Raw genomic sequence first — 230,686 nt, 5'->3', positions numbered from 1 at the left:
AGATAAGGTAATTAACGAAATTGATACTAGCTTTGTATCACAAAGTATTATGACAACATATATTTAAAGAAATAGGTGAAGACAATGGGTAAAAATATAATTGAAAAGATTTGGGATAAACATGTTGTTTATCAGGAAGAGGGCAAACCGGACCTGTTATATATTGATCTTCATTTAATTCATGAAGTAACATCTCCGCAAGCTTTTGAAGGGTTACGCATGAACGGACGTAAAGTGCGTCGTCCTGATTTAAGCTTTGCGACAATGGATCATAACGTACCAACAAAAAATTTACCAACTATCCATGATCCCATTGCGCGCAATCAAATCGAAACATTAGCTAAAAATGCTGAGGAATTTGGCGTTGAGTTAGCGGGCATGGGTCACCCTGACCAAGGGATTGTCCATGTGATTGGGCCAGAGCTTGGATTAACACAGCCTGGTAAAACCATTGTTTGTGGTGATTCTCATACATCGACACACGGTGCCTTCGGGGCCATTGCATTTGGTATTGGAACATCAGAGGTGGAGCATGTATTATCGACGCAAACATTATGGCAAAATAAGCCGAAAACGATGGAGATTCGTGTTGAAGGGGAGCTACCAGTTGGGGTAGCGGCAAAGGATATTATTCTAGCCATCATTGCCAAGTTCGGAATAGGTGTTGGTACAGGACATATTGTGGAATTCACTGGAGAGGCTATCCACAAACTATCTATGGAAGAACGCATGACGATTTGTAATATGTCAATTGAGGCAGGCGCAAAAGCAGGGCTTATCTCACCTGACCAAACAACAGTCGATTATATTCGTGGACGCAAATATGCACCGCAGGGAGAAAAATTGGAAGAAGCAGCCGCTTACTGGTTAAGTCTTGCTTCAGACGAAGATGCAACGTACGATACGGTTCGTATTATAAAAGCTGAAGAAATTGAACCAATCATTACGTGGGGAACAAACCCATCGATGGGTACTGGTGTTTCTGGGCATGTTCCAACACAAGCAGATTATGAGGATGAATCAGACAAGGCGGCACTTCAAAAAGCACTTGCCTATATGGGCTTAGAGGAAGGCCAGCCATTAACATCCATTGACATCCAGCATGTCTTCATTGGCTCCTGTACAAACTCACGCATTAGTGATTTGCGTGCAGCTGCTGATGTCATCAAAGGGCGTAAGGTGCATGACAAGGTCACAGCCATCGTTGTCCCAGGCTCACATACAACGAAAAAACAAGCAGAGGCAGAAGGTTTAGATAAAATATTTATGGATGCAGGCTTTGAATGGCGAGAATCTGGTTGCTCGATGTGTCTTGCGATGAATGATGACGTCGTACCAGCTGGAGAACGCTGTGCCTCTACCTCAAACCGCAACTTTGAAGGACGTCAGGGCGCTGGAGCTCGTACACATTTAGTGTCACCACCAATGGCAGCAGCCGCTGCGATTGCAGGTCACTTCGTCGATGTACGTGAATTTGTGAAGGAAACAGTGTAAGTCTTGCTTTACTCGGGAAGGGATGATTGAAAAATGGAACCAATTAATATCGTAAATAGTGTCATCACACCACTTGATCGAAAAAATGTTGATACCGATCAAATTATTTCAAAAGAATTTCTAAAACGTATTGAGCGTACAGGTTTTGGACAGTTTTTATTTTACCATTGGCGTTTCGATGCACAAGGGAATGAAATAGCTGACTTTGTATTAAATAAACCTGAATTTAAAGAATCTAAAATTCTAGTGGCGCAAGATAATTTCGGCTGTGGCTCCTCTCGTGAACATGCACCATGGGCAATTTTAGATTACGGTTTTAACGTTGTGATTGCACCTTCTTTTGCAGATATTTTCCATAATAACTGCTTCAAAAACGGTATCTTACCGATTAAGCTAACAGAATCAGAATGTGATGCTATTTTAGCAAAAGGCTTAGCAAAACCCTATAGTATGGAAGTAAATCTTGCAGAGCAAACCGTAACAGGGGAAGATGGTACAGTCTATCATTTTACAATTGACCCATACTATAAAGAAACGTTACTGAATGGCTGGGATGAAATCGCCTTAACCTTTAAATATGAGGACCACATTGCCGCATATGAGGCGAAGCGAGTAGCCTATTAATTGATATGACTGAAGACAAATTTGATGTTGTCTTCAGTTTTTTTGTGTTTGTAGTGCATTTCCTATATGAAATTATTTATAATTAAGGAAACATCAAATGCGAAGGTGGCACTATGTTATCATTATAAAAATATTTGTATATTAAAGGACAAATCCAGCCAGTTTTTGAAATCGCCATCTGAAGCATTGCTTCGCATAACAGGAAGATAGCCTGAGTGACTAGATCGTTTTCATTTAACGAGTAAAAGAAGCTCGTATCGATTTACAGTAAGTGAAAGAATTTAGGGCATCCCTAAAACAGTCGATAGGTTTTTAGTTTATACGAATTTTTATATTGTTAAGCTACTGAAATGATACTACTCATTTCAGTTGTTTTTTGTTTGATCAAAAGATGAAAGGTGGAATTCCATGATTACAGTTATAGGAAGTTTAAATATGGATTTAGTTGTACAAATGAATGCTTTTCCAAAGCAGGGGGAAACCATTCTAGGTAACTCGTTTCAAACAGTTCCAGGAGGAAAAGGGGCTAATCAAGCAGTTGCCGCAGCTCGTCTTGGCAGCGAGGTGGCGATGGTTGGCTGTTTAGGGAATGATCATTTTGGTGAGACATTACATGCTGCTTTACAGCAAGAGCAGATTCAGACAAACGCCATTGTAAAAAGCACCACTGCTCCTACAGGAATTGCTAATATACTTATTTACAATAACGATAATCGAATTGTTGTCGTACCTGGAGCTAATTATGACCTAAGCATATCCCATCTTGAAGCTTCAAAAGAGTTGATACAAAAAAGTCACTTGGTAATTATACAGCTTGAAATCCCTAAAGAGACGACAGCCCATGCCATTCATTTATGTAAAGAAGCGGGTGTTCCGATACTGTTAAACCCTGCTCCAGCAGCCAATTTTGATGTGCAGTGGATGGACGATATTACCTATTTAACACCTAACGAGACAGAATGTGCTGAAATTTTTAACGAGCCAGTGGAACAAGTTTTAGAAAAATATCCTAATAAATTAATCGTGACGCTAGGAAGTGATGGTGCACGTTATTTCGATGGCTCCTATCCAATTCATGTTCCAGGTTATATGACAACAGTCGTGGATACAACGGGCGCAGGTGATACCTTTAATGGTGCTTTAGCCTATGCTTTAGTAGAAGGGCAATCGTTGGATGAGGCTGTATATTTTGCTAATATCGCTGCTTCCTTATCTGTAGAGAAACTAGGTGCCCAAGGTGGAATGCCACTACTTGGAGCTGTTTATGCACGTATAGCTGGTTTGGAGGGATAGGACAAAGGTCAGCTATTCAGCAACCTTGGAGAGAAATCTCCAAGCCTAATACTTCTAAACTCATAGCTGGGACTATTCCCTTTAGTCTGTGTAGCAATCATATATGAAGCAGACAGGAAATAGGTGTAAGGATGAATTCCTATTTGTCGTATAAACGTATAAGTATATTGTCCTCTTTTCATCAATCCATGTATTAGAAAAGCCATAGTTTCATTTATAATGGTCTTATAGATACATACGAAAAGAGGTTTTGAGGATGACGAACATTGACAATACGCCAATCGAAAATACAACCTCAGCGAATAATATTTTGCCGCAATTTGTTGACCAACTACGACACTTGTATGGCATCATCGTCCAAAATACATATGTGAAAGATACAGCAAAACATTTAAATCGAATCATTCAAGATGCCAATAACCAGACGATGATTTTAATAGTTGGAAAAGAGCGGGTGGGCAAAACAACACTTGTGAATGGACTTCTAGGACGCGAAATATTATCGGTAGATGATCAGCATCCAACAAGTGTAAATACGTTTATACGCTACGGCGAGCAAGAAGAGATTAAAGCTTATTTTTTAGATGGTGTTGTCGCTGTATTTGATCTCAGTAAATTAGAGCTACTAACAACTGGCGATACGTTTGCTTCCCAGATTTTACGTGAACACTTAGATTACCTAGAAGTCTATTTGAAAAATGATTTATTAAAATCCGTGACAATAATTGATTCTGTGTCATTAGAAGCAGGCGGAGGAGAAATGGCTTATTTTTCAGAGGCGCTTATGAACCGTGTTGATGAAATTTTCTGGGTGTTACGCGCTGGTTCAATGGCAATGGATGCTGAACTTCTCTTGATTGAAACGTTAAAGAATAAAGGTGTTGAACCTTTATGTGTCATCAACGGCATCGATGATGAGGAACATGCCACAGCATTTATGGACTCTGAACAACAACGTATTGGTCATTTGATGAGTGATTTTATAGGGATTTCAGCAATTAATGCACTAGTAGCCAAACAAACAGACAGTCATGAGCTTTGGCAAAAAAGTCAGTATGATCAATTAATTGCTCACATTCATCGTGTGGCTGAAAATAGTGATAAAAAAACATATGCCATCCTAATTCGCTTCTTACAATGGCTTGAACGATTCCGCTTCGAATTAACTGTAATTCCACAACGAGATCCATTTCAATCTGCTGTAGAGAATATAGAAAAATATGCAGGCGATACCCAATATGAATATTCTCGCTATCAACGTGACTTAGCAATTGTCAAAGAATATGAGCAAGAATATGAACAGGTAGCGAACACGTTTAAACAGGTTCAAACACTGTATCAGCTATTACAAACGATAGCGCAACATGATTATTTACACGATTCCAAGGTGGAAGAATTTACTGAAATTGCTGTGCACTATCAACAAATGTTGCGTGAATACCGCAACATGCACAGTGAGTATTTACGCGAATATGAGCGTTTAGATGCACAACATAAAAAAATTCATGGTAAAGGTCTTATGAAAGCTTTCTTTGGCCAACATACGCAAAATGAATTTTTCAAAGAGCGTGTTCAAAAACTCAATGAGCAGCAAGAGGTTTGTGTCGCCCAATATGCCAAGGTACAACAAGCAGAGGTTTCAATGCTACAGGCGATTCGAGATACACAGCCTTTTTTGATTGATTTAGTGAAAGTACGCATGAGCCGTATTGAACAAAAGGTACAGAAACTAAATCAACAGCGTGCAAAAGATAAGCGTCAGTTAAAGCGCTATGCTGAAAAATTAAATGAATTTTCTTGCTTAATCGAAGCACAGGGTTATATAAAAGAGCATCTTCAACCATTTTTAATGAATGAGCAAATGCCGTTGAAATCGAAGGATATTGCCATGCTTGAGGAAACTGTGCAGGCTATTTTAGCCATTGATTTATCAAACAATGGCTTACTCGCAAGAAGTCAAATGAATAATAAAATGGAAAGTATTGCAATACCTTTTGAGGTGCAAGAAAAATATCCCCTGCAAATGCTTGACTTAAGGGAAGAAGATGTAAAATCAAATGATATACCCGAAATACCTAAAAAATTAGTTGTACAATATGAAGATTAGGTTTTCACCAAACGTTCTAAAAGTAGCATGCTTTTAGAACGTTTTCTTTATGATATGAAACAAATCATTCCAGTTTTACGTATAAGTAGTAAGGAGGGATACACTTGATTGAAATAAATGGACGCTTCACGAATGCAAAAATCTTTGCGCAAACAGCATTACAAACAGCTGTTGATCAGATTCAAGAATTAACAGACCAGGCTTTTATGGCAGGCACTAAAGTACGTATTATGCCAGATTATCATGCGGGTAAAGGATGTGTCATTGGCACGACCATCCAATTGCAAGACCGTGTTGTACCCAATCTTGTCGGCATTGATGTGGGGTGTGGTGTATTTGTAGCACAATTAGACGTAACAACAGTTGATTTTGCTCAACTCGATGCCATCATTCGCACATATGTACCAAGTGGGCAGGATATTCATAAAGAAGTATCGCCAAGCCGACATTTTGTAGAGTTTGAAGGTAAACAATTTCGAGCAAGCGGCTTGAAAGACGACTATACGAACTTGTCATTAGGTACACTTGGGGGAGGCAACCATTTTATTGAACTTGCCAAAGATGAAGATGATCAGCACTATTTGCTCATCCATACGGGGTCACGCTATGTAGGGGCAAAGGTTGCTAATTGGCATCAAAAAAGAGCTTATGAAAATTTACGTCGAGAAGATTTGACAGAAAAAATAGAGGCAATGAAACAGCAAGGACGACAACAAGAGATTCAATCCATGATACAAGCCTATAAAGAACAAACACCGTTCGTTCCGAAAGACTTGTCATATTTAGAGGGGGAAGCTTTCCATGATTATATCCATGATATGAAGATTGCACAGCAATTTGCACGGATGAATCGTTGGACCATTGCAGAAACCATTGCTAAACAGATGGATTGGCATTTTACGGATACGTTTGATACGATTCATAACTATATCGATACAGAAACGATGACGCTTCGCAAAGGGGCTGTTCGTGCAAATAAAGATGAAAAGCTAGTTATTCCAATGAATATGCGGGATGGATCTCTGATTTGTATAGGGAAAGGCAATGCGGAATGGAATTATTCAGCCCCCCATGGAGCAGGACGCATGTTTTCACGACGCGCAGCGAAAAAAGCTTTGAATATGGCCGATTTTAAAGATACGATGCAGGGGATTTGGACAACATCAGTCAATGAAGAAACATTGGATGAGGCACCAATGGCCTATAAGCCGATGACAGAAATTACTTCTGCGATTGGGGAAACTGTAGATATTGTCAAAGTTATTAAACCTGTTTATAACTTTAAAGCGAGTGAAGCTACAAAGCCATATGAGCGAAAGCGTTAAGGTAGAGAAGGAATCATCACTATAATCAGTATTCTATAGATGATATAATATAGCTTCACAATGATGAAATGGGTGGTTTTTTTGGTATCTTCAAAAGATGTGGCGAAGCATGCTGGTGTCTCACAAACAACTGTATCTAGAGTATTGAATACACCAGAGCTTGTAAAGCCAAAAACAATTGAAAAAGTAATGCAGGCGATAGAGGAACTAAACTATGTGCCAAATGATATAGCAAGATCGCTTGTTCAGAAAAAAACAGGTATTATTACATTGATTTCAGGGCCCTTACACAACCCTTTTTTTGTTGATACAACTACAGCCATCGTGAATTATGTTAATGCACGTGGCTATAAAGTTAATGTCTATTTTGGCACAGAGGATAATCTTAATTCAATCTACAATGCCGTTTTAGAAACGAAAGCAGACGCAATTATATTGTCTTCTATGTTGTATCAAGATGATTTATTTTATAAACTAGAAAAACTAGCTATTCCATTTATTATGTTTAACCGTAAGCATAAAGAGAATAGACATTTTGTAGAAATTGATAATGTTCAAGCTGGTTACCTTGCGACCAAGCATGTCCTATCATTAGGGCATGACTCTTTATGTTGGATAGGGGGTCCACATCAAATGAGTACCTTCTATGGACGCTATCTGGGATTTGAACAAGCTTTACAGGATTATGGGCTAGATGCAAAATTAGTGCCTACTTTTTTAACGAACACCAATAAAATGGATATTGAACGTGCGTTTGCAGAGCTTTTACAACTCGAAAAAAGACCAACAGCTATTTGTGCTGCTACGGATGCCATTGCCATTGAAATATTGAATCTTTGTTTAGAGAGAGGTTTTCAGGTTCCGAGAGATTTTAATATCATTGGTATTGATAATGTAGAGCTTAGTAAACATCACTCTATTGCCTTAACAACTGTAGGTTTAACATCAGAAGAGAACTTAGGTTTTATTGCTATCGAAAAATTATTTGAGGTAATGGAGAAAAAAAGTACTTGCATTAGACAAACAGAGTCTGTTAAGATTTTCCCAAGAAATACAACGTGTAAAATAAACTGATAGACCATCAGTTTATTTTTTACACCAAAATGGTTACGTATTCATTTCTTTATTTTCTGAAATGAATACGTAACCATAAAAAGAAAGGAGTGAATTACGATTGAAAAAGGGCTTATGGATTAAAGGAGAATGGAAGATGACTGCTGAATGGATGGAGATCCAATCTCCCTATTCACAAGAGGTATTGGCACACTTTGCGATGGCCACTGAAAAAGATGTACAGGAGGCCATTGAAAGTGCGCATGCTGCAGCTCCTCAAATGGCTGCATTAACTGCTTTTCAACGAGCAGAGATTTTAGAGCAGTTATCCACCCTTTTTGCAGAAAATAGAGATGAAGCAGCAAGTATCATTGCAATGGAATCAGCCAAACCGTTAAAGTATGCTTACGCTGAAATTGATCGCACAGTTGAAACCTATAAATTTGCGGCAGAAGAAGCAAAGCGACTTACTGGTGAAATGGTTCCAATGGATGCATCAAAAAATGGAGAGGGGCGCTTTGCTTATACATTAAGAGAGCCAATCGGTGTTGTGGCAGCGATTACACCATTTAACTTTCCGCAAAATCTAGTAGCACACAAAGTTGGGCCAGCATTAGCTGCAGGCAATACGATTGTATTGAAACCTGCCACACAAACAGCGCTATCCGCCCATTTTTTGGCAAAATTATTGGCGCAAACAAATTTACCAGCAGGTGCCTTTAATCTTGTAACTGGACAAGGTAAATTAGTAGGCGATGCATTTTTAGCACATCCAAATGTTAAGATGATAACGTTTACAGGAAGTCCAGCGGTAGGGATTTCTCTACGCAATCGTGCAGGCTTGAAGAAAGTAACCTTAGAATTAGGTTCCAATGCAGGCGTAATTATCGATGAAGGGGTACAGCTAGAGCGTATTATGGATCGCATTGTGATGGGGGCCTTTTCCAACCAAGGTCAAGTCTGTATTTCTTTACAACGTATCTATGTCATGGAAAGTATGGTGGAGGAATTTTTAATTCGGCTGAAGGAAAAAATAGAGCAGCTTACAATTGGTGATCCAATGGATAATCAAACAGATCTTGCTATGATGATTTCACAAGCTGAACAACAGCGTGCTTATCAATGGATTAAAGAGGCAGTAGCTGAAGGGGCACAAGTAATTACAGGTGGTCACATTGACAATCATATTTTATTGCCCACTGTTTTATATAATGTTCAGCCACAGAGTCGTGTATCCTGTGAAGAAATTTTTGCACCTGTTGTTATCGTTAATACGGTATCCACCATTGATGAAGGGATAGCGGCTATCAATAATTCTCACTATGGCCTACAGGCAGGCATCTTCACTCCTTCTATTCAGACAGCTTTTCAGGCTACAAAAGCATTGCACGTTGGTGGAGTCATCATTAATGATGTACCTACTTATCGAGTAGATCACATGCCATATGGTGGTGTAAAGGAAAGCGGCACAGGCCGTGAAGGCATTAAATATGCGTTAGAAGAAATGACGGAAATGAAGCTAGTAATTTGGAATAACCAATAACTAATAATCACGAATGGAGATGGGAAAATGAAAATGATTAAACAACATCCAAAATTGTATGTGATGGACAATGGTACGATGCGAATGGATAAAAATTATATGATTGCGATGCACAATCCCGCAACCATCGATCATCCAAACCAGCCAAATGAATTTGTTGAATTCCCTGTTTATACAGTATTGATTGATCATCCAGAAGGCAAAATTCTATTTGATACTGCATGCAATCCAAACTCGATGGGTCCAGAAGGGCGATGGGGTGAATTTACGCAAAAAGCATTTCCTATTAATATGCCAGAAGAATGCTATTTACATCATCGTCTAGAAGAATTAAATGTTCGTCCAGAGGATATCAAATATGTTGTTGCTTCCCATTTGCATCTCGACCATGCAGGGTGCTTAGAACTCTTTACAAATGCCACAATTATTGTACAGGAAGATGAGTTTAATGGCACATTACAAACATATGCTAGAAACGTGAAAGACGGTGCCTATGTTTGGGGTGACATTGATATGTGGATTAAAAACAATCTACAATGGCGCTTAATCAAACGTGGCGAGGATCATGTAAAACTAGCTGAAGGGATACAAGTATTAAATTTTGGTAGTGGTCATGCTTGGGGAATGCTAGGTTTGCATATTCAAATGCCTGACACAGGTGGCATTATTTTAGCCTCAGATGCCATTTATACGGCAGAAAGCTTTGGGCCTCCTGTCAAGCCACCAGGCATTATCTACGATTCTGTAGGCTATAATTCAACAGTGGAACGGATTCGAAGACTAGCAAATGAAACAAATTCACAGGTATGGTTTGGCCATGATCCTATTCAATTTAAATCATTTAGAAAATCAACGGAAGGCTATTATGAATAGATAGGAGTAGAGAAGCCATGCATAAATTAACCTTTACGCCTGCTAGCTATACTGGCTGGGGCTGTTTGAGTCAGCTTCTGCTAGAGGTAAAGAAGTTTAACGCTCACAATATTTTGATCGTGACAGATCCATTATTAAAAGAAATAGGTCTAACGGACAATGTTGAAAAGCCTTTGATTGAGAAAGGCTATACAACGACCATTTATACGGATATTGCACCAGAGCCTCCGCTTGCAATTGGCGAAAAACTGGTTGATTTTACGAGAAAGCATCCATTTGATTTGGTGATTGGTGTAGGTGGGGGCAGTGCACTGGATTTAGCGAAGCTTGCCGCCGTATTAGCTAAACATGATGGAAAAGTTGCAGATTATTTAAACCTAACAGGAACGAAAACATTGGATAATAAGGGGTTACCTAAAATTTTAATTCCTACCACTTCTGGGACAGGCTCAGAGGTTACAAATATTTCTGTGCTATCACTGGATACGACCAAGGATGTTGTGACACATGATTATTTATTAGCGGATGTAGCGATTGTAGATCCTGCCTTAACGATTTCCTTACCATCGAAGGTAACGGCTGCGACTGGGGTAGACGCGTTAACTCATGCGATAGAAGCCTATGTATCAGTAAATGCGAATGCAGTAACAGATGCACTTGCACTACAAGCTATCCGTTTAATTAGCCAGTCAATACGAACAGCTGTCCATAATGGGCAAGACAAGCAAGCGCGCACAGATATGAGTTATGGCAGCTATTTAGCAGGGTTAGCCTTTTTCAATGCCGGTGTAGCAGGCGTCCATGCTTTAGCCTATCCCCTGGGAGGTCAGTTCCATATAGCTCATGGTGATTCCAATGCAGTACTATTACCATATGTCATGGGGTATATTCGTCAAAGCTGTGAAAAACGAATGAAAGATATTTTAGATGCCATGGGGATATCATCTTCCTATTTATCGCAAGAAGAGGCTTCCTATAAATGTGTTGACGCCTTACAACAACTCGTTCAAGATGTGAAAATTCCCTCAACATTACAAGGATTCAATATCCCTGCATCAGCACTTGAACAGCTAACAGAGGATGCTACAAAACAAACGCGTATTTTAGCGCGAAGTCCAATGCCATTAAAGCGTGAAGATATCTATCAAATCTATCAAGCTGCCTTTGATGGAGTGGTAAGGGAACCATAAAGAACCTGAGAAACGTTGATTTTTCAACGTTTCTCTTTTATTGCATCTTTTGAAAATCCCACAAGCAAGATAGATACCTAAAAAAATCTGCCTTAATGGCAGATTTTTTATAAGAAATATTATGCTTCTGTATCTGGTGTAAATGTACGTGTAGCCAATTCTGCATCTAGCATAAAGATTGCGTTTGAGTCAGTTTCGATACGCTCGATTTTACGAATTAATGTATCAAATGTAGATTCTTCTTCTACTTGCTCGTCGATAAACCATTTTAAGAAGGCCATTGTCGCATGCTCACGTTCATCTAAAGCAATGTCTGATAAATTGTAAATACGGCGTGTCACTTCTTTTTCGTGTGATAGAGCCGTTTTAAAGGCATCTAAAATGGATTCGAAATGATTGCCTGGGCTTTCAAAACCTTGAATTGTTGCGCGGTAGCCCATATCACTTAAGAAATTATAAAATTTCATGGCATGGAAGCGTTCTTCTTCTGCTTGTACTAAAAAGAAGTTAGCGAAGCCATCATAATCTTGATCTGTGCAATAGGCTGCCATTGCCATATAGGCATGCGCAGAGTAGAATTCAAAATTCATTTGTTCATTAAGAGCTGTGTGTAGTTTTTCAGATAACATAAAAGTTTTCCTCCTTTTGCAGTAAATGACTTCTTTACTAGTATACAGCGTAGAGGCAGTAACATACAAAAAATTTAATTTTTAAAGCAATTCATGCAAAAAATAATTGATATTCGTTCTCAATTAGAAAATAACTTCTTTTATATTTTTAAGAAAATAAAAAAATCGCCCCGATCGTAATCGAAGCGATTTTTCATTATTATTGTTCTTGTTTCTTTTGATTTTTGACACCGATTAGGTAGCCACCTAATGCGATAGCAATTAAGACAATCCAGAAAATAGCTTTCCAAAGAGTGGAGTGGGGGAATTCGTGTGGAATCACACCCAATTTTTCATGTGCTAATGTTAATACAGCTAATTTTACACCAACCCAGCCGACAATTAGGAAAGCAGCTGTTTCAAGTGATGGGAATTTGTCGAGAACCTTTACAAACCAACGAGCTGCGAAACGCATCATGATGACACCAATAATACCACCTAAGAACATTACTGCGAACTGACCTGCGTTAATACCGCCAATATCAAAATCACCGATATGTGGAAGTGTGACAGCAATGGCAACCGCCGCAAGAATAGAATCCACAGCAAATGCGATATCAGCAAGTTCTACTTTTACAACCGTCATCCAGAAGCCAGATTGTTTTTTCGGCTCTTGAATTTCTTCGGAGTTTTGAGATGCTTTCCGCGAATCATAAATATGCTTAATAGACATAAACAGTAGATAAGCGGCACCTATTGCTTGAATCTGCCAGAAATTAACGAGCGTTGTAATAAGGAATAATGCGGCAAAACGGAAAACAAATGCCCCCACCAATCCATACAATAAAGCTTTTTGTTGTTGTGCCTTTGGTAAATGCTTAACCATAACAGCCATTACGACGGCGTTGTCTGCTGCTAACAAACCTTCTAGTACAATTAATACGACAAGTACCCATGCGTATTCTAAAAATATTGCCTCCAAATTTATTGCCTCCTTTAATTGTTGAACAGAAATGAATGGCTTGCTAACTTATTCTTTCCCTATTTTAAGCAAAAGAAAAAGACCCCTGCCTAAAAAATAGGCAAAGGTCTTGCTAAGCAATTAACTGTTCGTTGCACAGAAAGTGTTCTGTGTGACAAGAAATGCCATCACACCCGATGGTAATATACCATGTAATGACGAATGTGAATCAGATGCTTCGATCGCATCTGCTAGCTACTCCCCTTTGACAATAAAGTCAAAAGCTATTCAATTCTTACTAACATAGTAACATGCAACATTTTAAAAGTAAATAAAAATATACTGCTATGGAGAAAAAATACTTTTCCGTTACGTTTGCACAAATGGTACTATTAAAAGATAGGCAAAATTTTTACAACTTAGAGAGGAGACAAACATGTATAGAAAATTTTTTTCCTACTACAAGCCACATAAACGATTGTTTGTCATCGATTTTTCGAGTGCCATTATTGTAGCAATCTTAGAGCTTGCGTTTCCATTGGCTGTTCAATGGTTTATCGATGAGTTATTGCCAACAGGGGATTGGGGCATGATCGTGAAAATAAGTGTCCTATTACTGCTTGTTTATGCTATTAGTACATTATTGAACTTTATCGTTAACTATTTAGGGCATAAACTAGGCATAAATATCGAAACGGATATGCGTCAGGAATTATTTACGCATGTACAAAGGCAATCTTTCCGATTCTTTGATAATACGAAAACAGGTCATATTATGAGTCGCATTACCAATGATTTGTTTGATATAGGCGAGTTTGCCCATCATGGACCAGAGGATCTCTTCATTGCAATCATGACCTTTGTTGGGGCCTTTGCCATTATGTTTAATGTCAATCCAACACTCGCTTTGATTGCAGCGATTATGGTGCCATTTTTAACATGGCTTGTGACATTTAGTAATATAAAAATGAACAATGCTTGGAAAACGATGTATGGCAAAATTGCTGATGTGAACGGACGTGTAGAGGATAGTGTGTCTGGTGTCCGTGTTGTGAAATCCTTTACAAATGAAGATTTTGAAATTAAACGCTTTAAGGAGCAAAATGGATTTTTCCGTACGGCTAAATTATATGCCTATAAAATTATGGCAGGGACACACTCCAGTATTTACATGATGACGCGCCTCCTTACATTAATGGTGTTAGTGGTCGGTGCTTGGCTAAGCTTTAATGGGAAATTATCTTATGGGGAGCTAGTGAGCTTTGTTTTATATACGAATGTCCTGATTAAACCAATTGATAAAATTAGTGCTTTATTAGAGCTTTATCCGAAAGGAATGGCTGGCTTTAAGCGCTTCCGTGAATTAATTGAACAGGAGCCAGAAATTCAAGATCGTGAGGATGCAAAGGTTATAAAACATTTAGATGGAAATATTGCCTTCAATCACGTTCATTTTAATTATGATGCATCCAAACAGGTTTTACATGATATATCATTTGATGTAAAAGCTGGCCAAACCATTGCCTTTGTAGGGCCTTCGGGTGCTGGTAAAACTACAATCTGCTCATTGATTCCTCGATTTTATGAGGTGACAAAAGGCGCTATTACGATTGATGGTATCGATATACGTAATATGACACAAGCGTCATTACGTGCTCAAATTGGTATCGTACAGCAGGACGTCTTTTTATTTACAGGTACGATTCGTGAAAACATTGCCTATGGAAAATTAGATGCAAGTGAAGCGGAAATTCGAGAGGCAGCGAAAAAAGCACATCTAGAGGCATTTATTGCAGAGCTGCCCGATGGCTATGATACACAAATAGGTGAACGTGGCTTAAAATTATCAGGAGGACAAAAGCAACGACTAGCGATTGCTCGTATGTTCCTAAAGAACCCGCCTATCTTAATTTTAGACGAGGCAACCTCTGCCTTAGATACAGAAACAGAAATGATTATTCAGCAATCGTTAACAGAGCTTGCTGAAAATCGTACAACACTAGTTATTGCCCATCGACTGGCAACTATTCGCAATGCTGATCGTGTATTAGTTGTGACACCGAAGGGCATTGAAGAGGATGGTACCTATGATGAGCTAGTGGCTCAAAATGGGATTTTTGCAAAGCTTCATCATATTCAATTTCGCAAGGGACAAACAGAACAAAGCGTTCAGAAAGAGTTTGTGGAATTGACGTAAATGAAGGAGGGGGAGATTGTTTTTTTAAACAATTTCCCTTTTTTGGTTGCTTCCCTTAGTTACTTGTACAACTGCTTATGTGGTAGCCAAAGGACACTGACATGCATAGTGAAGGTTTATGTGGAAAGAGGGAATCGATTGAAGGTAATGCCATCGAATATGCATAGGGTAACAGGTCAAATCTTTAATATGGAAAATGGAACATTCATTTATGAATCATAGAAGGAATGTTTAGCAGGTAAATCGAATAGAACATTACAGTTCACAATAAAGGTCATAAAATAGAGGTGAAGCAATGGATAACGAAAAAATTATCGGTCAAACGAAAAGTGTGGGTTTTCAAATCGGGGTTAGAAGGACATTTCCAATTTCGCAGGAGCAAGCATGGGCATTGATTACGACAACAGAAGGAGTACGTACATGGCTGGGGGAAGACACTTCAGTTATATTCGAACCTGGGTACAAATATCATTCAAAGACAGGGACAGGCGAAATCAGGATTGTTAAACCATTAGAGCAGCTTCGATTGACTTGGCAAAAGGAAGAGTGGTCAAAACCATCTACCGTACAAATCCGTATTTTACCCAAGGAGCATAATAAAACAACCATTAGCTTTCATCAAGAACATCTTTCTGATCAGACAGTACGAGAAGAAATGAAAGGTCATTGGGAAAGTGTACTGGACCTTATAAAAGAAAGAGTCCAAAATAGTTGAGCGAATAAAAATAGCATCCCTTCACAATGGATAGGGATGCTATTTGTTTTTATGTGGAGAATCTTTGTTCTCATGCCCTTTTGAAGTTCGTGTATAATCCTGAGGAGCAAGCGCTTTGTTCCGCTCTGTATAGCCTTTGGGTGATAATCGAAAGATGGATTTTTTAATGGTTGCCCAATTTAGATCTGTTGCTAGGTTCATGTAAGAGTAGCCGTAAATTCGAATATTACTTAAATAAAGCAGTGTCAGGTATAAAGAAACAAAGAAGCCAAATAACCCGAAAAAGGCACTAGCAAAGATAAAGGCAACGCGTAATATGCTAACTGAAGTAACAAGTGACTGATTCACTAATGTAAAGGAAGCAATGGTAGAAATAGCGATGACAACGATCATTTCAGGACTCGTTACACCTGCTCGAATGGCTGCATCCCCAATAATTAATCCACCTACAACACTGATGGTCCCACCAATAACGGAAGGGAGACGCAAGCCTGCTTCACGAAATAATTCAAACATCAGCAACATCAGCAACATTTCAAGTGAAGAGGGGAGCGGTAAGCCAGCCTTCGCTTGCACGACGGTTGCGAGTAGTTGAAGCGGCAATTGGTTTTGGTGATAGGTTGTCAAGGCAAGCCAGAATGCAGGAAGTAGTAAGCCGATTAAAATACCAAATATTCTTAATAATCGTTCGAGTGAACTGAAAATAATAGGATATTCATTATCCTCAGCTGATTTCAGTAAGAGGAACAAATTGACAGGGGTAACGATAGCATAGGCGACGCCATCTACAAAAATAATAAAACGTCCTCTTGCTAAGGCCTGAACCGCATAATCAGGTCGTCCCGTATAATCAAACTTCGGAAAAAGCTTGGAATTTTTATTCACCCGTTCCATCAATAAATCGCCACTAAAAACAATATCTGTATCAACAGCAGCAAGCTGCTTTTTGATGCCATGTAAAATATCCATATCCACAATATCATCAAAATAAAGAATGGCTACCGTAGTTTTTGATCGTTTCCCAAGCTCCACTTTTTCCACACAAAATGAGTTGGTCGGCAAGCGTTTTCTTATGAGTGCGATATTGACGCGAATATCTTCAATGAAATTATCTCTGGGCCCTTTAACAAGAACCTCCATGCGCGTTTCTTCAGGCTGGCGATTCGGCTTTTGGGCAATATTGCTTGCATATAAAAGATTGTCTTCGTCAAAATACAACAACAAGAAGCCACTATAGACAAAAGTTATCAGCTGTTCCTTGTCTTGTACTTTTTGAATACTTGGAACATGAAGATGCCTTGCGATATTCTCTTCAAAGGGAACCTCATCCAAATGATCATATAAATATTGAATACGTTGAATAATCACTTCATTAAGCATTTGTTGATCAATCATAGCATCACACGTAATAAAGTGTACTTTCTGCTGATTAAACATATATTCCTGAAATTGAATATCTGCTGATTTTTGAAATAATTTTCTGAGCGTACTAAGATCTAGCGCTTGTTCTTGCTGAGGCATTATGATTCACCACTTTTCTTATCTTGTTTTTCAGTTTTCCCCTTTTTAGAAGATTTATCCGACAAGAAAGCTACGACTACGAAAAATATTGACAGTAAAAAGAAAAAAATAAAAGTGGCTGCCAGAATATAATTTCCTTTTACTTTTAAAAATAGGCTTTCATTTAGCATGATTAATGGTAAACAAAGAATAAAGAAGGGAGGAGCAAGCATTTGCCATATACGCTTGGGATCTCCTGTCATCTTCAATAAATCTGCCACAATGTACAAAAGGAAGCTAACACGAATAAAGGTTCCTGTCAGCCATTGATAAATGGAGAAAAAGTCAAGATGCTCGATATAGCGACCGATTGTCACTAATCCCCATTCTTCGTAGGCAGGATAGCGTTGCTTAGCCGCTTCATTCGGTCCAAATTCTGTAATGGCTCCAATTAAAGGTCCTAATGTCAGTCCTACTAAAATAGCCAGCATAATAGCAAAGTGGTACCAGCGAATACGTTCCTTAAATTGATGCTGTAAAAATAGCAACATTAAAAGCTCAATAAACCCTGATGCAGGAAAAATCATGCCTCGCAAGACAGGCTGGAATCCATGTTCAAAAAATGGACGTAATAATTCATAATCTTTTACCTGCATGTTCGTAAAGGCCACGAAAAAGCCAAAGATAACTACTCCGAATAATACAAAAACGTTTAAAATGACGAGCGTCTGTAAGCTAGTCGTCACAAGAAGAATACACAGAATGACGTAGATAAATAGTAAGATAATTACAGGGGTTTGCGGTAAAAATGTAGTATTAATCCATTGCAGTGTTTCAACCATTGTAAAAGCTGCGATAATCATTAAAAAAATAGCAACTGTATAAATAACAATAGTAGAGCCAATTTTCCCGATTTTTGAATCGAGCCAATCTCGGATGGGCTCTTGATTAGATTTTGATTGAATATATACTAATAAAAATAGCCAAAAGAAAATAATTCCTCCAGCAAACAATACCGATAGCCAGCCATCTCTTTTGGCCACATCTAGTAGTGGAGGAATAATGGTTACATGATTTTTTAAGCCAATAACAGTCATTGATAGGAAGATGACATGTAAAATACTGATTGATCCTACACTTTTCATGTTGAAAACCCTCTAACATTGATTGATACATATTAGCTTTGACAAAAAAAGTCGGCTTTATAAGCAGAAAATGGTATGGTTTCATGAAAAAACGAGGTATTGGATGACACCATCATCCAATACCTCGTCATAGGAAAAGTAAGCTAAATTAATGAATATATTTTGTGCTTACAAGATCTTCTTTTAAGACATCTGTTGGGATTTCAAACTCTACAACGCCCATATAGCCAGGTGCCACTTCATATTTATCAAAGGAAATCACAAGCTTGCCTTTATCAGAAATGTAGAATTGCTGATCAGGTTTAATAGTTGTAAATTCCTCCATTAACTCTTCATCGGCAAGGCCAGCACCCTTTACCCAATAAACTTTATCTTGATTCGATTCAGCTATTTGTGTACGCATTTGTTCTTTAATATTTTCACTAATTGTTTCAATATAGTGTTGATCTTTAAAGAGCATTGGTAAAGTAATTAAAATTTCGTTTTCTTTATCGATCGTATCGTATTCCATCACCGTTGAAGAAGAAGCAACGGTATTCACTACATAGCGGCCAATCGACAAAATTTGTTCGTTATCAGTTTTGATTTCGTAGCCACTATCAATACCTAAATGACCACCGCCATTTAATTTTAAATCGCCCACTTCTGCCATAAATTCATCGTAAAGTGTCTTACCTTCTGCACGATATTTTTCATTTAATGTATTCGCCAGATCTTGATTTTCTAAGTTTTCAATAGAAGGTACTTTAATGTTGGCATCATAATTATCTTCAGCCACTTCATATTCTGTCCAAGTCAATACTTTTATCACACTACCAACCACGGGAATTTCTGAGAGTGTGCGTGCCATTGCAGGACTTACATTTAAACCTGCTGTAAATAGCATGGCTGCAGCGGCAGATCCAAGGACCCATTGAGGTGTACGATTTTTTTTCTTTTTTCGACCTTGCTTAAGTGCTTTTTCAACCACGAAGTCTAGCTCTTTTGGAATCGGGACTTTCATATATTGTTTTTCTAACTCCTGTAATTTTTTATCCATGTGCAGTTTCTCCCTTCACATCTTCCAATTGGATTTTCAATAGTTTTAATGCTTTATAAAGACGAGATTTGGCTGTACTCAACTTAATGTCGAGGATGTTCGCCACGTCAGCGAGTTTTAAATCCTCGAAATAATGGAGAATGACAACCTCTCGATACATTTGCGGGAGTTCATCCAACGCATGCTCCAAGTCAACATTCTCATAAACATCCTCTTGAGCAGGTGTTAAATATTGTAATGTATCATCATCTGTCACTTGTAAGCGTTTATGCTTACGTAAAAAATCTATGGCTGTACGGACAACTATTTTATAAAACCAGCTTTTCATATAGGTCACATTCTCAAGTCGATCTAATGAAAGCATGGCTTTTTGGATACTGTCTTGTACAACATCTAGTGCGTCCTGTTCATTTTTTGTATAGCTATACGCGAGCAAATAAAAACGCTCTTTTTGTTCTCGAATGAATTGGACAAACACCTCTTCATGTTGAAATGCATTTCTTGTTCTCATGTCCAAAGAAGCTCCTTTTTTAACATTGTCAAATTGTATACATTTACTAGACGTACGAGGAGAGGGAAAAAGTTGATACCATGAAAAAAACTTACCCCAATTGAGATAAGTTTGATCCTTCTATAGTATTGGCATACGTTAGTATAACGGCTGATCATGAAAAATAGTCATATGTATTTTTCAAGAGTAATAGAATGGTCACAACGATAAATAATTTACGTACATAGCCACTGCCGCGTTTAATGGCAAATTTTGAACCAACAATAGCTCCTGCAATTTGCGCAAGACCCATTGGTAGTCCATAGGCATAATTTATTTGTCCTAAGTATATAAACATAAGGAGGGCAGCTACATTACTGCTGAAATTTAAAAATTTGGCGTTTCCTGCTGATTGTAAAAAATCAAAGCCAACTATGAGAAAAGCAAAGAGTAGAAACGAGCCTGTCCCAGGACCTAAAAAGCCATCATAAAAGCCAATAAGTGTAATCACGAAAACAAAAATAATAGAACGCTTAGGGGTTAATTGTTTAAAGGTGGTCATACTGCCCCAGTCTTTTTTAAAGATGGTATAAATGGCAACGACTGCAAGCATAATCAGCATTAATGGCTTCAGTACACTTGGGTCCATTAAGTGGACAATCCAAGCACCCAGCATAGAGCCAAAAAATACGAAAGGGAATAGCTTATAGACGGCTTTTATATCTAGTTTACCAGAGCGATAAAATGTCACTGTGCTAGTAAGGGAACCCATTGTACCTGCCAATTTATTGGTTGCTACTGCGGCAGAGGGAGGAAGACCAACGAACATAAGAGCTGGTAATGAGATAAGCCCACCTCCTCCAACCACTGAATCAATAAAGGCTGCTAAAAAACCGAAGAGGATTAAAATTAATAAAATATTTACATCTAAATCAAAAGGCACAAAAGGTCATCTCTTTTCTATCATAATAATCTGATAGTAGCGAACTGAGGATAGGCTGTAAATACTCTAGCTGCTATTTTTTAATAGAAATAAATGAAGTGATCCAATAGGAAGTGACGATAATTTCTACATAACACAAAAAAATTCTACTTGGAGTCATTATTTTGATGTATTATGTAGATAATGGTGTTTTTACGTAAAGGGGACGTGATGACATGAGTTTAGGAAATCATATACGTGTATTTCTCTGTGTTGTGTTTATGGGAGTACTTGTAGGGTATGTCTTTAATGCAAAAAAAGATATAACAGATCATGAGTATATTGATACCGTAAAGGAAGGCTATTTGGAGAATTTTTCAGATGTCACAGTTCGAAATGCGTTTAATTACGCTTTTTTTGAACCTTACTGGCGCTATTATGAAGCAAAAACTGGGGAGCAAGTTGTAGAATTGTCAGGTGATATCACGTTTCAAGATGAAAAAGGACATGCTATTCTCCAATTTGTCGTGAACGAACAAACGCAGCAATTTTCCCTAGAGGCAATGAAATTTAAAGAAGTCGTATTAAACCAGCAACAACAACAAAAGCTTGTTGGCATGGTCTATCACACTTGGGAAAAGAAACAACTAGCTTATGAGTAAGGTTTTTTATTTTGTAAATCATCCAAACTGTATTACAGTAAAAGGGGGAGCTAGAGACAGAGAGGATGTTTTACATGAGATTAAGTATTTTAGATCAAATGCCGATTCCAAAAGGTCATTCTGCAGAAGAGGCCTTCCAACGTACAGAACAGCTGGCATTGCTAGGTGAAGAGCTTGGCTATCACCGTATGTGGCTTGCTGAACACCATAATAGCCAGTCATTGGCGAGTTCAGCTCCTGAAGTAACTGCTGCTTTTTTAGCTGCTAAAACACAGCGGCTTCGCATTGGTACGGGTGGTGTCATGATGATGCATTATTCACCCTATAAGCTAGCAGAGGTCTTTAAAACATTATCGGGGCTGGCACCCAATCGTATTGATTTTGGTGTGGGGAGAGCTCCTGGTGGTGATCATGCCGCTATCTATGCCTTGGCAGAGGGAAGACGACAACGCTTCACAGAACAGTATGATAAGCTAGAAATCATATTAAAGCTAATGAATAATCAAAAAACAGGTGAACATGTCTATGATCAAGTCGTTGCAGCTCCTGCTCATATTTCATTACCAGAGGCTTGGTTACTAGGTTCTAGTGGTCAGAGCGCAATGCAGGCTGGCCAGTTGGGAGTAGGCTATTCGTATGCACAATTTTTCACGGGCAATATGTCAAAGGATATCTTTGATGCCTATAAAGCCTATTTTACGCCTTCTTATTATATGGATAAACCACAAATCATTGTGACATATGCAGCAACAGTTGCCCCAACCCTAGAAGAAGCGGAATATTTAGCTAAACCGATTGATATTTCTCGTCTTCAATTAATGAAAGGGCAAATCATTCAAACGATGTCACCCGAAGAAGCGAAAGATTATCCATTAACTGAAATGGATAAATTGACGATTGACAATAATCGCAAGGCGAATCTTGTCGGGACACCCCAAGACATTGCTGCTTTTTTAAGCGCTGAGCAAGAACGCTATGGCTTTGATGAAGTGATGCTAAATTGCAATCAATATGAATTAGAAAGTCGTTTAAATACCTATAGATTCCTTGCAAAGGAATTAATTAGATAAGAGAAAAAGCCATATTCATCTGAATATGGCTTTTATGTATTTAGCTGAATTAGAATAACGGCTTTACAATTAGAAAAACCCGGAAATAAATTTCCGGGTCTGATTACCACTTACATTTTCTGCTCCATGACACACTGCCTCGCTTCCGCATAGGATCTTAAGATATTCCTAAGAAATCTGTACTTTAGCTTATTCAGTTTTGATGGTCCTTCTGAGTTATCGATCAATCGCACTCATCGGGTTAACCCTCCTAGTCATTGGATTTGAAGTGAAATCTTTAATAGTATAGCTCAACTTCTATTTCTTATACCTCTTGTGAACATAAAATATTTTATGTGCTAAAAAATAATTACAAGAAAACATACAGTCATTACCAGTTAACAATGAAGATAAAAACACTCGTCTGTTTGAAGAAAAGTATATTTGCATCCATGATGTATGCTACTTGTACAACTGGCTGTGATTTTAATTATTGATAGATATTTCCATAAATGTGATTGACTTAAAATGTGTATTAAGCATATAATACATTTCAAGAAGTGTATTAACTGTTTAATACATTTTTTTATTGTCGGTGTATTAAGCGCTTAATACACTGAGGTGTTAACGAGAGAAAAAATATGTTCATGTTGATAGGAGCAACCCATCATTCTACATACTGTGTATTAAGTGTTTAATACGCGGAATTAATTTTTGAGGAGTTGAGTTATTTGACTATAAATTTTAATAATCGGGACCCGGTGTATGTCCAAGTGATTCGGCATTTGAAAGAACAAATTGCCAAGGGATTTTATGAGCCAGGTCAGGAGATTCCATCCAGAAGGGAATTAGCCAATCAGTTAAAGATTAACCCAAATACTGCGCAACGAGCTTATAAGGAAATGGAGGAACAAGGATTGATTTTTACAGAGGGGAATATGCCTAGCTGCATTACGAAAGATGAAGCAGTCCTTAAAAATGTCCGTGAGGAATTGATTATCGAAGCGGTTGACTTATTTTTAGGCTCTATTAAATCTATCGATGTGCCTTTAGCCGAAGTATTGGAACTTGTAAAGAAAAAACATGATGCCGAAAGCGGAGAAGCGGAGGAATCGAAATGATAGAAGTAAAAAATGTTAACAAGAAATACGGCAGGAAACAGGTTTTAAAAGACATTTCTTTTACAGCAGAAAAAGGAGAGATTACTTGTTTAATCGGAATAAATGGTGTAGGTAAGACGACCATTATGAAAGCAATTATGGCGCTCACACCAATTAATAGTGGTGAAATTTTAATGGATGGAGAAAAAATCACAAAAGAAAGTTTTGAAAAAATAACCTTCATCCCAGACACAATAACGATGTTGCCACAAATGAAAATCAATGAAGCTTTTGCGTTCATGGCTGATTTTTATAAAAGCTGGAATCCTCAGAGGGCAGAAGAATTACTACAATTTTTTAAACTTGATCCGAATGAACGTATTGCTAACTTATCGAAAGGAAATACAGCAAAAGTGAATATGCTACTGGGATTGTCACTTGATGTCGATTATTTACTGATGGATGAACCATTCTCTGGCATTGATATTTTCTCTCGTGAGCAGATTGCGGAGGTGTTTACAAGCCATTTAATTGAAGAACGAGGTGTCATTATAACAACGCATGAAATTAGTGATATTGAGCATTTGATTGATAAAGCAGTCCTTATGGATGACGGTGCAGTATTGAGGGAATTTAATGTGGAGGAAGTACGTGAAAATGAAGGGAAATCAGTGGTTGATGTGATGAGGGAGGTATATCGAGCATGAAAAACTATTTAAAACTTGTTAATTTTGAAGTAAATCGATTTTTTAAAATGTATTTGATTTTAATAGGCTTGACCATGCTCAGCCAACTTATAGGAGCAGGAATTATCTCACAAACCTATATGAAAAATGCTAAACAGTTGATGGCAGAAAACCAGTTATCCATGAGCCAGTATGTGGAGCAATACGGGACTTTTTCTTTCGATCGATTCACTGATTCAGAATGGTTTCTGCTGCCAATCTTTTTTTGTATCGCCATGTTGATGATTTATGTTTTCTTTATTTGGTATCGAGATTGGTTTGGTAAAAATACATTTATTTACAGATTATTCATGTTACCAACTGAAAGAATCGCCATTTATTTTGCGAAATTAACAACGATTATGCTTTTAGTTCTTGGCTTGATTGCTTTGCAAATCTTGCTAATTTTGATGGAAAAACAAATAGTGAATAAGATTATACCAATAGACCTCCAATCAAATTTCTCAATTTATGCTAGTTCTACTTTAAATATGTGGAGGTGGCTGTATCCGACTAGCTTTACAGAGTTTATCCTGGTTTATGCACTTGGGTTACTTTTCGTGGCAGTAATATTTACCGCGATTTTAATTGAGCGAAGTTATGGTTTAAAAGGGATTTTTTACGCTATTTTTTATGGCTTACTGTCACTTGGGGTATTTTTTGCTCCAATCCTATTAGTTAATGTTTATACAAATTACTTTTACCCACTTGAAATTTTCTTAATGGTACTGGTAACGAGCATGATCGTTTTAGGCAGTGCCATTTGGATTGCGAATCATTTATTAAAATATAAAATCAGGGTCTAGAGGAGGTATAACAATGAAAAAATATTGGAAAACAATCAGTATTAGTTTCTTCATCGTGGTGTTTATCAGTTCTTACTATATCCAAAAAACAGCAATGGCTTCTAAAAATGATAGATCCTATAAAATTGAAACGATCAGCGGAAATAAGGAAGAAATCGAAAATCTTATTCTTCAAACAAGTTATCAGAGTAATGATCTTTATCATATGTTGTACATATCAAAGGATGGTTCCACGAATCCCAATAATCAGTCTTTTTTTAGAGATTTGATGGCACCGAATGAACCTATGATTCTTCGAAAATATATTGAGGAACACCGTAATTTTATGCGAGGGAAAGAATTTGATCCAAGAAAATATTTTGAAGACAAATCACGTTTGATTTACACAACGTTTTTAGATGATGGTCGAAAAGAAGCTAGCAATGTCGTAACGCTTCAAATTGATACACTTGATAAAATTACAAATGACAGTTCTTCCTTTAAAATCGATATACCAGTTAAAGCAAGCTATGATTGGATTAATGTGAATGACGTTTACGTGGGAAATGGAAAAATAAATATATTAACAACCAACTATTTATCTGCCAATTATCTTATAAAAGGTAGGGAAGAGTTGCATGTCTATTCCATTGATGAGAACAAGAAGGAATTAGTAAAGGACGCCATCCTTGCAGAATTAGTGTCAGAAGAAAGAGGCACTTCCAGTCTCCGTATTTTTAATGAATACAATACTACTACTCAAAACGAAAATTATTATTTATATATGGTAGAAAAATACAGTGATCGAAAAGAAGATACTGAGCTAGAAGTTATCTCTAGTCAAATATATCTCTATAATAATGCCAAGAATGAAGCAGAGGAATGGACTATGCCAGAAGAATTAAAACCCTATCGGAAGTCAATGCTGATTCATAAAGAAACGATATACATTCCTGTTTATTCAGCCAATGGTCTAACATTGAATCGTTATCATATTGAAAAGAAGCAGTGGGAAGAACCCTTAACCCTTCAATATTCAAGCATTGCGAATGAGAATGATGCTCCATATTTACGTATAGCAGAGGGGAAATTTTATTTAGTATATCGTGTTTCTGATGGACAGTGGTTGTCTATCGTTGATTTACGTACAGGTGGATTGATTTATGAAGGGAAAATCATTTCCGAAGACAAAAAAAATCAAGAGGCGGATTCCTCTCTTAGGATCGAACAATTATATACGATGCATTAAAGAACAGGTAGAAGGACAACCTACAATTTATAACGCCATATGTAAAAGAAACTCCATGTTGATCAGTCTTTGTTCAACATGGAGTCTCTCGTTATCGATGAACTTATACACGAGCAGAGCCACTCACAAACGCGGCATCAGGATAATACATATTTTTAACAAGTACATTTGGCCCTAAGCATTTGACTGCTGGACAATGGCAGTTAAGCGATTTTGCCAAGTCGGTTGCCATCCATTTATCAAAAATCAATGGTAGTTCGTCATGCACGATATTGCCGAGGGCTGGTGTGTCACCAAAGTCGGTAACAATCACATCGCCTGTAAAGATATTGATATTCAATCGTGAACGACCGTCGGGGTCATTACGCATTGTGACATTCTTCGCAGTGCGGAGACGTTGTAACAGCTTTTGATCTTCTTCATTCATGCTACATGGGTAGAATGGTAGTGTACCAAACAACATCCATGTATTGTCATCTCGAATATCTAACAGGTGATGAATGGCTTCACGTGTTTCCTCTAGTGATAAAGAAGTAAGTGCACTTGCAAAGTCGGATGGGTACATTGGATGCACCTCATGACGTGCACATTTCATCTCATGGATGATTTGGTGATGAATATGTTCTAAGTATGGTAAAGTTTTTTTGTTTAACATTGTTTCTGCTGATACCATTACGCCATGTTCAGCTAGCATTTTTGAGTTATCAATCATGCGTTGGAATAAGGCTGCACGTTGGTCATATGTTGGTTTGCGTTCCATCATTGCAAAGCCCGTTTCCACAAACTCATCGATTGTTCCCCAGTTATGGGAAATATGAAGGACATCAAGATAAGGCGCAATCAGTAAATAACGTGCTGGTTCCAATGTTAGGTTGGAGTTAATTTGTGTCCGTACACCACGTTCATGCGCATATTTTAAAAGTGGCAGCACATAATTCTGGACTGACTTTTTACTCATCATAGGTTCTCCACCAGTAATGCTGAGCGTTTTTAAATGGGGTATTTCATCTAATCGTTTTAGAATTAATTCAATCGGTAATGCCTCAGGGTCTTTATTTTGTAATGTATAGCCTACTGCACAGTGGGCACAGCGCATATTACAAAGTGTTGTTGTTGTAAATTCAATATTTGATAGTGTCATTTGTCCATGCTGTTCTACATCTAAATAGGCTTCCCAAGGATCATAGACAGGTGTTATTTTTTGTAAGGTCGTCATCTTTCGTACATCTTCCTTTCTAGCATTCTATTGTCTCATATTCAACGATAATTTCAAATATGAAATTGCAGAACGAGCTATTTTAGGGCTAGTCGAACATTTTTTTCAATATAGAAAAAGTTCCCTAGTTTCAATGGACGGATAATGTGTATAAAGCGCATACATGTTCTAATATTCTGTCATAGGACATTTTACTGTTATTTTTCATAAAAAACGTTATCATGATATAGAGTAAATAGTCACAATGCATCGAAGAAAGTGGGAATGAACATGACGAAATATGAGATATTATTGTTTGACGTAGATGATACATTACTAGATTTTGATTTAGCTGAAAATGCAGCACTTGACCGCATGTTCAGAGAGGAAAAGATAGCCACTACGCCCGAGATGATAGCGCGCTACAAAGAAATTAATGAATCGATGTGGCGAGCTTTTGAGCGCGGGGAGGTGACAAAAAATACACTACATAATACAAGATTTGCGGTTGCTTTAAAGGAATTTGGAATGGAGGTCGATGGCGTCTACTTTGAATCGCTATTCCAAAAATACTTACAGGAAGCACATCATTATGTAGAGGGAGCTTATGAAGTCATCGCTCAACTAGCCAATCACTATCATTTGTATGTCGTATCAAATGGCGTAACGCTGACACAGAATAAACGACTAGTGGATGCCGATTTAGCACAATATTTTAAAGGCATCTTTATCTCCGAGCAAACGGGCTATCAAAAACCAATGCCGGCCTTTTTTGATTATGTATTTGAGCGGATTGAGCATTTTGATAAAGCTAAAACGCTTATAATCGGCGATTCTTTGACATCAGACATTAAAGGCGGATTGCTGTCAGGCATTGATACATGCTGGTTTAACATCCGCAATGTTGAAAATACGAGTGATATTGAACCGCATTATGAAATTAAAAAATTGCATGAGTTACATGAGCTATTGCATACAAAAATAGCACTATATTAAGACAGAAGGCACTTCCTTTGTTCCGTGGACAGAGGAGGTGTTTTTTTATGTTTTTAAGATTTATTTTTGAATATCTACTTTACAAAAAGTCATGAATCATTTAAAATTCGATTTTGAATGATAATAGTAATCATTACTATTTAAGTGAAGGGGAAAGTATATTGAAAAAAATAATGAGTTTACTAGTTCTATTGATTGTGAGTGGAAGTATGCTTGTGGCCTGCGGAAATTCAGATGACAAGACAAAAAAAGACAAGGCAAAAGGTGAAAATGAACATGTTTTAACCATTTCTTGGCCAAAGGATATTGGAGAAGTAAATCCACACCTGTATGCACCAAATGAAATGTTTGCTCAGGCCATGATATACGATCCGCTTGTACGCTATGGAAATGATGGGCAAATAGAGCCGGGATTAGCAACAGCATGGGAAATGTCTCAAGACGGTAAGAGCTACATATTTACATTACGAGACAATGTCTTGTATTCAGACGGCTCTCAGCTTACGGCAGACAATGTTAAACGTAATATCGAAACTGTAGTGGAGAATATTGCACCGCATAGTTGGCTAGAAGTGGTGGCAGTCATTGATCGGGTAGAAGTCTTAGATAAGCTGAAATTACAGATTCATTTAAAAGAGCCTTACTATCCATTTTTACAGGAGTTAACGTTGATTCGTCCATTACGTATGTTAGGGGATAGTGGCTTCCCAGCAAGTGGGACAACCAAAGATGGCATTGAAAAAGCGGTTGGAACTGGTCCTTGGATTTTAACTGATTACAAGCAAGACAATTTTGCTGAGTTTTCACGTAATGAGCATTATTGGGGAGAGAAGCCTAAGCTAGAAAAAGTCATCGTCAAAATTATTCCTGATTCACAAGCACGTATGATGGCACTTGAAAAAGGAGATATTGATTTAATTTTCGGAAGTGGTCAATTAGCACCTGAGGAACTCCGAGTTTTGGAGAAAAATCCCCAATATCAAACGCTAATTTCTGAACCTTCCTCTACTAGAATACTATCTTTCAATTCAGACTATGGCGTGACGCAAGATAAAGATGTCAGACTTGCTTTGCAGTATGCTTTTGATCGACAAACAATTATTAAACATGTATTAAATGGCATTGAACAAGAGGCCAAGTCTTTATTTGCTCCAGGATTTCCGTATAGTGATATTCCATTTGAGTCTTACAGCTATGATTTAGAAAAAGCCCAGCAACTATTGGATAAAGCAGGCTGGATCTTTGAAGAAGGGGCTCCATTTCGATCCAAAGACGGTCAAGCACTGACCATCACAATTCCATATAACAGTAATGACCAAGTGCATAAATCTATATTTGAATATTTACAGGGCGCATGGCGTGAATTAGGCGTAGATGTCAAGTTGATTGGAGAAGAAGATCAACTTTTCCGAACGCGAAGTAAAACAGGTGAGTTCAATGTCATTATGAATGATACGTGGGGGGCACCTTATGATCCCCATATGTATTTACGAATGATGACGGGGGAAAAGCAAATTGGCTATTATGCGTTAAAAGGCACAGCACATTCAGAACAATTAGCAGCGAATATTGCGAAAGTGATTCGCTCAACTGATGAATCAGAGAGACAGAGCCTGTATGAAGCCATTTTACAAACCATTCATGAAGAGGCGATTTTCATGCCATTATCTTATCGGACAAATTATTTGGTGGCCAATCAACGTCTAGCCAATTTAACGTTTTCTATGCAGCAATTTGAAGTGCCGCTGAATCAATATGAGGTGAAGTAGTCAAAATGGTGCCATTTTTTGTTAAACGGATAGCAAGTATGTTACTGGCGTTGTTTGGTATTACCATCATCGCCTTTGGATTAATTCGCTTTATTCCTGTTGATCCTGTTGAAGCTTATTTTACAATCAATCAAATTCCTGCTACTGAAGAGGCCATGACAAGTATGCGTGAAGAAATGGGTCTAGATCAACCTTTGTGGATGCAATATATTGCTTGGCTCAGCCATGCATTGCAATTAGATTTTGGAACATCCTTTGTATCGAAAAAGGCTGTGGCAACAGAACTTTTTCCACGCTTTGAGACGACATTTCTTTTAGCGGTAACAGCATTAGTCATAATTATTGTCAGTAGCTTGGCTATTGGTATTTGGTCTGCAAGAAAAAACGGTGGATGGCTGGATTGGTTTACACGTACCACGATCTTTACAATCGCATCCATGCCCAGTTTTTGGCTGGCCTTTCTCTTCATTTACACCGTGGCTTTGAAATGGGGTGTACTACCTCTCACGGGGTGGGGAAGTTTTGCTCATGTCATTTTACCATCGATAACACTGGCTTTAGGATTTATCCCTTATTACATTAGGCTCATCCGCTCAAGCATGAGAGAAGAAATGAAGAAACCGCATGTTCTATTTGCCCGTGCTAGAGGTGTAAAAGAAACGGTTATTTTGCGTACACATATTTTCAAAGGCATTTTACCACAACTTATCACATCCCTTGCCATGACCTGTGGAGGCTTATTAGGGGGGGCAGCGATTATTGAGAATGTTTTTGCCATTTTTGGCGTAGGGCACTTTATTGTGGAGGCTATGTTAGCAAGAGACTACGCTGTACTACAAGCTTTTATCGTCATCATTGGGGGATTATATATCACCGTCAATTTTATAGCAGATATACTTTGTGCAGTTATTGATCCACGTGTCAGGCTGAAAGGAGGCGCTCTTTAATGAAAAAGCATCTGTCACTCATCATCAGTAGCTTGCTTGTACTTGTGCTAGTTGTGATGGCTCTATTTGCTCCTTGGTTAGCGCCTCATGATCCTTATACAACAGATATAGCCAATAAATTACAGGGATTTTCTATGCATTACCCCTTAGGTACAGATCACCTGGGGCGCTGTGTGCTCTCTCGTTTATTATTTGGTACGCGCACCGCTCTGCTACTAGCCTCTGGCGTACTATTCATTACCTTAATCATTAGCATCATCGTAGGGTGTCTGGCAGGGTACATCGGTGGGCTGGTTGATCTAGTATTAATGCGTATTTGTGATGTACTTCTCTCCATTCCTGATTTTATTTTTGCCCTTGTCATTGTAGGTGCGTTAGGTGGTGGCGTTAAAAATATGTTTGTGGCAATTTGTTTTGTGTCGTGGGTAGGTTTTGCGCGTATTATTCGCAATATGGTGCGTTCTTTAAAAGAAAGCACTTATGTACAATATGCACGGCTGACAGGTGTACCGAAACGAAAAATTATAAGGAGGCATATATTGCCGTTTGTCTTTCCACAAATATTTTTGTTAAAACTAATCGGGCTTGGCTCCACAATACTTTTAATTTCGGAGCTGTCGTTTTTAGGGCTAGGTGTTACGGCACCGATGGCAGAATGGGGCATGATGATTAATGATAGTAAAACCTATTTAATGAGTGAACCAACGCTTATGTTTATACCAGGTATCATGATCTCATTAACCGTTCTTATTTTTAATTGGTTTGGGGATGCCCTTCGTACGGCTATGGACGCCAAAGTATAAGAAGAAGAGGTGACAATATGTTAGAGATAAGGGATTTGTCAATTACGCTTCAAACAGCACGGGGACCTAAAAAAGTTGTGCAGCATGTTGATTTCCAGATTCCAACTGGTACAACGCTTGGTATTGTCGGGGAAAGCGGTAGCGGTAAAACGATGCTATGTTATGCCATCTTGCAACTGTTTCGGGAGTCCCGACACTATGGGGGAGACATTTTATTGGAAGGGCGTTCCTTACTGGGAATGGATGAACAGCAGTTGCGAGGCCTTCGGGGCAATGACGTGGCATGTATATTGCAGAATCCTATGGCTATGTTTAATCCTATTATAACAATAGGAGAGCATATGATTGAAACAGTACAGGCACACCGATCGCTCAGTAAAAAACAAGCATTGCACATAGCAACTGAGCAACTTGCTTTTTTTCAATTGACCGATTCAAGACTGTTAAAAAAATATCCTCACGAGTTAAGCGGTGGCATGCTTCAACGTGTCATGATTGCCATGGCTATGAGTCTTCGTCCAAAGCTTTTGCTTGCAGATGAGCCAACAACAGCCCTTGATACGATGACACAGCTCAAGGTTTTAGAGGAATTGTCTCATTGTCAGCAACAATATCAGACAACGATGCTGATTGTGTCACATGATCTTGGCGTCATCGCCCGAATGGCAGATCAAATTGTTGTTATGCGAAGAGGGAAAATCATGGAATATGGTCCAGCCGAACGGCTATTACAAAACCCAGTTCATTCCTATACCAAAGCATTAGTCGCAGCGAAAAGGAAGGATGATCAACTTGAAAAACTTGTGGATAGCTGGTCAGGTGATACAAACGGAATTCTATATGAACTAGACACGAACTATTGGGTAAGACAGGAGGAAAGCCGATGTTAGAAATCCAACAAGTATCTAAAACCTATCGAAAAAAGAGATTGTTTGGGGAACATGAAACAATAGAAGCTGTGAAAAATATGTCATTCACCTTGAAGCAAGGGGTTTGCTTAGCCATTGTCGGGGAGAGCGGTAGTGGCAAAACCACACTAGGAAAGCTGATAATAGGTATGGAAAAGCCAGATAGCGGAATCATAAAATTCGATCATATAAACCTAGCAACGACATGCAAAGAAGAGAAGAAGCAATTACAAAAAAATATTCAAATCGTTTTTCAAGATTGCCATAGTGCTGTTAATCCGAAAATGAAGGTTCGAGACATCATTGCAGAGCCAATGAATTGTCAATTACAGTTGACGAAACAACAGCAGCTAGAAAAAATAAAGGAGCTTTTAGTACAGGTGGGAATATCTGAGAGAGATGCTCAAAAATACCCTCATCAATTAAGTGGTGGTCAGTTACAGCGAGTGACCATCGCAAGGGCGATAGCAACAGACCCTAAGCTCATTATCTTGGATGAATCCATTAATAGTTTAGATATATTGGTACAAATCAGTATCCTAAAACTTCTGAAACAATTGCAACAGGAGAGAGGCTTCAGTTATTTATTTATTACTCACGATTTACACGCAGTTAGTTTGTTTGCAGATGAAGTAGCTGTTGTAGACCAGGGTGAAGTGGTGGAATTTCTTCATGATGTGTCTCAAATTCCATGTATGACCCATCCGATAAGCCAACGCTTATTAGCCTCTAGATTACCTATAAATCGTCAAGAAATTTCTTCGTTGCAAGGGGAGCAAGTCTCATGAAACTTCAGCCTTTATCCCTTCGCATGATGCAATTATATGGGCTTGCGGTTATTTTTTTTACCGCCAATGCCGTGTTGACAGTTATTTTTCCATTAGAAGCAGCGGATGGGGGGTACTTGGAGGGTGAAATTGGAGTCATGATGGCCATATATATGCTTGTTTGTATGCTATTAAGACCTTTTGCTGGCCAAATGGTCGCCAAGCATAGTCCTTATACGATTATGCAATGGCTGTTAGTAGGCCATGCACTTGCACTGCTTATCTATGTAATATTTGGTATTGATAGTGTCTTTTTAGTACGAGTCCTACAGGGTATCATCACCGCTTTCTTTTCTATGGCGATGCAGCTAGGTATTACAGTTGTCTTACACGACCATGATCGGGGGCAAGGCATGTCGATGTATTCCTTATCCAGTGTTGTACCTGGTTTATATGGACCTGCAGTAGCGCTACTCTTGTGGACGCAATTGGATAGACAGGATTTATTAATCTTTGTGGTTATGTTGGCTCTTCTGCCACTACTGTTTTTTATTGGCTCCCCTTTACCAAAAGCAAAGGAAGACACAGAAGTTGTGACAACAAGAGAGCTGTTAGCCGCCATGAATGGGGTAAAACAACACAAGGGGCTAGTCATATCAGCAATCGTTATGGTTCTTGGTGCTGCTATTTTTGGCGCCATCACCACCTTTTTACCATTGTTTATGCTGACCGAGGGAGTGGGGAATCCAGCTATTTATTTAACGTTACAGGCATTGGTCGTGGTGGGTAGTCGCTTTGTATTGCGACGCTCTATTCCTTCAGATGGACAATGGCATCCGAAATTTATTGCATGTGTGCTTTTCAGCTCCATATTGGGCACAACGTTGCTTGCTGTTTTACCTGAAATAGGATCTTTTGTCTATATTTCCGCTGTTTTCAATGGCCTTGCCTCAGCGATGCTATATCCGACAATTACTACATATATGTCGTTTGTTGTACCACAAGAATCGAGAAATGTTTTGCTAGGTTTATTTTTAGCTACCTATGATTTAGGCTTTGGGTTGGGTGGGTTTTTGATGGGCTTTATTGTGCAATTTACATCCTATATGGTCATGTTTATGGTTTGTACGGTTTTAGCGATTATCGCACTCTGTGTTGTATTGCGTAACGGTAATCCCGAGAGGCAAATTATCACTACCATACTGACCAAATAATCGCGTGCTTGCTATGTATAAAATACAATAGAAAAGGCAAAACCTTTTATGAGACTAGTTTCCATGAAAGGGGAAATATTCGATGAATATGGTTTTAACTGCCAGTAAACGTCAAAAGGGACAACAATCTTCTTTAACACAGCTTCGACAAAATGGGGGCATTCCAGGTGTGGTTTACGGCTTTCAAATGGAATCAACGGCAATTATGTTAGATGCGAGAGCCTTTGCAAAAATGTTAGCTACACACGGTACGAAAAGTGTTTTCCAATTAGATGTTGAAGGAAAACGCATTAATGCAGTTTTAACAGAGGTACAACGTTGTGCATTAAAAGGGAATGTTAAGCATGTGGATTTTAAATCCATCAATATGTCAGAGGAGCTAGAAGTGGATATTCCAGTGACTGTAATTGGGGATGCAGTTGGAGTTGCTGATGGTGGATTCCTGCTCCAGCCTAATCGTGAAGTGCGTATTAAAGTGAAGCCAACTGACATTCCAGAAACCATTGAAATAGATGTTACAAATGTTGCAATTGGGACTTCTCTATACGTCGAAGATATTCGTCAACAGTTCTCGTTTGATATTTTACAAGAGGATGACTACACACTTGTGACGATTACACCACCGGCTGCTGAAAACGTACAGGAAGATGATACAGTGGACGATACACCAGAAGTGATGGAAGCAACAGGACAAAATACTGCTGAACCAGAAGCATAAAGGAAAGAGGAGCCTCCTTACACTACGTAAGGGGCTCCTTGTTATTTGCTATAAAAATTGCTGTATGGATTTACGATAACGATAATAGAGTGTGATGTAAATACTACAAGTTGCTAAAAATAGCCATGGTGGAAGAAAGCGCATGATGGCAAAGGGCGTTTCAAATAAAAAAGCAAAAAGGAAAGCAGAACCTTCTTTATCCCATAAATCTGGGGTATAATATGCGCTTTTTATACTGAAAAAGGGAGCGACGTTATCGTTGCCATAAAAAATCATTAAGAAGATAAGAGAGAGTATTGCCCAATTGCTTGCATGTTTCATTAAACGTTTATATTTCGCAATGTGGGAATCATGATCTGAAAATAATTCATCATTACCATCTTTACTTTTTGTCCAATAAAAAGTGCCATCATATGATTTTTCTTTTACTATACGCCAGCCAAAATCCTCATGTAATTGCTTATAGGTAGCTTTCTTTTCTTTGCGAAGCTCCTGCTGACAATCAATCCGAATAACTTGTTCAAGATTTTCAGTAGGCTGAAATGTATAAATACCTGCTGAGTTTATGTGAGAGCATAGCCAACCCTTGGCTAACATTTCGTTTAACCAACGCTCTTCCTTTTCGATATCAAAAAAGATTTTAAACTTTATCATGTTCGCCAGCTCCCTCGTATAAAGATAAAATGCGCTGCAATCTTTGTTGCTCTGCCGCTAATATTTCTAGACCCTCTTCTGTGGTTTGATAAACCTTGCGTCTTGTATCCTGGGTCTCAACAGGCGCGATCCAATGATATTTTAATAAATTTTCAATGGCTCCATACATAGTGCCGGCAGCAATCCTTACACTACCTGCGCTCATTTCCTCGATTTTTTGCATCATGGCATAGCCATGTAGCGGTTCACGTAAGGCAAGTAGAATATAATGCATGGTTTCGGATAAAGGTAATAATTTATGTTTTTTCACATCTTCACCTCAGATATACAGTTGGACTATATAGTTTGATTATATATAGTTGAACTGTATATTTCAACTCTAAAAAAGACAATGCAAAAATGCATTGTCTTTAAAGTTTAGACAACAGCGCTTTTCACGCCTGTCCATCGCATAAATAATTTTTCGTTATAGGATAAGGCAAATTGTACGATTGGTCCAAGTCCAAATGCCATAAATACCGTACCGATGCCTATAGGACCGCCAAGTAGGAAGCCAATGATTGCAACTGTTACTTCCATTGTTGTACGAGAGCGAGTCACACTCCAGCCAAGCTTATGAACCATCATCAGCATGAGAGTATCACGCGGTCCAATACCTAAATTTGCTACCATATACATTCCACAGCCCCAGCCTAGTAACACTAACCCTGTAAGGTAAGAAATAAGTTGCATCCAAAAACCATCAATATCAGGTAACCAATAGTTGAAAATATCAATAAAAATGCCTGCCAAAAACATATCGATAAACGTTCCAGGTAAAGGGAACTTTTTCGTAATCAGCATATCAAACGCTAAAATAGCAAGTCCCAAAATAATGGACCATGAACCGATTGATAGGCCTACTGTTTTTGTTAAGCCAATATGTAGTACATCCCATGAGCCCACTCCAAAGAGTTGGCCTTTAATTGTTAATGTGATACCAAAAGAAAGTACGATAATGCCTGTTATGAAAAACAAACAGCGCGTAAAAAAAGCTTGTTTCATTTTTAACCCTCATTCATTCGAAAATTCCTGTTGTCCATCCAGTTATTATAACAATAGATTTTCAATATGCCCGAAGATTGTCATTTCACATTTTTCAAAAAAAGACCGTTTAGCTTTCTTGGGAGAGGGCAAAATAGATATATAGATGAAAGGATGGGATATTATGACTTCTGTACGTGATGAAATTTTAGAAGTGTTAAATCGAGAAAAGATTGGCACAATGGCGACTGTAGAAAATGGCAAACCTTACTCACGATACATGACATTCCAGCATGAAGATTTTGTATTGTATACAGTGACGAATAAGCATTCAGAAAAAATGGAAGAGCTGCGCAAAAACCCATATACCCATATTTTATATGGCTACGAAAATGGTGGCTTTGGTGATACGTATGTGGAAATAGAAGGAAGACTTACTGAAGTACATGAAGAAGGGATAAAAAATAAACTAGCCGAATTTTTTACAAGTATCTTTATTGGCAATCAGGATGAAATGGTGACATTAAAGATTGAGCCTATTCGTATGCGCTTGATGAATAAAAAAGGGCAACCACCTAAAGAGCTAGAATTTTCGAACGACCATTGATCAATGGTCGTTTTTTACTGATGTAGCGATAAATAGTTGCAATGGCTAGCATCTTTTTGGCATGATAGTTCTTAAAAGAAAAAGGAGTATAAGTTATGTCGATAAAATTACAGCAGCTAACACAAAATGTATTATCATCTCAAGGAAAATTAGAGGCAGATTTTATACTGAGAAATGCGCAAATTGCGGATGTTTTTTCGTTAACATGGCAAAAAGCAGATATCGTCGTGAAGAATGGTATGATTGTGGCTCTAGATCGCACGAATAAGTTTCACGCTAAACAGGAAGAGGATGCGGCAGGAGGCTATGTCATTCCTGGTTTAATTGATGGTCATATACATATTGAGTCTTCTATGTTGACACCAGGGGAATTTAGTCGCGTTTTACTTCCTCATGGGATTACAACGGTGATAACTGATCCTCATGAGATCGCCAATGTCGCAGGAGCAGAAGGCATTCAATTTATGCTAGATGATGCACAAAAGGCAGATATGGATATTTTTGTGATGCTGCCATCAAGTGTGCCAGGTACACAGTTTGAAAATGCAGGCGCTACACTAACAGCTAAGGATTTGGCTCCATTTCTACAACATGAACAGGTTCGTGGATTAGCTGAGGTGATGGATTTCCCAGCGGTATTAAATGGGCAAGAGGGCATGCTTCAGAAAATTTTATTATCGCAGGAAGCAAATTTAGTCATTGATGGGCATTGTGCAGGCTTACAAAGCGAACAAATTACAGGCTATCGAGCTGCGGGTATTCACACAGATCATGAATGTGTAACGGCTGAGGAAGCCATTAACCGTGTAGAGCAGGGGATGTATGTGCTAATCCGAGAGGGCTCAGCCGCGAAAAACTTACGTGACTTATTGCCAGCTGTCCAGTCACATAATGCTCGTCGCTTTGGTTTTTGTACAGATGATAAATATGTGGATGAGTTAATCGACGAAGGCTGCATCAATTATGATATCGCCATGGCAATAGCTGAAGGGATGCAACCATTGCAAGCAATCCAGTTAGCAACCGTTAACACCGCAGAATGCTATCGTTTATTAGATCGAGGTGTACTTGCACCAGGCTATAAGGCAGATTTTGTGTTAGTAGAGAATTTGTCAACAATGCAGGCAAAGGCCGTATGGAAAAATGGGCAGAAAGTGGCTGAAAATGGTAAAATGCTGACAAATCGTCAAGAGCCAGTTGTGCCTGCTCATATCCATCAATCTGTCCATTTACCAACCATTACAAAGGATAGGCTACAACTAGCATTCACAAAGGGTACAAAGGCGAATGTAATGGAGATTGTGCCGAATCAGCTAATTACCAATCATGTAATAATGGATGTACCTGTAAAGGATGGTTTTTTCGTCCCTTCTGTAGAACAAGATCTACTGAAACTAGCCGTCATCGAACGTCATCATCAGCTACACACGACAGGTTTAGGAATTGTTAAAGGCTTTGGCTTACAAAAAGGAGCAGTAGCCACAACAGTAGCTCATGATTCCCATAATGCCCTTGTTGTAGGAACAAATGATGAGGATATGGTCCTGGCGCTTACACGCATTCAGGAAATCCAAGGGGGCTTTGTGATCGTTGCGGATGGCCAAATTCTAGCGGAGATGCCATTAACAATTGGTGGCTTGATGACAGATGTACCAGCTCAACAGGCAAAGGAGCAGCTAGCAGGCTTGCACAGGGCATTAAAGACGCTTAATCCAACATTAGATTTCCATTTTTTACTAACGTTTTCTTTTGTGGCATTACCAGTTATTCCTACTTTAAAGCTAACAGATACAGGATTATTTGATGTGACAACCTTCCAGCATATCACGGTAGAAGCATAGATAAAAAAACGACCTACTAGCTTTCATTAAGCTTTTAGGTCGTTTTCTTATATTGCTTATTTAGTGCTAGCTCTCATTCACCATCATTTACGAACTATAAACATGCTTACAAGTCATTGTAATATGGAATTAGTCGTAAAATTAAGGATTGCGTGTTGATTAATTCAACCTCTTATTTGTAAGATATTTTCGTCTAAACATCCCTACTAAAAATACATACATTAATATATAAAAGGGGGTGAGATTGACAATGAAAAATAATGATCGATTTATGAAAATAGTTAGTATTCCTACTCCTTTATATGAATCATTATTAGGTCAATATTTTGTTGGGCAAACCGAATTAATTACCTTAAAAAAAGGAAGAAATGCGTGGGGAAGCTTAAGTAATCCTAAATATTCTAATGTGGATTTGTTTGTAAATGCGTTTACCATTACTAATTATTCTAAGCAACCTATTCTGGCTGAAATTTGGTTTAATGCAATACCTCCTGGGGATTCAATGATTTCTAAAAATGTAACGCCTACTAATACAGCCATTTATCCACCACCAAATCCAGACGTTAAAATTGAATTTGCTGAACTTGTTGAAGGGCACCCCTATAAAGGAGTAAATGCGTTTAAACGAATTGTTCCACCACAAAGTACTTTAGTAAGCGATGAAGATGGAAAATTTATTTTTCCATCTGGTGAATCATTTGTAATTTTTTTAGTTACACAGGACAATGAATGTATAGAGGCTGAGATAGCATTTGGGTGGTTTGAAAAAATGAAAAAATACCATTAAATAATAAGGATATTGTTAGTAGAATATAATTTATAGTGATATTAATTAGTTAGAAAAAAGAAGCTAAAGCTCTCAAATATCTATTGAGAACTTTAGCTGCTGTATTATTGACTAGTTAAAGCATTTTTTCGAATCTATCAATGGCTTTATTAAATTCATTGTGAGTTTCTGTTACAACTTTCTTCAAATCATGTGTAATATTATCGACCTTTTCCGTATCACTTTCTATAGTCATTACATTATATTCGATATTTCGAAGTGCATTATCAACATTCAGTGCTAATTTTCGTACCTCTTCTGCTACGACTTTAAATCCGAGACCTTTTTCACCAACACGTGCAGCCTCTATTGCGGCATTCAGTGCTAGGACATTTGTTTGTTTAGCGATAGTATGAATCACTTTTACAGTATCTCTAATTGCGTCAACTTCTTTGGCAAGTGATGCTACGGCTTTTATGTTTTCTTCTGAATTGGATACAACAATTTCTACTAACTCCTGAGGCATACTTTTTAGTTTAGCAATAATCTCTAAAGTATTGAATTCTCGATTTGTAATATCTGTTGAAATTTTTAATATGGAACTTACCTTATTATTGTCATTGAAAATGGGGAGGTAAGTTGCTTCAAGCCATATAGAATCGTTCATTTTACTTATTCTTTCAATTTTTCCTTCATATTTTTCTCCATTTAATAAACCTTGCCATAGGAGATGATAGTCTGGGCTTTGTATAAAATCCGGTTTACAAAACTTTTCATGACCCATCCCAATAACTTCATCCACCTGATATCCTAGAACCTCTGCAAATTTTTTATTAGCCCAAATCACTTTTCTATTCAAGTTAAACTCTACAAGGGCTAAATTTTTTTTCATTGAATCTACAATTGCATTTTCATTCATATGTTTTGTCTGAATATTCATATTTTCAAATCCTTATATTAGGTAGCTAAGCTAAATTTAATTCATACTTAATGATTATTAGATATGCAACATTACTTTTTCACTAGGTTTGTTATTGAGTTCCGTATTAAAGAGATCTATTTTAGGTAAAGGTTTCACTGCTAATTGTGCTAGACCATGCTTTTGTAGAATTCCATTAGAAGTAATACGTGCAGACTCCAAGATAATCGGTAAACCACTTCCTGGATGTGTACCACCTCCAACTAACCAGCTATTTTTTAATTCTTCAAATTTATTGTGAGGGCGGAATGTCAGCATCTGTGTAAGCTGATGACCTAGGTTAAAAGTTGCTCCTTTATATACACCTAAATTCTCTTCCCAATTTTTCGGTGAAATTATGTGTTCTTCTTCAATGTATTGCTCTAGATTTTCAATGCCAAGTTTGTCCTCAATTAACCCAATTAGCATGTTACGATAATCTTGTTCACAGGTATCCCACTCAATATGACTGAAATTATTAGGTACTGGTGCTAATACATATAGCGTAGATTTCCCTTGTGGGGCAACTGTCGGATCTGTTACAACTGCATTTTGAATGTAGATAGATGGATCATCCGACAACAATTTATGGTTAGTAATTTCTTCAACATTTTTTCGGTAATTTTTTGCAAACCAGATCGTATGATGGGGCAAATCAAATTTTTTATTGACACCTAGATAAAGCATAAAAGTAGAGCAAGAGTATTTTTTCTTCTCTAACTTTTCTTTAGTGTATTTTTTTAGAACACCAGGCTCGACTAAGTGAGTCATCGCATGACCAAAATCACTATTTATTATTACTTCATTAGATGCTATTTTTTCGCCATTATCTAAAATGACACCCTTTACCTTTCGATCATCCAACCAGAGCTTTGAAACGCCACAGTTCGTGTAGATCTCTCCACCATTTTCTCGTACAACCTTTGCCATTGCCTGTGTTAACTTATTAATGCCACCTGTAATGTGGTAAACACCATAAGCATGCTCAATAAAAGATAGAATGGAAAATGCACCAGGACTTTCCCACGGAGACATGCCTAAGTATTTTGCTTGGAAAGTAAAGGCAAGTTGTAATTCCTCTTGCTTGTAAAATCGTGAAAGCGTATCGATTAAAGATCTACCGATTTCAAGCTCACCCAATGCCTTTAAAACTTTTGGGTGTAGTAAATCTGTATAACGGTTCATGCTTGCTTGCAATACAGGTACTAACGCTTCTAATTTGTGATTAGTTTCCTTCATATATTTTTCAAAAGAGCCCTCATTGCCTGGAAATAGTTCATTTATTTGACGAATCATTTCCTCACGATCACGAGTCATTTTAATGCGCTTATCGTGAAAAATTAATTCATACATTGGATCTAGGTTTACTAGATCTATATAATTATGTATATTTTTACCGGCAAGCTCGAATATTTCTTCAATAATATAAAACATATTTAAAAATGTGGGGCCCATATCAAATTTATATTCTCCTAGCTTTATTTCACTTGTTCTACCACCAATATAGGGTTGTTTCTCGTAAACTTTGACATTAAATCCTTTAGCGCTAAGCAGCATTGCCGACGCTAAACCACCTGGACCAGCTCCTATAACAATAATCTCCTTTTTCATTGTGAAAAACCTCCGTATCTGCTATTTAGTCTTATAACACTACCTGTATTGAGTCATGATTTATAAATAGATAAAAATATTTATTTGTTGTACAAAAGTTATACAGTGATTATACAATTAGTGTACAAAAATGTGCAAACTATATATTCTTGAAATTTAAAAAATTATTTTATGGCTATTGCGTGCAAAAAAAAATCATAGACAAAAGCATGTGTAACCAATGCTTTCATCCATGATATTCTCGTTGAACTTCTCAATAAAATAGATTGTAAGAACAATGCCTTATTTAAACAGGGATAGCAGTATTAATAAACTTTTTAACTTTTGCTTATAGTACTAGTTCTAACCAAAACGTTAAACTCCTACTAAAAATAAATGTTATTTAGAGTGAGAGTTATTTATAACTTCATCAATAGTACTGGCAATAGCAATTGAATGTAAGGAATGTGTTTTTAAATACTCTTCAGAGCCAGCACCCCCCATATAAAATCGAATAGCAGGATGTTTTGCAGCGAAGTCATCTAATTGCTGAATGCTAGTAGGGTATAACTCAAATGGCCTTGTAGTCATAGCAGATAATAGAACCACCTTTGGTTTAAAATGTATGATTAAAGATTCAATTGCCCCAACAGCTGGAGAACTGCCAACAAGGAATGATCGCCAACCAGCCATCATTGCTTGCAACAATAAAATATGAAGTTGAACTTCATGATGCTCCCCTGGTAAGCATGCTCCCATTATAAGTGGTGCATCCTCTTTAGAGTGGTAATTCCTTCTTAATTGTACTAAATAATCTCTAACAATCATTGTAGTAACAGATTCTTGATACTCGGTCCATACCTGTTTTTCCCATAATCTTCCTACCTCTTGTAAGAAAGGAATAATCACATGAGATAGAAATTTGGCTAATCCTAATGAATGATTTGCTTGTTGCAGGAGTCGATTAAGTTCTACTTCATTGCAAAGTCTTCCTTCTTCCAATAAAAGATTACAGAAATGATCTACATTGTCGCTTATGGTCAACACTGTGGGGGTAACTGCCTCTAAAACATTTTGATTGCTAAGTACAATTGTCACTGCTTGTTTTATAGAATAGCCTTGGTTCGAAAGGCTAAGTACTTTTAAATAAAGCTGCACATCCTTTTCACTATAAACACGGTGTCCATTTTCTAATCTTTTGGGATGAACAAGTTGGTAGCGCTCTTCCCATTTACGTATCACTTGTTTGGAAAGTCCTGTGATTTCAGATACCTGCGTAATATTATATTGCCAATCTGTTGGTGTCATTATTTCCCTGCCTTTCTATAGCTAGTAACATTCATGATTGTGAGTATTTGTGTGCCGTAGTGCTTTCCGAAACCTTACAACTTTTCATATTATAATATAGATATTTAAAAGTTGTACAACAATTGTATAACTATAGTGGTTGAATATTGAATAACAGGGAAATAGGGGTGGGGAATTTAATGAGACAATTTGTTGTTTTTTCTTCCATACCATAATGAGTAGGCTATACGATTTTATAGATAAGCTAATGGCTTTAAATAATTTATTAATGTTATGTAAGCGGAGTAATTATAAGTTGGAATGGGTAATGAATATATTGAATTAGATGATGTATATGAGGGGGAAAGAACATGAAATGGCTTGCACTCATAAGTTATTTCGCCATGGTTATTATTAATGGACTAGCTAGTACGGTGGGGATTAATGGGAAAAAGACAGGTGAAATTTCTAATCAGGTAGATGTATTGTTTATTCCAGCAGGCTATGTTTTTAGTATTTGGGGCTTGATTTATTTTTTATTATTCATTTGGCTTGTACAACAATTTCGGTCTTCAACTACTAATCGTATAAATAGCAATCTGGGTCTCTTTGTAATCACTGCATTTTTAAATATCGCATGGTTGTTGAGCTGGCATTATGAATTGTTTATAACGTCCATTGTTATTATGGTCGGCTTATTGGTTCATATAATTTTTCTGTATGTAAGTTACCCGAAAGAGGATAATCATTTTTCAGGGAGAATTCCATTTTCTGTATATTTAGGGTGGGTTAGTGTGGCGTTGATGGCTAATATTAGCTTTGTGCTTAAATATTATGAGTGGGATGGGTTTGGGCTCTCGGAGGAAATATGGGCACAGTTATTACTTATTCTTGCGACTGTGCTAGCTACTTTTATACGTGTTTATAAGCAAGATGTATTTTTTCCATTAGTAATTATCTGGGCTTTTATAGGAATCGCTATCAAGAATGGAGAAGATGCAGGGAGTATTTTCTATATGCCATTTATATATAGTTTGTTCCTGGTAATTTGGATTTTCATTGGAAGGCCTAAAAGAATATAGTTAAAGTATCTATAATATTTGATAGAAAGCGTGCTTTGAAAAGAAAATTTATTTATAAAGAAATCCAAACTAATGAAGTGTTATGAGCTTCTGTGTAGTTTGGTTTTTTTGTAAAGATAGGTGACCTTTCATCCAATTCTTCTTATCCAATGATTAAAATGTATTCACTTTTTTGAATGTAGAAATAATGGAAATATAAAGGGAATGAGCTCTTTTTGTCGAATCTTCTTATGATGAAAGGAGTAATCAAGTTTTGCTTGTCACAAATTATTTTTATGATCTACCAGAAGAGACCAAAGAATCTATTTATTTATATGAATATAACCTTATATTGAGTAAAGAAGTTGAAATCATTCAATTACATCGAAAACGGTCAATTGTTTATGAAATGAAAAACAAAGGAATTATATTGAAAAAATTTTTATCTGAAGGAAAAGGGGATAACGATATTTACGCATTGTTGGAGTTAAACAGTAGTCCTTATTTTCCTAAAATTTATGCATATAAAAAAAGAGAGTTTTTATTTGTAGAAAAAGTGAATGGTAAAACTTTATCACAGGTTTTAAAAGAAGGTATAACTAACAACGAATTAAAAGAAATTGTTTTGAAAATGATTGAAGCAAAAAAAGATATGATGAATGTAGACAGATACGATTTTGATTTTAAATTTGAACATATATACTGGGATACGGAAAATAGCACTTTGAAATGGATTGATTTGGGGGCGTGTGTAAAAAACCCAATAGGATATTCTGAAGAAGAAAAAAAGAAACGAATTGAATATTGCATTAACCAAGTCAAACAACAATTTGCTAAATATGGGTATAGTTTGTTGGATAATTTAGAGGGGTTATAACTAACAATTGATTTCATTTTGTATCCTAGTTTAATTGAACATATTAAGTATGCATGCTAATTGTAATCGAATCTTTCGATTTATTTTATCGAAATAATCATCTTTATCGATTTGTGAAATCATAATAAGCTATTGATATACGGGGACACTAGTTAAAACTTTAAGGAAGTAGGGATACTAAATGTCAATAGCAGTTATTTACGGTGGAAATCGTCCTGATGGGAATGTAGAGACATTAACAAAATTAGTTACTCAAGGCCTAATGGTAGAAGAAATTTATTTAAAGGATTATTTAATTCAGCCGATCATTGATAAGCGTCATACTGAGGAGGGCTTTTCTAATATCAACGATGATTATAACGCCATCATTGACCGCATACTTCCGCATGATATTCTTATTTTTTCTACGCCTATTTATTGGTATAGCATGACAGGAATAATGAAGAATTTTATTGATCGATGGTCGCAAACTTTAAGGGATCCAGATTATCCTGATTTTAAGGCCCTGATGTCTTCTAAAAAAGCATATGTTATTGCAGTTGGTGGAGATGAGCCTTATATAAAGGGGTTACCAATGATTCAGCAATTTCAACATATTTTTGATTTTGTTGGGATAACCTTTGAGGGATATATTCTAGGAGAAGGAAACAAGCCAGGCGAGATCCTTCAAGATCTAAAAGCATTGTCTGCAGCTGATCATCTTAGAAAAGAATTACAATAAGTCGACCTTATTGGCTTTAGATGATATTGACTATTTTTATAGCACAATACAATGAAACGAATTTGGAGGGAAGAAGTCTCCAAATTCGTTTCTCTTTATATGATGAAAGGTTCTTTTGATGTTAGATATTTACTTGCGCTATTGGTAAATGCAGCCTTCTCTTTCTTTCAGCTACAAACTAGTGTATATTGGATTTTATTATCGAAAAGGATGAATGTTTTAACAAAAACTATCGAAGAAATAGATGAAGGGGTTCAAGTGATGGATATTAAGCAGCTTCAAACGTTTTTTACAGCAGCTGAAACATTAAGCTTTACACAGACAGCCCAGCTTCTTGACTACGCTCAATCGAGTATTACAGCTCAGATAAAAACATTAGAACAAGAGTTAGGTGTTCAGCTTTTTGAGCGGCTTGGCAAGCGTATTATTCTCACAGAAGAGGGCAAGCGTCTACAGCATTATGCAAAAAAAATGCTTGAGCTAGACCGTGAAATGAAAAAAGCTATATCCAATGAGCAGGAGCAAGTCCTATTGAAGGTAGGGGCACAGGAAAGTCAGTGTGTCTATCGACTACCAAGTATTTTAAAGCAATTTCAACAAGCACACCCGCAAGTGAAAATCATTTTCAAGCCTGTGCATACAACAGCTATTGCAAAGGATTTATTACAAGCTGGTAAACTTGATATTGCATTGATAACGGACACTTATCAGGAAACAGCCATGCTCAAGCGAGAGCGATTGATTCAGGAACAGCTTGTTTTTGTGAGTGCCCCCAAAGAAATTAGTCAGCCTCTATCGGCTCAACAAATTTCAACTGAAACGATGTTGTTAACAGAAACAGGGTGCTCCTATCGTAATCATTTAGAAGCACAGCTACAGCAAGAGGGTGTCAATCCCTTACAAATGATTGAATTCGCCAGTATTGAAGCAATCAAGCAATGTGTGATGGCAGGGTTAGGTATTACATTTTTACCTAAAATGGTTGTAGAGAAGGAGCTGGAAAGTGGGCAATTAATGGAAGTACCGTCCACAATTGATTTAGCGCCAATTTATACAGATATTGCATGGCATAAAGATAAGCATATGCATCCCTGTCTCGAAGATTTTATTGCCATCGCCAAACATAGCTATGAAGCTTTTAAGGATGAAAAAAGAGCCTGAATGATTCAGACTCTGTTACAAATTATTGCTGCTTGAGGGTACCCGAAAAATTGGTGCCTTCATTACGTTCAGCACGACAATCAATCTCGGACACCTTTAGGGCATTATTGGATAAACGTTCAAACTCGACAACACAACGATTGCCATTCGAGGATGTATTCATAAGGGCTTTCGTATTGCTTGTAATTGTGGCTGTGCCATTTACACTACCTGAAGCGGAGCCATCATTCGCCGTTAAAGCAATAGAAAAGCTCTTGTTTGTGGCATTGGAGATTATAGCATCACGGCGGTTAAACTCATTTGTACCCTTGCCCCATTTGTAGTAATAAGTATACACACCTTCCCATGCGCTTTTACTAGGAGTAGCCTGCTGTAATGATTTGTCGAGCTGGTTTTGAGCATTTTTTGCCCTATTATTTAAGGATACGTTGTTGGCATTCTCATGAATTGCTTGTGCATCCGCTGAAATTTCATAATAATTTCGTTCGTCCATACGATAGAGCATCGTAACAACTTGCGCACGGGTCATGTTGCTTGTCACGCCATAAAACTTTTGTAAATTACGCTCTTCATACTGTGGATTTAGCCCGGAAGAAATATAGGTATCAAGTAAAAATTGAATAGATTGATCTAAGCCCTTCTTACCGCTAGCTAAATGAGCAATAGCCTGTGCCACTACACCACGCTTCACAGTAGCCGCTCGGATTCGGTTATCGAAATAGCCATTTAAAGGGACCCCATAGCTTGCGAGCTGGTTATAGAAATCATCCGACCAGTTTGCCGAAGGCGTTTGCTTTTTTAATTCGTCGATGGGCGTTTCGAGCTCATAAAAATTGGCTAATAATTTTGCTAATTGCTGTTCAGTAATGGTAGCATTCGGTTTAAATGTACCGTCTGTAAAGCCATTAACAATATCATATTCTTCTGCCCATAAAATAGCTTCATATGCATAATGATCCTTTGATACGTCCCGAAAGCCAGCAGCTTGTACATTGCCTGCACTAGCTATAATCAGAATAGAAAATAATAATGTACCTATTAATTTTTTCATTTGTTGTCTTCATCCTTTCTTGCTCGCTTTAGTAATAGTTTGCAGGAAATGGATAAAAACTGCAAATTTTTCTAGTGAAAAAATAATCGCTGCCCTTTGTCGGGTAGCGATTATTTTATACGTCGTTATTGGGCTGTGTAGCCACCATCTACTGTTAATGTGTTCCCTGTCATAAATGTTGAATCGTCACATGCCATAAATAAAACAGCTTTCGCCATTTCCTCTGGTTGTCCTAGTCGTTGCATAGGTGTGATCTGACGTAATGGCTCCTTACTTTCTTCTGGGATAATTGGTGTATCAATAAAGCCTGGACATAGGGCATTGACACGAATCCCTCGCGTAGCAAATTCTAATGCTAATGAACGTGTTAAATTAATCACGCCTCCTTTTGCTGCATTATAAGCAGCTGATCCTGGCGAGCCAACCCAGCCATACATCGAAGCTGTATTAACGATTGTACCACCATTCGCTTTTAGCATTTCTTTGATGGCAGCCTGCGCCATTAAAAATACACCATCTAAGTCTACATTTACAGTTTGACGCCATTCCGCATAAGGAAGCTCCTCAGTTGGCGTAACACGACCAATCCCTGCATTATTAAAAAGGACATCGACTTTGCCAAATGCCTCAATAGTTGTTTGATAAATAGCTGCTACTTCCTGTTCATCCGTTACATTTGCTTTGATAAACATGGCTTCTGCTCCTGTTGCCTGTAGTTCAGCTGCAAATGCTTGGCCTTTTTCCTCGTTTAGGTCCACAAGCACCACTTTTGCTCCCTCTGCTACAAATAATTGGGCTGTTGCAGCACCGATACCAGAAGCACCACCTGTAATAATTGCGACTTTATCTTGTAATTTCCCCATACATGACACTCCCTTAAACAAACTTTTTTCTTGCACACTGTGTAAATCACGGTGTACTTTTATTGTAAAACGCCTGAAAACGGAAACAATCATTAATGTCGTAGTAAATATCTAACTAGTAGACATATGTGCCTGAAATGTCTAAAAGGGGGAAGTAAAATTGCCAAAATGGACACAAAGACAAGAAAGAACCCGCCGTCATTTTTATGAAGCGTTTGTCGATTTAATGAAACAACATGGTTTTCAAGCCATTACAGTGAAGGATATTGTAGAATGAGCGGGCTATAACCGTAGTACCTTTTATGTGCATTTTCAAGATAAATTTGAACTAGCAGAGAATTTGCTAGAACAAATGCTGAATGGTCTGGAAGTGGCAGTAGGTGAACCCTACCTATATGGAGAAAAGGTATACACGACAAAATTGAAAGCACCATCCTTTAATATTATTCATTACATTTATAGGCACCGTTTGTTTTTCGAGCTGCTGAATGTGGAAGATACGATTCCTGGGTTGCACACCCGTATGCCCTTAACGATCACAAAAATTTATCAAGAGCAATTTAAATTTGAGACGATCAATCAGCAGCCTGTTAACATGAACATGTTCAAGCATTATACTTCCTACGGCTTTTATGGATTGATGATGCAATGGATTGCAAGCGGCTATGAAAAATCAGAAGAAGCTTTAATCAAGGATATTATTGAATTAACAAAAACACATATTTATGCATTTGAATTTATAGGAAAGCCTCTAGAAAAAGAAGAATAAAAGTATATTAACATAAATCTATGTATTTTTATAAAAGAATCTCTAATGTCTGCATTAGGGATTTTTTTGTTTGGGCTAAACTAATTTTTGTATAAGAAAAAAATTTTTTTAAAGAAATTTTCATAAAGTAGTTGAATTTTCTTTGTATTAAGCATATATTTTTCCTAAGGGAAACAAAATATCTCCAAAGAAAGAAGAGTGCGTGAATGAAAGATTTAGGTGATTTCAAACTGACGATTCTTCCAATGGCCATTTTAATTATTTTAGCAATCGTATGGAAACTGACCGATTCAGTAGGCGCAGGTATGATGTTAATCCTTTTCTGGATAAGCTGGCGCCAGCTTATCAGGAAAATGAATATAAATTAAGGTATTGTGTGGAAAAAGTTAGGATATTGGCGTTGAATACGACTAGGGCGGGCATGACAACCAATTTACGGCTTGTCCGCCAATTGGTTACTTCGTAGTTTAGGCACTTTTATCAAACAATTGCTTAATAAAGAGAAAGTTGAGGTAGGAAAATGAAACAATGGTTAGGTGTGGTGGTATTATCACTCTCATTTCTATTATTTGGCTGTTCAGCAGAAACAGAGGGTGAAAAAGAAGGCATTGTGGTTGCAACCACAGGACAAATTGCAGATGCGATTAAAGAAATCAGTGGTGATCATTTACAGGTATCAGCATTGATGGGTCCAGGCGTAGATCCCCATCTCTACAAGGCGACTCAAAGTGATTTATCGAAATTGGATAAAGCAGAAGTCATTTTTTATAATGGCTTACATTTAGAAGGACAAATGCTCGATATATTTGAACAAATGGCGAAGGATAAAACGGTCTTGGCAGTGGGCGAGACATTAGATGAAAAGCAACTGCTTGCCAGTGATACGGATGCCATGCTCCATGATCCACATATTTGGTTTGATGTTGAGCTTTGGAAAGGTGTTGTCAAGGCAATCAGTACGCAGCTTCAGGAAGAATACCCTGAATTTAAAGAAGATTTTCAAACAAATGAAGCAGCTTACTTGAAAAAGCTGGATGATTTACAAAGCTACGCAGAAAAACGTGTGAATGAAATACCACAGCAACAAAGAATATTAGTAACGGCTCATGATGCATTCAATTACTTTGGCAGAAGTCAGGGATTTGAAGTACGTGGCTTGCAAGGACTGAGTACGGATTCAGAGTATGGTGTGAAAGATGTTCAGGAGATGGTTGATTTCTTAGTAGAAAATAAGATTAAGGCTCTTTTTATAGAATCCAGTGTGTCCGATAAGGCAATGAAAGCTGTTATTGAAGGGGCTAAGGAGAAAGGCCACGACATTGTCATCGGTGGGGAATTATTCTCAGATGCTATGGGAGCTGAAGGAACAACAGAAGGTACGTATATAGGTATGTATCAACATAACATCGACACGATCGTCGATGCATTAAAGTAGGTGAAGAATATGTATGCATTAACAGTGGAAAATCTATCAGTGGCGTATGATAAAAAAACAGTATTAGAAAATGCCTGTGTAACAGTGCCTACAGGTCATCTAGCTGCCATTATTGGCCCAAATGGTGCAGGGAAATCCACATTTTTAAAGGCCATTTTAAATCAGCTTCCTAATAAAGTGGGAAAGGTAGAAATTTTAGGGAAGGTGTTTGAGCCAAAGAGTTTAGTCGTAGGCTATGTGCCTCAGCGTAATGCGGTGGATTGGGATTTCCCAACAAATGCGTTGGATGTGGTGCTCATGGGGCGTTATGGCCATACAGGCTTATTTAAAAGACCGTCTAAGCAGGATAAAATTGTTGCTCGACAAGCTTTAGCAAGTGTTGGGATGCAGGATTTTGCAGAGCGTTCCATCGGGCAGCTTTCAGGAGGCCAGCAACAACGTGTATTCCTAGCTAGAGCCCTTGCACAAAATGCAGATATATATTTTTTAGATGAACCATTTGCAGGAGTAGATGCTGCGACAGAAAAAACGATTATTGATATTTTAAAGGATTTAAAGGCACAGGGAAAAAGTATTTTTGTTGTGCATCACGATCTTCAAACCGTCAAAGAATACTTTGACTATACGATTCTATTAAACAAAACGATTTTAGCATCAGGCGCAACGGAAGATGTTTTTACACCAGAGCAATTACAAAAAACATATGGTGGTAAACTTTTCATGATGCAGCATGTGTAAGGAGGGACATAATGTTAAGCGGTAACTTATTGTGGGTACTGAGTGGAACGATGTTACTTGGCATTGCAGCAGGCATCACAGGCACGTTCTCCTTCTTACAGAAACAAAGTCTAGTTGGGGATGCTGCTGCGCATGCAGCATTACCAGGTATTGCCCTTGCGTTCCTGCTAACAGGTCAAAAGGAATTGCCAATTTTAATGCTAGGAGCGGGCATTACATCTGCATTATCTGTGTATTGTATTCAATGGATTGTGTCATTTTCAAAAATGAAGGCTGACGCTGCCATTGGATTAGTCCTCACCGTATTTTTTGGTGTTGGTGTTGTATTTTTAACAGTGGTTAACCGTAGCCCACTGGGGAATCAGAGTGGTCTGAATAATTTTATTTTCGGTAAAGCAGCGACGATGACCAAGGCAGATTTATTGTGGCTCTTTATTAGTGCAACCATCATTATTGTGGTTAGTCTCTTGCTTTATAAGGAATGGAAACTACTGATCTTTGATCCTGTTTATGCAAAAGGGATTGGCTTACCAATAGAGGCTTTAAAGGCAACATTAACGGTTTTAATTGTCATGACAATTGTTACAGGTATACAAGCTGTTGGCGTTATTTTAATGTCAGCTTTATTAATTATTCCTGCTGCCAGTGCCAAGTTATGGACAAAAAAATTGAGCACAATGCTCATTTTAAGTGCTGCGATTGGAGGTATCGCTGGCATAACAGGAACCTTTATTAGTGCGATTCGAACAGGGTTATCGACGGGTCCTATAATTGTCTTAGTGGCAGCAGGTATATTCTTTCTATCGTATTTTATAAGTCCAACTGGTCAAATTAGTAAATATCGTAGGAAAATGCAATTTCGAAAGCAGGGTGATGTAGGATGATCGAATTTTGGGTTGTATTCACGGGACTGTTAGTTGGGGTAACTTGTGGAATTGCAGGTGTCTTCCTCATCTTGCGTAGAATGTCCATGATTGCAGATGCGATCAGTCATACAGTGCTCTTTGGCATTGTGATGGCTTACCTTATTACCCAAACGTTGAATGGTTTTTGGATGTTGGTAGGTGCTGCGTTTGCAGGGATTTTAACAGCCTATTTTGTGCAATTATTACATTCTTCTGGTATTCAAGAAGACGCAGCGATAGGCGTAGTGTTTACATCTCTGTTTGCAGCAGGTGTTCTCCTCATCACCTTATTTGCAGGCAATGTGCACTTAGATGTTGAGCATGTTTTAATGGGAGAAATTGCTTTTGTTCCTTGGGATAAATGGACATTGCTTGGGCTGGCAATGCCTAAGGCAGTATGGATGCTCTTACTAGTCCTCGTCATTAATATTGCGTTCCTACTCCTATTCTTTAAAGAAATGAAGCTTGCAACGTTTGACCCTGTGTATGCAGCAACCATTGGCATTCCCGTTGTCTTTCTTCATTATGGCTTTATGACATCGATTTCGTTTACAACAGTGGCAGCTTTTGATAGTGTAGGGGCCATTTTAGTGGTTGCCATGTTGATTGGGCCAGCTGCTACCTCCTATTTAATCAGCAAAACGATTAAACAAATGTTCGTCTATAGTATGCTGTTTGGAGCTGCTGCTTCCGTCATTGGCTATTATTTAGCGAAATTTTGGGATACCTCTATAGCAGGTATGATGGCAACAACAGTCGGCTTCATTTTTATCGTGACGTTCATCTGTCAAAAAATCGTTGAGCGTAGAAAAAAAGTACTTGTTCATAAACTAGAAACTTCTTAATGAAAAACGTCGTTTGATACGCCCATCAAACGATGTTTTTTCTTTTAAGGACAAGTTCAAACTTTTGAATGAGTACTACTTCTAGGAAAAATAGTATACTCGTTAAGATAAACTAGAAAGAGAAAGAATAGTAGCATCTAGCAAATTTTTCTATATTGTTATGTACGAATATTTAAAATTTTGTTACGATAAATTTTATGATAGCAACAAGGAGAACAGCATGTGGAGAAATCGAAACGTATGGATTATTTTATTAGGTGAATTTGTCGTAGGTCTCGGCTTATGGGCTGGCATTATTGGCAATTTAGCCTTTATGCAAGAGGTAGTACCTTCTGACTTTCACAAATCATTAATTATTTCTTGTGGTATTTTAGCAGGCTTAGTTGTTGGTCCAATGGCAGGACGTATCATTGACCAATCGAAGAAAAAAACGGTTGTCCAGATGGCGAGTATCGGACGCATCATCAGTGTTTTATTTATGTTTATCGCACTTTATACTAATTCGGTCATTTGGATGATTCTATTTTTAATCACGCTGCAAATAGCAGCAGCATTTTATATGCCTGCCTTGCAATCTATTATTCCCATGATTGCGAAGGAACAGGATTTAATTACATTAAATGCTTGGCAAATGAATGCGAGAACCATTTCAAGGATCATCGGTACAGCCGCTGCTGGATTTATGCTCAGTTTTTTTGAGTTAAAATGGTTATATATTATTTCATTTATTGTCTATTTAGGCATGTTTGTCATTACTAGTTTATTGCAATTGGATGAAGCATCTACTGAAACGATGACAAACAAAGAAAAAGGGAATTTTAAAGAAGTGTTACCGATGATCAAAGAGCATCCAGTCGTCTTGATGACGCTTGTCTTAATGTTAATTCCTACATTATTTTTAGGCTCTTTTAATTTAGTGATTATGAAAATATCTGAAATTCATCAATCTACCACAATTTCAGGATTATTGTATACGGTGGAAGGTATAGGATTTATGCTTGGTGCAGCTGGTTTGAAAATGATTGCTGACCGTGTACAAATGGGTACACTGCTTTTTTCATTAGCCTTTATTATCGGCTCAATGGAGCTCCTATTATTACTTGCAGAGACTCCATTTTTCGCTTTAGTGGCATTTGGCGTTTTTGGCTTTTCAGTTGGCTGCTTTTTCCCAACGACAATGGTAATTTTCCAAAAACAAGTACCCAAACAGTTTCATGGACGCTTTTTCTCATTCCGCAACATGATTGATTCCGTCGTCTTTCAAATCGTGCTTTTATCGACAGGTATGATGCTAGATTTAATTGGTTTAAGTGGTATGGGACTTGTTTTCGGAATCATAAGCTTAAGTTTAACCACTACTTTCTTATTTTACGCAAAGAAAAAGAATGTCGTTATGCATGCACATTAATATCATGTCCTTTATGCATGACACCAATTGGGGCATACGATAGAGGTATAAAAAGATGGTAGCATAGGAAAGGAACTGTCTAGATGGAGACGGTTCCTTCTTCATTAATTCAAGTAATCTTGTTTGATATACATAGAGAAAGAAGGTTGAAAAATGGTTGAAAAATCTCAAGAGTCAATTGCGTCCTATATTGAGTCACCAGAAAAACTAAAAAACCTATATAGGCGTGTACTGATAGTTGTTAGCTTATCCCAAATTTTTGGGGGAGCTGGACTTGCGGCGGGTATAACGGTAGGCGCTCTACTGGCACAACAAATGCTTGGAACGGATGCCTATGCGGGTGTACCCTCTGCATTATTTACGTTAGGCTCTGCGGGTGCAGCTTTCATTGTAGGAAAACTATCACAGCGTTATGGTCGCCGCATAGGCTTATCAACAGGTTTTATAGTGGGTGGACTTGGTGCAATAGGTGTAGTCCTTGCTACTTTAATGAATAGTATTGTGTTATTGTTTGCCTCTCTATTAATCTATGGAGCTGGTACGGCAACTAATTTACAGGCACGTTACGCTGGGACAGATTTAGCCAATAATAAGCAACGTGCTACGGCGATTAGTACAACCATGCTTATGACCACGTTTGGTGCTGTTTTAGGTCCGAATTTAGTAGAATGGATGGGAAAAGTGGCGCTGTCTATCGGTATTCCAGCTCTAGCGGGTCCATTTCTATTATCTGCTTTGGCCTTTATTATGGCGGGGCTTGTATTGTTTACTATGTTGCGTCCTGACCCGCTAGAAATAGCGAAAGCCATAGAGGCACATAAGCAAAAAATGAACAAAGAAAATCAAACACCATCCATGCCTATATCTAGCAATAAAAGAGGCCTAGCGGTAGGAGCAACAGTTATGGTCCTGACACAAATTGTCATGGTGGCCATCATGACAATGACACCTGTACATATGAAACATCATGGACATGGATTAGCCGAGGTTGGTATTGTGATAGGGTTTCATGTAGGTGCTATGTATCTGCCATCACTTGTCACAGGTATTCTTGTTGATAAAATCGGACGTACGGCAATGAGTATAGCTTCAGGTATTACGTTGCTACTCGCTGGCGTAGTGGCTGCATTTGCACCAAGCGATTCAATGGTGTTACTCATTGTGGCACTTTCTTTACTGGGATTAGGTTGGAACTTTGGCTTAATTAGTGGAACTGCTCAAATTGTTGATGCGACGGAGCCTTCTACCCGTGCAAAAACACAGGGGAAGATGGATGTTTTTGTGGCATTGGCAGGTGCATCAGGTGGTGCGCTATCAGGTATGGTAGTGGCGAATTCAAGCTATGCAGTGTTGTCCTTAGCAGGAGGGCTATTGTCGTTAGTATTGATTCCTGTTGTCATTTGGTCTAGGAGAGCAGCTTAAAAAGGAGAAGGGGAAATTGGACTCTAAGCTAATTATTATTCGAGGAAATTCAGGTAGTGGGAAAACGACAATTGCAAAGAAACTTCAGCATCATCTTGGACATGGTACACTTTTGATTGCGCAAGATGTTGTCCGACGTGATATGTTAAAGGTGCATGATCGAGAAGGCAATCTTTCTATTGAATTAATTCGTCAAATCGCAGAGTATGGTAAAGGTCGTTGTGAAGTTGTCATTGTAGAAGGAATATTATATGCCAGTCGTTATGGAGCTATGTTAAAGGATTTAATCCACTTCTATGATCAGAAGGCCAATACTTATTATTTTGATTTATCTTTTGAGGAAACCGTTATTCGTCATCATTCTAGCTCCAAAAAAAATGACTTCGGGGAAGATTCTTTACGTGCTTGGTGGAATCCGCATGATTATCTTGGGGTGGATGGTGAAACGCTGCTGACGGAAGAGATGTCACAGGATGATTTATTAAAATTAATGGTAAAGCAACTGTAGAAGTAACAAAAAACTTACCCTTTCTTAGGGTAAGTTTTTTCATAGTGTTGAAAAATTTCCGTGCAGGTTACATGCTTTCCTCTGGGCGAACACAGCTCCGTTTAGAGGTTACCTGTATCGCTATTCAAGAAGATTCAAGTAGCCTTCCACTCCAACCCATTAAAATGTTTCTTTTTTAGAAAAAATTTTCAAATAAAACAAAGGTGTTCACTACTCTTTATGGCGAGGGTAGTCACTCATCACTTCTCCACATTGGAAATAATCAACCTCTCGCCTTTTATAATTACCTTTATGGCGTGGACAGCACATTTTTTCAATTGGAACTATTTTATTGAATAAGCGTTACAATATTAAATCGTTAGAAAGCAAAGAGTAGGTACATATGTGGATTTAATAACAGAAAAATTAATCATGATTGCTTTATTTATTTTAATCATTCATGCGATTGAAACGCTTGCATATGCAGTTCGTTTATCAGGAGCACGTGTCAAATTACTAGCTTCGGCTTTATCTCTTTTTAATGTAATGGTCATGGTGTCGAGGTTAGCAAATATGATGCAACAACCATTCACAGGGAGCCTTGTTGATACAGCACCTACGGATAATGCCATGACATTTGTAGAACATCAATTTCGACTAATTATTGGAGCGGCTTCGCTTGGAACAATAGTAGGAATCTTACTTATTCCCACCTTTGTAGCCATTTTTTCAAGAGCTATCGTTCATTTGGCTGAGGAAAGAGGCTCAATCCCGGCTTTATTGAAAAAGGGCTTTACATTTGACTATGTAAGACGAGGGATTAAGCATATTCATACACCAAATTTTAGTTATTTAAAAGGCATTCGTCTACAGGATATACCGATTAAATTATTTGTCATCAATATTGTTATTACAGCTATCTATACGATTGGCGTTTTGTCTGCATTGTATGCCACATTATTAGTACCAGAATTAAAGACTACTGCTGTTATGGCATCTGGATTAATTAATGGCATTGCAACAATACTATTAATCCTATTCATTGACCCGAAAATATCCATTCTAGCAGATGATGTGATCAATAAGAGAGGAAGCTATCTAGACCTGAAAAGAATGTCTGTTATGATGATGTTCTCCAGATTTTTAGGAACCATTGTGGCACAGTTATTATTGATTCCAGGTGCTCATTACGTTGCATGGTTTGCAAAGTTAATTGCTTGATTAGAACCACTTCCTTTATATTTTTAGGAAGTGGTTTTTTAGGCCACAGCAATTAATCGTGAGGTGTGGTAGGGGAGAAGTAAAGAAACTATATAGTATAATGTGGGTGAATAATAGATTCGAAAAGAGGGGAACGAATGTATGCCGACGATACTTGTTGCGGATGATGATGCGAACATTCGTGAACTTGTTTGCCTTTTTCTGCGCAAAGACGGGTTCACTACAATGGAGGCAGGAGATGGTAAAGAAGCATTAGCCATCTACGGCTCAACACCTATTGATCTTGTTGTACTAGATATTATGATGCCAACGATGGATGGCTGGACACTATGTAAGGAGCTCCGCAAAACGAATACGGATCTTCCTCTTCTGATGCTGACTGCAAGAGGGGAAACATGGGAAAAAGTGAAGGGCTTTGAGCTTGGAACGGATGATTATTTAACAAAGCCATTTGATCCGTTAGAGCTAACTGTACGTGTAAAGGCACTTTTGAAGCGCTACAGGATTGGCCATTCGCAGACCATTCAACTTGGTCAAGTCACGCTGGACCGTCAGACCTATAAAATAATGAGAGGTAAAGATGTTATTTCACTACCGCTCAAGGAATTTGAATTATTATATAAGCTTGCCGAAACACCTGGACAAGTCTATACAAGAGAACAACTGATCGATCAAATTTGGGGGATTGATTATGCGGGAGATAATCGAACCATCGATGTACATATTAAGCGCCTGCGTGAGCGCTTCAACACCATCACTGATTTTCATATCGACACAATAAGGGGTCTGGGCTATAGGCTTGAGGTTGAGGAATGATTAAATCTTTATATACACGCGTCGTTTTAATCTTTCTAGTTGCTGTCATTGGGGGAACGGTTATCTCTTTTTTCATGGCAACATGGGTATTTAAAGATAAATTAAATGAAAACTTACAAATTCCCTTATTAAATTTTGGACAAGACATGGTACAAATTTTTAACACATTGCCATATCATGAAGCCGATCGTTTTATACGTGATATGCATCAGCTTGAGTCCTATCATGTTCGCATTTATGAAGAAACAGGGCAGTTTACGGCTTACGGAAAGCTTCATGGCAATCAGTTAGCCCCTGTAACAATGGAACAAGTACAAGCTGTACTGGATGGAGAGGTCATTCAAGTAATTCCAAGTGGTATTTCATCCATACTTGTCGGCATACCTCTAACAACTGAAATGGGAACGAGAGCGATGTTTATCCAAACGATTGCTTTACCTTCAACCTCTTTTTCCATCAAGTTGATTCTGAATTTTGCTACTTATGCCCTTGTTATTGGAAGCGTTGTGTTTTTAGTTGCAGCGATGTTTTTAGTCAAGCCAATCAAAAAACTAACACAAGCCACTAAACATATTGCTGGTGGTGATTTCAATGTCGAATTAAATATTAAGCAATCAGGGGAGTTAGGTACGTTGGCTAAAAGCTTTGAAGATATGGCGGAGGAGTTACAGCAGCTAGAGCAAATGAGGAGAGATTTTGTATCGAATGTGTCCCATGAGGTGCAGTCTCCACTTACCTCCATTTCTGGTTACGCATTAGCACTGAAACAAGTTGATGTAACGGATGACGAGAAAAACCGTTATCTTGATATCATCATTTCGGAGGCCAATCGAATGTCTAAGATGAGTGATAGCCTTTTAAAGCTGAGCTTACTAGAATCAAAGACACAGCCAATGCATCTCGATACGTTCAGTCTAGATGAACAAATTAGACGTGTCATTGTCTCCCTCCAGCCTCAATGGTCCTCTCGCAATATTGATTTTGAGCTCCAGTTGAAGGCTGTTCGCCTCATGGCTGATTACGATCAATTACATCAGGTATGGACAAATATTCTTACGAATAGTATTAAATTTTCAAGTCCTAATGATACGATTGAGATCAGCATGAAGCAAAGTGCAAATCATGTGATAGTCCGAATAACGGATAGAGGCATTGGGATTTCTTTAGAGGATCAGCAACGTATATTCGAACGGTTTTTCAAGGCTGATCGTTCTCATAGTCACAAGTATGAAGGAAGTGGGATGGGGCTTGCTATCGTGAAGCAAATCGTTTTACTACATCGAGGAGAAATTGAAGTCGAGAGTGAGCTTGGGCATGGAACGACAATGATTGTCAAATTACCTATTACCTTAAATTAAAGAGAGCATGTTACGACTCCTATACAGATGTCGTAACATTTTTTTGTTGTTCATCTTGTGTTCATATTGTCGTCATTCGGAAGACATCTCTCTCCTTTATAGTTGCACTAACAGCTCAAAAGTAGCTGGAATAATCGTAGTAAAGGAGGAAGCACGAGTAAAGGTGAATCCCACTCGTGCATTAAACATGAAAAAATTTATGCGTGTTTTACTGAAATCAATGGCAGTCCTAGGTATATCCATTGTGGGGCTACTTGTCATTGTTTTTACAATAAACATTATTTGCAACAAAATAGAGCAAGGAAAAATAGAACCCTATGGTCAGCTCGTCTTCGTGAATGGGGAAAAAATGAATGTCACCATTCAAGGTAAGGGTGCTGAAACCATCGTATTACTACCAGGCTTCGGTACTGCAGCACCAACGCTCGACTTTAAGCCATTGATAGATGAACTAACTCCCTATTATAAGATCGTTTCAATAGAGCCCTTTGGCTATGGCTTAAGTGAGGATACAGCTAAAGAACGAAGCACAGAGAATATTGTTAGTGAAATCCATGAAGCTTTACAGGAGTTAAAGATTGATCGGTATATGCTAATGGGACATTCGATAGCAGGCATCTATGGACTCGATTATGTTAATAAATATCCGAATGAGGTAACTGGATTTGTCGGGATTGATAGCAGTGTCCCTACACAGGGTGGTATGGACACGAAGTTTCCAATTAAGTCGTTACAACTGCTAAAAAAATCAGGGATTGCAAGAATTCTTATAAAATTTTCAGATGATCCCTATGCAGGTCTTCCGTATGATGACGACACAAAAGAGCAAATTAGGATGATTACACTCAAAAACTTTTATAATACAAGCACTTCAAATGAATTAGAGCATATTAGCAAAAATTTCACGGCAGCCAAAACTCTTACATTCCCTAAAGATTTACCTCTTCTCTTATTTGTCCAAGCGAAAAGTGGTGGAGTTGAAAAGAACTGGATACCGCTGCATGAAGAACAAGTCAAACATTCCGTATACGGCAAAGTAATCACACTGGATGGGGATCATTACTTACACCATACAAAATCGGAGGAAATCACAGACAACGTCAGATCGTTTATGCAAAATAAATAATCCATAGTTTCTTACCTCTTTGCTTTTGGAGGTAAGATTTTTTAATACTATCCTCTTCCTTACGAAATCTTATAAAATCTTTCAATTGAGTTGTAGTCCATACTTCGATGAGCATTGAAATACTTCCTGATTATAATGTACGTAGAACAATTATTCTATCAGGTAAGGAGCTATTGGATGAAAAATTATCAATTTATTGCTTTATTAGTAGTAACGACCTTTTTAATGGGTTCATCATTTGCCATTGTTAAATTAGGCTTACCGTATGCCTCGCCTTTATTATTAGCTGCACTTCGCTTTATATTGGCTGGAATAATCATGGCTATCGTTGTTATCATCTTGAAGAGACCTCATCCTATTACAAGGAGGGAGTGGTTCAAGTTATGCATGATCGGGCTCTTTCAAACAGCAGGTGTGATGGGGTGTATTTTTTTAAGTCTCCGCACCATTACGGCAAGTGAGTCTTCTATTTTAACATTTACAAACCCATTACTAGTTGTAATTTTTGCCACCATTTTCATGAAAGTGTCCTACCGTTTCTATCAATGGATCGGGGTTTTGTTTGGCTTAATCGGGGTGATGATTACGATGGGGGCACAAGTTGAATTGAAAGTAGGCATCCTTTTTGGCTTGCTATCAGCTGTTTTTTGGGCTACTGCCACCTTGTTAGTGAAAAAATGGGGTGTGTTATTTGATACGTGGGTTTTATCTGCTTATCAGATGCTATTTGGTGGCTTACTCTTATTACTAGGAAGCGCATTGTTAGAACAGCCATTTTTTATTGTGAATCCACAATCGTTATTGATTCTGTTGTGGCTTAGTATTTTTTCCTCGATCATACAATTTGCAGGGTGGTATTATCTTCTGCAAAATAGTGATCCAGGAAAAACAAGTGCCTATTTATTTTTAGCTCCTTTTTTTGGCGTATTAACAGGCTGGGTGTTATTGGAAGAACCGTTAAAACCATCACTAATGGTTGGCGGCTTATTCATCATCATGGGCATTTATTTAGTAAACCGAACTTTTAGTGGAGAAAGGGCTAGGAGATAACCCCGTGCCCTTTCCTATTTTACAAATCTAAATGAAAGACCTCTTTAAAGCCTATTTTCCCTTTCTCCGTCACTTTAATGGCGCGAATAGAGGGAACTCGTAAAAGCCAACCAAGGTTGAAAAATTGATTTAATAGCTCACAGCCTAGTGCACCAGCTAAATGATAACGCCGTTCACTCCAATCTAAACAGGCATGAGAAAAGGATCGTCGATTTCTCTTTAAAGCAGTTAAATCGATTCCGAATGTCGTAAAAAATAATATGCCCTCATCTGTCAGGACAAATTGTTTACCCTCCAATGTAAGATAGCCTGCCTTGAGCATCGATTCCGTTAATTGGACACCCAATTTACCAGCAAGGTGATCATAGCAAGTTCTAGCATCCTGTAATAACTTGATTTGGCTCGATTGCTTTAATGAACGTACTTCAGGTGGTGGAGAGATGGCTAGGAATGACTCTAAAAATTGAGCAATGTCCTCACCAGCCAATTGAAAATAACGATGACGTCCCTGCTTTTCAACTTTTATCAGCTTTCCTTCTACTAATTTAGCAAGATGAAAGCTAGCAGTTTGTGGTTTGATGGCAGCCATATATGCAAGTTCACTAGCCGTATGAAAACGACCGTCCATCATACTAGCAAGTATGGTTGCCCTTGACGTTTCACCAAGAAGTGCCGCTATTTCTGCCATGTTTGGATTAATTCCCATTCTGTCACAATCCTTTCAGTGTCCTATATTTAGATTTTAGTCAAAGTCATTATGGTTTACAATAAAAGTAATAGAGGAGGAGAAATAAATGGAAACATATTATGCAGTGATTTTTACATCGCAAAGAACTGAGCAAGATGGGGATGGCTATGGCAAGATGGCTGACCTAATCGATGCCTTAGCACAGCAACAGCCTGGTTTCATTCGTGTTGAAAGTGTTAGAAATGAGGAAGGAAAGGGCATAACGGTGTCTTATTGGGAATCGCTAGAGGCTATCCAAGCATGGAAAGACAATGCCAAGCATTTAACAGCACAACAATTGGGTAAAGACAAATGGTACACAAACTATAAAGTGGAAATCTGCCAAATGATAAAAGATTATTCATTTGCCAAATAGCAAGTGAGAAGGAGGCTTATTTTTTATGACGATTGTGGAAGAATGGCACGAACTAAGACAAAAATTTAATCCTTCCAATCCGATAACCATTAATCAAATGCATATTTTTAAAGATCAATTAAAGCAGGTTCAACAAACAGAAGAAACATTAAGGATATTAGTAGAGGTCTACTGTTTACTTAGGATGTATCATGAGGCATATCAGTTATTTACTGTCATTATGAATAAAGACGATAAAAAGGATCGAAAAAAGTATGGCGTTCTCCAGACCTACATAGATAAACCAAATTCGGTGAATCCTCTGCTGCCAAGAAAAATTAGAGACCATCAGCAGCTTAAAACGAAAATTCCAACGTTTAAATATCTACCAAACCCTCTAGAGGCTGAAATTTTTGAAACAGATGAAATCGTTGTATGTGATTGTTGCGAGCAAGAAGTGGATGTCTATTATACTGGTGGTATTTATGCAATTGAGGAAGTAGATTATCTTTGTCCTTCCTGCATCCATAGTGGGGAAGCAGCTCAAAAATATGATGGTTCTTTCCAGCAAGACTTAATGGAGGATGAACAGGTTACGAACCCCAAGTTTGCTGAGGAAGTACTCTTTCGGACGCCTGGCTATGTAAGCTGGCAGGGCAATAATTGGGTGGCACATTGCTCTGACTATTGTGCGTTTATCGGCTATGTTGGTTGGCGTGATTTAGTAGAGCTAGGAATTGAGGATCAATTTGATAATTATACCGGCTTTTCAAAAGAAGAACTTTCTGCATCCTTAATGAACAATGGTCATCATCAAGGCTATTTATTTCAATGCTTGGAATGTGACCGTTATGTGCTTTATTCAGATTTTAGTTAGTCGTTGTTTGAGGGGGGTAGAGAATTGGAACAATTTCTACAACGATATATCTATTCATGGCGTTTAAATGGTTGGCTTATCCACGATATTTTTTTCTACATCGTGCTAGGTACGGGACTTCTACTATTTTTGTTTATCGTCATGAAACGAAAACGACTCGTTATTTCTAGCATTTTGCTCATTGCCTTTTTACTCGTCAGTAATCTATTAATGATTGTTTTTGGCTTAGCGGGGAGAGGCTTTCCCATCAAATCCGATTCGCCGATTTATACAGATGATTCACAAAGCATTGCTGTTCAAATGGTGCAAGGCTCAGAAAATAATGGGACATCGAATGGAATTACGCATTTAATCGCACACCATCTCCTAGTAGCTGTGAATTTACAAACAGGTGAAAAGCAATGGACAAAATCAGCTTCCTATAAAGAAACACTGCTTGGAGAATTTATGGGGGGTGTTCTTGTCCATCATCGTGATGATGAGTTTGGTCAATTATCCTTGGTAGATATGGAAACAGGCAAAGAACTACTTTCTGAAAAAGATTTTCGAACGCAACATCCGTCATTAATAGCGATATTGAGCAATAATGCACATCAAATGGCTGTCCTAGAGAACCATTTATATTTGGAAGGGGTCGATGGCAAATTCTATCGCTTTGATGGTAAAACATTAAGTGAGGATGCGAAGGCTCAAGATTACCTATCTGCCCGTTTTTTCATCGAGACAGAGTTGCCGGGCTATTTTGCTACACATCCACAGCCTGTAGAGGATTATCAGGCCATTCGCGATTTTAGTCAAGTTGTCCTAACCGAGCCAGCCATTCAAGCCTATGAAAATTTACAACCAAAAGTGGTGGATGTAGATATCATAGAAAAAACGGCTCTTGTTTCATATAGGCAAACACAGCGAGAAAGTGCTGAACACATGTTATTGCTCTATGATATGAACAAACATCAGGTATTGTGGGAACGCAATATTGGCATCATTAATTCCCAACAACAACAGCCCACTGTTCGGACATTAGAGAATAGCTACGTCATTCTAGCTGGTGATAGATTACTAGTATTCGATAAAGAAACGAAAAAGAGGTCTGTTCACTATCATCTACGTTGGAATCGTCCTATTGATGAGTGAAATCTACTGGAAAAATCGTTCTTTTTTTGATTCGCCAAAAAAGGAGTATAATTTAATAGGAAGAAACTCTTTTTAAAAGGACGGCGTGCAAATATGAATGAACAATTAGTAGATTGGATTATACGCTTTCAAAGGGATAAGGATATTGAAGCACTGGCCCAATTAAAAGATTATTGTTATGAGATGATCGAACCTTTGATGGAAGAATTTACGATGAAGTATGGCGAAGAAGCAGGCGAGTTATTACGCCTAAAGTGGGATAAACGATTTTATTTTATATTTACAAAATATCAAGTGAATGTAGGGCTACCTCTAGAGACATTTGTAAAAAATACGTATCGTTTTTATTTCATGCAGGTGTTACAAAAGGCTGGTTATAAGTAATAGAAAAAACCCTTCATTTGGGAACTGACTATAGTTTTTGAGACAGTCAATCCCATAATGAAGGGTATTTATTTTGTCTTTATACTCTTATAAGTAACTGATAATAAAGTTTTTTATAAATAAATGCGTTTAGATGAATTGGCTATGTTCAATTCTTTACGATATTTTGAAACTGTGCGTCGTGAAATTCGAATACCCTCAGTTTCTAATTTTTCAGTTAGTTGTTGATCTGATAAAGGAGTTTTTCTATTCTCATTTTCTACTAATTCTTTAATGCGACTTTTTATATAGGACACAGAATCAAGCTTTCCTGAATCGTTGATAATTCCTTTTGTAAATAAAGACTGGAGTGCAAAGATTCCATGTGGTGTACGGATAAATTTATTTTTAACCGCACGACTTATGGTGGATTCATGCATATTTAATGCTTGGGCAACATCTTTTAAACGCATAGGAGATAAGGCTTTTATTCCATGTTCAAAGAATGAAGCTTGTAAATCAAGAAGTAATCGTGTCAGGCTGTATAAAGTTTTATCACGTTGAGCTATTCCTTGCGTTAAAGCTATAATATCGTTCATGCATTGCTGGTAATAGGCATAATCTTCAACGGACTCTTTTAATAGATCTACGTAATCTTGATTAATTTCTATTTTAGGTAAAAACCGATTATTTAGTTCTATTATCCATTCTCCATTCAATTTGCTAATGATTATATCAGGTATAATATACGCGCTAGTAGCATTATTATCCAATGAAGCTGGAATGGGTTTTAGGTTTCTTATATATAGAATTGTTCGTTGAGTTTCTTCTATTGAAATGTCGTAAGTTGTACTTAACAATTTAATTGATAAATTCGCTACTTGTTCTAAATGATGTTGAATGAATGGAGCTGCAAATGGTGGGGCTTCTATATCATTGTAAATTTGAATTAATAAATACTCTTTCATATTTCTAACGCCAACGCCAAGAGGTTCGAATGTTTGTAATAGATCTAACAGTGTATTTATATGGTCTAAAGAGATGTTAAATGATTTAGCAACTTTGGATAAATCTACATTTAAAAATAGATGTTCATCGAGGTTATGTATGAAATATTTTAAAATTTCTCTGTCATGTGGTGTAAGATTTAGGTGTAAAGGTATTTGATCGAGTAGTTGGGTAATATATGAATGTTGCTGTGTTAATCGAGTTTGAATGAAATCATACTGTTGCTTTTGCTTAGGTTGAATACCTTTTATGGACATTGTGGCAAGGTCTACAATATCCTTTGTGTGATTCATGTTTTTCTCAATGACAGTTAATAGTGGATTTTCATTTGATTTCTCATAAATATGTTGTTCTAATTCGGAGCTGGAGTATTGTAGTAGTTCCAATTGATGAATGAGTTCAGTTGTCAACGTTTGAGTAATTTGTTGTGAGACGTTTAAATTCATTTTCAAGGGAATCACCTCATTTTCTCTATGTAATGTTATTATTATCTAATCTACAAATTTTGTCTATAATGGATCAGATATTTAGTAAAAAAACATAATGCTTAAAGGTAAATAGTTCTTACAATGAGTAGGAAAGCAGATAAAGTTCAATGACGTTGTTGAATGAGGTAAACTTCTTATTTAGAGGATGATATAGAATATAGTTATAAATGTTAGCTACACAGTCATGGAATGCCCCATTTAAAGTTAGATTTTCCTTTAACTTTTATGGGGCAATTCAATTTTACGTGGCATTTCTCATGCTCTATAATCCTAACTTGAAGAAAATTATAAAGGTAAGATGTAACTTTTGGCGAATTAAAAAAGATAAGATAATTAAATTAAACTTCCGTAAAAGGTGTAATTCTCATGAAACCTAATCTATTAACTATTTTACGGACTATTACGAGCTATTTTCACTATAAACAATTTGGCTATATTACTTTTTCGATTTTTGTGGGGGGAATATCATGTTGAATGCCGAAAAATTAGTGCAATCTATGCTGGATGCATTTGGTGAACTATTACAATTGGAAATGGCCTATTTCACTTCGAATGGTGAAGTTTTTATAGCAACGGAAGAATATAGAAAGCAAAAAGGGATACAGGTACACCTTCCGTTCTTTCAGAAGTATTATTCTAAATCTGTTCAATATTTACAAAAACCTGGTCAAATGAAAGTGTGTTCTGGTTGTAGGTTCCAAAATAACTGTCCATCTAAAGTGGAAATGCTAATGAATTTAGTAAAAGGAGATCGTCACTTCGGATATTTGACATTTGTCAGTTTTACAGATGAGGGGGAGAAAAAATTTTCATCTGAGCCGAAGGAATATCAGTATTGGTTAGCTCGGTTGGGAGATATGATTATTAATGCCTTGAACAACGAAGGATCCTATTTATTGCTTGAAAATAAAAAAGGATTTGATACGAAATATGTATTAGGCAACGCACCTCACTTACAACTTATAAAGAGTAAGTTAAGTAGTATTGCGAATAGCCCATCTTCAATTGTCATAACAGGAGAGACGGGAACAGGGAAAAGTTTATTAGCGAAATATATTCATTCAAATAGCATTACACACAAAGGGAAATTTATAGAGTTGAATTGTGCAAGCATTCCAGAAAACTTGTTTGAAAGCGAGTTGTTTGGCTATGATGAAGGGGCGTTTACAGGGGCTAGAAGAAAAGGGAAAATGGGCTATTTTGAAGTAGCAGATAAAGGTACTTTATTCCTCGATGAAATTACAGAATTACCATTACATTTACAAGCGAAGCTATTAACAGTTTTGCAAGATGGGCTTATTTATAGAGTCGGAGCAATTGAGCCTAGAAAAGTAAATGTAAGGATTATTGCTGCGACAAATAAACCTTTAGAAGATATGGTGAGAAAAGGTGAGTTTCGTTCGGATTTATATTATCGACTAAATGTGATCCCTTTAACATTACCTCCTTTAAAAGAAAGAACAGATGAAATAGAATATTTGATTGTAAAATTACTTGAAAAGATTCAGCATAAAACAGGGAAATTTATTAAAGATTTTTCGCAGGAATTTTTGGAGGAATTGAAATCATACTCTTGGCCAGGGAACATAAGAGAGTTAGAAAATGTATTAGAGTACAGTATGGTAATGGAAAACTCCCTACAATTAACAAGGGAAAGCTTACCAAAATATATCATCGAGAATAATCAAGCACAAAATCTTTATAGCAATTCTAATCTATTGAAAGATACGGAAATGGAGGTCATCTACCAAATGCTCTCTATATATGGAAATGACACTGCTGGAAAAGAACGTGTTGCTGAAGAATTAGGCATAAGTACAAGAACGCTTTATAGAAAACTAAAAAGTGTAAATTTATAGTATAAGTTTGACACAAATACCTTGCTTTTAGAGATTTTTAAATTTCTCACCTCCTTAAGGGGAATTTAAAATGAACTTTCTAGGTATTTGTGTTTTTTTATGGCTAATTTTAATGACAAAAGTGACAACGGAATTGACAAAAATGGCAAAAAGGAAATTTAGTATATTTTTGAATCTTTTACTATACACATTTTGAAAATCCTTTAACATCAGAACTTTCTGACATTTCGTAGATTAAAATTGTAAATGGATTTGTGTTTCTACACTTGGCACGTATTTTGCTAGATATATAGTAAGCAAAGGGAAGGAGGAAGATTTATTTGGTAGATTATTTTGAATTGGAAGGTAAAGTGGCTGTGATTACAGGAGGGGCCTCAGGGATTGGCCTTGCAACAGCTAAATTATTAAGTGAGCTGGGAACTAAAACTGTGATTTTAGATATTGATCAACAAAAAGGTAAGGATACTGAAAAAAGCTTTCAAGAAGCTGGTTTAGATGTTGAGTTTTTAAAATGTGATGTAACGAATACACAAGATTGCAAAAGTGTGGCTGATTCTATACAGGAGAGATACGGAAAAGTAGATGTACTTTTTAATAATGCAGGCATTATCCGTAGAAAAACAGTGGTGGATTTAGAGGAAGCGGATTGGGATGCTGTTATTAATGTTTCTCTAAAAGGGGTCTATCTACTTTCGAAATACTTAATCCCACTCATGAGAGGAAATGGTGGCAGTATCATTAATACTGGTTCTGGGTGGGGAATCAAAGGTGGAGACAAAGCTGCATCTTACTGTGCTGCAAAAGCAGGGGTTGTAAATTTAACAAAGGCTATGGCTATTGATCATGGTCCAGAAAATATTCGCGTAAATTGCATTTGTCCTGGAGATACAGATACGCCATTACTTCGTGGAGAAGCAAAACAATTAAATATAGATGAATCAAGTTTCTTACGTAGTTCAGCTATTGATAGACCGTTAGCAAGATTAGGAACACCTGAAGATATTGCTAAAGGGGTACTATTCCTTGCAAGTAATTTATCTGCTTGGGTTACAGGAACGACATTAACAGTTGATGGTGGCGGATTAGCCTAAAAATAATTATAGAGGGAGGCAAATTAAATGAGTAAAAAGGTCCATCCATATATCCCTAATATGGTATCTGAGGTAAAGCAAGAAATGTTAGATGAAATTGGTGTTCACTCCGTTGAGGAGCTTTATTCGTGTATTCCGGAGGATTTACATTTTAAAGGTACCATGAATATTCCAAAAGCTTTGAATGAATTAGAGTTACGACGCCATATTGAGGGTCTTTTAAATAAAAATGTAAGTACCAATGAATATATTAATTTTCTAGGAGCTGGTTGCTGGCAACACTTCATACCAGCCGTATGTGATGAAGTGAATCAACGTGCAGAATTTTTAACAGCTTATGCAGGAGAGCCTTATGAGGATCATGGACGCTTTCAAGCACTATTTGAATATCAAAGCTTAATGGCGGAGCTTGTGGATATGGAAGTAGTGAATGTTCCTACATTCGATTGGGCCCAAGCTGCATCGACATCAATTCGTATGGCGAGTCGGATTACAAAGCGTACGAAAATATTACTTGCTAATACACTTTCTCCTGAACGCAGAAAAGTTATTACAAACTATGGTACACCACAGTTATCATTTGAAGGAATAAAATTCAATCTTAATACAGGATTAATGGACTTAGCCGATTTAGAAGCAAAGTTGTCAAACGAAGTTGCAGCTATTTACTTTGAGAATCCATCCTATTTAGGTTTTATCGAGTCGCAAGGTCAGGAAATTTCACAACTTGCTAAAAAATATGGCGTACTTATGATAGTAGGAGTTGATCCAAGTTCCCTAGGGGTATTGGCACCACCAAGTCAATATGGAGCTGATATCGTCTGTGGAGATCTTCAACCATTAGGTATGCACATGAATTATAGTGGAGGGCAAGCTGGATTTATTGCAACATATAATGATCCAAAATTTGTTAATGAATATCCATCACGATTGTTCGGTATTATTCCGACTGTAAAGAAAGGTGAATATGGTTTTGGTGACATTGCCTATGATCGTACGTCCTTTGCAGATAGAGAAAACGGTAAGGAGTCTGTAGGCACACAAACAGCTCTTTGGGGGATTACAGCAGGTGTGTATTTATCATTAATGGGACCAAATGGCATGTACGAGTTAGGTCAAGCCATTATGCAAAACAGTCAGTATGCAGTAATGCAATTGAATTCTATTAACAATATTCGGGGTTCAAGAATTACCTCTCCATTTTTCAAAGAGTTCATTATAGATTTTAACGATACAGGATTAACAGTAGAAGAAATAAATTCACGATTACTTGAGCAAAAAATCTTCGGTGGTAAAGACTTATCGTTGGAATTTCCTGAATACGGTCAAGCAGCACTTTATTGTGTAACTGAAGTTCACACTAAAGAGGATATTGATAAGTTAATCAATGCTTTAGCTACAATTGTTGGATATTAAATAGGAAGAAAGGAGTTTTAACGTGGATAAGATTCTAAGAGAGAGTGTAAATAAAGATTTTCATCAAGCTAAATGGAATGAACCTATCATTTTTGAGTTACATCAATCAGGAGAAGTCGGAGTAGAAGTTCCGCAACCTTCAAATGAGATTGTAGAAGCAGTCGGTGATGGTGTTTCATCCTTACCTCAGAGAATGAAAAGAGTAAATAAACCAAATTTACCCGAAATAGGACAAGCGCGGGTGTTACGACATTATGTAAGACTATCCCAAGAAACATTAGGCTCTGATTTTAATGTTGAAATTGGACAAGGCACTTGTACGATGAAGTATATTCCAAAAATTAATGAATTGCTTATTCGTAATCCTAAAATAATGGAATTACATCCTTTACAAGAGGGTAGTACTGTCCAAGGAATGCTAGAAATCATTCACAATTTGGACTTAGCGATGCGTGAAATTTCGGGGATGGATTGTTTCTCTTTCCAACCAAGTGGTGGTACACAAGCATTGTTTGCGATGGCATCGATTGTACGCAAATATTTTGAAGTAAAAGGTGAAGCAGATCAACGTAATGAAATTATTACAACCATCTTCTCACACCCTTCTCAAGCAGCAACCGCAGTAGTAAAAGGTTATAAAATAATAACTATTCATCCAGATAAAAATGGTTTTCCGGATATTAATAAATTGAAAGAAGTTGTATCCGAAAGAACAGCTGGTTTTGTTGTAGCTAACCCTGAAGATACAGGGATTTATAATTCTAAAATTAAAGAATTTACGAAAATAGTGCATGATGTTGGTGGAATTTGTTACTACGATCAGGCAAATGCCAATGGGCTGTTAGGAATCACACGTGCAAGAGAAGCAGGTTTTGACATGTGTTTTTTCAATCTACACAAAACATTTGCAGCACCTCACATGTGTGGAGGGCCAGCAACAGGGGCTCTTGGGGTCACAGAAGAATTAAAGCCTTATTTGCCAGGTCCAATTGTTGAGAAAGAGGGAGACCAATATGTGTTAAATGATCAATTAGAGCATTCGATTGGAAAAGTACGATCATTCCATGGGGTAGCTCAAACGATTTTGCGTTCTTATGCTTGGATTAGAGCATTAGGCACAGATGGACTTAAAGCTGTGGCAGAAACAGCCGTATTAAATAACAATTATCTGTATAGTAAAGTATCAAAAATTCGTGGTGTAAGTGTGCCGTATATACAAGGGCAAAGATTAGAGCAAGTTCGTTATAGTTGGGAGCAGTTGGAGAAAGAAACAGGTGTTACAACAGAGGATGTACAGCGCCGAATGACTGACTTTGGTTTACATTACTGGACTAGTCATCATCCTTATATTGTTCCACAACCATTTACACTTGAACCAACAGAATCTTATTCTAAGGCAGATTTAGATGAATATATTCAAGCGCTTGAGCAGATTTCTAAGGAAGCATACGAAACGCCAGAAATTGTTAAAGCAGCACCGCAAAATAGCACAATTCATCAGTTAATTGAAGCAGACTATTTAGATGAGCCTTCTAAATGGTGTATTTCATGGAGGGTATATCTACAAAAGGTGAAAAATAAAAAAGAATTAATTAATAACCATTAGGGGGGTTTGAATGAGAACCAATCATAGAAGTTTAAAAAATAAGAGAGTAGTTATTACAGGAGGTGCTAGTGGTATAGGATTAGCCACAGCACAGCGTTTTATAGAAGAAGAATCGATAGTGGCTATTTTAGATATTAATAAAGAGGGTATTGAACAGTCGATAAAAGAAAATCCCGGAATTGCTAAAGGCTATGTAGTAGATGTTAGTAATCCTGAAAATGTAAACGCTGTTTTTGAGAATATAAAAAGAGATTTAGGTGGTGTAGATGTTTTTATTGCGAATGCAGGTATTAGCATTCGCAATAAGTTTCTTGATATTAGTCCTGAGCAATGGAGTAAAGTATTAAACATTAATCTTAACGGCGTATTTTATACTTCACAAGCAGCCGCAAAAATTATGGTGGAGCAGGGCAAGGGTGTCATACTTATGACAGCGTCTACAAATGGAGTGACAGGACATCCATTCTATGCTGACTACAATGCTTCAAAAGCAGGGGTTAATCTTTTAGCACGAACAATGGCATTGGAGCTTGCTCCAAATATCCGAGTTAATACGATATGCCCTGGATACGTACTAACCCCTATGCAAATGGCTGAGTATACACCAGATATGTTGGAAGTTGTAAATGAAGGTATCCCTCTGAAACGACATGCAGATCCTAAGGAAGTCGGAGCATTATACGCTTTCCTTGCTTCGGATGAGTCATCTTATATTACCGGACAAACAATTGCTATTGATGGTGGAGAACTAGCTTAATTAAATGGAAGGGGTTATTTAATGAAGAAAAATAGATTCTATTTATTATTGGTGTTGGTTATTTCGCTAATGGCGGCATGTTCGGAAAATAAAACAAATACACAAGTTCCAGCTACTGCGGATGCAAAAAGTGAGGATCAGGATAAAAGTGTAACAACAGAAATGAAATTGGTTAAGGATGGTAAGTTAACATTTGCAATGAGTGGTTTACTAAAACCATTAAATTATAAGGAAAATCAAGAATTAGTAGGCTTTGATGTTGAAATAGGGAAAGAAATTTCAAAAAGGATTGGGCTTGAAGCAAATCCTGTAACAAATCCATGGGAAACAATTATTCAAGGGTTACGAGGTAATAAATATGATGCCATTATTGGCAGTATGACAGCTACTGAAGAAAGGTCTAAACAGGTCGACTTTTCAATCCCTTATTATGTTTCAGGTGCTACAGTATTTATCTCGAGTGAAAATAAGGAGATTAAAACGGTAGAAGATTTAAAGGGGAAAACGATAGGCGTGATGCAAGCTAGTACGTATGTTGAAGATGCAAAGAAATATACAGATAAAATCAAAGAATTCCCTAGTGAAATCTATGCATTACAGGATCTTCCACCAGGTCGGCTAGATGCAGTAATTACTGATAGAATTGTAGGTATTTCAGCAATGCAAGAATCAGGATTGAAGATTCAAGCCCTAGGAGAGGTCATTAAAAGAGAAGAAATTGCAGTGGCGATTAATAAAGATAATGAAGTTTTATTAGAAGCGATTAATAAGGCGATTGAAGAGATGGTTAAGGATGGAACGTATAAAGAAATAAGTATGAAATGGTTTGGGAAAGACTTGTTAGAATAACTGTTAAAAATAGTGTGCCTAGTATGCTAAAGACGTACTAGGCATAGCTATTAATTGTTCTAAAATATTAAAATTGTAGACTAAATAGATTGAAAATTCTTTCTATTTTACTTCCCACCAAAATCTAATTTTATTAATAAATTTTAGCTATCTATAGGAGAGTTTATCTTTTACGTCCACATACTTAAAAGAGGTTAGGTGATTAATATGGATTTTCTCACAAATGTAACATCAATATTTCAAAAGCATGGCATTGAGTTTTTAAAAGCGACAGTTTTAACGATTGAATTAACCATTGTTTCTTTATTTATTGCTTGTGTAATTGGGTTAGTGTTTGCCTTCTTCAAAGTATCCAATATAAAAATCTTGGAAAGTATTGCTAACGGCTACATTTTTGTTGTTCGAGGTATGCCATTAATAGTACAACTTATGTTCTTGTACTATGGTATTTCTAGTATTTTCACTTTATCAGACTTTGCAGCAGGATCCATTGCGCTGGGAATTCATTCAGGAGCATATATTGCAGAAATTTTTCGTGGATCCATTCAATCTATTGATAAAGGCCAAATGGAGGCTGGTCGATCATTAGGAATGACATATTTTAAAACAATGAGAAGAATTATTTTACCACAGAGTTTTAAAAGAGCTATTCCAGCATTAGCTAATCAATTTATCATAGGGTTAAAAGATTCGTCTTTAGTAGCTTATATCGCAGTATCAGAATTGTTTAACCATGCACTGTCAACTCAAGCATACAACTATATGCCTCTTGAAACATACTTTGTTGTGGGAATTTACTATTTAATTTTAGTCTTATTATTCACGCTGTTATTTAATAAACTTGAAAGTCGACTGGATGTTGGAAGGAGGAAAAAACGTGATAAAGTTGAAATCGCTTTCTAAATCATTTGGTGACTTAGAGGTTTTAAAAGGTATAAATCTTGAAATTAATAAATCAGAAGTAGTTGTTCTAATAGGGGCTAGTGGATCAGGGAAGAGCACTCTATTACGATGTATGAATTTTTTGGAGATATTAGATTCAGGTACGATAAGCATTAATGATGAGATTATTGATGTAAAAAGAACTAATTTAAATCATGTAAGAGAAAATATGGGGATGGTATTTCAACATTTTAATTTATTTCCCCATTTAAGTGTTTTACAAAATGTAATAGAAGCACCAATTCAGGTGAAAAGGCAAAGTAAAGAGGAAGCGATTAAATTTGCTATGAATTTGTTAACACGAGTAGGTCTTGCTGATAAAGCCAATTACTATCCTGAACAACTATCTGGTGGTCAAAAACAACGAGTTGCTATTGCTAGAGCACTGGCAATGAATCCAAGTGTTATGTTATTTGATGAACCAACATCAGCATTGGATCCTGAGTTGGTAGGAGAAGTCTTAGAAACGATGAAAAACCTTGCTAAAGACGGAATGACGATGGTCGTCGTAACCCATGAAATGGGCTTTGCTAAGGAAGTTGCGGATAGGGTGATTATGTTAGCAGATGGCAAAATTATTGAAGAGGGCTCTCCAATAGAAATTTTTAAAGCGCCAAAACAAGAAAGAACGATTAAGTTTTTGCAACAAGTTTTATAATTATTATCTTTAATTAGGGGATGATGAGAGATGTTAAAAACGTATGAAGAAGTATTAAAGGTTACGAACGAACTTGTAAATATTGAAAGCATTGTTAATACTGAAGGGGAAATTAACATATCAAAGTCATTGGCTAAAACAATTTCTAATTTACCTTATTTCCTGAAAAATCCTAAATATGTGTTTACTTCACGAACAGTAGATGATGAGGTTGAAAGGTACAATGTGTTTGCATTTGTAAAAGGTACTAAAGGAGATAGTAATAAAACGGTTGTGCTAATGGGACATACAGATACGGTGGGTATCGATGATTATAATAGTTTGAAAGAGAAGGCTTGTTTACCTAATGAACTTCATGAAGCGTTAAAGGGTGAAAAAGTTCCGCCGTTGGTTCGAGAGCATTTAGAATCAAATGAATGGTTATTTGGAAGAGGAACACTTGATATGAAGAGCGGTGTTGCAAGCCATTATTATCTATTAAAATATTATTCTGAACACCTAGAGGAACTGGATGGGAATATCGTATTTTTTGCTGAATGCGATGAAGAGGATAGCTCTCATGGAGTATTGTCCGGTTTAAATGATTTAAAAATGTTAAAAGTAGAGCATGGATTTGATTACGCGGCATTAATTAACTCCGATTTTGTTGCTCCTAAGTATGAGGGGGATGAAAGTAGATATATATATAAAGGTAGCGTTGGTAAGCTACTCCCTTCTTTTTATATAACTGGGGTGGAAAGCCATGTAGGCTCTAGTTTTGAAGGAATCGACCCTAACTATATTGCTGCGGAGTTAACTAGACAAATTGCATATAACCCAGAGTTATGTGATAAATCGTTAGGAGAAACACCGATGCCACCTGTAAGTTTGAAGCAAACTGATTTTAAAGAGACTTATACAGTTCAGACAGCTCTTGCTTCATATGTATATTATAATTTCTTTGTGCAATCATGGTCACCTAAAGATGTGTTAGAAAAGCTAAAAGTCCATGCTGAAATTGCATTTAATAATGCAATAGCTAATTTAAATAATCATTATAAGAGATATTGCGAAATTAGTGGGCAGGAATACACAAAATTGCCATGGAAGACGAGGGTATTATTCTATGAAGAATTAGAACAATCAATTATTGTTGAATATGGGGACAATTACAAAGAGCATATAAAAAATTTTAAACACGAATTATTAAAAAATAAAGAGTTAGATGTACGCATGTTTTCTGCAAAAGTGGTAGAAGAAGTTTGGAAGTGGACTAAGGATAAGAGTCCTGCAATCATTATTTTTTATTCTTCATTGTACTCACCATGTGTAGAAGTAACTGGTAAAAATGAAAAAGAAAAAAATTTACTAACCGCTTTAGATTATGCAGTAGAAAAAGTTCAACCACATTATGATAAGCCTATTGTACAGAAAAATTATTTCCCTCATATTTGTGATATGAGTTGCGTGGCTATAAATGTCGATGAAGATAGTGTGAATTCAGTTGTTAACAATAACCCTAGCTGGAGAACTAAACATTATGTAAATTATGATGCCATTAGAGAACTAAATATCCCTGCAATCAATATTGGACCATATGGATATGATGCACATAATAGATATGAAAGAACAGAATTGAAATACACTATGGAAATAATGCCTAATTTAACAAAGCTAGTAATAGATAAATTACTTGAAAATTAAAGAGTTAATATTCATTTAAAGTAGCATCATGAACATGCAAAGGAGATAACTGCTGTGATGAATTAATATGACCTTCAATGACCTGTTCTACATGCATCCATTTTAGTGATTATAGAACGTTTTGGATCTAAGCGAGGGTTAGGTCAGAAAATCTCGATTGGAGGATGATTAATCGTGCCATTACGGGACGTCATTCCTTTTTTACTTCTTGTTGATAATACAAATTATAGAGTCTTAATCTATATGCAAGGTAACTTTTTCTGACAGATGATGTGACTGAAGAAGTGTACCTAAGATAAAAAAATGTAGACGCAATAATTTTTAAACTCTAATTTATTCTCATACTTGTTTGGCGGGGCTTTTACTTATCTTATTTTTTTCTTCTATATAATAACTTATTCTTGTTCACATAAAAAACACCTTCACGTTGATTGTTCGGGATGCTTCTTATCCCCTTATTTCAACGTAAGGTGTTTTCATTTGTATCAGTTTTTAGATTAGTGCATGGTAAAAAAACAAATCAAGGGTTATTTATAGAGTAGATCTTCTGCTAAATGAGTAAACACTTCACCGATTATCGACACTTCATCATAGACCGAGGAACCTGTATTTTCCTCAGGTTGAGCAAAAGGAATTTGAGCGATTACATCTGTCTGTAATAAATCTGCTAATTGTTCGGCTCCGCCTTGTCCAAATAGATAGTTTTTTTGACCGTCAGCACCTTCAAAATAGGCCATGTTTTCAACAACACCAAGAATCCTGTGTTTCGTATGTTGCGCCATCAAGCCTGCACGAGATGCAACATGAGAAGCGGCAAGATGCGGTGTTGTCACGATGATTTCTTGGGCTTGTGGAATCATCGCAGCCATATCAATTGCAACATCTCCTGTACCAGGTGGTAAATCGATGAGGAGGTAATCTAAATCTCCCCATAGCGTGTTGACAAGGAAATTGCGAATCCACTTATTGAGCATAGGACCACGCCACATAACAGGCTGGTTGTCATTTGTAAAAAAGCCCATCGACATTATTTTTACGCGGTTACGTTCTACTGGAATCGCCGTTTGATCAAGCATGGTAGGCTTTTGATCAATCTTCATCATGGCAGGGATACTGAAACCATAAATATCAGCATCTAAAATACCTACACGTTTGCCAAGACGAGCAAGTGCAACCGCTAAATTAATGGTCACCGTAGACTTTCCAACACCGCCTTTACCACTTGTAATGGCAATGAATTGAACACCAGAATTAGGCAGTAGCATGTTTGGCATTCCTTGATCAGTCACATTCTTTGCCTGTAGAGAGGCGGTTAAAGTGCGGCGCTCCTGATCTGTCATAGAGCCAAAGCTAATGGTAACAGTGGAGGCACCAAGCGCTTGTAAGGCCTCCTCCACATCTTGCTGTATTTTCGCCTTTAACGGACATCCTGGTATGGTCAAAATAATATCTAGCGCTATATGGTTGTCATGTATTTGAATGTTTCGCACCATATTCAAATCTACAATACTCTGATGTAGCTCAGGATCATTTACCTGTTTCAATGCGTTTACAACATTTTCTTTTGTTAACATTTAGGAACCACCTTATTCTTTTAAGCCTTTGCCGAGTCCCTTTAAGAAATGAACCCCAAAATTGAGCGCACGATTGACATCTGGATCGTTTATCATTTTCATGAGCTTAAAGGCACTGACCTTTTCATTAGATTCAAGTGCTTTGCTTGCTTCATCTACGCCTGTATTTAAGCCTTCAATCAGCTTAGTCGTTGTTTCAGGATTGAGCTCCGTCAATGCTCCCGCAACACCCATTAAATTGTTAATGATATTGGTTACAGGCTTACGTGTTAATTGTCCAAGTGCAATATGTGCCACTTCCTCTTTGGCTTCAAGTAGCTTCATTGCTGCTTCTAGTGCACCGATATCATTTAATTCAGCCATAATACTAAACACCTGATTGACGGCTTCTTCATTTTCAGAAAGCAGTTCTTTTAGATTATCTAATTTTTGTTCTTTTAGTTGTTCTTCTGTTAATTGTTGTTTTTTAATGCCTGTAATGGGTACAGCCATGCTCTCACTCTCTTTCGTTTATGGTTGTTAAGTGAACGTAGCCAGGACGATTCCATTTTCGTTGTACCTCAACACCATTTTGAGGATGACGCTTTTTATAGCGTGGGTTTGTGCGAGGAAGTGGTGATTTACCTTTTGCTTTTAGCACTTCTACTCGTACTTTTGTTTGTTTATAAGCTGGTGTTGACGTATTCACATCTGCTGCAGGGCCAGTTAGGAAGTTGATGGCTGAATCTTTGCTAACAGAGTTCATTGGTAAGAATAATTCGTTTCCTTGTACGCGATCTGTAACAAGAGCATTTAGCTTCAAGGCACCATATGGAGACACTAAACGAAGTAGGGCTCCATCTGCAATGCCTCGTTCTTTCGCCAATTCTGGTGATACTTCAACGAAAATTTCAGGTACTTTCGATTGAATACCTTTCGATTTATTTGTTAGATTTCCTTCATGGAAGTGTTCAAGCATACGGCCATTATTAATATGACAATCGTATTGTGCTTCAAACTCAACAGGCTGCACCCAATCATTTAAAGCAAAACGAGCTTTCTTATCAGGGAAGTTAAAGCCATCTTCATATAATAATGGTGTATCTTTACCATCATGGCTACCCCAACAGAAGCTTCCCCAGCCTTCAAGAACATCATAGTTGGCTTGTGAGAAGAGGGGAGACAGGCTCGCCATTTCATCAAAAATGTCGCTTGGGTGATCATAATGCCAATCTGCCCCTAAACGACGAGCAACCGCTTGCAATATTTCCCAATCTGCTTTCGACTCACCAAGTGTTGGTAATACTTGATACAGGCGTTGAACACGACGTTCCGTATTCGTAAATGTACCTTCTTTTTCAAGCGAAGGTGCAGCAGGTAAAATCACATCTGCATATTGTGCTGTGCGTGATAGGAAACAATCTTGGACAACGAAAAAGTCAAGCTGTGAAAGCACCTCATCTACATGGTTGGCATTACAGTCAACAAGTGCCATATCTTCGCCCACTAAATACATCGCTTTCATTTTCCCTTCCATGATCGCATCTAACATTTGCATATTATTTCGACCAGGATGTGGTTGAATAGGGACACCATAGGCTTTTTCGAATTTTGCACGTGCCTCGTCATCTGTGACTCTTTGATAGCCTGGTAATAGATTTGGAAGTGTCCCCATATCGCAGGCACCTTGCACATTGTTATGGCCGCGAAGTGGGTAGGCACCAGCACCTGGACGACGATAGTTCCCAGTTGCTAAAAGTAAATTTGAAATCGCTGCGGATGTATAGGAGCCACCAGTATTTTGTGTTACACCCATGCCCCAAAGAACACATGTACCATCTGCATCACGAATCATTTCAGCTACTTCGATCAATGTTTCCTTACTAATACCAGTCATTTCTTGTGCATAATCAAGTGTATAGGTTGCAAGTACTTGTTTAAAATCATCATAATGAAGGACGTTTTCTTGAATAAACGCTTCATCATGCCAACCTTGATCAATGATATATTTGGTAACAGCCATTAACCAAACTTGGTCAGTACCTTGCTTTGGACGCATAAAGATGTCGGAACGCTCTGCCATTTCATGCTTACGAATATCAGCAACAATTAATTTCTGACCATGTAATTTATGTGCACGTTTCACACGTGTTGCTAAAACAGGATGTCCCTCAGCTGGATTAGCCCCAACAATAATGACAAGTCCAGCCTTAGCAATATCTTTTATCGTACCAGCATCTCCTCCCATGCCAACTGTACGTAATAAACCATCAGTTGCAGGAGATTGGCAATAACGAGAACAATTATCGACATCGTTTGTGCCAAATAATTGACGGGCCATTTTTTGAATTAAGTAATTCTCTTCATTTGTAATTTTAGAAGAGGAGATAAAGCCAACAGATCCTGGACCATATTGTTGTTGAATGCCACCTAGTTTTGTTGCAATTAAATCAAGTGCTTCATCCCACGATGATTCCACAAACTCATTATTTTTACGAATGAGTGGTTTTGTAATACGTTCCTCAGAATTGATAAAATCCCAGCCGAATTTCCCTTTGACACATGTAGAAATCGCATTTACTGGACCATCGGAAGGCTGTACTTTTAAAATTTTACGACCCTTTGTCCAAACTTCGAACGAGCAGCCTACACCACAGAAAGTACATACTGTTTTTGTTTTTTTGGTGCGCTTACTACGCATGGCTGCTTCCACTTCAGAAACGGCAAAAATACCGCTATAGCCTGGTTCAACTTCCTTAATCAAACTGATCATCGGATCTAACATATCCTGTTTGAGGCCAGTCATAAATCCAGCCTCTCCAAGCATGGATTTTTCCATTAAGGCATTACATGGACATACGGTTACGCATTGACCACAACTTACACAGGAAGAATCATTGATAGCAACGCCCGTATCCCAAATGACACGTGGTCTTTCTGCTTCCCAATCAAGGGACAATGTTTCATTTACCTGTAGATTTTGACAAACCTCTACGCACTGACCACAAGCGATACATTGGTTAGGATCATATCGATAAAACGGATGTGACATATCTACTTCATGAGGTTCCACTTTTGGCTGGTAGGGATATTTTTGATGCTCGATTTCCATCATTTCGGCAGTGTTGTGTAAAGCACAATTGCCATTGTTGTTATCACAAACTGTACAATACAGTAAATGATTTTCGAGTAGACGGTCCATCGCTTCTGTTTGTGCCGCTTTTGCTTTGTCAGAAGTTAGGAATACATTCATGCCGTCTACTGCCTTTGTAGAGCAGGAACGAACTAATTGGCCATTCACTTCCACGATACATGTATCACATGTTTCAATGGGGTCAACAGCGGGCACATGACAAATCTGTGGATGCGGAATGTCATGTTGATTAATGGTATCAAGGATTGTAGCTCCTTCTTTTACTTCATACGGTACGCCATTAATATTAATTTGAGTCAAGGTAACTTCCTCCTTTTGCACTTTGAGACGAATCGAATAACATGGTACAGCTTAAGACAAAAGGGAATAACAAATCGAGTTGGTGATTGTTGAAAAGATTGTCTTGTTATCATTGTAATTCCCAATGGTTCTTGAAGCTACCTCAAAATAGGTAAATTGCTAGATCATAACATGTTATCCATGTCTCGGTTTTGAAAAAATAAAAAAATCCACCATGAAATTACATGTCCGAGACATGCTAATAATTCATGGTGGATAAAATTCTTAGCAGGTCTTGCTAAAAACTCAATCTACTTTTATTTTTTAATTACAATAGAATTCAACTATTAAAAACACTATGCAACATCGTAACATAGGGTTCAAAATAAATTAATTCCATTTGTGATATGAATATTATAGCCCTTTCCTTCAAAATGAACAATATTTATCATAAAATTTATTAAATGAGAATTATTATCAAAAAGTATTTTCTCTTTTATTTTTTTAAAAGTTGCTATATCATTAACAAACTGTAAGGGTGACCTACATAACCATTTGCCTAAAAAAGTTTAATTATGATGGGAGAATCGTTGCTATGTCTAAAAAAATCCACGAATTTAATGACATGATTCGAAAGTTAAGAAAGGAAGTATTTGGTAAAGGTCCTGAACGTATTCATACCGTTTTTGTCGAGAATATGGCTGTATCTACCTTATACGGAAATATCACTCCGACAGAAAAATTTATTGCCAGTACACCAGAAGGGCTGAAAATGGTGCATGCTGCAAGGACGAGTATGATTCAAGATTTATATAGACAATCGCCACCAGAGGGTATGGAAGAATTGATGGGCAGCAAATTACTTCACTTATTTTCAGATATTAAAATTGAAGAGGATTTTGCGATTTCCGTCTTTGTTTTTGAAAAGCATATCAGTGAATAAAGGGGATGCCTTATGGATCGAGCAATGACAAGAAAAATTGTGCGTGTTGAAGGACAACGAGTGACAGAAATGGTTGATTTAATTGTTTCAGAATACGCTGTTACCGTAAAAATTAATCAGCAAGAATTTGTCACGATGGTCTGTACACCAGAGTATGTAGAAGATATGGTTATTGGCTACTTAGCTTCTGAACGAGTGATTCGTAGTTTTGAGGATATTGAGGAAATTTGGCACCAAGAGAAAGAGGGTTTTGTGCATATTAAAACAAAGCATATTAATCCTTATTACCAACAGACGCAAAACAAGCGCTATATTACGTCTTGCTGTGGGATGAGTCGACAAGGCTTTGTGTTTACGAACGATGCATTAGTAGCGAAAAAAATGGATCAAGTCCATGTGCAAATAACGACCGAAGATTGCTTCCGTTTAATGCATGCGATGCAGGATAGTGCCGATATTTTTAAGAAAACGGGTGGCGTGCATAATGCTGCACTATGTGATGTAAATGGCATCGTCCTAAGTCGCATGGATATTGGACGTCATAATGCATTGGATAAAATTTACGGCTATTGCCTACGCAACAACATCCGTATGGAAGATAAAATTATCGTCTTTAGCGGACGAATATCATCGGAGATTTTACTAAAGGTTTCCAAAATAGGCTGTGCCATCGTGCTGTCTAAATCAGCACCCACAGAATTAGCATTGCAATTAGCAGAGCAGCTTGGTATTACGACGGTTGGCTTTATTCGGCAACAGACATTGAATATTTATACACATCCACAACGCATCCTTTTACCAGCTAATGAATTGAAAGAAGGAGATTAGATGACGAATCTACAAGACCAATTACACAGACCGTTAAGAGATTTAAGAATATCCGTGACAGATCGTTGTAATTTTCGCTGTCGCTATTGTATGCCAGCAGAAGTATTTGGTCCAGATTACGCATTTTTACCGTCTGATAAAATATTAAGTTTTGATGAAATTGAACGATTAGTAAAAATCTTTGTTTCATTGGGCGTGAAAAAAATACGGATTACAGGTGGGGAACCCTTACTACGTCGTGATTTGCCCGAATTAATTGCCCGTATTCACCGCATAAAAGGTGTAGAAGATATTGCTTTAACAACCAATGGTTCGTTATTAAAAAAATACGCACACTCATTGGCACAGGCAGGCTTAGCCCGAGTTTCTGTTAGTTTAGACTCGCTTGATGATGAGCGTTTTTTCGAGATGAATGGTCATAGAGGCAAGGTATTGCCAGTGTTAGAGGGAATTGAAAAGGCTGCAGAAGCGGGCTTACAAGTAAAAATTAATATGGTTGTTCAAAAAGGGAAAAACGAACAAGATATTGTTACCATGGCGCAGTTTTTTAAAGAAAAACAGCATATTCTACGCTTTATTGAATATATGGATGTAGGGAATTCGAACGGCTGGCGTTTGGATGATGTGGTGTCCAAAAAAGAGATTATTGAGCAAATCCATCGGTTTACGCCGTTACAACCAGTAGCGCCCAATTATAAAGGAGAGGTGGCAACGCGTTATCAGTATCAAGATGCTCAAGGTGAGATTGGTGTAATTTCATCTGTAACGGATTCATTTTGCTCCAATTGCTCACGTGCTCGTCTCTCTGCAGAAGGTTCATTATACACTTGTTTATTTGCAACAGAAGGCACGGATTTAAGGGAATTGTTACGTTCAGGGCAAGATGATGCTGCCATCATCAAGTGCATAACGAACGTTTGGGAAACAAGAAATGATCGTTATTCAGATGAACGCAATGAACAAACGATGGCAAAAAGGAAAACGTCAAAAATTGAAATGTCTCATATTGGGGGGTAGCGTGTAAAAAACAGAAAAAAATCGGCACAATAATGCCGAATTTTTTCTGTTTATTTATGCACAAAAGTGCCACTTTTCCCACCTGTTTTTTCAACAAGGTAAGTTTCTTTGATGACCATCGTCTTATCAACGGCTTTGCACATATCATAAAAAGTTAGTGCTGCGACAGACACAGCAGTGAGAGCTTCCATTTCAACACCCGTTTTTCCACTGCATTTAACAGTGGCTTGAATATGGAGCTCATAGCCATTCTCTGCTTTTTCATAGTCAAACTGGAAATCCGTACCCTGTAGCATGATGGGATGGCACATGGGAATGATATCAGCTGTTTTTTTAGCTCCCATTATCCCTGCAATTTGCGCAACTTGCGTCGGATCACCTTTTTTAATGCCACCTTGTTGGATGGCTTCATAGACCGCATCGGATAAAAGAATCGTACTGCGCGCAATGGCTGTACGTGTTGTGATTTCTTTTGCGGAGATATCGACCATTTTAGGACGACCTTCTTCGTTCCAGTGTGTAAAATTATTCATTATTAAACTCCTTTTTACTTGTTTGTGACCAGTCTTGTTGTGCGTTGATATTGATAAATATTGAGCTATTGTCATCAAAAGGGACATAACAAACACGAAGTTGCTCTAAAAGCACTTTCATACTCCGTTTATTTTGTGCCGTTAATTGTGTCGCCTTTGGTAAAGCAGTACGTCGATATAATGCAGCTAATGGCTGATCGCGTAGTGCTTGCGTCGGAACAATGGCATCATAAGTGTCATCAATCAAACCTACCATTTTTTGGATAAATTCTGCATTCATATAAGGCATATCGCTTGCTACGACAAAAAACCAATCCACATCAGGATAGGCTGTCATGATATGATGCAAAGCAAAAAGAGGGCCTTGATGTGGCTGCTTTTCAATAACCCACTGGACATTTTCCTGTCCAAACTGATGTTGTAAGTGCGCATTTGTAGCGATAATAAGAGGATCCAGCTGATTTTTTTGCAGGGCTATGAGACTATGTTTATATAATGGCTGTCCAGCAAACATCTCAAACATTTTTGGCTGTCCATAGCGAGAGGATTGACCGCCAGCTAACACTATACCTGCAATTTTCATACGCGCTTCAACTCACCGACAAAATGTTGGACTGTAGGTACTATGAGCTTCGTCATAGCTAAAGTCACCGCATTTGTAGAGCCGGGTAAAACATAAATGGCTGTTTGCTGAAGACTTCCAGCGGTGGCACGACTAAACATCGCCTTTGGGCCAATTTCTTCATAGCTGAGCATTCGAAATAATTCACCAAACCCCATCATTTCTTTTTCAAACAGAGGCAGAATGGTGTCATAGGTTTGGTCTCTTGGTGTAAATCCTGTTCCACCCGTAACGATAATGGTATTAATTGTTGGATCGCTGCACCAATTTTTAACATAATGAGCGATATCGAGCGGTTCATCCTTTGTTAGTTGGTAGTCTATAACTTCAAATGCAGCTTCCTGTAGTAAGGACTGAATACGCTGACCAGCATGATCATCTGCCTTTGTGCGTGTATCACTGACCGTTAAAATGGCAACTTGAATTGGTTGCTGCTGATGTGTGGGATGCACAGTAAGACCTCCTTCAAATGCGTTTTTGCTAAAAAACATTGCTTTTATTATAATGCTATAAATAAAAAGGTCAAACGAAAATTCATAGAAAGAAAGGCCACATACGTATGCAAAATAGATATTCTAGACAACAATTATTTCACCCTATCGGACAAACTGGGCAACAATCCCTTCAGCAAAAACACGTCCTTATTATAGGTGCGGGGGCATTGGGGAGTGCTAGTGCAGAAGCGCTTGTGCGAGCAGGTATTGGCAGGCTGACACTCATTGATCGTGATTATGTAGAGTGGAGTAATTTACAAAGACAGCAATTATATACAGAGCTAGATGCACAAGAAAAAATGCCCAAAGTTATCGCAGCTAAAAAGCGTCTCCAACAAATAAACACAGAGGTAGAAATTCATGTCGGCATTATGGATGCTTGCACAGAGACCTTGCTACCATTACTAGAAGATGTTGATGTGATGGTCGATGCGACCGATAATTTTGATGTTCGTTTTGTCATGAATGACCTTGCGCAAAAATATCGTATTCCTTGGGTATATGGCTCTTGTGTTGGTAGTTATGGTGCGACTTACACGGTTGTACCAGGTAAAACGCCTTGTTTGCATTGTTTATTAAAGGTGATGCCCCATACAGGGATGACTTGTGATACCGTTGGCATTATTAGTCCAGCAGTTCAAATTGTTGCTGCTTATCAGGTGGCAGAGGTTTTCAAGCTGCTTGTTGGAGATGACAAAGCCTTACGAAAAAGCTACTTAACGTTTGATGTTTGGCACAATCAACACTATGAAATCAATGTGGAGAAAATAAGGCAAGGTGATTGTCCATCTTGTGGCGACAAGCCGACCTATCCTTACCTATCCTATGAAAATCAAACGAAATTACAGATCCTTTGTGGCCGAGACGCGGTACAAATTCGACCACCAAAGCCCATTTACTATTCGCTTGATCAGCTGGCAAATCAGCTCCGTTCCCACGGAGAAGTCCAGGTTAATCCTTATTTGCTATCTTGCCAAGCGGACGATTACCGAATCGTTATTTTCCAAGATGGGCGAGTTGTGATACATGGTATACAAGATATACAGAAAGCCAAAAGCATTTATTATCGTTTATTAGGTTAAGGGAGTGTACCAAATGGTAGAAAAAAGACAACCAATTCCTGTGGCAGAAGCCGTTCATCGTGTAATGGACTATGCCTTTCAAGCAAAAAAGGAGCATGTGTCATTAACGCAAGCACATGGACGCTTTATAGCACAAGCTATTAGAGCCGATCATGATGTACCTGCTTTTGATCGTTCACCGTATGATGGCTATGCCATTCGCTCCGTCGATAGCCAAGAGGCATCTTCACAGCATCCAGTCCGCTTTCAAGTCGTTGGAGAAATTGGCGCAGGCTATGTCTATGAAGACGTAGTTGGCGATCATCAAGCAGTCCGCATTATGACAGGGGCGCCGATACCGCAAGGTTGTGATGCAGTGGTCATGCTAGAATTAACCCAAACATTCGAAGAAAATCATCAAAAGTATATGTCGATTAAACGACCTTTTGAAGCAGGTACTAATATTTCCTATAAAGGGGAAGATGTGCAGCAAGGCGCAGTTCTCATTGAACAAGGCCAATATATTAACCCGGGTGTGATGGCCTTACTTGCTACTTTTGGCTATGAGCAAGTACCTGTTTATCGTAAAACAGTTATTGGTGTGCTTGCCACTGGTAGCGAATTACTAGAGCCAGGTGAAGCTTTACAGCCAGGTAAGATTCGCAATAGTAATGCCTATATGATGATGGCGCAAATTGAGCGTGCTGGGGCAGAAGTGAAATATTTCGGCAAGTTGAGTGATGATCTTACATTATGTATTGATCGTGTTGAAAAGGCCCTACAGGAGGTTGATATTTTAATTACAACGGGTGGCGTTTCCGTAGGTGATTATGATTATTTACCAGCTATTTATGAGGCGATTGATGCAAAGGTATTGTTTAATAAAATAGCGATGCGTCCAGGTAGTGTGACAACGGTTGCTGCTCGCAACGACAAATTATTATTTGGTCTTTCTGGTAATCCTTCAGCCTGCTATGTTGGCTTTGAGCTATTTGTACGTCCGATTATACGTTCTGCATATGGGCATACTCAACCACATTTACGCAGAGAGCAAGCTATTTTAGGGGCTGATTTTACAAAGCCCAATCCCTTTACACGCTTTGTACGAGCTCGTATCGAATATGAAAAAGGGAAGCTCGTAACTGTCCCATCTGGGTTCGATAAATCGAGTGCAGTTTCATCTTTAGCGACAGCCAATGCATTCATTGTTTTACCAGGTGGCTCTAGAGGCTATGAAAAGGGTATGCAAGTGGATGTCCTTTTGCTAGAAGATCTACAAGGAAGTGAGTGGCCTTGGGACAATATCGAAAAATCTTACAGATAGTTGGCTATCAAAATAGTGGGAAAACAACATTGATGGAGCAATTGATCAGGCAGGCTACAATGGAAGGGCTAAGGGTAGGAACCATTAAGCACCATGGACATGGTGGAGTACCGACGATCGAAACTTCCAAGGATAGTAGTCGGCATGAGCAAGCAGGTGCGGTTGTTACAGCAGTGGAGGGGGCGGGTACTTTACGTATGAGTATCCACCAAAATAGCTGGCAATTGGCTGATATACTAGCGATTTATGAGTCCCTTCCACTGGATATCATGCTAATTGAAGGGTATAAAAATGAACATTATCCGAAGGTTGTGCTGCTGCGCACTGCACAGGATCAAGTACTACTACAGCAAGTAACCAATATCCTCTGTGTGATTTATTGGCCAAGCTGTCCGCTTGATCTATCCCTTGCAATCCCTGCTTTTTCGATTTATGAAGAATCACAATATATGGAATTTTTGTTGACAGAAATGAGGGGAAAACTATGACGACAGCGTTATTTGAAGTTATCGATCAACCAATAGATGTGGAGGAAGTAAGACAAAAAGTCCTTAGTCGAAATGCTGGAGCCATCACATTATTCATCGGTACAGTGCGTGAAATGACAAATGGTAAAAAAACGATGCATTTGGAATATCAAGCCTATCCAGCAATGGCGATTAAAATGTTTGAACAGATTGCAAAGGAAATACAAGAAGAGTGGCCAGAAGCAAAAGTGGCCATCACCCATCGTGTCGGTCATTTAGCTATTTCCGATATTGCCGTAGTGATTGCTGTGTCATCACCGCATCGTAAAATAGCTTACATGGCGAATGAATATGCAATTGATCGCATAAAACAAATCGTGCCCATATGGAAAAAAGAACATTGGGAGGACGGGACAGAGTGGATTGGTGATCAATTAGAAAATGTTCCCTATCCGCAAGGGAAACCAGCCATTCAGGAGGAGGAAAACCTGTGATTAACATTTTATTATTTGCTCACCTACAGGAAGCACTAGGTGAATCAAAGCTATCAGTAGAGCTGTCAGATGTGACAGTTGCGCAGTTAAAAGAGTGGATGGAAAAGCGCTACCCTCAGCTATCATTACAACAGATCATGACAGCGGTTAATGAGGAATTTGCAACGGATACGACGATTGTCAAATCTGGCGACACAATCGCCTTTATTCCACCGATCAGTGGGGGATGAGCAAAAAGAGGTAGTTGGCTTGAGCCAACTACCTCTTTTATACTTTCAGGATATGGATACTAAGAAGTAAAAGGAAGGAAATGGCGATCATACACAGAACCCATGTCCAGGCAAGGGGCATGTTTCCAGAATCGATGGCCATATATATTGCTAGTGGTGTTGTTTGTGTTTTCCCTGGAATATTTCCCGCAAACATAAGTGTCGCTCCAAACTCACCCAAAGCTCGTGTGAAGCTTAGAATCCCACCAGAAACAAGTGCCTTTAATGCCAGGGGAATGGACACGTAAAGAAAGACCTGCCATTCATTCGCTCCATCCACACGTGCTGCATTTTCAATATCTCGATCGACAGAGGCAAAGCCAGTTTTAGCTGATTGATACATTAATGGAAAGGCAACGATTGTAGAAGCGATGACGGCCGCCCACCATGTGAACATGATAGGTTGATCGAATAGCCAGATAATGATATCTCCTAACATACTATTTTTCCCGAAAATGACGATAAGCAGGAAACCGACTACTGTAGGAGGTAATACTAATGGTAATAGCAATACCGTTTCTAGCACTAGTTTACCTTTGAAATCATGGGTTGCCATCCATTTACCCATTAAAATACCTGCTATAATAGCGATGATCCCTGCAACAAAAGCAATTTCGATCGAAAGCCTAAGTGGAGACCAAAAATCGGTACTCATCTTTTATTGAGCCCCTTTAAATCCATACTTTTCAAAGACATCCATAGCTTCATCACTTTGTAAGAAGTGATAAAAATCCTCCGCCTCTTGTGCATGTTTACTAGCTTTTAGAACACCTACAGGATAAATAATCGGTGCGTGCATAGCATCATCGGCAGTTGCCACGACATTGACCTTATCAGAGACAAGGGCATCTGTTTTATAGACCATTCCCGCATCCACATTTTCTGTTTCTGTATAAGTAAGTACTTGACGTACATCTTTTGTATACACTACTTTTGATTCGAGTGAATCCCACAGTTGCATATTTTTTAATGTGTCCACACCATACTGCCCGGCAGGAACCGTTTCGGGCGTACCGAGTGCAATTTTTCCTGCTTGTTGTAAATCTTCAAAGGATTGAATTTGCTTTTCATTGCTTTTAGGCACGATTAATACTAAATCATTGGCTAAAAGATCCGTTCTTAGCTTTTGATCGATCATTTCTTTCTCTACAAGCGCATCAAATTTATCCTTTGCTGCTGAAAAGAAAAGGTCTGCAGGAGCCCCTTGTAAAATTTGTTGCTGTAAAGCACCTGAACCTCCAAAGTTATAGAGGATTTTGATTGTATCGTGTTGTTGTTCATAAGTTGTTTTCAGTTCTTCTAAGGCATCCTGTAGACTAGCTGCCGCAGAAATTGTTAGTTCAACTGGTTCGTTTGTTGCCGCCTCTTGGTTACCACAGGCTGCTAATAGTCCGACTAGTACTAACATTGTCGCAAATAAACGATAATATTTTTTCACGATGAGTATACTCCTTTTATAACTCGTTATAACAAGACATAACTAATTATAATCAGATATAAATAAAAAAGAAAGTTAGTAAGGGTAGAAAATGTCAAGATGTTCATAAGGCTATAAATACGTTACCATGTAAAATAGAGGCTTATAGGAGGAGAACTTTTACATGTCACAAGAACAATCCTATACGATTGAAGAGGTTGCACAATTATTAAAGGTTTCAAAATTAACAATTTATGATTTAGTGAAAAAGGGTGATTTGCCAGTTTTCCGCGTAGGACGGCAAATGCGGGTAGATCGTGCTGACTTGCAGACCTATATACAAAAACGAAAAACAGGTAGTATGCCAGCTGTGGCACAGGCTTCCATAGCCACTCCTACTAAAAATCATGCGAAAATTATAGTGAGTGGGCAAGATTTAGTATTAGATATTTTAGCAAAATATATCGAGAAACGACGATCTACGAAAGTATTACGCTCACATGAAGGTAGTTTTAATGGTGTAATGGCGTTGTATCACGGAGATTGTGATATTGCGAGTTTACATATGTTTGATGGGGATACAGGAGATTATAATACTCCTTATGTAAAAAAAATCTTTGTCAGCCATGCCTTTGTTCTCATCAATGTTGTATCACGTAAAGCAGGTTTCTATGTTCAAAAGGGGAATCCGTTGGAAATACGCACATTTGAAGATTTCCAAACAAAGACATTCACATTCATCAACCGTGAGAAAGGCTCAGGTGCTCGTACTCTGTTAGATGAGCAATTGCGTATTCACGGTATCGCTCCATCCACGATTGCAGGCTATACCCATGAAGAAATGAGCCACCTCGATGTCGCCTCTGCAGTCGCCAATGGACGTGCAGATGTTGGGATTGGCATTGAAAAAATTGCCAAGCTTATTCAGGTCGATTTTATACCAATGGTCACTGAACGTTACGATATTGTGTTATTAAAAACACCAGAAAATCAACTGCTCATCGATATGGTGAAGGAGATTTTAAATACACCTGATTTCCAATCTGAAGTAGCTGCATTAGGAGATTATGACATCTCTTTAATGGGTCAAGTCATGTATGAAACGCTATAATCAAAAATTCATATTGAGTTTAATAAAAAAATCAATTACAATTCTAACTAGGAAATTTTATGGTCGTTGTGTCAATTAGTATGGCACAGCAGCTATATTCTTTTAGGATACATGGTGAGATGGATAAATTAGTAGGTACTACTGCTAGGATATTAGCCCACCATAAAATAGCTTGCGTACTCAATGCGCAACTATTTTATGGTGGGCTTTTTTGTATAGTAAAAAGGAGATGGATGATGTGACATGGTCAGTATTACATATCATTGGCATTATTGCCTACGCCATTAGTGGAGCATTTGTTGCGTTACAGGCCAACTATTCTTTTATTGGCATATTTGTGCTTGGTCTGACAACGTCTTATGGTGGTTCCATTATCCGCAATGTTGTATTGGATATCCCTGTGTCAGATATATGGGAACGGCAATCCTTATTAGTCGTTTTAGTCACGCTGACGACCATTTTATTTGTCAAAAGGAACTGGATTCATCATTGGAACCGCTGGGGCTATTTCTTTGATTCAATTGGCCTAGCTTCTTTCGCAATACAAGGCGGATTGTTAGCAAAAAGCTTACATCACGACCTAGGTATCATTATTATAGCGTCGATGTTTACTGGTGTTGGTGGAGGGATGGTTCGAGATTTGTTAGCTGGTAGAACACCGCTTGCATTAAGAGAAGAAATCCATGCTGTTCTCACATTTGTATGTGCCCTTTGTATATGGTTAGGGTGGGACAGCCCGCTTGAATTGTCAGTCATTGTTATTTTTATAGTAGTGATTCGCATGTTATCGGTGAATAATAAATTAAAATGGAAGCCTCCTTTTAAACATTCCTATAAGAATGCAGAGGAAAAATAGGTTGATTGTCGAAATGAACTGCTCCGTAAAAATTTGACTCCAATCTAACTTTTTTTGGGTCTGCTCATTTTGAAAAGTAAAATCAATTAACGATACAAAATTTATAACTAAAAACAAGTAGTTTGCGATGTAATTACGTTACTTTAAAAATAATATCTAATATAGAAACAAACTATGATTATCATAGAAATGATTTAATAGATAAATGATGTAAACTTTTTTAAAATGAAGATGGCCTTATGAAAATGAGGACTATTAGATTGGAAAGGTGTTTTAGATTATGCTTAATGAAGTAGCAGGTATTAAAATCCCAGATTCTATTTTAGCAAGGGATGCACGAGATATTTTGAGAGACTACGGAAATGATTTACTTTGGAATCATTCGAACCGTGTATTTCTATTTGGTGCCATTATGGGAAAAGAGGCAAAAAAGAATTATGATCTAGAGTTACTGTATATCAGTGCATTATTCCACGATTTAGGATTAACAAAAGAGTATAGCAGTCCAGATTTACGATTTGAAGTAGATGGTGCAAATGCTGCAAGAAGCTTTTTGCAACAATATCAAGTTCCAGAAGAGTCAATTCGTCTTGTCTGGGATGCAATAGCACTGCATACGACAATTGGTATAGCAGAACATAAAGAATCCGAAGTATCATTATTGTACTCAGGTGTAGGGTTAGACGTTATGGGGGATGGTTTTAAACAATTTCCAGCTGGATTGAGAGAAGAAATTGTACAAGCATTCCCACGTAATAATTTCAAACAAGACATTATTCCAGCTTTTTATGAAGGTTTTAAGCATAAACCAGAAACTACCTTTGGTAATATTAAATCTGATGTCGTTGAATTCTGTAAACCGAACTTTAAACCAAAGAATTTCTGTGAATGTATTTTACATTCACCTTGGAAAAGTTAATCAAAACATAAATCACAATTGTTTGTTCTAGGTGGGGTTTATACCATCAGCTTTAATCCAAGGGAGATATTTAGAGAATTTATTCATTTTATTTCGTTTTTTTTGATATAAGGGAATAATAAATAGTAAAACAACAAGAGTAGAACATGCTCTCAAGTATCTATAATAAAAAATGATAGAATAAAACAAAAAAGCCAACTACTTGAATAAGTAGTTAGCTTTTTTTTCGTGTTAAACTTTATTCGGTTTACAATTTTGAGTAAGAGAACATTGTTCTCCATGTTCAATAATCGGGCCATATTGTAGAATAATTCTTTTAGTAATAAAATTACTTTATACCAGATTATTATCTGACCATAAAACATGTAAAAATAGATAAAGTTTAATTAGAAAGGATTGAAATAAGATGGAATTACGCCATTTAGAATATTTTTTAATGGTTAGTAAAGAACTACATTTTACAAAAGCAGCTGAAAAATTAGGAATCTCTCAACCCACATTAAGTCATCAAATTAAGATTCTTGAAAAAGAGATTGGATATTCACTATTTAACCGTATTGGAAAGAAAATTGAACTTACACAAGTAGGGGAAATTGTACAAAAAGAAGCATTAAATATTCAAGGTTCCTTACAAAGTTTGTTTTCACAAATTACAGAATTTACGGAAGTAGAAATCGGGGAATTGAGAATTGCTGTGCTTCCAGGAGAAATAACTGATTTAATATCTACTTTGTGTATTCTATTTAACCAGTTATATCCTAACATTAAAGTGTTCATTCAAACTACTGATCAAGTGGAAAAGGCTGTTTTAGAAAATCGAGCTGATTTCGGTATTGATTTCCAAATTAATACTAATGATTTATTGCAAGTGACTAAATTATATGATGAAGAATTTTATCTAATATGTAATCAAAGTAATGATGGACAAAAAATTTCATTTTCTTCTGTTTTAGATAGTCCTCTTATTTTATTTCCTAGTATGCATCAATGTAGAAAAATAATAGATAAAACTAGCTATGAGCTTGGAAAGCAAATAGAGCCTATTGTTGAAACGTCAAGTATTAAGTCTATCTTGAATTTAGTTAGAAGTGGAGTTGGTTGTAGTATTGTATCCCGAACATTATATGAATTTTATGATACAGAGGATTTGTTTTTTCAAAAAATTGAAAACCCAACTTTAACCAGCACTGTTTATCTAGTAATGAAAAAGAACTGTTTTATTAATTATGCAGCACGTGAATATATTAAGTTATTAGTACGTGAAATCGAAAAGCTTTATTTTCACACAAACAAGGATGACATTAATTCCTTGCGAAGTTTTATATTATAGTTTTTTTCTATCATTATCATAGAAAGGATATGATAGACGAATAATGGAATCCTTTTTACAATTAAGAACAATCATGAATGCAATAGTCATTTTTGATATTTTTACTATCAAATTAAATAACTATTTAGAGGTGATTGTTAATGGAAAAAGATTTAAGCCAATTTATCAGAAATAAAGTGTTTTTGGACAAAGTTGTTTCTGCGGAGGAGGCAGCTTCTTGGATTGAAGACGGAATGAACATTGGAATGAGTGGATTTACACTTTTTGGTGAACCGAAAGAATTTCCACTTGCACTTTCTAAGCGCGGTGAGACAGAAGACTTCAAAATCAATCTATATACTGGAGCTTCATTAGGACCTGCTGCTGACCAATCAATGGCTGAAGCTGGGATCATTAACTTACGTGTTCCGTATCAAGGTAACCCTGTAATGCGTAAGAAAATCAATACTGGTGAAATATACTATATTGATCAACATGTATCACATACTGCAGAAGAGATAAGAAAAGGGTCATTAGGAAAAATTGATTATGCAATTATTGAAGCAGCTGCAATCACTGAAGAAGGTTATATTATTCCAACTGGTTCTGTTGGAAATTCACCTATTTTTGTGGAAAAATCTGAAAATGTTATCATTGAATTAAACACAACTGCTCCTAAAGCGTACGAGGGACTTCATGATATCCTTGTACTAGGGAATCAAGGTGAGCGTAGAGAGATTCCTATGTACAAAGTTTCAGATCGAATTGGAGAAATTGGAATTAAGGTTGATCCAGATAAAGTGAAAGGAATTGTTTTATCAGAACAGCCAGATATTCCTTCACCATTATTTGAGCCAAATGAAGAAACACAGCAAATTGCAAATAATTTATTAGACTTCTTAGCTGGTGAAGTAAAAGCAGGACGTTTAACTGAATCATTAGCTCCATTACAATCTGGAGTAGGTTCTGTTGCTAATGCAGTTCTAAATGGTATGAAAAATTCTCAATTTAAAGATATCGAGGTTTTTTCTGAAGTATTACAGGATGGGATCTTTGACTTAATAGATGCTGGTGTAGTTAAATTTGCAGCTGGTACATCATTCTCCCTTTCAAAGAAACGTGTTGATTCACTATCTGCAGATTTAGAGAAATACAAAGATAAAGTTTTGTTCAGACCTCAGGAAATTTCTAACCATCCAGAAATTATTCGTCGCCTAGGAGTTATTTCATTTAACACAGCAATTGAAGTAGATATTTACGGAAACGTAAATTCAACTCATGTTAGCGGAACAAAAGTAATGAATGGAATTGGTGGATCTGGGGACTTTGCACGTAACGCTAGAATTACAATTTTTGTAACTTCTTCCCTAGCAAAAGACGGAGCTATCTCAACAATCGTTCCTTTTGTATCTCATGTTGACCATACAGAGCACGATGTAGATGTAATTGTAACAGAACAAGGATATGCTGATCTTCGAGGACTTCCACCAGTGAAAAGAGCAGAAAAGCTTATCGAAATTGCACATCCTAAGTACAGATCACAATTACGTAATTACTTTTTAGAAGCAAAAGAGAAAGTTGGTGGTCATACTCCACACATTCTTGAAAAAGCTTTCTCTTTCCATACAAACCTAAAAGAAAAAGGTACAATGTTGATTGAGAGAGAAAAAGTGAAAAATAATTTATAAAATTAAAAAAGCGTTACGATAACCTGTAACATTGACCATAAGTACTAGCACATAAAGCCCTCGTTTTAAAGAGAGGCTTCACTTTAAAAATAAGTTTTATTGTTCTTAGGAAGTAAAATTATACTTCTCGGAAAGATAAATTAAGATTTTATTTTCTTGGTAGAAGGTAGAATTATAGTAAATATTAGCATACTCATAGAAAACAAATTTCAGACACTAAAAAGCCAACTACTAGTACTTTATGTAGTTGGCTCTATTGTACTGCTTTCTTTTGTGTATAACTTTTCTCGAAAAATGGGAAAACGAATCTATGTAGTTTCAAAACCGATAGATAATAGGCGACTTAACTACCGATTGGCACACCCAGCATTTGAGAAACAGCTAGTCCTGTAGTGGCTATAACCATACTTTTGTATTTTGTTAGAGGGAATTACTGGGGAATAGTATGCGTGATTAATTTGATTTTAGTCTTTTCTATTCACTTACGTGTAAATTGAACTGTAGGGACCGAAAATAAATGCAGTAAAAACGTTACCCTCTTTATTACATACAGGTGATCCTAAACCAGTTATTCAGAAGTTGGGACCTTAGGAATAATTAGTTTTAAAAGGAGAGCTTTGAAGATGTGTAGAACCTAATTGTAAACAAATTGACTTAATGAGTGCGCCCTATTCTAAATGTGTGAATTATAGTATAAAACTCTTCAAGATTTTAAGGTCCAAATTAAGAGTTATATACTTTGAAAAATTACTAAAATAGCTTTGATACCAAATTTAAATATGATAAAGGATGATTAATTTGATGAAACCTAGAATCGGAATGGTAGGACTGGGTGGCATCGCTCAGAAAGCATATTTGCCAATTCTTTCTAAAGAAATAGATTGGACATTTGCGGGCGCATTTTCACCCAGTAGAGAGAAGAGAAAGGTAATCTGCAATCAGTATCGTATAAAAAATTTCGATAGCTTACCGGCATTGGCTCAAGAGTGTGATGCCGTGTTTGTACACAGTTCCACTGAATCACATTTTAATGTGGTTTCGGAACTACTTTACAAAGGGATAGATGTATATGTCGATAAACCATTGGCAGCATCTATTTCGGAATCAGAAAAATTAGTCGAATTAAGTGGAAAATTGGGAAGAAAGCTTATGGTTGGATTCAATCGTCGTTTTGCTCCTATGTATGTAAAAGCAAAGGAAAAAGCAAATAATATAGCTTGGGTACGTGTTGAAAAGCACAGAACAGATAGTGTGGGTCCTTATTCTTATGGGTTCACAATGTTAGATGATTATCTCCACTTAGTCGATACAGTACGTTGGCTGGGTGATGGAGATCTTAATGTGCTGTATGGAACTGTTCATACGCGATGAAAATCAACTTTTATATGCGCAGCATATGTATGAATCCTCTCAAAATATATCTTTCTCCACAGCTATGCATAGAAAAGCAGGAACGAATTTAGAACAAATAGAATTGATTACAGACGGAGCAATTATCCGTGTAAAAAACATGAATACAACAGAAATCGAAGAAGGAAATGTAATTTCTACAACCGTTTCTTCTTCATGGGATACAATATTAAAACAACGAGGCTTTGAAGATGCTGTAAAGCATTTCATTTATTGTATTCAAAATGATGAGCAACCACTCGTGGATGGATTAGAAGGGTTAAAATCTCAACTACTTGTTGAACAATTAATAAAGCAAAAATAATTCAATTCATAAGATTATGGATATTAAATTAGTGCAAGTTTAGTAATGTCCCTTCTACATTCTACCCATTGGGCCATTGGAAAAATTGAGGAGCTTCAACAGAAAGAGTGGTTAAAAAATAAAAAAACTACTCAGGAGAGCATCAAACTTTTTATAAAATCAACATAAATCAAAGGAATTTAAGCAAAGTGTGGACACAGCCAGTATGCCACAAAGTATTTCAGGTGTTGGTCGATGTATTGTTAACGGAACCATTGAATCCTTTTAGGGCACTTTGGAGTGTAAGAATTATTATTTATATATACGAGTCGTATCAAGGGGGGAAAACTGGCGATTGAAGACAATATTCATTGTTTTAATCGCTATTGCTAACAGAAATGATTAAGCGGCTTGAGCCCTTTAGAATTCTAAGCTCAAGCCGCTTAATACATTTTTATTATTACAATGTTTTACTTGAGTGGATATATTGGAAATTAACCAATATGCTTTTACTACAATAATTAATAGTATGTCTTGCCATTATGACAAAAGCTAGACAAACTAAATAAAATGGTTATGCACTATTTCTAATTAAATGTTTAAATAACTTATTAAGAAGGGATACATATAAATGAATTTTTATATCGCCCTGTGATTAAAAATGATGTTATAAAGAGGTTATAAACCTTTAAAATTAAATATTGTTTTGCTAATTTTTCCAAGGTGAATGTAATATACATTCACAGAAATTTTTTTGTTTATAGTTCGGTTCAAAGAATTTAACGACATCAGCATTCATATTACCATAGGTAGTTTCGGGTTTATGCTTAAAACCTTCATAAAAAGCTGGAATAATGTCTTGTTTGAAATTATTACGTGGGAATGCTTGTACAATTTCTTCTCTCAATTCAGCTGGAAATTGTTCAAAACCTTTCCCTATAACATCTAAAGATATACCTGAATTCAGTAATGATACTTCGGATTCTTTATGTTCTGCAATACCAACTGTTGTATGCAATGCTATTGCATCCCAGACAAGACGAATCGACTCTTCTGGAACTTGATATTGTTGCAAAAAGCTTCTTGCAGCATTTGCACCATCTACTTCAAATCGTAAATCTGGACTGCTATACTCTTTTGTTAATCCTAAATCATGGAATAATGCGCTGATATATAGTAATTCTAAATCGAACGTCTTATTTGCTTCTTTTCCCTTAATAGCACTAAATAGAAATACACGATTTGAATGGTTCCACAGCAAATCATTTCCATTTTCTCTCAAAATATCTTGTGCATCCCTTGCTAATTTAGAATCTGGAATTTTAATACCGGCTACTTCATTAAGCATCCTTAAAACACCTTTCTTTTTAAGATTGCCTTTCTATAAAGGCTTCTTTATTGTAAAAGAGTATTTATCATTTATCTATTTGATAATTTCTATAATAATTATAGAAATTTTCTATCGAATAATCCTTTTTAAAGTATAAATGGAATGCTTTTTTTACATAAAAATTGCAGTACTCTTTTTCATTTATCAACAACCCTATAAAAAACTTCTTTGTAGCTTTTGTAAAATGTGTTCTTTGCTCACCATTAGCTCAATATATACCATTCATTATAAGGGTGGTAATCCTTCTCTCGTTAGTATTGCAAACGTTCTTTGGTTTATTCTACTTATTACTTGGTACTATTATCTCGTTTCGGCCTACATTTCTAATTGTTTTATAAAAGTAGCTCGTTTACTGGTTTTTTTGAAGTAGATCATCTAAGCCTATTCTAGTAAGGAATTCTGTTCTAACACGATCAGCAACAATTGAGACCTCCTCTGAGCCATCATCCACTGGATCAATGTGTACTCGGTATGGTCTTTCACCTTCAGGTAGAGAAACAATACGTGCAATTTCATCAGATACCATAGATACATCAGCATCCTCAGGAGAAATAGCAGCTAGCTTTTCGCCTATTTGATCTATTAAACCATTGTACTTAGCATCGTATTCCGCTTGTACTTGTTTGTCTTGTGGTTGACCAGCGTTAATAAAATGATTCGTTCCACTAGTAAAAGAACCTGGTACTACGATTGAAGTTTCTATTCCAAATCGGGCAAGTTCAGCAGCATAAGAAACTGCCAATGAGTCCATACCAGCTTTTGCGGCAAAATAAGGGGCCAAGTAGGGTGGTGTTCCACCTTTAACACTTGAGCTAGACACCCAAATAATTAGGCCTTGACCACGTTTCCGCATGTTAGGGAGCACAGCACGATTAACACGTTGAGTCGATAACACATTGATATTGTACATTTCGGCTAGTTGCTCAGGTGTAAACGCTTCTGCTGGACCAACAACCATATGTCCAGCATTATGGATTAAGACATCGATATGAGTATGTTTTGTTAAAATCTCTCTCACTGCAGAATCGATAGAATTTTGTGAATTCACATCCATTTCAATTGCGTTAATATTTACCATATGTTTAGTCGAATAATCGATAACCGCTGTTACTTGATGAGCATTACGACCATTTGTTTCCCGCATACCTGCATAGACAATATGTCCAGCTTTTGAAAGTGTTCTAGCAGTTAGAGCACCAAATCCACTTGAAGCTCCTGTTATAACTATGACTTTCTTTTGTTCTTCACTCTTCATTATTTATTCCTCCTAATGTGAAAAATTAAGCAAGACCACCATTTGAAAAGATAACTTGTCCATTAATCCATCGTCCTGAAGTTGCTAAATATGTTACTGTGTCTGCAATGTCCTCTGGTGTACCAAGACGTTCAAGTGGTGCTGCTTTAGAAAGATTATCGATTGTTTGCTTATCTTTTCCATCTAAAAATAATGATGTTGCAGTTGGACCTGGAGCCACTGCATTAACGGTGATATCTTTACCACGTAATTCGCGTGCCAATATCATTGTCATTGATTCAATTGCTGCTTTACTTGCTACATAAGCACCATATGTTGGGAATTGCGTGCGCGTAACAGAAGTAGAAAAATTGATAATTGCACCACCTTTGCGAACACGTCGTGCTGCTTGTTGGGATATTATAAAAGTTCCTCGAATATTTGTATGGTACATTTTATCTAAATCATCTAGGTTCAACTCTATGATAGAGCTTAGTAGCATAATACCTGCTGTATTAATAACAACATCAATACCACCAAATTTTTCTTCAACTTTATCAAAAGCCTTTTTCATAACTTTTTCATCTGCAACATCTCCACCAATACTTATTGCATTTCCACCTTGCTGTACAATCTCATTAACTATTGTTTCTGCTTTAAACTTATTGCCAGAATAATGAACAGCAACAGCAAATCCATTTTCAGCTAATTTTTTTACTATGGCTTGTCCAATACCACCAGAGCCTCCTGTAACAAATGCTACTCGCAAATTTTGTGCTTCATTAGTTTTTTTTGTCATGAAATTACTCCTTTATCATTAAGTAGTCGAACGAGGTTACAATTCTATAAAATTGTAACTTGTTGACACCTTTATTATACATCGATAAGTTACAAAGTCAATGTTTTGTAACTGGGGGGTATCCTGTATAATAAACTTAGTAAAACTAGGGGGTTCCACAATGGCAATACTAACAAAAGAAAAGATTTTTTCTGTTGCAGAAGATATTATTATGAGAAAGGGTGTACAAAAAACTACTCTTTCTGATATTGCAAAAGAACTTGGAGTTACACATGCGGCATTTTATAAACATTACAAAAATAAAGAGGATTTAATGCAGCAACTGGCACTAAGTTGGCTAAAAGTTACTTCAAAGGAATTACTAGAATGGGAGGCTCCTAAAGATATAAGTTCTGCTGCTGCACTTCACGATTGGCTTTGGCTTCTAGCTACTACGAAGAAAAAACTTTATCATGATAATGAGCGTATGTTTCGGTTATATACGGATTATTTAGAAGGTACTCAAATCCTCGTTAAAGATCACCTAAAACATTTGGCGCAAAAAGCAGAATCCATTAGTGGATTAAAAGAATCTGGCTCTGCTATTATTACAGCATTTGTATATTTCCATAATCCATACTTTGCAGACCGTTGGGATAATGAGTTTTATAAAGAAACTTTTGAAGATGTATGGAAATTAATTGCTAACAATCTGCCCTAAGTTAAGAGGGTGCTATTTCTAAATTCTCCCAGTAATTAATTATTACATCTGTTGTCAAAAAGATTTAAAAATATAGTTGTAAATTCAAAAAAAGATGTATGAAGAAACACCATTAAAAATTGAATATTGTAATGGCGTTTTTGATGTATTTTTCAACATAAAAAATCTTCTTTTTATTCCTTAAGAGGTTTGGTTAAAAATTTTTATCAACTGCCAGTAATTGTATAAGCACTATAGAAATCATAGGAGTAGTATCCATTGGTTCTACTACAGTAAACCTTTTATCCCAAGCTGGGATTTTTTTCGTAACTGTTACACATAAATCACCAACCTTAAATCTTTTACCGTTTGAACTAATTTCCTGAAATTACTCGGGACTTAGCATTTCAAGAAGTGGATGTAGACTATCAAATTATTAAGTAATCCATGTACTAAAAGTTAATATGAAATTTTATTATTAACTCCAATGTAAAGATGCAAATTGACACTGTCACAAGTTTTTTCTTATTGATTTACTCATAGAAAACATATATCAGATACTAAAAAACCAACTACTTGTAATTTAAGTAGTTGGCTTTTTAGTATTAGCTTTTTTAAGAAGTTGTATACTTTGAATCGATTTGCTGATTAGTAAGTAGAACTCCACTCTTTATGAATAAAATCAATGAAAAAATAAAACAAAGTCCTGTAAAGATACTAACAGAAATAAAACCGCCGATGTTTGCGTAAAGCATCCCAGCTACAAATGATCCTATAGTTGTTCCAAAATACATTGATGCATTTGCAAGTGATGCGATTGTTCCGCGTGCTGTAAAAGAAAGTGTTTGTAATAAACTCATCATAAGTGGAAAAACAATTCCTACGCACAGAAAAATTAAAAAATAAGCAGCTTTAATATATGGTAAGCCTGGTAAAAAAGGAAGAACTAGATAAAGCAAAACAAGTAGCATTACTCCAAAAGAGAGAGAGGTTTTTATACCCATTTTTTTAACCAAGCTACTTCCAAAGAAACTGCTAATTGTATTACCTAAGCCAAGGAATAAAAACACAGTTCCAATACTTGCTATGCTGAGCTGAAATTTGTCAGAAAGCCATGTGCCGATAAAGGAGAATGCAGCAAAATTTCCTAGTTGAAAAATAAAATAGCCAAGAAAAGCTAACTTTGATCTTGATTCACCCAGTAGAGCACGGTAACGTCCTAAAATAGAAGAATCTTTCTCGTGTGAATGAACTGATGGCATAGATGGCAATAAAACCGCAATAAGAATGGCTAGAAAGAAAGAGCAAATTCCAATAATGATAAACGGGGTTGGCCAACCGAAAGTAGCTAGATAACTACCGATTGGCACACCTAACATTTGAGAAACAGCTAGTCCTGCAGTGGCTATACCCATAGCTTTTAGTATTTTGTTAGATGGAACTAACTGTGGAATAGCCGCCCAGACTTGAGGGGAAGTAAACGCAGCACTAACCCCTGCTAAAAATCGAAATAAAAACATACTCCAAAAGCTCGTAGCATACCCACATAGCAAGGTGAATATACCAAAACTAAGTATGCCAACCAGCATCACTTTTTTGCGATTCCAGCCATCTGAAAGAGGCCCAGAAATTAACGCAAATAATGCATATCCCAAAGCATAGGCAGATACAATCCATCCTGACTTTTCAATAGAAATGTCAAAAACATCACGTAGTGTTGGTAATAAAGGAGAGACAATAAACGTGTCAGTTCCGATAATAAACATGATAAAGAAAAATAAAGTTAATATTTTTTTCATAGTAAATCTCCTCAATTTCTATTGTTCGAATATAATCGAACAATAGAAATATATCACCAACTATGATATATTGCAATTATTAAGTTAATATTTATTTTTAGGTAGGTGACTAATATGAGAACGCTTTACCATCCAAGTTTTAATGAAATCAATCTATCAACTGTACTTTATGCACTTAGTGATCAAATAAGGCTAGATATAATTAAGAGTTTAGCTGCAAATGGCGAACAATCTTGTAGTAATCTTGAAATTCCTGTTGCGAAATCAACCCTTTCACATCACTTTAAGGTGCTTAGAGAGTCAGGAGTTATAAACACAAGAATAGAAGGAACTCAACGGTTTATTTCAATTAGATATGACGATTTAAATACTCGTTTTCCAGGTTTACTGAAGGCTATTTTACAGGGAGTAGAATAAAGACTTATTTAACGAAGGGGTTATCCGAAAGAGTTAGACAATTTTCTTAGTAAAAGATACGGTTATATTCAAGAAATTTGTGAGTTGCTCAAAATAGAAAAAGTTCTTGCCGTACCCCAAAATAACTGGTAAAGATAAATTAATCGAAATCCAATATAAAAAAATTAATACAGGAAAATTAAAACGACATCTAACTTTTTAGATGTCGTCTCTTTTTATATATAAAAAATGCTTATTTTAGGTGTAAAATGGCGTATTCCTAGGTTAATGTATATTGCATTTAAAAGGAAAGGTTCCAAATATGTCTCTTGTCTTTCCGATGTTGTAATAGAATGTTCTTCTACTGAAGTCAACGCTATGAATAATCATCTTATATTCAAACCAACATTTGATTTGACAGTGAGGGGAAAAATAAAAGAAGTGTTGCAAAAACTTCAAATTTAAAAAAGGCGCCCTTGCAATTTCAAGTGGCGCCTAAAACATTTGAGGTAGAAATTCCCTCATGAATCGTTGATTTTTTCGTAACCATATCTTCAAAATCATGCGATGTGTTAACAGTTTATGCCTTTTATTTGGTCTCGCCTTTGCTTCTATGAGGCTCTGTAAAAGAATACAAGTTTCAGTTGCAAAAGCTTGAGGTTCAACGAGAACATCCAGCTTGTAATTAATTAACTGGGCTGTCTGAACCTTGGCAAGTAATTGCGCAAATTGTGTATTCATGGTAGCGTAATTTTCCTCTAATTCTAGGTCAATCAATGCATAGAGCGTTTGCTCTATTTCAACTTCTAATTCCTCCAATAACTCTTTTGACGGCTGTGTCACTAGTTCACCCTCTTTTATACGACTAGATAACCAATAGCTGCACAAAGTACGCCAATTAGCAAGGTACTGGCAATATAGCTTATGGCTTGTCTCCATTTTTGTTGTTCTATAAGCTGTAGACATTCAAATCCAAAAGTAGAAAAAGTTGTGTAGGCTCCTAAAAAACCTATGCCAATTAATTGCCATAACCAATCACTAAGATGTAGGGCAAATAAGAAACCAAGCGCAAAGGAGCCTGTACAATTAATAATAAAAGTCGCCCATGGATAGGGATGTACAAGTAATTTTCCTAAATAAAATCTAGAAAGAGCGCCAAAAAATCCACCAATTCCGACTAAAATCATGCAATACGCCCCCTAGCAAGTCGTATTCCCAGCCATGTGCAAGCTAATCCACCTAAAACACTTACTGTAACATAGAGTACAGCCTGTAGCCACTCGCTATTTTCTAGGAGTAATAGTGTCTCTAAGGAAAATGTCGAAAAGGTAGTAAAAGCTCCACAAAACCCTGTACCTACTCCTAGTACAATAGGTGTGCGTTTTATAAATGAAGTAAAAAACCATGCTAAGCAAAAGCAGCCCAGTAAATTAATAAACAGTGTTGTGAATGGAAATATTTCTGTATTGGGAACGGCGAGACTCAGACTATATCGACAGATGGCACCAAGAATTCCACCAATTCCCACGGCTAGAAATGACCTCAACATAAAAACCCCTTACTGAAAATGACTATAATGAAAGTGTATCATGAGACAAAAATTTTAGAAATATTTCAATTCGAGTTATGTCCCAAAATCGATTGTTGAAATGTATATAGTGTATAGAAAGTTATAGATGCGCATGAAATAATATTTCGAAATATTATATGTGGAAAATGAAATATCTTTTATTATATGGACAATTCTTTGTCCCTCTTATGTGAAGCCGTTGACGGAAAACCCGGTGACGGCTAATCCATAAACGGAAATCCAGACACTACTAAATAATAAATAACTAAATAATAATTAACTAAATAAAGATGATGAGATAAGCATATGGAAGGAGTGCAACAGACGCAAAAAGAATATTCTAGTGTCTACTACTGGGTATCAAAATCACTAGTCGTGTATTTCAGTCTTTAGGTTAATGTTTGTGCCGTAGAATTATTGTAAGGTTATAGACAACACTGTAATTTTAAGCATGTTCTCCCTTTGATTCCTTAGAGCATTTCAATGCTTTAAAGCGCTAACTATTTCCTGAAAATGATAAAAAATAACAGGGTGATAGTTGACAAATATTTCTATAGTGTGATAATCTTCAAGAACACTATAACAAATAAGCTAAAGGAGGGCATGACAATGTTAATTTTATCAGTATCAAATTCAATCACAGTTACATACATTGTCCGTGCCTAACGCTTTATTTACTATTGCAGAACTAGGTATGGAATTATCCTGCCTTTTATAAGAGACACTTACTCTTTTAGGGTATGTGTCTTTTTTTGTGCAAAAAAGGTTGTAGTGCAAACAAAAAAGGAGTGTATGTATATGACAAAAACAGTTAGAAGAATGATTTTCAAAAAGGAATTACTAGAAAGTGGGTAGTCATCCACAACAGCACGGAGGAAAGAAGGTTATGATGTATGTTTGATGTGTTAAGTAAATTAGGCTGGTTCTTTAAAAAATACTGGAAGCAATATACGGTGGCCATTGTTCTACTAATGGTTGCCAGTGGATTAGAGGTTGTCCCTCCCTATTTACTCGGTTCTATTATAGATCTATTGACTGCAGGAGAAATGACACCAGCTATTTTAACAAAATATGTCTTGATTTTTATTGGGATTATTATTGGGGGCTATTTATTAAATTTTGTGTGGCAATTCCGACTATTTGAAGGAGCTATCAACCTTGAGAAAATTTTACGTCGTAATTTAATGCAGCATTTTTTACGTATGACCCCAACATTTTATGAAAAAAACCGAACCGGTGACCTGATGGCTCGTGCAACAAATGACTTGAATGCCGTATCCACGACAGCAGGTTTTGGCATTATGACGTTGATTGATTCAACGATTTATATGGGCTTTATCATTTTTGCGATGGGCTATATGATTTCGTGGAAGCTTACATTTTTTGCTATGTTACCAGTTCCTATTATGGCGATCCTCATTCAATATTTAGGGAAAATTGTTCATGAGCGATATATGAAGGCACAAGATGCTTTTGGGGAACTAAATGATAGTGTGCTAGAATCTGTAGCAGGAGTGCGAGTGGTGCGTGCCTATGTGCAGGAAAAAAAGGATGAGGCTAATTTTGCAGATATGAGTGAAGTTGTGTATGCGAAAAATATTCATACAGCGAAAATCAATGCTTTATTTGGCCCGATTACAAAAGTCGGAACAGGCATTAGCTATGTTGTAGCACTTGGTTACGGGGCTCATTTAGTGGCAACTGAGGCGATGACGGTTGGGCAACTGGTCACGTTTAATGTTTATTTAGGTTTGGCTGTTTGGCCGATATTTGCGATTGGTGAGCTCATCAATGTTATGCAGCAGGGGAATGCCTCACTAGATCGCGTGCAGGAAACCTTGAACTACGAGGCGGATGTTCAAAATATTCCGAATCCACAAATGATTGCGACACCAAATGCGATTGGCTTTGATGCCTTAACATTCCAATATCCGATGAGTCAGGTGAAAAACCTACAGCAGATTTCACTTTCCTTGAAAAAAGGCCAAACGCTTGGCATTGTTGGTAAAACGGGAGCAGGTAAAACAACCTTCCTACGCCAATTATTGCGAGAATACCCAATCGGTCAGGGACAGCTTTCCATTGACGGTATCGATATTACCGCTCAAACGAAGGAGCAGATCCTCGATTGGATTGGTTATGTGCCACAAGATCATGTGTTATTCTCACGAACTATTCGTGAAAATATATTATTTGGGAAAGAAGATGCAACACAAGCAGAGTTGCAGCAGGCGATACGTGCCGCGTATTTTGAAAAGGATTTAGACAATCTACCAATGGGCCTTGAAACACTTGTTGGAGAAAAGGGTGTCTCTCTTTCAGGCGGTCAAAAACAACGTGTATCTATTGCTCGTGCTTTAATTAAAGATCCTGAAATTTTAATGCTGGATGATTCACTCTCCGCTGTCGACGCGAAGACAGAGGCAAGAATTATTGAAAATATTCAGCGTGAACGTCAAGGTAAAACGACGATTATTACGACACATCGCTTGTCTGGTATTCAGCATGCCGATGTCATCATCGTACTGGATGATGGGCAAATTGTAGAGCAGGGAACACATGAGGAACTTCTTGCGCAACAAGGATGGTATAAAGAGCAATTTGACCGTCAGCAGCTAGAAGGAGGTGCCTCATGAGTACGAGTCAACGTTTAATGCGCTATGCGATGTATTTTAAAAAGCCGATACTATTAGGCTTATTCTTCCTAACAATTGCCGTATTCACGGAGCTTGTTGGACCGTTTATTGCGAAACATATTATTGATAATTACATGACAATCGGTCATATAGAAATCAAACCGATTACATGGTTGCTCATTGTGTATTTACTTTTAGCCATTGCAACAGCCATATTACGTTATTTTATGTATATTTATTTGCAAATTGGGGCAAACCGTGTTATCCAAAAATTACGTAAAGATGTCTTTGAACATATTCAAACTTTACCAATCCAATACTTTGACAATTTACCAGCGGGTAAAATTGTTGCGCGTGTAACAAACGATACAGAGGCAGTTCGGAATTTATATGTACAGGTACTATCCAATTTTGTGACGAGCTTCATTTCTATTTTTGGGGTGTATATAGCGCTCTTTATTTTAAATTGGAAAATGGCAATGCTTGCTTTAACCATGATTCCAATTGTTTATGTGTGGATGATTTTATATCGAAAATTTGCCTCTAAATATAACGATGTCATTCGTACAAAAATTGCAGATATTAATGCCATGATTAACGAATCCATTCAGGGCATGACAATTATTCAGGCGTTCCGTCGTGAGCAGCAAATGACGAAGGAATTTGATGACATGAATAATGAGCATTATGCGTATGAACGTAAGCTGCTGGTGCTTGATTCAGCTACATCCTTTAACCTTGTGAATACGCTAAGACTTATCATGTTTACGGTCTTTATTTTCTACTTTGGTACACGCTCATTCACATCAACTGAAGTGATTACAGCAGGGACATTGTATGCATTTGTTGATTACTTAACAAAGCTATTTAATCCGATCACGAATATTGTGAACCAGTTTTCACAGCTTGAGCGTTCACTCATTGCAGGTAAACGTGTCTTTGAGGTGCTAGATACGAATGGTGAGCCTGTTTCTGAAAAGAGCATCCCACGATATAAAGGAAATGTGGTTTTCGAAGATGTTTCCTTTGCCTATAAAGATAATGAATATGTGCTGAAAAACCTGTCATTTGAAGCACATCAAGGTGAAACAATTGCCTTAGTTGGTCATACAGGTTCAGGGAAAAGTTCCATTATGAACTTGTTGTTCCGCTTCTACGACCCATCAAAAGGCAAAATAACCATTGATGGCATTGATATTACTTCTGTTCCACGTCAAACGATGCGTGAACATATGGGTATTGTGCTACAGGACCCTTACTTATTTACGGGTACGATTGCATCCAATGTTAGTTTAAACAACCCGCGCATCTCTCACGAGAAAATAGAAGCTTCCTTAAATGCTGTAGGGGGAGAACGTGTTTTAGCTAATTTACCAAATGGCTATGAGGAACCAGTTATTGAGAAGGGCAGCACATTATCTTCAGGACAACGTCAGTTGATTTCGTTTGCACGCGCCCTGGCGTTTGATCCAGCAATTTTAATATTGGATGAAGCGACATCGAATATTGATACGGAAACGGAAGAAATTATTCAGCATGCGATGGATGTCCTGAAAAAAGGACGAACAACGTTTATTATTGCCCATCGACTTTCTACCATTAAAAATGCAGATCGTATTCTTGTACTTGATCGAGGAAAAATTGTAGAAAACGGCACGCATGATGAACTGCTAGCGCTTGGCGGAATTTATGACAAGATGTATCAAATGCAGGCGAACTCCTTACAATAATAGCTTAAAAGCCCCACTTCAACTGTGAAGCGGGGCTTTTCTATTTATCTTACATATTTGAAGACATTGATAAAGAATAACAGGACAGACAGCGCTACAGCAATTCCACCACCAGACACGAAAAGCTCAAATAACCAGCGTGGTACATCCCAATACACCATCATCATGCCAACAAAAAGGAAGGGTAAACCGAGATTGTAAAGCCAGAACTGTGCTTTGGCGAGACCTGTCTCCGCAGCATTTTTATAAGTCGAATAAATTAAACCAATGAATCCAGTAGTTAGCCAACCTACCACACCAATATGAGCATGTGTCGCTTTCCATTGAAGTTGAACCGTATAATGCATAAACAGGCCAAAAGCAAAAACAATTAATAAATAAAAGACTGAAACCTTTATCCATTTAGCACCCATTATCCACAACTCCTTTCTTGAAAGTGATTTTAGCTAGCTGCTACAGTATATTCTTGTCAAATTAAAAAGATGCTTGTATGTATTTGAAAATAAATGTTGTTGGTTTTCACTAAACTAAAATATTTAATGAGAACTTTTTGTAATATGTAAACTTTTCATGGAGTTCTGCGTTGTATAGGCAGAAGGGAGGTGGACATGGTAAAGCAATCAATGAATGCGTTTCTACAGCAAGCAGGAACGCTGCTATATCGTTATTTGAGAAAACGTGGATTAGCCCATGAGGATGCAGAAGATATCGTCCAAGATACATGTTATAAATTTTTATTACATAAAAATGGAATTCGGTCAGACAAAGTAATGAGTTGGTTATATCGTGTAGCAACCAATCAATTTTATGATCTCAAGAGAAAAGAAACACGTCATCCAACAACAGAATTAGAGGAAGTTCAATTGACTTCATTGATTTATTCCTGAGATCCAGATGCTAAAGAAAGAAAAATTAAAGGACATACAGAACACACTGGAAACGCTATCCATTTTGCATCAGGAATTATTAATCCTGAAATATGAGCTGGGATTATCGTATAAGGAAATTTCAGCCTTGATGAATAAGAATGAAAACACACTAAAAACGCATGTCAGACGTGCTAGGGAAGAATTTACTGAACGATTTAAGGAGGATATTCATGATGAATAATGAAGAAAATGAATTTTTGTTTGATGATAGACAAACGAAAAAAATAATGAGAAAGGCAAGGTTTTGGTCAACAGTCAAAATGATTTGGATTACATTAATCGTTACCCCCGTTGTGCTAATAGCATTATGGTATGGGCTGAGGGCTTTATCGTTAAATAGTGCGCAAAAAGTAATGGATGATATTCATTTATTTAACGAAATAAGTGCGCCCAATGTTCAAATTAGTAATCAGGTTTATGACGATCATTTGCTGGGAGGGAAAATAACAACAACAACCTATAAGGTGCTTGGAGATCAGCATCGGCCATATATTTGGCAGCCTATCAAAAGCGATTATAATTTATTTGGAACGCTTACACGAACGGCCATTTCTAACCCCATCCAAATAGAAGGTTCAGAATCACTGGCGGAAACATCTCAATTCGAACGGTTTAATGACTACACAGGTGACCGAGAAATGTTTTTTTATCATCCAAGGATTTCCTACGACCATTATCAAGATAATATTAGTGAACTGCATCAATTGGAGAAAAATACTTTAGTAGAAATAGCTATTTCTTTTGATGATGCCTATGATTTTGGTGAAATTAAAAGCAAGCTACCTTCTGAAGTACAAGTAGATTGGTGGTGGGTGGATGCCTATACAGATGATACACTAGATTTTTTTAAGCAAGGACAGAATACTATTTCAGCCAATGATCCATACATTTATGGCTTTCAATCAGAGCAATCCAAACCAAAACCTCGACGCTCTTCAAACGACGAGGTTGAGACCTTTATTCGAAACATTGAGCTTCTTCGTAAAAGCAAGAACTTTGAGTGGGAAACAAACCAGGTTTATCAAGCTTTAGTAGGGGAAAATGGCACCCTGGAGAAAAGTGATGTGAAAATAAGTGGGGCTGTAGTAACTGGTACTCCAGAGCAATTGCAGTCTTTACAAGGACAAACCTACATTAAAGGGTCTATATTTGGGGTAATATCAAATCAGAAATAGAGCGTTGGAAAAGAGAATCGGCACAATCATGTAAAAAGATCAATTTTAGAAAGCTTATTTTGGATGAACCCTTCTCCAGAATAGGCTCTTTTATCGGAAACAATTTAGTTTAAAATTAAATAGTTTAGTGTTAAACTATTAACAGATAAACAAGAAGGAGATGTTGTTGCAATGGGTAAACTACAAAACAAAGTGGTCATCATTACTGGTGGTGCAGGTGGTATTGGTAGTGGAATGGCAAAAGCTATGGTAAAGGAAGGGGCGATTGTTACAATTGTTGACTTAAATGCAGAAGCAGGCGAGGCAATGGCAAAAGAATTACAAGAAATGTCTCCGAAGTCTATGTTTTTACAGGCTAATCTAATGGAACGCGACCAATTACCAAAAATTATTGATACAGTCGTAGAAAAATACGGTAAACTAGATGTGCTAGTTAATAACGCTCATGCTGCTAAACAAGTTACAATAGAAGAAACTACACAAGCAGATCTTGATTTGTCATTTGGAACAGGTTTTTATCCAACCTTCTATTTAATGCAAGCAGCCCTACCGCATTTAAAAGAAACTAAGGGTAATATTATTAACTTTGCATCTGGAGCAGGCATTCAAGGTCATGAAACACAGGCTGCTTATGCCGCTGCCAAGGAAGCCATTCGTGGTATTTCCCGTGTTGCCGCAAATGAATGGGGACGTTTTGGTATTAATGTCAATATCATTAGTCCGCTTGCTGATTCACCAGGTGTACAAGCATGGGCAAAAGCACAGCCAGAGTATTATGAAGCGGTGAGAAGTAAAATCCCGTTAGGCCGTTTTGGTGATATTGAGCAAGATATTGGTCGAGTAGCTGTTTTCCTAGCTTCTGACGATTCTCAATACATTACAGGTCAAACGATTATGGTGGATGGAGGCTCACTAATGCTTCATTAATTCTCAGCGTTTGAGGAGGATTTTTTTGAAACAGACAAATATTTTTAAACTGATTCATATGATTGAACAGGTGAACAATGCGAATATTATACGTTTTACAAAAGCGTTCCCATATCCTTTAGGAATTTCACCAATTTTAGTTTTAAATGAGCTACATGTCAAAGGCCCACAAAAACAAGCCGAATTAGCTGAGACAATCGGCTATACAAAAGGTGCTATGACGAGCATTGCTGAAAAGCTGGTCAAGCTTGGATTAGCAGAAAGACTATATGATCCATCCGACCGCCGCACCATCCGCTTACAAATTACAGATGAGGGTCAAAGTGCTTTAGCAAAGGCTCAATCTATCGGAAAAGAGGTCTTTGTACAGCTTTTTGAAGTATTAGATGATGAGGAAATTGCCCAATACTTGCGGATTCAAGAAAAATTAGTACAGGGTATCCAGCAGAAATAACCATGTAAAAAAATCAACCTACCTTTTAAGAGGTGGGTTGATTTTTCTTTGTTTAGGGGGATTGGGTACGTAAACTGGCGGATAAAACTCAAAATGTGACGGATAAAAAGAGGGTTCTAGCGGATAGCTTTCCTTTTTTACATGATAGAATGGCTCTAAGTGGATAGAATGTCCAAACTGGCGGATAAAACTCAAAATGTGACGGATAGAAAGAGGATTCCAGCGGATAGCCTTCCTTTTTTGCGTGATAGCCATGCTCAGCACAATCCGAATGTCCATATGAACTGCTTGAAATGAAATAGTTCATTTAAAATCTAATTGTAAAATAGTTGAATTTATTGAAAATTGTCCGTCTTCATTTTATAATCAAAATACGGTTCTATTATAGAGACATTTGAGGTGTGAAATGACATTAAAAACATTAGATAACTCATTGGAGGTACTGAAATATTTTAATAAGGAAAATCCTACATGGGGTGTTCGTGAGCTAGCAAAAGAGATGGATATTAGTCACTCCATTATTTATCGGATTTTAGCAACCTTCGAAAAACAAGGCTTTCTTATTCAAAATCCTGAGACAAAAAAATATGAATTAGGGCTTCGCTTTCTAGAATATGGCCAGATGGTTAAAGATAAATTAAATCTTTCTGACTTTGTTTTACCAATTATGATCAACCTTGCAGATACCATCAAAGAATCCGTATTTTTAACATGGCTGGATGGAACAGATGGTGTCACAGTAGAAATAGCTGAGAGCTCTCAAACCATTAAGTTTTCAGTGTCGATTGGCACGCGGACACCACTACATATCGGGGCATCTTGTAAAGTCATCATGGCGTATCTACCTGAAGAGAGAAAAAAGGAGATCATGGAGCATGGGATGAAAAGATTAACTCCTGAAACCATTACTGACCCTGATGAAATGTTAGCCGATTTAGAAAAAATACAACAGCAAGGCTGGTGCTTTTCAACAGGAGAGTACTCTCATTCAGTATTTGGGCTAGGTGTACCTCTTTTTAATAGTAAAAAAGAAGTCATTGCCTCCTTAACAATTGCTGGCCCTATTTATCGTAAGCCAACAGAGGAGAAGTTACCTGATATGGTGAATGTTCTTCAATATGGAGCGATGAATATTCAACGGTATTTCGATCAATACAGCTTTAAATTATATCATGAATAAGCATGAAAAAGAGGCTCAAGATAGACATTAACTATCTTGAGCCTTTGCTTGGATTTTTTTCATGATGGATACGGCCTTGTCAATTTCTTCAAACGTATTAAAATAGTGTGGTGAAAAACGGGCCATTTTAGAAATTTGATTGCGTTCCATAATGGTATTCGCCATAAATGTGCCAGCTTCAATGATGACCCCATGTTCTGCTAAAGCATTGGTTAGCTCATCTGGTGACAGCCCTTCAATGTTAAACGGCGTAATCGATAATCGATGAGCACTATTTTGAGGACCATATAAGACAATGCCTGGAATGGTTGCAAGCTGTTCAATTAAATAGTTTGTTAGCTGCTTTACACGATCATATATGTGATGGATACCGATATTGTTCGCATAATCAATAGCTGCCCCTAAGCCGAAAATACTTGGAATGATCGGACAACCTGGCTCAAAACGTTTAGCTGTTTCTAAAAAAGAATAGGCATTGTTCTGATAATCCCACTGGGTGCTGCCCCAGCCAATCATAATAGGCGTCAATGTTGGAATGAGTGCTTCTCGTACATATAAAATACCTGATCCTTCAGGGCCGCGTAGCCATTTCCGCCCACTTGCAACTAGAAAGTCACAGCCAAGTTCGGCAACATTAATGGGTGTTAAACCAAGTGTTTGATTGGCATTCATCAATGTTAGTACATGGTGTTGCTGGGCTAGTTGACATATTTCTTTGGCGGGCTGGAGTGCCCCAGCAGCGTTAGACATATGGGCAAAGGTAATCAATTTTGTTTGTGGTGTGATGAGTTGTTCAAGTGCATATAAATCTACCATATATTCATCATTGGTTTTTAACACTTTCAGCTGAACCCCTTGTTGCTGAAGGGCAAGCCAAGGTACATAGTTACTCAACATTTCTGTGTCGAGCACTATGACCTCATCTCCCTGTTTCCATTGCAAGCCACCTGCGACATAATTAATCGCCATTGAACCGTTTGGCACAAAGGCAATCTCCTCTTTTGTTGCGCCGATGAACAAGGCCGCTTTTTCTCGAATACGCTCTACTTGCGCATACGTTTCTTGACGAAAAGAGGGCAAGTAGGGACCAATACTTGCTTGTTTTTGGAGATAGCTAGTCATTTCATCCACTACTGGCTGTGGCATGGCAGATGCAGCAGCTGTGTTTAGATAAATATAGTGTTCAAGTAGCGGCATATCCTGTTGTATTTTCCTCATATCGATCATTGTACACACCAACCTTATAAAATGATTAATTCTTTCGAATAGGTCATTAAATTTTCGTAACCATTTTCTGTGACGATTAAATTATCCTCGATACGAACACCACCAACATCCTGCACATAGATACCTGGCTCCACGGTAAAGGCCATGCCTGGCTTTAACACTAGCTGATTCCGCTGCATCATATAAGGCTCTTCATGTGCACTTAAACCAATGCCGTGGCCAAGTCGGTGTGTGAAATAATTGCCATAGCCGGCATCGCGAATAATGTCTCTTGCCAGATCATCAATGGCATGAGCTGTCATACCTGGTTTTATGGCTGCTATGGCTGTTTCATTTGCTTGCTTCACAATGCTATAAATTGTTTTGAGCGTTGGAGAAACTTCTCCTAAAGCAACTGTTCTAGTCATATCCGCCACATAGCCCTTATAAATCGCGCCAAAATCTATGACGATTAATTCACCTGTCTCTATTTTCTTTGTGCTCGCTCTACCATGAGGAAGTGCACCTCGATAACCAGAAGCAACAATGGTTCCAAAAGGTGTTCCCTCTGATCCACGTCGTCTCATTTCATATTCTAATTGGGCTGCGACTTCCATCTCTGAAATACCAGCTTGAATAATCGGTAATGTGGCTGCAAGACTTTCTTCGACGATCTGTACAGCCTGACGCATGAGGGCTATTTCGTGTTCATCTTTTTCCATACGTATATCACGAATGGTTTCACCGATATCACATACAGTGTCATATGTAAGGTTTTCGATAGCTTTCTGTTCCTTCACGCGCATGGTGTCAAACTCAACGGCAAGTGTCTGCACTGTTCCTAGTTCTTTTTTTAGTTGCTGGATGGCTTGTGACGGTCCTTCCTCATCCGAATAGGATAAGATTGTCCCTCCATTACCCAAGTCAACTTTTGTTAATTCTACTTGTGGAACGAGAAAGTATAATTGATGATGAGCAGTAATAGCGACTACTGTTAGGCGTTCACTTTGCTTTAACTGAAGACCTGTAAAATAATACATGTTTGACCCTGGCACTAGCACTGCTACATCAATTGACTGTTGCTGCATACGGGAAACGAGCTGCTCTCTTCTTTTTTGAAACATTGAGTGATTCCTCCTAAAAACGTTTCTATTATAGAGACGTTGTATCTGAAAAATAGTATATATCAACAATAATGAATTTTCAATAAATTAAGATAGCACCATTTTGATAGAGGGCAATGAATGTAAAAGGAAGATAATTGACAAATGAGGGAATAGTATGTTGTAAATTTAGTAAATACTAGTGTACGTCTTTTTTTCGTTCATTATGCATATAAGTAGACTAGATAAACTTTTTTCCAACTTAATACGTCAAAAAGAGGGGCAAAATTGTTAAGCAAGAAAGGACTTATGTATGGAAAAAAACATGAAACGCTCAAAAGAGAAAAAGAGCAAGAAAAAATTATGGCTGTGGATTGTTGGTAGCCTATTAGCAATTTTTTTAATTTTTATAGGTACTGCCTACTTTACCATCCAAAAAACTATGAATAAAATAAATACACCACTTATTCAAACAACAGATGCAGCACAACCAGAAGAAAAAACAGTGATTAAAAAAGATCCCTTTTCGGTTCTAATGCTTGGGGTCGATGAACGTAAAGATGATAGTGGACGTTCCGATACCATGATTGTAATCACTGTAAATCCTGAAAAGCAGACGATGAAAATGCTTAGTATACCCCGTGATACTCGAACAGAAATCGTTGGTCATGATACAGTAGATAAGATTAATCATGCCTATGCCTTTGGAGGCGTCCCTATGGCTGTGGATACGGTCGAAAATTTTTTAGATATACCCATTGATTATTATGTATTTATTAATATGGAGGGCTTTTTACAAATTATTGACACGCTGGGTGGCGTAACAATCGATAATGATATGGATTTAACCTTTGACGAATACCACTATCCAAAGGGAGAAATCACATTAGATGGTAATGAGGCCCTTATTTTTTCTCGTATTCGTTATGAAGATCCTCGAGGTGATTTTGGACGCCAAATTCGACAACGTCAAATCATTGAAGCGGTGATGAAAAAAGCCTCCACACCATCAACATTATTAAAAGCAACTGATATGTTGAATGTACTAGGCGACAATGTTCGCATGAACTTTTCGGTGAAGGACCTTATTCAGCTGCAAAGTATTTATAAAAAAATGGATAAGGATATTGAGCAGTTATCGTTCGAACAGGGAGACGGTGAAAGGATTAACCGCATTTGGTACTATATTCCGAATGAGGCAGAGCTTCAAAAAATACAAACAGATTTAAAAAACCATTTACAAAAGTAAGTAAGCAAGTTGCTTACAAATGTCGCATACTAGTTGTAAACTTTTTGGCCACGAAGGGAGGGAGATGAATGAATGGGAGGACCCAGGTGCTGAGGTATACAGCGCTGAATCATTGCATGCAAAGCTATGTACCTAAACGTAAAGTGCGAAAAAATCCAGTCCAATCAGCAATTAGAGGCCTACAAGTATTATGTTTAAAATTATTTATGTAAGGGATAAAAAATCATTCAGGTAGGGTGCATGCCTAGTTGAATGATTTTTTTGCTGTTATTCATCATTTTTCGATATTTCTTGAAATATCAGAAAATTAAGTGTATACTGACATTAGAAATGGTTAAAGGAGTGATTGTGATGATTGTAGGCACAATTTTATTAGCATTTGCATTACCAGTGGGTATCGTATTAGCAGTAGATTTATTAAACGAGCAGCATCACTCTGCTACACAAACTAACCATTCATAACGTTGAAACAGTAAAATATCAATTTCTAGACAATGTTACTTTGTAGCCTTGTCTATTTTTCTATGAATAGGAAACAATTTGTGTGATTCATTCGTCAATAATAGTGAGAAAATGTTATACTATTAAAAAAACAGTATCGGGGAATGAGCATGCAAGCGGAAAAAACATCCAATCTTAAAAAAGAAATATTATCCTACATCAAAATTATTGTCATTACAGCTGTTGTTGTTTTTGGCTGTAAGCAATTCTTATTTGCGCCGATTAAAGTACAGGGAGCATCTATGTATCCAACTTATCACGATAAGGATATTATTATTGTAAGCAAAACAAGTAAAATCGAGCGTTTTGATCAAATTGTTTTCCAATCTCCTGTCGAAGATGAGTTATATATTAAACGTGTCATCGGTCTTCCAGGGGATAAAGTGGAAATGAAAGATGATGTATTGTACGTCAATGGCAAAGCATATAAAGAAGATTATGTGAACCGTCAAACGGATGATCCTAATCAATTACGCATTACGGAAAACTTTACATTGGAACAATTAGTGAATGAAAAAGAAGTACCAGAGGGCATGTATTTTGTGCTTGGTGACAATCGCCTAAAAAGTAGTGACAGTCGCCATTATGGTTTAATTTCAGAGGATGCTGTATATGGTGAATCGAAATTAATACTATATCCATTTAGTCATTTTCATATTGGCTCAAAATGATGAAAAAAGAGGTCACTCCATTGAGTAGCCTCTTTTTATTGTTGGGGTAAATCGGTACAGCTTTTATAAGTGGGATAATAGACACAAATCCTTGAATTTTCAACGGTTTCCTTGATGGGCGATGGCTTACTTTTCATGGGAGATTGCATTGCTGGTTCTTCATTTGTGAATGCTTCTTCTACTAATTCTACGCCATAAAATAGTATTAAAAAATAGCAGACAAATCCTACTATACGCAAACAATCACCTCGTAAAATAGTTATTGTATGTTTATATATATGGTCAAATTCGTCGAAATATAAGCAGAAAATCGAAATTTTCTCTTGCCGAAAAAATTTTTAGAGACAATGAATTCTATGAAAAAAGCTATTGTCAATGAAATTTTGATGTGCTACTATAGCTAAAGTAAATATTTGATCTGTATAACCTCAATAATATGGATTGAGGGTCTCTACCAGGAACCATAAAATCCTGACTACAAAACTTTGCTTCATTTTTGTAGTCAGGATTTTTTTAGTTTGTTTTAAAACAATCTCCTACAAAAATGAACGTGTATCGAAGGGGAGATTACGATGAATTGGAGAGTTTATATTCTTGCTGTGACTACCTTTGCAGTAGGGTTAGTTGAATTAATTGTTGGTGGAATCCTGCCAAATATTGCAGAGGATTTAGATGTGTCTTTAGCGACAGCGGGACAATTAATTACTATTTTTGCACTTGTTTATGCGATTTCTGCGCCTGTCCTACTATCCTTGACAGCCAAGGTGGAACGCAAGCGCTTATTCCTTATTTCTTTATTTATTTTTACGTTAGGAAATCTAATGACCTTCTTTAGTACAACGTTTATCATTGTGCTAATCGCACGTATTTTCACAGCTATGAGTACAGCGTTAGTGATTGTTTTATCATTAACGATTACAACTAAAATCGTAGAGCCTCGCCATCGTGCTAAAGCACTGGGGCTTGTTTTTATGGGGGTAAGTTCTGCGCTGGTGATCGGTGTGCCAATGGGTATTTTTATTACAGAAGCGTTTGGCTGGCGAGCTGTATTTTTAGGTATTAGTATCCTATCAACGATTTCAATGATATTAATTGCTTTATTACTTGAAAAAATGCCAATTGGAGAAGTAGTTCCACTCAAGGCGCAAATTAAATCGCTGGCGAATTTGAAAATCCTGACAGCACAGTTAACTACCCTATTTATGCTAGCGGGCCATTACATGCTCTACGCCTATTTAACACCATTTTTAGTAGAGGCATTTGATATGAATGCTTCATGGATTAGTATCTGTTACTTAATCTTTGGTATTGCCTCTGTTAGTGGGAATGCTGTAGGTGGATGGGTGAGTGATAAAATTGGCACAAGTAAAGCCATAATTTTAATTGTCTCAGCCTTTGCCATTGTCTTATTTAGTATTCCTTATACAATTATTGCCCTTCCACTGTTTTTAGTATTTACGGTTTTATGGGGTGCGTTGAGCTGGGCACTGACACCGCCATTACAAAATTACTTAATTCAGGCGGATCCTCAATCATCGGATATTCAGCAAAGCCTAAATACAGCTGCCCTGCAAATTGGTATTTCTATCGGATCAGCAGTTGGTGGCGCAATGTTTGCTTGGACAGGTTCTGTTATGCACCTAGCTAGCTTTGGTACGATTCTAGTTCTTTGTGCATTAGGCTGTGCGATCTTTTCTATTAAAAGGGCACCTCTTGGACAGGAGCAGCACGTAGATTATCAGTCAGCACATCATCATTCATAATCGAACGATAGCCCTGAAAGGTATTGGGAAAGCCATCCCAATACCTTTTTAATTGGTTTGCATGAATCTATTTTCGTACACTTCCCAAAATTAAATTCTCTATGGTTTCTTAGCATACTCTAATTACCTATGGAATAGATTGTTGTAGTTAATGAATTTACAGATTTGAGGAGTTTGAGATTTTAAGAGCGAATATTATTTTTAAGAAAAATAGTAGGAGACTTTCAAATCTTGTAAATGGAAGGAGAACTCAATGACTGAATATCATCAACAATCAACTGCTGAAGTCATGAAGATATTGAACGTCACCACGCAAGGTTTGACTGATGATGACGTCCAAAAGAGGCAACAGGTCTATGGCTATAATGTATTAGAGGAAGGGAAAAAGACAAGTACGTTGGCTGTTTTTATGGGCCAATTCAAAGATTTATTGGTCATCATTTTACTCGTTGCTGCCTTCGTTTCCTTTCTACTAGGAGAAGTAGAAAGCACCATTGTGATCATGATCGTGGTTATTTTAAATGCCATTTTAGGTACAGTGCAGCATGTGAAGGCTGAACAATCATTAGATAATCTAAAAGCATTGACCTCTCCCATTGCCAAGGTCATGCGTCATAATCAACTAGTAGAAATTCCTTCTGAAGAAATTGTAGTAGGGGACCTTCTGATGTTGGAGGCGGGAGATTATATTAATGCGGATGGAAGACTACTAGAAAGCCATAATTTACACATCAACGAAAGCTCTCTTACAGGCGAATCAATTGCTGTGGCAAAAAGTACAGACCCCATTCGGAAGCAGAATATCACCATTGCGGATAAGAAAAATATGGTGTACTCAGGAAGCTTTGTGACCAATGGACGTGGCATCGTGATGGTTACGGCAATTGGGATGCAGACGGAAATCGGAAAAATTGCGAATTTACTCGATACAGCAAAGGAAAAGAAAACGCCATTACAAATTAGTCTCGATCAATTCGGTGAAAAATTAGCCTTAGGGATTACGCTGATTTGTTTAGCAATCTTTACGATTGATCTTATCCGAGGACGAGCCTTAGTAGAATCCTTTATGTTTGCTGTATCTCTTGCTGTGGCGGCTATCCCTGAGGCTTTAAGTTCTATCGTGACCATCGTATTAGCTTTTGGCACCCAAAAGATGGCAAAGGAAAATGCGATCATCCGCAAGCTTTATGCTGTGGAAAGCTTGGGGAGTGTATCGGTCATCTGTTCTGATAAAACAGGTACTTTAACAGAAAATAAAATGGTGGTACAGGAAGTTTTTGTGGACCAGAAGAAAATTCCTCATGATTGGCTCAATCCAATAAATCCAGTGGAAAAAGAACTAATGGTAAAAGCGCTTTTATGTAGTGACGCTGTCGAGCGTGACCACAAAGAAATTGGTGATCCTACAGAAATTGCGCTCGTGAAATTGGGGAAACAGTATGGGTTAGATGAATTGAAGATACGTGAGCAATATCCACGATTGGCTGAAATTCCATTTGATTCGACGAGGAAGCTTATGAGCACTGTCAATCAGATGGACAAGCAGCCCATCATGATTACCAAAGGGGCTCTGGATGTACTCTTACCCAAAGTGACACGAATCAAAACATCAACAGGTATTTTTGAGATAACCCCGCAGCATCGCCAGAAAATCGAGGCGGTGAATCGTGATTTTTCTATGAATGGTTTAAGGGTGTTAGCCATTGCTTATAAGGAGGTATTGCCTCTACAAAAAGTCGATCCACGAGCGGAACGAGATTTAATCTTTGTCGGCTTAGTAGCGATGATGGACCCTCCGAGAAAAGAGTCGAAAGAGGCTGTGGAAAGCTGTATAAAGGCAGGTATTAAACCCGTCATGATTACAGGAGACCATAAAATTACAGCAACCGCGATTGCCGAACAAATTGGTATTTTGCAAAATCCAGCTGAAGCTATAGAGGGACATGCACTCGAAGGCTTAACTGATCAAGAGCTGCAAGAGAAAGTACAGGATTATTCTGTTTATGCCCGTGTGACACCAGCCCAAAAAATTCGAATTGTTAAAGCATGGCAGGATAAAGGACATGTGGTGGCCATGACAGGAGACGGTGTCAATGATGGACCTGCTTTGAAGCAAGCAGATATTGGGGTGGCTATGGGCGTAACAGGCACAGAGGTTGCAAAAGATGCCTCATCCATGATTTTAACGGATGACAATTTTTCAACAATTGTTAAAGCAATCGCCAATGGCCGTAGCATCTATACAAATATTAAAAATGCCATTCTGTTCTTATTATCTGGAAATGCAGGCGCTATTTTTGTCGTGTTATATGCAACGGTTCTGGGCTTACCTGTTCCTTTTGCACCTGTCCATCTTCTATTCATCAACTTATTAACAGATAGTCTGCCTGCTATTGCCATCGGTTTAGAGCCAAATAATAAGAAAACAATGAAGGACAAGCCTAGAAACATTCATACTCCTTTATTAAATAAAAAATTTACCACACAAGTTGTGCTTGAAGGGATATTAATCGCCATCTCCACCATTATTGCGTTTCAAATCGGTTTATCGACAGGCGATACGTTAACAGCAAGCACGATGGCCTTTACAACACTATGCCTGTCAAGGTTAGTGCATGGCTTTAATTCTCGATCCAAACAATCCATCTTTGCGATTGGTGTATTTTCGAATAAATATACGTGGTTCGCCTTTATCATTGGTGTGCTAAGTTTACACATGGTCTTATTTATGCCGATGCTTACAACGGTCTTTGAGGTAGCTCCATTAACACCTGCTCAGCTAGGCTTTATTTATAGCCTATCGGTGTTACCATTCCTAGTCAATCAATGGTATAAGCTACTGTTCGTGAGAAATCGATAAAGATTAAAAAAAGAAGCTTCCGTTAGTTATTAAAACGGAGGCTTCTTTTTAGTGTGTAGAGGCTAATAACCAGCCTTTACTCTTACTTAGGTCAATCAATCTCGCTCCAAGTAGCGCATAACGCATATGGAGTTCACTATATTTGGTTAGATGTGTTTTCTTTACTGCTAGCTCTAAAGCTTGGCTTACGGCAATCAAAGAAGAGGCAATATTCATCGATAAAATAGCACTTATTTCGCCATCATTAATGAAAGATTTCCCACGAATATCCGTTATTTTCATTTTACTGTATTCTATCGATGCTGTTGGTGCCAGCACACCGTTTTCCTTTAATAGCAGTGTTAGCTGTTTATTTTCCTCTTTTAAACATTGAATAAATTCCAATGTAAGGATTTTTAAGTTTTTATCACGCGTATGCTTAAAAAAAGCATGACTGGAAGCAATATAGCCTTGATTGATCCCAAGCTGTGACCAAAGCTTGAAAACCTCCTTAAACCGTAGCGATGCTAGATTTTCATTTATCATTGTCATCCTGACACTTCCTAACTCTTAGGTTGATTTAAGATTAGGATGTAGCAGTAAATGACATTCTATTCATCTTTTACAATAAAAAATGTATAAGAGGTCGCTAATAGTAGGTGCCATAAGGGTACATAGGAGGGTAACGATAGGGATAAGGGTATGGACATGGTTTCATATATTGCTGTGGCATGGTTGGTTTATAAGGGGCTTGATCGGTTGCTGATTGGACACGATTGCAGCCTTTTGCTGGTCCGATATAAGTCGTAGGAACAATCGGTGCAATCGTTTTCTTCCATTGTTCTTCATCTAAACAATACGTATGGGCCATAATATTGGCTGGTGTGAATTTTAAGATATCAGAGCCTAAAATGACCTCTGGCGTTGGCGCATCAAAAATAGCAAGTAGATGCGTGTCATCTTCTGTGGCTACTTCATAATGCCACCAGCCCTGTGGTACATTCGCAACCTGCCCAGGCTTGATAGGATAGTTTTGAATTTTCTTGGTAAAGGGATTCAATAGAGAAACCGTTGCTGCTCCTGCAATACAATAGACAAGCTCTGCTGCATTTTGATGGTAATGTGGCTCGATGACATTGTCTTTACTTAAAAAAATATCAAGCAAAGATGTATTTTCTAATGTATTTAATTGTTCCACACCGAGAATATTAATGTAATTTCGGGAGTCTTTTTTAAAAAGCGTACTTTTATTGACATCAAAAGTGAACGCTGTAGAAGGGGAGCTATAATCGATATTTGAGCTGATACTTACATCCTTTCTCATATAAATTGAGCTATTCATCATCATAGATTATGTTTTAGGTACTTCTAGACTTACACAAATGCCTAGCTACAGTCAGCCTCTGTCTGGATAAAAAATTAGCTTAAATTACCACTTCTATTTTAGAACATACGTGCGTATAATAAAAACACAAACGTTTGTTCTTATTTATCAAAAACGCTGTTCAACATGAACGCAAACAGAGTCAGTAAAGGAGCATTCAACATGAAAGAACAGTTGATAAAAGCCATGCATCGTCACCAAATCGTTCACATGATGTATATAGCGAAATCAGGTGCCATTACGAAAAGGCGCGTGAAAATCATCCACATTAAAGGTGATTCCTTTACCGCCTTCTGTTTTACAAGGCTAGCGAAGCGTACGTTTCATATTAACAATGTTCTAGCACTTCTGCCCATTCTCCAACGGGAGTCTGAGGTGATATGAATTACAACGACTTCCCACAGAAAGATATTTTTTGTATTGATATGAAGTGCTTTTATGCAAGCTGTATTGCCATGCTAGAAGGGCTAGATGTGCTGACAGATCCAATTGCTATCATCGGTAATTTTGAACAACCTGGCAGTATTGTGCTGGCTGCATCACCAGTGATGAAAGAAAAATTTAACATTAAAACAGGGAATCGGCGTTATGAAATTCCCAAACATCCAGATATTAAGTTGTTTGAACCAAAAATGTCCTTTTTTCTAGAGATGTCCATGGCCATTACGCGTCTGATTGCACAATATGTCCCTCCAGAGGCGATCCATGTTTATAGTGTGGATGAAAGCTTTATAGATCTAACAGGCACGGAGCAACTTTGGGGTTCGCCTGAGCAGGTAGCCAAATTGATTCAGGAAGACATCTATGAAAAGTTTCGCATTCCGTCCGCCATTGGCATGGGACCAAACATGTTGATGGCTAAATTAGCATTAGATTTAGAGGCAAAAAAAACAGGCTTTGCCAAATGGACCTATGCCGATGTCCCAACAAAGCTTTGGCCAGTGCGTCCTTTATCTGATATGTGGGGGATTGGGAAACAGATGGCAGCCAATTTAAATGCGATGGGTATTCAAACAGTCGGTGGATTAGCCCATGCCGATTTAGCCGAATTAGAAAAGCGTTTTGGTATTATGGGTAATCAATACTATTACCATGCATGGGGCATTGATCTCTCCACATTAGGTGAGCCATTGGTGAACAATGCGGCATTAAGCTTTGGGAAGGGCCAAATGCTCATGAAGGATTATCACACACGAAAGGATATTGCAGTTGTACTCCTAGAAATGTGTGAGGATGTGATGCGACGTACACGGGAAGCAGGCTATGTCGGGCGGACTGTTAGCTTGGGGCTCTCTTACAGTCGCAATGCGATGACGAAGGGGTTCCATCGCTCAAGAACCATCGAAAGTCCAACCAATGAGACCCTTGTTATGTATCAGACTTGTCTGGACTTACTAGATGAGCATTTTGCGGGTGAGCCAGCGCGTCAATTATCTGTTAGACTGACAAACTTAGAGCCAGAGCGTAGCATTCAGCTTGATTTATTTGATGAGCGTAAGGACCAGCGACAGGTCATTGGTCATGTCATGGATGCGATTCGTAGAAAATATGGAGTGGTGGCCTTATTACGCGCAGCCTCCTATACCAGCGCTGGTACAGCTATTTCACGGAATCGCTTAGTGGGCGGGCATTTAGCATAAGGAGTGGAAAAAATGATAAGAGATAGAGGAACGATGAAATGGACAGCGATGATGCTACCAGAGCATTTAATGCTTTTGAAGGCATGGAAACAAGAGGTGTTGACAGAGTTGCCTCGGGAACATGCTGAATGGGAGCTTGAAGAATTACAGCAAATAATCACACAAGCATTCACACAGCATAACTATATTATGTTAACTATATGGGAACATGGTAACTATGTGCAATGGGGAGGTACCATTCAAGCGATGAACGAGGACCAGCTGCTACTAGAAACCATTACCACAACGAAGCACATCCCGTTAAGATACATTTATGCTGCTCGTATAGAAGATGATGGATGTGATTAATGGAGAGCAACGACGATTATTACATCAATATTTGCTGCTTGATTTAGCTGTGAAATCCTTGCAGCACGATCTAACAGTGGCGGAGCATTTTAAGATGAAGCGTGTATTTTTACCTGCTATGGATGCTTTATTAAAGCAGCTACACAAAGATTATTTTCAATTAAAACGTCAGCTCGCCCAACAAAAAATACGATTAGTTGGCTGGCATCGAATTGATGATTATTTTAGTGATGTGCAGGTGGCTACCGCAGGCAATGATGAGGTACTACGCTATGCCAATCAAGCGTTAAAAACACAAGTCGAAGAGCTAATGAATAAACATTTACACAATGCCTAGGCTTACGTCTACGACGAAAAAGCCAAAAGCTGATGACAGGAGTGGTCAGCTTTTGGCGGCTTTATTTCTCGATAGGTTTCACATCAATTTGCTCAACAAGAAACTCATTGTTAGTACGATTAAATTGATAGGTAATACGAACATCGGCTACATAAATAGGTGAGATGCCAATCGATCCAGGGATGTTTAACATTATTTTTTGATTTTCTACTGTATAAATAACCACACCACCGAAAGCAAGTTGCGCTTGCTTGATATCTGGTACTGGATCAAAGTCATAATCAAATGTAGATTCTTTTCCCTGTGCTTTCATCGTAATCGCTAATGTGCCATCATCTTTTTTCGTAATCGTTGATTCAATAGTATGTGCAACGATGTCTTCATAATGTTGGACATTCATCTCCGATAAATCCTCTCCATTTACCACATGAATCTCATAGTGATTGAGGCCTGTCCCTCGTCCAGTTTGGATAATAATAGCAGCCTCTTCCTTATGATCATTTGTCAGATCTGTATAGAATAACTGAGGTTTAGTTCCTGTATCAGGGATTGTCCAGTCAAAATTTTTCTGCTTACCACCAATATCTAAAGTTACCTCTGTAATTTCATTTTGTGCTTCATTTCGTGCAAATAATTTCACCTTCTCATCATCGGAAACGGCGATCAATGGAGCCTCATGCTGTATCTCCAGCTGTGATGAGACCTGTTCAGCAGGGGTGTTTACTGTCTCATTTGGAACAGTAACACTACATCCAGCTAGTAGAGAAATTCCTAATAACCATAGCCACATCTCTTTTTTCAATGTCTAGTTCCACCTTTTCTATAGCTAATTGACTTTATTATACTGTATAAACATGCCCCATAGCAGTTGAATTCGTGAAGGAAAAGCTTATATGCCAGGGAGTGGAGGTGTAACAATGAAATTCTTAGAGATGGTAGGGGAAAATAGAATTCCATTGTTTGTAAGGTACGTCTCGCATTTTGAAAAGCAAATGAGTGACGATTTCTTTACAATGGCAAATTCATAACGATTTGTTCACCAATAGGTCCCATTCTTCTTTCTCCATGATCCATAAAGCCTACTTTGACATATAAATTCTGTGCAGCTATATTTTTATGATTGACGACTAACACTACTTCATTACATTCTTTAAACTCCTGCTTCACAAAATCAGCAAGTGCAGACATAGCCTTTTTAGCATAGCCCCTACCTTGCTGCTGATGGTCGATGGACAGGGCAGTTAGTAACATTGCCTGAGGATTACTAGAATATTGTTGGACTCTGTCCGTTGCATGAAGCACAAAAAAGCCGACAGGTACGCCACCACTTAAAATCACAATTGGATACTGTCCGACCTTCTCGATTGAAATCTCTTGAGGAAGTGCCGTAAATTGGTGTTGTTCTTCAGGTAATTCAAAACGATTTAACTGCTCTACATAGCTTTCAGAGAAATGTACTAACTCAATATTCGTTGTTTCTTGCATAAAAAAGCCTCCTTTTCTAATAGTTTAACCATAGAACAAACGTTCGTCAAGGAGGCTTGTATTAAAATAATGTGGGGGTAGGTCATTTTAACTTAAAAGGGTACCAAAAAGTAAAATAAAAGAAATACTAATCATCACAATAAGTGTAATGACCATTGTTAAAATTCCTCGAAGCAAGGTCGTTAAATTTTTAACATTTTTCATACCGACCAGGCTTAGGTAGAAACAGGCAATAGACAAGAGTAGTGTCAACAGTAATGGATGGAAATGAAGATAGGTGTCAAAGAAGTCTTTCATTGAACCTGATAGAAAAAATAATAGAATACAGCCCAAAGATAAGATAAATGACCAGAGATTTAAATTAATTCCCATTGTTTTCCTCCTTCCTATAAAAACGAATTTGTTGTAGGAATGTTCCGATGATTCCGCTTGATAGGGAAAAGGAGAAACTAAATGTGTGTTGCTAGAACAGGGTCACTCGGACGAAAGTGACCCCAAGTACCAAAAGGAGTGTAAAGTAAAGTTACAAGAACTTTACACTACTATTATTATGTGAAGCTAGCGGTTTAAGATAGTTATCTATCTAAATTACTAACTTTTAATTGTGAGTAAAAATAAATGAGCTAGAAAAAAACGAAAAGGGAGGAGATTTGAATAGCTGTGGTAGTGATTCATGCTAAAAAGGCTTTAGCTTCTGTAATGGAACAGAGGCTAAAGCCTGAGAAGATCAATTAACACATGAAGCTAGCACCAACGATAATAAGAAGGATGAATAGTACAACAATAAGCACGAATGTAGAGCTATTGCCGCTTCCATTGTCCCCGCCACAGTAACTATTGAAATTACAGTAACTCATGAAACACACCTCCTTTCTTTCTTTTAAAGTATGTATTGGACAAAAGGGGGGTGTTAGCGAGTAGAGAAAAAATGAGTTGTCCCTTCATTCGGGAATAAAGCGGTGAAAGCTTTACTTTATTATTATGATGGAATAGTAGCTTGAGTTAGTTGTTAGCCTGTATAGTATCAAGAATAATGAAACAAATTCTACTAATTGTTTTGGTATTCAACACGATGTAAAAAAACATCCGTTCTAGGATGTTTTTTTAGTATAAGGGCTGCTGCGTATGACAAGGGGGGAAGCCGTTCACATCATGAATCATATGAAGGTCGTACTGCTTTAAGGCAAATTGACTTTGATACAAATATTCAAGAACAAGCAGTTTTCCTCCCGATACGCCACAGAGGACACCAGAAGTTCCTTGACCATTTGTAAAAGAAACACCAACAGGCTGACCGATTAAATACGGAATTTTATGTTGCCAAGGCACAATAGCCACTCCTTTCACTATAATATATGAAAAGAGTGGCTAGAGGTTCTTACCTTCACAAAATCGTACACTCCGTTTGTGGAGATGCTAACTAAATACTGACAAATCAATCATTCTTTCATTACTATTTTTATGGTAATATAAGTTATATATGGGGTTATAAAGAATTTTTAGTTATTAACGATTGGGAGGAGAATGGATGAAATTTAAAAAGGGAATCACCTTTATTCTAGGTCTCTTACTACTTATGCTTGCTGCCTGTACACCAACAGAAAAAAGTGAGAGCCAACTTCATGAGAAAAAGCAAATAACAGATGATGAAGAGATGGTGTTCTCATTTGAGCACCCTCAAACCAAACAAAAATACAAAATCATTCATGCCAATCAACTGTTTTATCCGTATATGGAAAAGGTCAAAGAGAATCCGAATCTTTCAAGCTCGGAAACTCTGGATCTGTATAAAAAGGAAGTTATTCAACCGATCTACCAGGATTGTTTTGAAAATGGGGAATATTATCATATGGCAGAAACTCTGCTTAATACGGTTCCTAGCAGGCTAACAGAAATACAAATGGTGAGTGAAAAAATGGAAACACATAAAGCAGAAATCAATCAACTCATTCAAGAATCGCTATTGAAATCCGCAGACCTCTTACCCTCTCAAAGCGATGTAGCTGTTTGTGTATTCCCTTCAGCAACCAATAATAGAATACCCTTCGCAGTAGGAGCGGGCAAAATCATCCTCCCGCTTTATCTAAATGTTTTGGATGATGGTATAAAGTCAACTGTTGCTCACGAATACCATCACAGCGTTTGGGCGGAAAAATATTTAAATAAAGATGTCGGAGCTTCGGTATTGGATAGTATCGTCTTTGAAGGAAAAGCGGTCATGTTTGAAAAAAACGTTTATCCTGACTACGGCTATACAGCAAAGAATGTAACTTACAACAAGGAATTATGGTCTAAAGTAGAACCTGATTTACATAAGTACGACAGTAATCGTACCTCAGACATCTTATATGGTGGAAAAGGGTTACCGAAAAATTATGGTTACAGTGAAGGCTATAAGATGGTTAAAAACTATCTTGACTTGCATCCTGAACAAACACCAGAGGATTGGACAGCCTTAAGTGCACAAGAAATTTTCGAAGAAGGAAAATACTTGGAACACTATCAATAACTATTTTATGACACTTATTTGTGAGAGTACAAAATTAAAGAGCACTTTTACTGATTACAACATGAACTAGTAAAACATGCAGCATAATGATAGGACTTTCTCAATCGAAAAAACAAACAATAAGTCACTACGGTTTTAAATCGCAGTGGCTTATCTAATGCCGCACAGTCCTATTAGGATGATTGGAATGAGGAGAACCTTCCCAAGAACAATGCAACGGCTTTTAATGAATTAAAACTTGGGGAAATCTCCAACTAAACAGAGTATGTAAAAAGGGATAGCATTGTACAAAAACATCTTGGGGGCGATGTTAAAGGTGCTATCCCGACATTAATGTATGTGAAAGAACTTAAGAACATTACCACTGTAAGTAAATTGAAAAGTAATTGAAATAAGGGTGTAAAGCTTTTATTATAGGTATAATCCTTGGCATCATGGATAAAAAAGGTGGTTTTTCCTTGTCTGCTATGGATGAATTTATATTTTCATTTAATAGAAAATTTTTAGTACATATTTTAAATATAATGTCGATTATGAATTGGTTGATTCGCCACCATCTACATGCAAGACTTGCCCTGTAACATGCCTCGAATCATCTGATGCTAAATAGACAAAAGTAGGGGCGACTTCAAAGGGCTGAGCCATTCGGTTAAATAAATTAGTTCCATGTAAGGCGTTTTCATCAGAGGAAAAGCTAGAAGGAATAAGTGGTGTCCAAATACGGCCAGGGGCTATCGCGTTGACACGAATCTGTTTTTTGGCAACGCTTTTAGCTAGGGAACGAGTCCAGCCTACGATAGCCGCCTTTGTAGCAGAATAATCGATGAGTAAAGGTTCTCCAGCATAAGCCACAACGGAGGCAGTGCCAATAATGGAGCTTCCTGCTCGTAAATAAGGGAGAGCGGCTTTTGTCGTATAGAAGTGAGCATATACATTTAATTTAAAGGTTTCATCAAACTGTTCATCCGTGATGTCTGTCAGCTCATTTTGCTGAAATTGCATCCCAACATGGTTACATAAAATATCCAATTGACCAAAAGTGTTCATCGTTTCGGAAACAATGTCTACACATTGTTTTTTAAAGCGAAGATCTCCAGGAAGCAGCAGACATTTTTGTCCTAATTCTTCAACTCTTTTTTTCGTTCTTAGCGCATCTTCATGCTCATCTAAATAAGCAATGGCCACATCGGCCTCTTCTTTCGCAAAGGCAATGGCAGCAGCTGCACCCATCCCGCTATCACCCCCAGTAATAAGCGCAACTTTTCCCTTTAATTTACCACTCCCTTTATAATGAGGATTTTCTATGATGGGCTTAGGAACCATTAAGCTTTCCAATCCGGGTTGGCGTAATTGTCTTTGTTCAGGTTGAGTAAGTGGCACTTCTTTATATTGCGTAATCTTCCCATAGACAGGATATTGCGGGTATGGATCTTCCTTTTTATTGTCCTCAAACCACTTTTGATAAAAGTGGATTTGTGCTAATAATTCACGATAGTCCTTGTCATTCGGATTAGTAATAACCAATCCCTCCTTTTCCACATATACTATGAAAGCTTAGCTTTTTGTGTTAAACATCCAAACAAGCAGTGAAGGAAACAGGAGGACTGAAAATGGAGGTTGAATTTTTCCCAGAGGTTACGCGATTATTAGAAAATGAAGCGTCTACACTTGAGATCCATTATTTGAATGACACCTGGTTAACACCAACCATTGGCGTAAGACCACCTTATTATAGCTACCCAATCTACGAGTCATATTATCCGATTTGGGACAATGAATAAACTGTAAACGAAGAAGCCATCTGATGCTGAAAAAACAACACCAGATGGCTTCTTTATTTATAAGAATATTAATAATTTTTAATCTCTTCGAAAGTCCCGAACGTTGCATCCCGTAGATTAATTGTACCATATATATTTTTCTTCCCATCAATCACTAGCACCTTTGGATGCATGTATTGTCTGGGAATACTTGATTTTTGTCCGTCCGTTTTGTGGAATGCTAAAATTTGTTGCAATGTCACATCATCGGTATACGTAAATCCACCGAAATCATCATTATAGGTATGAAAAGGTACCGGCCGAATGATAGGTAAATAATAAAATGTACGGTCTTTTAGTACTTTTCCTTCAAATAGAACATCTCCATTATTTGTTACTGTGTAACGCTTATCACCGATATGATTCATGGCATCTGTATCAGATACCATCACACCTTGATAGTCGAAATAATATCGGTAATGCACCGTCTTGGGTGTTCTTATAATTTCTTCATTTTTAATAGATAATACAGTTCCATTGATTGTATGCTCTATTATGCCAGAATCACTGTTTATGAAATACATAGATATACCTTGTTTATCTAAATATCCTGCTTCTGATCCATATTCTTTTCCTGTATCTAATAATTTGTAATGCGCATCTGTAAAACTATGCATTAAGAAAAGGTTCATATTGATATATCCATGTTGACCTGGAATGTATTTTTTTACAATGGAGAAAGCATTTGATTGCATAAATTGATTTCTTAGCTGTAATCGTGATTCGTGAGGGCGACCAAAAAGGCTAGTCCCTTCAATTAGCACTTCTTCGTCGATGGCAAAGTTACCATCATAGCGTGCATAAATATGAAGAAGAGAATTAGAAAAGGACACATGTAAATGGGATTTATTGATCGTTGTTACATTTGAAATTTTTTGAAATCCTAGCTCTTCAGCTGTTTTTTCAAAATGAATAACATGGTGATTGCGCTCAATTAATTTGATTGTTCTTGATAAAAAAGAAGCAAACTGCACACGTGTCACACTGTTTTTGGGATAGAAAGTATCTACATTGGAAATGCCTAAAGCATTAAGTGCCTCTATATAGGGTCTAGCTTCTTTATTTGCTTTCTGTATATCCACTACATCACTTTGCAAATCATAGGCATAGTCAATCAATGAATAGTTTCGGGCTAATACCATAAGTCGGTTTAACGTTAGTGCCATTTGTTCTCGTGTCATGTGATTATATGGATTTAGGCGTCCATTTTCTCCTTTAAAGATGCCATTATCGTAAAGTAAAGTTGAATACTTTAGCAATTCACGATCCTTCACACGAAGGGGCATATCCATAAAACGATCCATTTCCTCCCAATTTTTATCAACCTTCGCTATGCCGTTCTGTTCGATATATCGTCCTATCATTACGACAACTTGACCACGAGTAATCGTCGTGTTTGGGGAAAAAGTTGTCGGTGTTGTCCCCTTAATAATATTTCTTTTTGTTAGATCCTGTACTTCTTGTTGCATTTGATTCGGCAGTTTTTTTATATCATCAAAGCCACTTGCAGAGACAGAAATGTGATTCATTAAAAAAACGAAACAGAATAAAACGAACATTATTGTATAAATAAGCTTTCTTTTCATCTTTCACCTGCTTTAACCAATATCCACAAAATGATAGCATGTTTAAACAGATAAATTCTATTGGTAATGAATAACAAATATAAAGTGACCCAGAGCTAACTAGATTTATAAATGCTACTGGTATTAAAGAAATAATTATTGTTGGTTTTGCAGAAGGCTGTGTGACTGCAACTACTTTAGGTTCTCTTCACAATAATTTGCAGTGGCAAGTTCAAGTGATAAAAAGAGATTAATAGCATTAAATACGTTAAGATCAAATAAGGTGAAAGTTATTCATTCTTTTCAGTTAGTAGCGATAATTTTGAAAGTGAGAAATTCCTTTCACTTAAAGATATATTGATCGGCAACAAGCTACAGGTTTTCATTACATTTTGTCATGAGAAAGGATGGTAATATGAGTAGGAATTTTATTATCTTTGGAGCTAGCCAAGGATTGGGAGATGCATTTGTTAAGGGGTTACCTGTCAAAGGAGATACAGTATGGATGGTAGCACGAACGAGACCCAATAGTTTAGAGCTAAATGATGGAGTAAATCGTCACTGGTTATCCATTGATCTGTCTAGTCAACAACAAATTTCCACTTTAAAAGAAGTGTTACAAGGCATTCCGCTCGATGTATTAATTTATAATGTGGGTGTATGGGAAAAGCGTGGTTTTGAAGATGATTATACATTTGATAAGGATGAAGTAGAGGATATTTCGAAATTAATCAATATCAATCTAACTTCTACTATTACATATATTCAGGCACTTTTACCCAACTTAAGACAAGCGGAGCAGGGAAAGGTTATTTTAATTGGATCTACAGCAGGCTTAGATCACACAAACAATGCACAAGTTTCATTTGTCACATCTAAATTCGGCGTAAGGGGCATTACAAATGCACTACGTGAACATTTAAGGAAAGATAAAATTTCTGTCACATGCATTAATCCTGGTGAACTGGCAGCAGAAGTACCCTATGAAGAAGGAGCGGAAAAAGCCATTCATTTATATGAAGGTACACGAATCCCCGTACAAGATATTGTCTCTCTTGTGCAATGTGTAATTAATCTATCAGCAGTCTCCTGTGTAAAAGAAATTAATGTCCCAGCCATAACGGATTTAAATGCATGATTACTCAGTGAACACTACTCAAGATTGAGTAGCGTCATAGTGTTGAAAAACAAAACCATCCATAGCATTTTTGTGAAAAGTGAAAATGGTTTCCATTGTAGGCTACTTGCTTTCCTGTGGGCGAGCGTAGAGCAGCTTCCTCTGTTTAGTGGCTTGCCTGTCTCGTTATCCCATGGTAGTCAAGTAGCCTTTCACCCCAACCCACAAAAATGTTTTTTTAGCAAAGGTTTTCATTCCTCTTTATGGAGGGGTGTTGTCACTCATCACTTCTCCACATTGAAAATAAAAATCCTATCCCCCTAAGAATACAGATATTGGACTATTTGATTGCTATGCAAGGATGAAAAAAGTAAAGACACTTTTGCAGAAGGGTTGATTGGAAGGAGTCAGCGTCACTCCTAGGGTTTTTAGCGTCACAGATGAGACCCTGGAGCGAACGAAAGTGAGTGAAGCGGCTCATGGGACGCCCCTTGGAAAGGACGCTGGCGGAACGGAAATCAACCCCTTGCCTTTCAAAATTACTTTTTCTGCCGTTGACATCACCTTTTTTCAACAACAGGACGTGAGTAGCGTCTTTTAATTAAAAGGGGAAATAGATTCCTTCTCTTAGAAAAAATTTTCACGACCCCTTCACACATAACACTACAATTAAGCTCATATAAATAAAGGTAGTAAAAAAATCAACATCCTTTCATCGTCATAACCAATTCTAAAAATACTTCCAGCCTATTAAATCTTAAGAAAATCTTCAGGTTCTACTAGGAAATATTTAAGATTCGCTGTGTATAATTATAAAAAAAGGAAATTCACGAAACCATTTGAAGATTTAAAACGTATTGGTAGTAGGAGAGAGAATATTAAGTAGGTGAAGATATGGCACATACGATTTACATAGTATTAACCAAAACAGGGACGTTATTATCAAAAGCGATCGGCATGTATACGGGCAAGGAGATGAATCATGCATCCATAGCCTTTGATGAGGGGCTATTTGAAATGTATAGCTTTGGTCGAAGGCAATTGAACAATCCGTTAAGTGGGGGCTTTTTACGAGAGGATGCAGAAAGAGGGCTATTTGAGTGTGCGGATTGTGTTATTTATCGCTGTCGTATATCACATTATCAATATTTAGACATGATGAAAATTGTCCGTTATATGTACTGGAATCGAGATCGCTATAAATATAATTTTATCGGACTTTTTGGTGTGGTGATGCAAAAGGAAGTGAGACGAGAGCGTGCTTATTTTTGTTCCCAGTTTGTAGCGACGCTACTAAAGGTGGGAGGGCTAAAAATATATCAAAACCCAGCATTAATGACGCCTCATTGCCTAGCGCAATTACCGTATTTAGAGAAAGTATTTGCAGGGAAATTGGCAGATTATTTACAAACGGTTCGTGAGCCAGCTATGCTATATGGTTAAGATGCACTACCTGACGTTTAAATAGTAAAATAGACACTCATGCGACAATCTTCTATTTTGTAAGAGGATTGTCTTTTTATCTTTCAGCGAAAAACACCCTTCTTTATCAGTGGTGCGATAAATGTACAAATTGTATTTTTTGATTCAATGGTGTCCCGATACTTTTCGAGCAAGCTCGAAAAAAATGAACGCAATTACGCTAAGGCGTCATCAATATTAGTCATATTTACCCCATATAGAATGTCAATAAACCTAGTTGCTGGAAACTGGAAAATGAGTCCTATTCCTGTTAAAAGAGTCACCATAAAATTGCTATCATAAATAATAGATACGTACGTTCTACGAGTGATATCAGCAAGGAGGATATGGAAATGAGTGATGAAATAGCAGCAGTTGGCTGGGATGCGATTGATCAGGCATTAGCACAGGTATATGGTGAGCAGGAGCCAAAGCATTATGGAACTTTGATTCCCTATTCACTGGGAGGACAAGATCCTTTAGATGGAATTAGTGTTTATAAAAGCGAAACATCCATTCCGCATTGGCATTTTGTTACATATGGCTTCTCGGAACTATATGAAAAGGAATTTGAAAACAAGGACTATAGTGGATATGGATTTGAATTAACATTTCGACTAGTACGTCAACTAGATGAGGACGAGCCACCTGCTTGGGCATTGAATTTACTACAGAATATGGGCAGATATGTGTTTAATAGTGGTAATGTATTTAGAGCGGGAGATTATTTGGATGCAAATGGTCCGATTTGCCTCGATGCCGACACACAATTAACGGCACTAGCCTTTACACATGATCCAGAGCTTGCTGAAATCGATACACCAAATGGCAAGATGGAGTTTATCCAAATGGTCGGTATTTCAGAGGATGAGTTAGAAGCGATGCAGACATGGAATACACTTGGTGTACTACAGGCTGGCATGAAGCAAATACCAAGCTATACTACGGATTTAACAAGAACTTCTCTCCTACAAAATCCTGAAGTTGCCGAGGCAGTTGTGCGAGGAATGGAGGAAGATGGCTCTAATACGGGGTTTCTTTTCGTAGATCAACTTGCTTGGGAAGTAGAAAAAAAGAGCTGGTTTAACAAACCGTCTAATGTTGTTCAACTTGGAGCAAAGCAAGCAGCTGTCATTAGTAAATTATTACGTGGACGTATTCTGAAAGATAAAGATCTTACCTTAGTCGGTCAACAAATAACGATAATATTTAAAGCAGGCCCTCAAATAGGCTATTCAGAGAATGGTCAAGAGATTACGATCACATTGAACAAGGCAGCGGTAGAAGAATTAAGTCAGAGGCTGATACCGCAAGAAAGTCAATTCACTATTTCTTCTTTAGTTGGTGTAAGTTTTCAAATTTTGAAGACACATATTAAAAATCAAGAAGGAGCGGTTGTGAAAACAATCGGATAAGATGGATCTCTCGCTAAGGCTTTAGCGGGAGATTTTTCTCTAACCATAGAAAGGGAGGATGTAAAGTGAAGCAGTGTGTAGAGCATTTTCTAGCGGCTGTGTGGGAGCAAATCACGGCTGTTTATCAACAAGAGAGTAAACGAATAACAGGGCTGAAAGAGCAAAGTAGGTTACAAGCAGGCATCCTTCAATATTTGAAAGTTGCCTGGAAAAAAGGAAAAAGTCCTAATGGCACAATCTTTATAGATGTTTATGAGCCATTTAGTTGGAGTGATAGCTCCTATAAGGTGGAAGCGGGTTCATACATACAAGAATTTACAGATGTCCAGCATATTGAAGAGCTTTTTAGTGCTTTATGTACTAAAACAGAGGAAGTATTTCAATCTGAGCAATACGGTCCCCGATTTTTTGATTACTGCTTTGAGGTTGTGCTGGAATTTGAACATGATAAAACGGTGCTTCATTATCAAAAGGAGCTGTTGAATAATCGTAAACTAGCGTCAACGAAACAAGTGCTGGCAAGCTTTATAGAAACAAAGGTGATGGCAGAGCTACCAGTAAGACCAAGTGACAATGATGAATTTTTCCTTGCGAAGCATTTGGTCAATCCACATTTTTTCCATCAAACAGCTGAGGAAGTCGAACCATTTATTCATCGGCTTCAAGAAAAGCATCGGGCGAATAAAGAACGTTTAGACAAATGGATTTATTATTATACAATGGCCTTTAAGCAGTGGGCAGAGGAGCATTTTTTAACGCACTATTTTGAACAAGCAGGCGATTATAGGAAAGAGTGGGTATTGAAAACAGAGGACTCGGTACAACAACTAGAGCAGGAAAAACTAGATTTCTTTCTTTATGTCGCGTTGAAGATTGGTCAAAAAGAGCCAGCCACTCGATTAGAATACTTGGAACTTGCGAAGCAGCTTGGCTCGCTGCAGGCAGCTAATTATTTGGAAAAAGGAAGCGGTCGTTTTGAAAGTATAAGAAAGCGGGATGTATTCGAAGGACAGGCAAATGATATTTTACAAACGATTGATATACGAGTGATGGTAGAAGAGGAAAACGCTTATCGTGAAGCCCTTTACTATATCATTCAACTGCTACAAGAAGGTTTTCCAAAGGGCTATAAGCTGACTTTAAAGAGTAAAGCGAAAAATTATCTTCCTATTAAAAAGTTAGCTAAATCAAAGCTTCATCAATTTTTCGCCAATTGCCTACAATATCCAAATCTTTTCCATTTATTAGCGGACTATGCCCAGCTTGCTATGGAGGAATTTGCTTGGTATCAGGATGTTGAGCCGAGTGAAAAATCAGCTATGCCCAGCACCTATGCGGTTTTTGGATTAGGGCTTTATAGCAAGGATTATTTTCCACTTGTTCAACGATATATGTTACTCGTTGATACAGAGCATCAATCCGTGCAAGATGCTTATGCGGAAGCCTTTCTTGAAGCACATGGCTTATCAGTAGAGATGATGCCTGTGTTTGTAGCTATTTTACTTGGTGCAAGTGAATCAGCTAAGCCAATAAAGAACATTGACATCATGGATTTAGATTTGCTCGTGGCACTCGGACAAGAACTTGAAAAGAAAGCAGATTATCAGCGTCCATTTGTTTTATATCGAATATTCGGTAGTTCCAAGAAGCTTGCTCAGCGACTAAAGCAAGAATCAGCACCAATAAGGGATGAACTTGAGAAATTACTGCAATGGATGGATTCCTGAATGGGGTAGACGAATGGAATGGACGGAAGTGAGTAAATCCAAGGATTTAGAGGTCGTTCGGGAGGCCCTTACTAAATTAGATGTAAATGAGCGAGATGCACGTGGGAGAACACCATTGATGCTTTTTATAACAAATCGAATGCCACATGAAGGAATCAAGCTTCTTTTGGCACAGCATATAGACTTGGAGGCACGAGATAAGCTTGGTGATACAGCACTGAAAAAAGCGGTAAAGTTTAAGCAGAAAGAAGTGATTTCTTTACTACTTGCAAAGGGTGTAAATTTATCTGAGCCAGAGGGGATTACCGCTACAGCTTGGTTTGCGGCAAGGGAGCATGCAAGAATCGCTGATATATTGGTAGATACACCAGGTGCAATCCGTCTAACTTTGAATGCACAAGAACAACAGCAAGCTGATGCCATTTTATACGAGGATTCTCTCAATACAATGTGCCAGCGCATAAGCAAGGTATCATCAGCTGTTATTTTACATGCCATTGTCAATAGCTATAACTGGGATGATGGCCCCGAGCCTATGCTCGCAGCATTAGCTAATCCAGTTTGTGCCCCTATTACCATGATAGACATGTTTGAGCTAATGGAAGGAGAATATTGGCTAGCACTAACAGAGGAAGAGATAGCGAGTTCCGATTGGAAGCGACCATGGAAAGAGATGGCACTAGCCTTACAAGAAAAATTAAAGTGCTAGCTAGCGAGGAGAGAGTAATGGACCAAAAAGCAAGGAAAATATTAATGCAAACCTATTGGCAATCTGGTGGATGGCGTTCAGGTGGTTATACCTATACAGAAGAAGATTTTCAATATGCTAAAAGTAAGGGCTTGATGTTTGATCGATTAACGATTTCCCATGATGAATGTGTACAAAGATTGCAACAGCTTCATGAGAAATTCTTAACAAAGGAGCTTGTGGTAAAGGCATTTTTGCATAGCTTATCGACGCGCAAAGTACATTTACGCAGTGCCTTATCGAGCTGGGCTCTTACGCATGATTTACCAATGCATACGTATGATGAACAACCTGTGGCATTGGTCTCCTATAGTGGCTGTGGCTACTGTAATGAGCAGAAAATCATGTCCAATGATACGTATGTCAATGAAGATTTAAATGTGCTTAATTTTGAACGCATCAAGTGGGGAGGAGTTCGCCTCAATTGGCTCATCTATTGTTTACTAGACTTAGAATGCCTAGTGAAAGAACAAGAAGCATTGAATGTAAGTGAGGATGACGTAGCCATCTTAAAACAGATGGTAGCAGCAATAGAATCCTGTAACGACACAGATGCAGCTAGACAGCTTGAAAAGCGCTGGAAAGATGTTTTCAAGTCCAATCAACATGAACGAGATGTGGTCATGGAAATCTGGGGTTATGCGGGACTACTCGTATCAAAGGATGATTATCGCAAGGAGCGTGGACGTGGAACTGATTTTATGTCAATGGCGACTTGGAGAGGACAGGATGGCTATTCACAGGAAAAGATGAAGTTTTACTTTGGCTCCTACCTATAAAGCTGAGGATTATTGCTATAGCAAAGGAATTTTAAGAGCGGCTACTATAATGAACAGCTGCCATGGTCATGCACTAATAATGTGCAGATTTTACTTTTACCAGAGCTTTACTAGAATAAGAAAGAGAGGTGCAGTGAGATGGGGGCTTGGGGATACAAAGCATTGGAAAGTGATGAAGGTTTAGATGTAGTGGCGTTTTTGCGGGAGTATATGGAACAGCATAAGGAATCCAATCAGCTAACTTTATCGGAAATTGTACAGGCCATGAAACAGCAAGGCTTTTTTGGTAAAACATTGGAGGATATAGATTTTTTCTACGATATGAGTGCCTTGGCTTTGGCAGAGCTTTATAGTCAATATCTGAATACGGGAACCATTTATGGTCAAGAAAGTAAGGATAGACAAATACAATGGGTAGTAGATGAAAGCTCTTTGACATTTATATTGCGGTATTTACAGGACATTAGAGATGAAGTACCTGATCAACATGGTAGTAGAGAGATTGTAGAATTATGGCAAGAGTCCAAGAGTTGGCCAGAATGGCAGTCCAACTTAGCCTATCTTATTCAGACGGTGGAACAAGCGATTAACCGTTTGCCACAATAAAAATAAATGGAGTGATTGGAAATGACCTATGATTTTTGGATGATGGCTTCCATCATGGAGTTGGTTGAATATCCAGATGAGACAAGTGATGACTATATAGCACATCCAACTTTACAGACGATCATGGATGTGCTTGAAATCCAAGTACCGATAGCAGAGATTTACGAACGTTATTTTGGTCAATCCATTCATACAGGACATGTTTTAGTATTTGCGAATAAGCAGCAACCACATGTCTGTGTGGTACTTGATACTTATCGAGATCCGCTCGATCAGCTGGATTTAATTCAATTTGGCTGGAGAGTGAACACAAAAGATGTTCACCTAGTAAGACAGCTGACACGAAAACTATTTGATAATTGTGATGAGGGGATTCGCTATGAGGAAGGTCAATCCATTCTCTATCAGGTATTACAAGAACAACGCTATCCTCGAAAACTTTACTATGAGACATTATATGAACAACAGCTGAAGAAATTTTGGGTATGATAGCATCAAAAAGGATTCGTAACACTTTCTATAAAAAGTGTACGAATCCATTTCTTAGAACCTATACAAAGAAAAAGCTGAATAGAGATAGTGCAATCGAAATGATTACAATAGGTCCAATCATTTTCATATGTCGTTTTCGTGCCATTACAACAATCGCTACATATTCACGAATCATCGCATTTGGCCAATAATAAAAAGCTGTCTTAGAGCCAATGCCCTGACTATCTAAGCCCGCAAGTCTTGCATAAATACCCGCACGAAAAAGATGGAAATTATTCGTGGTGAAAATACTGTTATAGGCCTCACCCTGTTTCCGATCATCCATGAGCTGCTTAGAAAATAACATATTTTGATAGGTATTCACAGAGCGGTTCTCCTGAAGTGTATGCTCAATGGGAATGCCTTTTTCTATTGCATATCGTTGCATCGCTTCAGCTTCGGGTAGATTTTCATCAGGACCTTGTCCACCAGAGAAAATAATGGTAGGTGGAGTAGTCACTGCTGCTTGCTTATGATAGAAGTCAATTGCCTTTTGAATTCTACTAGCTAAAAGTGGAGGCACCTTATCATTAATTAATCCACTGCCTAGTACAATAATAAAATCTTGATTCAATCGAGGGCGATTGAATTGGTAGAGAAAATAAGCAGATAAAAAATTGGATAAATGGATAAAAAAATAAAACGTAATGAGTGAAATTCCACCAAAAATGGGCTGGAGGTGGACTGAAAACAAACTCGCTGGATTGATAATCGGTAATAGGATAAAAAGTAAAATGCCAATCGCCACAAGTAATGTTAAGGAATTGGCTAAACGTCTACCTTCTCGCTTCATTAATACTCTCGCATTTAAAAATAAACCAAACATTAAAGCAACAATACCAAAAGGAATTAAAATGAAAAGAGCAATCAGTGGAATAATGACAATAAGCCTTAAAAAGTAATGGTCAGATGCTAAAGATAGAATGACGCAGAATAGCAGAAATGAACAGACAAATAGATTAAATAATAGTCCGTTGATCATTTTTCTTGGGTCTTTAAAGTAAGAAATAAGAAAAACGATGAAAAGAATCAGTGGAATAATGCCAAAATACATACAAAATGCACCTCTAGTGATGGAAGTTGGTTAATGATATCTCTATATTATAAGTAATTATTGAATGAAATCAACCATCGATGAAAAAGTGGAGGGGGAGCATCTAGAAGCTCCCTCTATTTTTTGTGTGTACGATGATAGGTTTTATTGAGGTAATGAATATATTGGGTGCGGGTCAATCCACCCGTTTGGCGATTAAAGTCATCGTAGGAGATATCATCTGGAAAACTAAATTCAGCGAGTGCCCGCTGACGATCTTCGCGGAAGTGTGGATGATCTAGCGACTCTGTTACAATTCCTTCCTCTTGCTTCAACCAATCACTGGCAACGCCTGCATAGACACCATGATTGGTAAAACGGCTAGCTGTTTGATAGGAGGTGGAAGGTGCAGGTTTACTAATTGTTCCTGTCCCCCAGGATAGACGATATCGAGGCTCTTTCCCATAGTTTAGTGTCACGCCATAGCCCATTGGAAATACAATATCGGATTCTGTTAACATTTTATGGCCTATCTTTTCATAGCATCCTCGCATAAAATGGTCATCCATCACAATATGGGTTTGAGGGGCCAATGGAGCAGATATGATTTCCTCAAGAGAAGGCGGGCGCTCTGTCGTTGTCAACAAATAGGGCCGTACAAACAATGGCATTGTCATTACATTATGCCAAATACTATCTTCTCCAAAAAGATGATCCTTTTGCATTTGACGTAAATCGCCAATGACAAGCACATAGCCATCTACAAATAAATCGATTTCTACACGAAAAATATCACCTGGCACAGTCTTATAGCGTAGACTTTTCATCTTGGTTAGCTTTTCTAGCTTGTCTGAGTAATCAGCAGGAAGCTGGGAGGGAAATTGCTCTAACCAATTCAAGAGAGCCGACTTAGTCGTTAAATGCTCAAAGCCTGTTAATGGTAGCTGGTAATATGTTTTAGTGTTACGAGCTGTGATATAGCTAGATGGGTGGTTTTCATTACCTAGACCAACAGAAAAAACAACGCCTGCAGCTTTCACAGCGGAGATATTGGTATAATTCAATTTCTTTTCTTTTCCACGCGCAGTTTGAGGGACAATGACTTCACGATTACGTGTTAAAATGTCGACATCCGCTTCTTGGTAGCTATGCTCATTCACGAAAATTCTTTTTTTAATGAGATCGCCTTCAAGGCAAATAAAATAATCCTCTCGAATCGGAATCGTTTCCCAATGTGCTTCTAAAGTATGTAGGCCGAAATAGGGGCGCAATGAATTCGTTAACCAACTAGTAAATGGTGTCAATCGAATTTCCTCCTAGCTATTGTTTTGTATTTTGGTCAAGTATACTGAATTTGGTGGGTGTCGAAAATAGCTTAGATGGAAAATAGTTACTTTTATGCAGTGATAATAATTGCTTTTGGAGCAGATGCCTACCTTTTTCTTCAGGCTATAGAACTGCTATAATGACAGACAGAGGTGATGAATATGCATATTGTGACGATTGAAGGCATACCCTATGCTTGGCTTGAACAATTACAAGAAATCCACGCTCACGTTTTTGATGGAGCAAATTTGCCACTCGAAAAGCTAGAAAAGAAAGAAGGCCTTCTTTGCATATTGGCAGTGGAAGGTGACACATTGATCGGCTTTAAACTAGGCTACCCACAACCAGATGATATTTTTTATAGTTGGTTGGGTGGCGTTCATGTAGCACATCGCGGTCAGGGAATTGCAAGTCAATTAATGAAACAACAGCATGAGCATATCAAGACTTTAGGCTTTCACAAAGTTCGTACATACGGAAGAAATACATTCAAAGCCATGCTCATTACCAACCTCAAGCATGGTTTCGATATATTATCAACATTTATTGATGAAAAAGGCAGACATAAAATTATATTTGAAAAAACAATTGATTAAGGAGTTTTATACATGAAAGCATATTTAGCAAATGGGTTATTTTCGTTAGGCGATCGTTTTGTAAATGAACAATTGGCAGCAGCTATTCGCGAGGCAGTACCAGGCATCGCATTATATGTACCTCAGGAGAATGAGGCCATCAATGATAAATCTGCCTATGCAGATAGCTTAGCGATTGCCCAAGCAGATTTAGAGATGCTACAGGATAGCGATGTTCTGATAGCTGTATTAGATGGGGTGGAAATTGATTCAGGCGTTGCCGCAGAGATAGGTGCGTTTTCGATGCTGAATCGTCCCATTATTGGTGTGCTAACAGATGTTCGTCAGCAAGGGCGGGACAATATGCAAAAAATAGAGGCACTGATCCGAGATGGGCTAGAGAATCAGTTTGTTTATCGTAATTTATTTGTTGTGGGGTTAATTAAACGCAATGGCGTGATTACATCTTCTATTGAAGAGGCTGTGAAAGCCATACAAAAACTACAGAACGGGGAGGCATCATGATGCTATTAGCTACATCAGACATGGTGGCAGGAAAAGATATCATGGAAACATTAGGGCTAGTGAAAGGGAATTCTGTTCAATCTAGAAATATTGGTCGTGACATGATAGCAGGTCTTCGCAATATTGTAGGTGGAGAAATGAAGGAGTATGCGGAGATGCTTGTGCGCTCTCGTGAAATTGCCACAGAGGCAATGGTAGAGGAAGCCAAACAATTAGGTGCAGATGCAGTTGTAGGCGTTCGTTATGCTACTTCATCTGTCATGGATGGTACATCCGAAGTATTGGTATATGGAACAGCTGTAAAATTCAAATAAAAGAGTACAAGGACTTTCATTCAATGGAAGTCCTTTTTCAATGGTTAAAAAGTGACACATTCATCTAAAATGCTGTAAAATTTTAGTTAATTATGTCAAAAATACAGTCTATTGTGCTGCTTGAATGGTGATTTATTATAGGATGCGTATAGTACAAATTATACCAATAAAGTAGAAGTTTTATCTTGATTCAGTTTATAGATAATGAGATGAATGCACAAATGGAGTAGGTGTCAAAACACCAACTGAATCAAGATAAAAGCCCAAGCGGAGGTCACAGATTTTGAAGAGGAGCTTTTTGAGCAACTCGCAAAAAATCTGGACGCAATCAGTAGAAGGGCTATTTATGGCCAATATACTGCAAGCTGGGCATGATAGAAGAAAGAGTGGGATATATGGTAGATTCACAACAAGGCAAAGGCTATCGCGTACTATCGATGTTTGATCGATTGATGGATGGCCAAGGAATCAACAAGAAGCAAGAAGCATTGACACATCAGGTTGGTGAAAAAACCATACAACGGGATATCGATGAAATTCGTACGTATCTGGAAAAGGCTAAGCTAGATTACCATTTACAATATGTACGTACAGAAAAAGTGTATAAATTAATGCATACAAAAAACAATCGTTTATCTAAAGAACAGGTACTAGTCATCGTTAAAATACTGATTGCCTCAAAAGCTCTCGTAAAATCGGATATCGGTGAGATCGTTAATCAACTTCTCTCACGTGTAGCAGACGATCAACTGTTATTAAATGAAAAAATTGTATATGAAGATATCCATCAAAACAAGTCATTATTGTCCTTGATATGGGGAATATCAACAGCCATACAAAAGAGAAAGGTCATTACAATTGATTATTTACAGGAGGGTGAAGCGATTCCAACTGCAAAAATTTTAAAGCCGCTCGCTGTTATCTTTTCAACACATTATTTTTATTTAATAGGAGATAATCAAGACACCCCAACTGTTTACAGAATGGATCGTATTCAGCATTTTCGTGAAATGACTATCCATTTTGAATTTCCATCTGTACATCCATTACAAGTAGAGGACACTAATGACCTTACTCATATCCGTCTTCTCTATAAAGGCCGTTCTCCTCAAATAGTCTACAGTCGTTTCCCAACAGCCCACCTAGTTTCACAAAACAATCATGAATATGTTTTTGAGGCAGAAGTGTTAGAATATGGCGTGAAAGAGTGGTTGTTAAGTCAAGGAGCCGATATGGAGGTATTAGAGCCAATTGAACTGAGAGAAGAGATCATTGAGACCTTACAAGCTATGCAGCAAAATTATCGTTACATATAAAAACCCGTGCGTACATGCACGGGTTTTTACGTTTACTGAAACAATTGTTTGATAAATGTCGTATCGATATCCTTAGTGAGCTTATAATCTTTCATGTAATTTTCCTCATATAAATACACGAATAAATGCTGGTCATCATCTAAACGCAAGCCAATTTCCCTGTTGTCATTAATTGAGAGTGTTAGCCAGTATGCTTCATGAGAATCAGAATTCGAAAACCACACCTTTTTTAAAGGTAGGTCCTTGAATGGCTGCATAATTTGATTGATTTCTGCTGCGTCAGTAATCGTTACTGTTTTTTCATCTGAGGAACGAATAATTTCAATCTCATGAATTTCCTCCATTTCGAGACGTTCTGTTACCTCTGTTGTAAAATCAGTGTCTCGTGTTAACAGCATTGTCGAGATATACAGAATAAGTAGTGGTAGTAAAATGCCTAGAAGTAGTTTGTATCTTTTTTTCATGCTTGTCTCCTTAAATTCTAAAAATTCACACATATGTATTCTTTTCCACGCTATAATTGAGCATATACTGAAATGATGAAGGAAGGCAATTAAATGACACATAATCATGAAGAAAAAGAACTATTTTACCCAAGTGGAATCATCATGTATCGAGGTGGCGTCAAGAAGAATGATTTCGGTCACGATATTTATGACGGCAAAGGCTCGCTATTTGATCAAGAGGGAGAATTATTATTCGAGGGTGAATTCGTCAATCATATGAAGCAAGGCAATGGCATTATGTATTTGAAAGGACAACTCATTTATCAGGGTGAATTCATACAAAATAAAAAACAGGGTCATGGCATTTTATATAAGGATGGTCATATCCATTATGAAGGTCATTTTCGAAATGACTTAATGGATGGCTATGGTGTTTTATATTATGAAGAAGAAGTAATTCGCCCTTATCAAACACTACGAGCACAGTATCCACATTTAAATCAACCGCAGTATGAGGGTGACTTTGTCCACGGCATGAAAAAGGGAAAAGGCAAGCAATACTATCCAAATGGATTTTTACAATATGAGGGTGATTTTATTTGGCATCATATGCAAGGGGCTGGGAAGCTATATTACCCTAAGAAATCACCAACAGCTGAGGAGCTTGCACGTGGTGTAACTAATCTCCACTATGAAGGTCATTTCTTTGAGGACCTAAAGCATGGTAAAGGCAAAGTATATTCTAGGGATGGAATTTTAGAAGCGGAAGGGCAATTTAAAGAGGATATGATGACAGGGCAAGGAACGCTCTATTATGCCAATGGGCAAGCTTCCTATATTGGTGACCTCGTTCAAGGCAAAAAACATGGACGAGGCGATTATTATAATGAAGAAGGCAAAATTATCTATAGTGGTGAATTTATTAACGATGAGCGGTTACGCATTACACCTGAAGTCGAGCAAGAGATTGCCAAGCTACAAAAACAATTAGATAGTCTTGTAGGTCTTCCGAATGCAAAGAAGGAATTACATAATTTAATAAACTTTATTAAAATTCAAAGTCTGCGTGTGGATCATGGTTTAACAAGCTTTCCTATTACGTATCATCTTGTCTTCTCGGGCAATCCAGGCACAGGTAAAACAACAGTGGCACGCATTATTGGCCAAATCTACAAGCATCTTGGCGTCCTTTCAAGTGGGCATTTTGTGGAAACAGATCGTGCAGGTTTAGTCGCTGGCTATGTTGGACAAACAGCGTTAAAGGTTCAGGAAGTCGTTAACAAAGCAAAGGGCGGGGTACTTTTTATTGATGAAGCCTATTCATTAATAAATGATAAACAGGATGCATTTGGGAAGGAAGCTATTGATAGTTTATTAAAGGCAATGGAGGATCTACGTGATGACTTAGTAATTATCGTTGCGGGCTATACAGAGCTAATAGAAGATTTTTTACAATCTAATCCAGGCTTTAAATCTCGCTTTAATCATTTTGTACAATTTGATAATTTTAGCACGGATGAACTCTATGATATTTTTGCGATGCTTTGTCAAACGAACGATTATCAATTTGGCGAAGCATTTGCCCAACATATGAAAACACAGCTACGTCATATGCCAATTGAAACCATCCCTAATTTCTCGAATGGTCGTTATATTCGAAACTTGTTTGAGAAACTAGTGACGATCCAATCAAACCGATTGATTCAACAGGCAACAATCTCGAGAGAAGAACTCATGACATTTGAGGAGCAGGATATTTTACAGGGCATTGCAGAAAAGTTGTTTGACAATACTTTTTAAGACAAGGAGTAAATTCATGAAAAAGCTATTAGTGTTTATTTTAGTGTGTGCATGTATTTTACCACGACTAGTAACAGTTCATGTTACAGTGAATAATCATATTAATGTACGCCATAAAAACGATAAAAGTTGATGAGTGATGTATAAAGTGGTAATATAAGACAAAACATACGCTAACGTATTTTTTGGAGGGCAATTATGCAAGTAACGAAAGAGGATTGGATTAGAGCGGGTCTAGAGCAATTAGCAGAAGCGGGGATTCATAAAGTACGTATTGAAGCACTTGCTCGATCATTAAACATTAGTAAAGGTAGCTTTTATCATTATTTTCCTGATCGTCAACAACTATTAGATGCCATGCTAGACTATTGGGAAAACCACGCAACAAAGGCCATTATTCAAAATATGGAGCAAGTTGATGCTAATCTAGAGCAGCTTTTACGGATAAGTTTTCACAAAAATAAAAAGATGGAGATAGGCATTTATGCTTGGGCCAAATATGATTCAGATGTCGCAAAGCGTATCGTTCAAATAGAGGAGCAGCGAATAGCCTGTGTGGCGACACTCTATCAAAAAAGTGGTATCAGCATAGACGAATCCACTGATCGTGCAAGATTAGCTTATTTAACCTATATAGGCTGGATGACACGATTTGAAGCCAATCCTCATTTCGATCTCGAAAAAATGATTAAGCTGTTAATACAGTAAGAAGGTCTCTCGGAGCTAACATGGGCTTTGAGGGACTATATTTAACGCCAGAACATACGGTAGCGTATGTAAATGAAGAGGAGGTAGAACATGTTTATTTTATCAATTGTCGCAGTGGGACTATTAGGGCTCATTAGTATCCTACATATTTATTGGGCCTTTGGTGGTCGATGGGGTACAGAAGCTGTTATTCCTATGAAAGAAGGCAGCCAACAAGCTGTTTTTACGCCGAGAAAATGTGGAACGCTCTTTGTTGCAATGCTGTTGATGCTAGCAAGTGGTATCATCCTTGTTCAAGGAGGCTTCATGCCATTTTTTCAAGCCTCTATTTTTTCAAAAGTAGGAAGTATCGTTTGTGCGCTAGTATTTTTGCTACGAGCAATTGGTGATTTTAAGTATGTTGGTATTTTTAAAACGATTAAGCATTCCACATTTGCTCAAAATGATTCAAAATGGTATAGTCCTTTATGCTTGTTTCTTAGCTTTGTTTATGTGCTGGTGTTAGTTTAACAGCAATTTTACTTTAATAAGGGGAGCAGAATGGGGGATATAAAATGGAGCAAATGATCTACTTACTTCGCCATGGTGAGACAAATTATAATACACAAGGGAGATATCAAGGACAGCTTGATTCACCACTCACTGAGCGTGGTCGGGAGCAGGTTCAGCAAAATGCACGCATGCTGAAATCACTCATTGGCGATGCAGATGAATGGACCATCCTATCAAGTCCAATGGGAAGAGCCATGCAAAGCACAGCCATACTTTGTGAAACACTGGGCTATGACAGCAACAAGGTGAGGCAGGATCCACGTTTAACAGAGGTTGCTGTGGGACAATGGGCTGGATTAACCATGGCGGAAATACAGCAACAATGGCCTGCCTTGTTAACGAACACAGATGCCTTCAATTGGTATTTTCGTGCACCAGATGGGGAAACCTATGAAGCTGTTGTAAGCAGATTAACTGCTTTGCTTGAAACGATTCAACCACTTTCAAAAGTGATTATTGTCTCGCATGGCTTAACTGGTCGTATTTTACGCGGCGTCTATGCAAGTCTAAGCAAAGAAGAGACGCTCAAGTTAGAGGTTTCTCAAGATGTAATGTTCAAATTAAAAAATAAAGAGATTACAAGAATTAGTTCAAATTTCGATGATGATTTTTACCTGTGAAAATATTTGAGCGCATCCCATTTTTCTCAAGGAATATTCAGAAATGCCGCCTCTTATAATGTGTAGGAGGCGTTTTTTATGAAAAAGTGGATGTTAGTAGGCTGTATTTGTATCATGGTTTTCTTATTTTATTATACAAGCAAAACATATGAATTCACGCATCTAGAACTGCCATCATTACATAGTCAAAATGCTTTGTTACTCAATGAACAGGGCGATGTATTATACGAAAAAAATGCGGATGCTATTATTTATCCTGCATCTTTAACAAAGATCATGACAGCCATCGTTGCCATAGAGATGACAGATAATTTACAAACACAAACCATTGTAGAGCCCCAAACGATTGCGAACTATACGGCACAAAATGCTTCGATGGCAGGCTTTCAAGCAGGAGATTTTGTCACGATGGAGGATTTATTGTATGGTACACTCCTTGCCTCAGGTGCCGATGCAACAGGAACACTTGCAGATGCTGTCGCTGGCAGTGAGGACAAATTTGTCACGTTGATGAATAACAAGGCGCAAGAATTAGGCATGCATGACACACATTTTGTTAATACCAGTGGCCTACATGATGAGGCACATGTATCCACCGTGCGGGATATCAGCAAGCTTCTGCGATATGCATTAGAAAATCCTACCTTTTATCAAATATTTACCTCAAAAAACTACACAACCTATGTTCCCAATCAATTAATCATCACAAACTCATTATTTACAAAATTACCGGGTCTAGACAGTCCGATAATAGGTGGAAAAACAGGCTATACCCCAGAAGCAGGACTGTGTCTGGCGACCATAATCGAGAAAGAAGGGAAATCTTTTTTATTCATTACAACCAATGCTCCTAGCTATATATGGAACCCACCCCCACATATTGAAGATGCCCTAACGGCCTTCGAAGCTTTATAGCAGGAAAAATAATGAAAAAACCTCAACTTTTTCATGGTTCCTAACGTCTTAATAGAAAGGGGGATTATATAGCTGAGGTTCGGTGGTGGATAACCAGCTTTTTATAGGAACCATCAAATACGGGGAGAGCTGCTGCTAAAAGTGAGGGAGCAGTTCAAAAAGAGAGGGGAGCCATCTCCAAAAGGTGGCGAACCTGCTCAAAGAGGTGAGAGCCCTCTCCCAGTAAGGAGAAGGTCACTCACCTAAGTCCGTAGGCCATTTAGCAGCATGAGAAAAAGGAGCTAACAAAAAATCTACAAAATAAGCCACCATCATTTAATTATCATAACCTATGCATAGTTTCTCAGTAAAAAGGGAAGGAGGAATGTATAAGTATTTACTAAAATATGAATTTTAGCAGCATCGTAAAAGGGAATCTAGTTGATTATTACTATTTTATGGCAGGGTTGTTTACTCTATAATAAAAGTTAAATCTTAGCAATTTTTTAGCAAACAGACATGGAAGACATCTAAGGGCGGTGTAGAACAATGAAAAAATTTTTACCCTTTGCCATCGTTTTGACGTTTATGATGTGCATCTTGGCAGGGCAACTTTCAGTAAATGCTGAAGGGTCAGTGGTGATTCACAAGGTAGTCAAAGATACGGTTATTTTTGAAGAAGCTTCTACGAATAGTGCGGAGATCGGGGAACTTTCGAAAGGTAGCTTTGTTTCAGTAACAAAAGTAAGTAAAGGTTGGACACATATTCAAACGCCAGAGCAGGAGGGCTATGTCACATCTGATGCTTTAGTCAAGTTGAAGTCTGAGGGATACCTAGTGATTCAAAAGGGTGGTACAACATTATTTACAGCCCCAAGTCAACATGCCCAGCATGTAGGACAGCTCTATGAAGGACGAATAATTTATGTGTATGGCACAGCACCTGGTGGTTGGTCTTTCGTTCAATATGGCGAGGAGATAGGGTATGTAGCGACAAACGCATTAAAAAAACCAGCTCCAACGAAGAAAAAAATTAATGCTGTTGCTGGTGCTGAATTACGTTTAACAGCTAATCCAAACGGAGAAGTTCTTGGTACACTTCCCAATAAAACAACTGTCCAGTATTACATAACACTTGCTGGTTGGGCTTATGTAGAAGCAGGCGACCAAAAAGGGTATGTCAAAGCTTCTGAGCTAGCCGATATTCAGTTAATAGATAATAAAGTTTATAATAAAGGTGTGCCAGTTGCGAAAGGCGCAAAAAAACGGGTAGCCTTAACATTTGATGATGGGCCAGATGCTAAGGTGACACCACAAATTTTGGCAACGTTAAAGAAATACGATGCCAAGGCTACATTCTTTATGGTAGGTAAAAATGTGTCAAGAAATGCTGCAATCGTTAAACAAGTCTATGAAGCAGGGCATGAAATCGGAAACCATACCTTGAGCCATAAAAAATTAACGACCTTATCAATAGCAGGCGTTAAACAAGAAGTCAATGGCACAAGTAATGCTATTTATGCAGCCATCGGGCAGTATCCAACTGTTTTCCGCCCACCCTATGGGGCGACCAATGACCAAGTACGTTCTGTCATGACAATCCCCTCGATTTTGTGGTCGATTGATACACTGGATTGGAAACATCACAATCCAGATAAAATTTTAGCGTATGTCAAAGCCTCTGTAAAAGATGGGAGTATTATTCTAATGCACGATATCCATCAAACGACAGCCAATGGTTTAGAAAATGTTATTCTTTATTTACAAAAACAAGGCTATGAATTTGTTACAGTAAGTGAGATATTACAATAATAGAAAAGCTTTGCAATCGTCTACTCAGAACGAATGCAAAGCTCTTTTTTATTTAAATAAATTGATAGTCGTAATAATAATAGGAATCCCAAATACGTCAATTAAAAATGCGCCGACAATCGGTACGACAAGAAAGGCTTTTTTAGAAGGACCGAAGCGTTGCACAACGGCTGACATATTGGCCATGGCATTTGGTGTTGCGCCTAGACCATGTCCTGCAAAACCTGCTACCATAACAGCAGCATCGTAGTTTTTGCCAAGTAATTTAAATAACACAAAAATACTAAATACAACAATAAAGAATACTTGCGCAAAAACAATGATGAATAATGGTAGTGCCAAATCAGCAATTTCCCATAATTTAATACTCATGAGAGCCATGGAAAGGAATACACCTAATGTGACATCTCCAATTAATGAGATGCTTTTCATATTAATGGCTTCAGGTTTGAATTTATCCATAATATTGCGTACTAATACAGCCACAAACATTGCTCCTACATAGCCAGGTAGAACGAAACCTGTTGCTTCTGAGAATAGTGTGCCGACGTACGTACCAACAGCCATACAGAAAGTAATTAATAAGACTTGTGTAAAGAACGAATCCGATGTAATTTGCTCATGTTTATTTTCATATTCGACTTCTTCCGATTCTTGTTCATCTGGTGTTAAATTATATTTACCTACTAAATATTTGACAATTGGACCACCAATTAAGCCACCAGCAACTAGACCACATGTTGCGGCAGCAGCACCAATTGTCATAGCTGAAGAAATCCCTAAATCTTCTAAGGTTTGGCCAAATGCAGCTGCAGCGCCATGACCACCCTCCATAGAAACGGCACCCGCCATCATACCGATTAAAGGATGGATCCCCATAAGTGAGGCCAGAGATACCCCAATGACATTTTGCATTAACGCTAGGAAGCCACATGCTAGCCAGTAGATAATCAGTAATTTACCACCGAGCTTTACAAGTTTAAAGCTTGCACCTAAGCCAATTGTCGTAAAGAAAGTAATCATAAATAAGCTTTGTAAAGAAGTATCAAGTGATATTTCTAAAATACCCGTTGTTTTTAAGATAGTGGTAAGAGCAGCGAACAATAAACCACCAACCACTGGTGCTGGGATACAGAAACGCTTTAAAAAGCCTATTTTATTGATAAGAAAGCTTCCTAATGCAAAGAGTGCAACAGCTAGGAATACCGTTGTAATTTGATTAATTTCGATCATGAACCTTGCCCCCTAAGTAAGTTGTTCAGTGCCTCATATACAAAATAGGCACCTAATTTCACTGTACGTCCGTTTTCATCTAATAACGGATTGACCTCACAAATATCAAATGAATGGGTGTGAGGGTGTGAAGTGACTTGTTGCAAAATGGAGCGCACAGTCGATGGGTCAAGCCCAAACGGTGATGGAGCACTTACACCTGGAGCAAATGCTGCATTCAATACATCCATACATAATGTTAAAAGAATATAATCATGCTTATCCATAAAATGTTGTAATGCATCCGTTAATTGTTGTTGGTAGGCTACCGTCATTTGATCCTCATAAACATACTTCACGTTTAATTCATCAGCTTTTTCGAAAAGTTCTCTTGTATTGCCGTAGCGTTGAATACCAACAACAAAATAGTCAGCGTGTGGATCCTGCTCTAAAATTTGACGGAACATCGTACCTGACGAAGGTTGTTCATCATATGGTCGTAAATCAAAGTGAGCATCTATATTGATGATGCCGATTTTAGCTTCCTTTGGTAGAGCAGAACGAACGCCTAAATAATGGCCATACAGCGTTTCATGCCCGCCACCTAGCACCACACATGATATGTTTTTTTGTAGTACTGTTGCTACGACTTCACCAAGCTCACGTTGCGCCTCCTCTAAAGCATGGTTTAGACAAACGATATTGCCAACATCAATAATTTGCTGATTGTCCTCAAATGTCCACGGTAAGCTGGCTAAGCCTTCTCGTAGGGCGTTTGGACCATTTGCTGCCCCTACACGGCCTTGATTTCGACGTACCCCTTCATCGCAGATAAAGCCAACGAGAGCAGCACTTTTCTTATCTGAAGCGCTTACATCATTAATCGCAACTCTTTTTACTTGTTGATGTAAACGAAAGCTGCTTGTATTTGTCGTTGAATCTATTCGGCCTTTCCATTGTTTTTGATCTGTCATTGTGTACATAAACTTATCAACCCCATTGTGAATATTATTGTAGAAAAAGTATTGTTGTAATTCATTATATATTCACATAATTATAATTACTAATATATAATTAATATTAATCTATAGCTTTTAACTATAAATCTGGGAGGTATCTATAGGTGGACATAAAACAATTACACTATTTTATCGCTGTTTCAGAACAGATGAATTTCTCAAAAGCCGCAGAAAGACTGCATATTTCGCAGCCTTCCTTAAGTAATGCGATCAAAAAATTAGAACAAGAGATTGGCTCCCCTTTATTAGAGAGAAATACTAGAAATCTGCAATTAACAGAAGCTGGAGAGTTACTTTTTGAACGAGCAAAAGTTATTGTAAAAAATATGGAAGTGCTAAAAATCGAAATGGATGAAGTGATTGTTCATGGCACGAGAGACATCACCATTGGTGTCATGGAATCTATTAAGCATTGGCTGCCAAAGGTAATCGCCAACTATAAAAAAGACTATCCTCACATGAAAATTCACTTAGTCGATATTTTAGGTAGTAAGCGGGTGAAAAAATCCTTGAAAAGCTATAAAACTCATTTAATCATCACCAATCAGCTAATGGATGATCCAGAGTTGGAAGTTCAAACTTTATATGAAGAACGGTTGGTCGCAGTATTACCTTTACATCATCCGTTAGCCCAAAAGGATATTTTAACCATCTCAGATATTTGTGAAGAACCATTTATTATTAGTACCGAGGGCTTTCAAACAAGACGAGATATCTTAACGTCATTTGAACAGGCTGGTAAAAACATCAATATTCAATTTGAAATTGAGCGTTTTGAAACCGCTGTATCGCTTGTACGAGAACATTTAGGAGTGACCATATTACCTGAAAATTACTTGCAAGGACCGACTGCCAAAACGATTGTAAAAAAAGAAATAGAGGGTCTGAATTTAAGTCGCAATGTCTATCTAGTGTACTTAAAAAACCGTCATTTACCATTAGCCATCCGACAATTACTTAAGGATATAGTACAGTTTTTTGAAAATAAATGATGTAAGTCCATAGTAATGAATTTTCTCTTTTATTAGAAAATTCAAAAATAGAACATTGCTTTACTAGAAAAATAGCGGTAACATTTATTGTAAGAATGAAAATGAACATTCATTCATTTTGCGAAGTTCAAGCAAAGGGGGTATCTTCTAATGAATTTTTCCTATAGTGAAAAAGTTGAGAAGTTACAGGACAAGCTGAAGAATTTTATGGAGCAATACATTTATCCAAATGAGGCCGTTTATGCTGCACAGGTTGAGGCAATGGAGGATCGTTGGGGAGCGATTCCACCGATTATGGAGGAGCTGAAACAGAAGGCGCAACAGGCAGGTTTGTGGAATTTATTTTTACCAGATAGTGAATATGGGGCAGGTTTAACCAACTTAGAATATGCACCTTTATGTGAAATCATGGGCCGTTCACTTCTGGCCCCCGAGGTGTTTAACTGTAATGCACCTGACACAGGCAATATGGAAGTACTTGTACGCTATGGAACGGCACAGCAAAAAAAACAGTGGCTAGATCCATTATTACGAGGTGAAATACGGTCCTGCTTTGCGATGACGGAGCCAGCCGTTGCATCCAGTGATGCTACAAATATTGAGGCAAGCATTGAACGCGATGGAGATGAATACATTTTAAATGGCCATAAATGGTGGACAACTGGTGCTGGGGATCCTCGCTGTAGGGTGGCTATTTTTATGGGCAAGCATAAAGATACAACGGCTCCTATCCATGAGCAGCAGTCTATGATTCTTGTACCGATGGATACACCAGGAGTAAAAGTGGAGCGTATGCTAACGGCTTTTGGCTACGACCATGCGCCAGAAGGACATGGTGAGGTTACATTTACCAATGTGCGTGTACCGGTGGAAAATATTTTATGGGGTGAAGGTAAAGGCTTTGCCATTGCGCAAGGCAGACTAGGACCAGGTAGAATTCATCATTGTATGCGTCTTATTGGTGCCGCAGAGCGTGCATTAGAGGAAATGTGTGTACGTGTACAAGCGCGACAGGCATTTCATCGACCACTAGCAGATCAAGGGGTAATGCGGGAGCGCATTGCAGAATCTCGGATGGATATTGAGCAAGCAAGACTTTTAACATTGAAGGCTGCTTATATGATGGACACAGTAGGCAACAAAGAGGCAAAAGCTGAAATTGCTATGATTAAGGTAGTTGCTCCAAATATGGCACTCAGAGTCATTGATCGAGCTATCCAAGCATTTGGTGCTGCTGGGGTAGGTCCCGATACTACGCTTGCTGCACAATGGGCGAATTCTCGTACATTACGTTTAGCGGATGGACCAGATGAGGTGCATCGTAATACCATTGCTAAACTAGAATTGAAAAAGCATGCCAACAAACAAGAGGAGCTGGTGAAATGACGGTCCTAGAGTTATTTAGCTTAAAAGGTAAAACAGCGATTGTTACAGGTGGAGGACGTGGACTCGGTGCGCAAATTGCTCAAGGATTTGCAGAGGCTGGAGCCAATGTGGTCTTATGCTCACGAAAGGTGGAGGCATGTGAGGAGGTTGCCGCAGGACTCGAAAAGCTTGGTGTTCAAGCATTAGCTCTAGCCTGTGATGTCACAAAGCCTGAGGATATTGCCAATGTGGTAGCCCAAACGATTACAACATTTGGTAGAATTGATATTTTAGTCAATAACAGTGGCGCATCATGGGGAACACCTGCCATTGATATGCCCTACGAAGCCTGGCAAAAAGTATTTGATGTCAATGTCAACGGGACATTTTTATTCAGCCAAGCCGTTGGCAAAATTATGCTAGAGCAGAAAAGCGGCAAAATCATTAATATTGCTTCTATTGCTGGACTAGGTGGGACGCTACCAGCCTTTATGGATACGATTGCCTATAACGCGAGTAAAGGGGCTGTCATTACTTTAACGAAGGATTTAGCCGTCAAATGGGGGCCACATGGAGTCAATGTCAACGCTATTGCACCAGGTTTTTTCCCTACGAAAATGTCCAATGTCTTAATCGAACGTGGACAAGACTATTTGATGGGTGTTACACCGTTGAAACGCTTAGGCTCCGAAAATGATTTGAAGGGCGTAGCTTTATTTTTAGCAGCACCAGCTTCGGACTATGTAACAGGGGATGTCATTGTAGTAGATGGGGGCATGAGCTCCATTATTTAAGGAGGGAAATAGAATGGATACGATGCAAGTAAGGTCAAGTGAACGTTTGGATGTTGATAAACTACATGCCTTTTTAGAGAGTTATTTCACTGAGCTTCCACAGGGGAAGCTTGAAATAGCACAATTTAGTGCAGGGCATTCCAATTTGACGTATTGTTTAAAAATAGCTGATTTTGAAGCTGTTCTACGTCGTCCTCCGCTTGGACCAGTTGCCAAAAAAGCGCATGATATGAAGCGGGAATTTACGATTTTATCGGCACTGCATCCATTTTTACCATCGGTTCCAAAACCATATGTCTATGTAGAGGATCGAGACATTATCGGTAGTGATTTCTTTTTAATGGAGCGCAAAAAAGGAATCGTCCTTGATACACATTTTCCAAAAGGCACAGAACCAACAGAGGAGCTAGCACGTCAATTGTCCGAACTGATGGTTGATTCTTTAGTTGCATTACATGCTATTCCTTATCAGGACACTCCGTTAAAGGATATCGTGAAGCCTGACGGATTTCTTGAAAGACAAGTGTATGGCTGGATTGAGCGTTATGAAAATGCGAAAACAGCAGAACATGCAGAAGTAGCGATGTTAACAGAGTGGTTAAAAAACAATCTTCCGTCCAATCATGAGGCAACCATTATTCATTATGATTATAAATTGAATAATGCAATGTTCTCCGAGGACTATACCGAAATGATTGGCCTTTTTGATTGGGAGATGGCAACAGTAGGGGACCCACTTGCTGATATTGGTGTAGCTATGAGTTATTGGATGCAAGCGGATGACCCGAAGATGCTATTATATGCACTTGGTGAACCACCTGTAACTGTATTACCAGGCTTTTATACCCGACAGCAATTTATTGATCGTTATGCAGAGAAAAGTGGGCGAGATGTGTCAGCTATTCATTATTACTGTACATTTGCTTATTTTAAATTAGCCGTTATTTGTCAGCAAATCTATTATCGCTATGTTCAAGGACAAACGCAGGATGATCGCTTTGCTCAGATGGATAAAATGGTCGCTGCCCTCATACAACAAGCTTCTCAATCAATATGATTTTATGGAAAAACGGTTACTTTTAATAAAGTAGCTGTTTTTTATAGCCCATTATAAACAGATTATCCGACATTAATTTATATAATTATTTATACTAACTCGCACAAAATTTACTCAAAAAACATAATAAATCACGTACAAGAAATTAAAAGAGGAGGGAACGTTTGTTCTTTTAGGTGGGAGTGTTAATCAATAACTATTTATTGTTTTTCGATAAAAAATAATTGACTTGCAATAAAAATAACGCTATCATCAATTACAACAAGGATTTAACAAATGGAGGAAGAAATAATGGGGAAATATTTACTTGCCACAATTCCGATGATCATGGGGATCGTATGTTTATTTATAAAAGGCCTTATAGGAGATGAGATACTAGCAGATGGTACGATAGTGGAGAAAAACTTCTTTTTAATTCCATTGAGCTATTTATTTTTCTTTAGCGGTATACTTACATTCTTGATTGTGGCGTTATCTTCTACATTCAAAAAGCAAACTTCCATATAATAATGCTAAAAACAGGCTCTAAATAGGGCCTGTTTTTTATAACCATGTTTGATCTAGCTTATCACTGTAGTAGTGAATAGCTTTTTTATAATCTTGAATGCCTTGATGATTGGCTGTGCGTAATATCGTGTTCAATAATGTTTCCATTGATTTTGCATGTTCGCCAAGATTATAGAGTGTCATGGCATAGAAGACCTTGATATGCTCAGCCTTGGGGAACTCTTGAATGGCTTGTTCAAAGATCCGTTTTGCTTGCTCGTATTGCCCTATAGTCCGATAGGTGCTCCCTAAACCGAGATAGGCATCCACTAAAACTTCTGGTTCTAGCCCCAACTTTATCGCTTCTTCGTAGTGCGGAACAGCCTCTTTTTCCTGCCCTAAAGAATCAAATGTCCAAGCACATTGAAAGTGATAATAAGCATTTTGAGGCTGTTCCTTGACCAGTGCCACCATACATTGATTTGCTTCCTCAAGCTGTCCGTTTTTTCTTAATGTAAGTATGTGTTCTAATTGTTTGTCCATTATATTTAACCTCTTCTTTACTTAAGTAACTTACCATTCATAAAAACAATCTTCTATCAGCAACTCAAATGAATCAGCTATTCGCTTAATTTCTCCACAATCATGATCGCAAATAAAAACATGGCCTGATGGATCGATGAAAATGGGATTACCCACACCATCCATTGAAATAACATAGCTCGTTTCTAAAACATTTGGAGATAGGAACTCTTTATATTGTTGACGGAAATCCAGTGTTAAATCGACAACGGTTTCGTTTCCTAGACTTGAGCCGTTAGAAAAAGCATGGATTGCTATACCTGCATATGCCCCACCAAACGTTTCAATGAACGCTACGTAATCGCTGTGAAATTGTACATGAAGTTGTTGCTGTGCCTCTATTATTTCTCTTTGACTTGCAGGTTTACCCACTAACGTTTGATGCTTCTCATTAAATAAAAATAACCGCAAACGCTTTAGTAGATCTTCCTTCATAGACATTCTCCTTTTATTCAGTATACACGATCCTTCATTGCTAGGAATCTGTGGGAATGATATTGTTAATGTAAATAATAACATCTACTGGGGTGATAGAATGCTAGAGCGTTCAATGGAAAAAACACGGGAAAACCAAGAGGGAAGGGAGTGATGATATAAAAATAGAAAAGAGGATGAAGATAATGACATATCAAAAACTTATGTGTGATGGATTTGAATTAAACTATTGTATAAAGGGGCAAGGCCAACCAATTTTAGTGGTGGGGAGTAGTGTTTATTATCCACGTCTGTTCTCAGAAGACTTTTATCAACATTTCCAGGTGATTTTTTTAGATCATCGAGGTTTTGGTAAGCCAGCTCAAGCATTTACGCAAGAAGATTACACATTAAACAAAATAGTGAAGGATATGGAGTATGCGAGACAAATCCTACAGCTAGATAATTTAATAGTGTTAGGACATTCAGGACATGCATTTATGGCAATGGCGTATGCCACAGCTTATCCCCAGCATGTTCAAAAACTCGTACTATTAAATACAGCAACATCGAATAGTCAAGAAAGACAGCAACAAAGCTTGTCTTATTTTGAGGCACATGCAAGTATGGAGCGTAACATCAATTTGCGCACGAAATAGCCTTATTGGAGCAGGATCTAAAGAAGGAGCCTGAACGACGCTTTGTTCATATGTGTATTCGTATGGGGGCGCATAGTTTTTATGATTTTATGTTCAATGCTACCTCTATGTGGGATAACGTTCATCCGAATATGGAAATTATTGATTATCTATGGGGAGTAGCTTTTGCGGAGCAGAATCTTTTACAACAAATGCTACAAGTTAACAAGCCAATTTTTTTAGGTCTAGGCAGGTATGATTATTTAGTAGCCCCTATTTCATTATGGGATGCAGTTGATCATATTCCCTATGTAAAGAAAGTCATTTTTGAAAAAAGTGGTCATAATCCTATGTTTGAAGAGCCTGTATTTTTTAATGAACAACTAATTCAATGGATAAACGAGGGGTAGTCGAATGGCTGGTTATGCTTGTATAGCAATTAACCAGCCTATTTTAATAATAAAAAGAGAAAAGCCAAAGTATCAACTACCTCAACAAGTTTTACGTATCGCATCAATGTTTTGACAGTCCATAATGACAGGCCGTGCCATATCATCGATTTGAAGGAAGTACCCGCAACAGCTTTGCGGAATAAGATAAATAAAGTATATTCCTAGAAATTGGCTGCCATCTGAGAGGTATACATCTACTAAAGTCCCTGGTTCAAAACATTCTAAGTGACTACAAATACAGCTTTGACAATGCTTTTCAATTTGATTTTGTTTCTGATATTTTTTTTCAAATTGGGGACTATTATAATATTTTATTTTATAAGAATCTTCCTCAATAATAGGATGATCTACGCTGGGAGAGTGACCAAAGTAAACATTCTTTGAGTCACAATAGCATTTAGAAAATTTATGATAATTGTTAAATTCCCAATTCATTCGTGTTAAATATCTGTTTCCATCCATTTCTAAAACGCTCCTTTATGATTACAATGTCATGCTAGCATGAGTCATCTATTTCTAGTCTATGTTAAAGAGCCCTTTAGGAGATGGTAAAATGTCCATTTATCTGTACAATATAAGAAAAGACTAAACTCATTAGTAGAGTTTAGTCTTTCAAGTTGTAATCGCCTTTCAATAAGCCATATATCTCTAAATCAACAACACCCTTACCAGACCATAATGAAGCTTGTCTCAGAAGACCTTCTTTTAAAAATCCATTTTTTAACAGAACCTTTTTCGAGGGTTCATTTAAAGGCATGACTTCTGCCTGTATTCGATTAACATTTACCTCTTCCAATAAAAATTTTACGATTGTTGCAACTGCCTCTGATGCAATGCCTTTTCCCCAGGATGCTTCAGCTAAATAGTAACCGATTGTTACCATATCTACTTTTTGATTAAAGTCCATCGCTTCGATAATCCCTACTAGTTTTTCACGCTGTGATATTTCGAAGATCCCCCATTTAATCCTGCTTTTCTTCGTATAATCACGTTCAAAATGGCCAATCATTTTTTGAACAGTTTGAAGGTTATGTTTTGGGATGATGCCACAATACTCAAATACCTTGTCATTATCATAAATAGCAAATAGCTCTTGTATATGTGAGTCTTCAATTTTTTTAAATTGTAAAGTAGCTGAATGTAGGGTAGGGAACTGCTTAAATACTTTCTCAATAATCATCGACCTTGCTCCTTTATTATTCTTTAATGGGAATGTAGATTTTCATTTTCATCTCCTGTGGGTAGATCGATTGCATGACATCGGTTATTTCAAAATCAGGACCTGTATCGCGCTCATAATTAGAATTCGGCAACCATACTCCGTAAATGAAACGTCTTGTATTTTGAATTCCTTCCGCAGTACCATTCAATGTAAATTCTGCATATTTACCAGCAGGAATTTCAAGGTGGGTGAAGCCTTTCTCTAATTGCTCCTCAAAGATTTCGACTTCCTCTCCTACAATAAAAGAAAACCGGCCATCCTCCTGAAAGTTTGTAGAAATGCCATACGCCATATTAGGGGCTACCTTATGGGAGATTCGTTCATAATATTGCTGCTGACCAAAATCCAAATAAAAGCCAGGGATTTCTGCATAGTATTGTTCGTCTTGTAAGGACGTTTTGTATTCATAGCCTGTAATACGTTTTTTAGATAAGTGAAGTATTTCCGGTCGCTGCATAGGGAGTTCTCCTTCCAGTTTATAATCCAAAAAGTTTATTTTGGTTTGAAATGGTATGGAGTTGGCTCCTTTTCGGTATTTAGCAGGTGTGACACCAAAATACTGAACAAATGCCCGTGTAAATGCCTCCTGAGAACCATATTGAAAGTTGATTGCAATCTCAAGTATATTCTGCGTTGTTGTTGCTAATAAGGAAGCTGCTTCAGAAAGCCTCCTGTTGCGAATATACTGCTGCACAGAAAAACCTGTAATGGCTTGGAAAAGTCGTTGGAAATGAAATGCTGAAAAGTAAGACTGAGAAGAAATATCTGTAATCGTTAACTTTTCACGTAGGTTTTTCTCAATAAACTCTATGGCGTTTTGAATTCTTTCAAAATAATCCATACCATCATCCTTTCTTAACTCAATGGTACCGTTTAATGGGAAGGGTTTTTTGATAATTTGTGCTAATTTGTACATTAAATTGTAATGTATAGGAAATCAATAGAAACATTGATTAAAACAACAATTAAATGTATAATTTAACTAAATTTACAAGAAAGTGAGTGATAGATGATGATAGTCAGCTCTGTTTTCCCATTGAATATAATTAAGGTGCGGGAGAATAAATAGATTAGTTGATTTCTTCCGCAAACAATCGGAGGAGAATATATGTACAAAAATTACGGACCGTTAAGCACAGCACTTTATGATTTTACGAAACCAGTTGGATACTCGCTTGATGGAGATATTGAATATTATCTAGAACGACTGCAAGGTGTAAAGGGGAAGATTCTAGAAGCAGGGGTTGGTTCTGGACGTTTCTATATTCCTTTTATGGAAAAAGGCTTTGAAATAGAGGGAATTGATCATTCCCCAGAAATGCTAGCATCCTGTCGAAAAAGATGCCAAGAACGAGGATTGACGCCAGTGCTGTATGAAGGAAATGTTTGCCAATTCACCTTAGGTCAACAATACGAAGCCATTGTTATGCCTACAGGCTCATTTTGTTTAATTGAAAACCATCAAGAAGCACTATCAGCTTTAACCTCTATGTATCAGCACCTTGTCCCTGGTGGGAGACTCCTAGTAGATTTATTACTTCCTACAGACTGGAAAACAGGAGAAATTACGACATCTTACCATCAAATTTCACAAGATGAAGGAATTGCCCTTGAAAGAAAATCGATTGCCATGAATTGGGTGGAGCAATATACGCTGATGGTTTTAAAATATGAGAAGTGGCAACAAGGCACATTAAGTGATACGGAACTACAAAAGTTTTTATTACGCTGGTATGGGATTGAAGAATTTAAGCTTCTATTACAAAGTGTTGGCTTTTCTGCAATAACTTGTTCTGCGAATTATAAGTTCCTTCAACAACCAACTGAAGAAACGTCACTCATAACGTTTGAAGCGGTACGTTAATTAAAATGACCAGTACTCCTTAAAAGAGTACTGGTCATTTTTACGAATTAGTCAAGCTTTAATTTTGTTGCAGTTCCTACTCCTTTTGTATGCACATCGACTTCAATTTGAACTTCAAGATTAGGGTAGAGGGTTTGCCAGTTCTTTTTAATTCGATTCCATGCTCGATAGTCCTCTCGGTGTAATACATTACTAAATTTTAATAAATCGGCTTGATAGGTTTGTTGAATTGTTTGAAGCGTACGTTCTAATCGTTCCTTGATTTGTTTGCTCGTTTCTTTATTTAAAGCATCGATGGTTTTTGATTTCGTTAAATCCAAAGAGCAACTTACCTCTGCAACGTTTTGCTCAATATCAAGTTTAATGGAAATCGAGGGTACATCATTTTGAAAATGACCCGTCATTTTAGTAGAAGAATTAATAATTTCTGTTGAGATTTTCCCTTCTTCAGGACAAGCAATAATTTCAAATGTACTTTTTATATTATTATTTAAAAAATTATAGTCTCTGCTTTCTTGTTCTGATAAATAGCCGATGAGCTTATAATTTTTAAAAATAGCCAGTCCACCATATTTTAATTGTGCAGGGCTATCAATTTTTTCTATATTCGAGTTAAAATCTCCAGCATCTGCATCACCGTATATATGAATAGAGGGTAAGACGGCACTATGATCAATACTGCCTAACGATTGAATTAAATCATCAAGAATAACAGATTCTGTTGTGCCCAATACTGCTTCAGAAACCTTTAATGATTTAAACATTTTGCTAGCAGGCACATCCTCTAAAGGGGTTAAAACACTTAATATTTCTTGTGCAGTCGAATCATGTGAAACAATAAAGTTAAAATCACTTCGTCCTTCTGGGTCTCTTTGAAATAAATCTAAAATGCTATTCATACCTTCCTCAGCCATTTCTTCACCAATAATAATAATTTGGGCATGCGCATAATAAGGCTTTCTAGGTGTGAGCGCTGTTAATTTTCGAATGGCATCAAATAATGATTTTCCTTTTGCATGGTAGGTAAAAACAGGGACCTGAATGCCAGATGCTTTGTTCGAAGCCACTTGACTTGGACTAACAATCTGAACAGAAATTTCGAATAGCTCGTCCGATTTATCCACTCCAACAGCCGTAACAATAGCTAGTTCGTTTAACTCCCGCTTATTCCAGCATCCACCTAGTAAAAGAAGTACTGACAGCAATAGGATGAATGATACCTTGTGTTTAATGGTGGACACCTCCTCTAGGAAAAGAAGACATTTCGGATACTATTAAGGATAAGCAAAAGACAGGCAAAATAATCAATAATGAAAATCTCAATGAATCTTTTTGAAGGAGAATAAAATGAAGAAAACAAACTGTGAAATGGAGGTAAGGAAAATGAAACAATCCTTATTTAAAGGTGTAGAGGCCATTTTTATTCCAATAAAAGATCCTAAATTATCGGCTAAATGGTATGAGGAAATACTCGGATTTAAGCTTCAATATATAGAAGAGGGCGCAGCAGTTATGAAAATCACTGAACAATCCCCCACGGTCATTTGCTTAGTAAAAGCTAAGGAGCATCAGCCATGTCATTTTCCAGACAATCACTTTGGTGTGGGGAAATATGTAAACTTCCTCTCTCAAAATATTGAAGAGACCTATTTATTTCTAGTAGATCATCATGTTCAAGTCGAGGCTTTAGAAGGAGAAGGGGACACCAAATTTTTTACCTTCTATGACCCTGATGGGAATCCTTTAGGTGTTTGTCAATCATTATAAGCGGGTCACTGCGTTAACAGTGACCCTAGTAACAAATCTAGGAGGTGTAAGGCTAATTAGCTTTACACTACTATAGTATACTAATTCTCTATATTGAAATAGTTAATTGCCTGGGTAATAAAAAGAAAATTTAGAATTTTATAAAATTAAATGGGATGGACCTATTTTTTAACAATATGCATATAATGGATAGTTTCAAAAGCACATAAGTAATCTGTTCGATTTTGAAAATACAGCTCTTGAATCGCTGTAGGAGATAGATGTTCATATATAAGCAAACCTAATCGATCTAGCATCCTCTCCATGTCCTCATAAGCATAGCATGATTTCATTGGCTCACCACCAACTGCGGCCATTTTGACCATGTTTTCTACTCTATTGGAGAGTCCTTTTTCCGTGAAGAGTGTTTCATCAGCATAATCCAAAACAATGGAACTACCTGATGGAACTAAGGCAAATAGATGATTGAGTAAACTTGCTAATTCATCTTTTGTTAAATAATAGGACACACCTAACAGACTAAAAAATGTTTTTTTAGATTGAAAGCCTTGCTCTGAAAATAATTGAGATTGAAATTGCTTTGTAAAATCCATCGGTACAAAATGCAGATAATTCAAGAGGGGGAGAGAAGCTTCCTGTAATCTTTTCATTTTTGATTCCTGTGTTGTGGGATAATCCACCTCAAAAATTTCCAGCATGGTTTGTCCTTGCTCCTGACGATAGGGAAAAGTATCAAAGCCAGCACCTAAGATGACATATTGCTCGACACCAAGCTGTATTTCGCTATGCAAGACCCTTTCACAATAAGCAGCACGTGCCAAAGGAGTCGGTGAGAGTTGAACTTGTGTTATCCATTTTATTAATTCCTTTGAATCGTCTTTAAATTTTGTAGCGATATCTTTATTAAAAAATTCAATGCCTTGTATCAAATTAGCTTGGATATTTTGATATTCTTCTTGTGAAATCAATTCTTTGGCTATATAATCATCAAAAATTTTCGGCGTATCAAATTGGCTATGGTAGGCTCTACTAAAGGCAGCAACTAATGAAGTGATACTAGATTCCTGTTGATTCATACCAACACTCCTTAACAAAAAATAGGATTCCCCTGGCCAGGAGAATCCTATTATATATAATATTTATTTAAATGTAAATTTTAGCATAAAAACATTTTTTTGTCAAGTTTTAGGTACTGAGAAAGAGGAGTAATATGAAAAAATTTAAAATAGGCTTATCTTTACTCTTAGCAGTAATTGTTAGTGTTATGCTCATTACATGGAAAGATCAAAGCTATTCTGCTATTGATCTATTAGAAAATGCTAATTTTCATGTGGAAAATTCCACTGTTACGCTACATCGTATAGATACAGATACAGAAGATATCTTTTCTGAAATGAAAATATCAAAAGAAACACAGCAAGAATTGATACAGTCTTTTCAACAGGCAACATTCAAAAAAACAGCCATAAAAACTATTGATTACGATTACCGAATGACAATTTCACTCAGTACAAGCTACCCGATGTTCATTGATTCTAAAAATAAAATATTGGTTCTCCTTAACACAAATGAAAGCTTTGAACTGATAAAAGATCACGCTTTTTTTAGTCTTTTAGAAAAAGCAATGGAAGATTCACAGAATTAGTTAGTATCCAACACAAGCTAAATAAGTAGGGATACAGCATAGATCTTCCCTGTGAATTATGTAGATGAACCAACTGGGAATGGTGAATTTCACACCTCCTTTTATAGTGACCATTCTGATGAAGAACTCGGTATCTGATATGAGGTAAAAATAAAGGCACACAACAATTGAACTGGAGTGTCACGGCTTCGGAAGGGAAAATATGGGCTAAAGGTAGAGTAGCTGCTGAAGGATAAATATCTTTACTGGAAAAAGAAGCCTATATAAGTCAGAGGAGCGTGTGCTATAGATGGAGCTGACGGCGTGTTTGATTTGCCATTTAATTAGTAGAGTAAAAAATTTTTAAGAATGTGTAACTTTTTAAAACATCAGCCGTCTAACTCATCAGTAGAATACAAAGAACTAAAGCAAACTAGTAACATTCACTTTTCACAAAAGGGCCAGGATTCACATTTTTTCGTGTTTCCTGGTCTTTTTGTGGTGGTGGTCCTATAATTTAACGAAAAAATAAAGAATTTATGAAACCTTTAGCCTGTTCATTCGTATTGTAATTTGAATCTAAAGCTAGACAAGATTTAGTAAGATTCACTTTCACTTAAAAGACTAGAGCTTACATCATCATGTGAGAGTCTAGTCTTTTTTGTATGGTTGTTCAGATATTGTTCAGTATAATATGTTAATCTATGAATGAAGATATTTCATAGTCTTCAACCTAAACGCAAAATGGCCAGTTCTCTTTAAAAGAGTGACTGGTCTTTTTGTTTAATGTTCCTTTACAGACGTGTTTCTTCAACATATTTTATGAATAGCCCGAAAAATTAGTAGCTTCACCTATCATAGTTAAAACCATAGAGACCTGTATGGTTGTAACAGCGCATGTCTTGCTTGTATTGCTTTCCCATCACCATGCGAGAATGATGAAGTGGATTTCATGCTTTTAGCAGAAATTTTTCAGTTAGAGCAGGGGGAGCATTGTTATCAATTTCAGTTTGTAGAAACATACTTTAAATTGTGTGAAAATAGCAAACAGTCACCCACCTATACAGTGGGGCTGTCATTGGTAAATGACCCTGTGTCATGAGCTACGGTTAGTCATTTATGAGATTTCGTTATTTCTTATTTTAATGAAACTAAGAAAGACTTAAAATTTGATAGAATGATTTATTTTCTCGAAAAAGCATTAATTCCCCCTAAAATCCTATTGGAAAATATTTTAACTTGTTCAGCGCCTCAAGTTGTCGTAGTATTATAACGAATCAAAACTAAGTAAGTTAGTAAGATTCACTTTCACAATAAAACCAGGTGCTCCCCAAAAGAGAGCATCTGGTTTTTTGTTTATATACGATATAGCTGTATACTTAGCGATACCCGATCCATATTGCCTAAGCACACAGTGATTATTTTTTCTCAGCTGCAATGATTAAAAACATAGGTCTCCGTAGTTCATTTTGCATGTCCGGAATATTTTTTAGCATTTCCTCTGAAGGCATAGGTTCCTTCACCGCACTTATCGTAAATCCAGCTTGTATTAAGACATTCATATAAGTAGACAGTGTGCGATGGTATTTAATAACATTTTCGGTAAGGAAGGTCGTTTCTCGAATGCCTTCTGTCTGATAATGATCAACTGCCCAATGCAGGCGGTTGCCATTCTCATCGTAGACCCAATCTTGTTCATTGCGTGATGTGTATATAGGATGCTCTACAGAAAAGACAAATGAACCATTAGGTTTTAGATAAGCATAAACCTTCTTACAAAGTGCTTCGAAGGATTGTACATAGTGAATCGCTAATGAACTAATTACTACATCAAATTGAGAAGCGGAGAAATGGATATCTTCGATCGGCATCTTTAAATAGGTAATAAAAGGATCATTCGTTTTTTCCTGCGCTTTTTGCAGCATTTTTTCTGATAAATCCACACCAATTACTGATTTTGCCTGTTGTTCACGGGCATAGCGACAATGCCAGCCGAAGCCACAGCCTAGATCAAGTACGGTCTTATCCTGGAAATCTGGAAGAAGTGCTTTTAATACGTGCCATTCACCTGCCGCGTCTAGTCCTTGAACAGAACGTGGCATTTTTTCATATTCGGAAAAGAAATTGATTTCATCATATTTATTTTGTTTCATGTATAGAACACTCCTATCAATTAAGTTCGCCCCCTAAATCTACTGACAACCTAGGAGGCTAGCTATCTTCTTCTAACCATTGTTCCACCTCATGTAACTATTTTTTTTACTATAACACATGATCATTCAGACATACCTAAAAAATAGGAGAAGAACAGACTTGGCGTCACTTGATTATGAGTAAGAAATAAATAATAAGTATTAGAGGAAGCCGAATACACTCCTCGTCAAATCAAAAAGATCCCATCTCTAAAATTTAGAGATGAGAGCTACTGTCCTTTATATACTTTTAATCTAACCACTCAATTGAACAATCGTTAAGGAGCGGTTAGCATAACTAGCGACGAAGGAATCTGAAGCTGCACTGGCTCCCACCAAATCACCTGCGGCTAATGTAGCTTGAACCACATAGGCCGAGCTACTTCTATTGACAACATTAAAGACTGCAATGCCGTTTAGAAAAATCGGTTGACCATTGACGGTAATGCTAACTGTGAAAAATGGTTGATCAGGATCAGGGGCTGCTGTTGCTTGCGCATTAATCGAAATGGTGATTTGATAGACACCGTCATTTTGAACGACCAATTCATTCCCAGATGGGCTAACCGTAACATTTGATAGCGCACCAACCACTTGGAAAGTGACGGGTGTTGGATCAGGTGATAAAGGGCCCAATGTATCTCCTCTAAGGGATCCGTACGCTAAAACACTTCGATCTGGTGAAGGGACAGGAACAACAGGACCAGGAAGTGCAACAATTTTTGGAAAATATTTCATTTCATTTGGACAACAGTTCTGACATGTATGTTTACCGAACATTCTCTAACCCTCCTTTATGCTCTCAATATAAATATTATATTCAACTCTCTTATCTTTAATTGAACGGACACCTAGGCTACAGATTAGATAAAATCTAAAAACACTAGTATTTTTAAGTAGTTATTTGTTGATGGTCTCCATTTTGTTAGAAGTATTCCAAAGTTTGAGATGTTATTTCAACTCATATAAAAAGAAAGCCCAGTATCAAGTCTGGGCTTTCCTTAGTTAGCGGTATCAAAAAAGCTACTTTCTCGCCTGAATCAAGGTGAACCAACTTTTTCCATTTAATGTACCAGAAACTCTGTATATGGGTTGATAGAAATCTTTTGTATCATACATATACGAGAGCTCTATTAAATCGACAGTAAGCTGATCGCCTTTTTTTATCAACAGTTCTTCTTCTGTTACGAGTGCATTATATTTTATCTGTGGAAATTCGCCCTTTTTAATTCGCTCATACACCTCTGCAGGTGACAAAATATTTACTTCACGGATCAATTGATGCTCATGAATATTATACGATAATGAATACAAACTACCATCTGGCTTCAAACCGAGCTCTACCTCACCAAGCCAATAATCTTGGTTCAATTCAGCTTGGTCAGGAAGCGTCCATTCAAATACGCCATTATCCAAAGCTGTAAACTCCCCATCTTTAGGAAGGAGAGAAAGCTCAACCATCATACTCTTTGCCTTCTTCACAAGTGTCTCTTGCACAGCTAAGGAAGGTTGCACGGGCGTATAAAGATCGTCTGTTAGCGACCAATTTCCCTCTGAATTAATAAATAGCGTATACGAGTTCTCTTCTTTATCTTTCAATAAGAGCTCACGATCACCACTAATATCCTGCCGACTTAACTCTGATAAATCCAATTTCTTTTGCAACAAAGTCTCAACTTCATCTGTATGAATTATTTTTTTATACACGGGGGCAACGGTAGATGCTGTATGTAAATCTAATGAGGTTGTTACATCAACATCCGACATATTTGATTTTGTGTAGGCATTAATTGCTAAATGACCAAATTCCTGTTGAGCGTAGACAATCATCATGCCAATAAAAATCAAACCCATCATGAGAGGAATGGCTAGGTTACCGATCAAACTTTTCATTTTTATTTTTTTATGCTGAACAATGGAAGATCCTAGTCTATATAACTGGTATCCAATAATCCCACCAAGCGAGTTGTTGATTAAGTCATCAAGCTCGAAAATCCCTGCTCCTGTAAGTGTTTGATACGTTTCAATGGATAAGGTTGCCATCACCACTACAGGAAGAAGCCATTTAAACAATTTAAATTTAGAGAAAAGTAAAGGTAAGAAAATGCCTAGTGGCACAAACATTAAAATGTTAAAAATACAATTTTGAAGATCACGTAACGAGTATTTCTTCCATGCATCTATATAGCCACTAAATGGTTGTAGATTCATTTGCATGAAATGGGAAGAACCACGCCCAAAAATCGTTAGTTCACACACAAATACAATATAGCCGATAAAGAGTGCTACAAGTATCAGTTGCTTAAAGTTTATTTTTTTTCGATTTGACTGATGTTTTTTATGATAGAGGAAATAATAAAGTCCAATAAGTAAGAACTCAGCACCAACTATAAGGATGACTGGCAACATTAAAATTCGAATGTTATTCATAATATCTGTAACGCCCAAGACAAGATGCTCCTAACTATGTTAATCTATTGTCGACTTTTCTTATTGTAAATGGTAATTATTAATAATTATTGAGAAAAATTATGAAGATTTCTTAAGATTTTGTAGCATACCTAATTGAGGGAAAATGCTTTTATTTTCCGTGAAAAAGGGGAGGAACAGTCTAGGGATTATCAACAAAGTTTGTGAAAATTGCACGTTTAGAGGCAAAGATAAACCTTGCTGTTTCGATTTATCAGCATAATTTTATGGGCAATAAAGTATAGGTAGGCATTTTTTATAAGACTTCCGTTGTATTGTCTTGTCAGTCCTTGTAATCAAAATTGACATAAACAATTGTCAGAAAATATCAATATACCCTATAATAAATAAAAAAGCTGAGAATAAGAGGTGAACTTATGGGGAAACCAGTAGATTACAATCTATTTCCGGGTTATCAAAACACACTTGACTCCAGACTTGATGAACGTAAGGAAGAATTTATTGAGGAACTAGAAAGAGCAAAAATTGATGGACATATACTTGAATTTGAGAAAACACCAGAAGAATTGCCCCAATAGTAAGAGCAAAGCATCTTGAAAAAAGATGCTTTTTTCTTTTATTTGGAGCTTGTTTATATGTATAAATTGGGCTTTTCACTGCAAGGAACTCTGCCTTTTTAAGCGATAATAATTGAGAGAAATGTCAATAATCAATAGGATGTAGAGTACACTAAATACATTTAAAATTAACGAAGGCAGAGGGAAAATGACCTCTCTAATCAATATTAACCAAATAGTGGTTGATACTAAAACAATCGCATCCAATAAAATAACCATAGTATGTTTGTAGGCTTTAAAAATAAAATTAAATACAACTAGCCTTACTATAAGTGGCGTTGTTAAGAAAAATGAATAGATCTGTGTAATTTCTTCTAGGCTCACATGCATCTCCCTTTGGTGTTATTTGAGTTAAATAAGCGGCAACAAATAAAAATAGGACTATTAACAGTAGTCCTATTTTAAGAGTATAGCATATAAATGTCTATTTTTCCATTTTACGTAAATAGGCGAGCTGTCCAATATGATAGGCATTATGGGTAGCGGCATTAGATATGATGGCCCACCATTGCGCTTTCACAGGGAACCCATTTACGATAGATAAAAGTTGCTCTTCCTCAATTAATTCTTGCCACGTAAGTAGGATATGTAATAACTTTTCTTTTAATTCATAGAAAGTTACCTCCTCTTTAACTAGAAACGTATTCGCATTATTTGTTTGCGAAGGAGCCTTCACTTGATTTTCTCGATACCGTATTTGCCAAATTTCATTCCAGTAGATTAGATGCTGGACAATTTCAGCCATACTATGGCTAGAAGAATCGGGTTTCCAAAAGGCTTCTGCTTCAGATAACCCTTCTACGACTTCAGAAAATGAGATATACCAACTTGGGTCATTTGCATTAGCTAAAAGTTGATCTAACAAAATGGTCTTAGCCTCCATCATTCACGTTCCTTTCTTCAAAGTAATTTATTGAATAGTATAACATTTTAAGTTTTAATATACCGATAAAATAGTAGTTCTGACTAGCTTTTATGAATGCAACAATAAAAAAGCTGCAGCTTATTAGAGCTACAGCAAATATAGATGCGGATTTTAACACTAGTTAAATCAGGCAAATCAGCTTCTATTTTCAGCTTTTTCCGATTCTTCTTTTTTACTTCTAAGTAGTAATGCCATGAATAAGAAACTGGCCACCCAAAAGGCAAAGAATAAATTTTCTAGCAAAGCCCAATGACCATTTTTAATATAATTCCAAATGGTTGTAAATAAAAAAATAATGATGAAGAATGCGATATATAAGCATTTTCCGAATGTAGTCACTTCAAGCACCTCTATTATTAATCATCACACATAAGAAAAGAAGAACGTAATAAAACCCTCTGTTTCACTCGTTATGGGTAATACACTCAAGGTTAGTGTGTGTAAATTTTGGTTACTTATACATCCACCGAAAAAATAGAAGGTAACACTTACCATATAACAACTTTTTTAAAAAAAATTTCAAAATTAGCGTATTCGCGTTATGTTAGACTGAACTTAAGAAATAGGTGGAAGGGACGGAAATAGAGTGAGACAGTATGCCAACAAAGAAGAATTGATTAGTACGATTAACGAAAAGTATAAAAAATATATTGCCGAATTTCATGATATACCAGAAATCTTGAAAAACAAACGGATTAAAGAAGTTGATAAAACGCCATCTGAAAATCTTTCTTATCAACTTGGTTGGATAAATCTTTTGCTTCACTGGGAGCAAAAAGAACAAAAGTGCGAAGAAGTACATACACCTGCAGAAGGCTATAAATGGAATAATCTAAGTGGATTGTATAACTCTTTTTATAAACAATACGGAGAGTACTCTTTGAAGGAACAACAAGCAATGCTTAATGAAGCTGTCAATCATTTATGTGAGTGGTTAAATACCCTTTCAGAAAAGGAATTATTTGAAGTTGATCAAAGACGATGGGCAAAAACACAAGCTAATTGGCCCGTTTGGAAGTGGGTTCATATTAACTCAGTTGCTCCATTTACAAATTTCAGAACCAAAATTCGAAAATGGAAGAAGATGAACCTTTAAAAGATTAGATGTTCCTTACTATAACAAACCAAACGAATTGACTTTAGCCTTCCACAAATGGAGGGCTTTTTATTATCCACTATGACAACAAGTGCGATGGGTTATGGTACGTTTTACTGTATCTCGATGCTTCATATGAAGGAGGTGGAAGGGAATCAATCAAGCAACAATCTTTCAGCGAGCTGCTATTATGGTGTCATGTCAGTCCTTCTCTACAAAAGTAGTGAAGTTTTTTTATGCCGCCGGAACTGAGCTGGTACATTAGCTCATACGAAAATGTAATTACATAATATAAAACTACTATTCGAATGACTATTGTAAAAGATAAATATGTACTATTTTACATAGAATTTAGAATATTCATATTAAATAACAAAGTATTTATTATTTTTCTGTTAAAATTATTATGTTAAACAATATTTTGGTATTGTTTGATAATTACCGATAATTTTGTTAAGAGGATTTAAAACTTATCTTTACTAAACAGGAATAGGGAGGGATTACGCAAAGTATGAGTAGGTGGGGAAATCCAAGTATTTGAACGCATTAACAGCTTCAGCGGTTGTAGTAACACCGATTACAAGGATGTACAGCGCTCGCCACAATTTTATAAAAAGATTAATAATTTAATGATCGTGCCATGATGGGTATATTTAAACCCGAAAAAAACTAATCATCTGTATTTTGGAGAAGCTTTAATACGAATTTCTTTAATGCCATCTGGTAGTACAGGTACTATTTCGGGGGATTTAATCATTTATGCGCCGAATGTAACCCTCTCTTTAGATGGGTTAACCATTGTAGGGAACACAGTAATTGAATAATAACTTCCATGTAAAACCTAAGGAAAAGATTATTCAGACTAAAATCATAAGGAGCTAAACGAATGAAGAAATATGAATGTAATGTCGTTACCAAAATAGCGTTATCATTTTTACTTGTAATCTCTATGATTTCACCTTACTTCACAGTTGTAAAGGCCGAAACGACAGAAGCAATTGGAGTGGGGGAAGCGGTCAATCAATTTGATCCAACCGCAGTAAAGAGTAATGTTACTGTAGAGGGATATATAGTAGGGTTCGCCAAAAGTGAAACTTCTTATTCTGTGATAGCAGATAGTGACACAAATATTGCGATTGCTGATACACCAGATGAAACAGATGTCACGAAAATGCTGTATATTCAATTACCAAGCTCCTATAGAGCCAATTTTGGATTATTTACTAACCCAAGTAATCTTGGGAAAAAAGTTAGAATAACAGGTTCACTGGAAATATATTTTGGCAACCATGCAGGGCTAAAATCACCAACTTCAATGGAGTTTGTTGGGGACGATACTACTGAACCAAATCCTCCCGAGACAGCAACAATTGCCGAAGCTCGTGCAGCTGTTGGAACAGACCGCACAGTTCAAATTCAAGGGACGGTTACGACATTACCTGGTAGCTGGGGAGGCAAGGCCTTCTATGTACAGGATGAGACAGCAGGGGTATATGTCTTCTCTAGTTCTGCAGAAGCAGGGAGCTTAGCTGTTGGAGATATTGTCAGCATCACAGGGAAAACTAGTTTATATAGTGGAGAAGTTCAATTTAATTCACCGACAATTGAACGGATTTCTACAGGGACGGCACCTACACCGCAGACAGTAAATTTACCGATTGCGGATGATAGCACACAAGGAAGATTAATCACACTTGAAAATGTGAAGATTAAAGATTTAGTGCCATCTGGTACGTATGGTACATTTGAATTTAAAGCAGTCGATGCAGCCAATAACGAGCTGTTAATTCGCCATGATAACCGTACAGGCTATCAGTTCTCTCAGTTTGAAGCAGATGGCTTCAATAACAATGATGTCATCACAGTGACAGGGATTGCGTCAATTTTTAACGGGACCTATCAATTAAAAACGTTAAGCGCGGAAAGCTTCCAATTAGTATCAAACTATGAGCCAACACAAGTAGAGAATATTAAGGCTTTACCAGCAACAGGCGAAGTTTATGCAGGAACGAAAGTAACATTATCTACAAATACCCCAAATGCAACCATCTATTACACAATCGATGGTTCTGAACCGTCAGTAGCTAGTGAGGTTTATGATGCAGCAGCGGGGATTGTTGTAAATGAAGCCATGACTATAAAAGCATTTGCTACTGCAACAGGCCTAGACGATAGTGACATTGCTTCCTTTAATTATACAGTTAAAGAAGAGCCAACTGTTATATCCATTACGGAAGCTCGTAATAAAGAAATCGGGCAAACTGTTATCGTATCAGGGATCGTGACAGCAAAATTAGAAACGGCTACAGCACACATTCAAGATGAAGATGGGGCGGCGATAGCCATCTATCCTGTGGATAGTCTTGCCGCAAATGTCGGTGATCGAGTGACGGTGCAAGGACGAGTAGATGAATATAGCGGTCTAAAGCAATTAACGAATATTTCACTTGTTGGTATGCCTGTTCCTTCGACAATACCAGAGCCACATCTTATTAAAAGTAATGAGGTAGCGGAAGACAATGAATCGAAACTAGTTACAATTAAAAATGTTACCGTTACTGGTTCGGGTCAAAACTTTACAGGTACTGACGAAGTAGGCCCATTTGCTATTTACGATAAAACAAGAGATTCTGGTTTAGTGAGTGGAAAAACTTATGGGGAAATTACAGGGATTGTTGGTCAATATACAAACCATCAATTGCTCCCTCTTCGCGTTATTGAAGATGTAACAAAGGTGCAGGATATCAAAGCTTCTCACGTCGGGGGCGTAACAGCTGGCACGAAAGTCTCCCTTTCTACAATGACTGAAGGAGCAACGATTTATTACACAGTGGATGGCTCAACGCCAACAACAGCTAGTGCAAAGTATACAGAGGAAATCCTTGTTAATAAACCAATGACGCTTAAAGCGATTGCAGTGAAAGAAGGTTTAACGAACAGTGCAATTGCTACATTTGTTTATGAAATTATTGATACTAAAAATGCCAAGATTAGCGATATTCAAGGGGCAAGCCATAAATCACCATATGTCGATTTAACAGTAAATGATGTGGCAGGAATTGTAACATTCGTTTTAAATTCAACTAGCTTTATTATGCAAGAAAACGAGTCGTCATTTGATGGCGTAAAATCAACTGCTATCAAAGTAAATAAGACAGGACATAATGTAGCAGTAGGGGACGTTATTAACGTTTCAGGAAATGTAGTAGAGGCAGGTGGCAACTCTCGATTGACAGATACACAAATTGCAGCAACAAATATTACAAAAACAGGTACAGCAGGAATTCCAGAAGCCCTTGTGATAGGGGAGGATCTGTTGCCACCAAATAAAATTATCGATAATGATAGTTTTGCAATTTTTGACCCACAAGAAGATGGCATCGATTTTTGGGAATCTATCGAGTATATGCTGGTATCATTCCCGGATGCGAGAGTAATAGGACCGATTTATAATAACGATTCTCCAATTGTTGTACCGAGCACAACTAATAATACATTCAATGTGAATGGTGGTTTAAATATAGCGGCCGATGATTATAACCCAGAAAAAATTATGCTTGAAGGGGTAGCAGGGAAAAACTATGATTCAGGTGATCGTTTTAATGATGCCCTTATCGGATTTGTAGAGAATTTTACAGATGGCTATCGACTGAACACAAATAAAGTCTTCCCAGAAGTGACAAAAGCGAATCTTCAGCAAGAAGTGACGCATCTTGAACCAGTAGCGGACAAGTTAAATGTCGCTTCCTATAATATCGAAAACTTTTCAAATAATCCTGCCAATACATCAAACGAAAAAGTAGCCAGAATTGCAGGGACATTTGTGAATAATATGAAATCACCAGATATTATTACATTAGTCGAAGTTCAAGATAATGATGGACAAACTGATTCAGGAAATGCGGATGCATCGGAAAGCTATATGCGATTAATTCATGCAATTAAAGCTGCGGGTGGTCCTGCGTATGATTGGATTGATGTCATGCCAATTAACAATACAGTAGGTGGTGCACCTGGCGGTAATATTCGTGTAGGCTACCTATATAATCCAGAACGTGTTTCATTAGTGTCAGGTATAAAAGGAATGGGTGACCAAACCAATACGTGGACAGCAGATGGAAGCCTTACTTTAAATCCTGGCTTTGTTGATCCATCAAAATTTGTAGATACACGAAAACCAATTGCAGCCGAATTTGAATTCCAGAAAGAACGTGTAGTGATTATCGGAGCTCACCTAAATTCTAAAGGTGGAGATGGCTCACTTTGGGGACCAACTCAGCCACCAGTGCTAGAATCAGTAAAGAAACGTATTCAGCTTGCTCAAGCCATCAATGATTTTATCGATGAAGGACTTGCCATTAATCCAGATTTAAATATCATTGTAGCAGGGGACATGAATGACTTTGAATTCACACCAGCTCTTCAAACGTTAAAGGGTGATGTTTTAACGAATATGATAGATAAGGCCCCAGAGCAAGATCGTTTTACGTACTTCTTCCAAGGAAACAATCAAGTGTTGGATCATATTTTAGTTTCGAATAAGCTTGCTGACGTTACAGAAATTGACTTGATTCATATAAATGCGAACTTTACAGAAGCACAAGGCCGTGCATCAGATCATGACCCAGTATTAGTTCAAATTGATTTGAAAGCAGACAATGAGGAAATACCAACACCAATAACACCTGAAAATGTATACAATTTTGATAACTACAAAACAGGTAAACTGATCATGAATCGCCCAAGCATTTCGCTATCGTTAGGGAAAAATACGAATATTAAAAATGGAATTGCGGTATTTAGTGAATATGCTGAATTCCATGGGGAAGGATTTGCGGATAAAACAGTAACGATTAGTCCAAAAAAAGGAAATGCGATTATTGACTTTAAAGGTACGAAAATTGGTGAAATTATTATCGAAGGAAAAAATGTAAAAGAAATACGAAATTTACCTGATGGAGCGACCATTACGTATACTAAAGGGGCTTCGGCAGAGGAAATTGAATTTAAGTAGTATCTAAAAAACAATCCAGCACTAGTCTATATTGATTTGGTGCTGGGTTGTTTGCTAATTAACCTATAACACTGAAAAGTTGTTCATTAATCAAAAAATAACCAAGTGTCCATATGATTACTTGGTTATTTTTTACTTTTTATAAAGCCCATATTAGGAAAAATAAATTTTAAACCGATAATTAAAGCAAAGAACCCTGAAATCCTTAATGTTACATTTGTAAATGTCTCTCCATTTTCAGTGATATTCATTAGTAAACTGCCAAAGGAAATAAAAATAAATCCAATCAAAGCAGAAATATATTTCAATCTATCATCCCCTTATTTAAATAAGCACTAATTTTTACTCCACTCCCAAAGCAGTTTCTTTTTATCAAAGATTAGCATCCAACCTTTCTTTCAATACAATTATTTCAGTTGGAGGTAAATGAGGGACGCATTGTATCTATAAGAGTAACTACTCATGCTTAATGCATAAAACTATTTATAAGTATACCCCACTTAAAAGGATTTATAGAAGTTTAGATGGTAGTGAATATATTAGAAAAATCACTATTTATCTTAACCATCAAGAAAAGGATCCCTCTTTTTTTCAACGTTCCAATTTCCTTAGATCAAAACTCGACCAAATCAATATTTTGTGCAGATGAAAGAATGAATGACTATGGGAAACGAAAAAAGCATTGCAACGAAGCAATGCTAAGTACGTGGAGTTTTTGACAACCTTACTACATTAAAAACAAAGCCTATAACTCCACAAATAAAGAAAATATAGGCTACTAGTATGGACATAACTTCTAAGTTGTTAGTGAATATCCTGTATCCTCCTAAAGTAAATAAAGCCAAACTGCCAACCGAACTAAGTAATATTTTATTTTTGTCAGTCAACACACACACCTCCAAATAATGGTATGTATATAGGTTAACACAAAATGTATTTTTAGTTAACCTATTCTATGTTTATTGGTGAGTGTCATAAAAACAAAGAAACTTTACTGTACACTTTGAATAAAATGTTCAGCAAGGAAGAGGATTCTTGCTGAACATTACTATAAATATAATAATTTTTTTATTAATTAATAAAATTTTGAGGAATACATTCACGAACACCAGAATTTCTCAATGAGTTAAATAAAGCTGCACTGATTCTTAAAATAACAAAGTTATCAGTGCCATTTTCTAATTCATAGATCACAAAGTATGAATTATCGACTGTAAAAATACATTTTCGTTCTAATTCAAATCCAGGTGGTACAGGAGGAAGATTGAAACGTGGTACAACTAAAGGTGTATCTCCTTCATCTCTGATAAAATCAAAAGTTTGTTGGTCAATCTCATAGATATTAACTGGATCAATCTCCACACCTTTTTCTGGAATTGTAATTTCATCTTCAACTAATACGAAAAAGCGTTCGTTTCGAAAATTGAAAAGACCTCTTGCCCCAATTTCAAATGATGCCATTTTATATTCACCTCCAATTCTCTAAATATCTTATTCATATCAAATCCAGTTGTTTGGACATTAAGGAGGGGGGAGTGAAAAATAGTTTCTGGTCTGAAGTCATTAGAAGCTAATTATAGGGTAAGATAGATTTACAATTTCGGATATAAATGGGGATTAACTGGACAATTTGAAGTTCATGTCAGAAAGAAAATGTGCTGGAGAGGTAAATGAATGAATATGGAAAGCCCTATACACTGGTATAGGGCTTTTATAATCTTAACATTAAATTCTAAAGAATCTGTGTTAATTCTGAGTTCACAAACCGTTGGGCAGCAATAATTACACCTGAAGCTGTTCGTCCATAAACGCTATATATTCCACCATTTTGATTTGGAATAATTTCAACTTCATATTGAGCTCCAACTACACCAGGCGTTACAAAGGTAGAACCATTCGCAATAGCGGCAAAAGGAGTTGTTGATAATAATTGTCTTGACCCATCTAGTCGAAAAACTCTTACTACGCCAGTTAATAAACCTCCCGTAAGGTTAAGAATTTTGACACGAACACTAGCTGCATTAGCTGGTTGATTTCCTGTATTTTCAATTGGGCCAGTAGTTAAACTCATTTATTTCACCTCCAAATAAACAAAATTTGTATAATCTGCAGATTATATTTTCATAGTATGAAGTATTCTGTATACTCTCTAGTCTTATTAATCATATCTATAAATTAAAGAAAAGTGTGGATTGGTTTAGTAAGTAATGCGAAGTATGTAAGTGAAGGTTAACCTATATCTCATGACATAGCACCTTAGTAGAACATTGAATAGTGGAGCTATTGAACAATCTGAGGAAAGAAACTAGTGAACTAGTGTCACTGGATTGGTAGTGACTCTAACATGAGAGAGGCCGTGACGGTCAACTAGCACCACAAACGAATAAGGGTGTGAGATACACTCAATTATTAATTTGCAATTAAAGATACATAAAAAAGCCGTAGTGTTTGCAGACGCTACAGCTCGAATTGGTTGATGCCTTTAAAGTCAATCTAGTAAACGTAGTATATCGTAACTTAGGAGGACGAAACTATGTAACAGGGCAAACAACAGTTACAGTTACTAAAGATGGCTGAAACAATCGAGGAAGCAAGGTAGCCAATAACGAAAGCTGATAACAATAGCTAAATTGGAGTAATTGAATCAACATTACCAAAGGCATGTGGTGGCACAACCTTTGTATACAGGAATTACAACGGCGTATATATTCATTAAATTATCGAATTAAGGAAATGGTGCAAAAGCGCATTTCGATAGTGCATGGGGAATGAGAGGTTGAAGTACTTCAGAGATTGCTTGATGGGATAGCATACGCGCTATTGGAAGCTCATGAAATTATCCAGTACGACAACAAATGATGAAGTAGCCGAGAGACTACTTCTTATAAGTTATTTCTAAAAGTATTTTTAAGCGGAATTATTTTAGTATGAGATCTGGATAAACTATGTGCTTTCAAATAAGGTCATTCAGTCTAGAGCTCTTTATTTTTATGCCATTTCATTGGTTTTTTCAATATCCTCTACTTTGATAAACTTTAAGACAACAAACAGGAGAATAAATCCTAATACACCTGCCGTAATATAGCTGGCATGGAGATAATTTTTCATGACAAGTGACATAATAGGAGGACCTGCTGCAACCCCTATAAATCGTGCCGAGCTGTAAAAAGAGGATACGGTTCCTCTTAACTCTTTTCTAATATTGTCAGTAATAATTGTGTCAAGTGCGGGCAATAGTGCACCAATAGCAATCCCCACTATACTCGTAACGACTAATAAAAGAATCAGTTTTTTACTTGTAAACCCAACAAAGACAATACTGACAGACATTGCAATCAAGGAGGCAATGATTATTTTTTTAATCCTTCCTAGGTTTCCTTTAATTTTTCGACCAGATATAAATGAAGCTATACAAAGTAATAAAAGTGGGATGGCCAGGACAAACCCTTTTTTAATCCCTTTTATATCATGAACTTTTTCGAGATTTTCTGATAAGAAAAATAGCATACTAAATAATATGAGCATCACAAGGACCCCGTTAAGGAATACGGTATATAACCATTTTCCTTCCTCCTTGAAAACTTTTTTTGTATTCCGTAAAAACTCTTTGAGCTTCAATGGTTCATCATCATCTTTAGGAGCTTTAACGAAGAAAAAAATTAGTACAATCGAAATCAAACTAAGCGCTGAAATGGAGAAGAAGGGAAGGAACCATAAAAATGCAGCAAATATTGATCCTAAAATGGGACTTAACACTTTCCCAAACGTGTTAGACGTTTCAATTATCCCTAATGTAGAACTTATTTTTTCGTCATCATCCTGGTAAAGATCACCTACAAGAGGCAATACGATCGGCATTGCACCAGCGGCCCCAATTCCCTGAATAATTCTTCCAGCGATAATCATTGCGTAGGGGTCATCCATTTTCCATGAAGCAAATCCAGCAATCAGACCACCGATTAAAGCTAAAATTAAGCTTGGTAATATGACCATTCTTCTGCCGAAGCGGTCCGATAAATAGCCAGCTACGGGGATCAGAAAAATAGCTGCGACTGAATAGCTTGTTATGATCATGCTCGACTGAAATGATGTGATCCCGACCTTATCCTCCAGTATAGGGAGCACGGGAATAAGCATTGAATTTCCAAGTGTCATGATGAGCGGAATAGAAGTCAAACTTACAATACACCAGACACTTACATTAACCTTCTCTTGGTCCATTACCACACCTCGACTAATATTCTTTTAAAAGGTATGGTTTCCTTTCATGTTCATTTTATGCGCTGTCGGTGAGTTTATTGGAATAACACTTGGTAAGCCTGCATCCCAAAGTAGATCCCGAAACCAATCATTAATAAGGCTGAGATAAAAGAGACCGTTTTCAAAAGCTGTATAGATAATAATTTTCGAGCGACACTGGATAAAAAGGCATAAATAAAATCTACAAAAATAATGCCCATCAAAATGGCGATACTCACCAAAATAATTTCATACCCTGTTGAGATACCAGCCGTTTTTGCGAGTATGGAGCCGTATATTCCCAGCCAGAAAAGGATGGTTAGCGGATTCAAAAAAGACATGAAAAATCCAGTCATGAGGGATTGTCTCAGTCGTGTCCTTTTCCCTGTTTTCGAATCCATCTCAATTTTATGTAGCGACAGTAAATTTTCGATACCGGTGTATAAAAGAACAAAACAGCCGAAGGACCAAAGGATTGTTTTTAACCAGATGGAATTGATAAATTGGCCAATTCCAAAATATACGATAAACATATAGATAATGTCAGTCGCTATGGCACCAAGACTAAAAAACCATGCATGAAAAAAGCCATTTTTTAAACCTGTATTCAATAGGACAGTCTTAACAGGTCCAATTGTTGCAGCCATTGATATGCCTAAAAAGATAAAGGTAAATATAGAATCCATAAAATAGCCTCCAATAATCAAATGTAATTGCATTTTATTCGAAGGCAATAACTTTTAGGACAATCTAAAACATGCGGATTTAATATGTCCTTATCGCACGCTAAACTAATTAAATATAGCATATTTATCAAAGAATATAGTTTCGTTTTTGTCTTTAAATTTATCCTTTAAAACAAATAATTCAATCAAATTCGTTCATAATAATGAAAAGGACGTGATGACAATTCTAAACGAGAAGAAGATATCAAAGCTAAAAAATATGTTAATTGAGCAAAAACACTCGCTCCAACGAAGAATGGATACAGATGATGAATATTTAGAACGAGGTAGTTTACGGGATTCTGTTGATGAGTTGTCCACAATCGATAATCATCCAGCAGATCTGGGTACCGAATTATACGAGCGTGAAAAAGATATGGCGTTAAAAGTCCATGACAATGATGAGTTAGCAAAAGTAAATACGGCCTTACAAAAGATTGAGGATGGTACCTATGGTGTATGTGAAGTTTGTCAACAAGATATCCCATATGATCGATTGGTGGCACTGCCTTATACCTCTTTTTGTATTGAACATACTGCAAAAGACGTTCCAACAGATCGACCGGTTGAAGAGCAAGTGATGCTTCCTCCAGTTGACAATTCTTTTGCTGGCCGTGATGACAAGGATGATATTCATGATTATGAAGATATGTTTCAAGTTGTAGCAAAATATGGAACTTCTGAAACACCTTCCGATTTTGAAGGAGATTTTGAAGATTATGATGAATTATATGAAGATCCTGAAGAAATTGCTGTTAATGACGAATGGGATTCATACCATATCTCTGAAACAGATGAATTAACACGTCAAGTTTCCATTCAGGAAGTAGAACACGCGAGAAAGTTTGATTATTTAGAGGATTAAATGTGGGATTCAAAAAGATAGGCGCAATTGTTATAAATGAATGCTTTAATAAAATGTTTTGAACAAATGCAAAACTTGCAGCATGTTTTGTAATAAGAAAAATAGGATGTAAACTCGGAGGTAGGTCATGTGGTATTTTCAATAACCTCAATATTAGGGAAAGACAGACCAACGATCGACCTGCACTCCATAATTCTGTTTGGAGCATGACATATAACGTGGTGTCGCTCTATCACGAGTTACAAGTGAGCTCTTGCCAAGAGGATTACTATAATATTTAAGCTTTCATCTTAGGATGGAGGCTTTTTCTTTTGCTTTGAAAACTGCGTCATACAGCCAAAACACTTCGAGTCGAGAGGTCAGAGTTTGGTGTGGTTTTGAGAGCAAATAATTACCAATGCTTAAAGTTGAAGCTAGTGCTCAGGGAACTTTACTTTCTTATTTGGAAATTCGACCAAATTTTTCTCTCCTTTGATTCGTCGGTGTTCTATGAGCATAGATTATTATTATTGATTCACAACAACTACGTCTAAATGTTATTAGGTGAAAAGATTTACAAGATATTAATATCTAATTAAAAAACAAATGTTATTTTGTTTAAGTAAAAAAATTAATTACCTATAATGAGAGGAGAAGAAATAATGGAAAAAAACATTGAAGTTTTAAGAACAGAAGGGGACATTAATTTAACAAAAACTCGTACTTTATGGCAAGGAAAACACTTGAGCAAAGAATCATTTGAGCTTTTAAACGATGATTCCAAGTATTATTTACATCAATCTCTTTCTACTCCTTGTTTAAATATTATTGAAAAAAGCTATGGAATTTACATAGAGGATATAGATGGAAGAAAGTATATGGATTTTCATGGAAATAATGTTCATCAAATAGGTTATGGTAATGAATATGTTATTCAAGCAGTAAAAGAGCAGTTAGATATCCTTCCATTCTCACCAAGACGTTATACAAATAAAGTTGCGATCCAGCTGGCAAAAAAATTAGTTGATATTGCACCAGAAAGTTTAAATAAAGTACTGTTGACTCCTGGGGGAACTTCAGCTGTTGGAATGGCTTTAAAACTTGTTAGAAAGGTAACAGGCAAATTTAAAACTATTTCTATGTGGGATTCATTTCACGGTGCTTCTTTAGACGCTATTTCAGTTGGAGGAGAAGCACTTTTCCGTAACGGTATGGGTCCTTTAATGCCAGGGAGTCTGCATATAGCTCCTTACAATTCATATCGTGGTTTGTTTGATGATGACAATGGTAGATTTAAATCTCTTGACTATCTTGAGTATATACTTGAAAGAGAAAATGAAATCGGTGCAATTATTTTAGAGCCTGTTCGTTGTACAGACGTGCATATCCCACCAAAAGAGTACTATCAACGTTTACGTAATATTTGTGATAGGAACAATATATTATTGATTTTTGATGAAATTCCAACAGCTTTAGGGCGAACAGGTAAAATGTTCACTTTTGAAAACTTTGGAGTTATTCCAGATATTGTATTATTGGGAAAAGGATTGGGTGGAGGCGTTTTTCCAATGGCAGCGATGCTGGTAAAAGGAGAACTTGATGTTGCCCAAGATATTGCACTTGGTCATTACACTCATGAAAAAAGTTCATTAGGTTGTGCAGCAGCATTGGCTACTCTTAATTATATCGAGGAGTTTAAATTAATTGATAAGGCTAATCAATTAGGAAATTATATGAGGATACGTCTTGAAAAGATGCAAGAACAGTATGAAATTATAGGTGATGTTCGAGGAATCGGTCTTTTATACGGAGTAGAATTAGTATTAAACCGAAATTCGAAAGAAAAAGCTATATCTGAAGCAGAGCAAGTAATGTATAAATGTATGGAAAAGGGATTAAGCTTTAAAGTATCCCAAGGAAATGTGCTTACTCTCACTCCACCACTTATCATTAAGGAACATGAATTAGAACTGGCTATGGATATTTTAGAACAATCTATCCAGGAGATTTTAGGACAGTAATATAGATTTATGAAGAATTTATACAATTTACTAGACTGAAGCAACTAAACATCTCATATGAGGTGTTTTTATTATATAAAGAAACTTGATGTAAACATTCCAAAACAAACAAATGACGATGGAGGTGGGGTGTTCAAGGCTGTTCTTGCAGTTATAAGTGAAAATAGTGTATTATAGCTTTCATGTTGTAAATAAAAAGGACGGATGTAATGAAATATAATAAGACAGTTATGCTAAAGCTTATAAATGAACATCGAACATTGCATGATGAATTAAAAAAGCTAAAATCTGAAATGGGTTTAGAGAAAAATTTCGCAGTAAAGGCATTGTATCATTCATTTGTTGCAGAAGATGGTCCTTATATGAAAGAATATCAGGATTTAGAGCGATTACAATAAATGTAGTGCCACTAACAAAATTGTTGGCAAGATAAGTAATAATTTTTAGTCCGAGAATTTAATACTAAGTTTGTGATTGAGCCATTCATTTTGAGTGGCTTTTTATTCTGTTTTTTTACTGGCAGACGCTATAAAGAACGATAGGAAATACACGTTTGAACAGTTTAGGGATTCTTACAGATCACTAAATTGGGCAAGCAGGAAAATACAAAAGAATAAATACTTGAAATGTATGAAAATGAAAAGGGTAACCGCCTAAAAGTTGAAAGGGAATTGGAAAACCTTAAAACAATGATTGGCTATGCGAAAACGCAGATGCAAGGAGCATTGAACTCAATTGGTTAATCGATTATTAGAAAGATATTGTTCAGTAACTTGAGTGGATATAGAAGGAAAGCAGAAAGACAATAATCAGATACAAGGAACAGAAATAAGGCACATATACTACCCTATTTTCCTACAGGTTAGTAAAAAACACCAACTAAAAGAGATTAGTCAGTGTTTCGTGTTTTATTTATATAAGAAACTCTAGTTTATTTTCTACAAGAGTCTGAAATCTATCCATAAATAGAGCTGCATGGTAACCATCGCAGACAGAATGATGAACCTGCAAGGATAAAGGTAAATAAATATTACTAGTTTTATTGATAAACCTACCTGCAGTGATTATCGGCAAACAATAATTTGGGCTATTATTCACGTTTAAGTTAAAACCAGTAAAAGAAGTCCATGGAATCATAGAAATATTGACGACATTTTCAGGTATCGGTGTTTTAGGAAACAGTTTTCCTGTACCATTGTACTTCTCTGTATCGGAAATATAGTTCTCATAAAACTTTTTAAAACCTTCATCTGTATTTGTATAAATGGCTGAAAATAACTCTGATGTCTTATCAAAGATAGTATACATTGGGACTACCTTATCCCAGTAGCCAAACTCTCCAGCAGAATTAAAGTTCATTCTAAAATGTTTATTTGAATTTGCCACGTGAGTAATTAAAAAGATGAATACAGGATAGAATTTATATCCCTTATCTTTTGTAATTTTATAAAGTTCAGTAATATCAATATTTCTGGTGATGCTAAAGCTCGTTTGTTGATTTAAGAAATGATTAAAAATTTCTTTTCGTTCCCAATTATTAATATCAATTTTATTGAATTTCATCTTATAAAGCCTCCTAAAATTTAAAATCTAGATAATTTTAGGAAGCTAATTTGACTGCTTTTTTCATAAGATCATTCCTTTAATTTTATATAAGTTAATCTTAACATATTATTACGGTTTCGATTATTAATTTAGATTAGCATAGCGAGCTTAAACTGCTAATCAAAAAACTACTGCACAATATGAGAAATCGTCTTCAGGAAGGGCATCTTTGAAAAATTCTAATATTTCTTCGCCGAAAAATACAATAAATAGTAGTATTAGTACAATTAAAACGGCTCACTAAAGTCTGGATGTCATCACTTGATACAAGGGTTAGTAAGTCACATAGAAAGCTAGATGGTCAGAAAGCTGATAATGAAGGCTACTAACATTATGGTATGGGGCATTGCATCGATGGATAGTCAGTGTCGCTGGCACAAAATATATATGGAATGGCAAGTTACCAGAGTATCGATGAGGCAGAGACTACATGGACGATACCTACCAAAAGCAATCGGCTGTTCGTATTGATGCTTATATGTCTGATTTAGGGTTAAATTACAAACAAGCCTTTAATAAGGCGTACAAAGAGGTGAAGCCTCCAAGTGTTGTAGTACCATTCGTAAGTTACGAGGAATGGAGTCAACAATTTAGGATAGGAAGTAGTCATTCCTAGGAATAAGTTTTTAGATATTTATGTTAAAAACGATATTGAAAATTAACACTTAAAATCGTAAAGACATGTTGGAAATGGTAAGCTTGACATAACAGAAATATAGTAACTATTTCGTACTGTATTGTTAAAAAACAAAATGTAACTTCTTAGCTTAGGAAAGGATGTGTGATATATGGACAAAAGAAATTCAATAATGGAAACATATTTTAATACAAAGGATATTGCTAAACGTAATGTATTATTAAAACAATTAGTATTTGACTTGCCTGAGAACGGAAAGGACTTTTTTCTCAAAGTATATAAAAAAGAGAGATATTTGGATATGCGGCTAACTGCGATTAGAGGATATGCTGCCTATGCAAGCGAAGAAGAAGTTGCGATTTTAATGAAAAAGATGTTGGAAATCTTAAAAAGGCGACCAGAAAGTACACCATATAATTATCAGGAATACGAAATCTTGCGTTCATCTTTTCTAATACCTTATTTATTGGAAAAATATCAATATGACTGTTTCAAAAAATTTAATGAACAGTTAAAAAAACAGTACGACGCTATGCCTGAAGTTTTCAAAGGAATTTTTACATGTGACGATAAAGGGGAACATATTCAACTAATTTCCCCAGCAGTAGTACGGAAAAAGATTGAAGATTTCATGCAAAGTGAAGGATGTATCTAATGGATTTTGCACCCAAATGATATATTGGAGATTTATGGATTTTTTCCTGTATTAGTCTATTAGCTATTGTAATTTATATCATCTCGCATTGCACATTCAACCTTTGCAAAGAAGGAAGATTGGGTAGGAAAGCTGTTAACAAGTGTGTTTGCTAATATAGGTATGTTTACTTTTGTCATGGGTCTATTTAGAAGGATGGAAAAGAGCGAGTGAATTGCTGTCATATGTAAATGTATTAATTGCTATAGGTTCATTCGCAATGATGTTTTTTATTGCCTTTTTTATAATTTTTGGATAGTCAATAAAATAATAAATGAATAAAAGACAACTCTGTGTGTGAACTGCCCCGTAAAGTTAGATTGATGTTTAACTTTTACGGGGCAGTTCTAATAAAGTGATGAGTGGTTTTTCTCAATCATATTTATCGAAAACTTATAAACTAAAACTTTTTTTGCTTCGAATTCCATTGTTAAAAAAAATTACATTTTTGATTTCCAGCACCTGCCCAGTATCTTTTATTTTTAAATTTTTGTATCCCAGTGTACCCCAAATAAATGGGGCACAACGGGTAAAAACGGAAACCAACATTTTTTACTAAATATTTTTCTGAATCTAATTTCAAATTTTTTTAAATTACAATTTATTAACTTTTTCTAATCAGTAGAGCAAAAACCCCACCAAATCAACACTTTTGCGCTATAATGTAGGACGAGGTGAAGAAAATGTTTGTGAGTGAAAAACAGATTGAAATACGGTATGCAGAGACCGACCAAATGGGCGTGGTGTACCATGCAAACTATATTATTTGGATGGAAAAAAGAATAAAACGTTGATATATAAGGGAGGGGAGGGGTCACAGTAAAAGCGAACCCCAAAAAGTACCCCAATTTGATGAAATATTGCTATTAACTTATATTTCATCCATTTGCAAACTGATTCATTAAATCAATGGATTTAATTTCATCTTTCTCAAATGAATGTACATATACTTTTAATATAGTATTTGGGTTATCTCCAAGTATTTTTGCCACTGTAACAAGTGTTTCACCGCGCGCCAGTAAAATAGAAGCAACTGTATGTCTTAATCCATGTGGAGATATTCTTCTTAAGTTATATTTAGTACAAATCATGTCTAACGCATCTTCAACATAAGTTAATCCGATTGGGTTGCAACCTTGTCTTGAAATAAAAACAAAATCCTCGTCTTTATGCTGCATACTGTTTTCCCATTTCTTCTTTATACACCAGGCTTTATAAATTTTTAACTGCGAATATAATTCATTATTCATACTAACTTTACGGTAACCGTTATCGCTTTTTGGCGGTCCAAGCCCTGTTCTTGTTCGAGCTTTGTTAATCGTAATAGACTTTGTTTTAAAATCAAGGTCATTCCATGTTAACCCCATCATTTCGCCTTTACGCATTCCGGTCATTGCTAAAGTAAGAATAGCAGTATATCTAGTAGTAGGATCGTTATCTTTCACGCATGATAGAAAAGTTTTTAATTCTTCCTCAGTATAAAAATTTTCTTTATCTCCAGTGGGTGCAGCGCTAAAATCCATCTTCTTAAAACGATCTTTCGGTAGGATTTCTTCCTCTACAGCGTAAGATACAGCAGACTTGAAAACTCTAAATATCCCTTGAATGGTTGCACGTTTTAACTTAAAAGAGACTAACTTATCAATTAATTCCCTTTGAAGAGTCATTTTTGTGAGTTTTTGTAATTTGTGATGGCCGATAAGTGGTTTTATATGATTTTTATATGACTCTTGATAATGTATATACGTACCAGGACGCCATACACTTTTCTTCATATCAAACCAAATGTCCATCCATTGAGCAACCGTTAAATTTGCATTTTCTACATATCTATCATTTCCGTCTAATACATTTGCTTTAACTTCAATCAAAGCACGCTCAGCTGCTTGTTCAGTATCAAAACCTTGTTGAGATTTTTCTTTTCGCTTTCCAAATCTATCGTAGTATTTGTAACGAAAGGCGAACTTCTTTTCATTTTCTGAATCCTTGTACCAGTAAATACAGTCTTTTTTTGTATTATAAAATTTTTTTCTAACCATAGTTGATTTCCTCCGATTAGCACGAGCAGGTACAAAAATGAGGAAAATCTTTGGCATCACTCCTTTCAAAATAGGAATATATGTTCTTTTTTTGGGTATTAAAATAGCTCCTTATACTTCAACTTTACCAGCTCTACTGGTACTTGATGTATAGAAGCTATATCATATATAGTCATCTGATCGTATGATTTAAATAGATCTTCATCTGGAATTAATAATTCAGCTGCAAAACGGTTAGCTTCTCGTTCTATTTTATCCACAGAAAACAAAGTATTTTGGCGCATGAAAGGGGTGTTTAATCTAGGGTGTAAAGATGCATGGCCTAGTTCATGCGCACAAACTAATAATTTAAGTTGGTCATCAAGGTTACAATTAATAACTATATATTGGTTACGTCGATCATATTTGTAATAACCCCGGATTTCTTCATGTAAATTATGAAACAGGACATGTATATTTAAATATTCAGCCAAATCATATGGACAATCTGTTTTAAATTTTTGTTTAAGGAATATCACTTTTTCTCTAATCCACATGTAATCACTTCTCTTTTTCTATCTTTCGCATGCCCAGCCGTCTTTGTCACGATCGTGTTTAGAAGCGTAAGCAGGGTGGTCTTGGCCTACACCTGAAGGATATACTTTTCTTAACTCTGTGCAATTTTTATAATATTCATATCCACCACCAGAAGAAGTTGTGGATGTTGTATTGGTAGTATCGCTAGAGTTGTTAGTTGTAGTTACCGTTGGGGGTGAATCTAAGTCCCCTTTAGTTGTACCTTCGGCACCATAAGCCCATAAACCTTTATTTTGATTACGTGCTTCACTCGCAAAAGTAACAAAATATTCACTGTAAGTCACGTCTGGATTGTAAGTAGAAGGTTCTGCATAACCATCAAGTACTAGCTTTGCATTGAACATTTTTGATCGAATTTCAATTTCGTTATTTATATCACTTGGTATATCAGTCCAAACTAACCTTAAAAGTCTGCCGTATTGATCTGTTTCAGATACATCCTTTTGTAAGTAAACTTGCTTACCTTCTAAATGAGATTTAGTAAAATCACTCGCTTCTGTTCCATAGGTTTCAGTTCTAGTAGTAGACTCTGGTGTATTAACTCCAATTAATCGAACTTTATTTCCATCTGATAGTTCAACGGTGTCACCATCAACTACTCTTGAAACTGTAGCAGTTACTAACCCTAGGTTAGATAATTTTTCTATTAATTGTTGTTCTTCTTCGGCTTTTTTCTTTTCTTGCTCCTGTTTTTTGATTTCTTCTGATGATGGTTTATTATCAGCGGCGATAACAGGTAAACTTTCTTTTGTATTGTCATCTTTAGCTACTTTTTCAATTGAGACTGTATCTTTCTCTTTTTCTACTACTTCTGTTGTAGGTTCTGTGAGAATAATTGCAGTAATCCAACAAAAAGCAAAGCCAGCTGCTATTATAAGTCCTGGTCTCGAGAATGTAACTTTTCCTTTATTTTGTTGAATTTTTTGATATGTTCCAAATACTATTAATATAATTCCAATCCAAACAATAGGCGATACTCCTACTAAACTAAGTGTTACTAAAGAGAAGAACAGTAATAGGATCCATTTTATTGCTTTCATTATGCACCTCAAGACTTCAGTATTTTTTCTTTTTCAATTAAAAATTCTTCTTCTGTTAGAATACCTTGTTCTTTTAATTTAGCTATTTTTTCTAGAGTAGCATATTTATCAACATTTTTAGATTTTGTAGAAGGATTCCTACTAATAGATGCATTTCTTAATAGATTAATTTGTTTTGTGACAACATCAACAAATTGATTAAAACGATCATTCGAAATAATATCATCAAACCTTTTACGACTTCTTCCCATATCAATATAAATAACTTTTTCATTAAAACGTTCTGTTGCTTGCCCTATACCATTCATTTTTCTGTAATCGAATTCTTCAATGAATTGTCCATACCCAGCACCAGAAGAAACAAATACTAGTCGTTGATCAGTAGCAATTAACAACCCTTTTATTTCTCGTTTTTTTGTTTTGTCATATTCAGCTTTTATAGAATGTAAAACCTCTTCATTTGGCTGCAAGACAAAACTTTCAAAATAGTGAATGGTTCCTTTAAGTAAAGAGAAATCTAAGCCTGTTCCAAAGCCAAGTCCAATGTATTTTTCTTGTAATGCTTTTTCTTGAGATTTTTTTGCATCACGTTCACGCTGTTTTTCTTCAAACTCTTGTTTACGTAATTCCTCTTGTCTCTTCTTTTCTTCTTGTTTTTCCATCTTTTTAATACGATCAGCCTCAAGTTCCTCGGGTGTTTTATCTTGTGTTCCTAATAGTTTTTTTAAGAAACTCATATGCCCAACCCCTCCATAAAAGTATAAATATTACAATGATAATTGTTAAAAAAAGGCCATTATCGCCTTTTATTTTTTATACTTGCCAGGTGTGTACTTTTTATTTATGCGCTGCGTTTGTCTAAAAATATGTTCCATTGATTCAATTAGTGATTCTTTAGCCTCCTCGGACATTGGTTCGCCATCAAAAGCAAGACCATCACTGTTTTCAATTTCTTGGCGAAATTTTTCTAAACGTTTAGCGATGTCGTTTTCATCTTTCTGCAAGGGCATTTCATCTTTAATAAAAATTTCAGATGTTTTCCCTAATATGTAATCACTAGAACAAGACAATACTTCTGATAATCTCGCAATATCATCCGCACTTGGTTCTGTATAACCACGTTCCCAATTTGAAATAACTTGAGGGGATACAGAGATTTTATCAGCGAGTTGTTGCTGTGTATAATGTGCATTTTTCCGGAGTTCTTTTATGCGAGAACCTATTATATCACTCATCTAAACACCTCTTTTCTATAATTGAAGAATACCCAAAACTAACGGAATTTGATATGTTATTAACGGAATTTGAGAAAAATAATATAAAAATAGTTGACATTAACGGATTTCGTTAGTATATTGTTATCAACGGATTACGTTAGTTTGAAAGAGGTGATAAAATGGTTTACGAGAATGTAAAGAAAATTCGTGTAGCACGAGGGATTACTAAAAGACACTTAGCAAAAGGTATTAACGTTACAGAAATGACTTATGGCCGTATTGAAAACGGAACAAGTAAGTTGAGTGCGGAACACTTAAAAGTAATAGCTACATTATTAGGTGTGCATGTAGCAGTTTTTTTTGAAGATAAACTAACGGATTCCGTTATAAATGAAATTGAAAATGTCTCTTTTCAAGTAGAAAGGCAACTAGCGTAAGTTCTTATCTATCAGTCATAAAAGGAGGGTAAAAAACATGAATCAATTACAAGTAATTCATGAACAAGAAGTCTTAACAAAAAAATTTATGGTCTATGGTTCTCCAGAAAGTCCATTGTTTCTTGCAAAAGACGTTGCTGATTGGATTGAACATAGCAACACACGAATGATGCTTAAATCAGTGGATGATGAAGAAAAGGTAGTAAACAATGTTTACACCCTTGGCGGAACCCAAGAATCCTGGTTCTTAACAGAAGATGGTTTATATGAAGTTTTAATGCAATCACGAAAACCTATCGCTAAACAATTTAAAAAACAGGTCAAAAACATTTTAAAAGAAATTCGTCTAAACGGTGGTTTTATCGCTACCAATGAAGATGACGATGAAATGACAATTTTAGCGAAAGGTTTTCTTATCGCTCAAAAAACTATCGAAAGTAACAAGAAAAAAATAGTTGAGCAGCAACTTATTATCGAAGCGCAAAAACCAAAAGTGCTATTTGCTGAAGCGATACAAGCAAGTCATACATCAATTTTAATTGGTGATTTCGCCAAAATTCTAAAACAAAACGGTGTAGATGTAGGGCAAAAACGTCTATTCGAATGGCTTAGAGAAAATGGCTATTTAATCAAGCGTAAAGGTTCAGATTTCAATTCACCAACTCAAAAGTCAATGGAACTAGGTTTGTTCGAAATTAAAGAAACACCTATCCATCACACTAGTGGGGAAATCAGCATTAGTAGGACATCAAAAATCACAGGTAAAGGACAAGCCTACTTTATTAAAAAGTTTCTCAAAAAGGTGGTTGCTATATGATACAAGATCAAACCAAAGATGAAGTAACACTTTTTTGGGATATAGATGATATCGTTCGAGAAACACGATACAAAAAAACTTTTCTAGAAGCTAATCTACTCTGTGATCCAAGAGTTAAACGTTACGAAAGAAAGCCTAAACCACGCAGTAAAAGAGTTTGGTTAGCAGAACCAACAAAAGAAACTATTCAAAATATCATTATGAATGAATGGAATTAAAAATAAAAAAGCACGAGCAGGTGCAATTAAATAGGAGAGGCCAGGGCAAATGGCCTCAAGATAAATCAAACTACCAATCTAGTAGAAACTAAGAGGTAGGGGCAAATCTACCTCTTAACCATTATTATACACAAATTGCTGAAACTTGATGGTTGCAACCAAGTTAACTTTAACCTGAAATGTGACCTTAATTAAATAGAAAGGGTGGTAAATGTGAATGTCACTGAAAATACAGTTGGGGGAGTAATTAAAGAATTAAGGGGTGGTGAGACGCAGCTAAGTCTTGGCTTAGACATTGGTGTTGGAAGGGAACGGCTTTCTCGATATGAAAATGGCCGTGCTAAAGTGCCATCGGATATTAGTAGAACACTGGTTAATCGGTTTGATAATCCGAAGCTTGCTTTAGCAGTGCAGCATGAGTACACAGGAACAGGACCTATTTACTTGAACGGCCCAAACGTAGACCTTCATAGATGTAGCGTACGTGAAAAAACAATAGAAGAACTCCAAGAAGCCTTGGACGCCATAACTAGTACAAGCCTAGCAAAACCAAGCGATGCCATTGAGCATTATGAGCGAAAAAACATTATGGACATGATCGAAGAGGCAGTTGAGGCGGCTACAGCACTAGCGAACTTTATCGCAGTAACCACAGAGCACCTTGGTATTAGTTACACAGGGGTTTGGATGGATCATTACAAATATCTTCAAAAGGTAGGATTTATTAAATGAATATAGATGAACAAATTGAGCGTGAAATCAGATGTATCCATGATCTAACGGCTGTAATCAACCTACATGTAAAAGCAGGTCGTATCAACATAGCAAAACAACTAGAACGAGACCTACATAATTCATTGGATCAACTAGAGAAACTTCATAAGCGAAAAGAGTTATGGGCAACGGTTGCTGATTTAAACCAACGAGGAATACTAGTTCAGGTGGTGAAGAAACTTGCGTATCAAGCCTAGAGCGTGGCGGCACATGACGTTAAAGCAGAGATTAATATATGTACATTTCTTCTGTGATAAGAGGGTTTTGGAGAAGTTAAATGGCAATAAAAAAGCTGCTTAATCTGAGCGAAAGATTAAACAGCCATGACAACTTATATACAAATCTATTATACCACAAGTTACGACGTTTGCGAGAGTTATCTCGCTCTCGTCAAGCAGCTTACAGCACCGTCTCCCTACGGTTTAGCTTTGCCACTGTGAGTTGCTTGATGGGACTAGCAATCTATTTATAAAACCGAGCACAGTACGCCATGACCATTTGCGAGCGACAGCCAATAGGCCCCAGTTGCGACGACAGTTTTGTAAGTAGATTGGTGGTTATCCATCAAAATAAAAAACCACTGCGCGAACAGTGGTCTGTAAAAACAATATTTATATCATTCTACCACAGGAGGGCAAAGGATATGAAGAAAATCGAGTTAGTTGTATTAAAACTACGTGATTTCAAAGGTATTAAATCGCTAGACATTCAATTAGATGGTGGTAACGCACAGATTTTTGGTGATAACGAGGTAGGGAAAACAACAACATTTGATGCATTCTTATGGCTGTTATTCGATAAGGACAGCAATAACAAAAAGGATTTTGCAATCAAGACATTAAACGGTGATGGTTCTGAGCGACATAACCTTGAACACACGGTTGAGGGAACGTTCTTAGTGGATGGTGCCACAGTTACACTAAAGAAAATTTATAAAGAAAAGTGGACTAAAAAGCGTGGACAAGCTGTAGCAGAGTTCACTGGGCATGTTGTAGAGCATTTTGTAGACGAGGTGCCGATGTCTAAAAAGGATTATACAGCTAAAGTTGAAAGCATTGTAGATGAAGAAGTTTTCAAGCTTTTAACATCACCAACTTACTTTAACGAACAACTGAAATGGCAAGAAAAACGCAAGTTGTTATTAGAAATCTGTGGTGATATTTCAGACGAGGAAGTAATCACTTCTAACACTTCGCTAGCAAAGTTGAACGAATTATTATATGGCAAGTCGCTAGAGGATATGAAGAAAATCATTGTCAGTAAGAAAAAGCACATTAATGAAGAATTAGAAAAGATCCCGGTACGTATTGATGAAATTAATAAAATGATGCCCGAAACTACAGTAGATGTTGAAAAAATGCGTGTTCAAGTTCTCCAAATCGAAAAGAATATTGAAGAACTACAGGAACAAAAAATCCGTGTTAAGAATGGTGCATCTGTACTTGATAAACAGCGCCAATTACAACAATTAGAAATGAAGCGCAGTGACCTTAAACGAACGTTTGAAGCTGACAGCATGCAAGAAGTGTATAAGGCTCAAGCCAAGTTGCAAGAAGTTCAAGGAAACATCCAAATTATTAATAGCAAACTGCAACAGGCTGATAACAATCGGAAATTCAAAGTAGATCAGGCTAATCGCATACAAGATGACATTTCTCGTATTGAAAAAGAAATGGATGAATTACGAAAAGAATACCGCGTAATTGAGGCAGAAGAATTCAAACATGGAGATAATCATGAATGCCCAGCTTGTAAACAATCGTTACCTGTTGAACAAGTTGAAAATGCTAGAAATGAAGCATTAGCCCAATTTAATGAAAGTAGAACAAATATACTTGCTGAAATAAATCGTAAAGGTATATCTCATAAAGAGCAAGTTGCGGAATTAAACAATAGCTTAACTCTATTACGTAATGAACATGATGTCATTTTAGCAGAAATGAACAAGTATCAAGATGATTTAGTGGTACAAGACAAAGAGTTGAAGAAAGCTCAAAAGGCACTTGAAACCGCACAATCATCAGTGAAGGACGTTACAACGACTGAGGAGTATAAATCTATCAATCTACAATTAGAAACATTACAGGCTGAAATTAAACAGTTAAATGAGCATGCTTACGAGGCTGTTTCTGGTATTGATGAAGAAATCGATAAGCTCAATCTTGAGCGTAAAGAATGCAATAGCGCTCTTGCTCAACACGCAAATATTGAAGCGAGTAAGGAACGCATTATCGAGCTGGAAGATCAGCAAGTAAAACTTGCTCAAGAGTACGAAAAGTTAGAGCAAACAACCTTCTTAATAGAAGAATTTATTCGTACAAAGGTAAACCTGCTTACAGATCGCATTAATAGTAAGTTCAAATATGCTCGATTCAAGCTATTTGATACTCAAGTAAATGGTGGACTTAATGAAGTATGTGAAACGACTTATAAAGGTGTACCATACGGCACAGGCCTTAACAATGCAGCAAAAATTAATGTTGGCTTAGACATCATCAATACTCTATCTTCTCATTTCGGTATCCAGGCGCCTATTTTTGTGGACAATGCCGAGGCTGTAACCAAGTTTATCGATGTAGATACTCAACTTATTAGCTTGGTTGTATCCGAAAAGGACAAGCAGCTACGTATAGAGGTAGAAGGACAACAACCAATGCTTAAGGAGGCAATTTAATATGGATTTATTTGAACAAACAACTGTTTTTAACTCAAATCTAGCAGGTAAGGCAGTACACATTCAAGGCCATGACATAGATGGGGAAAAATTTGACCGAGTTTTTCTTGTAAAGTCAGTGGACGGTGAAAATCTTACTTTAGTTAATTGCCAAGTTAGAGAAATACAAGTGCACATGGAAAGCTTCGATTCTTCTGATGAAGAAGCATTAAAACTTAAAGTATTGGAGGCAATTTAACCATGACTAATCAATTAGCAATTATTCAAAAGGACATAACAGATAGCGTCAACAGTAAATTAGGAGAATTGCAAAAAGAAGGGTTAGTAATTCCGCAAAATTATAATGCTAGCAATGCTTTAAAATCAGCATTTTTCAAATTGCAAGAAGTGAAGGATAAAGCAGGTCGCCCAGCATTAGAAGTGTGTACCAAGGAATCTATCGCTAATGCACTTTTAGATATGACAGTACAAGGTTTAAGTCCAGCTAAAACACAATGTTACTTTGTAGTTTATGGTAGTCAATTACAGTTGTTACGTTCGTATTTTGGCACCCAAACAGTATTAAAGAGATTGAGTGGAGTTAAGGATATTTGGGCAAACGTTATCTATAAAGATGATGTATTTGATTACGAAAATTATCATGGTCGTGAACGACTAATTAGTCATAAGACTGCATTTGAAAATCGAGATAAAGATATTTTAGGTGCTTATGCAGTTGTTCAAACAACAGAGGGTGAAGAAATACTGACTGTTATGACTAGAAAAGAAATCGAAACTTCTTGGGGGCAAAGTAAAACTTCTCAATCAGTACACAAAAAATTCCCACAAGAAATGGCAAAGCGTACAGTTATCAACCGTGCTGCAAAGGCATTCGTTAACACTTCTGATGATAGTGATTTACTGATTGAAGCAGTTAATCGATCAACAGAAAACGAATACGAGCCTCAAATTAAGGACATGGGAGAAATTCAAGAAGTACAACAAGAAATTGAACAAAACGCCAATACCGAAGAAATTGATATTCAAGAACCACCAACACCAGTCCAAGATGCTGATTATGTAGAAGTGCCACAACAAGAACAGCAGCAAGCATCCTTCGCTGATGGACCAGGATTCTAATGATTCAAATCAAAACTCTAGCTACTGGCAGTAAGGGGAATTGCTATCACATTACAGATGGTAGCACCCCTCTACTCCTAGAGTGCGGTATCGGCTTCAAGGACATTCAGAAAGGCGTCAATTTCGAGACTTCTAACCTTGGTGGCGTACTTGTTACCCATGAACATAAAGACCACTGTAAAGGCGTGGAATCGGTGTTAAATCGAGGGCTTGATGTTTACATGTCACAAGGTACTAGAGAGGCATTATCGCTTGAACATCATCGAATTAAAATGGTTGAAAGTAAGAAGCAATTTAAAGTTGGCACATGGACCATATTGCCGTTTGATGTACAGCACGATGTGAACGAGCCGTTAGGGTTTTTACTACAGTCAGACAACGGTAGCAAGTTGTTATTTGCAACGGATACTTATTACGTCAAATACCGATTCAAAGGTTTAACTCACATCATGATCGAGTGTAACTATGACCAACAAACTTTAGATGAAAACGTAGATAGTGGCCGAGTACATCCAGCAATGAAAAAGCGTGTTATGAAGTCGCATTTCAGCTTAGAAAACCTACTAGAGTTCTTTAAAGCTAACGACTTATCAAAGGTCGAAGAAATACATTTACTGCATTTATCTGATGGTAACAGCAACATGGAGCGCATCTTTAAAGCAGTAGCAAGAGCAACAGGCAAGATGATTTTTATACCATAGGAGGTTAATGATGAGCGAAACTGAAAAATTGCATGCTTTGAATGAAGAAATTGCTCTGAAAAGCATCATAAATCATGCATTACAGGCATTCCCAAAATCTTTTATTAATCGTAGTAACGAGCTTATTTTAGAACCAAGAAACAACGTGTACTTTCGTTTAGAAGGTGTGACAACTGCTTTGGACTTTAAATGTAAGATGTTAGCTTGGCTATCTCGACCAATAGCAAAAGGTTTAAACAAATACTGGTCACCAAAAGTTTTAAGTAGTTTCAACGAGGTATTGGGTACAAATTTCACAAAAGATGAAATGTATAGGATCTACGACCGATTAGGAAACGATGTAAACCGACCTTTAACAATTAGATTTATTGAGTCCAACTATGATCTAAAGCTTCTTGAACGTTAAAGGTTCTGTGGATGCTGTGAATAATTCTGTGATTAAAAATTTGAATATTGAAAATATGGAGGGTGAATCATGAAGGTTTTGGAAAACCAAACATTATTCCAATGTGATCATTGTGGCAAACGATTACTCACTAAACACGGTGCCAAAATCCATGAGGAAGAGTATTGCAATAGTTCTGCTCTATTAATCGATAAAGGCTATGAAATATTGATTAATTGTCATCATGATTGGAAAGAACGCTGGGCACCGATACCAGGTGAAGAACATCTAAGCGAACCCAGTCACGATGAATGTATTAAATGTGGTGCTGAAGATTACTTAGTGTATGACTTCAAAGGTTTTATTAAAGCTAAGGAAGATATTCCAGAACGCATGTTACGTAGGATTGCGACTCTTGATAGAGACAAAAGGCGTTATGGCATAGATTTAATTTTTTAGGAGGGGCGAGGGCAAATGGCAGACAACAAGAAGTACTACTATATGCGACTGAAAGAAAACTTCTTCGAAAGTGAAGAGTTAGTCATGCTGGAATCAATGCCAGAGGGCATGTTGTACTCAAATATTCTTATCAAACTATATCTAAAAAGCTTAAAAAATGAAGGTCGTTTGATGTTCAAAGACACAATCCCTTACAACGCTCAAATGATAGCTACAATCACACGTCACCAGATTGGGACAGTGGAGAAAGCACTTAATATATTCAGAGATTTAGAGCTTATAGAAGTACTGGATAACGGCACTATTTACATGAACGATATTGAATTATTTATTGGTAAAGCATCCACAGAAGCTGAACGTAAAAAGCGTGCTCGAATGACAATTGAAGCTGAGAAAAAGCTATTAATCGGACAAACGTCGGACAAATGTCCAAATGAAAACGGACAAATGTCCGACAAACTTCCACCAGAGAACAGAGAACAGAGTTTAGAGACTAGAGTTAAGAGAACAGAGACTATAAACAACATAGAAGAAGTTGTCGGTCAGTCTGTCAGTCCTGTCACTGATATTCAGTTTTTAAAACTAAAAGATTTCTTTAGCCAAAGTATACGAGAACCAAAAAATACTGATCTTGCAAAGCTGAATGAAGCTCTTGATTTTTATGAGCCTGCTCTAATCTTAGAGGCTATTAAAACAGCTAAAGAAATGCGAGGTAGATCATTCGCTTATGTAGTTGGTATTTTAGATAACTGGCGAAAAGATGATGGTGTAAAAACATACGCAGATTGGCAGGTGAAGATATGTGGATCCAATGCAGCAAGTACTTCAAAAAATACAAGAGAAGTACCTAAGATTATCACCCGAAGAAGTAGCAACGAATGAACAAAAAGAATTTACCTGTCCTAAATGCAAAGATGTTGGTGGCTTCTTTGAAATGAAAGTGGATGAGGATGAAAAAAGCATTACCTGTGGCAAATCATTTCAGATATGGGTTGACTGTTCATGTGAAAAGCAAAAGATTGCTAACAAGTTAATCAAGGCCAGCGAGATCACAGACAACTTTAAAGCTATGACTTTTGCAAACTACTACACGGAGGGGCAATCCAGTCTAGTGGTTGAAGCAAAGGATTTAGCGATGAAGTACTTTAAGGATTTTGAAAAGCCAGTTACAGGGCTCACGGAGGCCGAGGAAATGGCTGTCGGAATTGCAGTACTTGGACAACCTGGTTTTGGTAAAACACATTTGTTATCAGCTTTAAGTAACAACATGATGCTAAAGAAATTAAAGTCAGTCTTATATTTCCCTTACGTTGAAGGATTTGATGACTTACGAGACGACTTTGAGAAATTACAAGCAAAGCTTATCCGCATGAAAGAAGTAGATATTTTATTCATAGATGATCTTTTCAAACCAGTAAACAAACGTGATCGTAACGGTGAGGTTGCATTAGATAAAGACAATATGCCAATCAAGATACCGCAAGCTAGTTCATGGGAGATTAAGCAGATTTATTCGGTGGTTAATTATCGGTACATGAATAAGAAACCTATTTTCCTTAGTAGCGAGCTAGATTTTGACCAAATGATTTTACTAGATGAAGCACTTGGTACAAGGCTTTATCAAATGTGTAAACGATATTTTTTAATCATCGATAAGGATTTATCGCTGAATTACAGATTAAAGTGAGGGGCAACAGCCCCTTGATGGAGGGTGAAGGGATGATGAAACAAGAGCAGTTGAATGCCATTAAAGAACGTGTGGGGAATGCTACTCCAGGACCATGGCTAGTTGAAGAATCTCGATATGAAGGGAGATTTAATGCAGCAAGTGCAGATGAAAATTATGATCTTCCAGCTTGCTTGATGGGTATTGAAGATGCTGAATTTGTAACTCATTCTCTAGAAGATGTGCCAGCACTTGTTGCCGAGGTTGAATACCTACGTGGGATGCTGAGAGATACAAGGAAAATTGTACGTCAAAAAGTAAATGAAATTAAAACATTGCAGAATGCTTGTAAGAATCACAAGGCAAAGCAAGAAGCATTGGTTGCTGAAAATAAACGACTTAGCGAAACGCTTTGTTTTTATGGTGATTTAAGTAAATACGTAATTATAGCTCACATGAATAAAGAAACTGATTTAGCAGTTGATTTGGGCGAAAAGGCACGTCAAGCACTAGGTGGTAAAGCTCATGAATGAACAATTCCTAATCGACCAAATCATTTTGTATTTAGGGCAACATCAACGCTTCGGAGGCAAACAAAACGAAACCATGGCTTATAAGCGCTTGGATCAATTGAGAGCCTTGGTGGGGCTGAAAGATGCTGAAGAGGCTACGGATTATCTTATATCACGAATGGAAGGGGCGATGGCTGCATGAGACGACGTAACGGCATTCCAATTGACATTCCTAGTGCCCGTAAGTCAGTACCGAAAGTTAAAATGCAAAAGCCAGCTGAATACAACAAATATAAGACGTTTGCAACGATGTTTAAAAAAGAAAATGAGCAGCGAATATGGGCTACAGTACCAGTCGCACATCCGGATTTTAAATCACTGAAAAAAGAAGGGTTCCAAATAATTGAGGTTTGGGATAAGAGGGAGGTTTCGGCATGAGTAGAGAGATTAAGTTTCGTGCATGGTTAAAAGGACGTATGGTTTACATTACACCTGATGATGACTATTTCATTGATGGTGACGGTAGGTTAGTGAAGATTGAGCAGATTGAAAACGGCTGTAACTATCAAGGATTTGAAGATTATGAATGTAATCTTATGCAATACGCAGGCTTAAAGGACAAGAATGGCAAGGAGATTTATGAGGGAGATATTGTTAAATTCCAGTATAAAAGAGGGATTTATAAAATTGGTCCTGTGGTTTGGAATGATATGTTCGGTTCTTGGGATATTGATTGCACAGATTTCGTAGCATATAAGTCTCTTGGGAAATTTAACTCTGTTTCTGAAGTCATCGGAAACATTTACGAAAACCCTGAATTGCTGGAGGGAACAGCATGATCAACCGTACTGTTATCGTTGGAAGGTTGGTTGCCAATCCAGAGTTACGGTATACACCGTCAGGCATCGCCTCATGTAAATTCCGAGTGGCAGTCAATCGACCATTCAAAAATGAAGGAGAACAACAGGCAGACTTTATCTCGTGCGTTGCTTGGAGAAAGCAAGCTGAGAACCTAGCAAACTTCATGAAAAAAGGTAGCTTAATAGGTTTGGAAGGGCGAATCCAAACGGGCAGCTATGAAGGGCAGGATGGAAAGCGTGTTTTTACAACTGACGTTGTTGCAGACAGTATCCAATTCTTAGAGCCAAGAAACAGCACAGGAGGCTCACAGGGCGCATCAAACCACGAATCTAGTACAAATACAGGTGGACAGTATCAAGGCAGTTCACAGGGGCAATATGGCGGTAATAATCAGCCGAGTTATACAAGGGTCGATGAAGATCCTTTTGCGGGTTCGAAAGCACCGATTGAGGTGGATGAATCAGATCTTCCATTCTAAAAAGTGATTGAGGTGATATTGATGAAAAAAGACCTTACAAATGCTCAAGTATCAATCCTGCTTGAAATCGATGGACAAGTACATTTAGTTGGTTTCGAAAAAGAACGTTTAGAGACAATTACATCACTCGTAAAAGTAGCTGCCGAAGTAGCAGTACCAACGGGTAAATCACAAGCTGAATTAAATGGATTTTTGAATTGTAACTAAAATACACGCTGCTGATAGAACAGCATTAGATTGTTTTATCAGCAGACTTCTAAGAGTGCTGACAGGAGGGCAAACATGAACGTACTCACATTTGAAATACCAGGAGTTATTCAACCACAAGAGCGACCTCGCTTTAGTAGACATGGCAAGAAAGTAATCACACATGATGCACCTAAAAGCAAGAATTTCAAAGACTTTGTAAAGCTCGTAGCATGGCAAAATAAGCCGTCTGAATTGATTACAGAGCCAATTAAACTACAAGCTGATATTTATCTCATGCCACCACAAAAATATCGCACAGGGCCAAAGAGAAAGCTTATTGCTAGTGGTGAATTACTACCTACAACAAAGCCAGATCTAGATAATTTGATAAAAGGTATTAAGGATGGGTGTAACAAAGTTATTTGGCACGATGATTCCCAGATAGTTGAGATGAATGTACGGAAGTTTTATTCAGAGCAGCCGAGGGCAGAGGTGACAATTGAATGGCAAGAAAAGTAGAGAATCGATACATCTTATTTTCACAGGAAGAACATGAAATGGTGCAACTGGATTTCACTCATGCACAGATCGAAAAATTCATCGGTATGTGGGAAGCTGATTTCTCTCTTAATCTGATTTATCGCAAGTTGAATATTCATAAGGTTAGCGCTGCTCTTATAGCTATAGATTTAGAGCTACTAGGAGTAATCAAACCAAGAAAGCATGGATTAATCGGCAAGAGGTTAGATGGGGATTATGATGATTGGTTTGAAGATTTTAAAGAGAAAAAAGAATCTGGGGTGTTAGGGAAGATGAAAGTGGTTAGTTGAAAGAAAATGTGCAGTAACGAAAGGGAGATAAAAATGACAATTAAATTTATTACAAGAAATGAAAATGGGGTATTACAACAAAACTTAGCGTACTGGGATGAATTTAAAAAAGAGTTATTTTCATTGGCTAAGAATGAAAACGAGTTGGAGTTTATCGGTCAACTTGTGGAAGATTTACAACATGAATATGAAGAAAAATTAGAAGAAATGGAAGATTAACTACTGAACAATATGATCTTTTGAAACTGATGGAAGAAGTACCAGTATCTCAAGTCAGTACGGATTGTGTGAGTAACGAAAGATATTAAGCAAGAGAAAGGCAAAATGAGTCCGAGAGAAGCGTTTAAAGTGTTTATTAGATATCAATTGAGTGCTATGAAAGATGAAGGAAAGATCGATCTAACAGCCGAGGAAATAGAGAAATTTGCTAATGGGATTGAAGATGATGAGGTGTTTTACAATCAATTAGGTGATTTCTTAGCAGATTATATTGACACTTTTTTCAACTAACTACGGGATCGCTATCGAATATTGATTACTGAACATTTTGAGCAAAAAGCGATATATCTTAGGCCGCCAGAGCAGCCGCTATTAATAACGAGCCACACAAATCAACAATATGGCCTATAAAATCAGTTGAAAAATCAAAAGAATTTATTTTCATATCAGCCTCCTTTAAAATCGCTTTGAATTTTAAAAGGTACTTTAAAATAATTAATAAAGTGTATAAGGCTGCTATGGCCGTCACCAAGCCTGCTGGCCACCTAAAATATATCTAAATTCATTATAAATAACATTGAATTGAAAATGCCATTATTTGCCCTATCTTTTTTAAAAAAGCTGCAGCGTTTGCAGACGCTACAGCTCGAATTGGTTTATGCCCTTTGATGGTGTTCACAACTCTAGTATATCACACCGTAGGAGGGCAAACCTATGTTAAAAGAAAGAACACTAACGATTACACCAGATGCTTTAGATTCAATGATTACAGACTACCACTGGATGGTTAACGCCATCAAAGAAATGCGTACAGAAATGGTTATAGGGGCAAAAACGGCACAGTATGGGATTGAAGCTACACTTCCAAAGGCAGCAGGCGGCGTAGGTGATCCAATTATGCAGGAGGCTATTAGACGCTCCAAAAATATTAAACGTGTTGCAGAGTATGAGAGAAAGCTATTAGAAGTTCAAATGCTTGTTGAACGAGTTACTGGCGACAGAGAGGTTCAAGTACTAAACTGGATGTTAGATGGAAAATCAAAAAGATGGATAGCGACAAATATGGGATTAAGCCACACACATATTCAGAACATCAAAGACGGTATTGTAGAGCAAATGATTGGATAGAGATAATACGTACACCACATTTTATTAATGGTGTACGTATTAAACTAAACTTAACTAGAAGAGTTCACTCAACATAACTAAAATACGTAATAACAGAAATACTAATTTAGCATCGATTTTCGAATCTTTATTTTGATGCTCATTTTTAGTATCCTTATTGGGTTTTCTACTCATCCCTAACACCCCCTTTGCCTAAATAAAGCAAGGGGCAGAAAGTTTACTCTTAGATGTACACAAAAAATATGGCACATTTTCCAAACTTGCCAAAGTTGCCATACTTTCAACATTAGGTGAGCTGAAAATAATAATGTAAACTGGGAGGCAGGACGGTGCGGCAATGTTTTCCTCTCTTGGTATTTATAAAATCCTAAATATTAGGGAAAGACAGACCGACGACCGACCCGCGCTGAGCAAACTTGTTCGGAGCATGACATACACGGCCGGCCCATATTTTTTAAGAGATTAGGTAACTTAATTAATATAAAAGGCAAATAAAACTGAAGGAGTGGTTACTATGTGAACTTCGTCCACTTTCCATAATTTCAGTCAAACTTACTACATCAACATAGTGCACGGAAATGCACTATAAATCTAAAACACAATTACGAAATAACGTGGTACGCTCTGCCACGATGTCAAAAGTGAGCACTCGAACAATAGGATTACCACAATATTTAAGCTTTCATCTTCGGATGGAGGCTTTTTCTTTTGCTTTGAAAACTGCATCAAACAGCCATACAAATAAAAAGGATTGGTTTACGGGTGACCAAGTATCTCAGGGGCATTAGATACCAAAGAGCACTGGCATGTACTAGTAACCGATAGGGCGGAGTTTGGTGTGGTTTTGAGAGTAAAATATGTAGAAAATTGTTCCAATTTACATCCTCGCAAAGTATGATTGATTGGGAGGTTTTTTAAATGTTTAAAAATTGGACGAATCGAGATTGGTTTTGGTTATTAGGAGTATTAATCGGTATAATAGTGCTCTTAATAGCAACAATATTTGCTAGAAGTAAAAATATAGAAGTGAATTTCGGGATTATATCTAGTGCAGTTTCAATAGCGTTAGCATTGTTAGCAATATTTATTGCGTGGAAACAAGATAGTGACAATCAAATTGTAACTCGTGAAACGTCAAATTTGCTGACTAAAATTACTTCAAAGATTGATAATATGGATAGTAAACTCGACAAATTAGATCCAAATGCTGTAACTGCACCTGCTGAAACCCAGTTATTGAACGATATCAGTGAAATTATTAAAAATAAAAAAGAAGATGAACAAATGATTAGCGAAATAAACCATACTATAAAGAGGAATTTTAACGATATTAATAATAAACTTAAACTTTATTACGATAAGGATGCAGAAGTTAAAAGGCAAAAAATGCACAATTATAAACTTCTTTTTAAAGTTCCACCCGAATCTGAACAATTTTTATCAAATTTTATAGTTAAATTTATGAGTTTGTATAATATTGAGAATGCTTCACATGAATTTGATGGAGAAGTATTAAAAATAACATTTTATAGGGATTCGTTAATAAGAATTGAACTATTAATGGAATTATTAGAGGAATATAAATTAAATTTGATAGATGTAGGTATGAACATGTAGAACATCCTTCGGGATGTTTTTCTTTTGCCCTGAAAAGTGAGTATCGAGCAGTTTCCTCCCCTTTGACTGCTGGGCAACGGTACTTACTTTTGAGAGTGAAATACACATTACAATTCATTTCCAATTAACTTATAATAAGGGTTAAAGGAGGTTGAATTATGACTGAAAAAATTAAAGGTAAAATCCATTTATATGGATATGATATTGAGTATTTCGAAGTGGAAAAAAACCCGTTATCGAATGAAGTAACTGTACAGGTATATTATTTAGGATATCCAGACCGAAGTTGTTTTGGGAGTGGAGAGACTATAGAAGAGGCAGTTGAGAATGGTGTTAAAATGCAATTAAAAACACATTCTTTGGAAGCAATTAAAGTATTATTTGATTGATTTAATCGACGTCATTTAGGCGTCTTTTTTTATTTTACAAAGCAACTAGCATAATGGGGTGATGTCATTGGATATCGTAGTTACGATTCCTAAGAGTGAATATGTAAATGATGATATAGAAACTGTTGTTTTAGAACAGGATGGATACGAACAATTCTGGCAACTATCCAGGCAGCCTAAAAAACTAAACATTGGTGACAGAGTGTATTTCGTCAAAAATGGATTTATTGAATCATCAATGAGGGTTATAAGAATCGAAACAAAGGCAACTGCGTCATGTGTGGTAACAAATCGAACATGGAATGGTTGTCTTATTTTTATGGATGATTTAAGGCAAGAACAATTAGAACAAGTAAGAGGCTTCCAAGGCTTCAGGTATAGGTGGTGGTGATTATGAGATATGGCTAGAGCGAGAGATCCGAATCGAGATAAAGCATTTGAAATTTATAAAGAACATAACGGTGATATCCCACTTAAAGATATTGCTGTACAACTTGGTAAAGGTGAAGGTACCGTCCGAGGGTGGAAAAATAAAGATAAGTGGGATGAAACATTGAATGGAACGCTCCAATCAAATGAACGGAACGTTCCAAATAAAGTTGGAGCCCCAAAAGGCAATGTGAATGCTAAGGGTAATAGAGGTAATCCTAATCCGATATCTAAGTTTGCAAAACGCAACTCAATAGCAGAGAAGCACGGCTTTTTCTCAAAGTTCCTGCCCGAAGAAACACTCGAAATCATGGAGGCGATGAACGAGCGTTCTCCAGCCGATTTAATCTGGGACCAAATACAGATTCAGTATGCTGCTATTATTCGGGCTCAACGTATTATGCACGTCGAATCTAAAGACGAAATAATTAAGGAGCTCAAAAAGGCAAAATACGAATACTACCCACGGTCTAAAGAGGATGGTGGAGGTGTAGAAAAGGCGGTAACTGAAGAAGAATATGAATTCCAATTCGCATGGGAACGACAGGCGCAACTACTCACTGCTCAATCAAGAGCAATTGGGGAGTTGCGTTCTTCTATTCGTCAGTTTGTTGAGATGGCGGATCAAGATGATGAGCGTAGGTTGAAGCTTCAACAGATGCAGTTGAATATTGATAAGACGAAAGCAGAAATTGAAAAACTTGATAATAAAGATGATGGACCTATTGAGATTGTCATCAAACGAAAGGGTGAGGATTGATGGAGAAAGAAATTAATCCTCGATTTGACGATTTCCTTTTCGACTGGAGTTGCAAAACTCAACTTTTAGTCGGAGGGTATGGTTCTTCTAAGTCCTATCATGTAGCACTTAAAATACTTTTAAAATTACTTGAAGAAAAACGTACAGCTCTTGTCGTTCGTGAAGTTTACGATACACACAGAGATAGTACGTTTTCTTTGTTTACTGAAATCATTGAGGATTTAGGTTTATCTGGCAAGATAAAGACGAGTTCATCACCTATGACTGTGAAGTTCCCGAATGGCTCTAAGATAATCTTTCGAGGAATGGATAAACCTGAAAAGCTAAAATCTATCAACAACATTTCTATCATTTGGTTGGAGGAATGTAGTGAAATTAAATATGCAGGTTTTAAGGAATTACTAGGCCGTTTACGACATCCGACACTGGACCTGTTTATTATCCTCTCTACCAATCCAGTATCAAAAGGGAATTGGGTATATAAGCATTTCTTTAAGAACGAGTTGGAAGACTATTTTGTCTTAGACGATGAGGAACTTTACAAGCTAAGAACCATCATAGTGAACAACACATATTATCACCACTCAACAGCAGATGATAATTTATTTTTGCCATCAAGCTATATCGAACAACTTGATGAGATGGAGTTATATGATCCTGATCTTTATAGAATTGCGCGTAAAGGGCGTTTCGGAGTCAACGGGGTATTAGTGTTGCCACAGTTTGAGACAAAGCCTCATGACGAGGTAATGGCTGAAATAGCCAATATTAGAAAACCAATACGAAAGAACGGCATGGACTTTGGATTTGTTGATTCCTACAATGCTTTATTACGCATGGTTGTAGATCATGAGAATAAGTGGCTATACATCTACTGGGAGTATTACAAACGAGGAATGACCGATGATAAAACTGCCGATGAACTTGAGGAAGAAGGGTTAAAGAAATCAATAATTAAAGCTGATAATGCGGAGCCAAAAACAATTGCTTACTACAAGCAGCGAGGCTTTCGTATGTTTGCTTGTAAGAAGCTAACGCGTATTGAGAACACAAAGAAGATGAAACGTTTCAAGCGTATCATTTGTTCAGAGGCTTGTGTAAATACAATTCGAGAGTTGAAGGAGCTAACCTTCAAGAAAGATCCTAAAACAGATGAAATCTATGAAGACGAATTTAATATTGATCCACATACATTTTCGGCAATGTGGTATGGGCTGGATGATTACGATGTTGCCAGCGTGAAAGGGGTCAATTCAAAATAAGGGGGTGGTACAGTGAACGAATACATTGCTTATATCGATGCGAAGGGTGTTACACCTCTATTACTTGATAAGCTAGTAGAAGAAACCAAGGCTGAACGAAACAAGCGATTACTCAACTACAATCGATACAAAGCTGAACTGTCAGCAGTGCCGATTTTAACTCGTAAACCAACTGATTACGCTCAAGGCAATGATCATGTGGTCCGTGTTGATGACAAGGTAAATAATACACTTAATAACCCTTTAGACGCTGAAATAGTTGATACCAAGGTTGGTTACATGTTCGGTAATCCAATTTCATACGTAGTAGACAAACAAGCTCAAGGTCTCGATAAATTATCTGAGGCGATTGAGCTTTTTAATTTGCGTAATTCTGTTGATGATCTTGATAGTGAGTCAGGCAAGAAAACAGCTATTTGTGGCTATTCAGCAAGACTACTTTACATTGATACCGATGGAAATGAACGTGTTACAACAATTGATCCTTGGGAAACTATCATTCTTTCAGAAACAGCAGACGTTAGTGAACCAAAATACGCTATGCGATATTTCAAAAGCGCAGCACTAGATGCTGAGGGTGAGAAAGTAGAGATTGAGCAGCTGGTGTTTTATGACGCAACAACTGAAAAACTCTACACTCGCGCTGATACTGATTCACCATTCGTTTTGAAAGATGAACGGAAGCACTTATTCGACTATTGCCCTTTATTCGGTGTTCCCAATAACGAGGAGCTGCAAGGGGATGCGGATAAGGTGTACAACCTCATCGATGCTTATGACAGAACACTGTCTGATGCTTCAAACGAGATTGAACAGTTTCGATTGGCATACCTGGTACTTAAAGGTATGGGGATGGATGAAGAAGAGGCAAATAAACTGGCTCGAACAGGTATCTTTGAGCTGATGGGTGAGAATGACGACATTAAATATCTAACCAAAGATGTTAACGACCAAATGATCGAGAACCATCTGGATCGCTTAGAAGAGAACATCATGCGTCTAGCTAAGAGTGTAAATTTCAGCGATGAATCGTTTGCAGGTAATGCAAGTGGCGTAGCTATGAAATACAAATTAATGGCACTTGAGAACAAATGTAAGACGATGGAGCGAAAGTTCACGACTGCTCTTCGCTACCAATTCAAAGTGTTATGTAGTGCATGGGCCAAAAAAGGTATTTGCTCTAAGGACGATTATTTAAAAGTTTGGTATGAGTACAAACGAAACATTCCTATAGATTTATTATCTGAAGCCCAAGCGTCTCAAGCCTTAAAAGGTTTAGTGTCAGAACGTACTCGCCTTTCTAAGTTGTCAATTGTTGATGATGTAGAGTATGAACTTGATGAGATGCAGAAGGATGCTCAATTGTATGGTAATGAGCTTGAACCTTTAGACGAAATCGGAGCGCAAGAAATGGACGACATTTTCCCAAAGAAAAAAGAGGAGAAGAGTACATCATTAAGTAGCAAAAAGATTTGCGAAGAATGTGGAGGTACTGGTGAAGTAACAAGTACGAAAACAGGGAAGCAAATTGTATGTAAGAAATGCGGTGGATCGGGAGAGGTTAGCCGATGAATCAACAAGAAATCAATCGAATCTTAGATGACTTAGAAGCTAAAGCTGAAAGGGACATTGAAGTTGTTTTTGCACGACGCTTAAAGTCTATTCTCGCTCAAATGTTGGAGATGCATCGGAAGTTTGGTAAAAACGGTGAAGCTACATGGACTGACGTTAACAAGTACAATCGATTCAACCAAGAGATGAAGTTGATAGCCCAACAGTTGAATGCTGATTACAAAGAGATAATTAAGCTCATACAAGTCTCAGAGGAACGACTTTACATTGAGAGATACTTATTGATGGCTTATCTCTTACAACAGTCTACAGGCGAGGAAATGGGCTTTAAAATACCATCTGCTGAGGTGATACAAGCAGCATTAACTAATCCAGTTGAGTTTTTAACATTGCCTAAGATATTTGAGGCTCATAGAGATGAAATTATCAGGCGCTTGAATATTGAGATAGCACAGAGTCTACAAGCTGGTGAAAGCTACACAGACATGGCTATTAGGATTGAACAAGCTATGGGGTGGACACGAAAAAAGGCTATTCTTGTTGCCAGAACTGAAGGTGGCCGTGTGAGATCTCAGGTTGATTTAGCCATTGAGGAACAAGCAAGTAAAACAGCAAGGCTAACTAAGGTATGGATGTCATCACTTGATACGAGGGTTCGTAAGTCTCATAGAAAGCTAGATGGTCAGAAAGCTGATAAAGAGGGCTACTACCATTACGGCAAGTGGAAATCAAAAGCACCGAGGTTATGGGGCATTTCTTCAATGGATATCCAGTGTCGTTGCCACACGATTTACATGGTGAATGGCAAGTTACCGGAATACAGGCGAGGCAGAGACTACATGGATGATACTTACCAAAAGCAATTGGCCGCACGTATTGATGCTTATATGTCTGATCAAGGGCTAGCTTACAGACAAGCTTTTAACAAAGCGTATCAACAGGTTAAACCGCCGAGTGTAACGGTGCCATTTATGAGTTATGAAGAGTGGAAGAAAAAATTTAGCGCAAATTGAAGTTTGAAAGTTTCTCAAGGGTAATCAAAATTATTTTGTAATTAAGTAAGGAAAGTTATATAAGAATTTTAATCGTGTGGTAAAATAAACCATAATAACGTATTGAAATAACAAAAAAACATTTAATTAGGAGGTGCATTTTATGAATCATAAAAAGAATAATAAATTCCAAATTTTAGCGATATTGCTGATGATATCATTATTGGTTGCGGCTTTTGTTATTTTTTACTCAGGTCATTACATGGTGGGTTCAGCCTTATTTGTGATTTTTATGCTTATTTTGAATGGTATTAGTAGTTGGAAGAAAATGAAAAATGATGAGTACATTCATATGAAAAATTATAAAAATAACGAGAAATGGTAATTAAACTGCTTATTCTGCTTGTTCAAAACTTTGTTTTTTCTCATGATATTAATCAAAAATTGTTATAAACCTATACTAGTCATTCACTTTGAATGGCTTTTTATTTTTGTCTTTTTTCTCGCAGACGCTATAAAGAACGAGAACAAATACACTATTGAACAGTTTAGGGATTCTTACGGATAACTAAATTGGGCAAGGAGGAAAACATGAAATATTATCAAAATCCATTCAATTTAAGAACTCTATTACCTTTAGATATTCAAATGCTTGCGGGAGAAGGAGATCTTAATCCAGAGCAAACGCCTGAACCTACACCGGAGCCAGCATCAGGAGGAAACGGTCAAGGGGCTGCGTTGACACTTGAATCGGTTCAATCATTTCTAAACGACAATGATGAGGGGAAGAAATGGCTACAGTCATTCGCTGATACTAGAGTAACTGATGCCATAAAAACGTATGAAACTAAAACTCTTCCAAAGAAATTAGAAGATGAGATTTCCAAGCGTTACCCACCAGAATCGGAGGAAGCAAAACAGTTACGCGACTTAAAAGCACAATTTGAGCAGTCTCAAAAAGAAGCTGCGCGCGAAAAGTTAGTTAATCAAGCGTTGTCTACTGCAACAGAAAAGAGTTTACCAGCAAAATTAGTAGAGTTCTTTGTAGGTGAGGATGCAGAAAAGACAACTGCTAATTTAGGCATCTTAGAAGCTGAATTTAATGCTGCTGTACAAGCAGAAGTTGATAAACGCTTCAAAGATGGAGGAACGCCACCACCACCCAAAGGCGGTAATCCAACAGCATTGACAAAAGAAGCTGTTATGAAAATGACTACTGAAGAAATCAATGCAAACTGGGATGAAATCGTTAAAAATAAATTACTATAAACCGATTATCGGTAAGGAGGAAATAACAATATGGCAATTACAAACTTTATTCCAACAATCTGGTCAGCTCGGCTATTACACAACTTACAAAAATCTTTAGTATTTGGACAAACAGGTGTAATCAATCGTGATTACGAAGGTGAAATCAAAGCTTACGGGGATACTGTAAAAATCAATGGTATTGGGGCTGTAACAATTGGTGACTATACGAAAAATTCCAATATGGGAGATCCAGAAGAGTTAACAGATCATACGCGTTCACTACAAATTACTGAATCAAAATTCTTTAATTTCCAGATTGATGATCTTGATAAAATTCAACAAAATCCAAAATTAATGGACGCTGCAATGGCTGAGGCTGCTTATGCACTTTCGAATGTTGCTGATCAATTTATTGCTTCACATTATGTACATGCTACAAATACGATTGGTACAGATGCAGCACCAATTGAAGTTACAAAGGATAATGCTTATGAATACCTAGTAGACCTTTCAACTAAGCTTGATGAATCTAACGTGCCGACACAAGGTCGTTTTGCTGTTCTACCACCTTGGTTTGAAGGTTTATTGTTAAAGGATGATCGTTTCGTTGGTTCAGGTTCTTTACCAGCTGATGAGCGTTTATTAAATGGCGTTGTAGGTCGTGCAGCAGGCTTCTTATTAATGAAATCTAACAATGCACCTTCTGTAGCCACAGGTTCTGGAGTTGTAGCAAACTCAAAAATCATTGCTGGTCATAACATGGCATGGACTTACGCTGAACAAGCAGCCCAAGTTGAAGGTTACCGCCCAGAAAAACGTTTTGCAGATGCAGTAAAAGGACTTCACCTATATGGTGCCAAAGTGACACGTCCAGAAGCTCTAGCAGTGTTATCAGCTAAACGTCCAGAATAAGGAGGGGTAATTCGTGTTAGTTAAAAACAAAAAAACAGATATTACTTGGGCGGTCACTGATGAACACGGTGCCCGCCTTTTACGTACGGATGAATTTGAAGTAACTGAAGCACCAAAACCTAAACGTGCTCCTGCTAAGAAATCAGAAACAGACGATGAAGTAGAAAAGTAGGTGGTCTTATGTGGGAACCAACACAAGAAGAAATAGATCAGCTAAAGCAATTGAATAATGTTACAGGAGCTAAGCATGATGGATTTTATCGTGCAATGGCTCCTATTTTATTTGATGTAGCGAAAGACCATTGTAATGGAAAGTGGGAACCATCAGAGATGCCACAGGGAGTTAGATTGTTCATTGCTAAAGCCATACAGTTTAATACCCAAACAACCGGTCTAAAAGGGCGTGTAATGGGGACTATCTCGTATAGTTACGATACCGAGTTTCCTAAAGCCATTTGGACATATCTAAGGCCTTATAAGAGGGTGAGATTCCATGCATTACGATGAATTTCCTCATGAGGTTGAAGTAGTTCAGAAACGTAAGGTATCCGATGGTGCTGGTGGCTTTAAAACAGAATGGTTTCCAGTAGATACTATGGAGGCATTTGTGGATACACCAACAAGTAAAGAGCAGTATTACGCTCAACAACTGGGTAACCCTTTAGAACGCTACATGTACTACCCATATCGAACAGATTTAAAGTCAGATATGCGACTTCGCTATGAATGTGAAATCTATGCGTTTGCAGGACGTCCTGAAGATCAAGGTGGTCAACACGAAAAAATGCGGGTGGCATTAAAGTTGGTGACTGAATAATGGCTAGGATTACTTACTCAGGTCGCCAATTAATGAGGGCTGCACAAAGGTTTGAAGAAGGACTGTTGGATAAAGTATCTGACATCGTATATGAGACAGCTAGATTAATAAAATCTCAGGCTCAGGCGCTTGCTCCAGTGGATGATAGTGGCCTTAAAGATTCTATTGAAATGAAAATGCTAGGAAAGTACAACGCTGAGGTTACTATTGGCGCAAACTATGCAATTTGGGTTGAATTCGGTACTGGTATCTATGCTCAGGGTCCAGGAGGTAGTCGTGCTAAGAAAATCCCTTGGGTATATTACAGCGAAAAGTTAGGACATTGGGTTACTAGTAGTGGTAACAGAGCTCAACCTTTTTGGGGCCCTGCTGTTGATGCTGGTGGTGAATACTTTAAAACAGAAATGCGGAGGTTGGGACTATGAGTTATTTTATACTTCCGTTTTATGAAATACAGACAGCAATTTATCAAAAGTTAAAAGCGAGCCCACATTTACAGGCGCTTGGAGTAGAGGTCTATGATACACCTGATGAAAACACACCTTATCCTTACGTAACGATTGGAGAGCCATACAGCAATCCATTAGATACAAAGACAAATAATTGTGAGCAAGTTACCTTTACGATTCATGCATGGCGTAGAGACAATGATGAATCAACAGGAAAACGAATGCTTTATGAAATCCTAAGTGCTTGCCAACAGGCTTTAATTACTCGTAGATACTCTAATAACGGTCTAACAGTATTAGATGTTACAAGGCAAGGTGCGCAAGTGTTTGATGATGTAGAAGTAGGGCTTAAACACGGCGTGCTTACAGTGCGCTACAAAGTACAAATTAATTAGGAGTGATACAATGGCACGTTTAAACGGTAAAGACAGTCTATTGTTAGTGCAACCTTCTGATAACGCATTAGGCGCAGAGGGTTTTTTAATTGGGGATCAAACCGAACATACACATTCTTATGAACGTGAATTAACGGATGAACAAACGAAATTCGGACGTATCTTAGGTCCGGGTCAGTTATCTGAATCGCTTGATGTTACCTTTTACGGAAATCCTGATGACCCTGGACAAACAGCAGTATTGGAATCAATTCAAAAGGGCACACAACTAAAAATTTGGGAAGTTCAAAAGCATCTCAATAAGAATGGCAAGCACAATTCTTTATTTGCGTACACATACGTAGAATCATTAGAAAAATCAGCACCAACAGATAATTTCTTAGAAATTTCAGCAACTTTACAGGTTCTGAATACAACTAAGAAAGGTGAATTAAATCCTTTACCAGATGATGTACTAAACTTTGGTGATTATGATTTCGAGGCTCCTGGTGAAAAGACTGGAGAGTTCAATGGTGAAGAAACAACAAATCCTGTTGCAGTTACTGGTCTATCAGTGAATCCAACGACAATGACTGTCGCTATAGGTGATACAGGTAGTATCGTCGCTAATGTAGTACCAGTGAACGCGACAAATAGATTAGTGACATTTTCATCGAGCGATGAAGCAATTGCTACTGTGAATGCGCAAGGGGTTGTAACAGGTGTAGCAGATGGTTCAGCTACAATTACAGAAACAACAGTAGATGGTGGATTTACAGCGACAACAGCAGTGACAGTAACTGTATAAACGAACGAGAGAGGGCTAATTAGCTCTCTTTTTTTATTGAAAACAAACAGAAAAGGATGATTATAAATGGCTCAATTACTAATTGGTGAAAACACTCTTACAGCGAAGTTTACTTTTGCTTTTAAAAATAAGGCGGATAAAGAATTTAATGATTTAGATGCACACGGAAACCGACCAGGTGGATTTAATCAGATCTACCAAGGCTTATTGCAATTTGATTTAAATGCTTTACGCGCATTTTGGATGTGTGGACTTGCTCATTTACCGAAACAGCCTAGCAAAGCAGAAATTGAAGCAGCGTTAGAAAAGCGAATTGAAGAAGATGGCGATGTAGAACCATTATTTAAAGAAGCCTTTCGCGAAATAGATGAATCGGGTTTTTTCAAAAAAGCTGTCAAGACATATTGGGAGAACTTAGAGCTATTCGAATCAGTAGCATCCGAGGAAGAAAAAGAACAAGCAGCAGCTGGAATCGAAATGCTGAAAGCAGCGAGAGCCGAATTATTAGGGAACAAACAGATCGAGTTAGTGAAATCCGACAAATCTATCGAGATGCAGCAAGATATTTAAAGGTCTATGATCCAGAGTTAATTCTATCTTGGCGTCCCAGTGAGTTTAGAGCTTTCTTGGAAGGGGCTCAAGATGCACGTATCGACCATTATCAAACATTAGCAGACGCAGCAATGTTCAATCGAGTGGCGACTAATAAGCAACGTATCAATCCTAAGAGCGACTTGTTTGATGCGGATAAAGTAAGAAAATCCATGAATCAAAAAGAAGTAGATCCAGAAGTTAAGAAACGGAAACATGCAAAAGCAATGGCAGCATTGAAAAACTGGAAGCCATAGAAGGGAGAATGCTATGAACGGAAACTTCAGTGCTCAAATAGGGGCTCGTATAACGCAGTTTATGGCTCGTATGAGACAAGTTCGTGAGGCCATTCGCACTTCGGCAAATGATGTACGTGTAGACATCGGAGCTGATATTAGTGAATTCAACAGACGAATGGCTGAGATTCGAGCTCGTATAGCAGCGCTTGTACGAGATAAAGTAGTCGTCAAAATTGAGGCACGAATAGAAAACTTCCAAAGAAAAATACAACGGATTGCGACAGATATTCGTGCCTTTGGCGAGCTCATGCAACACACATTACAAGGTTCAATAATTGCCGTTCTACCGATGATTGCACCACTACTAGCTAACGTAGGTGTAGCTATCGCAAATCTTGGTCCAATGATCGGTACATTAGCTGGTTCCACTTTTGCTCTAGCAGGGGCGTTCACAAGTGCTGGTGTAGCCGCTGGAGCCTTTGCGGCAGTTGCGATTCCGACTATCAAAAAATTATTTGATGAAAACGCACAATTAAATTCAGCTCAAAAGAATGCTAAAGCCTCTTTTGACAACATGAAATCAACCTATCAGTCACTTGTGAAAGAAACTGAAAAGCCAGTGTTAAATGCTTTTACAAGTGCAATGCAGGCTACAAATACATTACTTACAAAGTTAAGACCATTGTTTATATCCAATGCTCAAGCAGTATCTAGCTTGATGACACAACTTAACACAGCCATTGGTACGCCACCAATTCAAAAATTCTTGGATTATTTAAACACTACAGGCGCACCGATGTTAAAAACAGTGACTCGTTCAATGGGGAATTTACTTCAAGGCGTATTCTCCATGCTGACTGCATTTGCACCGTTAACAGCCTCAACAGCCAAAGGCTTCGAAGAAATGACAGCACGTTTTGCTGAATGGTCAAATGGTCTTTCAGGCAGTTCTAAGTTCCAATCTTTCATGGATTATGTGAATACCAACATGCCGAAGATTCGAGTAATCTTCCGAGATGCTACAGCTGGGCTTATTTACTTCTTTGCAGCATTTGGCGGTTCATCAAGCGACATGATGAAAGGCCTTGCTAATATGATGGCTCGTTTTAAAGAGTGGTCGGCGAGTCTATCTCAAAACCAAGGATTCCAAACATTCTTATCCTATGTGCAACAAACTGCTCCAAGCGTCCTTCAACTAATTGGCAACCTAATAAACCTATTAGTGAATCTAGGTATTGGTATGGCTCCTGTTGGTGCGGGTTTAATGAATATTGTAAATAACATTTTAGAGTTCATTAATGGAGGAATGGAAAGCAACCGGGTTATCGGTGTGCTCTTAGCTAGTTTTATTTCAATTGGTGGCGTTTTGTTAGCAGTTGTCCCTAACATTATTGCTTTTAGAGAGCTTTTCAAAGGCTTAGGCCCTGCTATTACAAGTACTATTGGAAAAGCTTTACCTTTGGTAACTGGATTATTCACTAATTTCAGTGGAACTATGGCTACAGTAGGTTCGAAAATAATGAGTTCTGCTAAATTGATAGGAAGTGCATGGGGTTTTATCACTAGCCCTATTAGTCTTGTCATTTTGGCTATTGCAGCATTTATTGCAATCTTAGTTAAAACCTATAAAACTAATGAAGAATTTAGAGCTAAGGTAGATGAAGTTTGGAAAGCGATTAAGAGTGTTATTTCATCAGTTCTAAAAGAAATTCAAACAACGATAGTATCTGTTTGGAGCAAAATCACGAAGTTCTGGCAGGACAATCAAGAAAGCATTAAACAAATCGTTGATACAGTTTGGAAAGCGATTGGAGTAGTAATCAATTGGGCAATGGGGAATATCATTGCTATCTTCCAAGTAGCGTGGCCGATTATTTCAGGGGTA

Annotated in this window: 246 protein-coding genes, 3 pseudogenes and 1 riboswitch (2 of these 250 only partly in view); of the genes and pseudogenes, 174 read left to right on the top strand and 75 right to left on the bottom strand. The window is 37.3% G+C overall.

All coding sequences use genetic code 11. The annotated features are described in order from the left end of the window. The 10 genes from leuB to AC1RFD_RS08685 form a co-directional block, all read left to right on the top strand. Positions 1–67, top strand: the end of a protein-coding gene (gene leuB, locus AC1RFD_RS08730; protein ID WP_492474834.1) for a 3-isopropylmalate dehydrogenase. It extends 1,034 nt beyond the left edge of the window; the window shows 67 of its 1,101 coding nt (coding positions 1,035–1,101); its start codon lies beyond the left edge, outside the window; the stop codon is at positions 65–67. 17 nt (positions 68–84) lie between these two features. Next, positions 85–1,494: a 3-isopropylmalate dehydratase large subunit gene (leuC, locus tag AC1RFD_RS08725; RefSeq protein ID WP_048392387.1), complete on the top strand. Its 1,410-nt coding sequence runs from the start codon at positions 85–87 to the stop codon at positions 1,492–1,494. Between the two features lie 33 nt (positions 1,495–1,527). Beyond that, entirely contained in the window at positions 1,528–2,118 is a 591-nt protein-coding gene (gene leuD, locus AC1RFD_RS08720; protein ID WP_048392388.1) for a 3-isopropylmalate dehydratase small subunit, read from the top strand. 408 nt (positions 2,119–2,526) lie between these two features. Next, entirely contained in the window at positions 2,527–3,411 is an 885-nt protein-coding gene (rbsK, locus tag AC1RFD_RS08715) for a ribokinase (RefSeq protein ID WP_054550475.1), read from the top strand. 256 nt (positions 3,412–3,667) lie between these two features. Continuing rightward, positions 3,668–5,518 carry a dynamin family protein gene (locus AC1RFD_RS08710; protein WP_048392390.1) on the top strand — a complete coding sequence of 617 codons (1,851 nt, stop codon included), beginning with the start codon at positions 3,668–3,670 and terminating at the stop codon, positions 5,516–5,518. A gap of 104 nt (positions 5,519–5,622) precedes the next feature. Next, positions 5,623–6,843 carry an RtcB family protein gene (locus tag AC1RFD_RS08705; protein ID WP_259419647.1) on the top strand — a complete coding sequence of 407 codons (1,221 nt, stop codon included), beginning with the start codon at positions 5,623–5,625 and terminating at the stop codon, positions 6,841–6,843. A 72-nt stretch (positions 6,844–6,915) separates the two neighbouring features. Then, positions 6,916–7,917, top strand: a complete 1,002-nt coding sequence (locus tag AC1RFD_RS08700) for a LacI family DNA-binding transcriptional regulator (RefSeq protein WP_231595618.1) — start codon at positions 6,916–6,918, stop codon at positions 7,915–7,917. Between the two features lie 100 nt (positions 7,918–8,017). Further along, on the top strand, positions 8,018–9,439 hold the full coding sequence (locus AC1RFD_RS08695; protein ID WP_103118361.1) for an aldehyde dehydrogenase family protein: 1,422 nt from the start codon (positions 8,018–8,020) through the stop codon (positions 9,437–9,439). A gap of 27 nt (positions 9,440–9,466) precedes the next feature. Continuing rightward, positions 9,467–10,312 carry an AhlS family quorum-quenching N-acyl homoserine lactonase gene (ahlS, locus tag AC1RFD_RS08690; RefSeq protein WP_048392394.1) on the top strand — a complete coding sequence of 282 codons (846 nt, stop codon included), beginning with the start codon at positions 9,467–9,469 and terminating at the stop codon, positions 10,310–10,312. A gap of 17 nt (positions 10,313–10,329) precedes the next feature. Further along, on the top strand, positions 10,330–11,502 hold the full coding sequence (locus AC1RFD_RS08685; RefSeq protein WP_054550470.1) for an iron-containing alcohol dehydrogenase: 1,173 nt from the start codon (positions 10,330–10,332) through the stop codon (positions 11,500–11,502). 119 nt (positions 11,503–11,621) lie between these two features. On the opposite strand, the gene AC1RFD_RS08680 is transcribed toward AC1RFD_RS08685, so the two are convergent. Continuing rightward, a complete protein-coding gene (locus AC1RFD_RS08680) occupies positions 11,622–12,131 on the bottom strand; it encodes a ferritin (protein ID WP_048392396.1) in 510 nt (169 codons plus the stop codon). A gap of 199 nt (positions 12,132–12,330) precedes the next feature. Beyond that, positions 12,331–13,092: a TerC family protein gene (locus AC1RFD_RS08675; protein ID WP_016994674.1), complete on the bottom strand. Its 762-nt coding sequence runs from the start codon at positions 13,090–13,092 to the stop codon at positions 12,331–12,333. Positions 13,093–13,507: 415 nt separating this feature from the next. Here AC1RFD_RS08675 and AC1RFD_RS08670 point away from each other — a divergent pair, with 415 nt between their 5' ends. Both AC1RFD_RS08670 and AC1RFD_RS08665 read left to right on the top strand, forming a co-directional pair. Next, positions 13,508–15,268: an ABC transporter ATP-binding protein gene (locus tag AC1RFD_RS08670; RefSeq protein WP_054550469.1), complete on the top strand. Its 1,761-nt coding sequence runs from the start codon at positions 13,508–13,510 to the stop codon at positions 15,266–15,268. Positions 15,269–15,563: 295 nt separating this feature from the next. Beyond that, complete coding sequence (locus tag AC1RFD_RS08665) at positions 15,564–15,983, top strand: SRPBCC family protein (RefSeq protein ID WP_305192895.1); 420 nt, start codon at positions 15,564–15,566, stop codon at positions 15,981–15,983. A gap of 39 nt (positions 15,984–16,022) precedes the next feature. Here AC1RFD_RS08665 and AC1RFD_RS08660 read toward each other — a convergent pair whose 3' ends face one another. From AC1RFD_RS08660 to AC1RFD_RS08640, 5 genes are all read right to left on the bottom strand, one after another. Continuing rightward, on the bottom strand, positions 16,023–17,504 hold the full coding sequence (locus AC1RFD_RS08660; protein ID WP_315062165.1) for a spore germination protein: 1,482 nt from the start codon (positions 17,502–17,504) through the stop codon (positions 16,023–16,025). Continuing rightward, complete coding sequence (locus AC1RFD_RS08655; protein ID WP_048392400.1) at positions 17,504–18,628, bottom strand: GerAB/ArcD/ProY family transporter; 1,125 nt, start codon at positions 18,626–18,628, stop codon at positions 17,504–17,506. Before AC1RFD_RS08655 ends, AC1RFD_RS08660 begins: the two co-directional genes overlap by 1 nt. Positions 18,629–18,776: 148 nt before the next feature. Continuing rightward, positions 18,777–19,667: an anti-sigma-V factor RsiV gene (gene rsiV, locus AC1RFD_RS08650; RefSeq protein WP_054550465.1), complete on the bottom strand. Its 891-nt coding sequence runs from the start codon at positions 19,665–19,667 to the stop codon at positions 18,777–18,779. Beyond that, the gene (sigV, locus tag AC1RFD_RS08645) at positions 19,660–20,178 is read right to left on the bottom strand and encodes an RNA polymerase sigma factor SigV (RefSeq protein ID WP_004230723.1); all 519 of its coding nucleotides are present in this window, start codon (positions 20,176–20,178) and stop codon (positions 19,660–19,662) included. Before sigV ends, rsiV begins: the two co-directional genes overlap by 8 nt. A 154-nt stretch (positions 20,179–20,332) precedes the next feature. Beyond that, on the bottom strand, positions 20,333–21,100 hold the full coding sequence (locus AC1RFD_RS08640; protein WP_492474833.1) for a sulfite exporter TauE/SafE family protein: 768 nt from the start codon (positions 21,098–21,100) through the stop codon (positions 20,333–20,335). Positions 21,101–21,315: 215 nt separating this feature from the next. Here AC1RFD_RS08640 and AC1RFD_RS08635 point away from each other — a divergent pair, with 215 nt between their 5' ends. From AC1RFD_RS08635 to AC1RFD_RS08610, 6 genes are all read left to right on the top strand, one after another. Continuing rightward, positions 21,316–21,741, top strand: a complete 426-nt coding sequence (locus AC1RFD_RS08635; protein WP_054550464.1) for a hypothetical protein — start codon at positions 21,316–21,318, stop codon at positions 21,739–21,741. 74 nt (positions 21,742–21,815) lie between these two features. Beyond that, positions 21,816–22,811, top strand: a complete 996-nt coding sequence (locus AC1RFD_RS08630; RefSeq protein ID WP_016994666.1) for an LLM class flavin-dependent oxidoreductase — start codon at positions 21,816–21,818, stop codon at positions 22,809–22,811. Positions 22,812–23,521: 710 nt separating this feature from the next. Further along, on the top strand, positions 23,522–23,911 hold the full coding sequence (locus AC1RFD_RS08625) for a GntR family transcriptional regulator (RefSeq protein WP_004230719.1): 390 nt from the start codon (positions 23,522–23,524) through the stop codon (positions 23,909–23,911). Then, positions 23,908–24,597, top strand: a complete 690-nt coding sequence (locus AC1RFD_RS08620) for an ABC transporter ATP-binding protein (RefSeq protein WP_492474832.1) — start codon at positions 23,908–23,910, stop codon at positions 24,595–24,597. Before AC1RFD_RS08625 ends, AC1RFD_RS08620 begins: the two co-directional genes overlap by 4 nt. Next, complete coding sequence (locus AC1RFD_RS08615) at positions 24,594–25,421, top strand: hypothetical protein (protein WP_492474831.1); 828 nt, start codon at positions 24,594–24,596, stop codon at positions 25,419–25,421. The genes AC1RFD_RS08620 and AC1RFD_RS08615 overlap by 4 nt, the downstream gene beginning before the upstream one ends. A 13-nt stretch (positions 25,422–25,434) precedes the next feature. Then, entirely contained in the window at positions 25,435–26,649 is a 1,215-nt protein-coding gene (locus AC1RFD_RS08610) for a hypothetical protein (RefSeq protein ID WP_492474830.1), read from the top strand. A gap of 103 nt (positions 26,650–26,752) precedes the next feature. Here AC1RFD_RS08610 and yfkAB read toward each other — a convergent pair whose 3' ends face one another. Further along, the gene (yfkAB, locus tag AC1RFD_RS08605; protein ID WP_054550461.1) at positions 26,753–27,865 is read right to left on the bottom strand and encodes a radical SAM/CxCxxxxC motif protein YfkAB; all 1,113 of its coding nucleotides are present in this window, start codon (positions 27,863–27,865) and stop codon (positions 26,753–26,755) included. A gap of 270 nt (positions 27,866–28,135) precedes the next feature. Between yfkAB and AC1RFD_RS08600 the strand changes: the two genes are divergently transcribed. The 8 genes from AC1RFD_RS08600 (at position 28,136) to AC1RFD_RS08565 (ending at position 35,966) form a co-directional block, all read left to right on the top strand. Continuing rightward, entirely contained in the window at positions 28,136–28,840 is a 705-nt protein-coding gene (locus AC1RFD_RS08600; RefSeq protein WP_004230713.1) for a YjjG family noncanonical pyrimidine nucleotidase, read from the top strand. A gap of 161 nt (positions 28,841–29,001) precedes the next feature. Beyond that, positions 29,002–30,609, top strand: coding sequence for a nickel ABC transporter substrate-binding protein (nikA, locus tag AC1RFD_RS08595; RefSeq protein WP_492474829.1), 1,608 nt, complete (start codon positions 29,002–29,004; stop codon positions 30,607–30,609). Between the two features lie 5 nt (positions 30,610–30,614). Then, the gene (locus AC1RFD_RS08590) at positions 30,615–31,556 is read left to right on the top strand and encodes an ABC transporter permease (protein WP_492474828.1); all 942 of its coding nucleotides are present in this window, start codon (positions 30,615–30,617) and stop codon (positions 31,554–31,556) included. After that, a complete protein-coding gene (locus AC1RFD_RS08585; protein WP_492474827.1) occupies positions 31,556–32,359 on the top strand; it encodes an ABC transporter permease in 804 nt (267 codons plus the stop codon). Before AC1RFD_RS08590 ends, AC1RFD_RS08585 begins: the two co-directional genes overlap by 1 nt. Positions 32,360–32,376: 17 nt before the next feature. Continuing rightward, positions 32,377–33,249 (top strand): ABC transporter ATP-binding protein, encoded by an 873-nt coding sequence (locus AC1RFD_RS08580; protein ID WP_279495314.1) that lies wholly within the window; start codon positions 32,377–32,379, stop codon positions 33,247–33,249. Next, entirely contained in the window at positions 33,243–34,055 is an 813-nt protein-coding gene (locus AC1RFD_RS08575; RefSeq protein ID WP_492474826.1) for an ABC transporter ATP-binding protein, read from the top strand. Before AC1RFD_RS08580 ends, AC1RFD_RS08575 begins: the two co-directional genes overlap by 7 nt. Next, entirely contained in the window at positions 34,052–35,248 is a 1,197-nt protein-coding gene (gene cntE, locus AC1RFD_RS08570; protein WP_492474825.1) for a staphylopine family metallophore export MFS transporter CntE, read from the top strand. The genes AC1RFD_RS08575 and cntE overlap by 4 nt, the downstream gene beginning before the upstream one ends. Positions 35,249–35,330: 82 nt before the next feature. Then, on the top strand, positions 35,331–35,966 hold the full coding sequence (locus AC1RFD_RS08565; protein ID WP_054550460.1) for a 50S ribosomal protein L25/general stress protein Ctc: 636 nt from the start codon (positions 35,331–35,333) through the stop codon (positions 35,964–35,966). Positions 35,967–36,014: 48 nt separating this feature from the next. Here AC1RFD_RS08565 and AC1RFD_RS08560 read toward each other — a convergent pair whose 3' ends face one another. From AC1RFD_RS08560 to AC1RFD_RS08550, 3 genes are all read right to left on the bottom strand, one after another. Then, positions 36,015–36,620 carry a DUF2812 domain-containing protein gene (locus tag AC1RFD_RS08560; protein ID WP_492474824.1) on the bottom strand — a complete coding sequence of 202 codons (606 nt, stop codon included), beginning with the start codon at positions 36,618–36,620 and terminating at the stop codon, positions 36,015–36,017. After that, positions 36,607–36,894: a PadR family transcriptional regulator gene (locus AC1RFD_RS08555; protein ID WP_054550495.1), complete on the bottom strand. Its 288-nt coding sequence runs from the start codon at positions 36,892–36,894 to the stop codon at positions 36,607–36,609. The genes AC1RFD_RS08560 and AC1RFD_RS08555 overlap by 14 nt, the downstream gene beginning before the upstream one ends. A 143-nt stretch (positions 36,895–37,037) precedes the next feature. After that, entirely contained in the window at positions 37,038–37,664 is a 627-nt protein-coding gene (locus AC1RFD_RS08550; protein WP_004230690.1) for a YczE/YyaS/YitT family protein, read from the bottom strand. A gap of 163 nt (positions 37,665–37,827) precedes the next feature. On the opposite strand from AC1RFD_RS08550, the gene AC1RFD_RS08545 reads away from it, so the two are divergent. The 3 genes from AC1RFD_RS08545 to AC1RFD_RS08535 all read left to right on the top strand — a co-directional run bounded on the left by AC1RFD_RS08545 (position 37,828) and on the right by AC1RFD_RS08535 (position 40,878). After that, positions 37,828–38,250: a pyridoxamine 5'-phosphate oxidase family protein gene (locus AC1RFD_RS08545; RefSeq protein WP_492474823.1), complete on the top strand. Its 423-nt coding sequence runs from the start codon at positions 37,828–37,830 to the stop codon at positions 38,248–38,250. 95 nt (positions 38,251–38,345) lie between these two features. Continuing rightward, on the top strand, positions 38,346–40,091 hold the full coding sequence (gene ade / locus AC1RFD_RS08540) for an adenine deaminase (RefSeq protein WP_492474822.1): 1,746 nt from the start codon (positions 38,346–38,348) through the stop codon (positions 40,089–40,091). Between the two features lie 250 nt (positions 40,092–40,341). Beyond that, complete coding sequence (locus tag AC1RFD_RS08535; RefSeq protein WP_004230683.1) at positions 40,342–40,878, top strand: DUF6143 family protein; 537 nt, start codon at positions 40,342–40,344, stop codon at positions 40,876–40,878. A 115-nt stretch (positions 40,879–40,993) separates the two neighbouring features. Here AC1RFD_RS08535 and AC1RFD_RS08530 read toward each other — a convergent pair whose 3' ends face one another. The 3 genes from AC1RFD_RS08530 to AC1RFD_RS08520 form a co-directional block, all read right to left on the bottom strand. Next, positions 40,994–41,797: a methyl-accepting chemotaxis protein gene (locus tag AC1RFD_RS08530; protein WP_269898259.1), complete on the bottom strand. Its 804-nt coding sequence runs from the start codon at positions 41,795–41,797 to the stop codon at positions 40,994–40,996. Between the two features lie 57 nt (positions 41,798–41,854). After that, positions 41,855–43,426: a phytoene desaturase family protein gene (locus AC1RFD_RS08525; RefSeq protein WP_054550456.1), complete on the bottom strand. Its 1,572-nt coding sequence runs from the start codon at positions 43,424–43,426 to the stop codon at positions 41,855–41,857. Positions 43,427–43,804: 378 nt separating this feature from the next. Next, a complete protein-coding gene (locus AC1RFD_RS08520) occupies positions 43,805–44,713 on the bottom strand; it encodes a MerR family transcriptional regulator (protein WP_492474821.1) in 909 nt (302 codons plus the stop codon). A 350-nt stretch (positions 44,714–45,063) separates the two neighbouring features. Here AC1RFD_RS08520 and AC1RFD_RS08515 point away from each other — a divergent pair, with 350 nt between their 5' ends. The 4 genes from AC1RFD_RS08515 to AC1RFD_RS08500 all read left to right on the top strand — a co-directional run bounded on the left by AC1RFD_RS08515 (position 45,064) and on the right by AC1RFD_RS08500 (position 48,512). Continuing rightward, on the top strand, positions 45,064–45,774 hold the full coding sequence (locus AC1RFD_RS08515; protein WP_492474820.1) for a TspO/MBR family protein: 711 nt from the start codon (positions 45,064–45,066) through the stop codon (positions 45,772–45,774). 253 nt (positions 45,775–46,027) lie between these two features. Then, complete coding sequence (locus AC1RFD_RS08510) at positions 46,028–46,630, top strand: hypothetical protein (RefSeq protein WP_054550453.1); 603 nt, start codon at positions 46,028–46,030, stop codon at positions 46,628–46,630. Positions 46,631–46,811: 181 nt separating this feature from the next. Beyond that, the gene (locus AC1RFD_RS08505) at positions 46,812–47,351 is read left to right on the top strand and encodes a flavodoxin family protein (RefSeq protein WP_492474819.1); all 540 of its coding nucleotides are present in this window, start codon (positions 46,812–46,814) and stop codon (positions 47,349–47,351) included. 261 nt (positions 47,352–47,612) lie between these two features. After that, positions 47,613–48,512, top strand: a complete 900-nt coding sequence (locus tag AC1RFD_RS08500; protein WP_279495302.1) for a LysR family transcriptional regulator — start codon at positions 47,613–47,615, stop codon at positions 48,510–48,512. 22 nt (positions 48,513–48,534) lie between these two features. On the opposite strand, the gene AC1RFD_RS08495 is transcribed toward AC1RFD_RS08500, so the two are convergent. Continuing rightward, positions 48,535–49,563, bottom strand: a complete 1,029-nt coding sequence (locus AC1RFD_RS08495; protein ID WP_054550451.1) for an S-layer homology domain-containing protein — start codon at positions 49,561–49,563, stop codon at positions 48,535–48,537. A 125-nt stretch (positions 49,564–49,688) separates the two neighbouring features. Beyond that, positions 49,689–50,426, bottom strand: coding sequence for an SDR family NAD(P)-dependent oxidoreductase (locus AC1RFD_RS08490; protein WP_016991666.1), 738 nt, complete (start codon positions 50,424–50,426; stop codon positions 49,689–49,691). A gap of 160 nt (positions 50,427–50,586) precedes the next feature. On the opposite strand from AC1RFD_RS08490, the pseudogene AC1RFD_RS08485 reads away from it, so the two are divergent. From AC1RFD_RS08485 to AC1RFD_RS08420, 14 genes and pseudogenes are all read left to right on the top strand, one after another. Further along, positions 50,587–51,195 (top strand): annotated as a pseudogene (locus AC1RFD_RS08485) (TetR family transcriptional regulator). A 206-nt stretch (positions 51,196–51,401) separates the two neighbouring features. Then, positions 51,402–51,563, top strand: a complete 162-nt coding sequence (locus AC1RFD_RS08480; RefSeq protein ID WP_492474818.1) for a hypothetical protein — start codon at positions 51,402–51,404, stop codon at positions 51,561–51,563. Positions 51,564–51,715: 152 nt separating this feature from the next. Next, positions 51,716–52,630, top strand: a complete 915-nt coding sequence (locus AC1RFD_RS08475) for a metal ABC transporter solute-binding protein, Zn/Mn family (protein ID WP_048392424.1) — start codon at positions 51,716–51,718, stop codon at positions 52,628–52,630. A 9-nt stretch (positions 52,631–52,639) separates the two neighbouring features. Then, on the top strand, positions 52,640–53,368 hold the full coding sequence (locus AC1RFD_RS08470) for a metal ABC transporter ATP-binding protein (RefSeq protein ID WP_048392425.1): 729 nt from the start codon (positions 52,640–52,642) through the stop codon (positions 53,366–53,368). 11 nt (positions 53,369–53,379) lie between these two features. Then, positions 53,380–54,252, top strand: coding sequence for a metal ABC transporter permease (locus tag AC1RFD_RS08465; protein WP_421927222.1), 873 nt, complete (start codon positions 53,380–53,382; stop codon positions 54,250–54,252). Next, positions 54,249–55,118: a metal ABC transporter permease gene (locus AC1RFD_RS08460; RefSeq protein WP_492474817.1), complete on the top strand. Its 870-nt coding sequence runs from the start codon at positions 54,249–54,251 to the stop codon at positions 55,116–55,118. The genes AC1RFD_RS08465 and AC1RFD_RS08460 overlap by 4 nt, the downstream gene beginning before the upstream one ends. Before the next feature lie 220 nt (positions 55,119–55,338). After that, a complete protein-coding gene (locus tag AC1RFD_RS08455; protein ID WP_054550446.1) occupies positions 55,339–56,526 on the top strand; it encodes an MFS transporter in 1,188 nt (395 codons plus the stop codon). Between the two features lie 153 nt (positions 56,527–56,679). Continuing rightward, complete coding sequence (locus AC1RFD_RS08450; RefSeq protein WP_112118420.1) at positions 56,680–57,948, top strand: MFS transporter; 1,269 nt, start codon at positions 56,680–56,682, stop codon at positions 57,946–57,948. A gap of 16 nt (positions 57,949–57,964) precedes the next feature. Further along, positions 57,965–58,456, top strand: a complete 492-nt coding sequence (locus AC1RFD_RS08445; RefSeq protein WP_048392706.1) for a kinase — start codon at positions 57,965–57,967, stop codon at positions 58,454–58,456. Positions 58,457–58,867: 411 nt separating this feature from the next. After that, the gene (locus AC1RFD_RS08440; protein ID WP_054550492.1) at positions 58,868–59,656 is read left to right on the top strand and encodes a lipid II flippase Amj family protein; all 789 of its coding nucleotides are present in this window, start codon (positions 58,868–58,870) and stop codon (positions 59,654–59,656) included. Positions 59,657–59,797: 141 nt separating this feature from the next. Continuing rightward, complete coding sequence (locus AC1RFD_RS08435) at positions 59,798–60,472, top strand: response regulator transcription factor (RefSeq protein ID WP_112118421.1); 675 nt, start codon at positions 59,798–59,800, stop codon at positions 60,470–60,472. Then, positions 60,469–61,830 (top strand): sensor histidine kinase, encoded by a 1,362-nt coding sequence (locus tag AC1RFD_RS08430; RefSeq protein ID WP_054550443.1) that lies wholly within the window; start codon positions 60,469–60,471, stop codon positions 61,828–61,830. The genes AC1RFD_RS08435 and AC1RFD_RS08430 overlap by 4 nt, the downstream gene beginning before the upstream one ends. Positions 61,831–61,993: 163 nt before the next feature. Then, positions 61,994–62,956: an alpha/beta fold hydrolase gene (locus AC1RFD_RS08425; protein ID WP_492474816.1), complete on the top strand. Its 963-nt coding sequence runs from the start codon at positions 61,994–61,996 to the stop codon at positions 62,954–62,956. A gap of 177 nt (positions 62,957–63,133) precedes the next feature. After that, the gene (locus AC1RFD_RS08420; protein WP_115673326.1) at positions 63,134–64,006 is read left to right on the top strand and encodes a DMT family transporter; all 873 of its coding nucleotides are present in this window, start codon (positions 63,134–63,136) and stop codon (positions 64,004–64,006) included. 19 nt (positions 64,007–64,025) lie between these two features. Here the strand turns inward: AC1RFD_RS08420 and AC1RFD_RS08415 are convergent, their stop codons facing one another. After that, positions 64,026–64,712 carry an ArsR/SmtB family transcription factor gene (locus AC1RFD_RS08415; protein ID WP_054550441.1) on the bottom strand — a complete coding sequence of 229 codons (687 nt, stop codon included), beginning with the start codon at positions 64,710–64,712 and terminating at the stop codon, positions 64,026–64,028. An 88-nt stretch (positions 64,713–64,800) separates the two neighbouring features. On the opposite strand from AC1RFD_RS08415, the gene AC1RFD_RS08410 reads away from it, so the two are divergent. The 4 genes from AC1RFD_RS08410 to AC1RFD_RS08395 all read left to right on the top strand — a co-directional run bounded on the left by AC1RFD_RS08410 (position 64,801) and on the right by AC1RFD_RS08395 (position 67,483). Then, a complete protein-coding gene (locus AC1RFD_RS08410) occupies positions 64,801–65,109 on the top strand; it encodes an antibiotic biosynthesis monooxygenase family protein (protein WP_016991657.1) in 309 nt (102 codons plus the stop codon). A 25-nt stretch (positions 65,110–65,134) separates the two neighbouring features. Then, positions 65,135–65,965, top strand: coding sequence for a CbrC family protein (locus tag AC1RFD_RS08405; RefSeq protein ID WP_103118335.1), 831 nt, complete (start codon positions 65,135–65,137; stop codon positions 65,963–65,965). 24 nt (positions 65,966–65,989) lie between these two features. Further along, the gene (locus AC1RFD_RS08400) at positions 65,990–67,099 is read left to right on the top strand and encodes a PA2928 family protein (RefSeq protein WP_492474815.1); all 1,110 of its coding nucleotides are present in this window, start codon (positions 65,990–65,992) and stop codon (positions 67,097–67,099) included. 93 nt (positions 67,100–67,192) lie between these two features. After that, positions 67,193–67,483, top strand: coding sequence for a hypothetical protein (locus AC1RFD_RS08395; RefSeq protein WP_115673322.1), 291 nt, complete (start codon positions 67,193–67,195; stop codon positions 67,481–67,483). Positions 67,484–67,596: 113 nt separating this feature from the next. On the opposite strand, the gene rpoN is transcribed toward AC1RFD_RS08395, so the two are convergent. Then, positions 67,597–68,916 carry an RNA polymerase factor sigma-54 gene (rpoN, locus tag AC1RFD_RS08390; protein ID WP_233732810.1) on the bottom strand — a complete coding sequence of 440 codons (1,320 nt, stop codon included), beginning with the start codon at positions 68,914–68,916 and terminating at the stop codon, positions 67,597–67,599. A 773-nt stretch (positions 68,917–69,689) separates the two neighbouring features. On the opposite strand from rpoN, the gene AC1RFD_RS08385 reads away from it, so the two are divergent. The 9 genes from AC1RFD_RS08385 (at position 69,690) to AC1RFD_RS08345 (ending at position 79,819) form a co-directional block, all read left to right on the top strand. After that, on the top strand, positions 69,690–70,817 hold the full coding sequence (locus AC1RFD_RS08385; RefSeq protein ID WP_233732018.1) for a sigma-54 interaction domain-containing protein: 1,128 nt from the start codon (positions 69,690–69,692) through the stop codon (positions 70,815–70,817). Between the two features lie 320 nt (positions 70,818–71,137). Then, positions 71,138–71,908, top strand: a complete 771-nt coding sequence (locus AC1RFD_RS08380; RefSeq protein WP_103118333.1) for an SDR family NAD(P)-dependent oxidoreductase — start codon at positions 71,138–71,140, stop codon at positions 71,906–71,908. 27 nt (positions 71,909–71,935) lie between these two features. Continuing rightward, positions 71,936–73,324: an aminomethyl-transferring glycine dehydrogenase subunit GcvPA gene (gene gcvPA, locus AC1RFD_RS08375; RefSeq protein WP_115673321.1), complete on the top strand. Its 1,389-nt coding sequence runs from the start codon at positions 71,936–71,938 to the stop codon at positions 73,322–73,324. Positions 73,325–73,346: 22 nt separating this feature from the next. After that, on the top strand, positions 73,347–74,930 hold the full coding sequence (gene gcvPB, locus AC1RFD_RS08370) for an aminomethyl-transferring glycine dehydrogenase subunit GcvPB (RefSeq protein WP_492474814.1): 1,584 nt from the start codon (positions 73,347–73,349) through the stop codon (positions 74,928–74,930). A gap of 10 nt (positions 74,931–74,940) precedes the next feature. Continuing rightward, the gene (locus AC1RFD_RS08365) at positions 74,941–75,687 is read left to right on the top strand and encodes an SDR family NAD(P)-dependent oxidoreductase (protein WP_288584785.1); all 747 of its coding nucleotides are present in this window, start codon (positions 74,941–74,943) and stop codon (positions 75,685–75,687) included. Positions 75,688–75,708: 21 nt separating this feature from the next. Beyond that, entirely contained in the window at positions 75,709–76,536 is an 828-nt protein-coding gene (locus tag AC1RFD_RS08360; RefSeq protein ID WP_259419626.1) for an ABC transporter substrate-binding protein, read from the top strand. A gap of 207 nt (positions 76,537–76,743) precedes the next feature. Continuing rightward, positions 76,744–77,439 (top strand): amino acid ABC transporter permease, encoded by a 696-nt coding sequence (locus AC1RFD_RS08355; protein ID WP_048392444.1) that lies wholly within the window; start codon positions 76,744–76,746, stop codon positions 77,437–77,439. Beyond that, entirely contained in the window at positions 77,414–78,136 is a 723-nt protein-coding gene (locus AC1RFD_RS08350; RefSeq protein WP_349531832.1) for an amino acid ABC transporter ATP-binding protein, read from the top strand. Before AC1RFD_RS08355 ends, AC1RFD_RS08350 begins: the two co-directional genes overlap by 26 nt. Positions 78,137–78,166: 30 nt before the next feature. Continuing rightward, positions 78,167–79,819, top strand: coding sequence for a M20/M25/M40 family metallo-hydrolase (locus AC1RFD_RS08345; protein ID WP_492474813.1), 1,653 nt, complete (start codon positions 78,167–78,169; stop codon positions 79,817–79,819). Positions 79,820–80,346: 527 nt separating this feature from the next. Here the strand turns inward: AC1RFD_RS08345 and AC1RFD_RS08340 are convergent. Genes AC1RFD_RS08340 through fdhF form a run of 3 tightly spaced genes read right to left on the bottom strand, consistent with a single transcriptional unit; the run spans position 80,347 to position 84,826 of the window. Then, positions 80,347–81,393 (bottom strand): Mrp/NBP35 family ATP-binding protein, encoded by a 1,047-nt coding sequence (locus tag AC1RFD_RS08340; protein ID WP_492474812.1) that lies wholly within the window; start codon positions 81,391–81,393, stop codon positions 80,347–80,349. Between the two features lie 12 nt (positions 81,394–81,405). Continuing rightward, the gene (locus tag AC1RFD_RS08335) at positions 81,406–81,885 is read right to left on the bottom strand and encodes a helical membrane plugin domain-containing protein (RefSeq protein WP_048392447.1); all 480 of its coding nucleotides are present in this window, start codon (positions 81,883–81,885) and stop codon (positions 81,406–81,408) included. Between the two features lie 4 nt (positions 81,886–81,889). Then, positions 81,890–84,826: a formate dehydrogenase subunit alpha gene (gene fdhF, locus AC1RFD_RS08330; RefSeq protein WP_492474811.1), complete on the bottom strand. Its 2,937-nt coding sequence runs from the start codon at positions 84,824–84,826 to the stop codon at positions 81,890–81,892. A 574-nt stretch (positions 84,827–85,400) separates the two neighbouring features. On the opposite strand from fdhF, the gene AC1RFD_RS08325 reads away from it, so the two are divergent. Genes AC1RFD_RS08325 through moaA form a run of 3 tightly spaced genes read left to right on the top strand, consistent with a single transcriptional unit; the run spans position 85,401 to position 87,593 of the window. After that, complete coding sequence (locus tag AC1RFD_RS08325) at positions 85,401–85,748, top strand: Na-translocating system protein MpsC family protein (protein ID WP_004230595.1); 348 nt, start codon at positions 85,401–85,403, stop codon at positions 85,746–85,748. A gap of 12 nt (positions 85,749–85,760) precedes the next feature. Then, on the top strand, positions 85,761–86,576 hold the full coding sequence (gene fdhD, locus AC1RFD_RS08320; RefSeq protein WP_004230594.1) for a formate dehydrogenase accessory sulfurtransferase FdhD: 816 nt from the start codon (positions 85,761–85,763) through the stop codon (positions 86,574–86,576). Further along, complete coding sequence (gene moaA, locus AC1RFD_RS08315) at positions 86,577–87,593, top strand: GTP 3',8-cyclase MoaA (RefSeq protein ID WP_054550427.1); 1,017 nt, start codon at positions 86,577–86,579, stop codon at positions 87,591–87,593. Positions 87,594–87,643: 50 nt separating this feature from the next. Here moaA and moaC read toward each other — a convergent pair whose 3' ends face one another. Genes moaC through AC1RFD_RS08300 form a run of 3 tightly spaced genes read right to left on the bottom strand, consistent with a single transcriptional unit; the run spans position 87,644 to position 89,200 of the window. Further along, positions 87,644–88,126, bottom strand: a complete 483-nt coding sequence (gene moaC, locus AC1RFD_RS08310) for a cyclic pyranopterin monophosphate synthase MoaC (RefSeq protein WP_048392450.1) — start codon at positions 88,124–88,126, stop codon at positions 87,644–87,646. Beyond that, the gene (gene mobA, locus AC1RFD_RS08305) at positions 88,119–88,709 is read right to left on the bottom strand and encodes a molybdenum cofactor guanylyltransferase (RefSeq protein ID WP_492474810.1); all 591 of its coding nucleotides are present in this window, start codon (positions 88,707–88,709) and stop codon (positions 88,119–88,121) included. The genes moaC and mobA overlap by 8 nt, the downstream gene beginning before the upstream one ends. Next, positions 88,706–89,200, bottom strand: a complete 495-nt coding sequence (locus tag AC1RFD_RS08300) for a MogA/MoaB family molybdenum cofactor biosynthesis protein (RefSeq protein WP_115673315.1) — start codon at positions 89,198–89,200, stop codon at positions 88,706–88,708. The genes mobA and AC1RFD_RS08300 overlap by 4 nt, the downstream gene beginning before the upstream one ends. Before the next feature lie 107 nt (positions 89,201–89,307). Here AC1RFD_RS08300 and AC1RFD_RS08295 point away from each other — a divergent pair, with 107 nt between their 5' ends. From AC1RFD_RS08295 to moaD, 5 genes are read left to right on the top strand one after another with little or no spacing between them, the layout of a single operon-like run. After that, positions 89,308–90,324 (top strand): thiazole biosynthesis adenylyltransferase ThiF, encoded by a 1,017-nt coding sequence (locus tag AC1RFD_RS08295; RefSeq protein WP_288584813.1) that lies wholly within the window; start codon positions 89,308–89,310, stop codon positions 90,322–90,324. A 13-nt stretch (positions 90,325–90,337) separates the two neighbouring features. Then, positions 90,338–91,627 (top strand): molybdopterin molybdotransferase MoeA, encoded by a 1,290-nt coding sequence (locus tag AC1RFD_RS08290; protein ID WP_492474809.1) that lies wholly within the window; start codon positions 90,338–90,340, stop codon positions 91,625–91,627. Further along, positions 91,597–92,115 carry a molybdopterin-guanine dinucleotide biosynthesis protein B gene (mobB, locus tag AC1RFD_RS08285; RefSeq protein ID WP_112118438.1) on the top strand — a complete coding sequence of 173 codons (519 nt, stop codon included), beginning with the start codon at positions 91,597–91,599 and terminating at the stop codon, positions 92,113–92,115. Before AC1RFD_RS08290 ends, mobB begins: the two co-directional genes overlap by 31 nt. Then, the gene (locus AC1RFD_RS08280) at positions 92,112–92,588 is read left to right on the top strand and encodes a molybdenum cofactor biosynthesis protein MoaE (protein ID WP_048392456.1); all 477 of its coding nucleotides are present in this window, start codon (positions 92,112–92,114) and stop codon (positions 92,586–92,588) included. Before mobB ends, AC1RFD_RS08280 begins: the two co-directional genes overlap by 4 nt. Then, positions 92,585–92,818 carry a molybdopterin converting factor subunit 1 gene (gene moaD / locus AC1RFD_RS08275; protein ID WP_004230585.1) on the top strand — a complete coding sequence of 78 codons (234 nt, stop codon included), beginning with the start codon at positions 92,585–92,587 and terminating at the stop codon, positions 92,816–92,818. The genes AC1RFD_RS08280 and moaD overlap by 4 nt, the downstream gene beginning before the upstream one ends. A gap of 37 nt (positions 92,819–92,855) precedes the next feature. Here the strand turns inward: moaD and modB are convergent, their stop codons facing one another. Both modB and modA read right to left on the bottom strand, forming a co-directional pair. Beyond that, entirely contained in the window at positions 92,856–93,512 is a 657-nt protein-coding gene (gene modB, locus AC1RFD_RS08270; protein WP_103118319.1) for a molybdate ABC transporter permease subunit, read from the bottom strand. 3 nt (positions 93,513–93,515) lie between these two features. After that, on the bottom strand, positions 93,516–94,295 hold the full coding sequence (gene modA / locus AC1RFD_RS08265) for a molybdate ABC transporter substrate-binding protein (protein ID WP_349724922.1): 780 nt from the start codon (positions 94,293–94,295) through the stop codon (positions 93,516–93,518). Between the two features lie 163 nt (positions 94,296–94,458). On the opposite strand from modA, the gene AC1RFD_RS08260 reads away from it, so the two are divergent. The 6 genes and pseudogenes from AC1RFD_RS08260 to AC1RFD_RS08235 all read left to right on the top strand — a co-directional run bounded on the left by AC1RFD_RS08260 (position 94,459) and on the right by AC1RFD_RS08235 (position 101,871). Next, on the top strand, positions 94,459–95,385 hold the full coding sequence (locus AC1RFD_RS08260; RefSeq protein ID WP_112118442.1) for a substrate-binding domain-containing protein: 927 nt from the start codon (positions 94,459–94,461) through the stop codon (positions 95,383–95,385). Between the two features lie 229 nt (positions 95,386–95,614). Next, complete coding sequence (locus tag AC1RFD_RS08255; protein WP_233732807.1) at positions 95,615–96,241, top strand: trimeric intracellular cation channel family protein; 627 nt, start codon at positions 95,615–95,617, stop codon at positions 96,239–96,241. A gap of 280 nt (positions 96,242–96,521) precedes the next feature. After that, entirely contained in the window at positions 96,522–97,160 is a 639-nt protein-coding gene (locus AC1RFD_RS08250) for an HD domain-containing protein (RefSeq protein ID WP_492474808.1), read from the top strand. Between the two features lie 406 nt (positions 97,161–97,566). After that, positions 97,567–98,490 carry a LysR family transcriptional regulator gene (locus tag AC1RFD_RS08245; RefSeq protein ID WP_333879795.1) on the top strand — a complete coding sequence of 308 codons (924 nt, stop codon included), beginning with the start codon at positions 97,567–97,569 and terminating at the stop codon, positions 98,488–98,490. 140 nt (positions 98,491–98,630) lie between these two features. Beyond that, positions 98,631–100,157, top strand: coding sequence for a succinyl-CoA:acetate CoA-transferase ScpC (scpC, locus tag AC1RFD_RS08240; protein ID WP_333879796.1), 1,527 nt, complete (start codon positions 98,631–98,633; stop codon positions 100,155–100,157). A 798-nt stretch (positions 100,158–100,955) separates the two neighbouring features. Then, a pseudogene (locus AC1RFD_RS08235) lies at positions 100,956–101,871 on the top strand (Gfo/Idh/MocA family protein). 688 nt (positions 101,872–102,559) lie between these two features. Here the strand turns inward: AC1RFD_RS08235 and AC1RFD_RS08230 are convergent. The 3 genes from AC1RFD_RS08230 to AC1RFD_RS08220 form a co-directional block, all read right to left on the bottom strand. Then, on the bottom strand, positions 102,560–103,198 hold the full coding sequence (locus tag AC1RFD_RS08230) for an HD domain-containing protein (RefSeq protein WP_492474806.1): 639 nt from the start codon (positions 103,196–103,198) through the stop codon (positions 102,560–102,562). Positions 103,199–103,589: 391 nt separating this feature from the next. Further along, entirely contained in the window at positions 103,590–104,495 is a 906-nt protein-coding gene (locus tag AC1RFD_RS08225) for an SDR family oxidoreductase (protein WP_492474804.1), read from the bottom strand. A gap of 25 nt (positions 104,496–104,520) precedes the next feature. Then, the gene (locus tag AC1RFD_RS08220; protein WP_333879800.1) at positions 104,521–105,273 is read right to left on the bottom strand and encodes an SDR family oxidoreductase; all 753 of its coding nucleotides are present in this window, start codon (positions 105,271–105,273) and stop codon (positions 104,521–104,523) included. A gap of 160 nt (positions 105,274–105,433) precedes the next feature. Between AC1RFD_RS08220 and AC1RFD_RS08215 the strand changes: the two genes are divergently transcribed. Beyond that, positions 105,434–105,973, top strand: coding sequence for a TetR/AcrR family transcriptional regulator (locus AC1RFD_RS08215; RefSeq protein WP_333879801.1), 540 nt, complete (start codon positions 105,434–105,436; stop codon positions 105,971–105,973). A 593-nt stretch (positions 105,974–106,566) separates the two neighbouring features. Here AC1RFD_RS08215 and AC1RFD_RS08210 read toward each other — a convergent pair. After that, on the bottom strand, positions 106,567–107,751 hold the full coding sequence (locus AC1RFD_RS08210) for an MFS transporter (protein ID WP_492474802.1): 1,185 nt from the start codon (positions 107,749–107,751) through the stop codon (positions 106,567–106,569). A 114-nt stretch (positions 107,752–107,865) separates the two neighbouring features. Between AC1RFD_RS08210 and AC1RFD_RS08205 the strand changes: the two genes are divergently transcribed. After that, the gene (locus AC1RFD_RS08205) at positions 107,866–108,168 is read left to right on the top strand and encodes an ArsR/SmtB family transcription factor (RefSeq protein WP_131521437.1); all 303 of its coding nucleotides are present in this window, start codon (positions 107,866–107,868) and stop codon (positions 108,166–108,168) included. Positions 108,169–108,642: 474 nt separating this feature from the next. Here AC1RFD_RS08205 and AC1RFD_RS08200 read toward each other — a convergent pair whose 3' ends face one another. The 3 genes from AC1RFD_RS08200 to crcB (AC1RFD_RS08190) are packed head-to-tail and all read right to left on the bottom strand — an operon-like array spanning position 108,643 to position 109,696. Beyond that, positions 108,643–108,990, bottom strand: coding sequence for a hypothetical protein (locus AC1RFD_RS08200; RefSeq protein ID WP_048392463.1), 348 nt, complete (start codon positions 108,988–108,990; stop codon positions 108,643–108,645). A 14-nt stretch (positions 108,991–109,004) separates the two neighbouring features. Next, the gene (crcB, locus tag AC1RFD_RS08195) at positions 109,005–109,334 is read right to left on the bottom strand and encodes a fluoride efflux transporter CrcB (protein WP_066037745.1); all 330 of its coding nucleotides are present in this window, start codon (positions 109,332–109,334) and stop codon (positions 109,005–109,007) included. After that, positions 109,331–109,696, bottom strand: coding sequence for a fluoride efflux transporter CrcB (crcB, locus tag AC1RFD_RS08190; RefSeq protein ID WP_115673310.1), 366 nt, complete (start codon positions 109,694–109,696; stop codon positions 109,331–109,333). Before crcB (AC1RFD_RS08190) ends, crcB (AC1RFD_RS08195) begins: the two co-directional genes overlap by 4 nt. Positions 109,697–110,610: 914 nt before the next feature. On the opposite strand from crcB (AC1RFD_RS08190), the gene AC1RFD_RS08185 reads away from it, so the two are divergent. Beyond that, positions 110,611–112,353, top strand: a complete 1,743-nt coding sequence (locus AC1RFD_RS08185; protein ID WP_115673309.1) for an ABC transporter ATP-binding protein — start codon at positions 110,611–110,613, stop codon at positions 112,351–112,353. Next, entirely contained in the window at positions 112,350–114,083 is a 1,734-nt protein-coding gene (locus AC1RFD_RS08180; protein ID WP_054550412.1) for an ABC transporter ATP-binding protein, read from the top strand. The genes AC1RFD_RS08185 and AC1RFD_RS08180 overlap by 4 nt, the downstream gene beginning before the upstream one ends. Positions 114,084–114,127: 44 nt before the next feature. Here AC1RFD_RS08180 and AC1RFD_RS08175 read toward each other — a convergent pair whose 3' ends face one another. Beyond that, positions 114,128–114,496, bottom strand: a complete 369-nt coding sequence (locus AC1RFD_RS08175; protein WP_048392470.1) for a hypothetical protein — start codon at positions 114,494–114,496, stop codon at positions 114,128–114,130. A gap of 195 nt (positions 114,497–114,691) precedes the next feature. Between AC1RFD_RS08175 and AC1RFD_RS08170 the strand changes: the two genes are divergently transcribed. The 6 genes from AC1RFD_RS08170 (at position 114,692) to AC1RFD_RS08145 (ending at position 118,748) form a co-directional block, all read left to right on the top strand. After that, entirely contained in the window at positions 114,692–114,970 is a 279-nt protein-coding gene (locus AC1RFD_RS08170; protein WP_492474799.1) for an RNA polymerase sigma factor, read from the top strand. A 7-nt stretch (positions 114,971–114,977) separates the two neighbouring features. Next, positions 114,978–115,193, top strand: a complete 216-nt coding sequence (locus AC1RFD_RS08165) for an RNA polymerase sigma factor (RefSeq protein ID WP_333003886.1) — start codon at positions 114,978–114,980, stop codon at positions 115,191–115,193. After that, entirely contained in the window at positions 115,186–116,187 is a 1,002-nt protein-coding gene (locus tag AC1RFD_RS08160; protein WP_403018641.1) for an anti sigma factor C-terminal domain-containing protein, read from the top strand. Before AC1RFD_RS08165 ends, AC1RFD_RS08160 begins: the two co-directional genes overlap by 8 nt. A 171-nt stretch (positions 116,188–116,358) precedes the next feature. Further along, on the top strand, positions 116,359–117,114 hold the full coding sequence (locus AC1RFD_RS08155) for an SDR family NAD(P)-dependent oxidoreductase (RefSeq protein ID WP_036077242.1): 756 nt from the start codon (positions 116,359–116,361) through the stop codon (positions 117,112–117,114). A 25-nt stretch (positions 117,115–117,139) separates the two neighbouring features. Next, entirely contained in the window at positions 117,140–117,568 is a 429-nt protein-coding gene (locus AC1RFD_RS08150; protein ID WP_004230567.1) for a MarR family winged helix-turn-helix transcriptional regulator, read from the top strand. Between the two features lie 406 nt (positions 117,569–117,974). Beyond that, entirely contained in the window at positions 117,975–118,748 is a 774-nt protein-coding gene (locus AC1RFD_RS08145; RefSeq protein ID WP_036077236.1) for an IclR family transcriptional regulator, read from the top strand. Between the two features lie 27 nt (positions 118,749–118,775). On the opposite strand, the gene AC1RFD_RS08140 is transcribed toward AC1RFD_RS08145, so the two are convergent. Both AC1RFD_RS08140 and AC1RFD_RS08135 read right to left on the bottom strand, forming a co-directional pair. After that, positions 118,776–119,975 carry an aminotransferase class V-fold PLP-dependent enzyme gene (locus AC1RFD_RS08140; protein ID WP_492474797.1) on the bottom strand — a complete coding sequence of 400 codons (1,200 nt, stop codon included), beginning with the start codon at positions 119,973–119,975 and terminating at the stop codon, positions 118,776–118,778. A gap of 14 nt (positions 119,976–119,989) precedes the next feature. Continuing rightward, positions 119,990–121,078 carry a M24 family metallopeptidase gene (locus tag AC1RFD_RS08135; protein ID WP_319839280.1) on the bottom strand — a complete coding sequence of 363 codons (1,089 nt, stop codon included), beginning with the start codon at positions 121,076–121,078 and terminating at the stop codon, positions 119,990–119,992. 292 nt (positions 121,079–121,370) lie between these two features. On the opposite strand from AC1RFD_RS08135, the gene AC1RFD_RS08130 reads away from it, so the two are divergent. From AC1RFD_RS08130 to lepB, 3 genes are all read left to right on the top strand, one after another. Next, positions 121,371–122,306, top strand: a complete 936-nt coding sequence (locus AC1RFD_RS08130) for an LCP family glycopolymer transferase (protein ID WP_054550408.1) — start codon at positions 121,371–121,373, stop codon at positions 122,304–122,306. Between the two features lie 351 nt (positions 122,307–122,657). Then, positions 122,658–122,768 (top strand): hypothetical protein, encoded by a 111-nt coding sequence (locus AC1RFD_RS08125; protein WP_004230560.1) that lies wholly within the window; start codon positions 122,658–122,660, stop codon positions 122,766–122,768. 149 nt (positions 122,769–122,917) lie between these two features. Next, on the top strand, positions 122,918–123,478 hold the full coding sequence (gene lepB / locus AC1RFD_RS08120) for a signal peptidase I (RefSeq protein ID WP_048392477.1): 561 nt from the start codon (positions 122,918–122,920) through the stop codon (positions 123,476–123,478). A 35-nt stretch (positions 123,479–123,513) separates the two neighbouring features. Here lepB and AC1RFD_RS08115 read toward each other — a convergent pair whose 3' ends face one another. Then, positions 123,514–123,717 carry a hypothetical protein gene (locus tag AC1RFD_RS08115; RefSeq protein WP_036218669.1) on the bottom strand — a complete coding sequence of 68 codons (204 nt, stop codon included), beginning with the start codon at positions 123,715–123,717 and terminating at the stop codon, positions 123,514–123,516. Between the two features lie 159 nt (positions 123,718–123,876). After that, positions 123,877–123,976, top strand: a riboswitch (purine riboswitch). Between the two features lie 74 nt (positions 123,977–124,050). On the opposite strand from AC1RFD_RS08115, the gene AC1RFD_RS08110 reads away from it, so the two are divergent. Next, on the top strand, positions 124,051–125,241 hold the full coding sequence (locus AC1RFD_RS08110; protein WP_009370354.1) for an MFS transporter: 1,191 nt from the start codon (positions 124,051–124,053) through the stop codon (positions 125,239–125,241). A 253-nt stretch (positions 125,242–125,494) separates the two neighbouring features. After that, positions 125,495–128,101: a cation-translocating P-type ATPase gene (locus tag AC1RFD_RS08105; RefSeq protein WP_048392479.1), complete on the top strand. Its 2,607-nt coding sequence runs from the start codon at positions 125,495–125,497 to the stop codon at positions 128,099–128,101. Positions 128,102–128,149: 48 nt separating this feature from the next. Here the strand turns inward: AC1RFD_RS08105 and AC1RFD_RS08100 are convergent, their stop codons facing one another. After that, a complete protein-coding gene (locus AC1RFD_RS08100) occupies positions 128,150–128,632 on the bottom strand; it encodes a DUF3231 family protein (protein ID WP_048392480.1) in 483 nt (160 codons plus the stop codon). 97 nt (positions 128,633–128,729) lie between these two features. Further along, positions 128,730–129,386, bottom strand: coding sequence for a cupin domain-containing protein (locus tag AC1RFD_RS08095; protein ID WP_407717001.1), 657 nt, complete (start codon positions 129,384–129,386; stop codon positions 128,730–128,732). Between the two features lie 240 nt (positions 129,387–129,626). On the opposite strand from AC1RFD_RS08095, the gene AC1RFD_RS08090 reads away from it, so the two are divergent. Genes AC1RFD_RS08090 through AC1RFD_RS08075 form a run of 4 tightly spaced genes read left to right on the top strand, consistent with a single transcriptional unit; the run spans position 129,627 to position 131,789 of the window. After that, entirely contained in the window at positions 129,627–129,848 is a 222-nt protein-coding gene (locus tag AC1RFD_RS08090) for a transcriptional regulator (protein ID WP_048392481.1), read from the top strand. Further along, positions 129,845–131,104 (top strand): Y-family DNA polymerase, encoded by a 1,260-nt coding sequence (locus AC1RFD_RS08085; protein ID WP_112118455.1) that lies wholly within the window; start codon positions 129,845–129,847, stop codon positions 131,102–131,104. The genes AC1RFD_RS08090 and AC1RFD_RS08085 overlap by 4 nt, the downstream gene beginning before the upstream one ends. Before the next feature lie 12 nt (positions 131,105–131,116). Next, positions 131,117–131,452: a YolD-like family protein gene (locus tag AC1RFD_RS08080; RefSeq protein WP_009370357.1), complete on the top strand. Its 336-nt coding sequence runs from the start codon at positions 131,117–131,119 to the stop codon at positions 131,450–131,452. After that, entirely contained in the window at positions 131,436–131,789 is a 354-nt protein-coding gene (locus AC1RFD_RS08075; protein ID WP_009370358.1) for a YhjD family protein, read from the top strand. Before AC1RFD_RS08080 ends, AC1RFD_RS08075 begins: the two co-directional genes overlap by 17 nt. A gap of 61 nt (positions 131,790–131,850) precedes the next feature. On the opposite strand, the gene AC1RFD_RS08070 is transcribed toward AC1RFD_RS08075, so the two are convergent. The 5 genes from AC1RFD_RS08070 to AC1RFD_RS08050 form a co-directional block, all read right to left on the bottom strand. Next, positions 131,851–132,591, bottom strand: coding sequence for a hypothetical protein (locus AC1RFD_RS08070; RefSeq protein ID WP_492474794.1), 741 nt, complete (start codon positions 132,589–132,591; stop codon positions 131,851–131,853). Between the two features lie 206 nt (positions 132,592–132,797). Continuing rightward, positions 132,798–133,274 (bottom strand): GNAT family N-acetyltransferase, encoded by a 477-nt coding sequence (locus AC1RFD_RS08065; RefSeq protein ID WP_048392488.1) that lies wholly within the window; start codon positions 133,272–133,274, stop codon positions 132,798–132,800. An 87-nt stretch (positions 133,275–133,361) separates the two neighbouring features. Then, entirely contained in the window at positions 133,362–133,646 is a 285-nt protein-coding gene (locus AC1RFD_RS08060) for a hypothetical protein (RefSeq protein WP_036076476.1), read from the bottom strand. Positions 133,647–134,005: 359 nt separating this feature from the next. Further along, positions 134,006–134,131: a YjcZ family sporulation protein gene (locus tag AC1RFD_RS08055; RefSeq protein WP_081011033.1), complete on the bottom strand. Its 126-nt coding sequence runs from the start codon at positions 134,129–134,131 to the stop codon at positions 134,006–134,008. Positions 134,132–134,378: 247 nt separating this feature from the next. Then, entirely contained in the window at positions 134,379–134,603 is a 225-nt protein-coding gene (locus tag AC1RFD_RS08050) for a hypothetical protein (protein ID WP_004224247.1), read from the bottom strand. A 199-nt stretch (positions 134,604–134,802) separates the two neighbouring features. Here AC1RFD_RS08050 and AC1RFD_RS08045 point away from each other — a divergent pair, with 199 nt between their 5' ends. Next, positions 134,803–135,783: a DUF2268 domain-containing putative Zn-dependent protease gene (locus AC1RFD_RS08045; RefSeq protein ID WP_103118305.1), complete on the top strand. Its 981-nt coding sequence runs from the start codon at positions 134,803–134,805 to the stop codon at positions 135,781–135,783. Between the two features lie 531 nt (positions 135,784–136,314). Here AC1RFD_RS08045 and AC1RFD_RS08040 read toward each other — a convergent pair. Then, a complete protein-coding gene (locus AC1RFD_RS08040; RefSeq protein ID WP_492474878.1) occupies positions 136,315–137,301 on the bottom strand; it encodes an SDR family oxidoreductase in 987 nt (328 codons plus the stop codon). A gap of 92 nt (positions 137,302–137,393) precedes the next feature. On the opposite strand from AC1RFD_RS08040, the gene AC1RFD_RS08035 reads away from it, so the two are divergent. Further along, on the top strand, positions 137,394–137,564 hold the full coding sequence (locus AC1RFD_RS08035; RefSeq protein WP_167444824.1) for a hypothetical protein: 171 nt from the start codon (positions 137,394–137,396) through the stop codon (positions 137,562–137,564). 68 nt (positions 137,565–137,632) lie between these two features. Here AC1RFD_RS08035 and AC1RFD_RS08030 read toward each other — a convergent pair whose 3' ends face one another. Next, positions 137,633–139,189, bottom strand: coding sequence for an S-layer homology domain-containing protein (locus tag AC1RFD_RS08030; RefSeq protein WP_492474792.1), 1,557 nt, complete (start codon positions 139,187–139,189; stop codon positions 137,633–137,635). A gap of 394 nt (positions 139,190–139,583) precedes the next feature. Here AC1RFD_RS08030 and AC1RFD_RS08025 point away from each other — a divergent pair, with 394 nt between their 5' ends. The 8 genes from AC1RFD_RS08025 (at position 139,584) to AC1RFD_RS07990 (ending at position 147,510) form a co-directional block, all read left to right on the top strand. After that, complete coding sequence (locus AC1RFD_RS08025; RefSeq protein WP_259419605.1) at positions 139,584–140,306, top strand: SDR family NAD(P)-dependent oxidoreductase; 723 nt, start codon at positions 139,584–139,586, stop codon at positions 140,304–140,306. 873 nt (positions 140,307–141,179) lie between these two features. Next, complete coding sequence (locus AC1RFD_RS08020; RefSeq protein WP_036076496.1) at positions 141,180–141,728, top strand: hypothetical protein; 549 nt, start codon at positions 141,180–141,182, stop codon at positions 141,726–141,728. Between the two features lie 371 nt (positions 141,729–142,099). Next, a complete protein-coding gene (locus tag AC1RFD_RS08015; protein ID WP_492474791.1) occupies positions 142,100–143,161 on the top strand; it encodes a suppressor of fused domain protein in 1,062 nt (353 codons plus the stop codon). A 65-nt stretch (positions 143,162–143,226) separates the two neighbouring features. Beyond that, positions 143,227–144,888: a DUF6138 family protein gene (locus AC1RFD_RS08010; protein WP_492474790.1), complete on the top strand. Its 1,662-nt coding sequence runs from the start codon at positions 143,227–143,229 to the stop codon at positions 144,886–144,888. A 13-nt stretch (positions 144,889–144,901) separates the two neighbouring features. After that, the gene (locus tag AC1RFD_RS08005; RefSeq protein ID WP_103118300.1) at positions 144,902–145,597 is read left to right on the top strand and encodes a DUF4274 domain-containing protein; all 696 of its coding nucleotides are present in this window, start codon (positions 144,902–144,904) and stop codon (positions 145,595–145,597) included. A 17-nt stretch (positions 145,598–145,614) separates the two neighbouring features. Next, the gene (locus AC1RFD_RS08000; protein ID WP_492474789.1) at positions 145,615–146,415 is read left to right on the top strand and encodes a hypothetical protein; all 801 of its coding nucleotides are present in this window, start codon (positions 145,615–145,617) and stop codon (positions 146,413–146,415) included. Positions 146,416–146,553: 138 nt separating this feature from the next. Further along, the gene (locus AC1RFD_RS07995) at positions 146,554–147,021 is read left to right on the top strand and encodes a DUF4259 domain-containing protein (protein ID WP_103118298.1); all 468 of its coding nucleotides are present in this window, start codon (positions 146,554–146,556) and stop codon (positions 147,019–147,021) included. Positions 147,022–147,042: 21 nt separating this feature from the next. Then, positions 147,043–147,510: a hypothetical protein gene (locus AC1RFD_RS07990; protein ID WP_103118297.1), complete on the top strand. Its 468-nt coding sequence runs from the start codon at positions 147,043–147,045 to the stop codon at positions 147,508–147,510. Positions 147,511–147,571: 61 nt separating this feature from the next. On the opposite strand, the gene AC1RFD_RS07985 is transcribed toward AC1RFD_RS07990, so the two are convergent. Further along, positions 147,572–148,606: a YdcF family protein gene (locus tag AC1RFD_RS07985; RefSeq protein WP_048392508.1), complete on the bottom strand. Its 1,035-nt coding sequence runs from the start codon at positions 148,604–148,606 to the stop codon at positions 147,572–147,574. 116 nt (positions 148,607–148,722) lie between these two features. Continuing rightward, complete coding sequence (locus AC1RFD_RS07980) at positions 148,723–149,889, bottom strand: immunity 26/phosphotriesterase HocA family protein (RefSeq protein ID WP_103118296.1); 1,167 nt, start codon at positions 149,887–149,889, stop codon at positions 148,723–148,725. Positions 149,890–150,072: 183 nt separating this feature from the next. Between AC1RFD_RS07980 and AC1RFD_RS07975 the strand changes: the two genes are divergently transcribed. The 4 genes from AC1RFD_RS07975 to AC1RFD_RS07960 all read left to right on the top strand — a co-directional run bounded on the left by AC1RFD_RS07975 (position 150,073) and on the right by AC1RFD_RS07960 (position 152,641). Then, entirely contained in the window at positions 150,073–150,507 is a 435-nt protein-coding gene (locus AC1RFD_RS07975; protein ID WP_048392511.1) for a GNAT family N-acetyltransferase, read from the top strand. Between the two features lie 12 nt (positions 150,508–150,519). After that, positions 150,520–151,011, top strand: coding sequence for a nucleoside 2-deoxyribosyltransferase (locus AC1RFD_RS07970; RefSeq protein ID WP_112118468.1), 492 nt, complete (start codon positions 150,520–150,522; stop codon positions 151,009–151,011). After that, entirely contained in the window at positions 151,011–151,325 is a 315-nt protein-coding gene (locus AC1RFD_RS07965) for a YbjQ family protein (protein WP_004225046.1), read from the top strand. The genes AC1RFD_RS07970 and AC1RFD_RS07965 overlap by 1 nt, the downstream gene beginning before the upstream one ends. Positions 151,326–151,720: 395 nt before the next feature. Then, positions 151,721–152,641: a helix-turn-helix transcriptional regulator gene (locus AC1RFD_RS07960; protein ID WP_492474787.1), complete on the top strand. Its 921-nt coding sequence runs from the start codon at positions 151,721–151,723 to the stop codon at positions 152,639–152,641. A gap of 32 nt (positions 152,642–152,673) precedes the next feature. Here the strand turns inward: AC1RFD_RS07960 and AC1RFD_RS07955 are convergent, their stop codons facing one another. Beyond that, on the bottom strand, positions 152,674–153,105 hold the full coding sequence (locus AC1RFD_RS07955) for a hypothetical protein (RefSeq protein WP_048392515.1): 432 nt from the start codon (positions 153,103–153,105) through the stop codon (positions 152,674–152,676). Between the two features lie 93 nt (positions 153,106–153,198). Here AC1RFD_RS07955 and AC1RFD_RS07950 point away from each other — a divergent pair, with 93 nt between their 5' ends. The 6 genes from AC1RFD_RS07950 (at position 153,199) to AC1RFD_RS07925 (ending at position 159,473) form a co-directional block, all read left to right on the top strand. Further along, a complete protein-coding gene (locus tag AC1RFD_RS07950; RefSeq protein ID WP_333879812.1) occupies positions 153,199–154,887 on the top strand; it encodes an AAA family ATPase in 1,689 nt (562 codons plus the stop codon). Positions 154,888–155,085: 198 nt separating this feature from the next. Continuing rightward, positions 155,086–155,595: a TetR/AcrR family transcriptional regulator gene (locus tag AC1RFD_RS07945; RefSeq protein WP_115673284.1), complete on the top strand. Its 510-nt coding sequence runs from the start codon at positions 155,086–155,088 to the stop codon at positions 155,593–155,595. A gap of 90 nt (positions 155,596–155,685) precedes the next feature. After that, positions 155,686–156,105: a DUF3995 domain-containing protein gene (locus AC1RFD_RS07940; protein WP_048392518.1), complete on the top strand. Its 420-nt coding sequence runs from the start codon at positions 155,686–155,688 to the stop codon at positions 156,103–156,105. A 44-nt stretch (positions 156,106–156,149) separates the two neighbouring features. Continuing rightward, the gene (locus tag AC1RFD_RS07935; protein WP_016993289.1) at positions 156,150–156,767 is read left to right on the top strand and encodes a histidine phosphatase family protein; all 618 of its coding nucleotides are present in this window, start codon (positions 156,150–156,152) and stop codon (positions 156,765–156,767) included. A gap of 78 nt (positions 156,768–156,845) precedes the next feature. Continuing rightward, entirely contained in the window at positions 156,846–157,682 is an 837-nt protein-coding gene (locus AC1RFD_RS07930) for a D-alanyl-D-alanine carboxypeptidase family protein (protein ID WP_048392520.1), read from the top strand. 528 nt (positions 157,683–158,210) lie between these two features. Next, positions 158,211–159,473, top strand: coding sequence for a polysaccharide deacetylase family protein (locus tag AC1RFD_RS07925; protein ID WP_492474785.1), 1,263 nt, complete (start codon positions 158,211–158,213; stop codon positions 159,471–159,473). 48 nt (positions 159,474–159,521) lie between these two features. Here the strand turns inward: AC1RFD_RS07925 and gltS are convergent, their stop codons facing one another. Both gltS and hutG read right to left on the bottom strand, forming a co-directional pair. Then, entirely contained in the window at positions 159,522–160,706 is a 1,185-nt protein-coding gene (gene gltS, locus AC1RFD_RS07920) for a sodium/glutamate symporter (RefSeq protein ID WP_492474784.1), read from the bottom strand. Beyond that, positions 160,703–161,668, bottom strand: a complete 966-nt coding sequence (gene hutG / locus AC1RFD_RS07915; protein ID WP_347722537.1) for a formimidoylglutamase — start codon at positions 161,666–161,668, stop codon at positions 160,703–160,705. The genes gltS and hutG overlap by 4 nt, the downstream gene beginning before the upstream one ends. A gap of 140 nt (positions 161,669–161,808) precedes the next feature. Here hutG and AC1RFD_RS07910 point away from each other — a divergent pair, with 140 nt between their 5' ends. From AC1RFD_RS07910 to AC1RFD_RS07890, 5 genes are all read left to right on the top strand, one after another. Continuing rightward, the gene (locus AC1RFD_RS07910) at positions 161,809–162,696 is read left to right on the top strand and encodes a LysR family transcriptional regulator (protein WP_103118286.1); all 888 of its coding nucleotides are present in this window, start codon (positions 161,809–161,811) and stop codon (positions 162,694–162,696) included. Positions 162,697–162,846: 150 nt separating this feature from the next. Next, positions 162,847–164,082, top strand: coding sequence for an acyl-CoA dehydrogenase family protein (locus AC1RFD_RS07905; RefSeq protein ID WP_103118285.1), 1,236 nt, complete (start codon positions 162,847–162,849; stop codon positions 164,080–164,082). Next, on the top strand, positions 164,079–164,855 hold the full coding sequence (locus AC1RFD_RS07900) for an SDR family oxidoreductase (protein WP_048392531.1): 777 nt from the start codon (positions 164,079–164,081) through the stop codon (positions 164,853–164,855). The genes AC1RFD_RS07905 and AC1RFD_RS07900 overlap by 4 nt, the downstream gene beginning before the upstream one ends. Before the next feature lie 13 nt (positions 164,856–164,868). Continuing rightward, positions 164,869–165,912, top strand: a complete 1,044-nt coding sequence (locus AC1RFD_RS07895) for a phosphotransferase family protein (protein WP_305192853.1) — start codon at positions 164,869–164,871, stop codon at positions 165,910–165,912. A 291-nt stretch (positions 165,913–166,203) separates the two neighbouring features. After that, the gene (locus AC1RFD_RS07890; RefSeq protein ID WP_244205579.1) at positions 166,204–166,419 is read left to right on the top strand and encodes a DUF3955 domain-containing protein; all 216 of its coding nucleotides are present in this window, start codon (positions 166,204–166,206) and stop codon (positions 166,417–166,419) included. A 36-nt stretch (positions 166,420–166,455) separates the two neighbouring features. Here the strand turns inward: AC1RFD_RS07890 and AC1RFD_RS07885 are convergent, their stop codons facing one another. Then, positions 166,456–166,941: a tetratricopeptide repeat protein gene (locus tag AC1RFD_RS07885; RefSeq protein ID WP_103118282.1), complete on the bottom strand. Its 486-nt coding sequence runs from the start codon at positions 166,939–166,941 to the stop codon at positions 166,456–166,458. Between the two features lie 30 nt (positions 166,942–166,971). After that, a complete protein-coding gene (locus AC1RFD_RS07880) occupies positions 166,972–167,415 on the bottom strand; it encodes an SMI1/KNR4 family protein (protein ID WP_281216322.1) in 444 nt (147 codons plus the stop codon). Between the two features lie 185 nt (positions 167,416–167,600). Here AC1RFD_RS07880 and AC1RFD_RS07875 point away from each other — a divergent pair. Continuing rightward, a pseudogene (locus AC1RFD_RS07875) lies at positions 167,601–168,442 on the top strand (alpha/beta fold hydrolase). Between the two features lie 81 nt (positions 168,443–168,523). Here AC1RFD_RS07875 and AC1RFD_RS07870 read toward each other — a convergent pair. From AC1RFD_RS07870 to AC1RFD_RS07860, 3 genes are all read right to left on the bottom strand, one after another. Further along, positions 168,524–168,946: a hypothetical protein gene (locus AC1RFD_RS07870; protein ID WP_066037268.1), complete on the bottom strand. Its 423-nt coding sequence runs from the start codon at positions 168,944–168,946 to the stop codon at positions 168,524–168,526. Positions 168,947–169,088: 142 nt separating this feature from the next. After that, positions 169,089–169,664, bottom strand: coding sequence for a GNAT family N-acetyltransferase (locus AC1RFD_RS07865; RefSeq protein ID WP_326140896.1), 576 nt, complete (start codon positions 169,662–169,664; stop codon positions 169,089–169,091). 16 nt (positions 169,665–169,680) lie between these two features. After that, positions 169,681–170,547, bottom strand: a complete 867-nt coding sequence (locus tag AC1RFD_RS07860) for an AraC family transcriptional regulator (protein ID WP_066037269.1) — start codon at positions 170,545–170,547, stop codon at positions 169,681–169,683. A gap of 267 nt (positions 170,548–170,814) precedes the next feature. On the opposite strand from AC1RFD_RS07860, the gene AC1RFD_RS07855 reads away from it, so the two are divergent. Then, on the top strand, positions 170,815–171,570 hold the full coding sequence (locus AC1RFD_RS07855; protein ID WP_492474783.1) for a class I SAM-dependent methyltransferase: 756 nt from the start codon (positions 170,815–170,817) through the stop codon (positions 171,568–171,570). A 47-nt stretch (positions 171,571–171,617) separates the two neighbouring features. On the opposite strand, the gene AC1RFD_RS07850 is transcribed toward AC1RFD_RS07855, so the two are convergent. Then, positions 171,618–172,811, bottom strand: a complete 1,194-nt coding sequence (locus AC1RFD_RS07850) for a Ger(x)C family spore germination protein (protein ID WP_492474782.1) — start codon at positions 172,809–172,811, stop codon at positions 171,618–171,620. A 142-nt stretch (positions 172,812–172,953) separates the two neighbouring features. Between AC1RFD_RS07850 and AC1RFD_RS07845 the strand changes: the two genes are divergently transcribed. Next, on the top strand, positions 172,954–173,337 hold the full coding sequence (locus AC1RFD_RS07845) for a VOC family protein (RefSeq protein WP_131520058.1): 384 nt from the start codon (positions 172,954–172,956) through the stop codon (positions 173,335–173,337). 161 nt (positions 173,338–173,498) lie between these two features. Here the strand turns inward: AC1RFD_RS07845 and AC1RFD_RS07840 are convergent, their stop codons facing one another. After that, positions 173,499–174,413, bottom strand: a complete 915-nt coding sequence (locus AC1RFD_RS07840) for a class I SAM-dependent methyltransferase (protein ID WP_328012408.1) — start codon at positions 174,411–174,413, stop codon at positions 173,499–173,501. A gap of 134 nt (positions 174,414–174,547) precedes the next feature. On the opposite strand from AC1RFD_RS07840, the gene AC1RFD_RS07835 reads away from it, so the two are divergent. Next, on the top strand, positions 174,548–174,982 hold the full coding sequence (locus tag AC1RFD_RS07835; RefSeq protein ID WP_436455381.1) for a hypothetical protein: 435 nt from the start codon (positions 174,548–174,550) through the stop codon (positions 174,980–174,982). A 1,397-nt stretch (positions 174,983–176,379) separates the two neighbouring features. Here the strand turns inward: AC1RFD_RS07835 and AC1RFD_RS07830 are convergent. The 3 genes from AC1RFD_RS07830 to AC1RFD_RS07820 form a co-directional block, all read right to left on the bottom strand. After that, complete coding sequence (locus AC1RFD_RS07830; protein WP_492474781.1) at positions 176,380–177,114, bottom strand: class I SAM-dependent methyltransferase; 735 nt, start codon at positions 177,112–177,114, stop codon at positions 176,380–176,382. A gap of 294 nt (positions 177,115–177,408) precedes the next feature. Beyond that, positions 177,409–177,933, bottom strand: a complete 525-nt coding sequence (locus AC1RFD_RS07825; protein WP_103118271.1) for a hypothetical protein — start codon at positions 177,931–177,933, stop codon at positions 177,409–177,411. A 243-nt stretch (positions 177,934–178,176) separates the two neighbouring features. Continuing rightward, positions 178,177–179,601: a VanZ family protein gene (locus AC1RFD_RS07820; RefSeq protein ID WP_492474779.1), complete on the bottom strand. Its 1,425-nt coding sequence runs from the start codon at positions 179,599–179,601 to the stop codon at positions 178,177–178,179. A gap of 398 nt (positions 179,602–179,999) precedes the next feature. On the opposite strand from AC1RFD_RS07820, the gene AC1RFD_RS07815 reads away from it, so the two are divergent. Then, positions 180,000–180,161: a hypothetical protein gene (locus AC1RFD_RS07815; protein ID WP_279495215.1), complete on the top strand. Its 162-nt coding sequence runs from the start codon at positions 180,000–180,002 to the stop codon at positions 180,159–180,161. A gap of 463 nt (positions 180,162–180,624) precedes the next feature. Here AC1RFD_RS07815 and AC1RFD_RS07810 read toward each other — a convergent pair whose 3' ends face one another. Together AC1RFD_RS07810 and AC1RFD_RS07805 are read right to left on the bottom strand one after the other, a co-directional pair. Then, the gene (locus AC1RFD_RS07810; protein ID WP_048392558.1) at positions 180,625–181,086 is read right to left on the bottom strand and encodes a DinB family protein; all 462 of its coding nucleotides are present in this window, start codon (positions 181,084–181,086) and stop codon (positions 180,625–180,627) included. A 174-nt stretch (positions 181,087–181,260) separates the two neighbouring features. Beyond that, on the bottom strand, positions 181,261–181,464 hold the full coding sequence (locus tag AC1RFD_RS07805) for a hypothetical protein (RefSeq protein ID WP_048392560.1): 204 nt from the start codon (positions 181,462–181,464) through the stop codon (positions 181,261–181,263). Between the two features lie 247 nt (positions 181,465–181,711). On the opposite strand from AC1RFD_RS07805, the gene AC1RFD_RS07800 reads away from it, so the two are divergent. Next, the gene (locus tag AC1RFD_RS07800) at positions 181,712–182,221 is read left to right on the top strand and encodes a ClbS/DfsB family four-helix bundle protein (protein ID WP_115673276.1); all 510 of its coding nucleotides are present in this window, start codon (positions 181,712–181,714) and stop codon (positions 182,219–182,221) included. Between the two features lie 886 nt (positions 182,222–183,107). Next, a complete protein-coding gene (locus tag AC1RFD_RS07795; RefSeq protein WP_492474777.1) occupies positions 183,108–187,235 on the top strand; it encodes a chitobiase/beta-hexosaminidase C-terminal domain-containing protein in 4,128 nt (1,375 codons plus the stop codon). Positions 187,236–187,360: 125 nt separating this feature from the next. On the opposite strand, the gene AC1RFD_RS07790 is transcribed toward AC1RFD_RS07795, so the two are convergent. The 3 genes from AC1RFD_RS07790 to AC1RFD_RS07780 form a co-directional block, all read right to left on the bottom strand. Beyond that, positions 187,361–187,543 (bottom strand): hypothetical protein, encoded by a 183-nt coding sequence (locus tag AC1RFD_RS07790; protein WP_269898312.1) that lies wholly within the window; start codon positions 187,541–187,543, stop codon positions 187,361–187,363. A 763-nt stretch (positions 187,544–188,306) separates the two neighbouring features. Further along, positions 188,307–188,696, bottom strand: a complete 390-nt coding sequence (locus AC1RFD_RS07785; RefSeq protein ID WP_048392570.1) for a hypothetical protein — start codon at positions 188,694–188,696, stop codon at positions 188,307–188,309. 271 nt (positions 188,697–188,967) lie between these two features. Beyond that, positions 188,968–189,306 carry a hypothetical protein gene (locus AC1RFD_RS07780; protein ID WP_048392571.1) on the bottom strand — a complete coding sequence of 113 codons (339 nt, stop codon included), beginning with the start codon at positions 189,304–189,306 and terminating at the stop codon, positions 188,968–188,970. A gap of 377 nt (positions 189,307–189,683) precedes the next feature. On the opposite strand from AC1RFD_RS07780, the gene AC1RFD_RS07775 reads away from it, so the two are divergent. Beyond that, positions 189,684–189,812, top strand: coding sequence for a hypothetical protein (locus tag AC1RFD_RS07775; RefSeq protein WP_279495212.1), 129 nt, complete (start codon positions 189,684–189,686; stop codon positions 189,810–189,812). Between the two features lie 411 nt (positions 189,813–190,223). On the opposite strand, the gene AC1RFD_RS07770 is transcribed toward AC1RFD_RS07775, so the two are convergent. Beyond that, positions 190,224–191,456, bottom strand: a complete 1,233-nt coding sequence (locus AC1RFD_RS07770; RefSeq protein ID WP_103118267.1) for an MFS transporter — start codon at positions 191,454–191,456, stop codon at positions 190,224–190,226. A gap of 74 nt (positions 191,457–191,530) precedes the next feature. Beyond that, entirely contained in the window at positions 191,531–192,160 is a 630-nt protein-coding gene (locus AC1RFD_RS07765; protein WP_048392575.1) for a LysE family translocator, read from the bottom strand. Positions 192,161–192,383: 223 nt separating this feature from the next. On the opposite strand from AC1RFD_RS07765, the gene AC1RFD_RS07760 reads away from it, so the two are divergent. The 3 genes from AC1RFD_RS07760 to AC1RFD_RS07750 all read left to right on the top strand — a co-directional run bounded on the left by AC1RFD_RS07760 (position 192,384) and on the right by AC1RFD_RS07750 (position 195,462). Next, entirely contained in the window at positions 192,384–193,064 is a 681-nt protein-coding gene (locus AC1RFD_RS07760; RefSeq protein ID WP_103119087.1) for a TraR/DksA C4-type zinc finger protein, read from the top strand. A gap of 641 nt (positions 193,065–193,705) precedes the next feature. Continuing rightward, positions 193,706–195,064 carry a (R)-1-hydroxy-2-aminoethylphosphonate ammonia-lyase gene (pbfA, locus tag AC1RFD_RS07755; protein ID WP_054550361.1) on the top strand — a complete coding sequence of 453 codons (1,359 nt, stop codon included), beginning with the start codon at positions 193,706–193,708 and terminating at the stop codon, positions 195,062–195,064. Positions 195,065–195,273: 209 nt separating this feature from the next. After that, positions 195,274–195,462, top strand: coding sequence for a hypothetical protein (locus tag AC1RFD_RS07750; protein WP_054550360.1), 189 nt, complete (start codon positions 195,274–195,276; stop codon positions 195,460–195,462). A 514-nt stretch (positions 195,463–195,976) separates the two neighbouring features. On the opposite strand, the gene catA is transcribed toward AC1RFD_RS07750, so the two are convergent. Beyond that, positions 195,977–196,627 carry a type A chloramphenicol O-acetyltransferase gene (gene catA, locus AC1RFD_RS07745; protein WP_054550359.1) on the bottom strand — a complete coding sequence of 217 codons (651 nt, stop codon included), beginning with the start codon at positions 196,625–196,627 and terminating at the stop codon, positions 195,977–195,979. Positions 196,628–197,099: 472 nt separating this feature from the next. Between catA and AC1RFD_RS07740 the strand changes: the two genes are divergently transcribed. Both AC1RFD_RS07740 and AC1RFD_RS07735 read left to right on the top strand, forming a co-directional pair. Continuing rightward, positions 197,100–197,285, top strand: coding sequence for a hypothetical protein (locus tag AC1RFD_RS07740; RefSeq protein WP_387254393.1), 186 nt, complete (start codon positions 197,100–197,102; stop codon positions 197,283–197,285). A 172-nt stretch (positions 197,286–197,457) separates the two neighbouring features. Continuing rightward, a complete protein-coding gene (locus AC1RFD_RS07735; protein WP_115673270.1) occupies positions 197,458–197,961 on the top strand; it encodes a hypothetical protein in 504 nt (167 codons plus the stop codon). Positions 197,962–198,878: 917 nt separating this feature from the next. Here AC1RFD_RS07735 and AC1RFD_RS07730 read toward each other — a convergent pair. The 5 genes from AC1RFD_RS07730 to AC1RFD_RS07710 all read right to left on the bottom strand — a co-directional run bounded on the left by AC1RFD_RS07730 (position 198,879) and on the right by AC1RFD_RS07710 (position 202,890). Then, positions 198,879–200,039, bottom strand: a complete 1,161-nt coding sequence (locus AC1RFD_RS07730; protein ID WP_492474776.1) for a site-specific integrase — start codon at positions 200,037–200,039, stop codon at positions 198,879–198,881. 98 nt (positions 200,040–200,137) lie between these two features. Beyond that, the gene (locus AC1RFD_RS07725) at positions 200,138–200,575 is read right to left on the bottom strand and encodes an ImmA/IrrE family metallo-endopeptidase (RefSeq protein ID WP_333880346.1); all 438 of its coding nucleotides are present in this window, start codon (positions 200,573–200,575) and stop codon (positions 200,138–200,140) included. Positions 200,576–200,593: 18 nt separating this feature from the next. Continuing rightward, positions 200,594–201,655: a thermonuclease family protein gene (locus tag AC1RFD_RS07720; protein ID WP_492474775.1), complete on the bottom strand. Its 1,062-nt coding sequence runs from the start codon at positions 201,653–201,655 to the stop codon at positions 200,594–200,596. Positions 201,656–201,663: 8 nt separating this feature from the next. After that, positions 201,664–202,392 carry a PH domain-containing protein gene (locus AC1RFD_RS07715; protein WP_492474774.1) on the bottom strand — a complete coding sequence of 243 codons (729 nt, stop codon included), beginning with the start codon at positions 202,390–202,392 and terminating at the stop codon, positions 201,664–201,666. 69 nt (positions 202,393–202,461) lie between these two features. Next, positions 202,462–202,890: a helix-turn-helix domain-containing protein gene (locus tag AC1RFD_RS07710; RefSeq protein ID WP_492474773.1), complete on the bottom strand. Its 429-nt coding sequence runs from the start codon at positions 202,888–202,890 to the stop codon at positions 202,462–202,464. 161 nt (positions 202,891–203,051) lie between these two features. On the opposite strand from AC1RFD_RS07710, the gene AC1RFD_RS07705 reads away from it, so the two are divergent. From AC1RFD_RS07705 to AC1RFD_RS07595, 23 genes are all read left to right on the top strand, one after another. Beyond that, on the top strand, positions 203,052–203,309 hold the full coding sequence (locus AC1RFD_RS07705) for a helix-turn-helix domain-containing protein (RefSeq protein ID WP_333880350.1): 258 nt from the start codon (positions 203,052–203,054) through the stop codon (positions 203,307–203,309). A gap of 37 nt (positions 203,310–203,346) precedes the next feature. Next, entirely contained in the window at positions 203,347–204,126 is a 780-nt protein-coding gene (locus AC1RFD_RS07700) for a phage antirepressor KilAC domain-containing protein (RefSeq protein WP_492474772.1), read from the top strand. Then, entirely contained in the window at positions 204,123–204,344 is a 222-nt protein-coding gene (locus tag AC1RFD_RS07695) for a hypothetical protein (protein WP_492474771.1), read from the top strand. The genes AC1RFD_RS07700 and AC1RFD_RS07695 overlap by 4 nt, the downstream gene beginning before the upstream one ends. A gap of 213 nt (positions 204,345–204,557) precedes the next feature. Further along, positions 204,558–205,076 (top strand): helix-turn-helix domain-containing protein, encoded by a 519-nt coding sequence (locus AC1RFD_RS07690; RefSeq protein ID WP_103118608.1) that lies wholly within the window; start codon positions 204,558–204,560, stop codon positions 205,074–205,076. Continuing rightward, on the top strand, positions 205,073–205,315 hold the full coding sequence (locus tag AC1RFD_RS07685; protein ID WP_492474770.1) for a hypothetical protein: 243 nt from the start codon (positions 205,073–205,075) through the stop codon (positions 205,313–205,315). Before AC1RFD_RS07690 ends, AC1RFD_RS07685 begins: the two co-directional genes overlap by 4 nt. Before the next feature lie 446 nt (positions 205,316–205,761). Then, complete coding sequence (locus AC1RFD_RS07680) at positions 205,762–207,792, top strand: hypothetical protein (RefSeq protein WP_492474769.1); 2,031 nt, start codon at positions 205,762–205,764, stop codon at positions 207,790–207,792. A gap of 1 nt (position 207,793) precedes the next feature. Further along, positions 207,794–208,030, top strand: a complete 237-nt coding sequence (locus AC1RFD_RS07675; protein ID WP_492474767.1) for a hypothetical protein — start codon at positions 207,794–207,796, stop codon at positions 208,028–208,030. Between the two features lie 2 nt (positions 208,031–208,032). Then, a complete protein-coding gene (locus tag AC1RFD_RS07670; protein ID WP_492474766.1) occupies positions 208,033–208,911 on the top strand; it encodes a recombinase RecT in 879 nt (292 codons plus the stop codon). Continuing rightward, positions 208,911–209,612, top strand: coding sequence for an MBL fold metallo-hydrolase (locus tag AC1RFD_RS07665; RefSeq protein ID WP_492474765.1), 702 nt, complete (start codon positions 208,911–208,913; stop codon positions 209,610–209,612). The genes AC1RFD_RS07670 and AC1RFD_RS07665 overlap by 1 nt, the downstream gene beginning before the upstream one ends. Before the next feature lie 10 nt (positions 209,613–209,622). Beyond that, positions 209,623–210,018, top strand: a complete 396-nt coding sequence (locus AC1RFD_RS07660; RefSeq protein ID WP_492474764.1) for a hypothetical protein — start codon at positions 209,623–209,625, stop codon at positions 210,016–210,018. A gap of 69 nt (positions 210,019–210,087) precedes the next feature. After that, complete coding sequence (locus AC1RFD_RS07655) at positions 210,088–210,456, top strand: hypothetical protein (RefSeq protein WP_492474762.1); 369 nt, start codon at positions 210,088–210,090, stop codon at positions 210,454–210,456. A gap of 15 nt (positions 210,457–210,471) precedes the next feature. After that, positions 210,472–211,338, top strand: coding sequence for a phage replisome organizer N-terminal domain-containing protein (locus AC1RFD_RS07650; RefSeq protein ID WP_492474761.1), 867 nt, complete (start codon positions 210,472–210,474; stop codon positions 211,336–211,338). Further along, positions 211,268–212,143, top strand: coding sequence for a DnaA ATPase domain-containing protein (locus AC1RFD_RS07645; protein ID WP_492474760.1), 876 nt, complete (start codon positions 211,268–211,270; stop codon positions 212,141–212,143). The genes AC1RFD_RS07650 and AC1RFD_RS07645 overlap by 71 nt, the downstream gene beginning before the upstream one ends. A gap of 32 nt (positions 212,144–212,175) precedes the next feature. Next, positions 212,176–212,655, top strand: coding sequence for a hypothetical protein (locus AC1RFD_RS07640; protein WP_492474759.1), 480 nt, complete (start codon positions 212,176–212,178; stop codon positions 212,653–212,655). Beyond that, complete coding sequence (locus AC1RFD_RS07635) at positions 212,648–212,836, top strand: hypothetical protein (RefSeq protein WP_492474757.1); 189 nt, start codon at positions 212,648–212,650, stop codon at positions 212,834–212,836. The genes AC1RFD_RS07640 and AC1RFD_RS07635 overlap by 8 nt, the downstream gene beginning before the upstream one ends. Then, positions 212,833–213,072: a hypothetical protein gene (locus tag AC1RFD_RS07630; RefSeq protein ID WP_492474756.1), complete on the top strand. Its 240-nt coding sequence runs from the start codon at positions 212,833–212,835 to the stop codon at positions 213,070–213,072. The genes AC1RFD_RS07635 and AC1RFD_RS07630 overlap by 4 nt, the downstream gene beginning before the upstream one ends. After that, positions 213,069–213,473, top strand: a complete 405-nt coding sequence (locus AC1RFD_RS07625; protein ID WP_492474755.1) for a YopX family protein — start codon at positions 213,069–213,071, stop codon at positions 213,471–213,473. The genes AC1RFD_RS07630 and AC1RFD_RS07625 overlap by 4 nt, the downstream gene beginning before the upstream one ends. Next, a complete protein-coding gene (gene ssb / locus AC1RFD_RS07620) occupies positions 213,470–213,973 on the top strand; it encodes a single-stranded DNA-binding protein (protein WP_492474754.1) in 504 nt (167 codons plus the stop codon). The genes AC1RFD_RS07625 and ssb overlap by 4 nt, the downstream gene beginning before the upstream one ends. 21 nt (positions 213,974–213,994) lie before the next feature. Beyond that, positions 213,995–214,180, top strand: a complete 186-nt coding sequence (locus AC1RFD_RS07615; protein WP_492474753.1) for a hypothetical protein — start codon at positions 213,995–213,997, stop codon at positions 214,178–214,180. Positions 214,181–214,255: 75 nt separating this feature from the next. After that, entirely contained in the window at positions 214,256–214,681 is a 426-nt protein-coding gene (locus tag AC1RFD_RS07610) for a RusA family crossover junction endodeoxyribonuclease (protein ID WP_492474752.1), read from the top strand. After that, positions 214,666–214,992: a hypothetical protein gene (locus tag AC1RFD_RS07605; RefSeq protein ID WP_492474751.1), complete on the top strand. Its 327-nt coding sequence runs from the start codon at positions 214,666–214,668 to the stop codon at positions 214,990–214,992. Before AC1RFD_RS07610 ends, AC1RFD_RS07605 begins: the two co-directional genes overlap by 16 nt. 33 nt (positions 214,993–215,025) lie before the next feature. Further along, positions 215,026–215,211, top strand: a complete 186-nt coding sequence (locus tag AC1RFD_RS07600) for a hypothetical protein (RefSeq protein ID WP_492474750.1) — start codon at positions 215,026–215,028, stop codon at positions 215,209–215,211. A 105-nt stretch (positions 215,212–215,316) separates the two neighbouring features. Then, positions 215,317–215,502, top strand: coding sequence for a hypothetical protein (locus AC1RFD_RS07595; protein WP_492474749.1), 186 nt, complete (start codon positions 215,317–215,319; stop codon positions 215,500–215,502). A gap of 58 nt (positions 215,503–215,560) precedes the next feature. On the opposite strand, the gene AC1RFD_RS07590 is transcribed toward AC1RFD_RS07595, so the two are convergent. Continuing rightward, a complete protein-coding gene (locus AC1RFD_RS07590; protein WP_391540529.1) occupies positions 215,561–215,743 on the bottom strand; it encodes a hypothetical protein in 183 nt (60 codons plus the stop codon). Between the two features lie 182 nt (positions 215,744–215,925). Between AC1RFD_RS07590 and AC1RFD_RS07585 the strand changes: the two genes are divergently transcribed. From AC1RFD_RS07585 to AC1RFD_RS07490, 20 genes are all read left to right on the top strand, one after another. Then, a complete protein-coding gene (locus AC1RFD_RS07585) occupies positions 215,926–216,339 on the top strand; it encodes a LuxR C-terminal-related transcriptional regulator (protein ID WP_492474748.1) in 414 nt (137 codons plus the stop codon). 918 nt (positions 216,340–217,257) lie between these two features. Further along, positions 217,258–217,956, top strand: coding sequence for a hypothetical protein (locus AC1RFD_RS07580; protein ID WP_492474747.1), 699 nt, complete (start codon positions 217,258–217,260; stop codon positions 217,954–217,956). A 158-nt stretch (positions 217,957–218,114) separates the two neighbouring features. Beyond that, positions 218,115–218,345: a hypothetical protein gene (locus tag AC1RFD_RS07575; RefSeq protein WP_492474745.1), complete on the top strand. Its 231-nt coding sequence runs from the start codon at positions 218,115–218,117 to the stop codon at positions 218,343–218,345. A gap of 67 nt (positions 218,346–218,412) precedes the next feature. Further along, on the top strand, positions 218,413–218,736 hold the full coding sequence (locus AC1RFD_RS07570) for a hypothetical protein (protein ID WP_492474743.1): 324 nt from the start codon (positions 218,413–218,415) through the stop codon (positions 218,734–218,736). A 9-nt stretch (positions 218,737–218,745) separates the two neighbouring features. Then, the gene (terS, locus tag AC1RFD_RS07565; RefSeq protein ID WP_492474741.1) at positions 218,746–219,534 is read left to right on the top strand and encodes a phage terminase small subunit; all 789 of its coding nucleotides are present in this window, start codon (positions 218,746–218,748) and stop codon (positions 219,532–219,534) included. After that, the gene (locus AC1RFD_RS07560) at positions 219,531–220,796 is read left to right on the top strand and encodes a PBSX family phage terminase large subunit (RefSeq protein WP_492474740.1); all 1,266 of its coding nucleotides are present in this window, start codon (positions 219,531–219,533) and stop codon (positions 220,794–220,796) included. Before terS ends, AC1RFD_RS07560 begins: the two co-directional genes overlap by 4 nt. 12 nt (positions 220,797–220,808) lie before the next feature. Beyond that, positions 220,809–222,368, top strand: a complete 1,560-nt coding sequence (locus AC1RFD_RS07555; RefSeq protein WP_492474738.1) for a phage portal protein — start codon at positions 220,809–220,811, stop codon at positions 222,366–222,368. Then, the gene (locus AC1RFD_RS07550) at positions 222,365–223,381 is read left to right on the top strand and encodes a phage head morphogenesis protein (RefSeq protein WP_492474737.1); all 1,017 of its coding nucleotides are present in this window, start codon (positions 222,365–222,367) and stop codon (positions 223,379–223,381) included. Before AC1RFD_RS07555 ends, AC1RFD_RS07550 begins: the two co-directional genes overlap by 4 nt. A 142-nt stretch (positions 223,382–223,523) precedes the next feature. Beyond that, positions 223,524–223,745, top strand: coding sequence for a hypothetical protein (locus tag AC1RFD_RS07545; RefSeq protein ID WP_312130763.1), 222 nt, complete (start codon positions 223,524–223,526; stop codon positions 223,743–223,745). Positions 223,746–223,951: 206 nt separating this feature from the next. Continuing rightward, on the top strand, positions 223,952–224,629 hold the full coding sequence (locus AC1RFD_RS07540) for a DUF4355 domain-containing protein (protein WP_492474735.1): 678 nt from the start codon (positions 223,952–223,954) through the stop codon (positions 224,627–224,629). A gap of 30 nt (positions 224,630–224,659) precedes the next feature. Next, positions 224,660–225,523, top strand: coding sequence for a phage major capsid protein (locus AC1RFD_RS07535; RefSeq protein ID WP_492474734.1), 864 nt, complete (start codon positions 224,660–224,662; stop codon positions 225,521–225,523). A gap of 13 nt (positions 225,524–225,536) precedes the next feature. Beyond that, the gene (locus AC1RFD_RS07530) at positions 225,537–225,695 is read left to right on the top strand and encodes a DUF7302 family protein (RefSeq protein ID WP_492474733.1); all 159 of its coding nucleotides are present in this window, start codon (positions 225,537–225,539) and stop codon (positions 225,693–225,695) included. 8 nt (positions 225,696–225,703) lie between these two features. Beyond that, a complete protein-coding gene (locus tag AC1RFD_RS07525; RefSeq protein ID WP_492474732.1) occupies positions 225,704–226,030 on the top strand; it encodes a head-tail connector protein in 327 nt (108 codons plus the stop codon). Then, positions 226,017–226,340, top strand: coding sequence for a phage head closure protein (locus tag AC1RFD_RS07520; protein ID WP_492474731.1), 324 nt, complete (start codon positions 226,017–226,019; stop codon positions 226,338–226,340). Before AC1RFD_RS07525 ends, AC1RFD_RS07520 begins: the two co-directional genes overlap by 14 nt. Beyond that, positions 226,340–226,765 (top strand): HK97-gp10 family putative phage morphogenesis protein, encoded by a 426-nt coding sequence (locus AC1RFD_RS07515; protein ID WP_492474730.1) that lies wholly within the window; start codon positions 226,340–226,342, stop codon positions 226,763–226,765. Before AC1RFD_RS07520 ends, AC1RFD_RS07515 begins: the two co-directional genes overlap by 1 nt. Further along, positions 226,762–227,184, top strand: a complete 423-nt coding sequence (locus AC1RFD_RS07510) for a DUF3168 domain-containing protein (RefSeq protein ID WP_054550317.1) — start codon at positions 226,762–226,764, stop codon at positions 227,182–227,184. Before AC1RFD_RS07515 ends, AC1RFD_RS07510 begins: the two co-directional genes overlap by 4 nt. A gap of 10 nt (positions 227,185–227,194) precedes the next feature. Then, positions 227,195–227,971 carry a phage major tail protein, TP901-1 family gene (locus tag AC1RFD_RS07505; protein WP_492474729.1) on the top strand — a complete coding sequence of 259 codons (777 nt, stop codon included), beginning with the start codon at positions 227,195–227,197 and terminating at the stop codon, positions 227,969–227,971. 66 nt (positions 227,972–228,037) lie between these two features. Next, a complete protein-coding gene (locus AC1RFD_RS07500; RefSeq protein ID WP_492474728.1) occupies positions 228,038–228,541 on the top strand; it encodes a tail assembly chaperone in 504 nt (167 codons plus the stop codon). Between the two features lie 56 nt (positions 228,542–228,597). Beyond that, on the top strand, positions 228,598–228,819 hold the full coding sequence (locus tag AC1RFD_RS07495) for a hypothetical protein (RefSeq protein ID WP_305192996.1): 222 nt from the start codon (positions 228,598–228,600) through the stop codon (positions 228,817–228,819). Positions 228,820–228,832: 13 nt separating this feature from the next. Continuing rightward, a protein-coding gene (locus tag AC1RFD_RS07490; protein ID WP_492474727.1) for a phage tail protein crosses the window boundary here: on the top strand, positions 228,833–230,686 show its 5' portion. It continues 2,181 nt past the right edge of the window; the window shows 1,854 of its 4,035 coding nt (coding positions 1–1,854); it begins with the start codon at positions 228,833–228,835; the stop codon falls past the right edge of the window.

The sequence above is a fragment of the Lysinibacillus sp. GW823-FHT02G10 genome (assembly GCF_058797135.1).
This window is presented reverse-complemented; position numbering and strand designations above follow the sequence as displayed.

Coding starts and splice junctions, on each gene's coding strand:
- AC1RFD_RS07540 (WP_492474735.1), top strand. CDS start 223,952: ATGAAATATTATCAAAATCCATTCAATTTAAGAACTCTATTACCTTTA.
- AC1RFD_RS07895 (WP_305192853.1), top strand. CDS start 164,869: ATGGATACGATGCAAGTAAGGTCAAGTGAACGTTTGGATGTTGATAAA.
- AC1RFD_RS07985 (WP_048392508.1), bottom strand. CDS start 148,606: ATGTATTTTGGCATTATTCCACTGATTCTTTTCATCGTTTTTCTTATT.
- AC1RFD_RS07640 (WP_492474759.1), top strand. CDS start 212,176: ATGATGAAACAAGAGCAGTTGAATGCCATTAAAGAACGTGTGGGGAAT.
- sigV (WP_004230723.1), bottom strand. CDS start 20,178: ATGAGAACAAGAAATGCATTTCAACATGAAGAGGTGTTTGTCCAATTC.
- leuC (WP_048392387.1), top strand. CDS start 85: ATGGGTAAAAATATAATTGAAAAGATTTGGGATAAACATGTTGTTTAT.
- AC1RFD_RS08345 (WP_492474813.1), top strand. CDS start 78,167: ATGTTAAAAACGTATGAAGAAGTATTAAAGGTTACGAACGAACTTGTA.
- AC1RFD_RS08090 (WP_048392481.1), top strand. CDS start 129,627: ATGAAAGAACAGTTGATAAAAGCCATGCATCGTCACCAAATCGTTCAC.
- AC1RFD_RS07955 (WP_048392515.1), bottom strand. CDS start 153,105: ATGAAAAAAAGATACAAACTACTTCTAGGCATTTTACTACCACTACTT.
- AC1RFD_RS08030 (WP_492474792.1), bottom strand. CDS start 139,189: ATGAAAAGAAAGCTTATTTATACAATAATGTTCGTTTTATTCTGTTTC.
- AC1RFD_RS07675 (WP_492474767.1), top strand. CDS start 207,794: ATGGATTTATTTGAACAAACAACTGTTTTTAACTCAAATCTAGCAGGT.
- AC1RFD_RS08060 (WP_036076476.1), bottom strand. CDS start 133,646: ATGGGAATTAATTTAAATCTCTGGTCATTTATCTTATCTTTGGGCTGT.
- gcvPA (WP_115673321.1), top strand. CDS start 71,936: ATGAGTAAAAAGGTCCATCCATATATCCCTAATATGGTATCTGAGGTA.
- AC1RFD_RS08580 (WP_279495314.1), top strand. CDS start 32,377: ATGTTAGAGATAAGGGATTTGTCAATTACGCTTCAAACAGCACGGGGA.
- AC1RFD_RS08250 (WP_492474808.1), top strand. CDS start 96,522: ATGCTTAATGAAGTAGCAGGTATTAAAATCCCAGATTCTATTTTAGCA.
- AC1RFD_RS07770 (WP_103118267.1), bottom strand. CDS start 191,456: ATGGACCAAGAGAAGGTTAATGTAAGTGTCTGGTGTATTGTAAGTTTG.
- AC1RFD_RS07655 (WP_492474762.1), top strand. CDS start 210,088: ATGAAGGTTTTGGAAAACCAAACATTATTCCAATGTGATCATTGTGGC.
- AC1RFD_RS08365 (WP_288584785.1), top strand. CDS start 74,941: ATGAGAACCAATCATAGAAGTTTAAAAAATAAGAGAGTAGTTATTACA.
- AC1RFD_RS08415 (WP_054550441.1), bottom strand. CDS start 64,712: ATGGGAATTAATCCAAACATGGCAGAAATAGCGGCACTTCTTGGTGAA.
- AC1RFD_RS08470 (WP_048392425.1), top strand. CDS start 52,640: ATGTATGCATTAACAGTGGAAAATCTATCAGTGGCGTATGATAAAAAA.
- AC1RFD_RS08670 (WP_054550469.1), top strand. CDS start 13,508: ATGTATAGAAAATTTTTTTCCTACTACAAGCCACATAAACGATTGTTT.
- AC1RFD_RS08055 (WP_081011033.1), bottom strand. CDS start 134,131: ATGAGTTACTGTAATTTCAATAGTTACTGTGGCGGGGACAATGGAAGC.
- rsiV (WP_054550465.1), bottom strand. CDS start 19,667: ATGGATAAAAAATTACAGGAGTTAGAAAAACAATATATGAAAGTCCCG.
- AC1RFD_RS07625 (WP_492474755.1), top strand. CDS start 213,069: ATGAGTAGAGAGATTAAGTTTCGTGCATGGTTAAAAGGACGTATGGTT.
- AC1RFD_RS08545 (WP_492474823.1), top strand. CDS start 37,828: ATGACTTCTGTACGTGATGAAATTTTAGAAGTGTTAAATCGAGAAAAG.
- AC1RFD_RS08685 (WP_054550470.1), top strand. CDS start 10,330: ATGCATAAATTAACCTTTACGCCTGCTAGCTATACTGGCTGGGGCTGT.
- AC1RFD_RS08215 (WP_333879801.1), top strand. CDS start 105,434: ATGGCAATACTAACAAAAGAAAAGATTTTTTCTGTTGCAGAAGATATT.
- AC1RFD_RS07505 (WP_492474729.1), top strand. CDS start 227,195: ATGGCACGTTTAAACGGTAAAGACAGTCTATTGTTAGTGCAACCTTCT.
- AC1RFD_RS07610 (WP_492474752.1), top strand. CDS start 214,256: ATGAACGTACTCACATTTGAAATACCAGGAGTTATTCAACCACAAGAG.
- ahlS (WP_048392394.1), top strand. CDS start 9,467: ATGAAAATGATTAAACAACATCCAAAATTGTATGTGATGGACAATGGT.
- AC1RFD_RS07575 (WP_492474745.1), top strand. CDS start 218,115: ATGACTGAAAAAATTAAAGGTAAAATCCATTTATATGGATATGATATT.
- AC1RFD_RS07990 (WP_103118297.1), top strand. CDS start 147,043: ATGACCTATGATTTTTGGATGATGGCTTCCATCATGGAGTTGGTTGAA.
- crcB (WP_115673310.1), bottom strand. CDS start 109,696: ATGTTGAGGTCATTTCTAGCCGTGGGAATTGGTGGAATTCTTGGTGCC.
- AC1RFD_RS08565 (WP_054550460.1), top strand. CDS start 35,331: ATGAATATGGTTTTAACTGCCAGTAAACGTCAAAAGGGACAACAATCT.
- AC1RFD_RS08025 (WP_259419605.1), top strand. CDS start 139,584: ATGAGTAGGAATTTTATTATCTTTGGAGCTAGCCAAGGATTGGGAGAT.
- AC1RFD_RS08230 (WP_492474806.1), bottom strand. CDS start 103,198: ATGCTTAATGAAGTAGCCGGTATTAAAATTCCAGATTCTAAATTAGCA.
- AC1RFD_RS07930 (WP_048392520.1), top strand. CDS start 156,846: ATGAAAAAGTGGATGTTAGTAGGCTGTATTTGTATCATGGTTTTCTTA.
- AC1RFD_RS07730 (WP_492474776.1), bottom strand. CDS start 200,039: ATGGTTAGAAAAAAATTTTATAATACAAAAAAAGACTGTATTTACTGG.
- AC1RFD_RS08680 (WP_048392396.1), bottom strand. CDS start 12,131: ATGTTATCTGAAAAACTACACACAGCTCTTAATGAACAAATGAATTTT.
- AC1RFD_RS07860 (WP_066037269.1), bottom strand. CDS start 170,547: ATGGATTATTTTGAAAGAATTCAAAACGCCATAGAGTTTATTGAGAAA.
- AC1RFD_RS07975 (WP_048392511.1), top strand. CDS start 150,073: ATGCATATTGTGACGATTGAAGGCATACCCTATGCTTGGCTTGAACAA.
- AC1RFD_RS07855 (WP_492474783.1), top strand. CDS start 170,815: ATGTACAAAAATTACGGACCGTTAAGCACAGCACTTTATGATTTTACG.
- AC1RFD_RS07940 (WP_048392518.1), top strand. CDS start 155,686: ATGTTTATTTTATCAATTGTCGCAGTGGGACTATTAGGGCTCATTAGT.
- AC1RFD_RS07840 (WP_328012408.1), bottom strand. CDS start 174,413: ATGAATCAACAGGAATCTAGTATCACTTCATTAGTTGCTGCCTTTAGT.
- AC1RFD_RS08560 (WP_492474824.1), bottom strand. CDS start 36,620: ATGATAAAGTTTAAAATCTTTTTTGATATCGAAAAGGAAGAGCGTTGG.
- lepB (WP_048392477.1), top strand. CDS start 122,918: ATGCAAGCGGAAAAAACATCCAATCTTAAAAAAGAAATATTATCCTAC.
- AC1RFD_RS08165 (WP_333003886.1), top strand. CDS start 114,978: ATGCTAAAGAAAGAAAAATTAAAGGACATACAGAACACACTGGAAACG.
- AC1RFD_RS07615 (WP_492474753.1), top strand. CDS start 213,995: ATGAAAAAAGACCTTACAAATGCTCAAGTATCAATCCTGCTTGAAATC.
- AC1RFD_RS08550 (WP_004230690.1), bottom strand. CDS start 37,664: ATGAAACAAGCTTTTTTTACGCGCTGTTTGTTTTTCATAACAGGCATT.
- AC1RFD_RS07695 (WP_492474771.1), top strand. CDS start 204,123: ATGATACAAGATCAAACCAAAGATGAAGTAACACTTTTTTGGGATATA.
- AC1RFD_RS08085 (WP_112118455.1), top strand. CDS start 129,845: ATGAATTACAACGACTTCCCACAGAAAGATATTTTTTGTATTGATATG.
- AC1RFD_RS08465 (WP_421927222.1), top strand. CDS start 53,380: ATGTTAAGCGGTAACTTATTGTGGGTACTGAGTGGAACGATGTTACTT.
- AC1RFD_RS08575 (WP_492474826.1), top strand. CDS start 33,243: ATGTTAGAAATCCAACAAGTATCTAAAACCTATCGAAAAAAGAGATTG.
- AC1RFD_RS07945 (WP_115673284.1), top strand. CDS start 155,086: ATGCAAGTAACGAAAGAGGATTGGATTAGAGCGGGTCTAGAGCAATTA.
- AC1RFD_RS07660 (WP_492474764.1), top strand. CDS start 209,623: ATGAGCGAAACTGAAAAATTGCATGCTTTGAATGAAGAAATTGCTCTG.
- AC1RFD_RS08005 (WP_103118300.1), top strand. CDS start 144,902: ATGGAATGGACGGAAGTGAGTAAATCCAAGGATTTAGAGGTCGTTCGG.
- AC1RFD_RS08505 (WP_492474819.1), top strand. CDS start 46,812: ATGTCAATAGCAGTTATTTACGGTGGAAATCGTCCTGATGGGAATGTA.
- AC1RFD_RS07935 (WP_016993289.1), top strand. CDS start 156,150: ATGGAGCAAATGATCTACTTACTTCGCCATGGTGAGACAAATTATAAT.
- AC1RFD_RS08630 (WP_016994666.1), top strand. CDS start 21,816: ATGAGATTAAGTATTTTAGATCAAATGCCGATTCCAAAAGGTCATTCT.
- AC1RFD_RS07740 (WP_387254393.1), top strand. CDS start 197,100: ATGGACGATACCTACCAAAAGCAATCGGCTGTTCGTATTGATGCTTAT.
- AC1RFD_RS08450 (WP_112118420.1), top strand. CDS start 56,680: ATGGTTGAAAAATCTCAAGAGTCAATTGCGTCCTATATTGAGTCACCA.
- AC1RFD_RS07520 (WP_492474731.1), top strand. CDS start 226,017: ATGCATTACGATGAATTTCCTCATGAGGTTGAAGTAGTTCAGAAACGT.
- leuD (WP_048392388.1), top strand. CDS start 1,528: ATGGAACCAATTAATATCGTAAATAGTGTCATCACACCACTTGATCGA.
- fdhD (WP_004230594.1), top strand. CDS start 85,761: ATGGATCGAGCAATGACAAGAAAAATTGTGCGTGTTGAAGGACAACGA.
- AC1RFD_RS08175 (WP_048392470.1), bottom strand. CDS start 114,496: ATGGGTGCTAAATGGATAAAGGTTTCAGTCTTTTATTTATTAATTGTT.
- AC1RFD_RS07680 (WP_492474769.1), top strand. CDS start 205,762: ATGAAGAAAATCGAGTTAGTTGTATTAAAACTACGTGATTTCAAAGGT.
- AC1RFD_RS07950 (WP_333879812.1), top strand. CDS start 153,199: ATGACACATAATCATGAAGAAAAAGAACTATTTTACCCAAGTGGAATC.
- AC1RFD_RS08525 (WP_054550456.1), bottom strand. CDS start 43,426: ATGAAAAAGGAGATTATTGTTATAGGAGCTGGTCCAGGTGGTTTAGCG.
- AC1RFD_RS07600 (WP_492474750.1), top strand. CDS start 215,026: ATGACAATTAAATTTATTACAAGAAATGAAAATGGGGTATTACAACAA.
- AC1RFD_RS08420 (WP_115673326.1), top strand. CDS start 63,134: ATGAAAAATTATCAATTTATTGCTTTATTAGTAGTAACGACCTTTTTA.
- AC1RFD_RS07650 (WP_492474761.1), top strand. CDS start 210,472: ATGGCAGACAACAAGAAGTACTACTATATGCGACTGAAAGAAAACTTC.
- AC1RFD_RS07500 (WP_492474728.1), top strand. CDS start 228,038: ATGGCTCAATTACTAATTGGTGAAAACACTCTTACAGCGAAGTTTACT.
- AC1RFD_RS08135 (WP_319839280.1), bottom strand. CDS start 121,078: ATGTTTCAAAAAAGAAGAGAGCAGCTCGTTTCCCGTATGCAGCAACAG.
- moaC (WP_048392450.1), bottom strand. CDS start 88,126: ATGAATAATTTTACACACTGGAACGAAGAAGGTCGTCCTAAAATGGTC.
- AC1RFD_RS07715 (WP_492474774.1), bottom strand. CDS start 202,392: ATGAGTTTCTTAAAAAAACTATTAGGAACACAAGATAAAACACCCGAG.
- AC1RFD_RS08260 (WP_112118442.1), top strand. CDS start 94,459: ATGTCACAAGAACAATCCTATACGATTGAAGAGGTTGCACAATTATTA.
- AC1RFD_RS08255 (WP_233732807.1), top strand. CDS start 95,615: ATGGATGATGTGACATGGTCAGTATTACATATCATTGGCATTATTGCC.
- AC1RFD_RS07720 (WP_492474775.1), bottom strand. CDS start 201,655: ATGAAAGCAATAAAATGGATCCTATTACTGTTCTTCTCTTTAGTAACA.
- AC1RFD_RS07890 (WP_244205579.1), top strand. CDS start 166,204: ATGGGGAAATATTTACTTGCCACAATTCCGATGATCATGGGGATCGTA.
- AC1RFD_RS08280 (WP_048392456.1), top strand. CDS start 92,112: ATGACGACAGCGTTATTTGAAGTTATCGATCAACCAATAGATGTGGAG.
- AC1RFD_RS07865 (WP_326140896.1), bottom strand. CDS start 169,664: ATGATTATTGAGAAAGTATTTAAGCAGTTCCCTACCCTACATTCAGCT.
- modB (WP_103118319.1), bottom strand. CDS start 93,512: ATGAGTACCGATTTTTGGTCTCCACTTAGGCTTTCGATCGAAATTGCT.
- AC1RFD_RS07995 (WP_103118298.1), top strand. CDS start 146,554: ATGGGGGCTTGGGGATACAAAGCATTGGAAAGTGATGAAGGTTTAGAT.
- AC1RFD_RS08020 (WP_036076496.1), top strand. CDS start 141,180: ATGGCACATACGATTTACATAGTATTAACCAAAACAGGGACGTTATTA.
- ade (WP_492474822.1), top strand. CDS start 38,346: ATGTCGATAAAATTACAGCAGCTAACACAAAATGTATTATCATCTCAA.
- AC1RFD_RS08405 (WP_103118335.1), top strand. CDS start 65,135: ATGACGATTGTGGAAGAATGGCACGAACTAAGACAAAAATTTAATCCT.
- AC1RFD_RS08110 (WP_009370354.1), top strand. CDS start 124,051: ATGAATTGGAGAGTTTATATTCTTGCTGTGACTACCTTTGCAGTAGGG.
- hutG (WP_347722537.1), bottom strand. CDS start 161,668: ATGTACACAATGACAGATCAAAAACAATGGAAAGGCCGAATAGATTCA.
- AC1RFD_RS08490 (WP_016991666.1), bottom strand. CDS start 50,426: ATGGGGAAATTACAAGATAAAGTCGCAATTATTACAGGTGGTGCTTCT.
- AC1RFD_RS08245 (WP_333879795.1), top strand. CDS start 97,567: ATGGAATTACGCCATTTAGAATATTTTTTAATGGTTAGTAAAGAACTA.
- AC1RFD_RS08140 (WP_492474797.1), bottom strand. CDS start 119,975: ATGATCGATATGAGGAAAATACAACAGGATATGCCGCTACTTGAACAC.
- AC1RFD_RS08635 (WP_054550464.1), top strand. CDS start 21,316: ATGAGTTTAGGAAATCATATACGTGTATTTCTCTGTGTTGTGTTTATG.
- AC1RFD_RS08160 (WP_403018641.1), top strand. CDS start 115,186: ATGAATAATGAAGAAAATGAATTTTTGTTTGATGATAGACAAACGAAA.
- AC1RFD_RS07580 (WP_492474747.1), top strand. CDS start 217,258: ATGTTTAAAAATTGGACGAATCGAGATTGGTTTTGGTTATTAGGAGTA.
- AC1RFD_RS07900 (WP_048392531.1), top strand. CDS start 164,079: ATGACGGTCCTAGAGTTATTTAGCTTAAAAGGTAAAACAGCGATTGTT.
- AC1RFD_RS08520 (WP_492474821.1), bottom strand. CDS start 44,713: ATGACACCAACAGATTGGCAATATAATATTACGCAGGTATCTGAAATC.
- pbfA (WP_054550361.1), top strand. CDS start 193,706: ATGGAAAAAAACATTGAAGTTTTAAGAACAGAAGGGGACATTAATTTA.
- AC1RFD_RS07585 (WP_492474748.1), top strand. CDS start 215,926: ATGTTAAAAGAAAGAACACTAACGATTACACCAGATGCTTTAGATTCA.
- AC1RFD_RS08610 (WP_492474830.1), top strand. CDS start 25,435: ATGAAAAAATATTGGAAAACAATCAGTATTAGTTTCTTCATCGTGGTG.
- AC1RFD_RS07905 (WP_103118285.1), top strand. CDS start 162,847: ATGAATTTTTCCTATAGTGAAAAAGTTGAGAAGTTACAGGACAAGCTG.
- AC1RFD_RS07515 (WP_492474730.1), top strand. CDS start 226,340: ATGGCTAGGATTACTTACTCAGGTCGCCAATTAATGAGGGCTGCACAA.
- AC1RFD_RS08015 (WP_492474791.1), top strand. CDS start 142,100: ATGAGTGATGAAATAGCAGCAGTTGGCTGGGATGCGATTGATCAGGCA.
- AC1RFD_RS08385 (WP_233732018.1), top strand. CDS start 69,690: ATGAATTTAGTAAAAGGAGATCGTCACTTCGGATATTTGACATTTGTC.
- AC1RFD_RS08395 (WP_115673322.1), top strand. CDS start 67,193: ATGAATGAACAATTAGTAGATTGGATTATACGCTTTCAAAGGGATAAG.
- AC1RFD_RS07970 (WP_112118468.1), top strand. CDS start 150,520: ATGAAAGCATATTTAGCAAATGGGTTATTTTCGTTAGGCGATCGTTTT.
- AC1RFD_RS08080 (WP_009370357.1), top strand. CDS start 131,117: ATGATAAGAGATAGAGGAACGATGAAATGGACAGCGATGATGCTACCA.
- AC1RFD_RS08655 (WP_048392400.1), bottom strand. CDS start 18,628: ATGAAAAGTGTAGGATCAATCAGTATTTTACATGTCATCTTCCTATCA.
- AC1RFD_RS08430 (WP_054550443.1), top strand. CDS start 60,469: ATGATTAAATCTTTATATACACGCGTCGTTTTAATCTTTCTAGTTGCT.
- AC1RFD_RS08210 (WP_492474802.1), bottom strand. CDS start 107,751: ATGAAAAAAATATTAACTTTATTTTTCTTTATCATGTTTATTATCGGA.
- AC1RFD_RS07835 (WP_436455381.1), top strand. CDS start 174,548: ATGAAAAAATTTAAAATAGGCTTATCTTTACTCTTAGCAGTAATTGTT.
- AC1RFD_RS08500 (WP_279495302.1), top strand. CDS start 47,613: ATGGATATTAAGCAGCTTCAAACGTTTTTTACAGCAGCTGAAACATTA.
- AC1RFD_RS07685 (WP_492474770.1), top strand. CDS start 205,073: ATGAATATAGATGAACAAATTGAGCGTGAAATCAGATGTATCCATGAT.
- AC1RFD_RS07665 (WP_492474765.1), top strand. CDS start 208,911: ATGATTCAAATCAAAACTCTAGCTACTGGCAGTAAGGGGAATTGCTAT.
- AC1RFD_RS08555 (WP_054550495.1), bottom strand. CDS start 36,894: ATGCATTATATTCTACTTGCCTTACGTGAACCGCTACATGGCTATGCC.
- AC1RFD_RS08130 (WP_054550408.1), top strand. CDS start 121,371: ATGGAAAAAAACATGAAACGCTCAAAAGAGAAAAAGAGCAAGAAAAAA.
- AC1RFD_RS07880 (WP_281216322.1), bottom strand. CDS start 167,415: ATGAAGGAAGATCTACTAAAGCGTTTGCGGTTATTTTTATTTAATGAG.
- AC1RFD_RS08335 (WP_048392447.1), bottom strand. CDS start 81,885: ATGGCTGTACCCATTACAGGCATTAAAAAACAACAATTAACAGAAGAA.
- AC1RFD_RS07550 (WP_492474737.1), top strand. CDS start 222,365: ATGAATCAACAAGAAATCAATCGAATCTTAGATGACTTAGAAGCTAAA.
- AC1RFD_RS07635 (WP_492474757.1), top strand. CDS start 212,648: ATGAATGAACAATTCCTAATCGACCAAATCATTTTGTATTTAGGGCAA.
- AC1RFD_RS07700 (WP_492474772.1), top strand. CDS start 203,347: ATGAATCAATTACAAGTAATTCATGAACAAGAAGTCTTAACAAAAAAA.
- AC1RFD_RS08100 (WP_048392480.1), bottom strand. CDS start 128,632: ATGACAATGATAAATGAAAATCTAGCATCGCTACGGTTTAAGGAGGTT.
- AC1RFD_RS07785 (WP_048392570.1), bottom strand. CDS start 188,696: ATGGCATCATTTGAAATTGGGGCAAGAGGTCTTTTCAATTTTCGAAAC.
- ssb (WP_492474754.1), top strand. CDS start 213,470: ATGATCAACCGTACTGTTATCGTTGGAAGGTTGGTTGCCAATCCAGAG.
- AC1RFD_RS08475 (WP_048392424.1), top strand. CDS start 51,716: ATGAAACAATGGTTAGGTGTGGTGGTATTATCACTCTCATTTCTATTA.
- AC1RFD_RS07670 (WP_492474766.1), top strand. CDS start 208,033: ATGACTAATCAATTAGCAATTATTCAAAAGGACATAACAGATAGCGTC.
- AC1RFD_RS07825 (WP_103118271.1), bottom strand. CDS start 177,933: ATGTTCGGTAAACATACATGTCAGAACTGTTGTCCAAATGAAATGAAA.
- AC1RFD_RS08045 (WP_103118305.1), top strand. CDS start 134,803: ATGAAATTTAAAAAGGGAATCACCTTTATTCTAGGTCTCTTACTACTT.
- AC1RFD_RS07750 (WP_054550360.1), top strand. CDS start 195,274: ATGAAATATAATAAGACAGTTATGCTAAAGCTTATAAATGAACATCGA.
- AC1RFD_RS08205 (WP_131521437.1), top strand. CDS start 107,866: ATGAGAACGCTTTACCATCCAAGTTTTAATGAAATCAATCTATCAACT.
- AC1RFD_RS08410 (WP_016991657.1), top strand. CDS start 64,801: ATGGAAACATATTATGCAGTGATTTTTACATCGCAAAGAACTGAGCAA.
- AC1RFD_RS07525 (WP_492474732.1), top strand. CDS start 225,704: ATGTGGGAACCAACACAAGAAGAAATAGATCAGCTAAAGCAATTGAAT.
- AC1RFD_RS07925 (WP_492474785.1), top strand. CDS start 158,211: ATGAAAAAATTTTTACCCTTTGCCATCGTTTTGACGTTTATGATGTGC.
- AC1RFD_RS07725 (WP_333880346.1), bottom strand. CDS start 200,575: ATGTGGATTAGAGAAAAAGTGATATTCCTTAAACAAAAATTTAAAACA.
- AC1RFD_RS07630 (WP_492474756.1), top strand. CDS start 212,833: ATGAGACGACGTAACGGCATTCCAATTGACATTCCTAGTGCCCGTAAG.
- AC1RFD_RS08185 (WP_115673309.1), top strand. CDS start 110,611: ATGTTTGATGTGTTAAGTAAATTAGGCTGGTTCTTTAAAAAATACTGG.
- terS (WP_492474741.1), top strand. CDS start 218,746: ATGGCTAGAGCGAGAGATCCGAATCGAGATAAAGCATTTGAAATTTAT.
- AC1RFD_RS07885 (WP_103118282.1), bottom strand. CDS start 166,941: ATGGACAAACAATTAGAACACATACTTACATTAAGAAAAAACGGACAG.
- AC1RFD_RS07645 (WP_492474760.1), top strand. CDS start 211,268: ATGCAGCAAGTACTTCAAAAAATACAAGAGAAGTACCTAAGATTATCA.
- AC1RFD_RS07965 (WP_004225046.1), top strand. CDS start 151,011: ATGCTATTAGCTACATCAGACATGGTGGCAGGAAAAGATATCATGGAA.
- AC1RFD_RS08220 (WP_333879800.1), bottom strand. CDS start 105,273: ATGACAAAAAAAACTAATGAAGCACAAAATTTGCGAGTAGCATTTGTT.
- AC1RFD_RS08590 (WP_492474828.1), top strand. CDS start 30,615: ATGGTGCCATTTTTTGTTAAACGGATAGCAAGTATGTTACTGGCGTTG.
- AC1RFD_RS08495 (WP_054550451.1), bottom strand. CDS start 49,563: ATGAAAAAATTAATAGGTACATTATTATTTTCTATTCTGATTATAGCT.
- AC1RFD_RS08515 (WP_492474820.1), top strand. CDS start 45,064: ATGAAATGGCTTGCACTCATAAGTTATTTCGCCATGGTTATTATTAAT.
- AC1RFD_RS08460 (WP_492474817.1), top strand. CDS start 54,249: ATGATCGAATTTTGGGTTGTATTCACGGGACTGTTAGTTGGGGTAACT.
- AC1RFD_RS07765 (WP_048392575.1), bottom strand. CDS start 192,160: ATGGATTCTATATTTACCTTTATCTTTTTAGGCATATCAATGGCTGCA.
- cntE (WP_492474825.1), top strand. CDS start 34,052: ATGAAACTTCAGCCTTTATCCCTTCGCATGATGCAATTATATGGGCTT.
- AC1RFD_RS08295 (WP_288584813.1), top strand. CDS start 89,308: ATGCAAAATAGATATTCTAGACAACAATTATTTCACCCTATCGGACAA.
- AC1RFD_RS08125 (WP_004230560.1), top strand. CDS start 122,658: ATGATTGTAGGCACAATTTTATTAGCATTTGCATTACCAGTGGGTATC.
- AC1RFD_RS07735 (WP_115673270.1), top strand. CDS start 197,458: ATGGACAAAAGAAATTCAATAATGGAAACATATTTTAATACAAAGGAT.
- AC1RFD_RS07535 (WP_492474734.1), top strand. CDS start 224,660: ATGGCAATTACAAACTTTATTCCAACAATCTGGTCAGCTCGGCTATTA.
- AC1RFD_RS08290 (WP_492474809.1), top strand. CDS start 90,338: ATGGTAGAAAAAAGACAACCAATTCCTGTGGCAGAAGCCGTTCATCGT.
- AC1RFD_RS07605 (WP_492474751.1), top strand. CDS start 214,666: ATGGCAAGAAAAGTAGAGAATCGATACATCTTATTTTCACAGGAAGAA.
- AC1RFD_RS08035 (WP_167444824.1), top strand. CDS start 137,394: ATGGAGGTTGAATTTTTCCCAGAGGTTACGCGATTATTAGAAAATGAA.
- AC1RFD_RS08000 (WP_492474789.1), top strand. CDS start 145,615: ATGGACCAAAAAGCAAGGAAAATATTAATGCAAACCTATTGGCAATCT.
- AC1RFD_RS08355 (WP_048392444.1), top strand. CDS start 76,744: ATGGATTTTCTCACAAATGTAACATCAATATTTCAAAAGCATGGCATT.
- AC1RFD_RS08180 (WP_054550412.1), top strand. CDS start 112,350: ATGAGTACGAGTCAACGTTTAATGCGCTATGCGATGTATTTTAAAAAG.
- crcB (WP_066037745.1), bottom strand. CDS start 109,334: ATGATTTTAGTCGGAATTGGTGGATTTTTTGGCGCTCTTTCTAGATTT.
- AC1RFD_RS08360 (WP_259419626.1), top strand. CDS start 75,709: ATGAAGAAAAATAGATTCTATTTATTATTGGTGTTGGTTATTTCGCTA.
- AC1RFD_RS08480 (WP_492474818.1), top strand. CDS start 51,402: ATGAAAGATTTAGGTGATTTCAAACTGACGATTCTTCCAATGGCCATT.
- gltS (WP_492474784.1), bottom strand. CDS start 160,706: ATGATCGAAATTAATCAAATTACAACGGTATTCCTAGCTGTTGCACTC.
- AC1RFD_RS07510 (WP_054550317.1), top strand. CDS start 226,762: ATGAGTTATTTTATACTTCCGTTTTATGAAATACAGACAGCAATTTAT.
- AC1RFD_RS08600 (WP_004230713.1), top strand. CDS start 28,136: ATGACGAAATATGAGATATTATTGTTTGACGTAGATGATACATTACTA.
- AC1RFD_RS07780 (WP_048392571.1), bottom strand. CDS start 189,306: ATGAGTTTAACTACTGGCCCAATTGAAAATACAGGAAATCAACCAGCT.
- catA (WP_054550359.1), bottom strand. CDS start 196,627: ATGAAATTCAATAAAATTGATATTAATAATTGGGAACGAAAAGAAATT.
- AC1RFD_RS08145 (WP_036077236.1), top strand. CDS start 117,975: ATGACATTAAAAACATTAGATAACTCATTGGAGGTACTGAAATATTTT.
- AC1RFD_RS08660 (WP_315062165.1), bottom strand. CDS start 17,504: ATGCCTCAGCAAGAACAAGCGCTAGATCTTAGTACGCTCAGAAAATTA.
- AC1RFD_RS08665 (WP_305192895.1), top strand. CDS start 15,564: ATGGATAACGAAAAAATTATCGGTCAAACGAAAAGTGTGGGTTTTCAA.
- AC1RFD_RS08155 (WP_036077242.1), top strand. CDS start 116,359: ATGGGTAAACTACAAAACAAAGTGGTCATCATTACTGGTGGTGCAGGT.
- rbsK (WP_054550475.1), top strand. CDS start 2,527: ATGATTACAGTTATAGGAAGTTTAAATATGGATTTAGTTGTACAAATG.
- AC1RFD_RS08075 (WP_009370358.1), top strand. CDS start 131,436: ATGATGGATGTGATTAATGGAGAGCAACGACGATTATTACATCAATAT.
- moaA (WP_054550427.1), top strand. CDS start 86,577: ATGACGAATCTACAAGACCAATTACACAGACCGTTAAGAGATTTAAGA.
- AC1RFD_RS08710 (WP_048392390.1), top strand. CDS start 3,668: ATGACGAACATTGACAATACGCCAATCGAAAATACAACCTCAGCGAAT.
- AC1RFD_RS08620 (WP_492474832.1), top strand. CDS start 23,908: ATGATAGAAGTAAAAAATGTTAACAAGAAATACGGCAGGAAACAGGTT.
- AC1RFD_RS08065 (WP_048392488.1), bottom strand. CDS start 133,274: ATGCAAGAAACAACGAATATTGAGTTAGTACATTTCTCTGAAAGCTAT.
- AC1RFD_RS08170 (WP_492474799.1), top strand. CDS start 114,692: ATGGTAAAGCAATCAATGAATGCGTTTCTACAGCAAGCAGGAACGCTG.
- AC1RFD_RS07595 (WP_492474749.1), top strand. CDS start 215,317: ATGAGTCCGAGAGAAGCGTTTAAAGTGTTTATTAGATATCAATTGAGT.
- AC1RFD_RS07705 (WP_333880350.1), top strand. CDS start 203,052: ATGGTTTACGAGAATGTAAAGAAAATTCGTGTAGCACGAGGGATTACT.
- AC1RFD_RS08105 (WP_048392479.1), top strand. CDS start 125,495: ATGACTGAATATCATCAACAATCAACTGCTGAAGTCATGAAGATATTG.
- AC1RFD_RS07795 (WP_492474777.1), top strand. CDS start 183,108: ATGAAGAAATATGAATGTAATGTCGTTACCAAAATAGCGTTATCATTT.
- scpC (WP_333879796.1), top strand. CDS start 98,631: ATGGAAAAAGATTTAAGCCAATTTATCAGAAATAAAGTGTTTTTGGAC.
- AC1RFD_RS07545 (WP_312130763.1), top strand. CDS start 223,524: ATGAATCATAAAAAGAATAATAAATTCCAAATTTTAGCGATATTGCTG.
- mobA (WP_492474810.1), bottom strand. CDS start 88,709: ATGAAAATTGCAGGTATAGTGTTAGCTGGCGGTCAATCCTCTCGCTAT.
- AC1RFD_RS07815 (WP_279495215.1), top strand. CDS start 180,000: ATGGGGAAACCAGTAGATTACAATCTATTTCCGGGTTATCAAAACACA.
- AC1RFD_RS08615 (WP_492474831.1), top strand. CDS start 24,594: ATGAAAAACTATTTAAAACTTGTTAATTTTGAAGTAAATCGATTTTTT.
- AC1RFD_RS08435 (WP_112118421.1), top strand. CDS start 59,798: ATGCCGACGATACTTGTTGCGGATGATGATGCGAACATTCGTGAACTT.
- AC1RFD_RS08535 (WP_004230683.1), top strand. CDS start 40,342: ATGAAAAATAATGATCGATTTATGAAAATAGTTAGTATTCCTACTCCT.
- AC1RFD_RS08225 (WP_492474804.1), bottom strand. CDS start 104,495: ATGAAGAGTGAAGAACAAAAGAAAGTCATAGTTATAACAGGAGCTTCA.
- AC1RFD_RS07960 (WP_492474787.1), top strand. CDS start 151,721: ATGGTAGATTCACAACAAGGCAAAGGCTATCGCGTACTATCGATGTTT.
- AC1RFD_RS08455 (WP_054550446.1), top strand. CDS start 55,339: ATGTGGAGAAATCGAAACGTATGGATTATTTTATTAGGTGAATTTGTC.
- AC1RFD_RS08530 (WP_269898259.1), bottom strand. CDS start 41,797: ATGAATATTCAGACAAAACATATGAATGAAAATGCAATTGTAGATTCA.
- AC1RFD_RS08585 (WP_492474827.1), top strand. CDS start 31,556: ATGAAAAAGCATCTGTCACTCATCATCAGTAGCTTGCTTGTACTTGTG.
- AC1RFD_RS07830 (WP_492474781.1), bottom strand. CDS start 177,114: ATGAAACAAAATAAATATGATGAAATCAATTTCTTTTCCGAATATGAA.
- yfkAB (WP_054550461.1), bottom strand. CDS start 27,865: ATGACGACCTTACAAAAAATAACACCTGTCTATGATCCTTGGGAAGCC.
- AC1RFD_RS07710 (WP_492474773.1), bottom strand. CDS start 202,890: ATGAGTGATATAATAGGTTCTCGCATAAAAGAACTCCGGAAAAATGCA.
- AC1RFD_RS08340 (WP_492474812.1), bottom strand. CDS start 81,393: ATGTTAACAAAAGAAAATGTTGTAAACGCATTGAAACAGGTAAATGAT.
- AC1RFD_RS08325 (WP_004230595.1), top strand. CDS start 85,401: ATGTCTAAAAAAATCCACGAATTTAATGACATGATTCGAAAGTTAAGA.
- AC1RFD_RS07845 (WP_131520058.1), top strand. CDS start 172,954: ATGAAACAATCCTTATTTAAAGGTGTAGAGGCCATTTTTATTCCAATA.
- rpoN (WP_233732810.1), bottom strand. CDS start 68,916: ATGAATTTAAACGTCTCACAACAAATTACTCAAACGTTGACAACTGAA.
- AC1RFD_RS07810 (WP_048392558.1), bottom strand. CDS start 181,086: ATGATGGAGGCTAAGACCATTTTGTTAGATCAACTTTTAGCTAATGCA.
- AC1RFD_RS08440 (WP_054550492.1), top strand. CDS start 58,868: ATGATTGCTTTATTTATTTTAATCATTCATGCGATTGAAACGCTTGCA.
- AC1RFD_RS07870 (WP_066037268.1), bottom strand. CDS start 168,946: ATGGATGGAAACAGATATTTAACACGAATGAATTGGGAATTTAACAAT.